General features: G+C 68.0%; 142 protein-coding genes and 1 pseudogene. 57 read left to right on the top strand and 86 right to left on the bottom strand.

Annotation, left to right across the window (positions count from 1 at the left end; all coding sequences use genetic code 11):
- Window positions 1-445: 445 nt before the first annotated feature.
- Genes ACFCV3_RS35715 through ACFCV3_RS35745 form a run of 7 tightly spaced genes read right to left on the bottom strand, consistent with a single transcriptional unit; the run spans window position 446 to window position 10,477 of the window.
- Complete coding sequence (locus ACFCV3_RS35715) at window positions 446-928, bottom strand: hypothetical protein (protein WP_376038013.1); 483 nt, start codon at window positions 926-928, stop codon at window positions 446-448.
- Window positions 929-964: 36 nt separating this feature from the next.
- Window positions 965-1,645 (bottom strand): sirohydrochlorin chelatase, encoded by a 681-nt coding sequence (locus tag ACFCV3_RS35720; RefSeq protein WP_376038016.1) that lies wholly within the window; start codon window positions 1,643-1,645, stop codon window positions 965-967.
- Complete coding sequence (locus ACFCV3_RS35725) at window positions 1,642-2,775, bottom strand: uroporphyrinogen-III synthase (protein WP_376038018.1); 1,134 nt, start codon at window positions 2,773-2,775, stop codon at window positions 1,642-1,644. The genes ACFCV3_RS35720 and ACFCV3_RS35725 overlap by 4 nt, the downstream gene beginning before the upstream one ends.
- A complete protein-coding gene (gene nirD / locus ACFCV3_RS35730; protein WP_376038021.1) occupies window positions 2,765-3,112 on the bottom strand; it encodes a nitrite reductase small subunit NirD in 348 nt (115 codons plus the stop codon). Before nirD ends, ACFCV3_RS35725 begins: the two co-directional genes overlap by 11 nt.
- Window positions 3,109-7,008, bottom strand: a complete 3,900-nt coding sequence (nirB, locus tag ACFCV3_RS35735) for a nitrite reductase large subunit NirB (RefSeq protein ID WP_376038023.1) — start codon at window positions 7,006-7,008, stop codon at window positions 3,109-3,111. The genes nirD and nirB overlap by 4 nt, the downstream gene beginning before the upstream one ends.
- Window positions 7,005-9,116, bottom strand: coding sequence for a molybdopterin oxidoreductase family protein (locus tag ACFCV3_RS35740; RefSeq protein ID WP_376038026.1), 2,112 nt, complete (start codon window positions 9,114-9,116; stop codon window positions 7,005-7,007). Before ACFCV3_RS35740 ends, nirB begins: the two co-directional genes overlap by 4 nt.
- A complete protein-coding gene (locus ACFCV3_RS35745) occupies window positions 9,113-10,477 on the bottom strand; it encodes an MFS transporter (protein WP_376038028.1) in 1,365 nt (454 codons plus the stop codon). The genes ACFCV3_RS35740 and ACFCV3_RS35745 overlap by 4 nt, the downstream gene beginning before the upstream one ends.
- 172 nt (window positions 10,478-10,649) lie before the next feature.
- On the opposite strand from ACFCV3_RS35745, the gene ACFCV3_RS35750 reads away from it, so the two are divergent.
- A complete protein-coding gene (locus ACFCV3_RS35750) occupies window positions 10,650-12,794 on the top strand; it encodes an MMPL family transporter (protein ID WP_376038030.1) in 2,145 nt (714 codons plus the stop codon).
- 76 nt (window positions 12,795-12,870) lie between these two features.
- Window positions 12,871-13,305 (top strand): YdeI/OmpD-associated family protein, encoded by a 435-nt coding sequence (locus tag ACFCV3_RS35755; RefSeq protein WP_376038032.1) that lies wholly within the window; start codon window positions 12,871-12,873, stop codon window positions 13,303-13,305.
- On the opposite strand, the gene ACFCV3_RS35760 is transcribed toward ACFCV3_RS35755, so the two are convergent.
- Window positions 13,298-16,051 (bottom strand): glycosyltransferase, encoded by a 2,754-nt coding sequence (locus tag ACFCV3_RS35760; RefSeq protein ID WP_376038034.1) that lies wholly within the window; start codon window positions 16,049-16,051, stop codon window positions 13,298-13,300. The two genes, ACFCV3_RS35755 and ACFCV3_RS35760, sit on opposite strands and share 8 nt — an antisense overlap.
- Before the next feature lie 179 nt (window positions 16,052-16,230).
- On the opposite strand from ACFCV3_RS35760, the gene ACFCV3_RS35765 reads away from it, so the two are divergent.
- Window positions 16,231-17,667 (top strand): Nramp family divalent metal transporter, encoded by a 1,437-nt coding sequence (locus tag ACFCV3_RS35765; protein ID WP_376038035.1) that lies wholly within the window; start codon window positions 16,231-16,233, stop codon window positions 17,665-17,667.
- A 1,365-nt stretch (window positions 17,668-19,032) separates the two neighbouring features.
- Here ACFCV3_RS35765 and ACFCV3_RS35770 read toward each other — a convergent pair.
- The 4 genes and pseudogenes from ACFCV3_RS35770 to ACFCV3_RS35785 form a co-directional block, all read right to left on the bottom strand.
- Window positions 19,033-19,989, bottom strand: a pseudogene (locus ACFCV3_RS35770) (NB-ARC domain-containing protein); the annotation flags it as partial.
- Window positions 19,982-22,291, bottom strand: a complete 2,310-nt coding sequence (locus ACFCV3_RS35775; RefSeq protein ID WP_376038036.1) for an NB-ARC domain-containing protein — start codon at window positions 22,289-22,291, stop codon at window positions 19,982-19,984. The pseudogene ACFCV3_RS35770 and the gene ACFCV3_RS35775, both read right to left, overlap by 8 nt.
- Window positions 22,292-22,365: 74 nt before the next feature.
- Complete coding sequence (locus ACFCV3_RS35780) at window positions 22,366-24,720, bottom strand: helix-turn-helix domain-containing protein (RefSeq protein WP_376038039.1); 2,355 nt, start codon at window positions 24,718-24,720, stop codon at window positions 22,366-22,368.
- Window positions 24,713-25,639, bottom strand: a complete 927-nt coding sequence (locus ACFCV3_RS35785; RefSeq protein WP_376038042.1) for an SMP-30/gluconolactonase/LRE family protein — start codon at window positions 25,637-25,639, stop codon at window positions 24,713-24,715. Before ACFCV3_RS35785 ends, ACFCV3_RS35780 begins: the two co-directional genes overlap by 8 nt.
- Before the next feature lie 182 nt (window positions 25,640-25,821).
- Between ACFCV3_RS35785 and ACFCV3_RS35790 the strand changes: the two genes are divergently transcribed.
- Window positions 25,822-27,600 carry an acetyl/propionyl/methylcrotonyl-CoA carboxylase subunit alpha gene (locus tag ACFCV3_RS35790; RefSeq protein WP_376038045.1) on the top strand — a complete coding sequence of 593 codons (1,779 nt, stop codon included), beginning with the start codon at window positions 25,822-25,824 and terminating at the stop codon, window positions 27,598-27,600.
- Here ACFCV3_RS35790 and ACFCV3_RS35795 read toward each other — a convergent pair.
- Both ACFCV3_RS35795 and ACFCV3_RS35800 read right to left on the bottom strand, forming a co-directional pair.
- Window positions 27,594-27,980 carry a hypothetical protein gene (locus ACFCV3_RS35795; protein WP_376038047.1) on the bottom strand — a complete coding sequence of 129 codons (387 nt, stop codon included), beginning with the start codon at window positions 27,978-27,980 and terminating at the stop codon, window positions 27,594-27,596. The genes ACFCV3_RS35790 and ACFCV3_RS35795 overlap by 7 nt on opposite strands.
- A gap of 69 nt (window positions 27,981-28,049) precedes the next feature.
- Window positions 28,050-28,736, bottom strand: coding sequence for a hypothetical protein (locus tag ACFCV3_RS35800; protein WP_376038050.1), 687 nt, complete (start codon window positions 28,734-28,736; stop codon window positions 28,050-28,052).
- Between the two features lie 151 nt (window positions 28,737-28,887).
- Between ACFCV3_RS35800 and ACFCV3_RS35805 the strand changes: the two genes are divergently transcribed.
- Complete coding sequence (locus ACFCV3_RS35805; RefSeq protein WP_376038052.1) at window positions 28,888-30,801, top strand: hypothetical protein; 1,914 nt, start codon at window positions 28,888-28,890, stop codon at window positions 30,799-30,801.
- Between the two features lie 12 nt (window positions 30,802-30,813).
- On the top strand, window positions 30,814-31,689 hold the full coding sequence (locus ACFCV3_RS35810; protein ID WP_376038054.1) for a peptidylprolyl isomerase: 876 nt from the start codon (window positions 30,814-30,816) through the stop codon (window positions 31,687-31,689).
- Window positions 31,690-31,845: 156 nt separating this feature from the next.
- On the opposite strand, the gene ACFCV3_RS35815 is transcribed toward ACFCV3_RS35810, so the two are convergent.
- The 3 genes from ACFCV3_RS35815 to ACFCV3_RS35825 form a co-directional block, all read right to left on the bottom strand.
- Window positions 31,846-32,964 carry a glycoside hydrolase family 76 protein gene (locus ACFCV3_RS35815; RefSeq protein WP_376038057.1) on the bottom strand — a complete coding sequence of 373 codons (1,119 nt, stop codon included), beginning with the start codon at window positions 32,962-32,964 and terminating at the stop codon, window positions 31,846-31,848.
- Window positions 32,965-33,075: 111 nt separating this feature from the next.
- A complete protein-coding gene (locus ACFCV3_RS35820) occupies window positions 33,076-34,296 on the bottom strand; it encodes a SpoIID/LytB domain-containing protein (RefSeq protein WP_376038060.1) in 1,221 nt (406 codons plus the stop codon).
- Window positions 34,293-35,873 (bottom strand): N-acetylmuramoyl-L-alanine amidase, encoded by a 1,581-nt coding sequence (locus ACFCV3_RS35825; RefSeq protein WP_376038063.1) that lies wholly within the window; start codon window positions 35,871-35,873, stop codon window positions 34,293-34,295. The genes ACFCV3_RS35820 and ACFCV3_RS35825 overlap by 4 nt, the downstream gene beginning before the upstream one ends.
- Window positions 35,874-36,036: 163 nt before the next feature.
- Here ACFCV3_RS35825 and ACFCV3_RS35830 point away from each other — a divergent pair, with 163 nt between their 5' ends.
- A complete protein-coding gene (locus tag ACFCV3_RS35830) occupies window positions 36,037-36,834 on the top strand; it encodes a hypothetical protein (protein WP_376038066.1) in 798 nt (265 codons plus the stop codon).
- Window positions 36,835-36,985: 151 nt separating this feature from the next.
- Window positions 36,986-37,672: a hypothetical protein gene (locus ACFCV3_RS35835; RefSeq protein ID WP_376038069.1), complete on the top strand. Its 687-nt coding sequence runs from the start codon at window positions 36,986-36,988 to the stop codon at window positions 37,670-37,672.
- A 118-nt stretch (window positions 37,673-37,790) separates the two neighbouring features.
- On the opposite strand, the gene ACFCV3_RS35840 is transcribed toward ACFCV3_RS35835, so the two are convergent.
- The 3 genes from ACFCV3_RS35840 to ACFCV3_RS35850 form a co-directional block, all read right to left on the bottom strand.
- On the bottom strand, window positions 37,791-41,876 hold the full coding sequence (locus tag ACFCV3_RS35840; protein ID WP_376038071.1) for a S8 family serine peptidase: 4,086 nt from the start codon (window positions 41,874-41,876) through the stop codon (window positions 37,791-37,793).
- 213 nt (window positions 41,877-42,089) lie between these two features.
- On the bottom strand, window positions 42,090-42,425 hold the full coding sequence (locus ACFCV3_RS35845; RefSeq protein WP_376038074.1) for a hypothetical protein: 336 nt from the start codon (window positions 42,423-42,425) through the stop codon (window positions 42,090-42,092).
- Window positions 42,426-43,012: 587 nt separating this feature from the next.
- Complete coding sequence (locus tag ACFCV3_RS35850) at window positions 43,013-44,392, bottom strand: NAD(P)H-quinone dehydrogenase (protein WP_376038076.1); 1,380 nt, start codon at window positions 44,390-44,392, stop codon at window positions 43,013-43,015.
- A gap of 31 nt (window positions 44,393-44,423) precedes the next feature.
- On the opposite strand from ACFCV3_RS35850, the gene ACFCV3_RS35855 reads away from it, so the two are divergent.
- Together ACFCV3_RS35855 and ACFCV3_RS35860 are read left to right on the top strand one after the other, a co-directional pair.
- Window positions 44,424-44,885, top strand: a complete 462-nt coding sequence (locus tag ACFCV3_RS35855; RefSeq protein WP_376038079.1) for a gamma-glutamylcyclotransferase — start codon at window positions 44,424-44,426, stop codon at window positions 44,883-44,885.
- A gap of 63 nt (window positions 44,886-44,948) precedes the next feature.
- Window positions 44,949-46,613: a phospho-sugar mutase gene (locus ACFCV3_RS35860; RefSeq protein ID WP_376038082.1), complete on the top strand. Its 1,665-nt coding sequence runs from the start codon at window positions 44,949-44,951 to the stop codon at window positions 46,611-46,613.
- A gap of 10 nt (window positions 46,614-46,623) precedes the next feature.
- Here ACFCV3_RS35860 and ACFCV3_RS35865 read toward each other — a convergent pair whose 3' ends face one another.
- The 4 genes from ACFCV3_RS35865 to ACFCV3_RS35880 form a co-directional block, all read right to left on the bottom strand.
- Entirely contained in the window at window positions 46,624-47,070 is a 447-nt protein-coding gene (locus ACFCV3_RS35865) for a hypothetical protein (RefSeq protein ID WP_132413511.1), read from the bottom strand.
- 158 nt (window positions 47,071-47,228) lie between these two features.
- Window positions 47,229-48,170, bottom strand: coding sequence for a neutral zinc metallopeptidase (locus ACFCV3_RS35870; protein ID WP_376038085.1), 942 nt, complete (start codon window positions 48,168-48,170; stop codon window positions 47,229-47,231).
- Between the two features lie 123 nt (window positions 48,171-48,293).
- Window positions 48,294-49,184, bottom strand: a complete 891-nt coding sequence (locus ACFCV3_RS35875) for an alpha/beta hydrolase (protein ID WP_376038087.1) — start codon at window positions 49,182-49,184, stop codon at window positions 48,294-48,296.
- Between the two features lie 2 nt (window positions 49,185-49,186).
- Entirely contained in the window at window positions 49,187-49,747 is a 561-nt protein-coding gene (locus ACFCV3_RS35880; protein WP_376038089.1) for a PH domain-containing protein, read from the bottom strand.
- A 46-nt stretch (window positions 49,748-49,793) separates the two neighbouring features.
- Here ACFCV3_RS35880 and deoC point away from each other — a divergent pair, with 46 nt between their 5' ends.
- From deoC to ACFCV3_RS35895, 3 genes are read left to right on the top strand one after another with little or no spacing between them, the layout of a single operon-like run.
- Window positions 49,794-50,750: a deoxyribose-phosphate aldolase gene (deoC, locus tag ACFCV3_RS35885; protein WP_376038091.1), complete on the top strand. Its 957-nt coding sequence runs from the start codon at window positions 49,794-49,796 to the stop codon at window positions 50,748-50,750.
- A 5-nt stretch (window positions 50,751-50,755) separates the two neighbouring features.
- Window positions 50,756-52,192 carry an aldehyde dehydrogenase family protein gene (locus ACFCV3_RS35890; protein ID WP_376038092.1) on the top strand — a complete coding sequence of 479 codons (1,437 nt, stop codon included), beginning with the start codon at window positions 50,756-50,758 and terminating at the stop codon, window positions 52,190-52,192.
- Window positions 52,182-53,057, top strand: a complete 876-nt coding sequence (locus tag ACFCV3_RS35895) for an aldehyde dehydrogenase family protein (RefSeq protein WP_376038093.1) — start codon at window positions 52,182-52,184, stop codon at window positions 53,055-53,057. The genes ACFCV3_RS35890 and ACFCV3_RS35895 overlap by 11 nt, the downstream gene beginning before the upstream one ends.
- Here the strand turns inward: ACFCV3_RS35895 and ACFCV3_RS35900 are convergent.
- Both ACFCV3_RS35900 and ACFCV3_RS35905 read right to left on the bottom strand, forming a co-directional pair.
- On the bottom strand, window positions 53,054-53,671 hold the full coding sequence (locus ACFCV3_RS35900; protein ID WP_376038095.1) for a hypothetical protein: 618 nt from the start codon (window positions 53,669-53,671) through the stop codon (window positions 53,054-53,056). The two genes, ACFCV3_RS35895 and ACFCV3_RS35900, sit on opposite strands and share 4 nt — an antisense overlap.
- A gap of 44 nt (window positions 53,672-53,715) precedes the next feature.
- Window positions 53,716-54,735, bottom strand: a complete 1,020-nt coding sequence (locus ACFCV3_RS35905) for a serine/threonine-protein kinase (RefSeq protein ID WP_376038096.1) — start codon at window positions 54,733-54,735, stop codon at window positions 53,716-53,718.
- Between the two features lie 58 nt (window positions 54,736-54,793).
- Between ACFCV3_RS35905 and ACFCV3_RS35910 the strand changes: the two genes are divergently transcribed.
- Window positions 54,794-55,330 carry an RNA polymerase sigma factor gene (locus ACFCV3_RS35910; RefSeq protein ID WP_376038098.1) on the top strand — a complete coding sequence of 179 codons (537 nt, stop codon included), beginning with the start codon at window positions 54,794-54,796 and terminating at the stop codon, window positions 55,328-55,330.
- Here ACFCV3_RS35910 and pepN read toward each other — a convergent pair.
- From pepN to ACFCV3_RS35925, 3 genes are read right to left on the bottom strand one after another with little or no spacing between them, the layout of a single operon-like run.
- Window positions 55,327-57,771, bottom strand: a complete 2,445-nt coding sequence (gene pepN, locus ACFCV3_RS35915) for an aminopeptidase N (RefSeq protein ID WP_376038100.1) — start codon at window positions 57,769-57,771, stop codon at window positions 55,327-55,329. The two genes, ACFCV3_RS35910 and pepN, sit on opposite strands and share 4 nt — an antisense overlap.
- A gap of 10 nt (window positions 57,772-57,781) precedes the next feature.
- Complete coding sequence (locus ACFCV3_RS35920; RefSeq protein WP_376038103.1) at window positions 57,782-58,138, bottom strand: hypothetical protein; 357 nt, start codon at window positions 58,136-58,138, stop codon at window positions 57,782-57,784.
- Entirely contained in the window at window positions 58,135-59,037 is a 903-nt protein-coding gene (locus ACFCV3_RS35925; protein ID WP_376038105.1) for a LysR family transcriptional regulator, read from the bottom strand. The genes ACFCV3_RS35920 and ACFCV3_RS35925 overlap by 4 nt, the downstream gene beginning before the upstream one ends.
- Before the next feature lie 82 nt (window positions 59,038-59,119).
- Between ACFCV3_RS35925 and ACFCV3_RS35930 the strand changes: the two genes are divergently transcribed.
- Together ACFCV3_RS35930 and ACFCV3_RS35935 are read left to right on the top strand one after the other, a co-directional pair.
- Window positions 59,120-59,863, top strand: a complete 744-nt coding sequence (locus ACFCV3_RS35930; RefSeq protein ID WP_376038107.1) for a sulfite exporter TauE/SafE family protein — start codon at window positions 59,120-59,122, stop codon at window positions 59,861-59,863.
- The gene (locus ACFCV3_RS35935) at window positions 59,860-60,129 is read left to right on the top strand and encodes a hypothetical protein (protein WP_376038109.1); all 270 of its coding nucleotides are present in this window, start codon (window positions 59,860-59,862) and stop codon (window positions 60,127-60,129) included. The genes ACFCV3_RS35930 and ACFCV3_RS35935 overlap by 4 nt, the downstream gene beginning before the upstream one ends.
- Here ACFCV3_RS35935 and ACFCV3_RS35940 read toward each other — a convergent pair.
- The 6 genes from ACFCV3_RS35940 to ACFCV3_RS35965 all read right to left on the bottom strand — a co-directional run bounded on the left by ACFCV3_RS35940 (window position 60,111) and on the right by ACFCV3_RS35965 (window position 65,551).
- Window positions 60,111-60,584 (bottom strand): YkvA family protein, encoded by a 474-nt coding sequence (locus ACFCV3_RS35940; protein WP_376038111.1) that lies wholly within the window; start codon window positions 60,582-60,584, stop codon window positions 60,111-60,113. The two genes, ACFCV3_RS35935 and ACFCV3_RS35940, sit on opposite strands and share 19 nt — an antisense overlap.
- A gap of 696 nt (window positions 60,585-61,280) precedes the next feature.
- On the bottom strand, window positions 61,281-62,075 hold the full coding sequence (locus tag ACFCV3_RS35945) for a S1C family serine protease (protein WP_376038113.1): 795 nt from the start codon (window positions 62,073-62,075) through the stop codon (window positions 61,281-61,283).
- Between the two features lie 149 nt (window positions 62,076-62,224).
- Complete coding sequence (locus ACFCV3_RS35950; protein WP_376038115.1) at window positions 62,225-63,163, bottom strand: VWA domain-containing protein; 939 nt, start codon at window positions 63,161-63,163, stop codon at window positions 62,225-62,227.
- The gene (locus tag ACFCV3_RS35955) at window positions 63,160-64,275 is read right to left on the bottom strand and encodes a DUF58 domain-containing protein (protein WP_376038118.1); all 1,116 of its coding nucleotides are present in this window, start codon (window positions 64,273-64,275) and stop codon (window positions 63,160-63,162) included. Before ACFCV3_RS35955 ends, ACFCV3_RS35950 begins: the two co-directional genes overlap by 4 nt.
- Window positions 64,272-65,282, bottom strand: a complete 1,011-nt coding sequence (locus tag ACFCV3_RS35960; RefSeq protein ID WP_376038120.1) for an AAA family ATPase — start codon at window positions 65,280-65,282, stop codon at window positions 64,272-64,274. Before ACFCV3_RS35960 ends, ACFCV3_RS35955 begins: the two co-directional genes overlap by 4 nt.
- Entirely contained in the window at window positions 65,279-65,551 is a 273-nt protein-coding gene (locus tag ACFCV3_RS35965; RefSeq protein WP_376038122.1) for a hypothetical protein, read from the bottom strand. The genes ACFCV3_RS35960 and ACFCV3_RS35965 overlap by 4 nt, the downstream gene beginning before the upstream one ends.
- Before the next feature lie 126 nt (window positions 65,552-65,677).
- On the opposite strand from ACFCV3_RS35965, the gene ACFCV3_RS35970 reads away from it, so the two are divergent.
- Genes ACFCV3_RS35970 through ACFCV3_RS35980 form a run of 3 tightly spaced genes read left to right on the top strand, consistent with a single transcriptional unit; the run spans window position 65,678 to window position 69,741 of the window.
- Complete coding sequence (locus tag ACFCV3_RS35970) at window positions 65,678-66,373, top strand: response regulator transcription factor (protein ID WP_376038125.1); 696 nt, start codon at window positions 65,678-65,680, stop codon at window positions 66,371-66,373.
- Window positions 66,370-67,623 (top strand): sensor histidine kinase, encoded by a 1,254-nt coding sequence (locus tag ACFCV3_RS35975; RefSeq protein WP_376038127.1) that lies wholly within the window; start codon window positions 66,370-66,372, stop codon window positions 67,621-67,623. Before ACFCV3_RS35970 ends, ACFCV3_RS35975 begins: the two co-directional genes overlap by 4 nt.
- Before the next feature lie 60 nt (window positions 67,624-67,683).
- The gene (locus tag ACFCV3_RS35980; protein WP_376038128.1) at window positions 67,684-69,741 is read left to right on the top strand and encodes a hypothetical protein; all 2,058 of its coding nucleotides are present in this window, start codon (window positions 67,684-67,686) and stop codon (window positions 69,739-69,741) included.
- Here ACFCV3_RS35980 and ACFCV3_RS35985 read toward each other — a convergent pair.
- From ACFCV3_RS35985 to ACFCV3_RS36010, 6 genes are read right to left on the bottom strand one after another with little or no spacing between them, the layout of a single operon-like run.
- Complete coding sequence (locus ACFCV3_RS35985; protein WP_376038130.1) at window positions 69,723-70,157, bottom strand: DUF3592 domain-containing protein; 435 nt, start codon at window positions 70,155-70,157, stop codon at window positions 69,723-69,725. The two genes, ACFCV3_RS35980 and ACFCV3_RS35985, sit on opposite strands and share 19 nt — an antisense overlap.
- 49 nt (window positions 70,158-70,206) lie before the next feature.
- Window positions 70,207-71,685, bottom strand: coding sequence for a xylulokinase (locus tag ACFCV3_RS35990; RefSeq protein ID WP_376038131.1), 1,479 nt, complete (start codon window positions 71,683-71,685; stop codon window positions 70,207-70,209).
- Between the two features lie 31 nt (window positions 71,686-71,716).
- A complete protein-coding gene (locus tag ACFCV3_RS35995) occupies window positions 71,717-73,147 on the bottom strand; it encodes a mannitol dehydrogenase family protein (RefSeq protein ID WP_376038132.1) in 1,431 nt (476 codons plus the stop codon).
- A gap of 20 nt (window positions 73,148-73,167) precedes the next feature.
- Window positions 73,168-74,013 (bottom strand): carbohydrate ABC transporter permease, encoded by an 846-nt coding sequence (locus ACFCV3_RS36000; protein WP_376038134.1) that lies wholly within the window; start codon window positions 74,011-74,013, stop codon window positions 73,168-73,170.
- A complete protein-coding gene (locus tag ACFCV3_RS36005) occupies window positions 74,010-74,957 on the bottom strand; it encodes a carbohydrate ABC transporter permease (RefSeq protein ID WP_376038136.1) in 948 nt (315 codons plus the stop codon). The genes ACFCV3_RS36000 and ACFCV3_RS36005 overlap by 4 nt, the downstream gene beginning before the upstream one ends.
- A gap of 12 nt (window positions 74,958-74,969) precedes the next feature.
- Window positions 74,970-76,334, bottom strand: a complete 1,365-nt coding sequence (locus tag ACFCV3_RS36010) for an ABC transporter substrate-binding protein (protein WP_376038138.1) — start codon at window positions 76,332-76,334, stop codon at window positions 74,970-74,972.
- A 142-nt stretch (window positions 76,335-76,476) separates the two neighbouring features.
- Here ACFCV3_RS36010 and ACFCV3_RS36015 point away from each other — a divergent pair, with 142 nt between their 5' ends.
- A complete protein-coding gene (locus ACFCV3_RS36015) occupies window positions 76,477-77,430 on the top strand; it encodes a sugar-binding transcriptional regulator (protein WP_376038140.1) in 954 nt (317 codons plus the stop codon).
- Between the two features lie 6 nt (window positions 77,431-77,436).
- Window positions 77,437-78,225 carry a phosphotransferase gene (locus ACFCV3_RS36020; RefSeq protein ID WP_376038142.1) on the top strand — a complete coding sequence of 263 codons (789 nt, stop codon included), beginning with the start codon at window positions 77,437-77,439 and terminating at the stop codon, window positions 78,223-78,225.
- Here ACFCV3_RS36020 and ACFCV3_RS36025 read toward each other — a convergent pair.
- Window positions 78,182-78,601 (bottom strand): hypothetical protein, encoded by a 420-nt coding sequence (locus ACFCV3_RS36025; protein WP_376038145.1) that lies wholly within the window; start codon window positions 78,599-78,601, stop codon window positions 78,182-78,184. The genes ACFCV3_RS36020 and ACFCV3_RS36025 overlap by 44 nt on opposite strands.
- Before the next feature lie 148 nt (window positions 78,602-78,749).
- Between ACFCV3_RS36025 and ACFCV3_RS36030 the strand changes: the two genes are divergently transcribed.
- The 3 genes from ACFCV3_RS36030 (at window position 78,750) to ACFCV3_RS36040 (ending at window position 80,847) form a co-directional block, all read left to right on the top strand.
- A complete protein-coding gene (locus ACFCV3_RS36030; protein ID WP_376038148.1) occupies window positions 78,750-79,355 on the top strand; it encodes a uridine kinase in 606 nt (201 codons plus the stop codon).
- 144 nt (window positions 79,356-79,499) lie between these two features.
- Window positions 79,500-80,111: a hypothetical protein gene (locus ACFCV3_RS36035; protein ID WP_376038149.1), complete on the top strand. Its 612-nt coding sequence runs from the start codon at window positions 79,500-79,502 to the stop codon at window positions 80,109-80,111.
- Window positions 80,112-80,187: 76 nt separating this feature from the next.
- Window positions 80,188-80,847 (top strand): DUF998 domain-containing protein, encoded by a 660-nt coding sequence (locus tag ACFCV3_RS36040; protein WP_376038151.1) that lies wholly within the window; start codon window positions 80,188-80,190, stop codon window positions 80,845-80,847.
- Here the strand turns inward: ACFCV3_RS36040 and ACFCV3_RS36045 are convergent.
- From ACFCV3_RS36045 to ACFCV3_RS36070, 6 genes are all read right to left on the bottom strand, one after another.
- Complete coding sequence (locus ACFCV3_RS36045; RefSeq protein WP_376038152.1) at window positions 80,800-82,074, bottom strand: thymidine phosphorylase; 1,275 nt, start codon at window positions 82,072-82,074, stop codon at window positions 80,800-80,802. The genes ACFCV3_RS36040 and ACFCV3_RS36045 overlap by 48 nt on opposite strands.
- On the bottom strand, window positions 82,071-82,463 hold the full coding sequence (locus ACFCV3_RS36050; protein WP_376038309.1) for a cytidine deaminase: 393 nt from the start codon (window positions 82,461-82,463) through the stop codon (window positions 82,071-82,073). Before ACFCV3_RS36050 ends, ACFCV3_RS36045 begins: the two co-directional genes overlap by 4 nt.
- A 265-nt stretch (window positions 82,464-82,728) precedes the next feature.
- Window positions 82,729-84,015 carry an ABC transporter permease gene (locus tag ACFCV3_RS36055; protein WP_376038154.1) on the bottom strand — a complete coding sequence of 429 codons (1,287 nt, stop codon included), beginning with the start codon at window positions 84,013-84,015 and terminating at the stop codon, window positions 82,729-82,731.
- Window positions 84,012-85,196: an ABC transporter permease gene (locus ACFCV3_RS36060; protein WP_376038155.1), complete on the bottom strand. Its 1,185-nt coding sequence runs from the start codon at window positions 85,194-85,196 to the stop codon at window positions 84,012-84,014. Before ACFCV3_RS36060 ends, ACFCV3_RS36055 begins: the two co-directional genes overlap by 4 nt.
- Window positions 85,197-86,747 (bottom strand): ABC transporter ATP-binding protein, encoded by a 1,551-nt coding sequence (locus ACFCV3_RS36065; RefSeq protein WP_376038156.1) that lies wholly within the window; start codon window positions 86,745-86,747, stop codon window positions 85,197-85,199.
- 84 nt (window positions 86,748-86,831) lie between these two features.
- Complete coding sequence (locus ACFCV3_RS36070) at window positions 86,832-87,911, bottom strand: BMP family protein (RefSeq protein ID WP_376038158.1); 1,080 nt, start codon at window positions 87,909-87,911, stop codon at window positions 86,832-86,834.
- A 225-nt stretch (window positions 87,912-88,136) separates the two neighbouring features.
- Here ACFCV3_RS36070 and ACFCV3_RS36075 point away from each other — a divergent pair, with 225 nt between their 5' ends.
- Window positions 88,137-89,318, top strand: a complete 1,182-nt coding sequence (locus ACFCV3_RS36075; protein WP_376038160.1) for an amidohydrolase — start codon at window positions 88,137-88,139, stop codon at window positions 89,316-89,318.
- Between the two features lie 399 nt (window positions 89,319-89,717).
- Here the strand turns inward: ACFCV3_RS36075 and ACFCV3_RS36080 are convergent, their stop codons facing one another.
- Complete coding sequence (locus ACFCV3_RS36080; RefSeq protein WP_376038161.1) at window positions 89,718-91,298, bottom strand: methylmalonyl-CoA mutase; 1,581 nt, start codon at window positions 91,296-91,298, stop codon at window positions 89,718-89,720.
- A 73-nt stretch (window positions 91,299-91,371) separates the two neighbouring features.
- Window positions 91,372-92,133, bottom strand: coding sequence for a DUF4253 domain-containing protein (locus ACFCV3_RS36085; protein WP_376038164.1), 762 nt, complete (start codon window positions 92,131-92,133; stop codon window positions 91,372-91,374).
- Window positions 92,134-92,337: 204 nt separating this feature from the next.
- Here ACFCV3_RS36085 and ACFCV3_RS36090 point away from each other — a divergent pair, with 204 nt between their 5' ends.
- Window positions 92,338-93,462 carry a glycosyltransferase family 4 protein gene (locus tag ACFCV3_RS36090; RefSeq protein ID WP_376038165.1) on the top strand — a complete coding sequence of 375 codons (1,125 nt, stop codon included), beginning with the start codon at window positions 92,338-92,340 and terminating at the stop codon, window positions 93,460-93,462.
- A 2-nt stretch (window positions 93,463-93,464) separates the two neighbouring features.
- Window positions 93,465-94,694 (top strand): glycosyltransferase, encoded by a 1,230-nt coding sequence (locus tag ACFCV3_RS36095; RefSeq protein WP_376038167.1) that lies wholly within the window; start codon window positions 93,465-93,467, stop codon window positions 94,692-94,694.
- Here ACFCV3_RS36095 and ACFCV3_RS36100 read toward each other — a convergent pair.
- Together ACFCV3_RS36100 and ACFCV3_RS36105 are read right to left on the bottom strand one after the other, a co-directional pair.
- Window positions 94,691-95,506, bottom strand: coding sequence for an MBL fold metallo-hydrolase (locus ACFCV3_RS36100; RefSeq protein ID WP_376038169.1), 816 nt, complete (start codon window positions 95,504-95,506; stop codon window positions 94,691-94,693). The two genes, ACFCV3_RS36095 and ACFCV3_RS36100, sit on opposite strands and share 4 nt — an antisense overlap.
- A 117-nt stretch (window positions 95,507-95,623) precedes the next feature.
- A complete protein-coding gene (locus ACFCV3_RS36105) occupies window positions 95,624-95,869 on the bottom strand; it encodes a hypothetical protein (RefSeq protein WP_376038171.1) in 246 nt (81 codons plus the stop codon).
- 294 nt (window positions 95,870-96,163) lie between these two features.
- Between ACFCV3_RS36105 and sdhC the strand changes: the two genes are divergently transcribed.
- Genes sdhC through ACFCV3_RS36125 form a run of 4 tightly spaced genes read left to right on the top strand, consistent with a single transcriptional unit; the run spans window position 96,164 to window position 99,413 of the window.
- Window positions 96,164-96,496, top strand: coding sequence for a succinate dehydrogenase, cytochrome b556 subunit (gene sdhC, locus ACFCV3_RS36110; protein WP_370451401.1), 333 nt, complete (start codon window positions 96,164-96,166; stop codon window positions 96,494-96,496).
- A gap of 1 nt (window position 96,497) precedes the next feature.
- On the top strand, window positions 96,498-96,953 hold the full coding sequence (locus ACFCV3_RS36115; protein WP_376038173.1) for a succinate dehydrogenase hydrophobic membrane anchor subunit: 456 nt from the start codon (window positions 96,498-96,500) through the stop codon (window positions 96,951-96,953).
- Window positions 96,954-96,966: 13 nt separating this feature from the next.
- A complete protein-coding gene (gene sdhA / locus ACFCV3_RS36120; protein ID WP_376038175.1) occupies window positions 96,967-98,709 on the top strand; it encodes a succinate dehydrogenase flavoprotein subunit in 1,743 nt (580 codons plus the stop codon).
- Complete coding sequence (locus tag ACFCV3_RS36125) at window positions 98,709-99,413, top strand: succinate dehydrogenase iron-sulfur subunit (RefSeq protein ID WP_376038176.1); 705 nt, start codon at window positions 98,709-98,711, stop codon at window positions 99,411-99,413. Before sdhA ends, ACFCV3_RS36125 begins: the two co-directional genes overlap by 1 nt.
- Before the next feature lies 1 nt (window position 99,414).
- Here ACFCV3_RS36125 and ACFCV3_RS36130 read toward each other — a convergent pair whose 3' ends face one another.
- Entirely contained in the window at window positions 99,415-99,840 is a 426-nt protein-coding gene (locus ACFCV3_RS36130; RefSeq protein ID WP_376038178.1) for a DUF2000 family protein, read from the bottom strand.
- Between the two features lie 78 nt (window positions 99,841-99,918).
- On the opposite strand from ACFCV3_RS36130, the gene ACFCV3_RS36135 reads away from it, so the two are divergent.
- Both ACFCV3_RS36135 and ACFCV3_RS36140 read left to right on the top strand, forming a co-directional pair.
- Window positions 99,919-100,704 carry an AraC family transcriptional regulator gene (locus tag ACFCV3_RS36135; RefSeq protein WP_376038180.1) on the top strand — a complete coding sequence of 262 codons (786 nt, stop codon included), beginning with the start codon at window positions 99,919-99,921 and terminating at the stop codon, window positions 100,702-100,704.
- A 37-nt stretch (window positions 100,705-100,741) separates the two neighbouring features.
- The gene (locus ACFCV3_RS36140) at window positions 100,742-101,044 is read left to right on the top strand and encodes a hypothetical protein (protein WP_376038181.1); all 303 of its coding nucleotides are present in this window, start codon (window positions 100,742-100,744) and stop codon (window positions 101,042-101,044) included.
- Here ACFCV3_RS36140 and ACFCV3_RS36145 read toward each other — a convergent pair.
- From ACFCV3_RS36145 to ACFCV3_RS36185, 9 genes are all read right to left on the bottom strand, one after another.
- Window positions 101,041-101,868 (bottom strand): M55 family metallopeptidase, encoded by an 828-nt coding sequence (locus ACFCV3_RS36145; protein ID WP_376038184.1) that lies wholly within the window; start codon window positions 101,866-101,868, stop codon window positions 101,041-101,043. The genes ACFCV3_RS36140 and ACFCV3_RS36145 overlap by 4 nt on opposite strands.
- Window positions 101,865-102,086: an SCO4848 family membrane protein gene (locus tag ACFCV3_RS36150; RefSeq protein ID WP_376038185.1), complete on the bottom strand. Its 222-nt coding sequence runs from the start codon at window positions 102,084-102,086 to the stop codon at window positions 101,865-101,867. Before ACFCV3_RS36150 ends, ACFCV3_RS36145 begins: the two co-directional genes overlap by 4 nt.
- A gap of 19 nt (window positions 102,087-102,105) precedes the next feature.
- Window positions 102,106-104,862, bottom strand: a complete 2,757-nt coding sequence (locus ACFCV3_RS36155; RefSeq protein ID WP_376038188.1) for an AAA family ATPase — start codon at window positions 104,860-104,862, stop codon at window positions 102,106-102,108.
- A gap of 192 nt (window positions 104,863-105,054) precedes the next feature.
- The gene (locus ACFCV3_RS36160) at window positions 105,055-106,578 is read right to left on the bottom strand and encodes an amino acid permease (RefSeq protein WP_376038191.1); all 1,524 of its coding nucleotides are present in this window, start codon (window positions 106,576-106,578) and stop codon (window positions 105,055-105,057) included.
- Between the two features lie 80 nt (window positions 106,579-106,658).
- Window positions 106,659-107,378, bottom strand: coding sequence for a FadR/GntR family transcriptional regulator (locus tag ACFCV3_RS36165; RefSeq protein WP_376038193.1), 720 nt, complete (start codon window positions 107,376-107,378; stop codon window positions 106,659-106,661).
- 9 nt (window positions 107,379-107,387) lie between these two features.
- Window positions 107,388-108,167: a 3-oxoacyl-ACP reductase gene (locus ACFCV3_RS36170; protein ID WP_376038194.1), complete on the bottom strand. Its 780-nt coding sequence runs from the start codon at window positions 108,165-108,167 to the stop codon at window positions 107,388-107,390.
- On the bottom strand, window positions 108,168-109,502 hold the full coding sequence (locus tag ACFCV3_RS36175; protein WP_376038196.1) for an aldehyde dehydrogenase family protein: 1,335 nt from the start codon (window positions 109,500-109,502) through the stop codon (window positions 108,168-108,170).
- On the bottom strand, window positions 109,499-110,218 hold the full coding sequence (locus tag ACFCV3_RS36180) for a gamma-glutamyl-gamma-aminobutyrate hydrolase family protein (protein ID WP_376038198.1): 720 nt from the start codon (window positions 110,216-110,218) through the stop codon (window positions 109,499-109,501). The genes ACFCV3_RS36175 and ACFCV3_RS36180 overlap by 4 nt, the downstream gene beginning before the upstream one ends.
- Window positions 110,199-111,554 carry a glutamine synthetase family protein gene (locus ACFCV3_RS36185; RefSeq protein ID WP_376038200.1) on the bottom strand — a complete coding sequence of 452 codons (1,356 nt, stop codon included), beginning with the start codon at window positions 111,552-111,554 and terminating at the stop codon, window positions 110,199-110,201. The genes ACFCV3_RS36180 and ACFCV3_RS36185 overlap by 20 nt, the downstream gene beginning before the upstream one ends.
- Before the next feature lie 240 nt (window positions 111,555-111,794).
- Between ACFCV3_RS36185 and ACFCV3_RS36190 the strand changes: the two genes are divergently transcribed.
- The 3 genes from ACFCV3_RS36190 (at window position 111,795) to ACFCV3_RS36200 (ending at window position 115,659) form a co-directional block, all read left to right on the top strand.
- Entirely contained in the window at window positions 111,795-113,396 is a 1,602-nt protein-coding gene (locus ACFCV3_RS36190; RefSeq protein ID WP_376038202.1) for a M4 family metallopeptidase, read from the top strand.
- Between the two features lie 161 nt (window positions 113,397-113,557).
- Window positions 113,558-114,499 (top strand): zinc metalloprotease, encoded by a 942-nt coding sequence (locus tag ACFCV3_RS36195; RefSeq protein WP_376038203.1) that lies wholly within the window; start codon window positions 113,558-113,560, stop codon window positions 114,497-114,499.
- Between the two features lie 56 nt (window positions 114,500-114,555).
- On the top strand, window positions 114,556-115,659 hold the full coding sequence (locus ACFCV3_RS36200; RefSeq protein ID WP_376038205.1) for a D-alanyl-D-alanine carboxypeptidase family protein: 1,104 nt from the start codon (window positions 114,556-114,558) through the stop codon (window positions 115,657-115,659).
- On the opposite strand, the gene ACFCV3_RS36205 is transcribed toward ACFCV3_RS36200, so the two are convergent.
- From ACFCV3_RS36205 to trpS, 3 genes are read right to left on the bottom strand one after another with little or no spacing between them, the layout of a single operon-like run.
- Entirely contained in the window at window positions 115,656-116,726 is a 1,071-nt protein-coding gene (locus ACFCV3_RS36205; RefSeq protein ID WP_376038207.1) for a YihY/virulence factor BrkB family protein, read from the bottom strand. The genes ACFCV3_RS36200 and ACFCV3_RS36205 overlap by 4 nt on opposite strands.
- A gap of 44 nt (window positions 116,727-116,770) precedes the next feature.
- Window positions 116,771-117,283 (bottom strand): 2'-5' RNA ligase family protein, encoded by a 513-nt coding sequence (locus ACFCV3_RS36210; protein ID WP_376038209.1) that lies wholly within the window; start codon window positions 117,281-117,283, stop codon window positions 116,771-116,773.
- Window positions 117,283-118,332, bottom strand: coding sequence for a tryptophan--tRNA ligase (gene trpS / locus ACFCV3_RS36215; RefSeq protein ID WP_376038211.1), 1,050 nt, complete (start codon window positions 118,330-118,332; stop codon window positions 117,283-117,285). Before trpS ends, ACFCV3_RS36210 begins: the two co-directional genes overlap by 1 nt.
- Window positions 118,333-118,403: 71 nt before the next feature.
- Between trpS and ACFCV3_RS36220 the strand changes: the two genes are divergently transcribed.
- Window positions 118,404-118,949 carry an alpha/beta hydrolase gene (locus tag ACFCV3_RS36220; protein ID WP_376038212.1) on the top strand — a complete coding sequence of 182 codons (546 nt, stop codon included), beginning with the start codon at window positions 118,404-118,406 and terminating at the stop codon, window positions 118,947-118,949.
- A gap of 3 nt (window positions 118,950-118,952) precedes the next feature.
- Here the strand turns inward: ACFCV3_RS36220 and ACFCV3_RS36225 are convergent, their stop codons facing one another.
- Genes ACFCV3_RS36225 through ACFCV3_RS36250 form a run of 6 tightly spaced genes read right to left on the bottom strand, consistent with a single transcriptional unit; the run spans window position 118,953 to window position 125,488 of the window.
- Window positions 118,953-119,987, bottom strand: coding sequence for an iron-siderophore ABC transporter substrate-binding protein (locus ACFCV3_RS36225; protein WP_376038214.1), 1,035 nt, complete (start codon window positions 119,985-119,987; stop codon window positions 118,953-118,955).
- A 49-nt stretch (window positions 119,988-120,036) separates the two neighbouring features.
- Window positions 120,037-121,365, bottom strand: coding sequence for an N-acetylglucosamine/diacetylchitobiose ABC transporter substrate-binding protein (gene ngcE, locus ACFCV3_RS36230; RefSeq protein WP_376038216.1), 1,329 nt, complete (start codon window positions 121,363-121,365; stop codon window positions 120,037-120,039).
- Window positions 121,366-121,374: 9 nt separating this feature from the next.
- Window positions 121,375-122,259, bottom strand: coding sequence for a carbohydrate ABC transporter permease (locus tag ACFCV3_RS36235; RefSeq protein ID WP_376038218.1), 885 nt, complete (start codon window positions 122,257-122,259; stop codon window positions 121,375-121,377).
- Window positions 122,256-123,260 (bottom strand): carbohydrate ABC transporter permease, encoded by a 1,005-nt coding sequence (locus ACFCV3_RS36240; protein WP_376038220.1) that lies wholly within the window; start codon window positions 123,258-123,260, stop codon window positions 122,256-122,258. The genes ACFCV3_RS36235 and ACFCV3_RS36240 overlap by 4 nt, the downstream gene beginning before the upstream one ends.
- A complete protein-coding gene (gene ngcE, locus ACFCV3_RS36245) occupies window positions 123,257-124,675 on the bottom strand; it encodes an N-acetylglucosamine/diacetylchitobiose ABC transporter substrate-binding protein (RefSeq protein WP_376038223.1) in 1,419 nt (472 codons plus the stop codon). The genes ACFCV3_RS36240 and ngcE (ACFCV3_RS36245) overlap by 4 nt, the downstream gene beginning before the upstream one ends.
- Window positions 124,676-124,699: 24 nt before the next feature.
- On the bottom strand, window positions 124,700-125,488 hold the full coding sequence (locus ACFCV3_RS36250) for a sugar isomerase domain-containing protein (protein WP_376038225.1): 789 nt from the start codon (window positions 125,486-125,488) through the stop codon (window positions 124,700-124,702).
- A 255-nt stretch (window positions 125,489-125,743) separates the two neighbouring features.
- Between ACFCV3_RS36250 and ACFCV3_RS36255 the strand changes: the two genes are divergently transcribed.
- The 4 genes from ACFCV3_RS36255 (at window position 125,744) to ACFCV3_RS36270 (ending at window position 129,265) form a co-directional block, all read left to right on the top strand.
- The gene (locus tag ACFCV3_RS36255; protein WP_376038227.1) at window positions 125,744-126,733 is read left to right on the top strand and encodes an N-acetylglucosamine kinase; all 990 of its coding nucleotides are present in this window, start codon (window positions 125,744-125,746) and stop codon (window positions 126,731-126,733) included.
- Window positions 126,734-126,811: 78 nt separating this feature from the next.
- Window positions 126,812-127,342, top strand: a complete 531-nt coding sequence (locus tag ACFCV3_RS36260) for a hypothetical protein (protein ID WP_376038230.1) — start codon at window positions 126,812-126,814, stop codon at window positions 127,340-127,342.
- 76 nt (window positions 127,343-127,418) lie between these two features.
- Complete coding sequence (locus ACFCV3_RS36265; RefSeq protein ID WP_376038232.1) at window positions 127,419-128,006, top strand: ArsR/SmtB family transcription factor; 588 nt, start codon at window positions 127,419-127,421, stop codon at window positions 128,004-128,006.
- Window positions 128,003-129,265 (top strand): MFS transporter, encoded by a 1,263-nt coding sequence (locus tag ACFCV3_RS36270; protein WP_376038234.1) that lies wholly within the window; start codon window positions 128,003-128,005, stop codon window positions 129,263-129,265. Before ACFCV3_RS36265 ends, ACFCV3_RS36270 begins: the two co-directional genes overlap by 4 nt.
- Here ACFCV3_RS36270 and ACFCV3_RS36275 read toward each other — a convergent pair.
- Window positions 129,207-130,535, bottom strand: coding sequence for a hemolysin family protein (locus tag ACFCV3_RS36275; protein WP_376038235.1), 1,329 nt, complete (start codon window positions 130,533-130,535; stop codon window positions 129,207-129,209). The two genes, ACFCV3_RS36270 and ACFCV3_RS36275, sit on opposite strands and share 59 nt — an antisense overlap.
- Before the next feature lie 132 nt (window positions 130,536-130,667).
- Between ACFCV3_RS36275 and galT the strand changes: the two genes are divergently transcribed.
- From galT to ACFCV3_RS36290, 3 genes are all read left to right on the top strand, one after another.
- Entirely contained in the window at window positions 130,668-131,717 is a 1,050-nt protein-coding gene (galT, locus tag ACFCV3_RS36280) for a galactose-1-phosphate uridylyltransferase (protein ID WP_376038237.1), read from the top strand.
- Complete coding sequence (galK, locus tag ACFCV3_RS36285) at window positions 131,714-132,841, top strand: galactokinase (protein ID WP_376038239.1); 1,128 nt, start codon at window positions 131,714-131,716, stop codon at window positions 132,839-132,841. The genes galT and galK overlap by 4 nt, the downstream gene beginning before the upstream one ends.
- A 115-nt stretch (window positions 132,842-132,956) precedes the next feature.
- A complete protein-coding gene (locus ACFCV3_RS36290) occupies window positions 132,957-133,754 on the top strand; it encodes a M23 family metallopeptidase (protein ID WP_376038241.1) in 798 nt (265 codons plus the stop codon).
- A gap of 141 nt (window positions 133,755-133,895) precedes the next feature.
- On the opposite strand, the gene ACFCV3_RS36295 is transcribed toward ACFCV3_RS36290, so the two are convergent.
- Window positions 133,896-134,708 (bottom strand): DeoR/GlpR family DNA-binding transcription regulator, encoded by an 813-nt coding sequence (locus ACFCV3_RS36295; RefSeq protein ID WP_376038244.1) that lies wholly within the window; start codon window positions 134,706-134,708, stop codon window positions 133,896-133,898.
- A gap of 79 nt (window positions 134,709-134,787) precedes the next feature.
- Between ACFCV3_RS36295 and ACFCV3_RS36300 the strand changes: the two genes are divergently transcribed.
- The 6 genes from ACFCV3_RS36300 (at window position 134,788) to ACFCV3_RS36325 (ending at window position 140,973) form a co-directional block, all read left to right on the top strand.
- Window positions 134,788-135,918, top strand: coding sequence for a GNAT family N-acetyltransferase (locus tag ACFCV3_RS36300; RefSeq protein ID WP_376038247.1), 1,131 nt, complete (start codon window positions 134,788-134,790; stop codon window positions 135,916-135,918).
- Between the two features lie 78 nt (window positions 135,919-135,996).
- Entirely contained in the window at window positions 135,997-136,656 is a 660-nt protein-coding gene (locus tag ACFCV3_RS36305; RefSeq protein WP_132404878.1) for a GNAT family N-acetyltransferase, read from the top strand.
- An 81-nt stretch (window positions 136,657-136,737) separates the two neighbouring features.
- Window positions 136,738-137,538 (top strand): CAP domain-containing protein, encoded by an 801-nt coding sequence (locus tag ACFCV3_RS36310; RefSeq protein WP_376038250.1) that lies wholly within the window; start codon window positions 136,738-136,740, stop codon window positions 137,536-137,538.
- Window positions 137,539-137,708: 170 nt separating this feature from the next.
- A complete protein-coding gene (locus ACFCV3_RS36315; RefSeq protein ID WP_376038253.1) occupies window positions 137,709-138,674 on the top strand; it encodes a CAP domain-containing protein in 966 nt (321 codons plus the stop codon).
- Window positions 138,675-138,884: 210 nt separating this feature from the next.
- Window positions 138,885-140,492 (top strand): hypothetical protein, encoded by a 1,608-nt coding sequence (locus ACFCV3_RS36320; RefSeq protein ID WP_376038256.1) that lies wholly within the window; start codon window positions 138,885-138,887, stop codon window positions 140,490-140,492.
- 214 nt (window positions 140,493-140,706) lie between these two features.
- Window positions 140,707-140,973 (top strand): hypothetical protein, encoded by a 267-nt coding sequence (locus ACFCV3_RS36325; RefSeq protein ID WP_376038258.1) that lies wholly within the window; start codon window positions 140,707-140,709, stop codon window positions 140,971-140,973.
- Here the strand turns inward: ACFCV3_RS36325 and ACFCV3_RS36330 are convergent.
- Window positions 140,970-141,908 carry a GlxA family transcriptional regulator gene (locus ACFCV3_RS36330; protein ID WP_376038260.1) on the bottom strand — a complete coding sequence of 313 codons (939 nt, stop codon included), beginning with the start codon at window positions 141,906-141,908 and terminating at the stop codon, window positions 140,970-140,972. The two genes, ACFCV3_RS36325 and ACFCV3_RS36330, sit on opposite strands and share 4 nt — an antisense overlap.
- 85 nt (window positions 141,909-141,993) lie before the next feature.
- Here ACFCV3_RS36330 and ACFCV3_RS36335 point away from each other — a divergent pair, with 85 nt between their 5' ends.
- Together ACFCV3_RS36335 and ACFCV3_RS36340 are read left to right on the top strand one after the other, a co-directional pair.
- Complete coding sequence (locus tag ACFCV3_RS36335; protein WP_376038263.1) at window positions 141,994-142,743, top strand: MBL fold metallo-hydrolase; 750 nt, start codon at window positions 141,994-141,996, stop codon at window positions 142,741-142,743.
- A gap of 110 nt (window positions 142,744-142,853) precedes the next feature.
- Window positions 142,854-143,321 carry a lamin tail domain-containing protein gene (locus tag ACFCV3_RS36340; RefSeq protein ID WP_376038265.1) on the top strand — a complete coding sequence of 156 codons (468 nt, stop codon included), beginning with the start codon at window positions 142,854-142,856 and terminating at the stop codon, window positions 143,319-143,321.
- Here the strand turns inward: ACFCV3_RS36340 and ACFCV3_RS36345 are convergent.
- Both ACFCV3_RS36345 and ACFCV3_RS36350 read right to left on the bottom strand, forming a co-directional pair.
- The gene (locus tag ACFCV3_RS36345) at window positions 143,318-144,565 is read right to left on the bottom strand and encodes a M1 family metallopeptidase (protein ID WP_376038267.1); all 1,248 of its coding nucleotides are present in this window, start codon (window positions 144,563-144,565) and stop codon (window positions 143,318-143,320) included. The two genes, ACFCV3_RS36340 and ACFCV3_RS36345, sit on opposite strands and share 4 nt — an antisense overlap.
- Window positions 144,566-144,576: 11 nt before the next feature.
- Window positions 144,577-145,434: an MOSC domain-containing protein gene (locus tag ACFCV3_RS36350; RefSeq protein WP_376038269.1), complete on the bottom strand. Its 858-nt coding sequence runs from the start codon at window positions 145,432-145,434 to the stop codon at window positions 144,577-144,579.
- A gap of 75 nt (window positions 145,435-145,509) precedes the next feature.
- Between ACFCV3_RS36350 and ACFCV3_RS36355 the strand changes: the two genes are divergently transcribed.
- On the top strand, window positions 145,510-145,998 hold the full coding sequence (locus ACFCV3_RS36355; protein WP_376038272.1) for a helix-turn-helix transcriptional regulator: 489 nt from the start codon (window positions 145,510-145,512) through the stop codon (window positions 145,996-145,998).
- Here ACFCV3_RS36355 and ACFCV3_RS36360 read toward each other — a convergent pair.
- The 3 genes from ACFCV3_RS36360 to ACFCV3_RS36370 form a co-directional block, all read right to left on the bottom strand.
- Window positions 145,967-151,720 (bottom strand): hypothetical protein, encoded by a 5,754-nt coding sequence (locus ACFCV3_RS36360; RefSeq protein ID WP_376038275.1) that lies wholly within the window; start codon window positions 151,718-151,720, stop codon window positions 145,967-145,969. The genes ACFCV3_RS36355 and ACFCV3_RS36360 overlap by 32 nt on opposite strands.
- 88 nt (window positions 151,721-151,808) lie before the next feature.
- On the bottom strand, window positions 151,809-152,615 hold the full coding sequence (locus ACFCV3_RS36365; protein ID WP_376038277.1) for a spermidine synthase: 807 nt from the start codon (window positions 152,613-152,615) through the stop codon (window positions 151,809-151,811).
- A 16-nt stretch (window positions 152,616-152,631) separates the two neighbouring features.
- Complete coding sequence (locus ACFCV3_RS36370) at window positions 152,632-153,762, bottom strand: glycerophosphodiester phosphodiesterase (protein WP_376038280.1); 1,131 nt, start codon at window positions 153,760-153,762, stop codon at window positions 152,632-152,634.
- Between the two features lie 190 nt (window positions 153,763-153,952).
- Between ACFCV3_RS36370 and ACFCV3_RS36375 the strand changes: the two genes are divergently transcribed.
- Window positions 153,953-154,945, top strand: coding sequence for a malate dehydrogenase (locus ACFCV3_RS36375; protein WP_376038283.1), 993 nt, complete (start codon window positions 153,953-153,955; stop codon window positions 154,943-154,945).
- Window positions 154,946-155,122: 177 nt separating this feature from the next.
- On the opposite strand, the gene ACFCV3_RS36380 is transcribed toward ACFCV3_RS36375, so the two are convergent.
- The 4 genes from ACFCV3_RS36380 to ACFCV3_RS36395 form a co-directional block, all read right to left on the bottom strand.
- Complete coding sequence (locus tag ACFCV3_RS36380) at window positions 155,123-158,398, bottom strand: S8 family serine peptidase (RefSeq protein ID WP_376038286.1); 3,276 nt, start codon at window positions 158,396-158,398, stop codon at window positions 155,123-155,125.
- A gap of 92 nt (window positions 158,399-158,490) precedes the next feature.
- Window positions 158,491-161,814 (bottom strand): S8 family serine peptidase, encoded by a 3,324-nt coding sequence (locus tag ACFCV3_RS36385; RefSeq protein ID WP_376038289.1) that lies wholly within the window; start codon window positions 161,812-161,814, stop codon window positions 158,491-158,493.
- Window positions 161,815-161,931: 117 nt separating this feature from the next.
- A complete protein-coding gene (locus tag ACFCV3_RS36390) occupies window positions 161,932-165,135 on the bottom strand; it encodes a S8 family serine peptidase (protein ID WP_376038291.1) in 3,204 nt (1,067 codons plus the stop codon).
- Between the two features lie 270 nt (window positions 165,136-165,405).
- Window positions 165,406-166,074, bottom strand: coding sequence for a transporter substrate-binding domain-containing protein (locus ACFCV3_RS36395; RefSeq protein ID WP_376038294.1), 669 nt, complete (start codon window positions 166,072-166,074; stop codon window positions 165,406-165,408).
- Between the two features lie 129 nt (window positions 166,075-166,203).
- Here ACFCV3_RS36395 and ACFCV3_RS36400 point away from each other — a divergent pair, with 129 nt between their 5' ends.
- Both ACFCV3_RS36400 and ACFCV3_RS36405 read left to right on the top strand, forming a co-directional pair.
- Window positions 166,204-167,475 carry a glycoside hydrolase family 18 protein gene (locus ACFCV3_RS36400; protein ID WP_376038296.1) on the top strand — a complete coding sequence of 424 codons (1,272 nt, stop codon included), beginning with the start codon at window positions 166,204-166,206 and terminating at the stop codon, window positions 167,473-167,475.
- Window positions 167,476-168,144 (top strand): phosphotransferase, encoded by a 669-nt coding sequence (locus ACFCV3_RS36405; protein ID WP_376038298.1) that lies wholly within the window; start codon window positions 167,476-167,478, stop codon window positions 168,142-168,144.
- Here the strand turns inward: ACFCV3_RS36405 and ACFCV3_RS36410 are convergent.
- Window positions 168,090-169,046 (bottom strand): helix-turn-helix domain-containing protein, encoded by a 957-nt coding sequence (locus tag ACFCV3_RS36410; RefSeq protein WP_376038300.1) that lies wholly within the window; start codon window positions 169,044-169,046, stop codon window positions 168,090-168,092. The two genes, ACFCV3_RS36405 and ACFCV3_RS36410, sit on opposite strands and share 55 nt — an antisense overlap.
- A gap of 71 nt (window positions 169,047-169,117) precedes the next feature.
- Between ACFCV3_RS36410 and ACFCV3_RS36415 the strand changes: the two genes are divergently transcribed.
- A complete protein-coding gene (locus ACFCV3_RS36415) occupies window positions 169,118-169,420 on the top strand; it encodes a cupin domain-containing protein (RefSeq protein ID WP_376038303.1) in 303 nt (100 codons plus the stop codon).
- Between the two features lie 3 nt (window positions 169,421-169,423).
- Here ACFCV3_RS36415 and ACFCV3_RS36420 read toward each other — a convergent pair whose 3' ends face one another.
- Entirely contained in the window at window positions 169,424-170,020 is a 597-nt protein-coding gene (locus ACFCV3_RS36420) for a hypothetical protein (RefSeq protein ID WP_376038305.1), read from the bottom strand.
- A gap of 14 nt (window positions 170,021-170,034) precedes the next feature.
- Window positions 170,035-170,592, bottom strand: coding sequence for a pirin family protein (locus ACFCV3_RS36425; protein WP_376038307.1), 558 nt, complete (start codon window positions 170,590-170,592; stop codon window positions 170,035-170,037).
- Between the last annotated feature and the right edge of the window lie 162 nt (window positions 170,593-170,754).

A 170,754-nucleotide genomic window follows, 5' to 3' on the forward strand; every position in this document is an offset into this window, starting at 1 on the left:
TTTTATTTGTTCTGGGGGTCTGTTTTTTTTTTATACCACCACCCACCCCCCCCCCCTACACCCCCTCCCCCCTTTTGGGGGGGGGGGTTTGGTTCCCCCCCCCCCGACGATCACTGCGGGGTTACGGGGCGCATTCGGTGCGAGCTACACAGGTCACTGTCTCGGTCTGGCACCCCGGGCCCGACCAGCAGCGCCGCCACCGGTACCGGCGGTTTCCGTTGCAGCCACCGCACTGACCGAACGCGACGCACGCCGGACAGGCCGCTGATGCTTGGATCTTCGGCGCGAAGACGGAGAGCAGGCCGTCGCTCATGCTCTGGATCAACTTCGTCATAGCTACCTCCAGGATCGGGTCCTCGATCTGGCGAAAACTACGAGGAACCGCTGACAACCCGCTGCCCGTACTCCACCCGTACCAGGTACGCGCCGATCGTTGCGGGGGTGTTCACCGGGATTGTGTTTGCCGCTGGTGACGTCTGAGCAGGCGGATCAGGAACACCGGCATCGTCAGGCACAGCACCAGGAGCGATATGCCTTTGGACAGCGTCCATCCCCAGTTGTGGTCCGTGGTGTAGGCGAGGGGCTCTCCGGCGTCGTCATGCAGGCGCACGTCGGCGATCTCGGCGGGCATCGGGTCAGTGCGGGAGACGCGTACATCGTCGCGCAACTTGATGCCTGTGCGGGTGATCGTGCCTTCGCGGCTGACGAAGTCACCGATCCAGGTGCAGCCGTTCTTCTTGCAGAAGCGGTCGGTTGGGGTGAAGGTGCCGGACGGGCCATCCGCCAGGGCAGACCGGCCGTCCAGCCCCTCCTTGATCAGGCCCCCGCCACCGCCAAGGCCGAGGAACACGACCAGGAGCACGATCATGACCCAGAAGAACACCACCCCACCCCGTGACACCGGCTTTTGTCGCTTCAGTCCAGTCATGGTGCACAGCCTGCCAGGCGCTAGGGCCCCCGTTGTTCAGACCGCGACGCGCATGGGTTGGAGGGCTGCTTCGTAGCGGGCGAGCGCTAGGCGGGCCAGTCGGGGGTCGGCGCCGAGGGGGGCTGTGACTCGGTGGGGGCCGGCTTGTTTGGTCAGGCGGTCGGAGAAGTGGCCGGGGGCCAGGAGGTAGTTGGCTACGGCTAGGCGGCCGGGGGTGGTGGCTAGGACTGCGGGGAGGCGGCGGCCTCGGCCGGCTAGGTAGCCGATGGTTACGGGGCGGTGGATTCGGGCGTGCAGGAGGGCTGCGGTGCGTTCGCAGTCTGCTTGGGCTCTTGGGTCGCTGGAGCCTGCGGCTGCCAGGACTACGTGGTCGGTGCGGGAGAGGTCGCCTAGGCGGTCTACGAGGATGTCGGCGATCAGGGCGTGCGGGCCCAGGGCGGGGGCGGCGGTCAGGCCGGGGTGGCGCGCGACCTGGTCGGCGATGTCCACGTGGACGTGGTAGCCGCTGGACAGGAGCAGGGGCACGATCACTGCTTCAGGAGCATCCGCCATCACGCGGTCGACCAGGCCTGGCATGGCTGGTACGTCGACGTCTACGAATCCGAGCGACATCGACAGCTCGGGACGCAGGCGCGCCATCTGGCGCACGATGTCGTGGACGACGCGGATACCCCGAGGGTCCGCGGTGCCGTGAGCGATGGCGATCAAATCGGTCATGACGGTACCCCCGCGGGTTCTACGGCTAGGCGGTAGCCGCGCCGGACTACCGTGCGGACCAGTTCGGGGCGGCCTACGGCGGTGCGTAGGCGGTTCACCGTGACTTCCACGGCGTGCACGTCCTCAGCGCCTGGCAGTACGGCGAGGAGGTCGGGGCGGGACACCACATCACCGCCGGCAGCCACTAGCGCGGCCAGGACGGCTCGGGGGCCCGGTCCGAGGGGCAGTACGACGCCGTCCAGTACGGCGGCGCCGCCGCGGATCACGAGTTGGCCGAACTCGGTCTCGATGGAGCGCGCGTTGTCGTCGGTGAGACGGTCGGTGACGATGCGGATGAGGGCACCCAGGCGGTAACGGTCGGGGACCAGTGGTTCGAGACCGAGGTTGAGGAAGGGCGCGGCCGTGACTGGGCCGACGCAAGCGTTCAGCACTCGTCCGGTTCGCAGTGCCGTGACCAGAGCGTCGTACTGGCCGTTCAGCGCGGCAGCGTCCAGCATGGCCTGCGCACCGGGCGCTGACGTGTGCACCACGGCGTCGACTGCACCTGTGCAGACCTGTCCAATCATGCGCTCGACAATCACCGGATCCGGTGCCGGCCCCCAGCGGTAGACCTCAAGCCCACGCACCGACGCCCCAGCGCCCCGCAGGGTGTCCATCAGCCCTGGGTCCGACAAACCATGCAGCTGTACGACGATCTTTCGCCCGCTGACGCCCTGGGCCAGCAGCCACTCGACTACCTCGATCGTCGTCTCGGACCGTGCCGACCAGTGCTCCACCAGCCCCGCGGCCCGAATCGCACCTCGTGCCTTCGGACCGCGCGCCAGAATCCGCGACTGCTCCAACGTCACCAACAGATCCGCAGCGAGCCCAGCAGTGTCCGCAGCCTCGATCCACCCGCGGAAACCGACCGCGGTGGTCACCACCACGTCGTCCGGCGGGTTGGCGATCACCCGTCGGGTCGCCTCGATCAGAGCGTGGTCGTCGGCGACCGGCACGATCTGCAGGGTCGGTGCGTGCAGCACCTTCGCGCCCCGGCGTTCGAACGACGCGATGAGGTCGTCCGCTCGCCGGTGCGCGGTCACTGCGATCGTGCAGCCGCTGAGCGGACCCGGCTTGCTGTTAGCCGTCACCGTTCTCCCCCACCCGAACCATCCCGTCGACGATGGCGACCGGGTACACCGGCAGCGACACCTCCGGGTCGTCCAGACACACGCCGGTGCGCAGATCGAAGACCTGCTTGAACATCGGCGAGGCCACTGTCGGGATATCGCCGCGACTACCGACGATTCCCCGCGACATCACGTTGGCCCCGCTGTACGGGTCCTGGTTGCCGATGGCATAGACCGTCCCGTCGTGCAGCCGGAACAGCGCGATCTGCACCTCCCCGACCAGTGCGGCAACACCCCGGTCAGGCAGCAGTACGTCGTACCGGCAGAGCACCGTGGCCTCGAAAGCCGTCATAGTCATCGCCGTACCTCCAATCGAGGGCCGGCGAGCAGCACCGGCTCCAGCTGTCCGCGCTCGGCCGGTGTGGCCGGGCGCGGCTGGTTGCGCTCGACCACGTAGCGCAGGTCGGCGTCCGGCTGATCCGGAGCGTTCACGAACGACACGAACCGGGCCAGCTTCGCGGGGTCGTCCAGCGTGGCCCGCCACTCGTCGACATAAGCATCGACGTGCTCGGCCATCGCAGCATCCAGGTCGGCACCGATACCGAGGCTGTCGTTCAGTACGACGTCCCGCACGTGATCGAGGCCGCCTTCGATCTCCCGGACCCACACCGAGGTCCGCTGCAGCCGGTCGCCGGTCCGGACGTAGTACATGAGGAAACGGTCGATCGCCTGGATCAGCTCGTCTTCTGACAGGTCGGACGCGAGCAGTTCGGCGTGCCGGGGTGTCATGCCGCCGTTGCCGCCGACGTACAGGTTCCAGCCCTTCTCCGTCGCAATCACACCGACGTCCTTGCCGCGTGCCTCGGCACACTCGCGCGCACACCCGGAAACGCCGAGCTTGAGCTTGTGCGGCGACCGCAGCCCGCGATAGCGCAGTTCCAGCGCGATAGCCATCCCCACGGAGTCCTGGACGCCGTACCGGCACCAGGTGGACCCGACACACGACTTCACCGTGCGGAGCGCCTTGCCGTACGCATGGCCTGATTCGAACCCCGCGTCCACCAGCCGCTTCCAGATAGCCGGCAGCTGCTCGATCCGCGCGCCGAACAGGTCCACGCGCTGCCCACCGGTGATCTTGGTGTACAGACCGAAGTCCCGAGCGACCTCGCCGATCGTGATGAGCCCCTCCGGCGTGATCTCGCCACCGGGGATGCGGGGGACGACGGAGTACGTGCCGTCCTTCTGCATGTTCGCCATGACGTGGTCGTTGGTGTCCTGCAGCGGCGCCTGCTCGCTGTCGAGCACGTGACCGGCCGGGTACACGCTGGCCAGGATGGACGCGACTACCGGCTTGCAGATGTCACAGCCGCGCCCAGTGCCGTGGCGCTCGACAATCTCGCTGAACGTGCGCAGACCGGTCACCCGGACCACATCGAACAGCTCTGCCCGCGACAGCGCGAAGTGCTCACACAGTGCCTTGCTGACCTCGACACCGGCCTTGGCCAGCTCGCTGTTCACCAGGTTCTTCACAATCGGCAGGCAGGAGCCACAGCTCGTCCCAGCCCTGGTGCGACCGCACACCGACTTCACATCGCCGCAGCCCTCATCCCGGACCGCGCACCGGATCGTCCCGGCCGACACGTTGTTACAGGAGCAGACCGGTGCGTCGTCCGGAAGCTCCAGCTGGGCCGGTGCGGCGCCTTCCGGCAGCAGGAACGCGGCCGGATCCGCACCGAGCTCCCGGCCGACCATGGGCCGCAGTCCCGAGTACGCCGACGCGTCACCGACCAGGATGCCGCCGAGCAGCGTCCTGGCGTCGTCCGAGAGCACCAGCTTCTTGTAGACGCCGGCCACCGGGTCGGCGTACACGATGTCCAGTGCGCCCTCGGTGGTGCCGAACGCGTCGCCGAAGCTGGCCACGTCGACGCCGAGCAGCTTCAGCTTCGTCGAGGTGTCAGCACCCGGGAACGTCGCCTCGCCACCCAGCAGGCGGTCGGCCACGATCTCGGCCATGGTGTTGCCGGGGGCAACCAAACCCCAGACCCGGCCCTCGATACAGGCGACCTCACCGATCGCCCAGACCCCAGGGGTCGAAGTCCGGCAGGCCTCGTCCACCACGACGCCGCCGCGTTCACCGATCTCCAGACCGGCGGCCCGGGCCAGCTCATCCCGCGGCCGGACACCGGTCGCGAACACCACGACGTCGGCCGGCAGATCCGGTCCCTCGGCAACAGCCATCGCCCGCGCCGAACCTTGCGAGGTGAGCTTCACCCGGGTGGTTGCCGTCGATGTACGGACATCCACATCCAGGCCACGGATCAGCCGCGCGAGCGCCGACCCACCGCCCTCGTCGACCTGCAGCGGCATCAGCCGCGGCGCGAACTCGACCACAGTGGTGGCCGCACCGAGCGCCCGCAGCGCACCGGCGGCCTCCAGCCCGAGCAGACCGCCACCGACCACGACACCGTTGACCTGGTCCCGTTCCGACTTCAGCCGCTCGACATAGACGCGCAGTGCGGCCACGTCGTCGATGGTCCGGTACACGAAACAGCCCTGCGCGTCGCTGTTCTTCACCGGCGGCACGAACGCCGACGAGCCTGTCGCCAGGACCAGTTCGTCGTACTCGATCGTCTCACCGCGCGCAGTGGTCACCGCCTTGCCAGCAACGTCGATAGCCGTCACCTGCACGCCCTTGCGCAGCACCACCGCAGGGTCGTCCCACAACGACGGATCGCCCAGTGCGAGGTCGTGCGGGTCGCGTCCGGAGAAGTAGCTGGTCAGTGCGACCCGGTCGTACGGAAGTCGTGGCTCTTCGGCCAGCACAGTGATCCGCCACTGGACGTCGGTGTCACGCGCCCGCAGCGCCTCCACCAGTCGGTGGGCGACCATTCCGCCGCCAACCACCACTACGTGCCGGGCCTTGCTCAGCTCTGTCATCGTCGCCCTCCTGGCCGGTACTGGTTCGGTCTCGCCACGGCGGAACCGGTCAAGCAGGTCACCGACGGCACCGGTGCAACTGCCGCACCCGGTGGTCGCCCGTGTAGTGGCGGCGATGCCGGCGACACTGTCGGCACCTCCACGCCAGGCCGCTTCGAGCGCGGCCCTCGTCACTCCGTTGCACCGACAAACGGTGACTGCCTTCTTCGCCGGTACGGCGGGCTCCGCAAGCAGCCCGTCCGCCACGACCGGCGTACCGCGGTCAGCCAGCAGCACCAGCTCCGCCGCAACCTCCGGCGCACCCACTGCGACCGCCGACCGCACCACACCGTCCTGCAGTACGGCGCGCACCCACCGCTCGTCGTCCTCGAGCCGGACCTCTGCACCGGTCTCGCTCTGATCGCCGAGCACCAGTACGTCGAGCGCCCCAGCTGTCAGACGAATCACGTCCGGCCGCAGCGACGCCGGCGCACCTGTCAGGTGAGCCGCCAGCACCTCGGCGTGGGACCACGCCGACTCCACGGTTCCGGTGACCTGGCCGTCGATCTCGGCACAGTCCCCGATCGCATGCACAGCGGGGTCGTCCGGGCTGGTCACCGTCTCATCGACAACAATGCCCGTCCGCACAGTGATCCCGGTGCGCCTCTTGCGCCCGACCGCCAGCTCCGTGCGCGGTTTCACCCCGCAGGCAACGACCAGCTGGTCACCGAAGACCTGCCGCCCGTTCTTCAGCTGCAGGGCCCGGAACGCACCAGGCGTGTCGACAACCTCGGCATTCAGGAGCACCTCGACCCCCGCACGCCGTACCGCCCGGGTTACCCGCCGGGCGGCGGGCAGCGGAACCGTCTTGTCCAGCAGGGCTTCCCCGTCGTGCACCAACGTCACTGCAACGCCACGCTCGCGCAGCGCACACGCAGTCTCCACACCGAGCACACCGCCGCCGAGTACGACGATCCGCCGGACCCGACCCGCAGCGTCGACCAGTGCGCGCGCGTCCTCCGCTGTCCGCAGCACCTGCACACCAGCATTGAGCTGAACCGGTACGACGGGCTCGGCACCGGTCGCGAACACCAGGTGGTCGTAGCCGTGCTCGACACCCGCCGAGTCCGTCACCACGCGACGCAGACGGTCGACTGCCACTGCAGTCACCACAGGCTCGTCACCCGCGACAGGCGCCGAGGCACGGCCGGCGACGTACTCGGTCAGCCGACTGCGGTTGTACGAACCCTCGTCGCCGAGCACAGTCACGTCGTACGACGGCAGCAGCGCTGCGAGCCGTCGTCCGGCCATCCCGCCACCAACGATGACCACCTTCATGCGGACACCCCCGTCACCGGTAGCGCAGCCGCGCGCAGCGAGACCGCGCAGGCCTTGAACTCCGGCATCCGCGACACCGGGTCGAGCACGTCGTTCGTCAGCTCGTTCACTGCGCCCGCACCGCCGTAGTGGAACGGCACGAAGACGGTGTCCGGCCGGACGTCGGTCGTCACGCGTGCCGCCAGCACCATGGCTCCGCGGGCCGTCCGCAACTCCACCGGACGGCCGTCTGAGATCCCCAGCTGTGCAGCGACCCGCGGGTGGATCTCCGCGAACACCTCCGGCTCAGCCTCGGCCAACTCCGGCACTCGCCGTGTCTGCGCACCACTCTGGTAGTGCTGCAGGAGCCGCCCAGTCACCAGGTACATCGGCGCTGCGCCGCTCAGATCGTCAGCCACCGGACGGTGGTCGACCGGAACCACATGCGCGCGGCCATCCGGCGTACCGAAGCGGTCTGCGAACAGTCGCGGCGTTCCGGGGTGATCGACAGCAGGGACCGGCCAGAACAGCTCCTCGTTGTCGAGCCGCGACCAGGTGATCCCGGAGTAGTCAGCCTTACCGCCTGCGCTGGCCAGCCGGAGCTCCTCGAATACCTCCTCCGGGTCGGTCGAGAATTCCGCCGTACAGCCAAGCCGTGCAGCAAGACCTGCGAAGACATGCAGGTCGCTGCGCACCTCACCAGGTGGTGCAACAGCTGCCCGGCGCCGCAGTACTCGGCCTTCGAGGGACGTCATCGTCCCGTCCTCTTCAGCCCACTGGGTAACCGGGAAGACGACGTCGGCGAGCAGTGCGGTCTCAGACGGTACGACGTCCGCCACGACCAGCAAGTCCAACGCAGCAAGGCGTTCCCGGACCGATGCGAGGTTCGGAGCGGACACCAGCAGGTTGCTGCCGTGAACAAGCAGCGCTCGGGGGCCGCCCGTCGTACCCAACGAGTTGATGAGCTCGACCGCGCTCTTACCCGGTCCTGGCAGGTCAGCCGGGTCCACGCCCCACACTGCCGCGACATGTGCACGGGCAGCCGGGTCCGCGATGCTGCGGTAGCCCGGCAACTGGTCGGCCTTCTGACCGTGCTCTCGACCGCCCTGGCCGTTTCCCTGCCCGGTGATGCAGCCGTAGCCACTGCCGAGCCGCCCGGGCAGTCCGAGCGCCAGTGCGAGGTTGATGCAGGCAGTCACCGTGTCGGTGCCCTTGCTGTGCTGCTCTGCGCCACGCCCGGTCAGGATGAACGCTCCGGAACCGCCATGGACTGGAGCTGCCGCTGCTAGCACCCGGGCGGCTCGCCTGATCGTCAAAGCCGGCACACCGGTCACCCGCTCAGCACGCTCGGGCCACCAGGCTGAGGTCGAGCGGTAGAGCGCGTCTGCGTCATCCACTCGCTCTGCCAGGTATGTGGTGTCCGCAAGCCCTTCCTGCAGCACCACGTGCGTTAGTGCGAGCACCAGCGCCAGATCGGTCCCAGGAGTCGCCTGCAAGTGCAGTGCACCAGTTAGCCCAGCCGTAGCCGAGCGGCGCGGGTCGACGACCAGCAGACCGCCCGCCTCCTGCGCATGCTGCAGATGCGCGACGGCCGGCGGCATGGTCTCGGCGATGTTGCTCCCGACCAGCAGGATCGCGTCTGCCCCGCCCAGGTCGGTCAGGGGGAACGGGAGCCCGCGGTCGATGCCGAAAGCGCGGTTCGTCGCCGCTGCGGCCGAGGACATACAGAACCGGCCGTTGTAGTCGACGTTCGCGGTCCGCAACGCGACTCTGGCGAACTTGCCGAGCGCGTAGGCCTTCTCGTTGGTCAGTCCGCCCCCACCGAACACCGCGATCGCGTCCCGGCCGTCAGAAGCCTGTAGCGATCGGATGCGGTCGGCAACGAAGTCCAACGCGAAATCCCAGCTGGTCGGGACCAGCTCGCCCTCCGCGTTGCGCACCAGCGGAGTGGTGAGGCGGTCCGACACCGTGAGGACCTCAGCCGCAGTCCAGCCCTTCCGGCACAACCCACCCCGGTTAGTCGGGAAATCGCGCGGACGCACCTCCACCGCCCCCGGTCGGTCGACCGGGAGCAGAGTGGTGGCGCACTGCAGCGCGCAGTACGGGCAGTGGGTAGGGACTGCGGTCACACGCGCTCCTGGCTGAGCGGGCCACCCTTGCGCAGGTAGCAGAAGTACGTGACGGCCAGGCAGACCACATAGAACCCGCAGAACACGTAGAGCGCCGGAATCAGCGACCCGAAGTTGCTGGTCGACATCGCGAACCCACGCGGTACCAGGAAGCCGCCGTACGCGCCGATGGCCGAAGCGATACCGATACAGGCCGCCGCCTCACGGCGAGCCCGGCCCGGGTCGCCCGGCGTGGTCAGCCGGAACACCGCGGGGATCATCCGGTACGTCGACCCGTTCGCGGCACCGCTGGCGACGAACAGGAACAGGAAGCTGATCATGAAGCCCGCGAAGCTGCCCGCGTTCAGCGCGACGATCGCGGCCAGAATGCCCAGCCCCATCACCACGAACGCGCAGACCGTCACCCAGGCACCGCCGAGCATGTCGGCCAGCTTGCCGCCGAACGGCCGCGCGACCGACCCGACCAAAGCACCGAGGAAGGCGATGTGCGCCACGGTGATCTCGGGGAACGTCGTCTTGATCAGCAACGGGAAGGCGGCCGAGAAACCGATGAACGAGCCGAAGGTCCCGATGTAGAGGAACGAGATGATCCAGGTGTGCGGGCGCTTGGCCGCCAGGATCGACGTACGGAAGGACGAGGTCGCGACCGACAGGTTCGCCATCACGCGCCAGGCCACGACCGCGGCCAGCAGGATGAGCGGGATCCAGAGCAGGCCGGCCCGGTTCAGCGTCAGACCGGCGCCGATCGTGATGGCCACCGGCACCAGGAGCTGGACGACCGCGACGCCGAGGTTGCCACCGGCCGCGTTGACGCCGAGCGCGAAGCCCTTCTCCTTCTCCGGGTAGAAGAACGAGATGTTCGTCATGCTGCTCGCGAAGTTGCCGCCGCCGACACCCGCGGTCGCCGCGACCAGCGCCATCACCCAGAACGGCGTCTCCGGCCGGCTGATGAAGAACGCGAGCCCGCAGGTCGGGATCAGCAGGAGCAGTGCGGAGACGATCGTCCAGTTCCGCCCGCCGAACTTCGGCACAGCGAACGTGTACGGCAACCGCAGCGTCGCGCCGACCAGGCTCGGCAGCGCAACCAGCCAGAACAGCTGGTCGGTGCTGTAGGTGAACCCGGCCCGCGGCATCGACACCACGACGATGCTCCACAGCTGCCAGACCGAGAAGCCGAGGAACTCGGCGAAGATCGACGGCCACAGGTTGCGGCGCGCGACCGCCCGGCCCTTCGAGGCCCAGAACGTCGCGTCCTCGGGGTCCCACTCGTCGATCCAGCGCCCACGCCGCGGCGCCTCGACCGTACCGACCGCACCGGTCCGGTCACCGGTGGTGACCTCCGGGCCTGCCTCGAGCGTCATCGTGCGTCTCCTGTCATCCGACCTCACTGATTAGGCCAGGACGCTATGACCGGGGTGTTTCCACGTGGTCATCTCGTTGTTACGCCGCCGAAACGGCTCCCGCACACCAGTGGCCGAGTGGTGAGAGAAGGCTGGGTACTGTGCCTCTACCAACGGCGGAGGGGAACTGACCGTGAACAGCAAGGTGCGATCGCGGGGGCGGTGGGCATGGCGGGGTGGGATCGCGCTGGTCCTGATCGGCTGGCTGCTGATGGGCGCGATCGGCGGGCCGACGGTCGGGAAGCTGAGCGAGGTCCAGGAGAACGACAACGCCAACTTCCTCCCGAAACAGGCCGAATCCACGCTCGTTTCGAACGAATCGGCCAAGTTCGTCGACTCCCGGGCGCTCCCGTACTTCGTCCTGGTCGAACGCGATTCCGGCATCACCCCGGCCGACCTGGCCGCGGCTCGGGCGTTCCTCGCGAAGCTGCCTGCAGTCGACCTCGGCGATGGCAAGAAGCTGGGCGACTACCTGGCCGCGCCACCGCAGACCGTCGTCCCGTCCGCGGACAAGAAAGCGCTGCTACTCACCGTCGAGCTGGACGGTGAGCGGGCCGACGAACTGATCACCGAGGGCGAGACTGTGTTGTTCGCCACTGCCGACACGATGCGTGACGAAATTAAGCAGGATCTCACTCCGAGTGGTCTTCAGGTCTATGTGACCGGGCCAGGTGGGGTACTCGCGGACTTCATCGTCGCGTTCAGCGGGATCGACGGGATCCTGCTCGGGGTCGCGCTCGCGGTCGTCTTCGTGATCCTGCTGATCGTCTACCGCAGCCCGATCCTGCCGATCGCCGTACTGCTCACCGCCGTCTTCGGGCTCGCGCTGGCCGCCTCGGTCGTGTACCCGCTGGCGAAGAACGGCGTACTGGACCTGAACGGGCAGAGTCAGGGCATCCTGTTCATCCTCGTGGTCGGTGCGGCGACGGACTACTCGCTGCTGCTCGTCTCGCGGTACAAGGAAGAACTGCACGACTACACCAGCAAGTACGACGCGATGCGGATCGCCTGGCGGGCTTCGATCGAGCCGATCGCGGCGAGCGCGGCCACGGTCATCCTCGGTCTGCTGTGCCTGCTGCTGTCGCAACTGGGCAGCACGAAGGGGCTCGGACCGGTCGGTGCGATCGGTATTTTCGGCGCACTGGTTGCTTCGATGACGTTCCTGCCCGCTCTGTTGCTGGCCTTTGGACGGCGGATCTTCTGGCCGTCGATTCCCCATGTCGATCACGTGCACGCGCGCGATCAGGTGGGCGGGCGCAAGCTCTGGGGTCGCGTGTCCGGGCTGGTCGGGCGGCACCCGCGCCGGGTCTGGGTGATCAGTGCGCTGGCGTTGCTGGCCTGTGGTGCGTTCCTGCCGACGTTCAAGGCGAGCGGGATCTCGCAGGAGGACCTGTTCCTGAACAAGGTCGAGTCCGTGACCGGCACGGAGGAGCTGGGCAAACACTTCGACGCCGGCGCCGGTACGCCGGTCCAGATCCTCACCCCGGTCGCGCAGGCCGAGCAGGTCGTTCAGATCGCGACCCAGGTCGACGGAGTCGGTGCCGCCTCGGCGTCGGTGGCTCCCGGCGTACCGCCGAAGGTTGTCGACGGCAAGGTTCTGGTCCAGGCGACCCTGAAGGTGAAGGCCGACTCACCGGCCGCGACCAAGGTGGTCGAACACCTGCGCACCGAGCTCGACAAGGTCGGCCCCGACATCCTGGTCGGCGGCAACACGGCGATCAACCTGGACGTCCTGGACGCCAGCAACCGCGACCTGCGAGTGATCATCCCGACGATCCTCGCCGTCATCTTCCTCGTCCTGATGCTGCTGCTCCGCTCGATCCTGGCCGCGATCCTGCTCGTCGTCGCCAACGTCATCTCGTTCGCCGCCACCCTCGGCGTCAGCGCGATCGCCTTCAACCACCTCTTCGGCTTCCCCCGCGCCGACCCCGCCATCCCGCTCTACGGCTTCGTCTTCCTCGTTGCCCTAGGCATCGACTACTCCATCTTCCTGATGACCCGCGTCCGCGAAGAATCCGCCGCCCAGGGCACCCGCCCCGGCATCCTGGTCGGCCTCGCCGTCACCGGCGGCGTCATCACCTCAGCCGGCGTAGTCCTGGCCGCCACCTTCTCGGCGCTGGCCGTCCTCCCCATCCTCTTCCTGGTCCAAACCGCCTTCCTGGTCGCCTTCGGCGTCCTCCTCGACACCACCATCGTCCGCTCCCTCCTCGTCCCCGCCCTCGCCCACGACATCGGCCCCAAGGTCTGGTGGCCCAGCAAACTCTCCCGGGAGCGGTAGGGCGGGCTGGCGAAGGTCTGGAATTGCCGACTACTACCAGTTCTTCTGTACACCTCACCGCGGATAGCCTCGGGAGATGGAGACGTTCGAAGGTGTGATCGAGGTGGGCGACGGGGGCGGAGCTTGGGTCGAGGTGCCGGGGGCGGTGGTTGCTGCGTTGGGTGGGGGTGGGCGGATTCCGGTGCTGGCGACGTTCGACGGGGTTGCGTACCGCGGGTCGATCGCTTCGATGGGTGGGTGTCTGGCGCTCGGCGTGCTGAAGGGGATTCGGGCTGAGCTGGGTAAGGGGGCCGGTGACAGGGTCACGGTGACGGTTGAGCGCGATACGGCTGAGCGGACGGTCGACGTACCGGAGGACTTTGCTGCGGCGCTTGCCGAGGCTGGGATGCGCGAGGCCTTCGACAAGTTGAGCTACAGCCACCGCCGCGAACACGTGAACGCGATCGCCGAGGCCAAGAAGCCGGAGACCCGCGCCCGGCGCATCGCCAAGGCACTGGAGATGCTCAGCTGATCGCTTTGTCGCGGTAGGCGCGCCAGCTGGTGGGTGGGAGTTCGGGCGGGTCGGGGAGCAGTTCGCGGATGGTGGTGGCGTCGGGCGCGTAGGCGGCGTCGGGGAGGGTGCCGAGGACGTCTGCGTAGACGGAGCGGAGGACCTCGGCCTGGGCGGCCCAGGAGAAGCGGTGCTGTAGTTCGGGGTCGGTCGTGATGCGGCGGGCAATGCGGTCGCGGTCCGCCAGGACTGTGCGGACCGCTTGGACGAGTCCGTCTACGTCGCCGGCTGGGTAGACCGCGCCCAGGTCGAGCTCTTTGACCAGGTCGGCCTGGGCCGGGGTGTCGCTGGTGACGATGGGGAGGCCTGCGGCGATGTACTCGCAGAACTTGTTGGTGACGGCGATGTCGTGGTTGGGGGCGCGCAGCAGCGGGCTGAGGCCGATGGTTGCCGAGCGGACGTACAGCGGAACGAGTTCGGCGTCGACAAAGGGTAGGACGTGGACGCGGTCGCCGACACCCAGTTCGGCGGCGCGGGTGCGCAGTTCGGTGGTGAAGGAGTTGAGCCGCGCGACGACCGCCAAATGCACACCAGGCAACTGCGGTAGCGCCTCAACGGCCGTGCCGACGCCGCGCGCCCGGTGGACACCACCGAGATACACCAGCAACGGGACATCCTCAGCCAGCTGCAACTGCTGACGCAGCCCCTGGACCTCCGCGTCCTCTGGCGGCTCGATCGGTGCATTCAGTACGACGTCAGGCAGCTCAGCCAGCTTGTGATCGCGCTGCAGCCACTTGGCCAGCGGCTCGGACACCGTGATGATGCGATCGACGTCCCCGAGGAACTCACGCTCAAGATCGCTGTACGCCGCAACCCGGCGCGGCGGCACATTCGGCACGCCCGGGACGTACTCGTGGGCGTCGTAGATGATCTTGACGGTCCGCCCGTCCAGCGCCGCCCGATGCGCCGCACGCGCCGCGATCCCCAGCATGTAGACGTCATGGACGTGGATGACCTCCATCTGCATCCGGTCGAGCAGCGGGCCGAGGGTGAGCTCTTGGTCGACGACCTCCGGCAGCACGCTCCGCCAGCGCCCCGACGGCAGGGTCCGATGGAGAGCGATCCGCCGCGCCCGTTGTTTGCCGTTCCCGAGCCCGGCCGTGCGATCGGCCCGCCGGACCAGGAATGCACGGGCGTCGAGGACAGCGCTGTGGAGTCGCAACGACCGCCAGCGCACAGCCCGCCGTACCCGATCAAGAGGCGACCGCCGGGCCGCACCCGACCGCTCGCTGTCGCGCTTGTCGCGACCGCGATCACCCCGCAGCTCCCGGGTCGCGTACTGCCAGCGGCCCTTGGCCAGCGTGTACTCGGCCTCGGTTCTGAACCATGGCCGCAGACTGGCCAGCCGCTTGCGCCACCCCGTCAGCGTCGCCTTCGACGGGACCCGCGGCGCCACCACCTGCACCTTGCCGAGCGCGCGGGAACCCCGATGATGCCGCCCGGCGATCCCGACACAGGTGACGTCGAGATCCCAGTTCGCCACCGTCTGTGCGTACTTCAGCACGCGGGCGTCGATGACGATGTCGTTCCCGGCCATCATCACGACCTTGCGCCGTACCCACGGCGGCTTCCAATCAGCCGGTACGGCGTTCGGCCGCTCGACGAGCGCGGTCAGTGCCTGGCCCGAGCGACGGCCGTCATGAACCTCCGCGACGAACGCCGGGCCGAGCGCAGCGACCGCGCGGCCGCGGTCCCGATCCGCGATGAGGTCGAGCAGGACCTGTTCAAGGGTGTCCGGTGTCGCGTCGACGATCGGCAGTTCGAGCCCCGTCGCATCGACCACGCGACCGCGCACCGACTCGGACACGTACGACACGACGATCCGCCCGGCCGCCATCGCCTCGCAGGCGGCGACCCCGTAGTTGCCGATCCGGAACTGGTCGATCACGATGTCCGCATCGCCGTACACGGCCGGCATCTCCGACGGGTCGACACCCTGCACCCGGCGATAGGTGATGAGGCCTCGGCGGTCCAGGTCGACCATGATCGGGTCGATCAGATCGGACCCCTTGATCGCTGCCTTGCTCGGCGCGTGGGCCACCACCGGCTTCTTGCGCTCCAGCACCGGCGCATCGCTACGCCAGGCGTCGACATCGACCACGACCGGACACCAGATTGCCTTGGGCACGTAGTCGAGCAGGTCCGGGGTAGAAACGAAGACCGGACCCGGGTACGACGTGAACAGCTCGACCGTGCGAGTGGCCTTCCGCTCCAGCACCTCGACGGTCGCGTCCTCCATGTCTGGGAACGGCGACCACCGCTCGGTCTCGACATGCCGGCTGGGAATGCGGACGTCGGTGCCATGGGCAAGCAAACCCACCTGGACGCCCTTGGCCAGCAGATGCAGAAGGTCACCCGCGGAGTCCGGACCGTGCACCACGCCGAACATCGGCCGCCCTGCCTCGATCAGCACATGCGTGTAGTTCCGTACGACGTGGTGGTAGAACTCCAGTTGCCACGGTCGATGCCGCCGGTACGTAGTCCACGAGACCCGGTAGTCGACCGGGTAGTCCAGGACCCCGTTGGTGAAGGCGAACGCGGTCACCTTCGTCGTCAGCGACTGCCCCTCGAGCGCGCGGGCCCACTGCGTCGCCTGCCCCGCGAAGTTGACCGGCCCGATCAGCAACCGGGCCGCGGCATCGAGTCGCGCCGGCATCCCCGCCGCCGGCGCCTCGGTTTCCGCTGTCTTGTCTGTCTTTCGAACCATCCGCCCCTCACAACGTCGCTCGACCCGGCATCGGGGCGGCTGCCGGGCCGGTCGGTGACTGTGTCTGCCTCCATACACGCTTCGTCGCCACGGAGTGGTTGCTTTTGGCTGAGAAGTGGTTCTCGGCACTCCACAACCGCTAACCTCACCGAAAGAGTCGAGGATGTGAGGAGCCCGGGATGGCTGACAGCACCACGACGGACCACGGCAAGTTCGCGTTGCCGACGAAGAATCTGCCCGCCCCACAGGTCCGGGACCTGCCCGAACCACCCACCAAGACCTGGAAGGTCATCGGTCCGGGGATGGTCGGAGCGGGCGTAGGACTCGCCTCGGGAGAGTTCATCCTGTGGCCCTACATCTCCAGCCAGGTCGGGCTGGTGTTCCTCTGGGGCGCCTTCGTCGGGGTCGTGATCCAGTGGTTCCTGAACATGGAGATCGAGCGGTACACGCTGGCCACTGGTGAGACAGCGTTGACCGGCTTCAACCGGTTCGGCAAGCACTGGGGCCTGTTCTTCGCGATCATGACGTACTTCGCGAACCTGTGGCCCGGCTGGGCGACCAGTTCCGCCACCATGCTGACCTACCTGTTCGGCGGCGGCGACGCGGCCTGGATCGCGATCGGGATCCTGCTCGCGATCGGTCTGATCCTGACCTTCGCCCCGGTCGTCTACGTGATGCTCGAGCGGCTGATCTTCGTCAAGATCCTGGCCGTCGCACTCCTCGTCGTACTCGCCCTGATCTTCGCGATCCGCGCCAAGACGTACGGCGCCCTCGGCGACGCCGCCACGAACCCCCAGTTCCCGGTCGAGCAGCTCGGCTTCGCGCTGATGATGGGAGCGATCGCGTACGCCGGCGCCGGTGGCGGGCAGAATCTCGTGCAGAGCAACTGGATCCGGGACAAGGGTTTCGGCCAAGGTCTGCACGTCCCCCGGCTGACCTCACCGATCACCGGCGAACCCGAGGCCGACCCGACCGCGAACGGCTACGTCTTCCCCCCGGACGACGCCAACCTGGCCCGCTGGAAGCGCTGGTGGAAGTTCGCGAACATCGAGCAGGCCATGACGTTCGGCGCCATCACGGTGCTGACCATCCTGTTCACCTCGATGCTCGCGCACGCGACCCTGTACGGCGACGACAACGTCAAGAACAACATCAGCTTCCTCAAGATCGAGGGCGTCACACTGCAGACCCTGGTCGGCGGCTGGTTCGGCTACCTGTTCTGGGCGATCGGCGCGTTCTCCCTGTTCGCCGCCGCAGCCGGCATCGTCGACTACACCTCCCGGCTGACCGCCGACATGATCAAGGCCCGCTACCTGCGCACCTCGAAGATCACCGAGTCCAAGCTGTACTTCGGCCTGGTCTGGGGACTGGTTGCCTTCGGCATCATCGTCCTCCTCTCCGGCCTCACCCAGCCACTCGTCCTACTGGTCATCTCGGCCTGCACCGCCGGCACCATGATGTTCGTCTACTCCGGCCTGCTCTGGTACATGAACTCCCGAGCCCTCCCCAAGGCCATCCGCATCACCCCCGTCCGCACCGCCGTCCTGGCCTTCGCCTTCCTGGCCTTCGGCTTCCTGGCCGTCTTCACCATCATCGACCAACTCAAGAAGCTCTAGCACCTCCCCCACCTGCGGCAACCCATACCGCCGATACAACTCCAAAGCCACCAACCACTGCGCCCGAGCGGGCTCGGCCTCCCCGAGCCCGCTCAACGCCCGCCCCAACTGATGCCGAATCCGCGCCTCCAGCTCACCACCGCTGTCGCCGATCAGTCCTAGCGCCTCCTCCAGATGAGCCTGCGCAACGTCGTACGTCGCCAAGGTCAGCTCGACCGATCCGAGGAGCTGGAGATGATCGGCCACAGCGAACTTGTTGCCAGCGGCCCTAACCTCGGCCAGCCTCTCAAGCAGCCACCTTCGGGCGCTGTCGGTCCGGCCACAGCGCGCATAGGTCTCTCCGATCGCGCGGATCAGCCAGTCGAGGAGCCGAGGACGGCTTCTCCGCATGAGTGACACGGCCAGCTCGAACTCTTGATCCTGCTCCGCGAACGAGCCCATCCGGCCGGCGAGGACTCCGAGCGTGTATCGCGCTTCGCTCTCGAAATGCTCTTCGGCGGAGCCCAGCGCTGATGCCAGTCCGGTCCGGGCCAGCGTCATCCCCTCGTCCAGCTGGTCCAGGCGCTCCAGGAACTGGGCGAGCGCGAGCATGCTGAAAATCAGGTGCGACTGGATGCCGTACGTAACGTCGACCTCGACCGCAGCCCTCATATGAACTTCAGCTGTCTCGAAATCCGACCTGGCGGCGTAGTGCTGACCCAGGTTGTGCCTGATCCAGCCCAAGATTTCAGGAGGAGCACAGGCCGGGTCATCCTGTAGCGCGGACAATGCCAGCTCGCCCAGCTGCGCCGCCTCCGCCTGGCGTCGACGCAGAACCCAGAAGGTCACCATGCCGGCCGCTAGCTTGACGAGAGCCGCGCGGTCCGGGTCCGGCCCGGCCATCCATCGGTGCGCTGCGGCGAGAATCTCATCGGCCTCGACATCCAGCCAGGCCATGACTTCGCCGTATTCGAGATCCTCAGCCCCGCTGAGCCACTCCTCGTCGAACCAGCCGATCGCTGTCGGTCCGGAGCTGAATCTTGCGCGAGACTGCCAGACCATCGCCACATAGAGCGCCACCACGCGGCCTTGGGCGGCCGCCCGCTCGTCCGCCGTGGTCGTGGTTGCAGCGAGTTCGCGGGAGTACGCACGGACAAGGTCGTGGAGCTGGTAGCGCCTCGGGGCAGGCGAGTCCAGCAGGTGCAGATCGACCAGGTGCTCCAGCAGAGGCTCGACCTCCGCGTCCGGGCGATCGACCAGGCGAGCGGCCACCTTCAGGTCCAGTTCGTCACCCTCGTACAAACCGAGGAGGCCGAATACCTCCGCCGCGCTCACATCCTGCGCCGATGCGCCCGTCAACGAGAGGGCAAGCGACGCTCGTACGCCGGACTCGTCGTCGCTCAGCACATCCAGGCGAGCGGTCTCGTCTGCCAATCGTCTGGCCAGATCCGCAACCGTCCACGACGTTTCGGCGGCGAGTCGCGAGCCGGCGATTCTGAGGGCCAAGGGCAACGCTCCGCAGAGAGCGACCACTTCGAGTGCGGCCTGCGGATCCGCCCCGATCCGTTCACGGCCGACCGCGGATATCAGGAGGGCGAGCGCCTCGTCCTGCGCTAGCACGCCCAGAGCGAGCGATTGCGCGCCCGATAGGCCGACCAAGGCACGTCTGCTGGTGACGATCACCGCGCAGGTCGCCGTACCGGGAAGCAGCGGCAGGACCTGTTCGACGGTTGCTGCGTTGTCCAGCACGACCAGCAGCTTCCGTGTTGCGCATGCGGTCCGGAACAAGGCGGAGGCCTCTTCTGCGGATTCAGGCGGTCGCTGGAGGGCGAAGCCGAACTGTCGCAGTAGGGTGTTGAGTGCCTCCAGCGGCGTCATCGGGTCACCGACGCCGAAGCCGCGGAGGTTCACATAGAGGACGCCGTCGGCGAACCGGCCGGCCAGGTTGCGGGCGACGCGCACTGCCAAGGCGGTCTTGCCCACACCGCCCATACCGGCGATCGCGGAGATGACGACGACGCCAGGTGCCTGCCCACCGCCGGTCAGTAGGTCGGCGACCGCGGCGATCTGCTCCTTGCGTCCGACGAAGTCCGCCACATCAACCGGCAGGCGGTCGTTGACCTTGGGTCGGGCAGCCGCCGCCTTCAGCTCCGCGTGTTGGTCCGCGTCGAGGCCCAGGCCCGCAGCGAGCAGGTCGACGGTCTGCACCCACGGATAGCGACGGCGACCTGCCTCTAGCGTCTTGATCGCCCCGACGCTGACGCCCGAGACCGCCGCCAGCCGCTCCTGCGAAAGCGCAGCCGCCTTCCGGAACTTCCGCAGTACCGGCCCGAACTCAGCCATCCAACAACCTCAGCACCTCGTCAGACTGTGCTAGTCCGCACCGCCGGTACAACTCCAACGCTGACCGCCACTGCTCCCGAGCGGGCTCGGTCTGTCCGAGACCGCTCAAGGCCGTGCCGAGGGCGTGGCGGATCTGGGCTTCCAGGTCGTCGTTGCTGCCTTGGATCAGGTCTAGTGCTTCGGTGAGGGCGAGGCGGGCCTCGTTGTGGGCCTTGAGTGCTGTTTCGGCTACGCCTAGCCAGTGGAGGTGTTCGGCGATGGCGGTTTTGTCGCCGGAGCTCTTGCTCTCCGGCAGGTGGTTGCGGAGCCAGGTGCGGGCGGATTCGGGGCGGCCTGAGCGCAGGTAGCTGGCGCCGATGTCGGGGAGGAGCAGGTGGAGAATCTCTGGGCGGCTTCGACGGAGGGTGGCGGTCGCCAGGTCGAAAGCCTGGTCCTGCTCCGCGAAGCGGCCGAGGCGACCGGCGAGGGAGCCGATGCTGAAGCGTGCGTCGCTCTCGATGATCTCGTTGCCGAGCTGGAGCGCACCGTCCAACCCGGATTGGGCCAACTCCGTTGCTTCGTCCAGCTGGTCGAGTCGCTCCAGATCCTGGGCGAGAGCGACCGTGCACACGACGTGGTTCAACAGATCGGTCTCCATCGGTGCCGCTGCAATGGCGACCCTCAAGTAGGCTGCCGCGGTCTCGGAGTCCGACCTGGACGAGTAGTGCGCTGCCACGTGATAACTGATTCGGCTCAAGGCGAGGTCAGAGGCACAGGCCGGGTCGTCGCGGAGCGCGGCCAGGGCGAGCTCGCCGAGTTCGGCTCCCTCGGTGTGCCGGCGACGGATGATCCAGAACCGCATCATGCCGCCCGCGAGTTTGACGAGGGTTCCACGGTCTGTCGTCGGTCGGCGGGCCGCGGCCAGGATCTCGTCCGCCTCGGCGTCCAGCCACGCCATGACTTCGTCGTACTCCAGGTGCTCGACCCCGGCGGTCCACTGCTCGTCGTACCAGGACCGTGAAACGCCGAGCTTCACTCGCGCTTGCCAGGCCATCGCCACGTAGAGCGCCAGCACCCGCTCGCGGGCCGCCGTGCGATCGTCGGGCGCGATCTCCCGTGCGTACGCGCGGACGAGGTCGTGGAACTGGTAGCGGCGTGGGCTGGCCGACTCCAGGAGATGCAGGTCGACGAGGTGTTCCAGCAACGGCTCGACCTCGGCCTCCGGGCGATCGACCAGGCGAGCTGCGACCTTCAGGTCGAGTTCGTCGCCCTCAAACAGCCCCAACAGACCGAAGAGCTCCGCCGCGGCCCTGTCCTGCGCCGACGCACCCGCCAACGACAACGCAATAGTCGCCCGTACGCCGGACTCCGCGGCGCCGAGCGTGTCCAAACGAACCGACTCATCGGCCAACCGCTTGGCCAGGTCAGCCACCGTCCAGGCCGGTTCCGCCGCGAGCCGGGTGCCTGCGATTCTGAGTGCCAAAGGCAACGATCCGCAGAGAGCCACCACCTCTAGCGCTGCCTGCAGATCGCCCTCGACCCGCTCCCGGCCGGCGGCCGAGGTGAGCAACGCCAAAGCTTCGTCCTCCGGTAGGACACCGAGCGCCAGCGGCCGCGCTCCCGGCAGACCGACCAGAGCACGCCGACTGGTGACGATCACCGCGCAGGTCGCCGTACCGGGGAGCAGCGGGACGACCTGTTCGACAGCTGCCGCATTGTCCAGGACGACGAGCAGCTTGCGGGTCGCACACGCCGTACGGAAGAGGGCGGCGGCCTCTTCGACGGATTCCGGCGGGCGCTGAAGGGCAAACCCGAGCTGCTGCAGCAATGCACTCAATGCCTCCAGCGGCGTCATCGGTTCACCCACCCCGAAGCCACGGAGGTTCACATAGAGAACGCCATCGGCGAACTGACCGGCCAAGTCGCGGGCAACACGCACAGCCAAGGCAGTCTTGCCGACGCCACCCATACCGGCGATCGCCGAGATGACGACGACACCCGGCGCCTGATCGCCACCGCTCAAGAGATCGGACACCTTGGCGATCTGCTCAGCACGACCGACGAAGTCCACTACGTCGGCGGGCAACAGGTCGCTGCCGGCCTTGAGCCGGACAGCTGCGGCCTTCAGTTCAGCGCGCTCGTCGGCATCCAACTGCAGACCGTCAGCAAGCAGCCCAACCGTTTGCGTCCTGGGATAACGCCGCCGCCCAGCCTCCAGCGTCTTGATCGCCTCAACGCTGACCCCCGACACCTCAGCCAGCCGCTCCTGCGACAACCCCGCCGCCTGCCGAAACCTCCGCAGTACCGGCCCGAACTCACCCATCCAACAACCTCCGCAACTCATCAGCCTGCGACAACCCGGCTGCCTTGCGGAATCTTCGCAGTGCCGGGCCGAATTCAGGCATCGGTGGAGCTCAGCAACTGGCGGACCTCGTCGGCCTGGGGGGAGCCGTGGCGGACGAGGAGGTCGAGGGCCTGGTGCCATTGGGCGTTGGCCTCGGTGGGGTGGGCGGCGGCGAGGAAGACGTGGCCTAGGCGTTCGCGGACGCGGGCTTCGGCTTGCCAGGTTCCTTGGACGACTTGGAGGGAGGCGCGGAGGTGTTGTTCGGCGAGGTCGAGGTGGCCGCGGGCCGATTCGACGCGGCCCAGGCCTTCGAGAGCTTCGGCGACCGCGAACTCGTCGCCGTCCTCGGTCGCCGCTGCCCGGGCTTCTTCGAGGTACGCCGAGGACTCGTCCAGTCGGCCGACTTCGTAGTACGAGAGGCCGGCGAGGCAGAGCAGCCAGTAGCGCTCGTGGGGTGAGCCCAGCCGGCGGATGATCTCCACGGCACGGTCGAACTCGCGGTTCTGTGCGACGGTTCGGCCTTGACGCCCGGCGGCGAGGCCGAGGATCAGGCGGCCTTCGGCCTCGGCGACCTCGTCTCCGCTGCGGAGCGCGACCTCGACCCCGCGGCCGGCCGAGGCGATCGCTTCGTCGAGGCGGCCGAGCTCGACGAGGTAGTGACCGAGGAAGACCTCGGCCTCGATGTAGGCCCGGTCGTACGCGCGGATCTTGGGTGCGGCCAGTGCGATGGTCATGTACTCGACCGCCCGCACATGCAGGCCGGCCGAGGCACACTGTTGCGCGACCTCGAAGGGCAGCAGGGCGGCGGCGAACGGATCATCGGCCGATTCCTTGACGCCCAGCGCCGTCGTGCCCAGGAGCACACCGTCGGAGTGCCGGCGCCGGACGTAGCAGTAGGGCAGCAGACCCAGGACGAGCCGGGCCAGCATCGCGCGCTGCTGCGGACCTCCGGCGGCAGCACGCCGTACGGCGCCGATGATTTCCTCGATCTCCTCGTCGAACCAGGTGAAGATCTCGTCAACGGTGAACTGCTCGGCCCCGGTCGTCCAGCTGGCGTCGTACCAGGCTTCGGACAGGTCGTCGCCGAACCGGGCCATCCGGGTCCGCCAGCCCATCGCCAGGCACAACCGGAGGACCCGCACTTGTGCGGCCTCGCGAGCTGGTTGGTCGGTCAGCGCGGCGGTCGTTTCCTTGACGTAGCTGCGGACCAGGTCGTGCATGCGGTAGCGATGTGGGCCGACGGACTCGATCAGGTACAGGTCGACGAGGCGCTCCAGCCGAAGGCTCACGTCGTCGACGGGCAGGTCGAGCAGCGCCGCGGCGACGCGCACGTTGAGTTCGTCCCCCTCATGGAGCCCGAGGAGCTTGAACGCCTCGACGGCTTCGGTATCGTGGTCGGTTGCCGCGGCCAAGGAGAACTCGATACTTGCCCGTACGTCACGATCCGCGGTCGAGAGCTCGTCCAGCCGGTTCCGGCTGCTCTCCAAGCGGTGGACGAGCTCGGCGAGATCCCAGGTCGGCTCGACGGCGAGGCGGGCCCCGGCGAGGTGCAGCGCGAGCGGAAGGCCACCGCACAACCGGACGATCGCCAGGGCGTTGACCGGGTCGGCCGCGATCCGGTCGTCGTCGACGATCCGGGTCAGCATCTCGATACCGTCCTGATCCGGCAGGACGTCGAGCAGGACGTGCGCCACACCGGGTAGCGCGGTCATTGCCCGGCGGCTGGTGATCAGCACCGCACAGGTCGATGCCCCCGGCAACAAAGGGGCCACCTGGGCGGCGTCGGCCGCGTTGTCCAGAACTACCAGCACCCGGCGGCCGGCCAACGCCGACCGGTAGCGGGCGGCGGCCTCGTGGGCGTCGCCCGGATCGTCCGGTCCCTGAACCCCGAGGCTGTCCATCAAACGGCCGAGCGCTTCCGCCACCGTCAGCGGCCGGCCCGGCCCGAATCCGCCCAGGTTCAGGTACAGCTGGCCGTCCGGGTAGCGGTCGGCGACCAGATGCGCCATGTGGATGGCCAGGGCGGTCTTGCCGATACCGCCCATCCCGCCAATGGCGGACGTCACCACGACTCCGGGCCGCGATTCCTTGGCGGTGAAGGTCTTCTCGAGTTCGGCGACCTGGTCCTCGCGGCCCACGAAGCTGTAGACGTCGTCCGGCAGCTCCCGCGGGATGGTCACCCGGGCCTTCGTCCGGGCACCGGCCGCGAGCAGTTCCAACCGCTGTGCCTCGGCCAGCTGGAGCCCGTCTGCCAACCGTTTCAGCGTGCCCGATCGGGGATGCCGACGCCGACCGGATTCCAGGGTCTTGACGGCCTCGACGCTGACACCGGACGCCGCGGCCAGCCGCTCCTGCGACAGACCGGCGGCCTTCCGGAACTTCCGCAGTACCGGGCCGAACTCAGACACGGGGGTCATACGGCTGGGCGGCGCCATTGACCGTGGTGAAGAGGGAGTAGATGGACGTGGTGGCGGTGATGAAGAGGCGATTCCGCTTGGCGCCGCCGAAGGTGAGGTTGGAGACGGTCTCCGGGACCAACAGCTTGCCCAGCAGGGTGCCGTCCGGGTGATAGACGTGTACGCCGTCCGCGGCCGACGCCCAGACCCGGCCGACGGTGTCGATCCGGATGCCGTCGAACGCGCCGTTCCCGCACTCGGCGAAGACCTCGCCGCCGCTGATCCGGTCGCCGTCGACAGTGAAGACGCGCATGTGCGCCCGCTCGGTGTCGGTGATGTAGAGCAGCGACTCGTCCGGGGAGAAGGCGATCCCGTTCGGACCGTCGAAGTCGTCCGCGACCCGGGTCAGCCCACCGTCCGCCGACACGCGGTAGACATGACAGCCCTCGGTCTCGATCTCGCCTTTGTACCCCTCGTAGTCGCTGGCGATCCCGTACGACGGATCGGTGAACCAGATCGAACCGTCGCGCTTGACCACGACGTCGTTCGGGCTGTTGAACCGGTGTCCCTCGTAGTTGTCGGCGAGTACGCTGACCCGCCCGTTGTGCTCGGTCCGGGTCACCCGCCGGTTGCCGTGCTCACAACTGACGAGCCTCCCCTGCTCGTCGAGGGTGTGACCGTTCGTGTTCCCGGCCGGCGCCCGGAAGGCGGAGACCCGGTACGACGTCTCGTCCCAGCGCAGGATGCGGTCGTTCGGAATGTCGCTCCAGAGCAGATACCGCCCAGCCGGGGAGTACACCGGGCCCTCGACCCACCGCCCGCCGGTCCACAGCCGCTCCAGGTGCCGGTCGCCCCGGATCCCGTCGAACCGGTCGTCGAACTTCTCCCACTCCGCCGGAACGGATCCTGCCAACGGTTCGAGGATGGTCATCCGCACACACTCCCAGATCGAGGCTCCGTCGGAAGCCTATTCTCCGGGCGGACCGCCCTCACTGACCAACCTCCGCGCGACACGCCCGTCCACGCTCAGGGCAGCGGCGATGTGATGCACGCCCTCCCCACTGTCCGCGGTTTGGACTCTAGAGTGGGCCCAGGCTTGAAGGGAGTCGCGCTGTGTCGAACAAGCAGATCACCAAGGTTCTGGTCGCCAACCGGGGCGAGATCGCGGTCCGGGTCGTCCGGGCGGCGGCCGACGCCGGGCTGGGCAGCGTCGCCGTGTACGCCGACCAGGACCGGGACGCGCTGTTCGTCCGGCTGGCCGACGAGGCGTACGCGCTGGACGGGTCGACGCCGGCCGACTCCTACCTGAACATCGCCAAGATCCTGGACCTCGCGGCCCGCTCCGGCGCGGACGCGGTGCACCCGGGGTACGGCTTCCTGGCCGAGAACGCCGAGTTCGCGCAGGCCGTGATCGACGCCGGACTGATCTGGATCGGCCCGCCGCCGGCCGCGATCGACTCCCTCGGGGACAAGGTGAAGGCCCGGCACATCGCCGAGAAGGTCGGCGCCCCGCAGGTCCCCGGTACGCCGAACCCGGTGGCCGACGCCGACGAGGTGGTCGCGTTCGCCCAGGAATTCGGCCTGCCGATCGCGATCAAGGCGGCGTACGGCGGTGGCGGCCGGGGTATGAAGGTCGCCCGCACCCTGGAGGAGGTCCCGGAGCTGTTCGAGTCCGCGACCCGCGAGGCGGTCAGCGCGTTCGGCCGCGGTGAGTGCTTCGTCGAGCGCTACCTGGACAAGCCGCGGCACGTCGAGACCCAGTGCCTGGCCGATGCCCACGGCAACGTCGTGGTCGTCTCCACCCGGGACTGCTCGCTGCAGCGCCGGTACCAGAAGCTGGTCGAGGAGGCGCCCGCGCCGTTCCTCACGCCGTCGCAGCTCGAGACGCTGTACACCTCGTCCAAGGCGATCCTGCGCGAGGCCGGGTACGTCGGCGCCGGCACCTGCGAGTTCCTGGTCGGCCAGGACGGACTGATCTCGTTCCTCGAGGTGAACACCCGGCTGCAGGTCGAGCACCCGGTCTCCGAGGAGGTCACCGGGCTGGACCTGGTCCGGGAGATGTTCCGGATCGCGAACGGTGAAGAGCTCGGGTACGACGACCCGGTGGTGACCGGCCACTCGATCGAGTTCCGGATCAACGCCGAGGACGGCGGCCGCGGCTTCCTGCCTGCCCCCGGCACACTGACCCGCTGGCACGCTCCGAGCGGCCCCGGCATCCGTCTCGACGGGGGCTACGACCAGGGCGAGACCGTTCCCGGCGCGTTCGACTCGCTGGTCGCCAAGCTGATCGTCACCGGTCGCGACCGGACTCAGGCGCTCGAGCGGTCCCGGCGGGCGCTGCGCGAGTTCGTCGTCGAGGGCATGCCGACCGTGATCCCGTTCCACGCGGCCGTCGTGTCGGATCCGGCGTTCGTCGGCGAGGACGGCTTCACGGTGCACACCCGCTGGATCGAGACCGAGTTCGACAACCAGCTCACGCCGTACGACGGCCCGACCGCCGAGGCGCCTTCCGAGGCGGAGCGGGAGAAGGTCGTCGTCGAGGTCGGCGGTAAGCGGCTCGAGGTCGCGCTGCCCGCCGGGTTCGGGGTGTCGGTCGGCGGCGGCGCTGCGGCCGGCGGTTCGAAGAAGAAGCCGGCTCGCCGGAGCGGTGGTTCGGGGAAGGCAGCCGCCTCTGGCGACTCGCTGACCTCCCCGATGCAGGGCACGATCGTGAAGCTGGCTGTCGAGGAAGGCGCGACGGTCGCCGAGGGCGACCTGATCGTGGTCCTCGAGGCGATGAAGATGGAGCAGCCGCTGAACGCGCACAAGGCCGGCATCGTGACCGGCCTGTCCGCAGAGGTCGGCGCCACCGTCTCGGCCGGCGCCGTCCTCTGCGAGATCAAGGATCAGTAGGTCAAGGAACCCTTGACGAAGTAGCCACCGGCGCCCTTGACCGGCGAGAGCAGCACGATGAAGCACTCGCCCTTCTCGACGCCGGTGGCCAGCGTGTGGGCCGGCTTCGCCTTGATGAACGTCTGGACGTCACCCAGATCCGCACCCTCACACCGCTCCACGAAGACCTTGGTGTTCTTCTCCAGCGTGGTCAGCTTGAGCTTGATGTCCCCACCGGTAGCGATATAGGTGCCACCGGTCGACCAGCCTGCGCTCGAGACCGTCACCAGGTGGTGGTACGGCTGCGTGGTCTGAGCCTGCACAGGCGCCGCCTGCGCCGCCAGCGGAACCCCCGCCAGCGCCACCACACCCAGAGCCGCTCCGATCATCCGAATCTTCATGTCCAGCTCCCTTGGCTATATACCGAGTATCTAGATACCCAGTATTCACACCAGAGGGTCACCGGCGGACTACTTCGTGACGGCAGCCGAGTAGGCGTACCAGACCGTGGCCGACGACGCGACGTACGCGCGGTACGCCCGGCTGCGGTTGGTGGTGATCGTGTAGGTGGCGGCGCCGGTGGAGTTCGGCACCACGTAGCCAAGGTCCTTCCAGGTCGAGGAACCCGGGTCCTTCGACTGGAACAGCACCCGCCCGTGGTGACGCACGAAGCCCTTGGTCTTGGCGCTGTAGTACGTCGGCCGGGCCGTCAGCGTCGTCTTCGTCCCCACACGACCAGCGGTCAGCTTCACCGCCGCGCCGTACTTGGTGATCGAGGTCGCCGACCGCAGCTCGGCGATCTTCGCACCGGTCCGATCCGCGCCGTACCCCTGCGGAATCCAGCGCATCACCCGACCGGGGTAGGTGTGCTCGAGGACGACGCCACAGCCCGGATGACCCCAGCCACACGCGACCGAGTTGGACGAACCGTCCACACCTTCCGCCCGCCCCAGCCACTTGGCCTCGTACACATCCTTCGGGCAGGCGGCACCCATCCCGAACTGCACCAGGGTGTCCGGCTTCGTGATCGTCAGCTTCGCCGGAATCCCGAACTGACACACCGGCAACGCCTCCGGCCCGGCCTGTGCCGTCCCCGGCACCCCCACCAGCCCACCCGCGACAACCCCGGCCGCGAGCAGCAAACCTCGACCCCGCATGAACCCTCCCCAGCTCGATTGAATCGCCGCAGCATACCGGTCTACACCTCAACCACCAACGGCCGAATGCGAACACCCACCGCCGCTGGAGGCGGTGTCCGTTGCCTCGCTTATAGTCACCGGGTTCAGGTGAGGGTGAGGAGCTGGATATGTGGCGGGCGCGGGCTCGGTATTGGTTCGACAGCACGATGTCTCGGGGTACGCCGGCGTTGGTGGGTGGCTGGGGCTCGCGTCGACGTTGCTGGTGCTGATCGTTTCGGTGCTGGTGATCTGGCTGGTACCGGACGACGTGCAGCAGCACGGCGGGTGGCCGGATGTCTTCTGGCTGACGTTGATGCGGGCGATCGACGCCGGGACGGTGAGCGGGGACTCCGGGAGTCCGGTGTTCATGTTCCTGATGCTGGCGATCACGGTCGGCGGGATCTTCGTGGTGAGTGCGTTCATCGGCGTACTCACCGCCGGTCTGGAAGGCAAGATCGCCGACCTGCGGAAGGGCCGGTCGAAGGTCGTCGAGCACGGACACACCGTCGTACTGGGATGGTCCGAGCAGGTGTTCACGGTGGTGACCGAGCTGGTGCAGGCCAACCACAGCAAGCGGCGTTCGTGTATCGCGATCCTGGCCGACAAGGACAAGGTCGAGATGGAGGACGCACTCCGCGCCCGCGTCGGTGACCTCGGGCGGACGGTCGTCGTCTGCCGGACCGGGAACCCGTTGCGGCCGGCCGATCTGGACCTGGTCAACCTGGCCGAGGCGCGGTCGGTGATGGTGCTGCCGCCGCCGGCCGGAGACGCCGACATCCAGGTGATCAAGATCCTCCTCGCGCTCGGCGACCGATCCCGGGCCAAGGGTGGTCCGCAGGTGGTGGCCGCGGTCAACGATTCCGACAACCTCGCCGCAGCGCAGCTGGCCGGGGGTCCGCGGACCCAGTTGGTCGGCGCCGACGACCTCGCGGTCCGGCTCATCGTCCAGGCGCATCGGCAGTCCGGGCTGTCCGCGGTGTGCACCGATCTGCTCGCGTTCGCGGGGACCGAGTTCTATCTGCGGTCCGATCCCACGACTGCCAATCAGCCGTTCGGTGAGATCGCGCGGACCTTCGACCGCGGTGTACTGGTCGGTCTCCGGACGGCCACCGGCCGGGTCGACCTCAACCCGGCCGAGGCCCGGATCGTCGATGCGACCGACGAGCTGATCGTGCTCGCGGACGACGACAGCCTGATCCACCGGGCGCCCGCACCGCTCCCGGTCGTCGCCGAAGCGATCGCTCCGGAAGTACGTCGTACGGCGGATCCTGCGCGCACGCTGATGATCGGCTGGAACAAGCGGGCCCCGAAGATCGTCGCGCTGCTCGACGAGTTCGCCGCCCCGGGATCGCACCTGCAGGTGGCCGGCCCGGACGAGGTCCGGCTGGGCGAATACGACCACCTCACGGTTGGTACGACGTACTGCGACCCGACGAACCGGGTCGAGCTGGAAGGGCTCGACGTGGGCAGCTACCAGCACGTGATCGTGCTGTCGGCCGATGCGCGTGGTGAGCAGGAGGCCGACGCGCGAACCCTGCTGACGTTGCTGCACCTGCGGGACCTCGGGCAGCGGCTGGACGAGCCGTTCTCGATCGTCAGCGAGATCAACGACGAGGCGAACCGCGAGATCGCGCAGGTCACCCGGGCCGACGACTTCGTGGTCAGCGAGAAGCTGATCAGTCTGCTGCTCACCCAGCTGACCGAGAACCGGCACGTGGCCGGGGTGTTCGCCGAGCTGCTCAGCCCGGACGGGGCCGAGATCTACCTCAACCCGGCGACCGACTACCTGGTGCCTGGGGAGACCGCGAATTTCGCCACGCTGGCGGAAGCGGCCAGGCGGCGCGGGGAGACGGCGATCGGGTACCGGACGCACGGCGAGTTCCACCGGCCCCCGGCGTACGGGGTGGTCCTGAATCCGGCTCCGGACGCGCCTTTGACGCTCGGTCCGGCCGACCGGGTCGTCGTGCTGGCTGATCACAGTTCAGGTGGTTTAACAGACAGTTCTCAGGTTGACGCTGTAAGTTCCCTCCAGACATCTCGGTGAGGGAGGGTTTGCATGTCCAAGAGGACCCACGAGCAGCAGCTCGCGGCGCGGAAGGCCAAACGGCAGGCCGAGCGGCAGGCTGAGCAGGCCAGGCAGCGGCGGAATCTGGCCATCACGGTCACGGCCGTGGTTGCTGTCGTCGCAGTCCTGGTCGGAGTCTTCGTGATCTTCGCTCCGGAGGGCAACGACACCCCAGCGGCGAACTCGGACCCGTCGACCCCGGCGACCGACGCACCCGCCGGACCGGACGGCAAGCCGAAGAGCATCCCGACCGCACTGGCCGCGCCGCTGAAGCGGCCGGCGCCGCTGCCGGCCGAGGTCGACTGCACCTACAAGAAGGGCGCCGAGCCGGCCAGCAAGAAGGTCGACCCGCCGGCCGACGGCAAGGTCAAGTCGTCCGGTACGTCGAAGGTCAGCCTGAACACGTCCATCGGCGACCTCCAGGTCACCCTCGACAGTGCCCTGGCCCCCTGCACGGTGAAGAGCTTCCTGAACCTGGTCGGCCAGAAGTACTTCGACAACACCTCCTGCCACCGGCTCACCGTCGGCGAGGGCCTCCAGGTCCTCCAGTGCGGCGACCCGAGCGGCAGCGGCAGCGGCGGTCCCGGCTACAGCTTCGCCGACGAGGTCTACCCGACCCTGAAGTACGGTCGCGGCATCCTCGCCATGGCCAACTCCGGCCCGAACACCAACGGCAGCCAGTTCTTCGTCGTCTACGGCGACGCCTCCGGCCTCGGCCCGCAGTACACCGCCTTCGGCACCCTCGACGAGCCCAGCCTCAAACTCATCGACAAGGTCGCCCAAGCCGGCGTCAAACCCCAGAACGGCCCGACGGACGGCGCCCCCATCACCCCCGTCAAGATCAACACCGCAACAGCAGCAGCCTGAACAAGAGCAGCCGCCGCCGAGGGAAGCACCTTCGGCGGCGGCTGCTTTTGTTGGGGAAGGCGGACCTGCAGCCCATCACAATTGGTCGCGAAGCGGGTGCTGCCGCGTGGATCTCCGCACCGCACGCAATTGTGATGGCCTGTGGGTCCGGCACGGTCAGGCCAGGAGGTGGTAGCGGGAGCGGGGCCAGGCCAGGAGGGCGTGGATCTGGGTGATGCCGGACTGCTGGAGGAGTTCTACCGGGCCCTCGCGGAACTTGTAGAGGTTGGTGGCGGGGTCCCGGGTGGTGTTCCAGTTGTCGTCGGCGTAGGCCTGCATGGCTTTGCGGTAGCGGGGGTCGGGGGACACCGAGTCCAGGATCAGCAGGTTCTTGAACCAGATCGAGTTGAAGGCGGCGCCGTTCTTGGCGAGGATCTCGCGGGTGTTGTAGAAGGCGAGGGAGGCGTTCGCGACCGACTTCGCGTCGCGCAGGTAGCGGTGGTCACCGGTTGCCTTGTACAACAACACGCCGGCCCCGAGCATCACGCCCTGGTTGTAGCTCCACTGCGTCTTCTCGATGTTGCCGGCCAGATCGATGTGGTCCCAGTAGAGACCGTTCGGCGCGAGCATGCAGTCCTGCGCCCACTGGTACATCCGCTTGGCCCACGTCAGGTACGACCGGTCCCGGGTCAGCAGATACAGGTGCGCGCCGAGCTCCGCGCCCGGCCCGTTCGACACGGTGTTCCGGTCCTGGCTCCACGGGGCCTGGGTCCAATACACACCACCGGCACACGGGTGCGCCGGGTCGGTGTCCCACCCGTGCACGACCAGGGTGAAGATCTCCTTCGCCCGGGCGAGCGCCGTACGGTCGCCGGTGCGTTTGTAGTTCTGGATCAGGTGCAGACCGATCCACTCGTTGTCGTCGTAGAACTTGTCGCCGCCGTGACCCAGCGGCGCCCGCACGTAGGAGTCGTACCCCTTCGGCGTCGTCGTCGCGTTCCAGTACGGCGCGTAGGCGTCGATCCGGCGTTCCGCCTCGGCAGCGGCCTTCGGGCCGGAGCCCGGGATCCCGGCGATGTTCTCGGCGGCGACCGCGGCCTGCGAATACGGCCAGATGTACGAGTACGGATTGGGGTGCTGGTTCGGATACTCCTCGAGCAGCAACCCCTGCCCGGCGTCGAAGTACTTGTTGATCGCGTCGTACGACGCCTTGGCCCGGGCCGCGTTGCTCGTCACGGCACCGGCCGTGGAGGTCTGCAACGTCCCGACGATCGCGACCGCCACCAGGCCGGCCACGATCCGAGTTGATATACCCAATTTCCTGCGCATCGACCGGCTCCTCTGTGGGCGGTGACGGATGACATCGATGTCATGTTCTAACCGTCGCAGGGAGAATTCGTCAATGGGTCAGCGACCGACGGATCCGTCCGAAAGAGTTGACATATCAAGTGGAGCGACCGGGAACGCGATCCACGCGGACTTCAGATGCAGCCGCCCGCGGAGCTGATCGGCACTGAGCTCACGACGCCCCTTCGACCCCACCGCCTCCACCCGGGCCGCGCGACCACCGATCGGCCCGACACCGGTACGGCGGATCACCCGCAGCGTGCGGATCGTGCCGACGTCGAACGCAGCCTGCACCGCGGCCGTCTTCCGCGTCACCGTCCAGGTCACGTTCGGATTCCCGTTCCCCGGATACGCGTCCCAGCTGTCCAGCTTCATCACCTGGTACGGGACCTGACCGGCCGCGGTGGCACCACCGTTCGACGACGAGAACTCGGCGATGATCGGCTTCCCCTTGTACAGCCGCACCTGCCCAGCAGTCGCCGTGATCGCGGCATTAGTAGCGTTCTTCTCGTCGTTGTAACCGCCGTAGACCTGGCAGGCGATCGTGTCACAGAGGTCGTAGGCCCGCTTGGCACTGCGATTGCGATGGAAGACCGAATAGGTGCGTGCAGCAACAGATTGCGCCTGCAACGCGGCCGGACGCCAACTGGACAAGGCTTCCCGCGGTACGACGCCGCGCAGGTAATGCTCGAGCGAGACGACGTTGACCGTGTCCAGGTGCTTGCCTGGTACATCGATCGCCCGCAGTCCGCCGCGATACCGCCGTACTGCACCGGACGGAAGGATCAGACTCGTCAGCACCGGCCCTTCGAACTGACTCATCGAGGTGAACGTCTTCCACAGGGTCCACTTGCGCGTCTTGGTGTCGTACGAGCTGACCTTGGTGCCGTGCTCACCATGTGGGTCGATCGACCACTGATCGCGGGTCGATGCCTTGGGCAAGGTGTAGAGCCGGTCAGTGGCCAGACTGCGGATCCGCAGGTTGTTGACCGCGGCAACCCGGATGCCATCGGTGGTGTCAGCGCTGATCCGGACCCTGATCCGCCCGGTCGCCTTCCCGACGGTCGTGCCCGGATAGTAGAAGTCGAGGATCTGTTGCGCCGACTTCCCCGCGATGGCCGCACCCTGGGCGCCGTACTGCGACATCCCGCGACCGTGGCCGAAACCACGGCCGCTGATCGTGGTCTCCGCACCGGCGGTGGGCTCGAACTCCCGCGCCTCGGCGGTCGCACTGACGGCGGTGCACGCGATGACAATGGCGACGACTGCACGCTTGTTCATGAGCCACTCCGGTATTGGACGAGAACCGTACGGCGGTGTGCGTGGTACGTGAGCCAGCCGTGCTGGAACTTCTGCCGCAACCCGCCCTTCACCTTGTAGATGTCGGTCATCGGCAGACCGAGCCGCGACCGCTCCGCCCCGATCGCGACGTACTTGCGGTAGATCAGGCCGGTCACCGGGCGAACGCCGTACGGCTTGGTCCAGTAGAAGCCGCCGTCGCGGAACGACTGCACCCGCGTGCCGCCGACGCGGCCGTTGTGGACCTCGGTGGTCGGCAGGCCGAGACCGGTGTCGGGGCCCATGCGGCGGTACCGCTGCCGGAACACACCCGCGGTCGAGTGGGCGCCGGTGGAGACCGAGTAGAAGATGTCGCGAGCACCGAAGTACGTCGCCCAGCCGGTCCGCGTCTTGTGCTCACCCCAGAACGGTTGCCCGAGGCTCCGGAATCCGATCGTCTTCGCGAATCGGTAGATCGGGGTCGAGACCGTGCCACCCATCAACTTCTGGACCCGTTGCTTCAGCCAAGGGAGTTTCGCGTACAACTGTTGCCCAGGGCATGCGGTTGCCTTGGTGTCGCGGTGGCCGGAGATCGTGTTCACCCGATGCCGGGCGAGCACGATACTGGCGGTCGGTGAGCGGTAGTTGGCGTCGAGCTTCCAGGCGATCACCCGGGCCGTTGCCTCCAGCATCGAAGCCGGTGGCGCGGTCTTGTCGAAGTTGCCGATCAGCGAGACGCCGAACGAGTTCGAGTTGAAGGACTCGGTGTGCGCGCCGAGGACGGGCAGCTGGGCGCCGCCGTACCGGCCCTCGAAGGCGCGGCCGAAGCGGTCGACGAGGAAGTTGTAGCCGAGGTCGCACCAGCCGCGACTCTTCACGTGGTACGCGTACGTCGCCCGCAGCATCGCCGGGACCTGCGCCCGCGTGTAGTCGTTGCGATCGGCGGTGTGGTGGACGAATGCCGCCAGCACGGTCCTGCTGTACTTCGGTTGGGAGCACCCCTTGTTGACGTTGCGCAGCCGCTCGTCGGCACCCCAGCGCTTGCGGCTCCAGACGTTCGGCATCGGGTACGGCGCTCGGCTCGCGGCCGGCCCGATGTCGTGCGCCTCCGGGGATTCGGCGCTGTCGGTGGGGAGCACGCCCGGTTGGATCAGGGTGACCTTGGCCCCGGCGATCGTCGTACCGGTGGCGTCGACTGCGCTGGCCTGGATACCGGTCGCGTCACCGACCCAGAGTGGTTCGGTACCGGGGTTGCCTTCCGGGGTGTCCGGGCCGTGGCCGTCCTCGACGTGCAGGGCCTGCCAGCCGGTCCACTGGTCGCCGTACTTGATCCGGACCTTGGCCTGGACGTCGTGCGCGCCGGCCGGCCAGGTGACACCGACCATCGCGAACGGCGTGGTCTCGGCAGCCACCGACGGCCCGGTGATCGCGAGCTCCTGGTACGTCGGCGTGGCCGGATCGGGCGCTGCGGTATCGGGCACGGCGGTATCGGGTGCTGTGGTGAGGCCCGGCAGCACCTGCGGAGCGACCAGTGCGAGGCCGGTCGCGGTGAGCGTGAGGAGTCGGAGGGTCTTGCTCATCGAACAGCCTTCCGGCGGGGGCAATGCGGTCGCTGGGCGGCGGTAATCGATTATGCGCGCTGAGTGACGGCATTCCGGGGATTGTGGTCACCCTGCGTGGCGTGCCGGACTTGCGATGTTCGGTAGGCTCGCCGTACAGCCCCGACGTTTGAAGAAGGCCGACATGGAATTCATCCTGATCATCGCTGTGGTGGTGATCGCGGTGCTGGCGTACCGCTCGTACAAGCGGACCCAGCTGCAGTCGCGCAAGCAGCACGAGATCACCGCGGCCGAGCTCGAGTCGGTCAAGCGGACCGCCGACGAGGACATCACGCGCTTCGGCGAAGAGCTGCAGGACCTCGACCTGGACATGGTCGGCAAGGACCTCGGCGACGGCGCCCGGCAGGACTACCAGCGCGCTCTCGACGCCTACGAGTCGGCCAAGCAGGCCGTCGGCCAGGTGACCGAGGCCGACCAGATCAAGCACGTCATCGAGATCCTCGAGGACGGCCGCTACGCAGCCACCTGCGTGCGCGCCCGGGTCAACGGCGAGCCCCTTCCGCAGCGGCGCCCGTCGTGCTTCTTCAACCCCCAGCACGGCCCCTCGACCGAAGACGTCCAGTGGGCCCCGCCCGGTGGCGCCCCACGCGAGGTTCCCGCCTGCGCCGCTGACGCCGAGCGCGTCCGCGCCGGCGCCGAGCCCGACGTCCGCAAGGTCATGGTCGGCCCGCAGCGCGTCCCGTACTGGGAGGCCGGCCCGGCCTACTCGCCGTACGCCCAAGGCATGTTCGGCGCCATGGGCGGCGTGATGACCGGCATGTTCCTCGGCACCATGCTCGGCGGCATGTTCGCCGGCGGCGGCTACGGCGACTTCGCCGGCGGCGACATGGGTGGCGGAGACATGGGCGGTGGCGACATGGGCGGAGACATGGGCGGCGGCGACTCCGGCGGCTGGGACTTCGGCGACTTCGGCGGCGAGTAAACCCGCAGCACTGCAAGGCCCCGGCAACCACCAGGTTGCCGGGGCCTTTGCATCAACCTGCAAAGCAATTCCGCAGACAGCAGCAACACTCGAGCGGTAGTCTCCGCCTGCGCGACCGTGGGGTGACGGTCGCCATCCCGAAGGAGACCTCATGCGTTACCGCTCTCTCACCGCGGCTCTCGTCGTACTCGTCCCCGGACTGGTGCTCGGCCAGCAGGTCGCCGAGGCCGCGCCATCCCGAATCACCGCGACCTGCTCGCCAGGGGTGCCCTACAAGCTGGTGGTGAGTAGGCCGGATGCCTACGTTGACTTCCGGCTCGGGCGGGACTGTCCACGGACGGTGGCCTCCGCCTCCTGGGACGTGACCCGGCCGGACGGTTACAGCATCGGCTTCGGCTGTGGCGTCGGCCAAACCTGTCGTGCCGCCATCTACGAGTTGCCGATCGGGCGTGCCGCGAAGTGGGAGCCGACGAGTGGCATCGGCTGGGACAAGAACGGCCGCAAGGTCGCCGACCTCGTGCCCGCCACGTCGATGGTGAAGACCGGTGCCGCCATCGGTCTCACCGGCGTCCGCCAAGGTACGAAGACCACGGTGTACGCGCGGGCGACCTACTACAGCACCAAGAGCAAGGCGTTCACGCGGCACCACGGGCGGGTGTTGTTCCAGAAGCGCGATATCGGCTCCAACACCTGGACCGATCTCGGGTGGGCCTACCCCAACACGAAGACCGGCGCCGCGTCGTACACGATCATCACCAACCGCAGCCGCGACTACCGCGTCTACGTCCCCTCGAGCAGCACCGTCTGGTACGCCTACTCCGCCACGAAGCGGGTGTGAGCGGGGAGCTGTACGGACGAACGGGTAGTAGTCGGCGCGACGTCGGTCGCCCGGGCGTGAGCCGGGGCTGGGACGACGCGGGAAGGTGACTACTACCCGTTCTTCTGTACGGTGCGCGCTATCTGGTGATCTTGATCGGGACCGACAGGGCTGATGGGGCGGTTGTTGGACCTAGCAACAGCTCTCCGGTGTAGGTCTGGCCGGGGGTCATCGGTTTGTTGTAGGTGAGGTGGAGGGTTACCGGGGTGCCGGGTTGGATCGGGCCGGTGGGGAGGCCGGTGACGGTGAGGTCGTTGCCTTGGACTGCGTTGACGGTGAAGGTGAAGGACGGCGTACCGGCGACGGCGAAGCCGTGGACCCAGATCTGGTAGTTGCCGTCGGGCGGGCTGATCAGGTCGACGGACTCGTTCGCTGTACCCCCGGCGGAGGAGGCGACGATCTCGGAGGGGGCGAAGACGCCGTCGTTGTTGGCGTCGCGGACCACGTAGAGGTCGAGGTCGTTGCCGGCCATCGCGGTGCTGACGCTCAGGCGGGAGGCGTGCGACAACGTGATGTTCCGCTTGAACGTCGAGGATGCCGGGTCGTCCGGGTTGTCCTGGTGCGCCGGTTCGGTCGTCGTACTCGGCTGGCTGAGACCGAAGGCGGAGGCCTTCAGACCGTCCAGCGCCACGCTCGACTCGAACTTCACGTCGAAGGCACCACTGTCCCCATCAGCAGTCTGTACGACGGATGCCGGAGCGACCGACGCGCTGCCGACCTGCATCTTGAACGGGGCGTTGAACTGGTCACCCTGCCACCCGACCTGATGCACGGCGAACGCCTGCAGGCCTTCCTGTGCCGGCGCGGTCACCACATCGGCCGGTCCACCGGTCGCCGTGTCGAAGCGCCACACACCCGCGCGGACATTGGTGTTCGGACTCTTCCCGACGGTGTTGAGCGTGTACGGCGCGCCCCAGACAGAGTCGGGCACCACCTGGAAGTGGTTCTGCGAGCGGCCCATGATCAACGTGTCGAGATCGGTCGCCGGACCGGCGTCGTTCCACGAAGTGTTGACCAGGAACTTCGTCCCCTCGGCCGGCGCCTTCGGCACATCGAGGTAGAAGAAGCGCCAGTCACCGGACTCGGCTCGCCAGGTCCAGTCGTTCGCACCGAACACCGACCCGTTGTTGTACGTGTAGTTCTGCTGCGCCCGAGCCACGTCCGCACCACCGAAGGTGGTTGCCCCGGTCAACTTCCCCGCGGCGTCCTGCGACGCGACAGCCCCGACCGCGACAGACACCGGCACCACCATCGAGTCCGAACCACGGCTCAGTACGACGGCACCGGAGTACATCCCGTACGGCGTCCGCGGCGGAACCTTGATCGACGCGGTGAAGGATCCCGAAGCATATTTAGGAGTGCTGATCCACTTCCAGTCGCTGTTCTTGTACCAGTCGATCGAGATCTTGAAGTGGGTCACCGGAATCGACGCGTTCTTCGCCGAGTGCTGCAGCCCCAGGAACAGGCCGTCCGCCATCCGCGACGCCGGCTCGCGGACCAGCGACTGCAACGCGTTCGCACCGGCCCGGTGGTACATGAACCGGCCGTACTCGCCCTGCTGCATCTCGGACTTCGCGAAGTCGAGGTCCTTGAAACCGTCGATATTCGAGCTGGTCGTCTTGTCGGTGTGGTTGACGACGCCGTTGTGGTCCTTGTCGGTCCACAGTTTGCCGTCGTGGTTGACGTCGGTCCAGTTGTAGGTGAGCAGCCGCCACCCCTGATCCTCGGTCAGGTTCTTGTCACCGTCGAATTCCGATCGCGGGTACTCGACCTTGATCAGCATCAGATCGGCATCACGATGTTTCTTCACGCGAGATGTCAGATCCAGCAGGTAGTCCGGCGCATTGAAGTTCGACGTGCTCTCTTGCTGAAGATCCTTGCTGGTGAAGGAGAACGTGTCGTTCGCCGTCCGCACCAACTGCCGGTCACTGACCTGCCAGAGACCCTTGACATTGAACTTCTGCGAGTCCGTGCCGCCCGGTGCGATGACATTCGCGAACGCCGGGTACTCCTTCCCGCGGTAGTCGCCCACCCGCCACTCCGACGGGCTGACCACAGCCCGGCGACCGAGGGCACTCGCCACGGCCTTGCCGGCGTCGATCGACCCCGACCCCTGCACGTTGGCGTCGTACCCAAGATCCAGGGCCGACGTCTTCAGGATGTCCTTGGCGGTCTTGTAGAAGCCGGCCGGCAGGTTCACCCCGTGCGCCTTCTCGTAGGCCTGGTAGATCAGTGCGGTCGCGCCGGCCGCCACCGGGGTCGAGCGGCTGGTGCCGCCCCAGGTGGTCCAGGCCTCGCGTCCGTCGAGGATCGTGTTCAGGGTCACGTCACCCGGCGAATAGGCGCCGTCGGCAACCACATCGACACCGTTCGCGGCGTTCGACTGGAAACCGCGGTTCGACCACACGACCACGTCGTTGTCCATGATCTGCTTGGTCCGCACGATCGAGTCCCAACCGCTTCCGCCGAACTGCGTGGACGCGCCGACCGCGATACCAGCAGTCGGCGACGATCCCGTCGTACCGAAGCCTGGTGCACCGTTGCCGGTCGAGAACAGCGGGGTGGTCTTCGAGCCGTCGTGGATCACGTCGGCTTCCTGGCTGGCCGCGTCCCAGCCGTCGTTGTCGACGGTGGACTGCCCGTAGGAGTTCGACGTGACATCGACGCCCTGGCGGGTGGACAGCAGGTACCCGAACTGCGTGGAGAAGTCGAAGCCGAGGTAGATGTCGCCGAACGGCGCCAGCTTGGCGTGCGGCGCGCCACCGAGGACGGCACCGGCGTACTTGCCACCGGGGATGTCCTTGAAGGTCGGCGCCTTCCCGTTGATGACGGCCTGCCCGACGATGTTCGACGCGGTCAGCGTGCCGTGTCCCTCGATCTGCGGATCGAAGTCACCCGTCCAGGCCAGCAGCTCACCCGGCCCGTACGACGTGTCGTGGACTCCGAACGCGTCCTGGCCACCGGGGACCTCGGTCTTGCCGTCGGAGATGAAGTACAGCAGTCCGCCGGACAGGTCGGTGTAACCGTCGCCGTTCATGTCCCGGTACGACGCGGGCGAGGCCTTGGTGACCGGCTTCTCGTCGGCGAACGAGTGGTCGTCGTCGAGGTCGACGTACACCGTGTCGTAGACGCCGGCGGCGTGCGGGTCGGTGACCAGGTAGGCCGGGCGCTCGCCGTACAGCTGGAGCAGGTAGTCGTCCGGGTGGCTGCCGACCTTGACCGTGCCGGACTTGCTCCACGACGCCGGGAAGTCGTACGCGTGCTTCACCGTCCCGGCCGGGGCGCTGAAGTTGCGCGACGGACCGGTCTTGGTGGCAAAGTCGACCGAGCACGACGCACCCGACTTCACACAACCAGCGGCTGTGGTCTTGGTGAACCAGGACAGACCGTCGTCGACCTGCGAAGGCGCGGACAGCCACTGCAGCGTGCCGTACGGGTCGAAGGCCTTCGGCCAGCCGTTCCACCCCGCCTTGGTCCCGGTCTGGCCGGTCCAGGTCTGCCAGGTGTTCAGCAGGTCCGGGTGCCCGAAGTCGGTACCACCATCCAGTACGCCGACAGTGATGCCCTGACCGGTGATTCCGGCGTTCCAGGCACCCGTGAAGTCGTGGGTCTTGGCGTCCAGCAGGTTCTGCTTGCGCAGCTTCTCGAAGTTCGAACCGCGCGGCGCCGGCGCCTCGCCGTACGGAACCTCACTGGTCTGCAGCTTGGCCCGAGCAGCCTGCTTCTCGGCCTGCGTCGGCGCCTTGTGCAGCTCCGGATCCGGATCACCGAGCGGCTGCCCGGTCTTGCCGAGCTCCACCGGCCGCACCGACACCACACCTGGTACGGCGGCCAGTTTCGGCAGCGCCTGGACCGGGATCGAACCGAGAACCAGCCCGTTGTCACCGGTCGCGGCCACCCGCGCGTTGTCCAGCACGGCCTTCGCCGCCGCCGGATCGCCCTGCACGGTCGCGAACACGGCCACCGGCGCGGTCTCGCCCTTCTTGACCTTCGCCTCGAGCTTCGGATCCAGCTTGGCCAGCAACGCATCGGCCGCGGTCTTCACCTGCAGCGGCCCCGGCGGCCCATCGGCCTGGGTGGCCGCCCGCACCGGCGCCGATACCGACGCCAGCACCAGACTCGTCACTGCCAGCACGGCGGCACCACGTGACACACGTCGTCTCATACTTTCCCCTCCGGAACACGGGCGGTCCCCCGACCCATTCGTCAGGAATGTAAACCCGCTCCGGTCCGCAGAAAAGCGATTGGAGCTGTCCGTTTCCCGCCGTCCGCGAGCAGCAGTAACTATTCGTGTCCGATACAAATCACCCGACCCTGATTCGGCCCGGAATCACGCCGAAGAGCCCGATCACACTGCGTGAGATCGGTGAACGAAGGTTTACCCCTGCTTTTTCGGCTTCCGCGAGTAGACGCCCTTGTCCTTCACGACCCCGTCGTTCAGCTCGAAGTGCATCAGGTCGCCACTGGCGCCGCCGAGGTCCTGCCCGCCCCACTTCATGATCGGATCCGCGGCCCGGATCGCCTCGACGATCTCCTTGCGGATGGTGAAGACACGGTCGGCCGGATCGCCGTGCTTGTCCTTGGGGTCGAAGGGGGAATCCATCATCTTCGGCTTCTGCTTGTCGGCCGGAATCCCGGGCTTGGGCTTCCAGTTCGGGTCCGGGGCTTCCGGAGCCACCAGCTGGTCGTGGTCCTTGGCGATCTGCCCGCGCAACCGGGCCTCCCGTTCCCCGGCCGGTGGCCTCGTCGAGCATCCCCAGCGTCTTCTCCTGGTCGGCGACGGACAAGCCGTTCAGAAGCTCGTAGGCCTCGGACAGGTCATCGCCCCGGATCATGTCGTGCAGCCGCTCAGCGCGAGCCGCGGCGGCCCCTGGCACGCTGGCCATCTTCAACGCGAGGGACAACCGCGGTACGTCGACCGCCGGCGCACCGCCGCTGTCGAGGAGTTCCCCGAGCTTCTTCCGCTTCGCAGCACTCGTCCCGCGCAGAACCTTCACGATGTCGTCGGTGGAGAACCCGTTCAGAGTCGTCAGCGCGGTCGGCAAGTCAGGCGGTGTCGCGGCCAGTGCCTCGATCGCGGCCGATGCGTGCTCGCGCAACCACGGTCCGACCTGCCCGTTAGCAGCATTACCAGCCTTGGCCAGCGCCCCCTGCGGCCGATCCGACGCGTCACCGCCAGGCCGCGGCGCAGCCGTCCGCGCCCGCTCCTCCTCCGCGACCGCGCGCTCCCCACTCACCACTCAATGCTAGAAAGCGCCACCCCGATCAACAGTGCCCCGAAGGGCACTGTCGCGGGCAGGGTCAGCTGCGTAGGTGTAGGCGGCGGGCAGCTTCGGCGATGGAGCCGGAGACGGAGGGGTAGACAGTGAAGGAGGCTGCGACCTGGTCGACGGTGAGGCGGGCGGCGACGGCCAGGGCGATGGGGTGGATGAGCTCGGAGGCGCGCGGGGCTACTACGACGCCGCCGACGATGATGCCGGTGTTCGGTAGGCAGAAGAGTTTGACGAAACCGTCGCGGACGCCCTGCATCTTGGCGCGGGCGTTGTCGGACAGCGGCACCTTGACGACCATCGCCGTACTGCCGCCGGCGTCGAGGGCGGCCTGGGTGAGGCCGACGGTGGCGATCTCGGGGGCGGTGAAGACGTTCGCCGAGACGGTGGACTGGTCGAGGGGGGCGACGGCGTCGCCGAGGGCGTGTGCCATGGCGATCCGGCCCTGCATGGCGGCCACCGAGGCCAGCATCAGTACGCCGGTGCAGTCGCCGGCCGCGTAGACGCCACGGGCCGTGGTCCGGGAGACGCGGTCGACCTGGACGAAGCCGCCGTCGGTCAGCGACACGCCCGACTCGATCAAGCCCATTTCGTCGGTATTCGGCAGTGAACCGACCGCCAGCAGGGCGTGCGAGCCCTCGACCATCCGGCCGTCCGTCAGGGTGACGATGACACCGTCGCCCTGGCGCTTGACCGACTCGGCGCGGGACTTGCTCAGCACGGTCAGCCCGCGCCGCTTGAAGACATCCTCGAGTACGGCGGCCGCGTCGGCGTCCTCACCGGGCAGCACCCTGTCCCGGGACGAGACGAGGACCACGTCGCTGCCCAGGGCGTCGTACGCGCTGGCGAACTCCGCACCGGTGACACCGGACCCGACCACGATCAGGCGCTCGGGCAGCTCGTCGAGCTCGTAGACCTGCTCCCAGGTCAGGATCCGCTCGCCGTCCGGCTCGGACCCCTTGAGCACACGAGGCCTTGCACCAGTGGCGATCAGCACCACGTCGGCGGCCAGCCGCTCGTCGCCGACGACCACTGTCTCGGGCCCGTCGAGGCGGCCGCGGCCCTTGATGATCCGGATCTGGTCCGAGGCGAGCCGGCGCTCGATGCCCTCGGACTGGGCCGTCGCCAGCGCCTTGACCCGCCGGTTGACCACCCCGAGATCGACCGAGACGGAGTTCGCCGGGTCGTCGTCGCCGTCGTCGACCCGCAGGCCGAGCTCGCCGGCCTCCTCCACCTCCGTCATCACCTCGGCGGTGGCGATCAGCGTCTTGCTCGGAACGCAGTCGGTCAGGACCGCAGAACCGCCGATCCCGTCGGAATCGACGACTGTCACCTCCGCCCCTAATTGGGCGGCCGCACTCGCCGCTTCGTACCCGCCAGGACCGCCACCGATGATCACAACTCGCGCCACAAGAGGCCATTGTTCCGTATCCTGATTTCTCGTGACCCTGTACGCCGCGTTTGCGTCGAATTTGGACCCGAACCTGATGGCCGAGCGCTGCCCGTACTCGCCGCTGCGCGGCACCGGCTGGATCGTCGGCTGGCGCCTGACCTTCGGGGGTGAGGAGCTCGGCTGGGAGGGCTCGATGGCCACCGTCGTCGAGGACCCCTCCGACCCGGCCAACCAGGTCTTCGTCGCGCTCTACGACATCCACCCGAAGGACATCGAGCGCCTGGACGAGTGGGAGTGGATAGACCAGGGCGTCTACCGCAAGATCCAGGTCCGGGTGCAGACCCTGGACGGCGAGCAACTGGCCTGGATGTACGTCCTGAACGCCTACGAGGGCGGCCTCCCCTCGGCCCGCTACGTCGGCATCCTCGCCGAGGCCGCCGAAGCTGCCGGCGCCCCCGACGACTACGTCGCCGAACTGCGCTCCCGCCCCTGCCAGTCGTCCGGCCACTGATTTCGTAACGTCCGAAGATCCGGAGACCACGCCCTCCGATCGTTCGGACGTTAATCTGCGGGGGTGACTGATGAGCTGCGGGCCGCTGCCGAAGCCTGGCTGAGCGAAGACCCTGACCCCGACACCCGCGCCGAGTTGCAGCAGCTCCTGGACGCCGGTGACACGGCTGAGCTGGCGGATCGGTTCGCCGGGACGCTGGAGTTCGGTACGGCGGGGCTCCGGGGCGCCGTCGGCGCCGGGCCGAACCGGATGAACCGGGTCGTGGTGATCCGGGCGGCGGCCGGACTGGCGGCGTACCTGAAGGCGAACGGGCTGACCGACGGCCCGGTCCTGATCGGGTACGACGCCCGGCACAAGTCGGACGTGTTCGCGCAGGACACGGCTGCCGTGGTCCGGGGCGCCGGGCTGGACGCGGTGCTGCTGGACCGGCCCACGCCGACCCCGGTGATCGCCTTCGGCATCAGGCACCTCAGAGCAGTCGCGGGCGTCGTGGTGACGGCCTCGCACAACCCGCCCCAGGACAACGGGTACAAGGTGTACCTCGGCGACGGCTCGCAGATCGTGCCGCCCGCGGACGCGGAGATCGCCGCCGCCATCGCCGCGGTCGGGCCGCTGGAGTCGGTTCCGCGCGGCGACGACTGGCAGACCACCGGTGACGAGCTCCTGAACGCCTACCTGGACCGCATTGCCGACCTGGTACCGGCAGACGCCCCTCGTGAGCTGAACGTCGCTTACACGCCTCTGCACGGCGTCGGCCGGACCCTGGTCGAGGACGCGGTCGCGCGGGCCGGGTTCGCCGTACCGGCCGTGGTCGCATCCCAGGCCGACCCCGACCCGGACTTCCCGACGGTCAGCTTCCCGAACCCCGAAGAGCCCGGCGCGATCGACGCGGCCCTGGAGCTGGCGAGGGAGATCGGGGCTGACATCGCCGTGGCGAACGACCCTGACGCCGACCGGTGCGCAGTGGCGGTGCCGGACCCGTCGGTAGGCGGCGCGGGGGCAGGCGGCGCGACGGGCGAAGGCTGGCGGATGCTGCGAGGGGACGAACTCGGGGCATTGCTCGGCGAGTTCCTGCTCTCAACCCGACCCGACGGCGTGGCCGCGTGCTCGATTGTTTCGTCGTCGCTGCTCGGCAAGATCGCCAAGGCCTACGACGTCCGGTACGTCGAGACGCTCACCGGGTTCAAGTGGATCGGCCGGGTCCCGGAGCTCGTCTTCGGCTACGAGGAGGCGCTCGGCTACTGCGTCGACCCGGCCGCGGTGAAGGACAAGGACGGCGTGTCGACGCTCGTCCGGGTGCTGGAGATGGCGGCCCGGGCGAAGGCCGAGGGGCGGACGCTGCTCGACCTGCTCGACGACCTCGCCAGCAAGTACGGCCTGCATGCCACCGACCAACTGTCGGTGCGGGTCGAGGACCTGAGCCTCATCCAGACCGCGATGACGAACCTGCGCACGACTCCCCCGACGACGCTGGGCACGCACAGCGTCGTACAGATCGATGACCTGGCTGAGGGGTCGGAAGCGTTACCGCCCACGGATGGCCTTCGGTACACGTTGTCCGAAGGCGCCCGCGTCGTCGTCCGTCCGTCCGGCACCGAGCCGAAGCTCAAGTGCTACCTCGAGGTCGTCATCCCGGTCCAGAACGAGGATGTCGCCGCGGCGCGAGTGGCCGCGGCGAACGATCTCGAGGGAATCAAGCAAGCACTCTCGACAGCCCTGGGGCTGTAGAAGGGAACTCTCAGTGCGCCGCAGCGGCTTCGGCCTGCTCGGCGCGCAGGGAGGCCTGCAGCGACGAGTGCAGGATGCGCAGGGTGCTGGTCGACTGCATCAGCGCGTCCCGCTCGTCCGGGTTCCGGCCGGCCAGGCTGGTGATGTCGTTGATGGCGGCGTCGATCCGGCTGATCCGGTCGGCGACCGAACCCTCCTGGCTGCTGGCCCGGCGGATCGCGTCGGACGTGACCGTCCAGACGTCCTCCTTGTCGTTGGTACGCCGGGACATGTCGACCATCTGGCTCAACGCGGCCAGATCGCTGGCGACCTGGGTCCGCTCCGCCGGCGTCGTGATCCCGGCGGTCGCCTGGCGCAGCCGGGTAACGTGCCCGGACAGCTCCGACCAGCTGCTTCTACCGCTCTGGATCTTGTCCAGCACCTTCGCGTACTCGGTGTTGAACTCGTCGTAGTTCACTGTCCTTGACTCCTGCCGTTCGACCGTTCGACTACAGAACTGTAGGGCGTGCGGATTCGAAACAAGTAACCACACGATCGCAGATCGTGTGGTTGTCGCCAAAACGCAACAGCCGCCCGGTACGGCAACGCGTACCAGGCGGCTGAGTTACGTAGCAATCAGGAGACGCGCGCCGGCGCCGATTCGTAGGTGTTGCAGCGTGCCGAGGTCGTGGTCGAACTCGTCGCGTAGAAACCGTGCTCCGACCACCAGCCGTGGTTCGCGTACGAACCGTGGTCCCGCGGGTAGCCCTTCTGGTCACCCGAGTGGTTCACCAGCCAGCGCCACTCGTTGTAGAGCACCCCGGTCATCGGGTAGAAGCGGCGGTTCGCACCGATGTACGCCGAGCCGAGGCAGGACGCCTGCAGCTCACGACGACGGCTCTCCTCCATCTTGGCGGTGTTGGTCTTCATCGCCCGCTGCCGCCACCAGGACGCGTCCATGATGCCGGTCGCTTCCTGGATGTGGTGGCCGTACTCGTGCGCCATCGTGTTGGTCGCGTAGACCCGGGCGTAGGTCGAGTTCTGCTTCCACATGCTGACGATGACGTTCGCCGGGAAGTAGATGTTGTTCTCGCAGTAGAACGCGCGGGACAGCGAGACGACGCCGCACCGGGTGTTCGCGGTCCGGGCCGTGGTGATGTGCAACTTCGGAGCCGCGGTCGACCTCGCCCCGGCCTGCGCCAGGATCGGCTTCCAGGCGGCGTACAGGCACTTGTAGAGCTGCGTGCTGTACTGGTTGACGCCGGCCACCGTGCGCATGGAGACGTTGACCTCCTTGCAGCGCGACGCCGGGATCGGCCCGGTCTTGTAGAGCTTGTTGTAGCGCACGATCTTCAGCGCCGCCGGGCCGGTGAGGCCGGCCTTCGCGGTCGGTGCGGCGTGCTCGTGCTCGTGCTCGTCGACACCCGACTCGGCGGTGTGGCCGACAACGGGAACCGGACGGGTACCGGCGTCGGCCGTCGGGGTCGCCTGGGCGCCGGTCGGCGCGACAACCGCGAGACCGGTCAGCGCAGCGATTCCGGCCAGGCCGCGTCGGGTGGTGCGGGAGAGGTTGACCATGAGCTCCACTCTCGAAAATTCAGGGACTGTCAGGGCCCATCTTGGGGGGACCGGGGGTTCATCCGCCGGCCGGGACACGAACTCCGACGTCAAAGATTCCGTCCCAGTTCCCGCCAATTTTCGTCAGTGCCGGAGTCGCCCACCGAGAAACGTCAGCTGGGCCGGTAGCATCCGCCGCCAATATCCCTGCGTGTGCGCCCCCGCTTGCTGCCCACCCGCCGCGCCGAGCTCGGTCCGTAACTGCGCCGCCGCCTTCGCGAACGGGTCGTCCCGTCCGCAATCGATGCGCACGGCAACATCCTGCAGACTGACCTGCCGGCCGAAGAGCTGACCGCCTTCGAAGTCCTCGCGGCTGTCGAAGGCGCCGGGGGCAACATCTTCGTAGCGCCGCCACACCGCCGGGCTGAGCGCCGCGACCGCGACCGCGCGCATCCCCGGGCGGACCCGGCGCTGCCACGCATGCAGGGCCGTATACAGCAGAGCGCCGTACCCGCCCATCGACCAGCCGAAGACGCCGTACCGCGCTGTGTCGAGACCGCGATTCGTCAGCAGGGGAAGGAACTCCTGGTCGATCATGAACCCCGGATCCTCGTCGGTGACCCGGCGATGCCAGTACGTGTCCGGCCCGCCGTCCACCGTGGCCAGCGCGAACGGCGGCGATCCAGCCTGTACGGCGGCAGTCAGGTACCGGTCGATGCCGAGGTCACGCACTGCCGAGGTGTGATCACCACCACGTCCGTGCAGCACCAGTGCCACCGGCAGTGCGTCGGATGGCTGATACCCATCGGGATAGAGGATCGAGTACCCCACTGTCGTCCGGCGACCGAACGATTCGAATGTGCCCGACACCACAGGCCCAGCCGATACGTCGGGCACGACGCCATCCGGACCGGTCAGTCCGAGCAGGTCGTGCACGCGGGCCCGGCCGGGAATCAGACCGGTCTCCAGACCGGCCACCGCCGCGACCCCTACCGCAACACCTGTGCCCAGCAGCGCGCGGCGGGAGAGAACCATCGTCAGCGGGACAACGCGGCCACGCCGGCGACGACGGCCAGCACGCCGATCGCGATCAGCTCGGGCCGGGCCCAGTTCGTCTTGACCTCACCACCGTCGACCGCGCCGTACTGATCCATATGCGCTTCGATCCGGCCGACGACCAGATCCGCACGGGACAACGAACTGTCCGGCGAGAGCTTGCGGCCGCCGACGCGCTGCTTGCGCAGATCACGCATGACGAGCTGTACGCCGGGTGCCCGGAACCGGCCCGCATCCGTGTGGACGCGGAGGATGTCCGCGACATCGGCACCGGTGACCTGGTTCCACGGGATCACCCGGTCCCGCAGGTGATTACGCAGGACGATGTTCGCCGGGCTGAGAGTGACCGCGGGCCGGATCAGGCCGCAGTACGCGAGCACCATCAGGATCGCGATCAGGCAGCCGGCCATGAGTCCGGTGGCGGTCCGCCACTCCAGCACGATGTCCAGCAGCCCGACCGCTCCGATGACGATCACGATCACGCCGGAGATCCGGTTGGACGTGGACAGATAGGTCTCGGTCTCGGCCTCTTTCGACTTCACCCGCACAACGTAACTGGTTGTCCGGATCGGCACTATGCTGGCAAGGGTGACCACTACCGACACAGGCGTCGACAGTCTGGCCGACGTGACCTCGTCCGAGGACCGGCTGCGCCGGTTCCTGCTCGGGCTGCCGGGCGTCGACCAGGTCGGCGCCGAGGCTCGTGCCGCCACCCTGAGCACGCGGTCGATCAAGACCACCGCCAAGGCGTACGCGCTGGACCTGGCGATCCAGATGATCGACCTGACCACACTGGAGGGCTCGGACACCCCGGGCAAGGTGCGCGCCCTGTGCGCCAAGGCCAAGCGCCCGGATCCGGCCGACCAGACCGCTCCCCAGGTAGCCGCGGTCTGTGTCTACCCGGACCTGGTGGCCACGGCGAAGTTCGAGCTGCGCGGTACCGGGATCAACGTGGCGAGCGTGGCAACCGCCTTCCCCAGTGGGCGTTCGAGCCTGGCGATCAAGGTGCAGGACACCAAGGACGCGGTCGCGGCCGGTGCCGACGAGGTCGACATGGTGATCGACCGCGGCGCCTTCCTGTCCGGGCGCTACGGCCTGGTCTTCGACGAGATCGCCGCGATCCGCGAGGCCGCGGGTGACGCGCATCTCAAGGTGATCCTGGAGACCGGCGAGCTGGTCACCTACGACAACGTACGGCGCGCGTCCTGGCTGGCGATGCTGGCCGGCGCCGACTTCATCAAGACCTCCACCGGCAAGGTGTCCCCGGCCGCGACCCTGCCGGTCACACTGGTGATGCTGGAGGCGGTCCGCGACTACCACGAGTCGACCGGCCTGCACATCGGCGTCAAACCGGCCGGCGGGATCCGGACCGCGAAGGACGCGATCAAGTACCTGGTCACGGTCAACGAGACCGCCGGACCGGACTGGCTGGACCCGGAGCTGTTCCGCTTCGGGGCGTCCAGCCTGCTGAACGACCTGCTGATGCAACGCACCAAGCTGGCCACCGGTCACTACCCGGGCCCCGACTACTTCACCTTGGACTGACAGGCATGAGCAGATTCGAGTACGCACCGGCCCCCGAATCGCGGGCCATCGTCGACATCAAGTCGTCGTACGGGCTGTTCGTCAACGGCGCCTTCGTCGAGGCGACGGACGGCAAGCCGTTCAAGACCGTCAGCCCGGCTTCGGAAGAGGTGCTGGCCGAGGTCAGTGAGGCTGGACCGGCCGACGTCGACAAAGCGGTTCGCGCCGCCCGGAAGGCGTTCGAGAAGGTCTGGGGGCCGATGGCCGGCCGCGACCGGGCGAAGTACCTGTACCGGATCGCGCGGCTGATCCAGGAGCGGGCGCGCGAGCTCGCCGTACTGGAGTCCCTGGACAACGGGAAGCCGATCCGCGAGTCGCGTGACGTCGACATCCCGTTGGTGGCCGCGCACTTCTTCTACTACGCAGGCTGGGCCGACAAGCTCGAGTACGCCGGTGCCGGGGAGGACCCGCAGCCCTGGGGTGTGGCCGGTCAGGTCATCCCGTGGAACTTCCCGCTGCTGATGCTGGCCTGGAAGATCGCACCCGCGCTCGCCGCGGGCAACACCGTCGTGCTGAAGCCGGCCGAGACGACTCCGCTGACTGCACTCGCCTTCGCGGAGATCTGCCAGCAGGCGGATCTGCCGCCAGGTGTGGTCAACATCGTGACCGGCGCAGGCCGGACCGGTCAGGCGCTGGTCGAGCACCCGGATGTGAACAAGGTCGCCTTCACCGGTTCGACCGCAGTCGGCCGCGCGATCGCGAAGTCCGTCGCGGGTTCCGACAAGGCGGTCACGCTGGAGCTCGGTGGCAAGGCGGCGAACATCGTCTTCGAGGACGCCCCGATCGACCAGACCATCGAGGGCATCGTCAACGGCATCTTCTTCAACCAGGGTCACGTCTGCTGCGCAGGCTCGCGGCTACTGGTCCAGGAGAGTGTGTACGACGAGGTCCTGGCGCGGCTGAAGCGTCGGATGAGCTCACTGCGGGTCGGCGACCCGCTGGACAAGAACACCGATATCGGCGCGATCAACTCGTCGGCCCAGCTGGCGAAGATCCGGGAGCTGTCGCAGATCGGTGAGGACGAGGGCTCCGAGCGCTGGTCACCCGAGTGCGAGCTGCCGACGCAGGGCTACTGGTTCCCGCCGACCGTCTTCACCGGCGTGTCGCAGGCGCACCGGATCGCCCGCGAGGAGATCTTCGGGCCGGTGCTGTCGGTGCTGACCTTCCGCACCCCGCAGGAAGCTGTCGAGAAGGCGAACAACACGCCGTTCGGGCTGTCCGCCGGGATCTGGACCGAGAAGGGTTCCCGGATCCTCTGGATGGCCAACCAGCTGCGCGCCGGCGTGGTCTGGGCCAACACGTTCAACCGCTTCGACCCGACCTCGCCGTTCGGCGGCTACAAGGAGTCGGGCTACGGCCGCGAAGGCGGCCGTCACGGCCTGGAGGCTTACCTTGCCCACTAAGGACAGTTCGCGTCTCGAGGTCCGCAAGACCTACAAGCTGTACATCGGTGGCGCCTTCCCGCGCAGCGAGTCCGGCCGGTCGTACGTCGTCAGCAACGCCAAGGGCAAGTTCCTCGCGAACGCCTCCCAGGCCTCCCGCAAGGACGCCCGGGACGCGGTCGTCGCCGCCCGCAAGGCATTCGGCGGCTGGTCGGGCAAAACGGCGTACAACCGTGGTCAGGTGCTCTACCGGATCGCGGAGGTGATGGAGGGGCGGCACGAGCAGTTCAGCTCCGAGGTCGCCGCCTCCGAGGGCCTGTCGATCTCCAAGGCCCGCGCGGTCGTGGACGCCTCGATCGACCGCTGGGTCTGGTACGCCGGCTGGGCCGACAAACTCGCCCAGGTCGTCGGATCCAGCAACCCGGTGGCCGGCCCGTACTTCGACTTCTCGTTGCCCGAGGCAACCGGTGTGGTCGCAGTCCTCGCCCCGCAGGACTCCAGCCTGCTCGGCCTGACCTCGGTGATCGCCCCCGCGATCGTCTCCGGCAACACGGTCGTCGCCGTCTCGTCGTTCGAGCGCCCACTGCCCGCGATCACCCTCGGCGAGGTGATGGCCACCTCCGATCTCCCGGGCGGCGTGGTCAACCTGCTCACCGGCTCGGCCTCCGAGATCGGCCCCTGGCTCGCCTCCCACATGGACGTCAACGCCATCGACCTCTGCGGCATCGAGGACGCCGACGAGGCCCGCGACCTCGAGGCGGCCGCGGCCGACAACCTCAAGCGGGTACGCCGCCCCGCCGCCGAGGACTGGACCGAATCCCCGGGCCTGTCCCGCCTCACCCAGTACCTGGAACTGAAGACCGTCTGGCACCCCATCGGCATCTAACGGATGGTCGTTCGGGTGAGGGCTGGGTTCGGGTCGGGGTAGCAGCTGACCGGCGAGTTGATGGTGATGAACTTCCACTTGATCTTGGCGGTCAGCGTGAGGCCGGGGTTGTCGTAGGACGTGCCCTGTAGGCGGGTTTCTACTACGGCGCCGCGGCGGCCGGCTTTGAGGCGGACGGTCAGGGTCGGGAGCTGGTACGCCGAGCCGCCGGGGATGGGACCGCTGACCGTGATGACCGCGGTGCGGCCGTCGAGGCGGACGGACGGGGTGGAGTTGAGGCCGGAGCCGCCGGTCAGGGTGGCACTCACGTACGACGAGTTGGGTGGGATCGGGACGCGGAGTGCGAGGTCGCGGACCTCTTTGAGTTTGAAGCCTTTGACCTCGCCAGGGAGCTGGCCGGGTTTGAGGTCGACGGTGATCGAGAACCGGTGGTTCGGCTTGACCGTCGCGGGCGCTTTCGCGTCGACGCCTTGGCGTAGCGACACCAGATGCTTGCCGAACTTGGTGTCGGCCCGGCAGGCGTAGCTCGCGGCGGGTTGGGCTGCCGCCGGAACGCCGAACACCAGCGGGAGTACGGCGGCACCGAGGACCAGAAGACTGCGGTGAGTAGCCATGTCGCTACTCTAAGCAGTCATCACCGGCTGTGAGGAGCCTCGTCTCACTGTCCGAACAGGAACCAGCCACCGGCCCCGGCCGCCACGAAGACCACCGGCAGCGCGGCCGCGAACCACACCCAGAGCCGGCGGCGACGCCGTACTGGCGGGTTGGTCGCGACGGTCGTCGAGACCTCGTTGTCGTCGGTGATGCTGGTCCGCTCGAGGGCGCGCAGCGGCGCCTCCTGCTCCAGCCGGTACGCCTCGGCCTCGAGCCGCTCGGCCAACGTCTCGGCCCGGTCCCAGCGATCGACCGGGTTGTAGGCCAAGGCCCGCGCGAAGATGTCGTCGAGCTCGCCGACCCCTTCGTGCAGGACCGGGTACAGACTGTCCGGCAGCAGATCCGGGTCGCGGTTGAGCACATCTGGAATCGAAGCGACGGCGTACGGCGGATGCCCCGTGAGCAGCGCGTAGGTCACTGCACCGATCGCGTAGATATCCGCGCGCTCGTCGAACCCGCCGTCGCCACGCCCCTGCTCAGGTGCCATGTACGACGGTGTGCCGACCGCCTGGGTCAGTCCAGAAGCCTCGGCGGCCCGCTTGGCCAGCCCGAGATCGGCCAGCACGATCCGGTGCGTACCGCCGCCGGACTCGATACCCACGTTCTCCCGGAGGAGCAGGTTCGCCGGGGTGACGTCGCGGTGTACGACACCCTCGTTGTGCAGCGCGGAGACCGCCCGGGCCAGGTCCGCGCCCCACCACAACGCGTCCACCGGATCCAGCCGCCCCTGCCGCAACAGGTCGCCGAGGGTGCCGCCGCCGACGTAGTCCATGACGAAGTACGGGCGGCCGTCCGGCAGCCGGCCCAGGTCGAAGACCCGGACCACCCGGTCGCTCGCGATCCGGCGCATCAACCGGGCCTCGGAGAGGAAGCGTTCGCGCACGTCGGCGCGCGACGCCCAGTTGTCGGCGAGGATCTTGACCGCGACGTCCACGTCGAGGTCGTCGTCGTAGCCTCGCCAGACCGTCGCGAATGCGCCCGCGCCGATCTGGTCCTGCAGCCGGTACCGTCCGATGACATCCATCGAGAGCTATTGTCGGTCACGACCGGTTCGAACGGGGAACACCACTCTCTGGGGGAGTATGAACGAGGAACTCGAAGCACTCGCGGCACGCACTCTGAAGGACGAGTCAGAGATGCCCGAGCTGCTGCACGCGATCCGGCCGCTGGTGCAGCGGCGGGTGGCGAAGTTCCTTCCGTACCGCGAGGACGCCGAGGAGGCGGTCCAGGACACCCTGCTCCAGGTCGCGAACAAGCTGCACACCTTCAAGGGCACCGGCAGCTTCGCCGGCTGGGTGACGATCGTGGCCACGAACCAGGCCCGCCAGACCTACCGCTCCCTCAAGCGCCGCTCGGTCGAGCAGACCTCGGAATACCTTCCCGAGGCCGTCGACCCGCGGACGACCTCGGTCATCGCCGGCTCCCGGCTGGACCTGCTCGAGGCGCTCGAACACCTCGAGTCCAGCCACCCTCAGCTCGTCCAGCCGCTCGTCCTGCGCGACCTCGGCGCCCTCACGTACGCCGAGATCGCGGACGAGCTCGACGTACCGCTGGGGACCGTGAAGGCCCGCATCCACCAGGCCCGCAAGGCCGTGGCAGAGCGCCTCACCGTCCGCTAGCTGTATCGGCGGCGGACCTCGACGGCTCGGAGCAGGTCGTCGAGGTAGTTCGCGACGGCACGGCGGATCCCCGAGGTGACGGTCTCGTCCTGGCTCAGCGCCTCGGCGGCACCGATCAGGCCGGCGTCGATCGCGTACCGCGGCACGATCCGGTTCGCGGTCAGCATCAGCACCATGCCGGCCCGGATGTCGGCCGTTCCGGCGATCTCGGTGAAGAACCTTCCGACGTACGGCGCGGTGATCGCGGCCTGACCGGGATGCCAGAAACCCTCGGCCGTGGCGAGCAGCTCGCGAACGCCGATCTCCGGGTCGGTCATGATCCGGGTCCAAGCCGCTTCCTTGCCGGCCGGTGACGCCGCCCGGCAGCGCGCGACCTCGACAGCTCCTTCGGAGGACTGGTCCCGGGCATGCTCGGCGACGATCTCCGGCTCACCGGCTGCGTCGAGCCGCACCAGCCGAAGCAGGATCGCCCACCGCAGATCCTGCCCAACCTCCAGCCCTCGCGGCACCGACTCACCTGCGGCCAGCCACCCCTTCAACAGGTCCACGTTGTTCGTGACTGCCACGAAGCCGCGGGCGGTTGCGAGCTGCAGGCTGCTGCCCGGCTCCGCGCTCGCCAGCTTGGCTTCCAGCGCATCCACGACCACTGCGCGCGATTCGTCGTACGGGAGGTAGCCGCCGACCACCTTCTCCAGCAGCCAGCGGACGAGCGACTCGACCGCGACATCACTGTTCTCGTGCCCGACGGTTGTGGCGAAGAGGGCGAGCGCCTGCCGCGGATCCAGATCGCCGGTCATCGTCGCGTCGCGCACCGCGTTCCAGATCACGGCGCGCGTCGTACTGTCCGCGATCTTCGGCAGGACGGTGGGCAGGTTGGCGAGGGTGGTGTCGTCGAGCCGGATCTTCACCCAGGTGTCGTCCTGCGCGTCCGGCACGATCACCGCGATGTCGTTGCTGAGGGCAACCTCGACGCTGTTCTGATCCAGCACCAGCTCGACAATCGTGGGTGCACCGGCCTCGTCGTACCCACCGACCGTCAGAGTGTGCGGGCGGCGCGAGTCGTCCGGGCTTTGCCGATGCAGGACGACACCCGTCGCGGTGCGCTCGGCGGTGAGCGTGTCCAGACCGGAGGTGCGCAGCCACTGGTCGGACCAGTTCGCGAGACCGCTCGCACCGGCCTCGGTGAGCTTCGCGATGAACTCGGCCAGGTCCGCGTTGCCGTACTCATGTGCTTCCAGATGCGCGTTGACGCCCTTGAGGAACACGTCGTCACCGAGGTACTTCGCCAGCTGCTTGAGTACCGCGGCACCCTTGGCGTACGAGATGCCGTCGAAGTCGTCGAGCGACTGCCGCGCGTCCTTCAGACTGTCCGGCGCGACCGGGTGGGTCGAGCTGCTCTGGTCGGTCTGCATCCCCCACCACTTGCGGACGAAGGCGAAATCGGTCCAGTTCCCCTTGTACGCCGTCGCTTCCTCGGCCACGCGGTGTGCCATGTACTCGGCGAACGACTCGTTCAGCCACATGTCGTTCCACCACTTCATGGTGACCAGGTCACCGAACCACATGTGCGCCATCTCGTGCACCAGCACGCGGGACCGGGTGCTGCGCTCGGCCTCGGTCGCCTGGGCCCGGTAGAGGAAGTCGTCGGAGACCGTGACGCAGCCCGGATTCTCCATCGCGCCGAGGTTGAAGTCCGGCACGAAGACCTGCCAGTACTCACCGAACATGTAGCGCTGCGCGAACATCCGGTGGTACGCGTCGAACGAGTCCCGGGTGGTTCGGAACAGGTCCTCCGCATCCGCCTCCAGCGGCTCCTTGAGCGACTGCCGGCAGGCCAGCCCGAGGGGGATCCCGTCGTACTCGCTGCGGATCAGATGGAACGGGCCGGCGGCGATGGCGACGAAATACGTCGACAGTGGCTTGGTCTCGGCCAGCACCCACTCCCCCGGCGCTGTCCGGGTGGCGGCGCCGTTGCCGAGCACCACCCACTCCTCGGGGCACTTCACCGTCACTGTGTACGGCGCTTTGAGATCGGGCTGGTCGAAACACGGGTAGTAGCGGGGTGCGGACTCGAGCGACGACATGCCGTAGGTGTAGACGCGCCCATCGGCCGCATCGACCGACCGAACCAGACCCTCACCGTCGACGGAGTACTTCTGCACGGTGTGGATGACGAGCTCGTTCTCGGTCTGCAGACCGGTCAGCGGGAAGCGACCGTCGGCCAGCAGCTCCGGGTCCAGCGACTGCCCGTTCAGCTCGACCGAGAGCAGGCGCTCGGGTTTCACATCCACCCAGCTCGTGTCACCGACCGCAGTGAACCGAATCCGGCTCGTCACCTCGAAGGTGTCGCCGGGATCGGTCAGGTCGAAGTCGAGCAAGTAGGACCCCAGGGCTAGGTCCGTGGCCCGTTGCCGGGCTTCTTCCACTGTCAGGGCGCGCATGCCCTGAACGCTATCCGACTGACCGGGCAACAAGTTGAGCGAGCGCCCGGACCTCGTCGTTCGTGGTCTCGGCGGCGATCCGCTCGATCAGCTCGACATCCGCCGGCTTCGCGAGGGTGCTCAGCACGTTCAGCGCGCTCAGGTGGTCGAAACCCGCGCGGATGTCTTCGCCGGCCTCGACCGGCGGGCCTCCGAGAATGCGCAGCGCGACCTGGCGGGTCTCGTCGGCGACCTCCTCGAGCGGGTTACCGCCGCTCACCTGCGTGTAGGCCGCGGCCACCTGGTACATGTTCAGCGCCCGGCAGACCATGGCGAGGTTGCTGCTGTGCAGCAGCGCACTGTAGGCCTGCAGGGGGATGTCAGTCATGCCAGCACGCTAGCTGCTGCGGGCGGTGTCCCTGCCGCCGCCCGGAGATGCTCGGCCAGCAACTGCGCTCCCTCCGGCGCGTTGGTGGCGTAACAGAGCAGATGCGCCCGCGTCGACCACGCGTCCTCGAGCGGGCAGATGTCGATCGAGGTGATCGCGTCGACCGCGCGCCGCGGGACGATCGCCAGACCGGCTCCGGCGGTGGCCAGGATGATCACGGTGTGCAGGGTCGGCACGAGCGTCCGGTACCGCGGGACTGGGGCATGCGGGCCGAGGCGTTCCTCCATCCACAACGTCAGCGGGGAGCCCCGGTCCAGCGCGATCAGCGGGTGCTCGGCAACTTCGGCGTACGCGATCGAACTCCGTCCGGACAGGACTCCACCGGCCTGTCCGATCACCACGAGCGAGTCGTCGGCGAGCGGCTCGGTCCGCAGCGGGGTCGGCTCGTCGTCCAGGATCACGCCGAGATCGGCCTCCCCGGCAGCGAGGATCTTGACGCTCCGGACGGTACGGCGTTCCTTCACATTGACGTCGTACTCCGGATGGTCGCGGAGGAACGTGGCCAGCGCGGCCGGGACGAGTTGGTGCATGGCCGATCCACCGGCAACCAGGCGGACCGGTTCGGTGCCGGAGACGGCGTACGACGCGACTGCGCTGTCCAGACGGGTGGTCTCGGCCAGCACCTCGCGCGCATGCCGGGCCAGCGTGGCACCGGCGGGAGTCAGCCGAACGCCCCTCCGCTCGCGGATGAGCAGTGGGACGCCGGCCTGTGCTTCGAGGGCTCTGACCCGCGCGCTGGCCGAAGGCAGGCTGAGGTGCATCGCCCGGGCGCCGCCGGTGATCGAGCCTTCTGTGGCGACTTGGGTGAAGAGGCGCAGGTCGTCGAGGTCGTACCGCATGGGTTCAGCCTACGCCTGAGCCTTAGGCTGACTACGGGGATCGCGCATTGTGGACTCCCGATCCAGGCCTGATCCTCGAAGAGTGCTGATCATCCTGCTGGCCGGTGTCGCCGCCGGTGCCCTGAACGCCGTGGGCGGTGGCGGGAGCTTCGTGGCACTGTCCGCGCTGGTAGCAGGCGGCATGCCACCGGTGACGGCCAACGCGACCTCGACCGTCGCGCTGCTGCCAGGCAACGCGACCAGCGCATGGGTCTACCGGCGCCAGATCCATGTCTTCGAGCATGTGACCACGCTGAGGCTGACGATCGCCAGCGTGCTCGGCGGCGCACTCGGCGCCGGCCTGCTGCTGTGGTTGCCGTCGGCATCCTTCGACGCGGCGGTCCCGTGGCTGCTGGCCTTCGCAACCCTGGTACTTGCCTTCGGCAAACGACTGAACCGCGCCATCAACCTCAGTACGCCCGGCCCGGCGGTCATCCTGGCCGGGCAGTTCCTGCTCTCGATCTACGGCGGCTACTTCGGTGGCGCAGTCGGCACGATGATGCTCGCGTTCTGGACCGCGACCACCTCACTCGACACGGCTCGCGGTACGCCGCTGCGAGTGATCCAGGTTGGTGCGGTGTTCCTGACGGCGGCGGTCATCTTCGTGTTCGCTGCCGACGTGCTGGACCACCCGCAGCGCCTGATCGCGATGCTGTGCGGCGCGATCATCGGCGGTTACCTCGGCGCACATCTGGTACGGCGGCTCCCGCAGGTCGTCCTGCGCACGCTCGTCCTGTCCACGGCGGTCGCGATGACGATCCTCTTCTTCGTGCGAGCCTTCGGATGAACCGCGCCCAACTCGCCATGGCCTACCAGGCCTGCGAAGTCTCCGACCTGGCTCGCTCCGCAGCCGAGCTCGACGATCCAGCAGCCGCATTGGCGCAGGCAGAACTCGTACTGGCCGCGGCCCGGGAACTCGTGGTCGCCGCAACCAGGCTGGCCCGCCCGGCGGCCGACGTACCGACTGATCCGTTGCAGCTGTTCGCCTACCAGCACCCCGACGAGGCGGCTGAAGACGTTGCGGACTGGCTCGGTCAGTCGACGGGCCGCTGACCGACCTCTTTACGCTCGTGGTTGAGGTAGAGCCCGGCCGCCGTCGACACGCTGGTCAGCAACCACACCGCAACCCCGGCATCGTCCGTGACCCCGATGATCGGCAGCAGATCCGGCAGGATGTCGAACGGCGAAACCAGATAGATCACCGCGAGCACCCACAACGTCATCCGGCTCTTCGGCAACTCGCCGTACTCCCCCTTCCGCGCCGCCCGAATCAACCGCGGCAACGCCCGCGCCCGCTCGATCACATCCCCCACCGGCACCGGCTCCCCCTTGGCGATCTTCCGCGCCCGCACCTTCCGCCGCCGCACAAACCCGAACGCCGAAACCGCCGCCCCGATCACCAGCAGCCCAACCCCCACCCCAGCCGCCGGCAGCCCCACAACATCAGCATCCCGAAACACCAGAGTGCCAACCCCAAACACCACCAACAGCCCACCGAAATACACCATCCACCCACTGTAGAACGACCGAGGGCTGGCCAACCGCACCTCGGTCTCTTTCCTACACAGCAACCACAACCCGCCCACCCCAGCCACAACCCACCAACCCCAGACAACGCAGAGCCGCGGTCACCAACCGCACCATCCACCCCAGCCACTGCGGCGCCCAGCCATGCTGTCTTTCAGATCGGCCGGACGCGGCGATCAGCCACAGCGCACGTCCCCGGCCGAGTCCTTTCGGACCTCAGCCCACTCGACCGCCAAAGACGGCCGACAAAACCAGAGGGTGAGCCGAGCGGCTGGCTGAGGGGGATGGCGAGGTGGGCGACCGCGGTTTCGCGGTGTCTGGGGTTGACGGACTGTGGCTTAGGTGCGTGATGTTCGAGGTTTTGCGTTTTGCGGCGATCTTTCGGGTCTATGCGCCGAAAAGTTACGCGTACCGCACCCCGGCTCCTGCAGCACCTGCCGGGGCTGGGTGGCTGCGGACCTGCAGGCCATCACAATCGCGGTCGCGCGGCCACGAGCACGCTCAGCCGAGCCCGCCAACCCCAATTGTGATGGCCTGGCGGTCCGCCACCACCCACCAACCGCCGCCGTGGGACGGGCCGGTTGAGCGCGGCGCGAGCGTGCGGGCGGTCGGGTTGGACGGTGGTGGAGGTCCGGCTGAGGCGAATGAAACACTGTGCTTGTTAGTGAAACGCTGTTTTAGTCGATGAGGGATTCGACGATGGTGGTCATGCGGTCCACGGGGATGGCGAAGCCGATGCCGATGCTGCCGGAGCGGGAGCTGCCCAGGGTGGCGATGGCGGTGTTGACGCCTACAACCTGGCCGGCGGCGTTGACGAGGGGGCCGCCGGAGTTGCCGGGGTTGATGGCGGCGTCGGTCTGGATGGCGGACTGGCGGGTGTTGTTGTCGCCGAAGCGGGCCTGGCGGTCGACGGCGCTGACGATGCCGGCGGTGACGGTTCCTTCCAGGCCTAGTGGTGAACCGACGGCCAGGACCGGGTCGCCGACATGCAGCTGTGCGGACCGGCCGAGCGTGAGCGCGCGCAAACCCTCGGCGTCGCCGGGCGCAACCTGGAGGACGGCGAGATCGTTGTTCGCGTCCACGCCGAGAACGTCCGCGTCGACCCGGCGGCCGTTCGACAGGACCAGGGATACATCGCTCGCTCCTTCCACCACATGAGCGTTGGTGACTACGTGCCCCTGCGCATCGACCGCGAACCCCGAACCGGTCGCTCGGCCCGCCCGCACCGACACCACCCCGGGCAGCACACTCGCCGCGGCCGCTGAGATCGACCCCTGCTGCGCCCCACCCGCCGGAGCCGCCGCCTGCGGCAACTCCACCGACCCGGAGCCCGGCGTACCGTCCAACCACCCGCCGGTGACCGCACCCGCCAGCCCACCGGCAACCAGCGAGAGCGCCAACGTCCCCAGTACGACGCCCGCCCGGCGGCCCCGGGGTGAGGCCGTCACCCCGGCCTGAGGTGCCGCCGCCACCGGAGAGGGGGGAGCCAATGGCGCAGCGGAGGCCGGGGTGACGGAGAAGATGGGTGGTGCAGCGGGCTGCGGTTCCACCGGTGGAGGACCAGGAACGTAGTTCGGTCCGCGGAAGGGACTTCCTAGGTGTGGAGGCATGGGGGCTCCTACTACGGGAGGCGAGAGAACCACAGGAGGGAAGCGAGGGCGGCCAGGAGTGCGGCGGCCAAGGCGATTCCGGCTACCAGGTTGGTGATCTCGCGGGATTCGGTGGTCCAGCCGATGGAGGACTGGAGGTCGGAGTAGACGTCGCGGAGCTGCTCGTCGGACTCGGCTTCGTAGAACGAGCCTTTGGTGGTGTCGGCCAGCCGCTCCAGCGCCTGCGTGTCCGCCGGTACCGGGATCTCGCGACCGTCGATGTTGACCGTGCCTTCCGGCGTACCGTAGGCGATCGTCGACACCGGGACACCAGCCTGTACGGCGGCCTGCGCGGCCTCGTCGACCGGGCTGCCGGAGGTGTTTCCACCGTCGGAGAGCAGCACGATCCGGCTCGGCGGTGGGTCGTCGGGGTCGATGGTGCGAACCGCTTGCAGGCTCGTCAGTACGGCGTCGCCGATCGCGGTCGCGTTACTCAGTTGCAGACTGTTGATCGCGTCGACCGTGGCCTGGTGGTTGGTGCTCGGAGGCGCCACCACTGTCGCCGTCTGGGCGAACGAGACCAGCCCGACGTTGAACTGCTCCGGCAGGTCCTGCACGAACTGGGTCGCGGCCTGCTGGGCGACCTCGAACCGGTTCGGCGCGACATCGGTCGCGGCCATCGAGTTCGACACGTCCATCGCGACCAGCACGGTGGCGCGTTCCCGCGGAACGCGGATGTCGGCCACCGGACGGGCGATCGCGATCGTGAGCACGGTGAGTGCGGCGAGGAAGGCCGCGGCCGGCGCGTGCCGGCGCCAGCCGGGCCGATTCGGGGCGACCTTCTCCAGCATCGGCAGGGTCGCGAACCGGACGGCGTACTTGGTGCGTCGGCGCTGGGCGATCAGGTACGCCGCGACCAGGGCGGCGACCAGCACCAACAGCCAGAGCCACAGGGGTTGCTCGAATCTCATCGGATACCGGTCCTCGAAGTCGGGTGCCGGCGGACACTGGCCCGGCGGCGGGCGGTGGCGAACGCGGCGACGTCGCGCACCCAGTCGTTGTCGGTCCGCAGCACCAGATGCGCGGCACCCGCACCACGAATCGCCTGCGTGGTCCGGTCCCGGTGCGCGGCCATCGCGTCGGCGTACCGGCGGCGCAGTTTCTTGCTGCTCGTCTGTACTTCGCGCCGTCGCCCGGTCTCGGGGTCGACCAGCGTCAGCAGGCCGACCTCGGGGAGCTCGAGCTCGCGCGGATCGAGCACCTCGATCGCGAGCACCTCATGCCGCGCTGAGAGGCGACGCAAAGCATCAGCCCACCCGAGCGCGCCATCTGCAGACGCGGGATCCTGCGGCCCACGGTCATCGCGCGCCCCGCGGTCATCGCGCGGCCCGCCGAGCACGCCCAGCACGCCGCCCAGCCCACCCCCGCGGGGGCGTGATCGATCGGCGGCGCGACCTAGGGATCCTCCCCCGACGATCGAGGGCGCGAACGGGTCGTCGTGGAAGTCGGAGACGACCACGCGGAGGCCAGGTCGTGGGTGTTCGCGGTTCATGCGTGCGATAGCGCGGGCGAGGTCGGTCCGCGGGTATTCGCCCGGGGTTGCTCTGGGCAACGAAAGCAGGGTGCGCAGCGACCGCCGGAGCTGGACCCCGCCACCCGCTGCCGGAACCCGGCGCACCTCGTCGCCTACCGCGATCCGGACGCCCAGCCGATTGCCGGGACCACTGGCCAGCAGACCGAGCGCACCAACGATCGCAATCGCCAGGTCACGCTTCTCGCTGAGCGCGGTCCCGAAATCCATACTGGCCGACGCATCCAGCAGTGCCCACGTCTCCAGTTCCCGCTCGGCCAACGGCGCCCGCACGTGCGGGTCCAGCGAACGAGCGGTCACGTTCCAGTCCATCCGCCGTACGTCGTCCTGCCCGGCCTGATACGGCCGGGCCTCGTTCGGCTCACTCCCCGGACCGCTCCGCAGCCCGGTGACGTCGCCGTGCAGAAACCCTTCCAGCTTCCGCTTCACCGTCAGCTCGAGCGCACGCAAAGCACGCTCGCGGCCGGCAAGCAGATCAGGTCCGGTGTTCATGCCGCTGACTCGGCATCGGCTGGTACGACGTGAGGCTGCTCGATGGTGTGCAGGATCCGCGCGATCACCGACCGCGGGTCCACGCCATCCGCGAGCGCGTCGAACGTGAGCACCAACCGATGTGACATCACGTCCAGCGCGACGTCGTACACATCAGCCGGAAGCACATAGTCCCGACCACGCAGCAGCGCCAACGCACGACCCGCCGCGACCAGACCGAGGGTCGCCCGTGGGCTCGCCCCGAACTCCAGTACGCCGGCCAGATCCGCCAGCCCGTACTGATGCGGAGCCCGAGTCGCGTGCACCAGGCGTACGACGTACTCGGCCACGGCGTTGTGGACGAACACCTCTTCCGTTGCCTGCTGCAACTGATGGACCTGCTCCGGAGTCAGTACGCCGTTCGCGTGCGGACGCCGAGCGCTCATCCGCTGCAGGATCGTCAGCTCCTCGAGCGGACTCGGATAATCGACGGTGATCTTCAGCAGGAACCGGTCGCGCTGCGCCTCGGGGAGCGCGTACACGCCATCGGACTCGATCGGGTTCTGGGTCGCGAGGACCAGGAACGGGTCGGGCAGCTGGTAACTCGTGCCGCCGATGCTGACCTGGTTCTCGGCCATTGCCTCGAGCAACGCCGACTGCACCTTGGCCGGGGCCCGGTTGATCTCGTCGGCGAGGACCAGGTTGGCGAAGATCGGGCCGAGCTCGGTGTCGAACCCCTCGGTCGACGGCCGCCAGATCCGGGTCCCCATGATGTCGCCCGGCACCAGGTCGGGGGTGAACTGCAGCCGGGCGAACCGGCCACCGATCACCTCGGCCAGCGTCCGGACCGCCAGGGTCTTCGCAACCCCGGGCACGCCTTCGAGCAGACAGTGGCCTCGGGCAAGTAACCCGACCAGCATCCGCTCGACCAGATGGTCCTGCCCGACGACGACCCGCTTCACCTCGAACAACGCGTGTTCGAGGGAAGCGGCCGTCACGCCGGGACGCGCGACGTGGGTCTCACTCATGCGTTATCGGCCGGGTTCTGCTGAGGCTGGGCCTGGCCCTGGGCGCCGCCCTGCTTGTCCGGGCAGTCGCGACCGTCCCGTGCGGTGGTCCCGCTGCCGTCCTGCGGAGTGGTGCTCGGGTTGTCAGCAGCCGGGGTGCCTTCCTCGACGACTACGTAGCCCTGGTCAGGCGCCGGGTCGTTCCCGGCCGCGTAGGCGATGCCACCGGCACCGAGGGCTGCCACGGCGACCGCCGTACCGAGGAGGATCCGCTTGCCTGGGAAGTTCATGAACAACTCCTTCGTCTCGAGTGGTCACCACTTCATCAAGCAGCCCCGAAAACGACCGGAAAGCAGAACGAAAGTCCGGCGAAAGAGCAGAACGCCGTACGACGCCTGCCCCAGTACCTTGGTGTCGTGCGACTACTGGTGGTTGAGGACGAGGAAGGCCTGGTCAGCGCGTTGCGCTCCGGACTCGGGCGGGCCGGCTATGCCGTGGACACGGCACTGACCGGCGCCGAGGCGGTGGAGAAGCTGGCGACCACGGCGTACGACCTGGCGATCCTGGACATCACGCTGCCGGACACCAGCGGCCTCGACCTGTGCCGGGCAGTCCGCCGCGGCGAGATCGAAGTGGCGTCCGGGCGGGAGTTGCGAGTGCTGATGCTGACAGCGCGCGCCTCGCTGGCCGATCGGGTCCGCGGCCTGGACGAAGGCGCCGACGACTACCTGACCAAGCCGTTCGCGCTGGTCGAGTTGCTGGCCCGGATCCGCGCACTGCTGCGCCGCGACGTGACGAACGGCAGTACGCAACTGCATGTCGGCGACCTCGTCCTCGATTCGGCCCGCCACCTCGCCACCCGGAACGGTCGCGAACTCGCGCTGACCTTGAAGGAGTTCGGCGTACTGCGGTATCTGATGTCGCGCCCCGGTCATGTCGTGTCGGCCGAGGAGCTGCTCGAACACGTCTGGGACGAGAACGCGGATCCGTTCACCCAGAGCGTCCGGGTCACCGTTGGGACGTTGCGCCGCAAGCTCACCCAGGACGGGGAAGAGGCAGTGCTGGAAACAGTGATCGGCCGCGGCTACCGGCTCCGAGGTGAAGAGACATGAAGCTCCCCCCGTGGACCCAGACGATCCGCTTCCGGCTGACACTGACCTACTCCGCAGTGCTGATCGCACTGTCGGCGTTGATGCTCGGCGGCGTCTACTTCGCGCTTCGCGCCTACCTGGATCCGCAGCCGCTGAACCCGATCACGGTCAAGAAGATGTACAAGGACCACAACGGTGAGTTCCAGGTCAAGGACGGCTCGAAGTTCGAGGCCGCGGACATCGCCAGCGTGCAGTCCGCAGTCAACTTCCAGACATTGGAGACCCTGCGGAACTACTCGGCCGCCGGGATGGGCGCGTTGTTCCTGGTCAGCCTCGGGACCGGCTGGTGGTTGTCCGGGCGGGCCTTGCGGCCGGTACGGCGGATCACCGCGACCGCGCAGGAGATTTCGGCCACCGACCTCTCCCGGCGGATCGCACTCGAAGGTCCGCGCGACGAGCTGCGGAACCTCGGTGACACCGTCGACGACATGCTCGAGCGGCTGGAGTCCGCCTTCGTGGCGCAACGCCAACTGGTCGACGACGCCTCGCACGAACTGCGCAATCCGCTCGCCGTGATCCAGGCGAACGTCGACGCCGTACTGGCGCACGACGACACCCCGCCCGAGGACCGGGCCCAGGCGACAGCGATCGTGAGTCGCGCGATCCAGCGGATGACCCGACTCGTCGAGGACCTGCTGGCCTCCGCACGCCGCTCGTCGCCGGCGTTCGTGGACGCCGACGTGGACCTGGCCGCGATCACGAGTGAGGCGGCCGAGGAGTACGAGCTGCTCGCCGCCGATCGCGAGCTCCACGTCGTACGGCGGCTCGCGCCCGGCCCGATCACCGCCGGCGACGCGTCGGCGCTGCGGCGTGCTGTCGACAACCTGCTGTCCAACGCGGTTCGCCTCGCCCGGGGCGGTAGCCAGCTGGTGCTGGCGGTCGGCAGCCAGAACGGGTGGGCCTGGATCGCCGTCCGCGACGAAGGACCCGGTATCGCGGCCGACGACGCCGACCGTGTGTTCGACCGCTTCTTCCGGTCCGGCACCCAACAACCACCCGCCACCGTCCCGTCAACCGGCCAGCGCCGGGCAGGCCTCGGTCTCGCGATCGTCCGGCAGATCGCCGAATCCCACGGTGGGACGGTCGCCCTCCATTCCGAGCTGGGCGTCGGAAGCACGTTCATCATCTGGCTCCCCGACCGCTCGCTGACCGACGACGTCCGCCGTACTCCCACCCCACCGTCAGAGGACCCGCTCGGCCCTCGGCTCTGACAATTCGTCCTAGGTCGAAGGGGTTCTGGTACCGGGAACCGATAGTGCACGCTCGGCTTCATGCGTCGAGTGCTGGCTGTGCTGGTGGTGCTGGGTCTGCTCGCGGCCGGGCTGCCGGCCCAGGCCGTGCCGATCGGCGGCGGTACGCCGATGGCGCCGGGCTACGCGTTCTATCCCCGGGTGATCCGGCTCGAGCATCAGGCTCAGGGCAACGGGACGCTGGTGTCGGCGCTGGTGACGAACGACGGCGACTGGATCGGCGCGATCCACCACAGCACGGACAACGGGCTGACGTTCAAGCAGGTCGGGCGGGTCGCCGATCCGCTCAACCACAAGGGTATGTGCTGCCACACCTTGTACGAGCTGCCGCAGGCGGTCGGTGAGATGCCGGCCGGCACGCTGCTGTGGGCCGCGTCGATGGGCGCCGACGAGGGCACCAACCGCCGGATGAAAGAGCATGTCTGGAAGTCCGCCGACCAAGGGAAGACCTGGACGTTCTTGGCAGAGGTGGACGAGTCGCCGAGTTCGGCCGGGACCTGGGAACCGGAGTTCACGGTCACAACCGATGGCCGGCTGGTGATGTTCTACTCCGACGAGACGGATGGGGTGCACAGTCAGAAGCTGGTCGAGCATGCGACCACCGACGGTGTGAACTGGACGGGGCCGCGCGATGTCGTGGCGCTGGCCGACCCATCGGCTCGGCCGGGGATGGCCGTCGTACGGAAGGTTCCGGACGGTACGTATCTGATGAGCTACGAGATCTGCGGACCCGGGCACAACTGCGAGGCCTACGTCCGTTGGTCGACCGACGGGTGGAACTGGGGTTCGCCGACCGATGCCGGTAACCGCGTCCGGACGGCCGACGGGCGGTACCCGGGCAGTACGCCGACGATCACGGTGGCGGGGAATACCGTCGTACTGAACTCGATGCGGGTGCGGAACGCCGACGGGTCATTCGCGGCCGGGGACGGGCGGATGTTCTTCGGGAACGCGGCCAGTGGGCACGGGGACTGGTTCGAGGTGACGGCACCGGTGCAGATTCCCGACCCGGGGAACGGGGTGTGCCCGACGTGGAGCAATCCGTTGCTCGGTTCGGCGGATGGGAAGTCGGTGTTCCAGATCGCGACCGACTACGACGCGGGCGGTACGTGCCGGGCCTGGCCGGGCGCGGGCGCCGCCGTACCGGTGGGGAGTCGGTCAGCTGTTGAGTCGGGACAGACGTTCGTGACGCAGTACCAGCAGCACTTGTTTGCGACGGCCTCGGGTGGCACGTTGCGGCACTGGTTCTGGGACAGCCGGGACGGGATGCACAGCGACACCTGGGGTACGGCGGTCGCCGGGCAGCCGGTCGGATTCCTGTACGGCGAGCAGCAGCACGCGTTCTGGCGATCGACGAGCGGGGTGTTGGAGCACTCGTTCTGGGATCCGGCGAGCGGCAGCTATCACGACACCTGGGGAACCGGCTTGGGCGGCGACCCGGCCGCACTGGTGAACGGCAACGCCCAGCACGCCTGGGCAGTCGATGCCTCCGGCAACCTTCAGCACTGGTGGTGGACGCCGGGACAGGCCGTCCGGCGCAACACCTGGGGCAGTGGGCTCGCCGGACGACCGAGCGCGTTGCTGGTTCAGGACGCCGAACACATCGTCGTACGGACGACCGACGGCCGGATCCGGCACACCTGGTGGACGGGACCGCAGGGGTTCCGGAGCGAGACGATCGGCAGCGATGTCACCGGCGACCCGATCACCGCCCAGATCGGCGACGCCCAGCACATCTGGGCCACCACCTCGAACGGCGAACTCCGGCACTGGTGGTGGAACGCCCGCGAAGGCTGGCGAACCGACGTCTGGTCCACGGGTGCCGCCGGCCGCCCCGCATTCCTCCAGGTCGGCGCGGCCCAGCACGTCTGGCACCGCACCACCACCGGCGACCTCATCCACGTCTACTGGTCGCCGAGCACCGGACTCGTCCGCGAAACCTGGGGCACCGGCATCACGGGTGATCCCAGCGCCGCTTCCGTCGGCTCCGCCCAACACGTCTGGTCCCTCGACGCCAACAACGCCGCCCAGCACTGGTGGACCGAAGGCTCGTCGATCCGTCACGACACCTGGGGCTGACGCCTCCGCATCGCCGCCAGCGAGCCGATCACGAAAACCACCGCGAGCCCACCGGAAAGGTACTTCGGGAAGGTCGTGTCGAGGTCCCAGTCCGCAAGCGCCATCCGGCCCGGGTGCTCCCGGTCGTACCGGATCTCGATCGGCTGCCCCACCACCGCCTGCTGGAAGAGCCCGGTGCTCGCGGTAACCTTCCGCCCCTCCCGCGTCGTGTACTCGACCTTCATGCTCTGCCGCCGCCCCGAGTCGTCCACCTTCACCACGGTCCCGGTGACCACTTCGCCCCGCTCCTGCAACCCGGTCAGCGTATGAACCTCCCACGCCCCCAGCACCAGGGACACCAGAGCACAGCAGAGCAGCAATACACTGGCGAACCCCACACGCCACTGGGCCTTGGGCCGCGTCCTCGTCACAGTCACGGGTGTACGACGTACGCCAGGCAGCTACGGATCCCTCAGAACCCACCCCTCAGCTTCCGTTGTACGGCGACGCGAGCAGTGGGCGGGTGTTGGTGAGGACCTGGGCGTAGTTGGCGCGGATCTTGGTGGCGTCGAGGGTGATGGCGGGTTCGGGTTTGCCGACGGGGATCTGCCAGGTGGGGAGGTCGCCGGTGAGGGCCCAGGCGGCCTGGCGGGCAGCACCGAGGGCGACGTACTCGGCTGGTTCGGGGAGGACGACCTCGGCGCCGAGCAGGGCTGGGGCCAGGGCCTGTACGGAGCGCGAGCGGGCACCGCCGCCGAGCAGCAGCAGGCGGTTGACGGGGATGCCTTGGGCGCGGAGGGCGTCGACGGCGTCGGCCAGGCCGCACAGTAGGCCCTCGACCGCCGCGCGGGCCATGATCGCGGGCTGCATGGTGGCCCGGGTGAGGCCGTAGACGAGGCCTGTCGAGTGCGGGAGGTCGGGCGTGCGTTCGCCGTCGAGGAAGGGCAGCAGAACGAGTCCCTGGCTGCCGGGCGACGACAGCGCGGCCTCGTCGAACTCGGCCAGCGTCATCCCGAGCAGTTCCGCGGTTGCCGACATCACGCGGGCGGCGTTCAGAGTGCAGACGAGCGGGAGGTATTCGCCGGTCGCATCCGCGAAACCGGCCACGAAGCCGGAGGCATCCGCGGTCGGGTGCGCGGAACGGGCGAACGCCGTACCGCTGGTTCCGAGCGAGATCGCGACATCGCCGACCTGCAGGTCCAGTCCGAGCGCGGCCGCCGCGTTGTCCCCGGTCCCCGCGCCCAGGGCAGCACCGGACGCCGTCCGGCCCACGATCTCGGCCGGGCCGGCCACCCGCGGCAACTTCAGCGACCGCCCGAACGCACGCTCGACCAGATCCTCGCGATAGCTGTTCGTCGCCGGCGACCACCACCCGGTCCCGGACGCATCGCCACGATCTGTCGTGATCCCGTCGATCCCGGACCGATCAGCCGCGAGCTTGTGAGTCATCCAGTCATGCGGCAGCACAACAGCCGCTGCACGCTCCACCGCCTCGCGCCGCGTTGCGAGGGAAGAGGCGGTCGGCATCTGCGCAACTTCCGACGCGCCAGAGGCAGCCGTGTCGCGGAGCCAGCGGAGCTTGGTGACGGTGAACGACGGCACCGGCATCGACCCGACAGCCTCGGCCCAGGCCTGCGGGCCGCCTAGCTCGGCGATGAGCTCGGCAGTCGCGTCGGCGGAGCTGGTGTCGTTCCACAGGACCGCCGGGTGGACGACCTCGCCGGCCTCGTCCAGCAGCACCATGCCGTGCTGCTGACCCCCGACCGCGATCGCCCCGACCCCGTCGAGCAGCCCGTCCGACGCGATCTCCCACGCCTTCCACCACTCGTGCGGATCGACCTGGGTCCCGTCCGGGTGCGGCGCCCGCCCCTCGCGCAGGACCGCGCCGGTCTCGGCATCGCACACGACCACCTTGGTCGCCTGGGTGGAACAGTCCACCCCGGCCACCAGTCTCGGCTGAGTCATTCCGGCTCCCTGAATTAGTTTGGGGACCAGCCTAAAGCGCCTCGAGCGTTGCGCGCGCCCCGATCTCGTGGAGTGACTGCAGAGCCGCGGTGTACTCCTGGACAAACCGGGGGTCGGCAGCGAGATCACCGAAGAGATCCGGGTCCGAGATGAAGACCAGCGGGTCCTCGCGGTTGTGCTGGGCGCGCTCGACCAGCTTGTCGCGCAACCGGTCGACCACCTCGATCGGCTCACCCCGCTCATCCGACCCCTCGGCGTACCGGGCCCAGGAAGCGACCACCAGGGCCGACCGCTTGATCTCGCGCCCCGCCGCGAGCTGCTCGCGGATGACCGGGACCAGCCACTTCGGGATCCGGTCGGAGCTCTCCGCACACAGCCGGGCGAGCGTGTCCTTGACCTCGGGATTCGCGAACCGCTCGATCAGCTGATGCCGGTACCGGTCCAGGTCGACCCCAGGCACCGGCGGCAGCGTCGGCGTACCCTCCTCGGTCATGTAACCGAGCAGGAAGTCCACGAACAGCTTGTCCTGGCACACCTCGTGCGCATATCGGTAGCCGGACAGGTACCCCAGGTAGCACAGCGCCTGGTGCGAAGCGTTCAGCAACCGCAGCTTCATCAACTCGTACGGCTCGACGTCGTCGACGATCTGGACGCCGACCTCCTCGTACGGCGGTCGCACGCCCCCGAAGTCGTCCTCGAGCACCCACTGGGTGAACGGCTCACACACCACCGGCCAGCCGTCCTCGATCCCGAACGCGTCGGACAATGCGGAGCGATCCGCATCGGTCGTGACCGGGGTGATCCGGTCCACCATGCAGTTCGGGAACCGAACGTCGTTCTCCAAATATGTCGCCAGCGCAGGATCCTTCAACCGGGCGAAGGCGGCCAGCATCTTGCGCGCGACATGCCCGTTCCCCGGGATGTTGTCGCACGACATCACCGTGAACGGCGGGATCCCGGCCGCCCGCCGCCGGGCCAGCGCCTCGACCACGAATCCGAACGCGCTCCCCGGCGTCGCGCCCGGTTCAAGGTCGGCCTCCAGTCCGGACGTGTCCAGCTCGCCCGTCACCTGGTTCACATGGTAGCCACCCTCGGTGATCGTCAGCGACACGATCCGCGTGGCCGGATCCACCAGCCGATCCAGTACGGCGTTGGCGTCGTCCGGTGCGAACAGGTAGTCCACGATCGAGCCGATCACCCGCGGTTCCAGCGTCCCGTCCGGGTGCTTGATCACCAGTGTGTACAGGTGATCCTGCGCGGACAGGACGTCGTACATGCGCTTGTCCTGCGGCAGTACGCCGATCCCGACGATGCCCCAGTCGAGCGCCTTCCCGTCGTTCATCAGCGCGTCGAGGTACATCGCCTGGTGGGCCCGGTGGAACCCACCGACCCCGAAGTGCACGATCCCCGGCGTCACCGCCGTACGGTCGTAGGAAGGCACAGCGATGTCGAGTGCATTCAAGGCGCCAGTGTTCAGTTGGGTCACTTGACCGCTCCCAGCGACAGCCCTTGGACGAGCTTGTCCTGGGCCGCGAAGCCGGCGATCAGCACAGGCAACGAGACCACGATCGACGCGGCACACACCTTGGCGAGGAACAATCCTTGGCTGGTCACGAACCCAGTCAAGAACACCGGCGCCGTCTGCGCCACTGTGCCGGTCAGCACCCGGGCGAACAGCAGCTCGTTCCAGCTGAAGATGAAGCAGATCAGCGCGACCGACGCGATCCCCGGAGTGACCACCGGCGCGACCACGGATCGCAAGGTCCTGCCGAGCGATGCCCCGTCGACCGACGCCGCCTCGAGGATCTCCACCGGTACCTCGGACAGGAAGCTGCGCAGCATCCAGACCGCGATCGGCAGGTTCATCGAGGTGTAGAGAATGATCAGCAGCCAGATGTTGTCCAGGAACCCGACCGACTGCGCGAACAGGTAGATCGGCAGCAGACCGGCCACCACCGGCAGCATCTTCGTGGACAGGAAGAAGAACAGGACGTCGGTCCACTTGCGTACCGGCCGGATCGACAACGCGTACGCCGCCGGGAACGCCAGCAGGATCACGAAGGCCGTGGACAGCACACTCGCGGTCAACGAGTTCGCCAGCGACGGCCAAGGACCGGTGTCGAAGAACGCCTTGTACCCGTCGATCGTCAGCGGAGCCCCGAGGTCCGGCGGATTCTTGGCCGCGTCCTCCTCGGAGTGGAACGAGGTCAGCAGCATCCACAGCACCGGCATCACGAACAGCAGACCGACAACCCACGCGAGCCCGCTCAGCGCCCAGCCACCACCACGACGCTGATGCCCCTTGACCATCGTGATCTGCCCGCTCATCGTCCGGTCTCCTCTCGGAACAGCGTGGATACCGACCGCAGCGCGAAGGTCGCGATCGCGATCGTGCCGATCACCACGATGACGCCGGCGGCTGAGGCCCGTCCGTAGTCGTGAGCGGTGTAGAAGGTCTGGTAGATCGTGTACGGGAGGTTCGACGTACCGAGACCGCCCGAGGTGATCGTGAAGACCGCGTCGAAGTTCTGCACCACGTAGATCGAACCGAGCAGCGCGGACAGCTCGAGGTACTGGCGCAGGTGCGGCAGCGTCATGTAGCGGAAGATCTCCCACTGGTTCGCGCCGTCGATCCCGGCCGCCTCGATCACGTCCAGCGGCCGGCTCTGCAGCCCGGCCAGCAGGATCAGCATCATGAACGGCGTCCACTGCCAGACCAGCGCGAAGATGATCGACCACAACGGCTGGTTGCTGATCCAGTCCGGCTGTGGCGCGTTCTCCCCGAAGATCCATTTCAGGACCCCGTTGAACAGCCCGTACGTCGGGTTGTACAGCGCGTGCTTCCAGAGCAGCGCGGCCGCCACCGGTACGACGAGGAACGGCGTGATCATCATCGTCCGGACCGCACCCCGGCCGCGGAACTTGCGGTCGAGCAGTAACGCGATCCCCAGCCCCAGCAGGAGGCTGATCAGTACGACGCCTGCCGTGAGCAGGATCGTCACCCAGATCGCGTGCCGGGTGTTCGCGTCGGTGAGCACCCGGCGGAAGTTGTCGATCCCGGCGAACCCACGCTCGTCGGGGTAATAGGCGTTCCAGTCCATGAAGGACGTGATCAGCGTGACCACGAACGGCAACTGGGTCACGACGATCATGAAGATCAGTGCCGGCAGCAGCGGCGCCCGCCGGGCCCAGTCCCCGGTCTTGCGCATCAACGTCTTGTCCCCGGAGTGCTTCGGCTTGGTAGCCGGCGCCGGCTTGATGTCAACAGACATGAGCTACTCCCCTCACTTCGCCGCGCGCGAGCGGTACCGCTCGGCGACGTCGTCGGCGAGCACTTGCCCGCGTTTCAGCGCTTCTTCGACGCTCATCCGCCCGGCGATCGCTGAGCTCACGTCCTGGCTGACCTGGGTGCCGAGATCCGGGAACTCCGGGATGTCGACGAACTGGATCCCGATCGCCGGCCGCGGCTGCGTCCCCGGGTTCTTCGGATCGGCAGTCTCGATGGCCGCCTTGGTCGGCGCCGCGAAGGCCCCGGCCTCCTTCAGGTACGCCGGGTTCTCGTACGTCGATGCCCGCTTACCGGCCGGGACCCGGGACCAGCCGAGCTTCTCGCCGACCAATTGCTCGTACTCCTTGCTGGAGGCCCACGAGATGAACTTCCAGGCGTTGTCCTGCTTCTTGCTGGCTTCCTGGATGCTCCAGGACCACGCGTACAACCAGCCGGAGCTGTCGGTCTCCTTGACCGGCGCCGGGGCGTAGCCAATCTTGCCCTTCACCGGCGAGTTCGGTGCCTCGAGCGATCCGGCCGCCGAGGTCGCGTCGTACCACATCGCGACATTGCCCTGGATCAGGTTGTTCAGGCATTCGGTGAAGCCGGCCTGTGGTGCGCCCGCCTCGCCGTGGTTGCGGACCAGGTCGACGTAGAACTTGGTGGCCGCGGTGAACTCCGGTGAGTTCACCTGTGCCTGCCAGTCCTGCGTGAACCAGGTGCCGCCGAAGGTGTTCACCACGGTGGTCAGCGGCGCGAAGAGCTGGCCCCAGCCGGGCTGACCGCGTAGACAGATCCCGCGCATGTTGGGCTGGGCCTTGTCGACCTTGGCCGCGATGTCGGCGACCTCGTCCCAGGTCGGTTTGGCCGGCATCGTGACGCCCTTGGCCTCGAGCACGTCCTTGCGATACATCAGGAACGACGACTCACCGTAGAACGGTTCGCCGTACACCTTGCCGTCCTCGCCGGACAGTGACTCGGTCATCGGCTTCAGGATGTCGTCCTGGTCGAACGACGGGTCCTTCGCGATGTGGTCGGACAGTGGCGCGATCCACTTGCTCTTGGCATAGATCGGGATCTCGAAGTTGCTCAGGGTCGCGACGTCGTACTGACCGGCCTGGCTGGAGAACTCCTGGCTGATCTTGTCCCGGACGTCGTTCTCCGGCAGCACGGTGAAGTTCACCTTGATCCCGGTCTGCTTGGTGAAGTTCTCGGCGGTGAGCTGCTGCAGATCGACCATCTGCGGGTTGTTCACCATCAGCACGTTGATGCTGTCGGCGCCGCCACCACCGGCGCCACCGCCCCAGCCGGCACAGCCACTGACCGCACTCACCAGAAGTGCGACACCGACCGCTCCGACACGTTTTCCCTGTCTCGGCACGAGCCACTCCCTCACCGCTCATTTGAGCAAGCTTCCGCTCACTGCCACGAGTGAAACGGAATCGGGGTTGACCTGTCAAGAGTCTGTGCAACACTGGTGCACAGCTCCGCTCATATGAGCGCACGGTTTTTGGGGAGGCGGAATGGAGCCCATCACGGGCGGTCCGGCACAGCTCGTGCTGACGGCGTCGATCGCGCGCCGGTACTACGTCGACGGCCGGTCCAAGGTCGAGATCGCCGACGAGTTCCGGCTCAGCCGGTTCAAGGTCGCGCGGTTGCTCGACCAGGCCCGCAGCAGCGGGCTGGTGCGGATCGAGATCAGCCATCCGGGCAACGTCGACCTCGACCTGTCCGCCCGGCTCCAGGAGACCTTCGGGCTCCGCCGCGCGATCGTCGTCGACACCCCCGAGGTCGAGCCGGCCGCCCTGCGTCTGCAGCTCGGCAAGGCCGCGGCAGAGCTGCTGACCGAGATAGTCACGGCGAACGACGTACTAGGCCTCGCTTGGGCGCGCGCCGTCACGGCGATGACCGACCAGCTCACCTCACTCGCGACCGTCCCCGTCGTACAGCTCACCGGGGCGCTGACCCGGCCGGATGTCGAGGCCAACTCGGTCGAGCTCGTCCGCCACACCGCGCGGCTGTCCGGCGGACCGGCGTACCTGTTCTATGCGCCGCTGGTGGTGCCTGACGCGACCACGGCTCGCGCGCTGCGGCAGCAGCCTGAGGTGGCTGAGGCGATCAGCCATTTCGACGCGGTCACCAAAGCCGTTGTGGGGTTGGGCTCCTGGGCTCCCGGGCAGTCGACGCTGTACGACGCGATGGACGCGGACGCGTGTGAGCAGCTGCAGAAGCGTGGCGTCGTGGCAGACATCTCCGGGGTGTTCGTCGACGCGAAGGGTGTCCCGGTGCAGAGCAAGGTGACCGATCGGGTCATCGCGATCAACGCCGAGCAGATGAACGCGATCGACGAGGTGATCGCGATTCCGTACGGCCTGGCGAAGGTCGAGGCCGTCCGTGCCGCGGTCCGCAGCGGTCTGGTGAACGGGATCGTTACGCACAGTCCACTCGCACGCGCCTTGCTGGACGAGGTTCCCTAGCCCACCATGGGCGAGGTGGAAACCCCCTTACTCGGTGGCACTGCCAACCGGGGACTGGTCGTCCGGGTCCGCGACACCGTCCGTCGGCCGCTCCGAGCCGGCAGTGCAGCAACGCACACCCTCCTCCAGCACCTCGAAGCAGTTGGCTTCGCCGGCGCACCGCGGTTCCTGGACATCGACGCGCAAAACCGTGAGGTGCTGTCCTACGTGCCGGGCGAGACCGTCACACCGCCGTACCCATCCTGGTCCATGACGGACGAGGCACTCGACAGCGTGGCGGTCCTCCTGCGCGACTATCACCAGGCCGTTGCGGGATTCCCGGCAGCCGACCTCACCTGGAACGAGCCGGTCCCGGCGGCGTACATCGACGGCCTGATCAGCCACAACGACCCAAACCTGGACAACATCGTGTTCCGGGATGGCGTCGCGGTCGCACTCATCGACTTCGACCTGGCCGGACCGGGGTCAGCCCTGTGGGACGTGGCCGCCGCGATCCGCCTGTGGGCGCCGCTCCGGCCGGAGGACGACATCCACGACGTGCGGCGAGGTCGTGCGCTCAGTCGGTTGCGTCGGTTCGCGGACACCTACGGACTCGACGAGGCTGACCGCCTTCGGCTCGTCGCGGCAACGGCCGACAACCACGTCTGGTGTATGGACTACGTCCGCCGCGGCTCGGAGACCGGACACCCCTGGTTCCACCAACGCTGGACCACCGGCGAAGCCGCCCTGACCGCCCGCACCGCCGCATGGTTCACTCGCCAGTCTCAGACACTGCAGGACGCCTTGCTGCAATAGCTTCCTGCTGGCCTGCGTAGTAGTTCTCCTGCAGCTTGCGGATGAAGTGCGGCAGGAACACAGCCGGACCGACCGGCCACGCCTGACCACCGTCTTCCAGGAAGCTGAGCACGAAGGCGACCACTGTCAGCCCGATCAGCAGGATCCAGCCGTTCCGGCACACCCACGGACCCTCGTCGGAGATCAGCCCCCAGCGGGTCACCGCCCCGACGAGCAGCAGGCCGGCCGTGAGCGCCAGCACCACCAACGTCCCGCCGTACGTCCAGCCGTGCGATTCCTGCCACGGATCGTCATGGCGAACCGCCCGCACGAGCTGCACCACCCCCGCGACACCGATCAACGCGTAGGCGGCGGCTCCCAGCTTCAGCTTCGGCACGCCTGGTTATCGGTGAGGAGGCGCTGGTGTTACGGCACCAACGACAGGAGGTAGTTGTGTACGTATACCCGCCGGTGAGCGTGAGCAGCCCCACGCCGGGCGCCTGCCCCGGGGACACCTCCTGTCCTTCGTGCCGGAGAATGTGCGGGTGAGTGCGCGTGTGGTGTTGCTGGCGGGGCCTTCGGGGGCCGGGAAGTCGCGGTTGGCGGAGCTGACCGGGCTGCCGGTGGTGCGGCTGGACGACTTCTACCGGGACGGTGACGACGAGGCGATGCCGCGGTCGCCGCTCGGTATCGTCGACTGGGACGACCCTGCCTCCTGGGACGGTGACCGCGCGGTCGCGGCGCTCGAGCTGCTGTGCGCGACCGGTCAGGCGGATATGCCGATCTACGAGATCTCCGCGGACGGGACCGTCGGCCACCGGGAGTTCAGCACCGAGGGATCCCCGCTGATCATTGCCGAGGGCATCTTCGCCGACCAGATCACCGGCGAACTCAGGGATCGCGGCCTGCTCGCACTGGCGATCTGCGTCCGGCACCACCGCCTGGTCACCTTCGCCCGGCGGTTCCAGCGCGACCTCCGCGAGCACCGCAAACCGCCGTTCACCCTGCTCCGCCGCGGCCTCCTACTCCTCCGCGACGACCCCCAGGTCGTCCGCCGCTGCGTCGAGGCCGGCTGCGACCCCATGACCCCCAAGGCAGCCCTCCGCCGGATCCGCGCGTTGGTCGCCGGATCCCCACGCCATCACAATTGACCTCCCCGGCCCCGCTCCACGCTCAGCACCGCGCCGCGAGCGCATTTGTGATGGCCTGGAGGTCCGCGGGCGTTCGGCCGTTGTTCACCTTTGCCTGCTCGGATGGGCACTGTGAACCGTTCGGCTCCTGGTATAGCCGTCGTTGTGACCGCCCTGCTGCTCGGCATGACCGGCTGCGGCAGTGACGCGGGCGCCGCGGTGCGCCCCGCCGACACGCCGGTGCCCAAGGTGGCTGAGCAGACCGCGAAGAGTGCGCTGGCCGGCCTGATCGTGCTGCCACGCAGTTTCGGGGCCGACCCGAAGCACACCACCGGCCCCTTCAGCACCGAGAGTTACATAGCGAACTTCTCCGCCGACCCGGCCCTCGACCGTGCCCTGCTGCTGAACTCAGGCTTCGTCGAAGGCTACCGGGCGAGCCGGCTCAGCCCGGACAAGAAGAAGCGCTATGTCGTTGAGCTGTTCAAGGCGGCAACCCCGGCCAAGGCGAAGATCCTGCAGGACGGTTTCTGGCGCCAGGAGCCCCGCAATCACCCCTTCCGCGTCCCCGGTGCCCTCAGTAACGCGCACGCGGCGTACGACGCAGGGACCGAGAAGAACGAGGCGATCGCCGAAGCCAGCATCGTGGTCGGCTCCCTGGTCGCACTGCTCTCCGTCCGCCAGTCCGCCCCGCTCGGTACGTCGGTCCGTCCGGACACCGCCCTGATCACCGACCTGGCCGAACGCCAGCGCGCCCGTCTCACCAGCAACTCCAGCTGACGGTCGCGTACGAGCTACCCGAAGTGGCGCTCGCGGGCTAGTTCATCAGCCCACCACCGTCCGTACCGTCGGACAGGTGAAACGACTTGGGGTTGTCAGCGGCGCCATCAGCTGGTTCGGCGGCATGGTGCAGTTCTTCCTGCTGATGGCTCTCGTCCAGTTCGCCTGGACGACGCCGTACAGCTGGGCCGGCAACAACATCAGCGACCTCGGCAACGTGCACTGCGGTGACTTCGGCGGCCGCTATGTCTGCTCACCCTTGCACACCTTGATGAATGTCTCGTTCACGACCGGCGGGATCCTGATCATCCTCGGCGCGATCCTCACCCACGACGCCTGGCCACGCACCGTCGTCGCGCGACTGATCCGATCGTTGCTAGTAGCAACAGGCGCAGGCTGGATGACAGCCGGCCTGTTCCCCGCCGACGTCAACGAGAACCTGCACGTCATCGGCGGCGCGTTCGTCATCTTCGTCAGCGGCAACCTCGCCCTGCTGCTGACCGTCTTCCTGCACACCGGACCGTTGGCGAAACTCCGATGGTGGGGCTTCGCCTTCGGTCTCCTCGGCCTGTCCGCGATGCTGCTGCACTTCACCGGCAACGGCCTCGGACTCGGTGTCGGCGGCATGGAACGCGTGACCGCCCACGGCCTCCCGATCTGGCTCGGGATCGCCGGATTCCGCCTGTTCCTAACCGATCCGGTCGATCACGAGCGGGCCGGCCTCGTACGACGTTGAGACCTCGACCGCGTCGGTCAGCGACTCCAGCGCCCGCTCGAAACGGCTCGCGTCGTCCGCATGCAAGGTCAGCAAGGGCTCACCGGCCTTGACGGTGTCGCCAGGCTTCGCGTGCATCTCGATGCCGGCGACCGCGGAGACCGGGTCCTCCTTGCGAGCCCGACCAGCGCCCAGACGCCACGCGGCAACCCCGACCGCGAGCGCGTCGAGCTTGGACAGGACGCCGGACGACGGTGCTAGTACGACGTGCTGCTCCGGAGCGACCGGCAGCTCGGCAGACGGGTCGCCGCCCTGGGCCGAGATCATCGCGCGCCAGGCGTCCATCGCCGTACCGTCTCGCAGCTTCTCCGCCGGGTCGACATCGGTCACGCCGGCGGCTGCGAGCATCTCGCCGGCCAGGGCGATCGTGAGCTCGACGACGTCGGCGGGACCGCCGCCGGCCAGTACCTCGACGGATTCGCGAACCTCCAGGGCGTTTCCGGCGGTCAGACCGAGCGGGACCGACATGTCGGTGAGCAAGGCAACGGTTTTCACGCCGGCATCGGTGCCGAGAGCAACCATCGTCTCGGCCAGTTCGCGGGCGTCGGCGAGGTCCTTCATGAAGGCGCCGGAGCCGACCTTCACATCCAGCACGAGCGCACCGGTGCCCTCGGCAATCTTCTTGCTCATGATCGAGCTGGCGATCAGCGGGATCGCCTCGACGGTCCCGGTCACGTCGCGCAGCGCGTACAGCTTCTTGTCGGCCGGCGCGAGACCGTCACCGGCCGCGCAGATCACCGCGCCGACGTCCTCCAGCTGGCGCATCATCTCGTCGTTCGACAAGGCTGCTCGCCAGCCTGGGATCGACTCGAGCTTGTCCAGCGTGCCGCCGGTGTGACCGAGGCCGCGGCCGGACAACTGCGGTACAGCGACGCCGCAGGCCGCCACCAGGGGTGCCAGCGGCAGCGTGATCTTGTCGCCGACCCCGCCGGTGGAGTGCTTGTCGGCCGTCGGGCGGGACAGCTTCGCGAAGTCCATCCGCTCACCGGACGCGATCATCGCCGCGGTCCAGCGGGCGATCTCGCGGCGGTTCATCCCGTTCAGCAGAATGGCCATCGCCAGTGATGACATCTGCTCGTCGGCGACGTCACCGCGCGTGTAGGCGTCGATCACCCAGTCGATCTGCCCGTCGCTCAACTCACCGCGATCCCGCTTGGTGCGAATCACGTCGACCGCGTCGAAGCTCACTTCTCCTCCAGAAACTCGGGCCCGAACGCCTCAGGCAACAACTCACGCAACGGCCGGCTCCCGGACGCCGTCTCGATCTGCAGGCTTGGCCCGCCGTGCTCGTGCAACAACTGTCGGCACCGCCCACACGGCGTCAGCAGCTCCCCGTTGTGGTCCACACAGGTGAACGCGACCAGCCGCCCACCCCCGGTCCGGTGCAACTCCGACACCAGCCCGCACTCGGCACACAGCGTCAACCCGTACGACGCGTTCTCCACGTTGCACCCGGCAACCACCCGCCCGTCCTCCACCAGCGCCGCCGCCCCCACGGCATACCCGGAGTACGGCGCATAAGCCCGCCCCATCGCCTCCACCGCGGTCTCCCGCAGCACCTTCCAATCCACATCCACCACCCCAGCATCCCCCACAACCCCACCCAACCCCACCACCCGCCCCGCACCATCTGATGGGTGAACCCACCAGCGTGTGGGTTCCCCCACCGCATGCGGGTCCAGAACCCCCAACCTCATGGGTGAACCCACCAAACGCAACCCACCCGGCCCACCGCCTGCCCGGTTTGACGCATTTGGTGGGTGAACCCATCAGGTGGAGGGTTCCCACCCCGGAATCCGGTGGGGGAACCTCCCGTTTGGTGGGTGGACCCACCAAACGGGGTTAGTCGGTGACGTACGGTTCGCCGTCGGCTTTGGGGGCTCGGACTCGGCCTACCAGGCCGGCTACGGCGATGATGGTGGCCAGGTAGGGGGCCATCAGGAGGAGTTCGCCGGGGATGGGGGTCTGGATGATCTGGAGCTGGGACTGCAGCTGGGTGGCGAAGCCGAAGAAGAGGGCTGCGACCATCGCACCGATCGGGTGCCAGCGGCCCATGATGAGCGCGGCCAGGGCGATGAAGCCGTTGCCCGCGGTCATGTCCTTGGCGAACGAACCGGCGTACCCGACCGTGAAGAACGCACCACCGAGGCCGGCCAGAACCCCGGCCCACAGGACGGCGGAGTACCGGACCCGCTTGACCTTGATGCCGACCGTGTCGGCCGCCTTCGGGTGCTCGCCGACCGCGCGGACCCGCAGGCCCCAGCGGGTCTGGAAGAGCACGAAGGTGACGACGGCGACCGCGATGTAGGTCAGGTAGACCAGGACGGTCTGGTTGAACAGGATCGGCCCGATGAACGGGATGTCGCCCAGCCCCGGGATCTTCACCGCGGACAGGACGGTCGGCGTGTTCAGGTTGGCCGCGTCCTCCTGCAGGAACTGGTCGAACAGGAAGCCGGTCACACCGGTCGCGAACACGACCAGTACGACGCCGAGCACAACCTGGTTCACCAGGTACTTGATCGAGAACACCGCGAGCAGCAGAGCCATCAGTACGCCGGACGCCGCGGCCGCGATCAACGCCGCCACCGCGCTCCCCGTCGTACTGGCGACGACTGCCGCGGTGAACGCGCCGACCAGGAACTGGCCCTCGATCGCGATGTTGATGACACCGGCCCGCTCACACAGCACACCGGCCAGCGCGCCGAGGATCAGCGGGGTGGCGAAGTTCAGCGTGCCCTGGAACTGGTTGGCCAGCGGGAAGACCTTGCCCGCAGCGGCCCAGCAGAGGAAGGCGCCGATGAAGCTGACCCCGAGAACGATGGCCAGCCAGCCGGAGTACTTCTGCGGGACCCGGCGCAGGATGTAGGCCACCGCGGCGACCACACCGAGGGCGCCGAGCAGGATGGCGACCGGCTGCGCGGGCAGGCCGAGCAGGTTGTTCTGCAAGTCGCCGGAGACCAGCTGGAACGTCGCCTTGCCGCTCTTGGTGAAGAGCGCCAGCGCGAGCCCGATCAGCGCGAACACCAGCATCAGGCCGCCGACGCGCAACCGGCGGACGCGCTCCGCCGGGGCCTCGATCGCCACCGGAGCGGGGACCCGCGCGGTGTCCTGAACCGTCACGTCGCTCATCCGTTCCAACCCTTCGCGAGGATGGCTCCGGATCCGCGATCCTTCGGCAGGAACCGGAAGACCGAGCGGACCAGCGCGGGAGCCGCGACGAACAGCACGATGGTTGCCTGCAGCACCGTAGTCAGCGTCAGCGGCGTCTGCGTGATCAGCTGCATCTGCAGGCCGCCCGCGTTCAGCGCGCCGAAGAGCAGACCGGCCAGGACGGTGCCGAGCGGCGTACCGCGGCCGAGCAGCGCGACCGTGATCGCGTCGAACCCGACCGATGCGGCGACGCCGTCGGTCAGCGGCAGGTCGGTCCCGAGCACCTGCTGCGTCCCGGCCAGACCGGCCAGCGCACCGGCGACGACCATGGCAATCACGTAGGCCCGGCCGACCGACATACCGGCCGTCTTCGAGGCATCCGCGTTCGCACCAACCGCGCGCAGCTCGAAACCGACCGTCGACTTGTTCAGCAGCCACCAGACGAAGACCGCGGCGACCAGCGCCAGCAGGAAGCCGACATGCAGGCGGGTGTCACCGAACTGCGGGTACTGCGCGTTGGCGTCGACGACTGGTGAGATCGGGTCGGCCCGCCCGGGCCGCTGGAACGTCGAGGTCGTGAGCAACCACTGCAGCAGGTAGATCGCGACGTAGTTCAGCATGATCGTGACGATCACCTCGTGCGCACCGGTACGCGCCTTCAGCAGACCGACCACACCGCCCCAGATCGCGCCGCCGATCAGGCCGGCCACGATCGCGACGACCAGGTGTAGGACCGGCGGCAGGTGCCACGCGAAGCCGACGTACCCGGCGAGAACGGCGCCCATGATCAGCTGCCCCTGGGCGCCGATGTTGAACAGCCCGGTCCGGAACGCCAGCGAGACCGCGAGGCCGCCGCAGATCAGCGGGGTCGCCTGGGTCAGCGACTCGCTGATCGGGGAGATCCCACCGATCGCGCCGACCGCGAGCGCCTTGTAGGCCTCGCCGACCGCCGACAGCGCCGCGGAAATGGTGTCCATCGGTGCGGCGCCGAAGTACCCGACCGCTGTCTTCACGTCGTCGTCGCCGACGATGATCAGGATCGCCCCGACGAGCAGCGCGAGCACGATCGCGCTGACCGAGACCAGACCCTGGACCGCCCACGACGGCAGCCCGGACCGGCGCGACACCGGGGCCGGCGGGGTTGTGGTTGCTGTGCTCATCTAGATGGTTCCCAACGTGGTCGGGTTCTCGATCGCGACGTCGTGTGCCTCGGACTTGGAGGCGCCGGCCATCATCAGGCCGAGCTCGTCGCGGGGGGTGTCGGCCGGTACGACGCCGACCACCTTGCCGCGGTACATCACCGCGACCCGGTCGGCCAGCGCCGCGATCTCGTCCAGCTCGGTAGAGACGATCAGTACGGCGGTGCCCTGGTCGCGCTCGCGCACGATCCGGGTGTGCAGGAACTCGATCGACCCGACGTCCACACCGCGGGTCGGTTGCGAGGCGACCAGCAGCTTCAGCGGCCGGGAGAGCTCGCGGGCGAGCACGACCTTCTGCTGGTTACCGCCGGACAGCGACGACACGGTCTGGTCGACGCCCTGGGTGCGGATGTCGAACTCCTCGACCCGGGCGTGCGCGTTCTTGTGGATCTCGTCGGTGTTCAGCGCCACTCCGTTGCCGAACGGCGCCTTGCGGAACAGGTCGAGGACCAGGTTCTCGGCGACCGTGAACGAGCCCACGAAACCGTCGTGCCCACGGTCCTCCGGGACATACCCGATGCCCGCGTCGAGGCGGTGCCGGGTCGACTTCGTGGTCAGCTCCTGGCCGTCCAGCGTGATGCTGCCGGCCGCGATCGGGGTGAGGCCGAGCAACGCCTCGGCGAGCTCGGTCTGACCGTTGCCCTGGACACCGGCCACCGCGAGGATCTCGCCGGCCCGGACCTCCAGGTCGATGTCGTCGACCGCGGTGAACCCGCGCTCGTCGATCACGGTCAGACCGGTCACGCGCAGTACGGCGTCCTTCGGCTGGGCCGGCTCCTTGTCGACGACCAGGTCGACCGCGCGGCCGACCATCAGCTCGGCCAGCTCTTCCTCGGTCGCGGACGGCTCGGCCTGGCCGACCACCTTGCCGCGGCGGATCACGGTGATCTTGTCCGCGATCGCCTTGACCTCTTTGAGTTTGTGGGTGATGAAGACGATCGAGGTGCCGTTCTCCTTGAGCTGGCGCATCACCGCGATCAGCTCGTCGATCTCGGCCGGCGTGAGCACCGCGGTCGGCTCGTCCAGGATCAGCACGCTGGCGTCGTTCGTGAGCGCCTTGATGATCTCCACGCGCTGCTGGACCCCGACCGGGATGTCCTCGACCAGCGCCTCGGGATCGACCTCGAACCCGTACCGCTCGGAGAGCTCGGTGACGAGCGCGTTGGCCTTCTTGCGGTCCAGCACGCCGCCGGGGTGGGTGTTCTCCCGGCCGAGCATGATGTTCTCCGCGACGGTGAAGACCGGGACCAGCATGAAGTGCTGGTGCACCATGCCGATGCCGTGCTTGATCGCGTCACTCGGCGAGGTGATGGTGACCTTCTCGCCGTCGATGACGATCTCGCCCGAGTCGGGCTGCAGCAGCCCGTAGAGCATGTTCATCAGCGTGCTCTTGCCGGCACCGTTCTCACCGAGCAGGCAGTGGATCTCACCCGGCTCGATGACCAGGTCGATGTGGTCGTTGGCGACCAGCGAGCCGAAGCTCTTCGTCAGTCCGGACAGCTCGAGATGCATGCAGCCCCTCTTCTCATACCGAGAGCCAGGAAGGCGACGACCTGTAGGTCGGCCTTCCTGGCTCGCACCGTACTACGCGGTGGTTCAGGACGCCTTCGGCTGCGCCTTCGACTCGATGGTGATCTTGCCGCCGATGATGTCGGTCTTGATCTGCTCCAGCTCGGTCTTCAGCTCGGCCGGGACCTTGCTGTCGAACTCGTGGAACGGCGCCAGGCCGGTGCCACCGTTCTCCAGCGTGCCGATGAACTGCTTGTTGTCGAACTTGTTGTCGACGACGGAGACGATCGCGTCCTGGACGGCGACGTCCATACCCTTCTTGACGCTGGTGATCAGCACCGAGCAGTACTCCGCCGCGGACTCACAGCCGTCGGTGTCGACCCAGATGGCGTTGACCTTGCCGTTGCTGGCCTTGGCCGCCTGCAGACCGCCGAGACCCGCCGGACCGGCGACCGGGAAGATGATGTCGGCGCCCTGGGTGATCAGGTTCTGGGCGTTGTTCTGGCCCTTGGCCTTGTCCTCGAAGTCACCGGTGAACAGGCCGTCCTGCTTGGCCTCGTCCCAGCCCAGCAGCGCGACGTTCTTCGACTTCTGCTTGTTGTAGTACTTCACGCCCTCGGCGAAACCGTCCATGAAGATCGTCACCGGCGGGATCTTGACGCCGCCGAAGGTGCCGACCTTGCCGGACTTGGACATCGCCGCGGCCAGGTAACCGGCCTGGAAGCTGGACTGCGCGGTGTTGAAGCCGAGCGGCTTGACGTTGGCGATCGGCTTCGCCGGAGCGGAGTCGACGATCGCGAACTTCACGTCCGGGTTCTTGGTGGCGGCCTCGTCGGTGGCGTCCTCGAGCTTGAAGCCGACCGAGATGATCACGTTGCACTTGGCCGCGACCATCGCGGTCATGTTGGTCGGGTAGTCGTTGTCGGACTTCGACTCCGCCTTGACCTCGGTCAGGCCCTTGGCCTTGACCGCGTCCTGCAGGCCCTTGTACGACGTCTGGTTGAACGACTTGTCGTCGAAACCGCCGGAGTCGGAGACCATGCAGGCCTTGAAGGCCTTGTTGTCGGCGCCTCCGGCCGGGCCACTTTCCGTCGGCTTGCTGCCACAAGCTGCGACGGCGAGCGTCAGTACGCCCACGATCGCGGTTCCCCGCACGAACTTCTTCACCGGACGTCTCCTTCGTCGTACCAGATCGTTTGCGCACGCCTGCCCCTGCGTGCCATCCGCAGACTATAGGGGCGGTCAGTGTTAGTTAGAACGACAAGATGACCTCGATACCGGAAAGTGACCGGCACTTTCGTCACATTTCCGCAACTCCTGCGGCGCGGTCACCGAGTGCCCGGCGCCGTCACGGTGAGTGAACGATTCAGGCCTCATGTCACAATCGCGGGCATGAGTCATCAACTGCTGGTCGCGGATGTCCTCGCCCGGGTCGAGGAAGTCCGCGAGACCACGGTCGAGCTGCGCCGGGATCTGCACGCCCATCCCGAGCTCGGCTGGCACGAAGTCCGGACCACCGAAATCCTGGAGCGCGTCCTCACCGACGCCGGCCTGTCACCACAGGTGCTGCCGACCGGGACCGGCCTCATCTGCGACATCGGCTCCGGTGACTCGTGTGTTGCGTTGCGCGCGGATATCGACGCGCTCCCGGTGCCGGACGGCGTCGAGGCGCTCTGGCGGTCGACGAACGACGGCGTCGCGCACGCCTGCGGTCACGACATCCACACCGCTGGCCTGGTCGGCGCTGCGCTGGTACTGGCCGGGATGGCGCGGGACGGCGCGTTGGACCGCCGGGTCCGCCTCATCTTCCAGCCGGCCGAGGAGGTCATGCCCGGTGGCGCGCTGGGCGTGATCGCAGCCGGCGGACTGGACGGCGTACGGCGGATCTATGGCGTCCACTGCGATCCCCGCCTGCAGGTCGGCCAGGTCGGCCTGCGTGTCGGCGCACTGACGGCCGCCGCCGACCGCATCCTCGTCCGGCTGAGCGGCGCCGGCGGGCACACCTCCCGCCCCCACCTCACCGGCGACCTCGTCTACGCGCTCGCCACCCTCGTCACCGAGCTCCCCGCAGCACTGTCCCGCCGCGTCGACCCGCGCGCCGGCATGTCTCTCGTCTGGGGCCGCATCACCTCCGGCTCCGCCGCCAACGCCATCCCCTCCCGAGGCGAAGCCGAAGGCACCCTCCGCTGCCTCGACGCCAACGCCTGGCACCAAGCCGCCGAACTCCTCCCGACCCTGGCGAACCAACTCGTCGCCCCCTACGGCATCCAGGTCGACACCGAAGTCACCCACGGCGTCCCCCCGGTCATGAACGACGCCCATGCCATCGACGTCCTCCGCAACGCCGCCCAGCAAACCCTCGGCACCGGCGCCATCAGCCCGACGGACCAGTCCCTCGGCGGCGAAGACTTCGCCTGGTACCTGGAACACGTCCCCGGCGCCATGGCCCGCCTAGGCGTCCGCCCACCCACCCTCGACACCACCGGCGACCTCCACACCCCCACCTTCGACCCCTCCGAAGAATCAATCTCCCTAGCCACCACCCTCCTAACCTCAGCCGCCCTCCTCGACTGACGGCCCCCGCTCCGCGGCGACGCCCTTTGCCGCCTCCGGCGGGCGCGCAGGGTGATCGGGCGAGAAGTGATTGCCACGAGTGCAGGTGGCGGTTGGTCAGTGCCGCGGGTCCGGACCGCCAGGCCATCACAACTGCCGGCGTGCCAGGCGCTCCCGCGTGGAACCGCGTCCGGGACGCGATTGTGATGGCGTGGGCGTCCGGGGCGGACTCCCATCACCCACCAAGTCGCGCTGCACCGGCCGTGCCACGCCTGGCGACACTTCGCTGGCGGGTGTTGGGGTTGGTGGGTGGTGCGCGTCCGCTCACCTACCGGGGCAGGGCGCAGGCGGCCTCAGGCGGTGCGGCGGTTTGTGCCCCGCCGGAGGCGGAGAAGGGCTGTCGCCGCGGAGCGGGGTTCTTTAGAAAGTGTCGGCGGGGATGTAGACGCCCCAGACTTCGCGGAGGGTGTTGCAGACTTCGCCTACGGTGGCTCGGGCTTTGAGGGCTCGCTTCATGGGGTAGAGGCAGTTGTCGGTGCCTTCGGCGGCCTTTTTGAGGTCGGCCAGGGCTTCGTCTACCTCGGTCTGGTTGCGTTCGGCGCGGAGGGTGGCGAGGCGGGCTACCTGCTGGGCCTCGATGGCGGGGTCGACGCGGAGGGGCTCGTAGGGTTCTTCTTCGGCGACCTTGAACTTGTTCATGCCGACGACCACCCGTTCGGCCGCGTCGATCTCGAGGGAGATGCGGTACGCCGACTGCTCGATCTCCTGCTTCTGGAAACCCTTCTCGATCGCGGCCACGGCACCGCCGTACTCCTCGACCTGGGTCATCAGCTCGACCGCTTCGGCCTCGACCTTGTCGGTCAGCGCCTCGACGACGTACGAGCCGGCGAACGGGTCGACGGTCGCGGTGATGTCGGTCTCGTAGGCGAGGACCTGCTGGGTGCGCAGGGCCAGCCGGGCCGCCTTCTCGGTCGGGAGGGCGATCGCCTCGTCGTAGGAGTTGGTGTGCAGCGACTGCGTTCCACCCAGTACGGCGGCCAGGCCCTGCACGGCGACCCGGACGAGGTTCACCTCCGGCTGCTGTGCGGTCAGCTGCACCCCGGCGGTCTGCGTGTGGAACCGCAGCATCTGAGACTTCGGGTTCTTCGCGCCGAACTCGTCCCGCATCACGCGCGCCCAGATCCGGCGCGCGGCGCGGAACTTCGCGACCTCTTCGAGCAGTGTCGTCCGGGCCACGAAGAAGAACGACAACCGCGGCGCGAACGTGTCCACGTCGAGCCCGGCAGCGACCGCCGTACGGACGTATTCGATACCGTCCGCGAGCGTGAACGCGATCTCCTGCGCGGGCGTCGCCCCCGCCTCGGCCATGTGGTAGCCGGAGATCGAGATCGTGTTCCAGCGCGGCAGCTCCGCCTGGCAGTACGCGAAGATGTCGCTGATCAGCCGCAGCGACTCCTTCGGCGGGTAGATGTACGTCCCGCGCGCGATGTATTCCTTCAGTACGTCGTTCTGGATCGTCCCGGTGAGCTGTTCACCGGCAACCCCCTGCTCCTCCGCGACCAGTTGGTACAGCAGCAGGAGCACCGATCCCGGCGCGTTGATCGTCATCGACGTGGACACCTGGTCCAGCGGGATCCGGTCGAACAGGATCCGCATGTCGTCGATCGAGTCGATCGCCACCCCGACCTTGCCGACCTCGCCGGACGCGATCGTGGCGTCGGAGTCGTACCCCATCTGGGTCGGCAGGTCGAAGGCGACCGACAACCCCATCGTCCCGGCATCGATCAGCTGGTGGTACCGCTGGTTCGACTCCGCGGCCGTCCCGAACCCGGCGTACTGGCGCATCGTCCACGGCCGCTGGGTGTACATCGTCGGGTACACACCACGGGTGAACGGGAACTTCCCCGGCTCCCCCAGCTTCTCCGCCGGATCGAACCCGTCCAGCGCGCCCGCGTCGTACACCGGCGCGAACTCGAATCCGGACTCGCTGCGATGGCTCATCTCCCCACCGTAGGCCGAACCACCCCTCCACTGGTATGCAGCGCCCGGGTGAGATCGGTTACTACCGGTGAGTTCAGTCCCACCAGAACAGCCACTCCGGATCCCCGCTCATCGTCTCGACCTGGGCCTCCAGCGTCTCGACCTCCTGGTTGATCCAGTCCGGATCGAACGCCCACTGCTCGGCCGCCATCAGTTGCAGCTGCCCGACGTCCTCCGTCGGCATCGTGATCACCCGCATCGAGTCGAACCCGAGGACGACCAGCCGCGCACCGAACCGGTCCTCCCAGCTTCGCAGCATGGTCAGCACCTTCGGCAGGTCGACATCGCCCTGCCAGCCGAGCACCGCGGGCAGGTCGGCGCCGCGGGCGACCTTGGCCAGCAGCAACCGATCCCCGTCATCCGCCTCGAACCCGGCCAGGTAGCTGTCCACCACCTCGTCGATCCCGCTGGAGTCCAGGCTCGGCGCCAGGCCGGGACACGCTTCCCCGAACGGCTCCAGCGGCTCGAGCGAGATGTCGTACGACGCCTGCTCGGCAACGTTCTCCGCCCACAGCTCGGCCATCACCGCGGCCGCGTCGTACCGATCGATCTCCGCCACCGGCTGCGGTGCGAGCTCGCCCTCGGTCCACGAGTCGACGGCCCGCTCGTCGACGAGCACCGGATACCAGCCCGTCCGCGGGAAGTCGGCCAGCAGCCGCCGGTGCAGGTCCGAATCCCACTCGTCGTCACTCAGCCAAGCAGTCGGCGGGCCGTCCTCCGGGCCGATCGGGCTGCCGGGCGGCAGATCGGCGGGCAGGTCGGCGAACAGATCCGTCATCACGGTCCCCTCGGTCATGGGCCTCACCCCGGGCCCTCACGCTGTTGCCGGGAGACTAGCGGCGAGCGGGGACAGAACTACGATGTTTGCGTTCTGGCAGCAAGGTGACGCCCGGACGTCACCGGGCAGACATCAAGCGTCCTTGAAGGCGTCGACAGGGAATCCACAACGTGTCACGGACACGTCGCCGAGGGTTCATGCACGGTGGGGAACCTCCGAAGTGTGCGAATCGTGATGGTTGCCGAGACCTTCCTGCCGCAGATCAATGGCGTGGCGAACACGGCTCGCCATGTCGCCGACCGGCTTCGGGCCCGCGGGCACGAGCTGCTCATCATCGCGCCCGGACCGGGCCCGGACAGCTACGGTGACGTGCAGGTGATCCGGGCGCGCAGCTTCCGGACGCCTGGGTACAAGGAGTTCCCGGTCGGGCTGCCGGATCCGTCGATCGAGCGGGCGATGGCCGAGTTCAAGCCCGATCTGGTGCACCTGGCCTCGCCGTTCATCATCGGGGCCTACGGGCTGCGCGCCGCGCGCCGGCTCGGGCTGCCGACGGTTGCGATCTTCCAGACCGATATCGCCGGTTTCGCCCGGCAGTACCCCTGGTTCGCGGCGGCGGACCGTGGCATCTGGCGCTGGGTACGGCGGACGCACTCGCGCGCCGACCGGACCCTCGCACCCTCCACCGCGTCGGTCGAGGCCCTGGTGCAGGGCGGCGTACCGCGGGTCTTCCACTGGGGCCGCGGGGTGAACCTCGACCTGTTCGACCCGCAGCACCGCGACGAGAGCTGGCGCCGCGAGATCTCCCCGGACGGCAAGCCGATCGTCGGGTACGTCGGTCGCCTGGCGGCCGAGAAGAAGGTCCGGCGACTCGCCGAGCTGACCGATCTGGGCTGCCGGATCGTGATCGTCGGCGACGGCCCGGACCGCGCGTCGCTGGAACATGCGTTGCCGCAAGCAACCTTCCTCGGGATGCGCCGGGGTGCTGACCTGGCCACGATCTTCGCCGGGCTCGACGTGTTCGTGCACACCGGTGAGCACGAGACGTTCTGTCAGACGATCCAGGAGGCGCAGGCCTCCGGCGTCGCCACCGTCGGCCCGGCCGCGGGCGGTCCGCTGGATCTGATCCACCCTGGCGTCAACGGCCTACTCTTCGAGCCAGGTCAGGCCGGATCTCTCCGCGAGGCCGTCAAGACCCTGCTGGACCACCCGGAGGCCCGCGGCCGGATGGCAGCCAGCGGCCTCCAGCGAGTCCAGTCCCGTACCTGGCCGGCCGTGGTCGACGACCTCGTCGACCGCCACTACGCCCAGGTCCTGCGCGAGGCCGCTGCCGTACGGCAGGTGGCCTGAGTATGAGCAGCCTTCGGATCGCTCAACTGGCCAACTTCGTCGGACCGACTTCGGGCGGGATGCGGACCGCGATCGAGCACATCGGCCAGGGGTACGTCGATGCCGGCGCGGACCGGATCGTCATCACCCCGGGCGAGCGGGACGAGATCGTCGAGACCGAGAACGGCACGGTCGTCCGGGTGAAGGCGCCGAAGGTGAGTGGCGGGTACCGGCTGATCACCACGCCGTGGAACGTGATCGACGTACTGAAGAAGTTCCAGCCGACCACGGTCGAGATCTCCGACAAGTCGACCCTGCTCCCGGTGGCACGCTGGGCCCGCAAGAACGACATCGGCAGCGTCCTGTTCAGCCATGAGCGGCTGGACGCGATGCTGGCCCTCGGTGCCGCGAGGCCGGGTCAGCTGGGCGGTCACGACGTACTGCGCCCGGGCCGGATGCTCGGCGAGGTCACCACCTACACCAGCCGCTGGACCGGTGAGAGCGTCCAGCGCCGCGCCGAGGGTGTGAAGGCCAGCCAGCTGCATGTGGTCGCCACCGTCGCCGCGCTCTACAAGATCCTCAGCCGCACGTACGACGCGGTCGTGGTGACGTCGCGGTACGCCGCGGCCGAGTTCGACGACGTAACCACGCCCCTGGTCCGGATCCCGCTCGGCGTCGACCTGGACACCTTCCACCCGTCACTCGGCAAGCCGGCCGACGACGGCGTACTGAAGCTCGTGCACGCCGGCCGGCTGTCCCGCGAGAAGAGTCCGCACCTCGCGGTCGCCACCGCGGCCGAGCTGCACCGCCGCGGCATCAAGCTGCAGATGGACGTCTACGGCACCGGTCCGCACCTCGACGAACTGCTCGAGCTGGCTGGCTCGGCGCCGATCACGTTCCACGGGTACGTCGATGGTCGCCGTACCCTCGCCAAGCACCTGGCCGAGGCGGATATCGCCCTGTCGGTCTGCCCCGGCGAGACGTTCGGCCTCGCCGTACTGGAGGCTCTCGCCGCCGGTACGCCGGTCGTCACGGCCAACACCGGCGGCGCCCGCGAGCTGGTCGACGAGACCTGCGGCCGCTGGGGCCAGGCCAACCCGGTCGCCCTGGCCGACGCCGTACTCCAGCTGGCGCAGGTCCCCAACCGACGGGCCGCGGCCCGTCGCCGGGCCGAGCTTTACGACTGGGACACCTGCATCCGGCACATGCTCGCGCTGCACACCCGCCTCGCCCAAGCGAGGATCGCCGCCTAGGTGAGGTGGTCGTAGTCGCCGCGGGTCCAGGCCATGTGGCGATCGGCAGAACGCCGTACGACGGCCTTGGCATCGACCGGGATGACCGAGCCGAAGTTGTTGTAGAGCCGGTCGAACTCGTACGGATCGAGCGCGCGAGCCACCCGATCGACGACCGCACCGGACAGCGGGATGCGGTTCGGGTAGCTGCGCATGAAGCTGACCGAGGTGCGGTCGGGGTTCGCGAAGATCGTGTCGCCCGACAGCACGACACCCTTGCCCTCGGCACCATCCGCCCAGTGCACGACCGCACTCCCCGGGAAATGACCGCCGGGCTGGAGAATCGTCACTCCCGGCAACGGGTTGAGTACGCCGGTCCAGGCCTGGATCACCGCGTCCTGCCGGGCGACCCAGTGGGCATCCGCCTCCGACACGTACACCGGTACGTTGCCGAGACGGTGGCTCCACTCGACCTGGACGCCGTACATGTGCGGGTGGCTGGCAACGATCCCGACCACGTCGCCGAGCTCACGGATCCGCCGTACGGCGTCGTCGTCCAGATAGCCGATGGGGTCCCACAGCAGGTTGCCCTCGGCCGTGGTGACCAGCATCGACTGCTGCCCGATCCCCACCGGCGGCTTGGACGTGACGCCGTACAGCCCCGGCTCGACCTCTTCGACGACCACCGCCGTACCGGCCGCGGCCAGCTCCTCCAACGTGGTCCAGTGCTGACCGTCAGCCGGCACCCACTGCCGCTCGTCGGCGCAGATCGCACACACCTCGACCTGCTCCGAGTGCTCGACCGCACAGGTTGCACAGATCCAGAAACTCACCGTGATCTCCCCTCCATCGCTTTTGACCGGACTCTCGCGGTTAAAGCCTGGTTGAAGTCAAGAACACGGTGGGGTCATCGGTCGAGGGCCATTCGCGACGTTGGCCGATGGGCCAGTTCAGCCCCTTTGCATGTAGAACCAGCCGATCTGGCTGCCCCAGCCCCAGAAGCACTCGGGGCCGACGTTCCCGGTCCCGTTGTCGTAGAGACTCCGGTCGATCTCGCAGAAGGACTTGGTGTTGTACGGCCCAATCGGGTGGTACTGGTCCTGAACCTGAACCTGAGCCTGCGCCGGCGCGGCCACCAGCAGACCGGATACGGCGATGGTTACGGCCGCGGCAGCTGCCGCGAATGACTTGCGCATCATTGCTCCTGTCGTGAGTCAATTGTTTGACTCAAACCACGCTAGACCGGAAAGGGTCCACACACCGCAAGCCACGGTCCGAGAGCGATCTCACACCTGTCCAAGCCAGAACCCGGGCAGTGCAGCGATAGCATCGGGAACGGCCTGGTTCCCCTCCGGGCCGAGCCGAATCGCGGCCTTCGCTGATCTGACGCCCTGATAGTTGCCGCGTCCACCGGTTCTGATCTGTCGTTCGATCGGAGGATCGGTTTGCCCAGCAAACCAGCCGGCACGCTCTACCGTGGCCGGGAGGGCATGTGGTCATGGGTCGCGCACCGGATCACCGGCGTGGGAATCTTCTTCTTCCTGCTCGTGCACGTGCTCGACACCGCTCTGGTCCGGGTGTCGCCGGAGGCCTACAACGAGGTCATCGGCACCTACAAGAACCCGATCGTCGGCCTGATGGAGGTCGGACTGGTCGGGGCCATCCTGTTCCACGCGTTCAACGGCATCCGGCTGATCCTGGTCGACTTCTGGGCCAAGGGCCCGCGCAACCAGCGCAAGCTGATGATCGGCGTCGGCGTGGTGTGGGTCGTCCTCTTCGTGCCCTTCGTGATCCGGCACCTCACCCACGTCTTCGGAGGCTGAGATGAGTGACATCGCGGCTCCGCGGTCGAGTACCCGTGCCCGTTCACTGAAGGGCGGCGGCCGGAACCGATCGGGTCAGACCAACTTCGAGCTGTACAGCTGGCTGTTCATGCGGCTGTCCGGACTCGCCCTGGTCGTCCTGGTCCTCGGTCACCTGTTCGTGAACCTGATGCTCGGCGGCGGGATCACCGCCCTCGACTTCGCCTTCGTGGCCGGTAAGTGGGCCAACCCGCTGTGGCAGGTCTGGGACCTGCTGATGCTGTGGCTGGCGATGCTGCACGGCACCAACGGGATGCGGACGATCATCAACGACTACGCCGAGAAGGACCAGACACGGTTCTGGCTGAAGGCACTGCTGATCACGGCCTCGATCGTGATCGTCGTCCTCGGCACCCTGGTCATCTTCACCTTCGATCCCTGCCTAGACCCGCACAGCACGCTGTCGGTCTGCAAGTAAGGACAGTTCAGATATGCAGCGGCACCAGTACGACGTAGTGATCGTCGGTGCGGGCGGTGCGGGGATGCGCGCGGCCCTGGAGTCCAGCAAGCGGACCCGGACCGCGGTCCTCACCAAGCTCTACCCGACCCGGTCGCACACCGGCGCGGCCCAGGGCGGCATGTGTGCCGCGCTGGCCAACGTCGAGGAGGACAACTGGGAGTGGCACACCTTCGACACGGTCAAGGGTGGTGACTTCCTGGTCGACCAGGACGCGGCCGAGGTGATGTGCCGCGAGGCCGTCGACGCGGTCCTCGACCTGGAGAAGATGGGCCTGCCGTTCAACCGGACCGCCGAGGGCAAGATCGACCAGCGATTCTTCGGTGGACACACCCGCAACCACGGCGAGGCCGTCGTACGGCGGTCCTGTTTCGCCGCGGACCGGACCGGCCACATGATCCTGCAGACGCTGTACCAGCAGTGCATCAAGCAGAACGTCGAGTTCTTCAACGAGTTCTACGTGCTGGATCTGCTGATGGTCGGTGGGCGCGCGACCGGTGTGGTCGCCTACGAGCTGGCCACCGGTGAGCTGCACATCTTCAGCGCGAAGTCGATCGTGTTCGCCTCCGGCGGCTTCGGCAAGGTCTTCCGTACGACGTCCAACGCGCACACGCTCACCGGCGACGGGATGGGCATCGTGTGGCGCAAGGGGCTGCCGCTGGAGGACATGGAGTTCTTCCAGTTCCACCCGACCGGTCTGGCCGGCCTCGGCGTTCTGCTGTCGGAGGCCGCCCGCGGTGAGGGCGGAATCCTGCGGAACAAGGACAACGAGCGCTTCATGGAGCGCTACGCCCCGACCGTGAAGGACCTCGCGCCCCGCGACATGGTCGCCCGCGCAATGGCCAACGAGGTCCGCGAGGGCCGCGGCTGCGGTCCGGACGGCGCGTACGTGATGCTCGACCTGACCCACCTCGAGCCCGCGCACATCGACGCCAAGCTGCCGGACATCACCGAGTTCGCCCGCACCTACCTGGGCGTCGAGCCGTACACCGAGCAGATCCCGGTCTTCCCGACCGCGCACTACGCGATGGGCGGCATCCCGACCAACATCAAGGGCGAGGCGCTGGCCAACAACGACGACGTGATCCCCGGCCTGTACGCCGCGGGTGAGGTCGCCTGCGTGTCCGTCCACGGCGCGAACCGCCTGGGCACGAACTCGCTGCTCGACATCAACGTCTTCGGCCGGCGGGCCGGTATCGCCGCCGCCGAGTACGCCTCGACCGCCGTCTTCGAGGAGCTGCCGGCCGAGCCGGAGAACTTCGTGGTCGAGCTGATCGAGGGCATGCGGAACGCCGAGGGCACCGAGCGGGTGGCCGCGATCCGGACCGACCTGCAGGCCACGATGGACATCAACGCGCAGGTCTACCGGACCGAGGGATCGCTCAAGCAGGCGCTCGTCGACATCGAGCGGCTGAAGGAGCGGTTCGCCCAGGTTTCCGTCCAGGACAAGGGCAAGCGGTTCAACACCGACCTGCTCGAGGCGGTCGAGCTCGGCTTCCTGATCGACCTGGCCGAAGTACTGGTCGTGTCTGCTCTTGCTCGTAAGGAGTCCCGTGGCGGGCACTTCCGCGAGGACTACGACAAGCGTGACGACGTGAACTTCATGCGGCACACGATGGCGTACCGCGAAGTCGATGCTGAAGGCAACATCAACATCCGGCTGGACTACAAGCCGGTCGTCCAGACTCGCTACAAGCCGATGGAGCGGAAGTACTGATGGACGTCAAGGTCAAGATCCTTCGGTACAACCCCGAGGTACTCGACGAGTCGGAGTGGAAGACCTACTCGGTCACGCTGCTGCCCGGCGACCGGGTGCTCGACGCACTGCACAAGATCAAGTGGGAGCAGGACGGCACGCTGACCTTCCGCCGCTCCTGCGCCCACGGTGTCTGCGGTTCGGATGCGATGCGGATCAACGGCCGCAACCGGCTGGCCTGCAAGACGCTGATCAAGGACCTGAACCCGGAGAAGGAGATCACCGTCGAGCCCATCAAGGGCCTGCCGGTACTCAAGGACCTGGTCGTCGACATGGAGCCGTTCTTCGACGCCTACCGCTCGGTGATGCCGTTCCTGGTCACCAGCGGCCACGAGCCGACCCGCGAGCGGATCCAGTCCCAGGCCGACCGGGAGCGCTTCGACGACACCACCAAGTGCATCCTCTGCGCCGCGTGTACGACGTCCTGCCCGGTCTTCTGGTCCGACGGCCAGTACTTCGGCCCCCAGGCCATCGTCGGCGCCCACCGCTTCATCTTCGACAGCCGCGACGAAGGCACCGAACAGCGCCTCGAGATCCTGAACGACAAGGAAGGCGTCTGGCGCTGCCGAACCACCTTCAACTGCACCGACGCCTGCCCCCGAGGCATCGAAGTCACCAAGGCGATCCAGGAAGTCAAGCGAGCACTGATCTTCCGCCGGGTCTGACTCAGGGGTGCATCTGGGCACCCTTGAGGGTCTTGTCGACGGCGTTCTTCGGCCCGTAACAGGCGAGACCGACCAGGTCGAGCGCCGCGGTGGTCACCGCTCTCACCGCGGCGCGATTGTCACGATCGTTGCCAGTAGCAAACAGATCCTGAGTGAAGATCGAGTGCTCGAGCCCGCGCTGCAACGCGCGCTGATGAGCCGTCGCCAGGAACTCCTTGGTCCCCTCGAAGACCAGCACCGGCTGCCGGAACATCGGCAGGTAACGCACCCCGTCCGCGTCCTCGTACGCCTCGCCCACCACCTCAGGACGGGTACCCGCAATACCGCTCACCAAGAACGCGGTCACGTTCAGTCGTTGCCACGTCGGCAGATCCTCTCGGAGCAGTACGGCGATCTTGGTCTCGAAGCGAATCGGCTCGTTGTCCACCCGCCCATCCTCGGCCTGGGCCGGGCGCGGCGGCTTGTACGTTCTTAGCCCTTCGCGTCGGGAGCGTATGTTTTCAGTGTGGAACCGAGCGTGAAGGCGTGGCGGCCCGCGCTCAGCGGCGTCGTCGAGGTCCTGCACGCGCACTTCCCGTCGCATGCCTATCCCAGTCACACCCACGACGCCTGGACGGTGTTGATCGTCGACGAAGGCGCCGTCCGGTACGACCTGGACCACCGCGAGCACGGCTTGGCCCAGGCACAGGTGTCATTGCTGCCGCCCCACGTCCCGCACGACGGGCGATCGGTGCAGCCGGACGGCTTCCGCAAGCGCGTCCTCTACCTGGAGACCGATCGATTGGGTGCCGAGCTGATCGGCGCGGCGGTCGATCAGCCCGAGTACGCCGACGCAGCGCTACGCCACCGGATCCACCAGTTGCACGGGGTGCTGGTGGACGGCAAGGAGGACTTGGAGGCGCAGAGCCGGCTGACTCTGATCGAGGAGCGGCTGCGGCAACACCTGCAGCAAAAGGTCACCGGCCCGGCGGACCAGCGCGACCCCGGGACCGCCAGGAAGCTCCGCGACCTGCTGGACGCCCACGTGCCCGCCGGGATCACGCTCGACGATGCCTCCCGAATTGTGCAGGCGCATCCGGTCCACCTGGTCCGGGCGTTCAGCCGCGAGTTCGGGCTGCCGCCACACCGGTACCTGACCGGCCGCAGGATCGACCTGGCCCGCCGCTACCTGCTGGAGGGGCGGCCGGCGGCCGAGGTGGCGGTGCTGGCCGGGTTCTACGACCAGTCGCACCTCAACCGGCACTTCCGCAAACTGCTCGGAGTCACACCCGCGACCTTCGCCCGTCGGTGAGTCCGCCTAGGGAGACGGCAGCGTCATACTGGCGGGCATGGACTGGACGAAAGAGAAGAACCCGCGGCTGCTCGCGGCGGCGTACGCGGTGGGTTTCGTGGCGTGGCTGATCGGGGTGTTGCTGATCCTGTTCGGGCAGTTCACCGGTGGCTCGATCGCAGGGACGATCGTGGGCATTGTGTTGTTCGCGGTGGGGCAGGCGCTGATCTCGATCGTCGCGTTCACCCTGCGCAGGAACTTCCAGACCAGTACGGCGACATCCTCGTTCTCCCAGGCGTGGCAACGGCTGAGCCTCGGCCTTGAGCTCTCCCCCGCCGTGCGTGTCCTGCTCGGGCGTTAGCAGTACGGCGGGTTGGAGGTGACTGCGGTGGCGACGCGGAGGAACAGGTTGAAGAGGCGGTAGAGCTGGAGCATGTCGTCCGTGACCGTCACGGTGCGGTCGTCGCGGCGGGTGACGCCGGGGATCGCGGTGAGGTGGGAAGCCACTGAGGCGGATTGCCAGCGGACTGCGAGGGTGCGCGGGCTGGGACCGGCAGCGACCGAGGGCAGCGAGCGAAGGGCTCCAGTGGCGCCGGCTTCGATGGCGGCGCGGGCTTCGGCAACCGGGACGAGCTGGGCGGCGAAGCGGTCCTTCGCGAATTTGACCGGGACGGTGTGGATATCGCCGTTCCAGGCTGTTGCCTCGGCGCAGGCGGTGTCGTCGCCGGTGAGCAGGACCAGCGGGACGCCGTACGACGTCGCTGTCGCCTCGAAGAGGCCTATTTCGCCGGTGACCTGGTCGTCGAGCCAGATGTCCTCGATCTCGTGGCCCATGAAACTGTGGCTGAGTACGCCGAGGATGCCGGCCCGGGCGTGGTACCCGATGCACAGGGCCGCGTCGTACGAGTCGTCCAGCCCTTCGATCATGCCCATCGGTTTCGGGCGGCCCTTGATCAGCACCGCGCGCGGGTCGAGGAGGTCGGGCAGGAGGTTGCGCATCGGGCCGTGGGCGTCGTTGACCAGTACGGCGGTCGCGCCGGCCGCGTACGCGCCCCGGACGGCGGCGTTCACGTCCTCGGTCATCATCACCCGGGCCCGCTCGTAGTCGCGCCCGGGTGGTTGCACGTCTTCGGCGTCGACCAGGCCGGTGACGCCTTCCATGTCCGCGCTGAGGTAGACCCTCACGACGAAGTGACCTTGGACGCCTTGTAGGCGCGAACTCCCCAGGCGCCGAGGACGGCCGCGATCACCAGGTTCACCACGATCAGGATCGTGTGGGCCACGTAGTACCCGGTCGGGCGGTCCTCGGTGTCGACCAGTGCCTTGATGAAGCGCAGGTAGGTGACGACGTTCCAGATCGCGATACCGAGCAGGACGAAGGCGTGCTTGCGTTCGAGTTTCACCCCGCCATTGTGCCTACCCTCAGGAGCCGGGGCGGTCCACCATGCGCAGCAGCTGGGTGCGATTCGCCACTCCGAAGCGGCGGTAGAGGCGGGTCAGCTGGGACTCGACCGCCTTGACCGACAGGTAGAGCGCGGCGGCGATCTCGCGGTTCGTCGAACCGTCGCGAACCATCGCCACGATCTGCTGCTCGTTGTCGGTGAGCTCGGACGGCTGCCGGCTCCGGCTCGGCACGTCCAGGCGGGCCAGCTCGGTCTCGGCCACCTCGCGCCAGGCGGGAGCGCCGTACGTCTCGAACTGCTCGATCGCGTCCAGGAACGCCGTCCGCGCCACCGAACGACGCCGGGCCTGCCGCGCGACCCGGCCGCGGGTCAGCTCGCAGCGGGCCAGATCCAGCGGGTACACGCGGTCGCCCGCGCCGCTGATCGTCCGCTCCAGCAGGTCGAGCGCGGCGGCCGGATCGCCCTGCTTGGCGATCAGGAGCGCCTCCGAACGGGCCAGGCCGATCAGCACGATCGGTCGGTCCAAGGTCGCGGCGCGGGACCGGATCTCGGCGATCAGGGCGGCCGCGTCGTCGAGCCGGCCGGCGGCGACCAGCGCCTCGGCGTAGTCCGCGTGCCACGGGATGATCGCGGGGTCGAACGGCATCGCGGCCACGCCGGAGTCCGCGATGGAGTCGAAGGCCTCGACGGCCCGCTGCGGGTCACCGGTCAGTACGCCGACCAGACCTTGTACGGCGAGGGCCGGGCCCGTCCACTCGTCATTGCCGACCAGCCGAACGCCCTCGAGCGCCGCATCCGCGAGCTGGCGGGCCATCGCCGCCGTACCGCCGGCCCACTCCGCGCGGCTGGCGATGATGAGCCCGACCTCGGCCTCTTCGCCGATGTCCTGCATCAGCTGGTAGCACTCGTGGCCCGCGCTCAACGCCTCGGGGCCGCGACCGCTGCGCTCGTAGATCGCGGTCGCCGAGATCAGCACCGAGGCCAGCCAGCGCATCGCGCCGCCGTCGCGAACCTCTTCGACGAGGGCACTGATCGCGGTGATCGCCTCGTCCGTCCGGCCGCGGAACAGCTCGCTCATCGCGGCCATCTGGCGCGCGATGACGACCGCCTTGGTCAACGGCAGGTCGCGGGCCAGCTCGGCCGCCTGGGCCAGCAGGAAGTCTGCGCTCTGGTCGGCCCGGCGAGACATCAGCACCGAGCTGGTCGCGCTCAGCGCGTCGACCAGCGCCTCGGTGTCGCCGGACGACCTGGCCAGCTGCTCGGCCACCCGGGCGTGCTCCTGAGCCTCGTCCAACCGGCGATCGAAGTACGCGCTGTTGCTGAGCCCGATCCGGACCCGCGCCTCGAGCCGATCGTCGCCCTGAGCAACTTCGAAGGCGTCGGCCAGCAGACCGACCCGGCACTCGCGATCCGGCCAGGCCGCGTCGACCTGCAGCAGAAGCGCCGGAACCTTGGTCTCCGGACGGGTCGCAGCCTGTACGGCGAGGCGCGCCATCTCAGCGGATTCCGCCAGATGCCCGGCGGCTGCGGCGTCGTCCGAGGCCCTGGTCAGGCGGCGAGCCCGCTCATCCGGCAGGCTGCCTGGAGTCCGCTCGGCTGCGAGTCGCCAGAGGGTCGCGGCGGCGCCCGGCGCACCACGGCCGGCGGCGACAGCGGCCGCCTCCTCGATGGCGATCGCCAGGTCGGCGTCGGCCTCCTGGGTGGCCAGGGCCCGGTGGGTCGCGTTCTCGACCGGTTCGTCGACGACTGCGGCGAGCTGGGCGTGCGCCTGACGGCGGGCGGCCGACGTGGCTTCGGCGTACACGAACTCCCGTAGGAGAGGGTGGGAGAAGCGCAGCCGCTCAGACGCGATGTCGATCAGGCCGAGCGCCTCGGCCTCGGCGAGCTCGGTCTCGATCGGCCGATCGAGGGACTGCGCGAGCTGAGTGGTCGTCGGGCGGGGCGAGGATGCCGCGTGCAGCAGCAGCTCGTGAGCGCCGAGGCTAAGGTCGGAGAGGCGATCGCCGAGCAGCGTCTTGAGCCGGCTCGACACCGGCAGCGGGTCGTTCGGCGAGACGCCCTGCGGGTGCCGCAGCACTGCGCGGCCGAGCTCCAGCGCCATGAACGGGTTACCGGCACTCGCGGTGAAGATGCGGCGCGCTGTCCGGACCGGGAGCGGGCTGGACAGGCGCTGACGCAACAGTCCCAGTACGTCGGGCTCGGTCAGCGGGGGTACTTCCAGCTGCAGCACCGGCTCCGGGCACGCCTCAGCCATTACCGGGAGGTCGCCGTCGGCCACCTGCTCGGTGGCGAGCATGTGCACCCCTTCGGACAGCCGCCGGGCACAGAACGTGAGCACCTCGAGACTGGACGGATCCACCCACTGGATATCGTCGACCACGAGGAGGACCGGCCCGTTCGCCGCCAGGCGACGCAGTACATGCAATACGGCGAGGCGGACGGCCAGCTCGTCACGGACCGTGTCCGGAGCGCTCGCCTTGAGCAGGGCCACCTCTAAGGGCTGGCGGAGGTGGTCCGGCAGCACCTGCCAGGCCAGCTCGAGCTGGTTCGAGAGGAGGTCGAGGAGCGTGACGTACGGCAGCCCGGCTTCGCTCTGTGACGGCGCGGCGCTCAGAACGCGGCAGCCGGCCTTGGTCCGGTCCGCGACCAGCGCCCGGCCCATCGCCGACTTGCCGATACCGGTCGGACCGTAGAGCAGCACACTGCCACTGGTCTCGAGCTGCTTCTTCGCACGCTCGACCAGTCCGCTCCGGCCAACCAGCTCGTCGTCAGTCACATAACTCCTCGAAGGATTACCCTCGCCGATTATCACAGCCTTCGACCGGTCGACACGGCGAGTGTCACATGAGGAAACCGTCTCGACACCATCCTGTCACCCGATCCTGCCGCGTCAGAGCGGTCAGCACGGCACGATCGTGCCGGGGCACCAGATGGCGCCCCGGCAAACCTGAAACGTTCAGGACTAGCGTCAGATGACGTCGAGATCGCGTTCGATGGCGGCTAGTTCTTCTTCGGAGCCCTGGACCTTGGGGCCGGTGAACCAGCGGCGGGCGGAGAGGAACCAGTACGCCGAGGCGAAGCCGAGGACGACCAGGACGGCGATCGGGGTGTAGTTGAAATTGCTACCGGTGATCGGGTTGGCCTGCGGGAGCATGAACAGGACGGTGATGAAGGCCACCCAGATGATCGCGATGATGCCGATCGGGCGGCTCCAGCGGCCCAGCGACCACGGGCCGGGCTTGAAGTTCTTGCCCTGGACGAGCCGGAGCAGGGTCGGCAGGACGTAGGCGATGTAGAGCCCGATCACCGCGATCGACGTCACCGCGGTGTACGCGGTGGTGTTCCAGAGGTAGGGCAGGCCGAGCACGAAGGAGCCACCCGCGGCCAGCCAGATCGCGTTGGTTGGCGTCCGGGTCTTCGGGTTGATCTTGTGCCAGAACGACGAGCCGGGCAGCGCGCCGTCACGGGAGAACGCGTAGATCATCCGCGAGTTGGCGGTCACCGACGCCATCCCGCAGAACAGTTGCGCACCGATCACCACGAGCAGCAGGACCTTGCCCATCGTGAGGCCGACCGCGTCGATGAAGATCTGCGCAGGCGGCACGCCGGTCTTGCTCTCTAGGGCGCCGTCGTAGCTCTGGATCGCGAACGTCAGGCCGATCAGCAATACCCAGCCGGCGCCGAGCGAGACCAGGATCGACATCACGATGCCGCGTGGACCCGAGCGGGCCGCGTCGTGGGTCTCCTCGGTCATGTGCGCAGAGGCGTCGTACCCGGTGAAGGTGTACTGCGCGAGCAGCAGGCCGAGCATGCCGACGTAGAAGGTGGAGGCCCAGCCGGTGTTGTTGACGAAGTGACCGAAGACGAAACCGGCCGACTGGTGGTTGTCGGGCAGCAGCACGAGCGCGCCGACGATGAACAGTACGCCGACGATGTGCCACCACACGCTGATGTCGTTGAGCCGGGCGACCAGCTTCACACCGAGCGAGTTCAGCAACGCGTGCACCAGCAGGATGATCCCGAACAGCAGGATCGTGTGCCGGGGAGTCGCACTGAAGCCGAACTGCAGGTCCAGGAAGGCATTCAGGAAGAACGCGGCGCCGAAGTCGATACCGGCCGTCACTGCGACCTGACCGAGGAAGTTGAACCACCCGGTGAACCAAGACCAGGCCGGACCGTTCGACGGGGCGAGCTTGGCGGCCCAGTAGTACAGACCACCTGCGGTCGGGTAGCTCGAGCAGACCTCGGCCATCGCGAGCCCGACGAACAACGTCATCAGCCCGACGAACGGCCAGCCCCAGACGATCATCGCCGGGCCGCCGGTGTTCATCCCGAACCCGTACAGCGTCAGGCAGCCGGACAGGATCGAGATGATCGTGAACGACACCGCGAAGTTCGAGAACCCGGACATCGTCCGGGACAGCTCCTGGGCATACCCGAGCTGATGCAGGCGTTGCTCGTCATCGGTCATCGGGGTCTTGTCGTGACTCACTGGGTCCTCCTGCGACGCGGCGGGGAACTGCACGAGAGGCGCTCTCAATGGTCTAGCGGGAGACCATTGGTGTCAATGGATCAGGCCAGGAAGCCGCGCAGGAGGGTCGCCGTACCGGAGAGGTGCTCCTTCATCGCCTGCCGGGCAGCCGTCCCGTCGCCGGCCAGAATGGCGTCGACGATGGCTGCGTGCTGGTCGTTGGAGTGCTCGATATTGCGTTCCAGCAAAGGGATTGCGTCGAGCAGCTCGTTCAGCCGCATCCGTACGTCGGCGGTGGCCGACGTCAGTGAGGCCGAGCCGGTGACCTCGGCGATCGCCAGGTGCAACCGGGAGTCGAAGCGGCGGTAGTCGGTGAGTTTCGCGGCCGCGGTGTCGGCCAGGCACTTCCGCAGATGGTCTTCCTCGGCCTCGGTCAGCACCCGTACGGCGGCGGCTTCGGCGGCCCCGGTCTCCAGGGCGTCACGCAGGATCAGGGCGTCGTCGAGCCCGTCGCCCAGTTCGCGGGCGATTCGCAAGGCCTGGGTACGGCGGGGTTTCGGCAACTGCGCGTTCACGAACGTACCGCCGTACCGGCCGCGGCGGGATTCGACGTACCCGGCCTCGGTGAGGGCGTGGATCGCCTCCCGGAGCGTGACCCGGCTGACGTTCAGCCGGGTGGCGAGGTCCCGCTCGGACGGCAGCCGGTCGCCCGGCCGGACCACGCCCAGCTTGATTGCCTGCAGCAACCGTTCGACCGTTTCCTCGAACGGGTTCCCGGTCCGGACCGGCCGGAACACGGCATCGTCTGCAGGCGTGACCATGACGGCAGCCTAGAGCGGGGTCACGTAGGCGCCGGAGATCCCGCCGTCGACGAGGAACGTGTTGGCGGTGATGAACGAGGAGTCGTCGCTGGCCAGGAACGCGACCGCGGCCGCGATCTCGTCCGGCTCACCGAAGCGGCCCATCGGGACATGCACCAGCCGCCGCTGCGCCCGCTCCGGATCCTTCGCGAACAACTCGGTCAGCAGCGGCGTGTTCACCGGGCCCGGGCAGAGCGCGTTGACCCGGATGCCCTCGCGGGCGAACTCGACGCCGAGTTCCCGGCTCATCGCGAGGACGCCGCCCTTCGAGGCCGAGTACGAGATCTGCGAGGTCGCCGCACCCATCACCGCGACGAACGACGCGGTGTTGATGATGGATCCCTTGCCCTGGCGCTGCATGTACGGGATCGCCGCCTTGCAGCACAGGTAGACCGAGGTCAGGTTGACCTCCTGCACCCGGCGCCACGCCTCCAGCCCGGTGTCCAGGATCGAGTTGTCGTCGGGCGGCGAGATGCCCGCGTTGTTGAAGGCGATGTCGACACTGCCGTAGGTGTCGAAGGCCTGCCGGAACAGGTTCTCCACCGCGGCCTGGTCGGTGACGTCGGTGGCCACGAACAGCCCACCGACCTCGTCCGCGGCGACCTTCCCGGCCACCGGGTCGACGTCGCCGATCACGACCTTGGCACCTTCCGCCGCGAACCGGCGTACCGTCGCCAGACCGATCCCGCTCGCGCCGCCGGTCACCACCGCGACGCGCCCCTCGAGGCGGCTCGCCTTGACGTCAGTCATTCAGTCCTCCGTGCTGATGAAGATGTTCTTGGTTTCGGTGAACGCGGCCAGCGCGTCCGGACCGAGCTCGCGGCCGAGCCCGGACTGCTTGTAGCCGCCGAACGGTGTCGAGTACCGCACCGACGAGTGCGAGTTGACCGACAGGTTGCCGGCTTCGACGCCTCTGCTGACCCGGAGGGCGCGGCCGACATCACGGGTCCAGATCGAACCGGACAGGCCGTACTCGGAGTCGTTCGCCTGCTTCAACGCATCGGCCTCGTCGTCGAACGGGACCACACTGACGACCGGGCCGAAGATCTCGTCGGGCACGACGTGGCCGAGCACGGTCGGCGCGAACCAGTAGCCGGGGCCTTCCGGCGCGGTGCCTTGGAAGAGCGGATTCTCGACGTACGAAGTGACGCGGTCGTGCTGCTGCCGGGAGATGAGCGGGCCCATCTCGGTGGCCGGGTCGGCCGGGTCGCCGACCTTGAACGCCTTCACCGCCGGTTCCAGCAGCTCGAGGAAGCGGTCGTGAACCTTGCGTTCCACCAGGATTCGCGAGCGGGCACAGCAGTCCTGGCCGGCGTTGTCGAAGACGCCGTACGGCGCCTGGGCCGCGGCCTTCTCCAGATCCGCGTCGGCGAACACGATGTTGGCGGACTTGCCGCCCAGCTCGAGCGTCACCCGCTTCACCTGGTCCGCGCAGCCGGCCATGATCTGCTTACCGACCTTGGTCGACCCGGTGAAGACCACCTTCCGTACGGCGGGATGCGTCACGAACCGTTGCCCGACGACCGTGCCGGCGCCCGGGACGATCTGCAGGACGCCCGGCGGCAGGCCTGCTTCCAGCGCGAGTTCACCGAGGCGGATCGCGGTCAGCGGGGTGAGCTCGGCCGGTTTGAGGACGACAGTGTTGCCGGCGGCAAGGGCCGGGGCGAAACCCCAGCCTGCGATCGGCATCGGGAAGTTCCACGGGACGATCACGCCGACGACGCCGAGTGGTTCCTGGAAGGTGATATCGATGCCGCCGGCAACGGGAATCTGCTTGCCGAACAGGCGTTCCGGGGCGGCCGAGTAATAAGTGAGAACATCGCGGACGTTGCCGGCCTCCCAGCGGGCGTTGCCGATGGTGTGGCCGGCGTTCTCAACCTCCAGCGCGGCAAGGTGTTCGAGGTCGGCGTCGACCGCGTCGGCGAACCTCCTGAGGAGTCGCCCACGGTCGGCCGGGGTGACGTTGCGCCAGGTCTCGAAGGCCTTTGCTGCATTGGCGATCGCCACGTCGGTCTGTGCTTCGTCTGCCAGCTCGATCGTGCGGACGACCTTCTCCGTGGCCGGGTTGATCACGTCGTACGTCATGACTGGTGTCTCCTGGATGCGTCGATCAGCGCGGTGAACAAGCGCAGATCCTCGGGGTTCTCCTCCGGGTGCCACTGCACGCCGAGCGCGAAGTCGTGCCCGGCCACCTCGGCAGCCTCGACCGTCCCGTCGGCCGCCCGCGCGGTCACTGTCAGCGCGGGGGCGACGGCGTCCAGCGCCTGATGGTGGTAGCAGTGCACACTGCTTCGATCACCCAGGAGCCGTGCCGTCAGGCTGTCCGGTTCGACTTTGACCTCGGTCCGGCCGAAGACCGCGGGCGATGGCCGATGCTCGTCGCTCGTGATCAGGTCGGGCAGGTGCTGATGCAAGGTGCCACCGAGCGTCACGTTGAGCATCTGCAGTCCCCGGCAGACCGCCAGCAGCGGTAGGTCGCGGTCGAGAGCGGCGCGGATCAAGATCGCCTCGTGCTCATCCCGGCCCGGCCTGGTGTCAGCCGTTTCGGGGTGCGGCGCGGCGTCGTAGCTCGCCGGATCCACATCACATCCGCCGGCGATGATCAGCCCGTCGAGGACGTCGAGCACCGCCGGGTCGGTACCGACCGGCGGAAGCAGCAGCGGTACGCCACCCGCGGTGGCAACCGCGTCGAGGTAGACCCGCGGGAGCAGGGCAGCGTCGCGCTGCCACACACCCCAGACAGTTGGTTCCAGGTAGGTGGTGATCCCGATCCGCGGCCTGTCAGAGGCGCTCGAAGCCACGGATCCGCTCCCAGTCGGTGACAGCGGCGTCGTACGCTTCGAGCTCGACGCGGGCCGCGTTCGTGTAGTGGTCGACCATCTCGTCACCGAAGGCCTCGCGAGCGATCCGCGAACCGGTGAACAGCGCCGCGGCCTCTCGGAGCGTCGACGGCACGTGGTCCTTGTCGGACTCGTAGGCGTTGCCCTCGAAGAGCGGCTCGAGCTCCAGCTCGTTCTCGATCCCGTGCAGGCCGGCGGCGATGATCGCGGCCACGGCGAGGTACGGGTTCACGTCACCGCCGGGCAGGCGGTTCTCCACCCTGAGCGACTCCCCGTGCCCGACCACGCGCAACGAGCAGGTGCGGTTGTCGAGCCCCCACGCGACCGCGGTCGGCGCGAAGCTACCCTCGACGAATCGCTTGTAGGAGTTGATGTTCGGTGCCAGCAGATACGTGAACTCCGACAGGCAGGCGAGCTGGCCGGCGATGAAGCGCTCCATCACCTCGGAGAACCCGTGCTCCCGGTCCCCCGCCAGTACGGCGTCACCGTCGGTCGACCGGAAGCTCAGATGGATGTGACACGAGTTGCCCTCGCGCTCGTCGTACTTGGCCATGAACGTCAGGCTCTTGCCGTGCTGCGCGGCAATCTCCTTCGCCCCGGTCTTGTAGATCGAGTGGTTGTCACACGTCTTGAGGGCCTGGTCATACCGGAACGCGATCTCGTGCTGCCCGAGATTGCACTCCCCCTTCGCCGACTCGACGTACAGACCGGCCCCGGTCATCCCGTTCCGGATCGCGCGGAGCAGTGGCTCGACGCGCGACGTACCGAGCAGTGAGTAGTCGACGTTGTACTGGTTCCCCGGTGTCAGGCCCTGATAGCGCTTGTCCCACGCCGCCTCGAACGTGTCGTCGAAGACGATGAACTCCAGCTCCGTCCCGACATACGCCTCCATCCCCCGCGCCGCCAACCGCTCCAACTGCTTCCGCAACACCTGCCGCGGGGAGGCCACAACCGGCGTACCGTCCAGCCACTGCACATCACAAAGCACCATGGCCGTCCCCTCCAGCCACGGCACCAACCTGAGCGTGTCCAGATCCGGCGCCATCACCAGATCGCCGTACCCACTGGCCCACGACGACATCGCATACCCGTCAACAGTGTTCATGTCGACATCAACCGCCAGCAGGTAGTTACACCCCTCAGTCCCGTGCCGCAGCACCTCCTCCACGAAGTACCGCCCCCCACACCGCTTCCCCTGCAACCGCCCCTGCATATCGGTAATAGCCACCAGAACGGTGTCCACCTCACCGCTAGCCACCAGATCCCGAAGCTCCTGCACACCCAGCCGACCGCTCACAGCGCTCCTCACTCCAATGGTCTACCGACGATCCATTGAGTCAATCGTAGGGGCTGTTGTCAACGCCGCGGAGCAGGTTCTCGCCAACCAGCGAAGGCAAACCCTTGCTGTACGTCATGAGATGGGGACCGAGAGCGACTTTCCCTTGCTTTGGTATACCGGAATTCCTCATGGTTTCAGGACGCCGTTTTCGGCGGTACTCCGTGTTTCCCGCCCCACCGCCCTGTGAGGAGCACAACCGTGAGGATCTTTCCTTCCCACCGCCGGGCAGCCCGACTGGCTGCGGCCGGCGGTCTGACCGTCGCCCTGGTCGGCGCAAGCCTGGCCAATACCAGCTTTGCCGCGGCGCCCGGCGAGCAGAGCACCCCGCCGGACGCGACCGCGACGGCCGTCGCCGCGGCCGACAAGGCGGTCAACGCCCTCGGCCTGCGGAAGAGCTCGGCCGAGAAATTCGCCCGGCTCGGCGTCGTCGAGGGTGGCGACGCCACCACCCAGGACGTGTTCTACGTGAACTACGACAAGACCTACCAGGGGCTCCCGGTGGTCGGCGGCGACGCCGTCGTCTCGACCGATGCCGCCGGGAACGTTCTGTCCACGATGGTCGCCTCGAAGGTGCCCATCGCCGTCTCCATCACTCCGAAGCTGACCGCCGCCCGCGCCACCACCGCGGCCCGCGGCTCGTTCACCAGCGTCGCGGCCACCGGCAAGCCGGAGCTCGTCGTCCTGGTGGTCGACCAGCCCGAGCCGATCCTGGCCTGGCGCGTTCCGGTCTCCGGCAAGGCCAAGCACGCCGGCCACGACCACGGGACCGGCGACACCCAGGAGCTCGTGTACGTCGATGCCGCCACAGGTCGCGTCGCATACAACTCCGAGATGACGGCGTCCGGCACCGGAACCGGCATCTGGAACCGCACCGGTCTCTCCTTCGGCACCACCCTGTCCGGCGGCACCTACCGGATGACCGACCCGGCCCGGCCGGGCCTGTCGTGTATCGACTACAGCACGAACGCCGTGATGACCGACGCCGACGACGTCTGGGGGAGCGCCAGCCGCACCGACAAGGTCTCCGGCTGCGTCGACGTCATGTACGTCGCCAAGGGTGAGTGGGACCTGCTGAAGAACTGGTACGGCCGCAACGGCCTCAACGGCAGTGGCAGCTGGGCGGACGCCGAGGTCGGCCTGCCGGACATCAACGCGTTCTGGAACCACTCGGCCAACCCGGGCGGCGTGACGTTCGGCTACAACAACCAGAACCAGTGGATCACCGCGACGGACGTCGTCGCCCACGAGTACGGCCACGGCCTCGACGCCCAGACTCCGAGCGGCATCTCCGGCGGCCGCACCCAGGAGGCCGTCGCCGACATCTGGGGTGCGATCACCGAGGCCTACCTGAACAATCCGAACGACAAGCCCGACTACACCGTCGGCGAGCAGGTCAACCTGGTTGGCCAGGGGCCGATCCGGCACATGTACAAGCCGAACAACGTCTCCGGTCACCCGAACTGCTGGTCGACCAGCCTGCCGACGTCGGTGCACGCCGCGGCCGGCCCGATGAACCACTGGTTCTACCTGCTCGCCGAAGGCACCAACCCGACCAACGGCCAGCCGGTCAGCCCGACCTGTAACAGCACCACCCTGACCGGTATCGGCATCCAGGAAGCCGGCCGGATCTTCTACAACGCCATGCTGATGAAGACCAGCGGCATGACGTATGGCAAGTACCGCATCACCACCCTGCAGGCCGCCAAGAACCTGGACGCGACCTGTGCCAAGTTCAACAAGGTCAAGGCCGCCTGGGCCGCCGTCAGCCTCGGCGCCCAGCCTGGCGAACCGACCTGCTGAACCAGGCATTCGACCGCCGCCCACCCGGTTCCGCGGGGTGGGCGGCGTGGTGGTGCCGTGGCACTGGGGGGACAGGGAATCGGTTGGTGATCCGCGGAGTGGTGCGGAAAATCGGGGGATTCGGCCGCACCGCCCAGCGGCCCGGTTCTGGAGGACGCTTTATGCGCTCTTTCGTCACTCGTCCCCGCGCCCTAGCCGTGTTGTTGGCCGGTGGGGCGCTCGCTTTCAGTCCGCTTGGTGGTACGGCGACCGCGCAGCTGCCGGTCGATCAGACCGCTAACCCGTGTTTGACGCCGGCTGAGGGGCCGGCTGCTCGTGGTGGGTTCGGGAAGGACCACCGGGAGATGTCCGCGGCCGAGCAGAAGTCGATCGAGGCCAAGACCGCCGAGCTGCTGAAGGCCAAGCAGGCTCGTGGGTTGGCGCCGAAGGCCGGCAAGCTCGCGGCGGCCAATGTGCCGGTGTACATCCACGTGATGCGGTCGAGTAGTGGTGCCGGTGATGTCACGTCGACGCAGATCAACCAGCAGATGGCTGAGCTGAACCAGAACTTCGCCGGTGGTGAATCCAGCCAGGCCGCGAACACCGGGTTCACGTTCACGCTGGCCGGGACGTACCGGTACAACAACGACACGTGGCACCGGGACGGCGCGAGTACGACGTACCGGTCGCAGACCCGCAAGGGTGGCAAGAACGCGCTGAACATCTGGCTGGTCAACTTCTCGTACCTCGGGATCGCGACCTTCCCGTGGGACTACGCGTCGAACCCGAGCATCGACGGTATCCGCGTGCAGTACACCTCGCTGCCGGGTGGTTCGGCGACGAACTTCAACCTCGGCAAGACCGCGACCCACGAGGCCGGGCACTGGTTCGGGCTCTACCACACGTTCCAGGGTGGCTGCACGAGCACGAACGACGGGGTTGCCGACACCCCTGCTCAGGGCAGCGCATCGAGCGGATGCCCGACCGGGCGGAACTCCTGTTCCCTGCCGGGCGTGGACCCGATCCACAACTACATGGACTATTCGTACGACTCTTGCTACAACCAGTACACGCCGGGTCAGAGCACCCGGATCAGCAACATGTGGACGGCGTACCGGGCCTGACCGGAACACGCGGCACGAGATGACGGTTGCCCTTTTGGGCGTCTAGGCTGCCGCCGATGCGTTTGCTTCTGACGGCCTGCGCGACCACCGCACTGGTGGTCGCGCAGCCGCTGACAGCGACCGCCGCCGAGCAAGCACCGGTCGGCGGCGCGCTGATGACGACGAAGCCGACGGTGGTCGCCGCCGGTGCGACGCCGCCGGCCGTGCAGGCGTCGGCCTGGGTCGTCGCCGATATCGACACCGGCCAGGTGCTGGCCGCGAAGGCGCCGCACGCGAAGTTGCGGCCCGCGAGCACGCTCAAGGCGCTGACCGCGCTGGTACTGCTGCCACGACTGAAGAAGACCGATCAGGTGATCGGGACGGACGCCGACGCGAACATCGTCGGCAGCAAGGTCGGCATCTCCCCCGGGCTGCGCTATTCGGTCGACCTGCTCTTCGAGGGCATGTTCCTGGCCTCCGGGAACGACGCGGTGCACGCACTCTGCGAGCACGACGACGGCGGTACGGCGGGGACCATCCAGCGGATGAACGCCAAGGCCAAGGAGATCGGCGCCCTCGACACCACCGTCACGGACCCGACCGGGCTCGACGCGGACGGTCAGTACTCCAGCGCCTACGATCTCGCACTGTTCGCCCAGGCCGGCCTCAGGCGTCCGGACTTCGCGAAGTACGCGTCGACGAAGTTCACGAACTACCCGTTGACCACCAAGGGCACCTACCAGGTCGCGAACCAGAACAAACTGCTCTTCAAGTACGACGGCGCGCTCGGCGTCAAGACCGGTTACACCACGCTCGCCCGGAACACGTTCATCGGAGCAGCCCGGCGGAACGGTCACACCCTGGTCGTCACGATGATGAACGCCCCGCACGGCATCACCGAGGACGCGAGCACCCTGCTCAGCTGGACCTTCAAGAACTACGACAAGCTCAGCCCGGTCGGTTCCCTGGTCAAACCCGTCGCGCCCCCGAAGGAAGCCTCCGGCCCAGCCGACGGCCAGCCCCAGGCAGCCGGTCCGATCCCGCCCAGCCGCCGTACGCCGGACAAACAGATCCGCACGGTCAATTCCTTCTTCGTCAGCACGCCAGTCTGGTTCTGGGCCGCACCCCCAGTACTGCTCCTCGGTCTCTTCCTGAAGCGCCCCCGCCGACGCCGCCACTAACGGCGAGTGGAGCGCACGGCCTTCGCTAGTTGGACGGCGATGGTGGTGGCGGCCATGCCTAGTACGGCGCCGGCTGCGACCGCGACTGTGTCGGCCTTCTTCTGGGGGATGGGGACGACCTTGTAGCGCTTGCCGGGTGGGCCCAGGAGGAGCGGCTCTTCGACGGACATGCCGGCCGGGAGGGGTGCTTCGGCGATGCGGAGGCGGGCGGTGTCGTCGGTCTCGCGGGCGATCGCGTCGAGGCCGGCTTCCTTGGTCCAGGCGGCGATCAGCATGATGACGCGGGTCATCAGGTAGATCCAGACCAGCAAAGCCAGTGGCAGGGCCAAGGCGCCGTACGCCGCGTTGGAGCCCAGCACGTGTTTCACGTACACGTTGCCGAGCTTCTGAGCGAGGTAGAAGAGGATGCCACCCGCGAGAGCCGCGATCAGCATCACCTTGCGGGGCAGGATGATCCGCGGGAGCGCAGTCTGCAGGTAGAGGAAGAGGAGTGCGCCGGCCGCGATGCCGAGGACGACGCTGATTGCGTCGAGTCCCCAGTTCGCCAGCCAGGTGCCGTCGAGGTTGGCCGCGGCGACGATGCGCTCCGACAACCCGGTCAGGATCGACGACGCACCGGTGCCGACGGCACCGATCACGCCGAGGCCGATCAGGGCGCCGAGGTCGGCGAGCTTGAGCTGGATCGCGTTACCGGGCTGGTCGTCGAGCTCGTGCATCGAGCGGATCGAGGCCCGCAGCGAGTCGATCCAGCCGAGGCCGGTGAAGAGCAGCGAGATGCCGGAGATCAGCCCGATCGTGCCCGCGTTGGCGATCAGCGAGTCGATGTCGATCTTGTCGCCGATCCCGGGCAGGTTCGCCTTCAGCGCGTTCTTCAAGCTCTGCACGGCACCGTGGCCGAGCAGCGGGCCGGTGACGGCCGCGGCCAGCACGATCAGCGGGAACAACGACAGGAACCCGAAGAAACTCGTTGCCCCGGCCAACCGGTTGCCCCGGCGATCGCCGTACCGTTGCCACGCCCGCCAGATCTGGGTCCGCGCGAAGCGTCCCCAGACAGCCTTGATGTTCATGACGCTCCCGTACCCAATCTAATGCAGTCCCAGCGGAAGGAAGCTCAGCCTGTCAGGGGGAACGAGCGCTGCGGCCGCCACACGCCGTCCGAGCCGTGTTCGTAGCGATCGAAGGCCGCGACATCGAAGGCGCAGTCGTACTCCGACAACGTGTCGTACGCGCGGTCGAGCGCGTCCTTGTCCAAGTCGTGGGCCACCGTGACGTGCGGGTGGTACGGGAACCGGAGGTCCACTGCCAGCGGACCGGACCGGACCTGCGACTGCAGCACCTCACACGACGAGATGCCCTCGGCCAGTGGCACGAACACCACCGGCGAGATCGGCCGGAAGGTCGCCGTACCGCGGAGCCGGATCCGGAAGCTCGGGAACCGGGCGGCCACTTCGAGCAGGTGCTCGTCGATCGTGGCCAGGGCCGCGTCGTCGATCTCGGTCGGCGGCAGCAGCGTCACGTGGGTCGGGATCGAGGCGGCCATCGGATCGCCGAACTCGGCCCGGTACTTCTGCAGCTCCGAGCCGAACGGTTCCGCGATCGGGATCGCAACCCCGATCGTCGCCACTACTTGCCTGCCCCGGGGACGAAGCCGAGCCGGTCGTAGACCCGGGTCAGCGTCCGCTCGGTGACCGAGCGGGCCCGCTCGGCCCCGGCCGCCAGGATCGCGTCCAGCTGCGCCTTGTCGTCCAGGTAGCCCAGCGTCTTCTCGCGGAACGGGGTGACGAACTCGACCACGACCTCGGCCAGGTCCTTCTTGAAGTCGCCGTAGCCGCGGCCGGCGTACTCGTCCTCGAGCTCGCTGATCTTCTTGCCGGTCAGCGCCGAGTAGATGGTCAGCAGGTTGGCGACGCCGGCTTTGTTCTCCGGGTCGAAGATCACGTCCCGGCCGGAGTCGGTGACCGCGGAGCGGATCTTCTTCGCGCTCACCTTGGGGTCGTCGAGCAGGTCGATGATCCCGGCCGGCGAGGACGACGACTTGCTCATCTTCGCGGTCGGGTCCTGCAGGTCGGCGATCTTCGCGGTTTCCTTGACGATGTACGGCTCGGGCAGCCGGAAGGTCTTGCCGAAGCGGTGGTTGAAGCGGCCCGCGAGGTCGCGGGTCAGCTCCAGGTGCTGGCGCTGGTCCTCGCCGACCGGGACCCGGTCGGCCTGGTAGATCAGGATGTCCGCGGCCTGCAGGATCGGGTAGGTGAACAGGCCGACCGTGGCCCGCTCGGCCCCACCCTTGGCGGACTTGTCCTTGAACTGCGTCATCCGGCTGGCCTCACCGAACCCGGTGATACACCCCAGCACCCAGCCCAGCTGCGCGTGCTCGGGCACGTGCGACTGGACGAACAGCGTCGACCGCTCCGGATCGATCCCGGCCGCGAGCAGCTGGGCCACCGACCGCCGGGTCCGCTCCCGCAGCGCCTTCGGCTCGTACTCCACCGTGATCGCGTGCAGATCGACCACGCAGTAGAACGCCTCGTGGTCGTCCTGCAGCGCCACCCACTGCCGCACCGCCCCGAGGTAGTTGCCGAAGTGGAAGGAGTCCGCCGTCGGCTGGATCCCGGACAGCACCCGGGGGCGCCGCTCGGTTCCGGCTGCGGAGGGGTCAGACGCAGCAAGGGACATGCCCCCGATTCTGCCAGCGCCCCGGTCCTCGTTCACACCGGGTCACCCTCGGGGGTCATACAGTCCGCGTTATGACTTCACGCAGTGCCGTGGTTGTCCCCGGCGGCCAGAACGGCCCGGCCGCACCGCTCCCCCTGTACGCCGCGGATGCTGCCGAGCACCGCGGTGCGCGGATCCACCGGATCTGGTGGGACGAGCCCGACCGCCCGTTGACGCTCACCGAGGCGGAGCGCGGTCCGTGGGTTCTCCCCCAGGTCGAACGGGCTTTGGCGGCCGCCGAGGGCGAGACCCTGCTCATCGGCCGATCGCTGGGAAGCTACGCCAGCCCGCTGGTCGCCGACCGGGAACTCCCGGCGGTGTGGCTCAGCCCGGTCCTGACCGATCCGTGGGTACTGGACGGGCTACGACGGTCGACCGCGCCGTTCCTGGTGGTCGGCGGTACGGCGGACTCCTTGTGGGACTCCGCCGTCGCGCACGAGCTCACGCCGTACGTGCTGGAGGTGCCGGAGGCCAGCCACGGGATGTACGTCCCGGGCCGGCTCGCGGCGTCGGCCGCCGTACTGGGGCAGGTGGCGACGGCCGTGGAGGATTTCCTGGACCAGGTGGTCTGGCCCTGACCGTCAGGCGTTGGTGGCCGGGTTGCCGTCGACTGCGGCGGAGAGCTTGGGGACCAGCTTCTCGAGGACGATCGGGAGGCTGAGGACCGAGACGAAGCTGGTGGCGCCGTACAGCTCGTCGTCGTAGTTCTCCTCGATGAAGATGTCGCGGGCCTCGGTGCGCACCTTGAGGTTCTTGATCAGCGGGTCGGCCTTCAGCTTGGCGGTACCGTCCTTGGACGGGAACCAGACCAGGGCCTGCTGGTCGAGCAGGGAGATGTTCTCGGCGCTGATGTTGGCACCGAACTTGTCACCGACCAGCTTGTCCATCGCCGGCGGCAGCACGAAGCCGAGCTCGGTGAGCACCTTCGAACGCGGGTCCTGCGGTCCGTAGACGAAGTAGCCCTCGTACGGCGACGCCATCAGACCGGTCTTGCCCTTGAACTCGGGGTGCGCGGCGCGCGCCTCCTCGAACTGCTTCTCGACGCCCTTGACGAGTTCCTCGGCCGCCTTCGGCTTGCCGACGGCCTGCCCGACGGTCTTGGTGACGGTCTGCCAGGTGACGCTGTAGTCCGCGCTGCCGTCGGCCGGCTGGGCCACGGTCGGGGCGATCGCTTCGAGCTTCTTGTAGTCGGCAGCCGTGATGCTGGAGTACAGGCCGATGATCAGGTCCGGCGCGAGCGCGGCGATCTTCTCGAACTGGATGCCGTCCTTGTCGGTCAGCACGGTCGGGACCGCCCCGCTGCCGAGCTTCGCCTTCGCCCACGGGAACAGCGCACCCGGCTTCTCGCCGAACCACTCCGTGGTCCCGACCGGGACGACGCCGAGCGCGAGCAGCGCGTCCTGCTCGACCAGGCCGACGGCGACGACGCGCTTCGGCGTCTCCTTGATCACGGCGTCGCCGTACTTGTTCTTGATCGTGACGGGGTACGCCCCCGCTTCCGCCCCACCCTGCGACTGGCTGCCGGCCGCCGCGGGTTCCTTGGTTTCGGCACCACAGGCGGTCAGGGCCAGCACGGGGACGACGAGCAGCACGAGCGGGCGCAGCAAGTTGCGCATCGGGACCTCACAGGGAGTGAATCGTTTAGGTTGCCCTAACCTAACCTATTCACGCTCGGTGATATTTGGTGACTGCCTTGTCCTTCTTCAGCTCGTCGGCCGCCACCTGGATCTTCCCGCTCCAGTCCGACACCGGTACGCCGCCGGCCAGGAACTCGCCGGTCGCCGCGGCCGCGGCCGTGGCGAAGGCCGGGTACCAGCTGTCGAAGTACCACGTGATGGCCTGATCCCCGGCGGCACCGAGCAGATCGCGGGCGGAGCGCAACGCCGTACCGATCTCCAGCCCGTCGGCCGCACCACGCACGATCGTGAGCTGGTTGGCCTCCGTGGTCACCTGCGCGGCGACATCCCGCGACAGCGCGGCGCGCAGGTATTCCAGCCCACCGGCCTTGTTCTTCGCCTTCTCGGCCACCAGGTACGGCGCGGTCGCGGCGACGTGGAGCCCGCGCGGCAAGGCCGGTGAGCCGTCCAGCGGCGGTACGGCGAACATGGTCAGCGCGAAGTTGGCCGGGATCGAGGCCTTCATCTCGTTCTCGAGCCAGTTCCCGCACGGCAGCATCCCGGCTTTACTGGCCAGGAAGCGTTTCTGGGCCGTGATGTGGTCGTACTTCGCACTGCCCGGAGCGAGCAGCCCGCGTTTCACCAACTCGCCCACCGCGGAGATCGCCCGGATCATGCTGGAGTCGCGCCAGGCGCCGTCCTCCAGGTTGTCGATCCGCTTCACCACGTCGTGCCCACCGGCCTTCGCGGCCAGCGTGAGCACCAGCTCCAGCACGTAGTACGGATGCTTTCCCGGGTACACGAACGCCCCGAGCCCGGCACCCTTCATTTCGGTGCCTAGGGCAAGTAACTGCGGCCAGGTCCGGGGCACGTCCCAACCACGCCGCTGGAACAACGCCGCCGAATACCAGAGCCCGTACACGTTGGCGACATAGTTGATGGTCCGCTGCGTCCCGTCGTACTGCCCGGACTCCAGCATCCCCGGCAGGATCGCGTCCGCGACCTTCGCCTTCTCGTTGTCCCACGCCGGCGCATCCAGCACACCCCGCAGATCCGCAAGCTGCCCCTGCGCAACCAGCCTCGGTAACTCCAGCGGCTTGGCACCGGCATTCAGTACGACGTCCGGCGGCCCACCGGCCTGGAACCGCGTCAGCACCTTGTCCCGCAACAACGGATCCACCACCGAGGTCACCGTCGCCGCCGGATACTTCTTCCGGTACGCCGCCGCCGCGAACCCGCCGTACTCGGCGCCGGTCACCACGTCGAGTGGCAACGTCGCCGGATCAACAGTAGGAGCGCTCTCCGGCGTACCCGTCGAGCATCCGCTCAGTACGGCGCCGGCGAGCGCTCCTTGCAGAACTGTCCGCCGTTTCAGCATCCAGGAAGGCTACTTCACGCCGCCCTGGGTGACCGATACCTGCAGTTGACGCTGGAAGATGATGTAGACCACCAGCACCGGCGCCACCGTGATGACCACGGCCGCGAACAGCGCGCCGAAGTCCACCGCGTACCCGGCTTGGGACGCGAACGACGCCATCCCCTGCGACAGCACGTAGTTGTTCGAGTCGGTGTTCAGCGCGACCGGGAGCAGGAACTGGTTCCACAACCCGAGGAAGTTGAAGATGGCGACCGAGGCCATCCCCGGCCGGGCCATCGGCAGCATCACCGAGAAGAACGTCCGCCACTCACCGGCGCCGTCGATCTGCGCCGCCTCGTAGATCTCACCCGGCAGCGCCTTGAAGAAGCTGTGCAGGAAGAAGACGGTGAACGGCAGCGCGAACGCGACGTACGTGATGATCAACCCTGGCAGGGTGTTCAGCAGCGAGAGGTTCTTCAGCACGAAGAACAGCGGCACGATCGCCAGGAAGACCGGGAAGGTCAGACCGGCGAGCATCGAGTAGTAGATCAGCCGGTTGCCGGGGAACGTGAACCTGGCCAGCACGTAGGCGCACATGGCGCCCAGGACCATCACCAGCACCAGAGCGGTACCGACGACGACCACTGTGTTGACGAAGTAGCGGCCGATCCCGGCCGTCGTCCAGGCGTTGGCGTAGTTCTCGAAGTGCAGCTTGCCCGGCAGCGACAGCGGGTTGCCGAGGACCTCCTGCGTCGACTTGAACGAGGAGAGCAGCGTCCACAGCAGCGGCAGGATGACCAGCAGCGACCACAGGATCAGCGCGAAGTGCGCGGTCGCCGCGACTCCACGACCTTCCTTCGCCCGCTGCGGGACCCGGGCCACCAGGCTCGGCCGCTCGGCGGTGGTTGTCGTCATCGGGCTACCTTCGCTTTCCGCTGGTCAGCTCCGCCGGTCAGCCGGTTCACCGTGAAGACGATCAGCGCGAACAGCATCGTCACGGCGGCGAGCACTACACCCATCGCCGTCGAGTAGCCGAACTGTCCCTTGCTGAACGCCGTGGTGAACAACTGCTGCGGCATGACCAGGGTCGAGTTCTGCGGCCCACCGCCGGGGTTCAGCGCCTGCATGTAGACGAAGGCGTCGAGGGCGGCGATACCGAGATAGATGTAGGCCGTCTGTACGTTGTCGCGGATCAGCGGCACGGTCAGCGAGATCGCTGTCCGGAACCGGCCCGCACCGTCGATCCGGGCCGCCTCGAACACCTCGGGGTCGATCCCCCGGATGGCGGCGATGAACAGCACCATGTAGAAACCGACGGCGCCCCAGATCATCACGAACATCGAGGCCGGCATCGCGGTTCGCGCGTCACCCAGCCAGGCGAAGTTCTCGAAGCCGTGCAGCCCGACCTGGTTCAGCACCGCGTCCAGGATGCCGGAGGTCGGTGTGAACACCTGCGCCCAGATCAGACCGATCACGATCGCGGGGATCACGTACGGGAAGAACGAGATGATCCGGTAGAAGCCCGCATTGCGCAGCCCGCGGACCGTGCCGGTCCCCGAGCCACCGATCGTGACCAGGGTCGCCAGGGTCAGCGACAGCACGATCGTGACGATCGGTACGACGATCGCCAGCAGCACGTTGTTGCGGACAGCCTTCAGGAAGATGTCGTCGTGGAACAGCTTCACGTAGTTGTCGAAGCCGACGAAGTTCATTCCCGAGCTGAACCCGGACCAGTCGGTCAGCGAGTACCACAGCGCCTGCGCGAACGGCGAGACCACGAAGATCACGAACACCGCCAGCGGCAGGCCGAGGAACACGACCATGAAGCTGATCCGGTCGAAAGTCAACGGCCGGCGACGCCGGGGGACGGACCGCTTCGGTCCGCCTCCCGGCACGGCCTCTTGCGTCACGGTCACTTGGTGACCGGGATCTTCTTGACGGAGCTGTCGTTGCGCACCTTGTCGGTGATCTGCTGCAGACCCTTGGTCAGGCCCGCGGCATCCAGCTGACCGGACAGGAACGAGTTCCAGACCACCAGCTGGTCGGTGTTCATGCCGTACAGGCCGAAGACCTGGTAGTCGAAGATGTTGGTGCCGGCGGCATCCAGCATCGCGGTCTGCGACTGCAGCGCGGTCGAACCGAAACCGTCAGCGGGCACCAGGCCCTTGACGATCGTCGGCGCCAGCCGCGTCTTGGCGAAGTTGGTGGCCGCTTCCTTGGACAGCATCGCCCGGAGCAGTTCCTTGCCGCCGGCAAGGTTCTTGCCCTTGGCCGGGACGATGAACGGCTCACCGGCCGCGCTGCGCAGCGACTCGTACGGCAGCTTCGGGCTGTCCGACAGCACCGGCTCCGGGACACCCTTCATGTTGAAGCCGGCCTTGGTGGCCTTCTTCATCTCGTTCTCGATCCACGAGCCCGACGGGTAGAGCAGGGCCTGCTGGTCGTTGCTCCACTTCGCCTGGGCGGCGGTGAACTGGGTACCGGCGCCACCGGGCACGAAGTACCCGTTCTTGACCATGGTCTCCAGGGCCTTGAAGATGCCCTGGAACTGCGGCATCGACCAGACGCCCTCCTTGAGGTTCTCCAGCCCCAGCCGGACCTCGTCGCCACCCTCCTTGATGGCGCCGTCGACGGCCATCGTGTGGTAGTAGGTGGCGGCTTCCTTGCCCCAGACGAACAGGTACTTGCCCTTGGCCTTCGCCTTGGCGCCGAGCTCGAGCAGACCGTCGTAGGTCTTCGGCGGCTCCCAGCCGTTCTCCTTGAACAGGCTGTCGGAGTACCACAGGCCGTAGAGGGTCAGCACGTAGTTCATCGCGACGAACTTGCCGTCGAACGTGCCCGGGATCTTGGCACCCGGGTACAGGGTGTCGGCGATCTTCTGGCCCTCGTAGTTGTTGGCCTCGAAGACGTCGTCCAGCGGTGCCAGCTGGTCCAGGATCGTGTTGAAGCCGATCTGGTTCGCGCCGGAGTTGTCGATCAGGTCCGGCGGGTTGCCACCGACGAAACGCGGCTGCAGCTGCTGGGCGATCTGGGTGGACGGCGAGACCTTGAACGTCGAGCCGGCGTGCTTCTTCTGCGCGATGTCCGCCGCGAACGTCACGTAGTCGTACCCGTAGCCACCGTTGAAGATGATGGCCTCGACGGTGGCCTTGTCCGCCATACCGAACGGGTTGTCCGCGGACTTCGTGCCGCCACCGGTGTTGGAACCGTTGTCGTTGCTGCCACTGCCGGCGCAGGCCGCCAGCAGCGTGCTGCCGCCGGTGGCCAGCAGCGTGCCGACCGCCGCGCGCTGCAGGAACAGCCGCCGCGACAGGGGGTTGGGAGTGGTCATGGGTCCCGCCTTCCGAGAGGTGTTTCAGGCAGTACGCCGGATCCGGCCGGCGTACTGTGCTTCGAGGGCGCTGTTGTGCTCGTCGCCGCCCGGGATGTTGGCCGACAGGTAGACCGGAGGGGTCTCACCTGCCTCGGTGAGCCGGCGCAGAGTTTCTGCGACCAGCATTTGCGCGATCAGCGCAGCCGTGATGGACGACACGGCACAGACCTTGCCACCCCCGGGCAGGTCCAGCACGGAGTCGCCGTACGGCGCATGGTTGTCGAGGACGACATCCGCGAAATCGATGAGTTTCTTGCCGGACGGGTGGCGGGAATCCACCCCGGCGGTGTGCTGCAGCGAGGTGATCGCGATCAGCGGGTGGCCGTGTTCCTTGGCCACGCCGGCGAGCTCGACGATCGAGCCGTTCACCCCGGAGTTGGACGCGATCACGAACAGGTCGCCCTCGCGCGCGGCCGACAGTTCGTAGAGCTTGCGGCTGTACGACGGGTCGCGCTCCAGCTCGGCGCTGCGCAGCAACTCGGCCGGCTCGCCGCCGAGCAGGACGAGGTCCCGCAGCGCGATCCGGTTGGTGGCGATGAGTCCGCCGGCGCGGCCCGCGATCTCCATCGCGAGTGCCTCGGAGTGACCGGAGCCGAAGGCCTGGATGACGCCGTTCGCGCGCAGCGAGGTGACGAACAGCTCGGCCGCCTGCTGGATCGGCCCGTCGATCTGCTCGGTCACGGCGGCGAGGATCGGCGTCAGCGCGTGAACAAAACTCTGCGCGCTCACTGCGGTGTTCTCCCCCGGTCCGCCCTGGTCACTGCTGGCCATCGTCGGCCCCACCCCTCAACAATCTGTTCATCGCGACACTCTCGATGCCGACAAGTGCGCAAGTTTGCGCTTTGCTGGACAGAACTTTTCTCAAGTGGCAGCTAAAGTCAAGGCTCATCTCGCTACGACCCCCAGATCGGGACCGTTGTGTGACCTTGTCCATGAATGTTCATTAAGGCCTCTTTCGAGCAGTTTGGAGCATTGCGTATGTCGGTAGAACGCCCGCTGCCGGAACCTGCGGACTCAGTGGTCTTGATGCCAGCTTCGACGCTGGTCCTGGGTGGTGACCTCGGGGGCACCTCGACCCGGATCGTGATCGCAGACTCTGAGGGCAACGTAGTCGGCCGAGGGGCCGCTGCCGGCGGAAACCCCACCAGCCACCCGACGACGGCCGCGGCCAACTTCGGACAGGCACTTCACACCGCGCTGACCGGGCTCGACCCGGCCCGCGTCGAGGCCGCCGTGATCGGGGCGGCGGGCGGCTCGGCCCTCGCCGTACCGGAGGTGAAGGCGCAGTTCGACGCGGCCTGGTCCGGTGCCGGGCTGGCCACCGAGGCCCAGTTCATCGGCGATCTGGAGGTTGCTTTCGCATCCGGTACGCCGGAACCGGACGGACACGTGCTGATTTCGGGCACGGGGAGCAATGCCGGGCTGGTCCAGGACCACCGGCTGGTCCGGACCGCGGGCGGGCACGGCTGGCTGCTCGGCGACGAGGGATCCGGCTTCTGGCTCGGCCGTGAAGCCGTTCGCAGCGTGCTGCTCGCATTCGATCTGGAGGAGCCGCTCGGGCTGCTCGGCGAGTCGGTGCTGCAGGAATTGCTGCCCGGCCACGATTCGGCGATCTTCGCGCAGCGTGACGGGTACGAAATCGTGCGTAACGACGTGATTCGGACGGTGAACAACCGCCCACCGGTGCTGCTGGCCGAGTTGGCCCGCACGGTCGTCGCGACGTACGAGCAAGGCGACAAGACCGCCCACGCCCTGGTGAAACGCGCAGCCGACCTGCTCATTGAGACGGTCGGCCGGATCAGGACAACGAAGGACACGACCCCGTTGATCCTCGCGGGCAGTGTCGCCGGTGAACAATCTCCGGTCGGACGCCTGCTCCGGGAGGCCTTTCACGAGCAGTTCTCCGGAGAGATCCTCACTGCCCATGACGGAGTCAGCGGCGCCACCTGGCTCGCCCTCGGAGTCCTCGACCCGGCCCTCGCGAACGAGGCGAACCACACCCGTTTGGTCAGTTAGGGACGACCTGTCGAGCCGAAAGGGTCGGCTTCGACGTATCGCTCACCTAGGGAGCTTCCTCTTCTTAATGTGAGTGACATGTTCGAGACCGACCTGCGGCTGACGGACGGGCGCGCGCTGCACGTGTACGACAGCGCGCCCTGTGACGACGGCCGGCTCGCCGTCGTCACGCTGGGCGTCCCGACCGATGGGCTGTACGAGGCCGGCGAATGGCTCGGGATCCGCTGGATCTCCTGCACCCTCCCGTCCACCACCGCCGCCGATCTCGCCGCGGTCGTCGACGCGGCCGGCGTCAACGGCTTCGCCCTGATGGGTCACGCCGAAGGCGGCGCCCTAGCCCTCCGCACCGCCGCCCTCCTAGGCGACCGTGTCGAGGCCGTAGTCACCTTCGCCAGCACCCTCCCCGCCGAGTTCGTCCTCACCGCCGTAGACGCCCCCGTCCTCCTCACCCACGGCCTGGACGACCGCATCTCCCCGCCCACCAACAGCCGCTGGCTAGCCACCCGCCTCCCCCTGGCCACCCTCGACCTCCACCCCCACCTGGATCACGCCACAATCCGCACCCGCTCCGAACCTGCCCTCGAGTGGATCCGAGACCACACCGGCTAACCCACCACCCACGTCCTTCCCAGCACATTCCAAGCAATGGCTTGACATCGGGGCCGCGCTGATTCATATTCCAAGCATGTCTTTGGAGAAGCGGACCCGGTTGCTGGATGATCCGCTGGCGATTCGGGCGATGGCGCACCCGGTGCGGCTGGATCTGCAGAATCTGCTGGGGCGGGAAGGGCCGATGACGGCGGCTGATGCGGCGCGGCGGTTGGGGATCAGCCAGGCGCTGGCCTCGCATCACTTGAGGCAGTTGGCGAAGTACGACTTCGTGGAGCCGGCGCCGGGGAAGGACAACCGGGAGCGGCCGTGGCGGTTGGTGTCGACTTCGCAGTCGTGGCGGGATGCGGTACGAACTCCCGAGGGCGCGGCGGCGGCCGACGTACTGGAGCAATTGCTGGCTGAGCGGGCGTTGGAGTCACTGGCTGAGTGGCAGCAGCAACGCAAGGACGAAGAGCCGATCTGGCGCGACAACGCCGGAATCGGCCGTAGCGGTATCTACCTGACCGGTGACGAACTGGCCGAGCTTGTCCAGCAGGTCGAGAACCTCATCGGGCGGTACGTCGAGGAGCGCCCGATCGACGATGAATCGACCCGCCCGGTCGGTAGCCGGTACGTCTCCATCACCCAGATCGTCACCGTGCACCCCGAGGAGCCGGAATGAAGGAGCTGTGGGGCGTCCTTGCACGGCAGCGCGACTACCGGTTGGTGCTCAGCGCCGGCCTGATCTCTCTCACCGGCGACTGGCTGCTCCGCACCGGCCTCGCCTTCCAGGTCTACGTGATGACCGGTTCGACCCTGGCCTCCGGTGGTCTGCTGCTGGCATCGTTCGCCCCGACCGTCTTGCTCGGCTCACTCGCCGGAGTCTTCGTCGACCGCTGGGATCAGCGCAGGACGATGATCGTGGCCAACCTGCTGAACGCGGCGGTTCTCCTTCCCCTGCTCGCGGTTCGCGGCACCGGAACGATCTGGATCGTGTACGGCGTCGTGCTCGCTCAAGCGTGTTTGCAGCAGTTCTTCCAGCCGGCCGAGCAGTCGTTGATCCCGGTTCTCGTGGACTCCAAACAACTCGTCACCGCGAATGCGTTGAACAGTCAGATCCGCGACCTCTCCCGGCTGATCGGCGCCGCGATCGGCGGCGTCCTCACCGCGGCCGGCGGCCTTACCCTGCTGGCGATCGTCGATGCGGCCACGTTCCTGCTCGCGGTCGCGCTGCTCTCCGCCGTACGGCATCGGACCGAGCGGATCCGCGAGGTCGCCGAGGCCGCCGGTGGCGCGATCCGGCGGCTGAAGGAGGAGTGGACCGAAGGACTGAAGCTGTGCGTCAGGGGCTCGGGGATGCGGCTGCTGTTCGTGTTCTGCCTGGTGACCGGGCTCGGCGAAGGGGTGATGAGCACGCTGTTCGCGCCGTTCGTCTCCACCGAACTCGGCGGTGACGGCAAGGCCTACGGCCTGATCGTGTCGTCGCAGGCGATCGGCGGGATCATCGGCGGTCTAGTCGCCGCGGCCGTCGGCTCACGGTTGCCCGCGGCAACCATGTGGGGTGTCGGAGCACTGACGTTCGGCCTGGTCGACCTCACCCTGTTCTGCTATCCGCTCTTCTCCGACAGCCTGATCCCGGCCTTCGTCTGCATGATCGTCGTCGGCCTGCCCGGCGCCTTCGCGGTCGCCGGCATGATGACCACCCTGCAACGCCTGACCACCGACGGCACCCGCGGCCGCATCTTCGGCGCCATCATGGCCGCCGAAGGCGTGACCGTCCTGCTCGGTATCGCCGCCGCCGGCCTGCTCGGCGAGGTGGTCGGCATCATCCCGCTCCTGGTCTTCCAGGGTCTCGGGTACGTCGTCGGTGGCGCCGTGATCCTTATTCGCCGACGGGTGCTGGAGCCTCGTCCGGAACCGGCTGCTCCCCTGCCGGCCTGACCCGATGCACGCGGACCCGGGCGACCCGGCGGCCGTCCATCTCGGTGACGGTCAGCGTGTGGTGGTCGACCTGCGCCTCCTCACCGACCGCGGGCACCTTGCCGAGCTGGGCGGCGAGGAACCCACCGACCGTCTCGTACGGGCCGTCGGGCAGCTCGAGACCGGTCTCGTCGGCGAAGTCGTCCAGGTTCAGTAGACCGTCGACCTCCATGTCGCCGCTGCGGAACCGCGTCGTCTCGGTGGACTCCTCGTCGTACTCGTCCTTGATATCGCCGATCAGCTCCTCGACGAGGTCCTCGAGCGTGACGATCCCCGCCGTCCCGCCGTACTCGTCGAGGACGATCGCGAGGTGGGTGCTGCGGCGGCGCATCTCGGTCAGCGTCGGCAGCAGCTTCGCGGTGTCCGGCAGCATCAGCACCTCGCGGGCCAGGTCGCCGACCCGGACCGAGCGCGACGCCACCGCGGGATCGAACAGGTCCCGCACATGCACGAACCCGACGATGTCGTCGGCCGAACCGTTCATCACCGGGTACCGCGAGTGCGGCCGGTCGGAGGCGAACTTCACCGCCTTGTACGCCGGCATCTCCGCGTCCACGAAGTCGACCTCGGTCCGGGGCAGCATCAGCTCCCGCAGTTGCCGGCTGCCGGCCTCGAACACGTCGTCGACGATCCGTCGCTCCTCCTCACCGAGCGACTCGTGCGCCGAGATCACGTCGCGCAGCTCCTCGTCGGACATCACCTCGCGGTTCGCGTTCGGGTCGCCGCCGAGGGCACGGACCACGAGGTCGGTGGACTTCGAGAGCAGCCAGATCACCGGGCGGGCACCGGAGGCGATCCGGTCCACCAGCGGGGCCAGGCCGAGCGCGAACGTCTCGGCGCGCTGCAGCGCGAGCCGCTTGGCCGCGAGCTCACCGATCACGATCGAGACGTAGGAGATCAGCACCGTGATCAGGACCAGCGCGACCGTCGCGGCCACGCCCTCGGGCAGACCGAGGTCCTGCAGGTGCGGCGCGAGGGCGTCGGCCAGCGTCGCGCCACCGAAGGCGGCGGACAGGAAGCCCATCAGGGTCACGCCGATCTGCACGGCGGAGAGGAACCGGTTCGGGTTGGCGGCCACCCGGGCCACCGTCTCGCCCCGCTTACCGCGGTGGGCGAGCGCCTTCACCTGCGACTCGCGCAGGGAGACCAGCGCCATCTCGGCGGCGGCGAACACCCCGCCGATCAGCACGAAAACCAGGATCAGGACGATATTGAGAACTGTTTCGTTCATGGCTGGGGAGTCCTAAAGCCCTCTCGTCGTACGGCGAGAGGGCGGGCGTTGGGCGTGGTCGTCCATCTGCTCAGCGTACCGGTGGCAGGTTCCCCGATGCATGTTCGAGTTTGTTGGTTTACGATGGTTAGCGTGAAGACACCCCGTGGTGCGCGCCGGACGGACACCCACCTGTCCGACGGCCGAGAGCTGATCTACTACGACCCGGCCGACCTGCCGGCCCGGGTTCCGCTCGAGGACACCCGTGGCCTGCCCGCCCCGCAGCCCCAGGTCGATCTGCGGACCGACCCGCTGACCGGTGACGTGATCACCTACGCGACGCACCGCAACACCCGGACCTACCTGCCGCCGGCCGACCAGTGCCCGCTCTGCGCCAGCAAGCCGGGCAACCCGACCGAGATCCCGGACCACGACTACAACGTGGCCGTGTTCGAGAACCGGTTCCCGTCGTTCGCCGGTCCCGGCCGGACCGAGGTGCTCTGCTTCACCAGCGACCACAACAGCTCGTTCACCCAGCTCTCCCAGGGCCAGGCGCGGCTGGTCGTGGACGCCTGGGCCGACCGGAACGCCGACCTGAGCGCCCGCGACGACATCGAGTACGTCTTCCCGTTCGAGAACCGTGGCCGCGAGATCGGCGTCACGCTCAGCCACCCGCACGGCCAGATCTACGGCTACCCGTTCCTCCCGCCGCGGATCCGGACCCTGATGGCGCGCGCCCGCGAGCACCAGGAAGTTGCCGGCAGCAACCTGTTCGCCGACGTCCTGGCCGCCGAGCGCAAGGAAGGCACCCGCGTCGTCGCCGAGAACGGCAACTGGACGGCGTTCGTCCCCGAGGCCGCCCGCTGGCCGGTCGAGGTGCACCTGTACCCGCACCGCCAGGTGGCCGGCATCGACGACCTCTCGATCGGTGAGCGCGACGACTTCGCCCAGCTCTACCTCGACGTCCTGAACCGCTTCGACAGCCTGTACGGCGATCCGCTGCCCTACATCGCCGCCTGGCACCAGGCCCCGGTCCGGATCGACCGCGAGCTCGGCTACCTTCACCTGGAAGTGCTGTCCATCCGGCGGGCAGCCGACAAGATCAAGTACCTGGCCGGTTCGGAATCCGGGATGGGCGCGTTCATCAGCGACACCCGCCCGGAGGACGTGGCCGAGACCCTGCGGAAGGTGGACGGCTCGTGAGCTTTCAGGAGATCTTCGGTACGGCGCCCGCCGGCAGCTGGCGTGCTCCCGGACGGGTCAACCTGATCGGCGAACACACCGACTACAACGACGGCGTCGTACTGCCGATCGCCCTGCCGGTCGAGGTCGTGGTGCATGCCTCGCCGCGAACCGACGGCCGGATCGCGGTGTCATCCGTGGGGCACGACGCGGTCATCGAGTTCGCCATTGACGAGCTGGCACCGCACTCGGTCGACGACTGGGCGGCGTACCCGGCCGGCGCGGCCTGGATCCTGCGCGAGTCGGGCTACCCGATCGGCGGCGCGAACCTGCTCTTCGACTCCGACGTCCCGACCGGCGCAGGTCTGTCGTCGTCGGCGGCACTGCTGTGTGCCACGTTTGTTGCTCTGCTGGGCCTGGCCGACATCGAGGTCGAGCCGGCCGAGGTGGCGCGGCTCGCACAGCGCGCCGAGAACCAGTACGTCGGTGCGCCGGTCGGCCTGATGGACCAGACCGCCTCGATGTGCTGCACGGCCGGGCACGCGCTGGCCTTCGACATCCGCTCCGGCTCGCTGGACCAGATCCCGTTCGATCCTGCAGCTGACGGTCTCACGCTGCTTGTGGTCGATGTGAAGGCGCCGCATCGGCACGCCGATGGTGAGTACGCCGCACGCCGGCAGAGCTGCGAGAACGCGGCGGCGGCACTCGGCGTACCGGCTTTGCGTTCGATTTCTGTTGACGAGTTGGATGCTGCGCTGGCAAAGCTCGATGACGAGGTCGACCGGCGCCGGGTGCGGCACGTGGTCACCGAGATCAAGCGGACCGAGGACGCGATCGCGCTGATGAAGGCCGGACGGCTGCGCGACGTCGGACCGCTGTTCACCGCATCGCATGCGTCCCTGCGCGACGACTTCGAGATCACCGTTCCGGAGCTCGACGTCGCGGTCGACACCGCACTGGCCGCAGGTGCGGTCGGGGCCCGGATGACCGGTGGTGGTTTCGGCGGTTGCATCATCGCGCTGACCGCCACCGACGACGCCGACGCCGTACTGGCCGCCATCGAGAAAGCCTTTGCAGAGAAGGGTTTCACAGCCCCGAGTGCACTCGCTGCAACACCCTCGAACGGTGCGTCACGAATCAACTGATTGACCTCTTGCCCCTTGGTGCAGACCTGTGTGGTGAGGACTGGGCAGCCCTCGACTCCCGGCGTATTTTCCCGTTAAGGGGAAAAGACAACTTGGGGGAAGTGGGGTGGGAGCGATGGCTCTGCCTTTGCCTGCCGGAAAACTCAAAGTGGGAACCGGATGGCGTTATTCCAGTGGCGGTAAGCACGCCGCCTTCGACTATCCGGTGGCGAACGGTACGACGGTCTTCGCGGTCCAGGACGGCATTGTCCTGGCCTGCAACGACGGCGTGCCGAACAAATCGCAACCGGGCGTCCAGGGCGCGCCTTCGAACTGGGTACTACTGGGCATCAGGCACGGCGGCAAGAAGGCCAGCGTGCTGTACCAGCACCTGTCGCCCGGTCTGCTGGTGAAGAAAGGCGAGCAGGTCAAGGCCGGCGATCCGCTCGGCAAGTCGGGCCGCTCGGGCAACGCCACCGGCCCACACCTGCACCTGGCCGCAATGTGGGGACACCGCACGGCCAACAGCCGCTACGACTACCTGATCAACATCGGCCCCAACGAGAAAGCCCCCAAGGGCACCGCGTCGAACGAGATCTGCATCTTCCCGCCGGACCAGGTCTACACCGGCAAATCACCGGACCGGAACCCGTTCGCCGCCGGTGACGTGTTCCTCGACAAACTCAAGTTCGGCGTCAAACAGTCCGACAGCGTGAAACGCCTGCAGTTCGTCCTGAACCGCATCAAACTCGTCCACGGCAGGACGCTCGCGGTCAACGGCAACTACGACATCAACACCAAGAACGAAGCCACCAAGTGGCAGATCCAGATCGACAAATGCAAACCAGGCACCCCCGCGGCCGACGGCAACATCGGCCCCAAACAAGCCGAAAAACTCTTCGGCCCGCAATACAGACTCCGAGCGCACTCCTAGTACGCCAACCGCGGGGTGTGGCTTATCCGCGGACCGCCAGGCCATCACAATTGCCGTTCGCTCAGGGCGCGCCCGCTCAGCCACACCGCGCCAGCCCACTTGTGATGGCCTGCACGTCCGCCCCGGCGGCAACCGCCGTTGTCAGGGCGTGATGACTAGTTCGCAGCCGGTGTCGCGCATGGCTTTGCGGGCGGCGGTGGAGAGGCCGGCGTCGGTGACTATGACGTCCAGGTCGGCCCAGGTGGCGAAGGTGCTGAGGCCTACGGTGCCCCACTTGGTGTGGTCGGCTACTACGACGACCTCGCGGCTGGCGGCGATGAAGGAGCGGTTGGTCTCGGCTTCCATCAGGTTCGGGGTGCTGAGGCCGTGCTCGGCGTCGACGCCGTGGGCGCCCAGGAAGAGTAGGTCGAGGTGCAGGGAGCCGAGGGCGGCGGTTGCGATGGGACCGACCAGGGCATCCGACGGTGTGCGGATGCCGCCGATCAGTACGACGGTGCGGTCGGAGCGGGAGTTGCCGTGGAAGACGTCCGCGATCCGGGCCGAGTTCGTGACAACCGTCAAGTTCTCCACCCGGAGCAACTGCCGGGCCAGTGCGTACGTCGTCGTCCCGGCGCCGATGCCGATCGCGCTGTCCGGCTGGACCCGGCCGGCGGCCTCGGCGGCGATCGCCTGTTTGGCGGCGGACTCCTGGGTCAGTTTGGCGTCGAACCCGGGCTCGTGGGCGCTGCGCAGTCCGACCGAGGTCGCGCCGCCGTGCACCTTGTGCAGCAGGCCGCTGGAGTCCAGCGCGTCCAGATCGCGCCGGATCGTCATGTCCGACACGCCGAAGCGTTCGACCAGCTCGGCGACCGTGATCGCGCCGCGACTGTTGACCTCGGCAACGATTGTGGCCTGTCGTTGCGCGGCCAGCTGTCCACCCCGGCCGCGTGGCGGCTCCTGTCCGGCTGCATTCACGTGCCAAGACTAAACGGAGTTCGGCGCGCTGTCAGGGAAAAGGCGTTGCCGCGGCGTACCCGGCTTGTCACCCTGGAGCATGCGATTTCCCGAGGACGTGCCGGAACTGCGCGACGACCTGATCACCCTGCGGGCCCACACCCTGGCCGATGCCGACGACGTGTACGAGCTCTGCCAGGACCCGGAGATGCAGCGCTGGACCGTGATTCCGGTGCCGTACGAGCGCTCCGACGCACAGTTCTTCCTCACCGAACTCGTACCGAACGGGTGGCGCGAGGAGCACGGGACCCGGCAGTGGGCGATCGAGGTGGACGGCCGGTTCTCCGGTTCGGTCAGCCTGCACGGCGGCGAGGGTGGTGTCGGCGAGATTGGATTCTCGGTCGGTCCGTGGGTTCGCGGCCGGGGCGTGATGACGCGCGCGGCGAAGCTCGCGATCCGGCACGCGTTCGACGATCTCGGCTGGTCGCGGGTGATCTGGCGGGCCTTCGTCGGCAACTGGGCATCCCGCCGGGTCGCCTGGAAGGCCGGCTTCCGCGGACTGGTCGTCGTACCGGGTGGCGGGATGGCGCGAGGTGTCCGGTACGACGAATGGGTGGCAACCGTCGGTCGCGACGACGAGCTGGAGCCGCAGGGCAACTGGTGGTCGGTGCCTGAGCTGGAAGGTGACGGGATCCGGCTGCGTGCGCCGCGGCCGGCAGACGCGCAGCGGGTGATGGAAGCCTGCAGCGACGAGCGGACGCAGTACTGGCTGGCCGGTCTGCCCTCGCCGTACGAGCTGCACCACGCAGAGCAGTTCATCGAGGGCCGGACGGAAGCCCGGGCCACGGGCGAAGGCGTGTCGTGGACGATCGCGGATCCGGACACCGACGAGCTGATCGGCAACGTCAGCATCTTTGCCATGCTCAACCGGATGGACAAAGGACACGGCGAGATCGGGTACTGGATGCACCCCGCCGGCCGCGGCAAGTCGGTGATGACGAAGGCAGTGCGGCTGGTGATCGAGCACGCCTTCACACCGATCGAGCAGGGTGGTCTCGGGCGCCGGCGGCTGGTGCTGCTCGCGGCGGTCGACAACACCGCCTCGGCGCACGTTGCCGAGGCCAACGGGTTCCACCGGGTCGGTGTCGCGCGGGCCGCGGCCCCCGGCCGGGAGGGTCGCTGGGACGACGACTACGTCTTCGATCTGCTGGCCGGTGATCCCCGCCCGTGAGCACCGGGAGACGGCGAGTTTGGGTCCGGCGACACCGTTCCCCTCGCCGTCTCGGCATTCGGCTGGTTGAATCGACTGGTGAGAGATCGTGAGGAACTCGTCCGCCGCTGGCAGGCCGGGTGGTCCGTCTCGAGGGGCTGGACGACGGTTGAGGACGACCTGGACGGGATATTGACCGTCCGCGCGGGTGAGGAGAACCGCGCGATGGAGTACGTCGTCCTGGACGCGGACGACAAACCCGAACGGGTCGAGCGCGCCGCGGAGCTGGCTTTGGCTGCGCCCGGTGGCCGCGGGGCCGGCTGGATCACCTTGGCGACCGATGACAAAGAAGCCCGGATCGAGCAGCTCGAGGACCTCGGTCTGGAGGTGCAGCGCGACCAGGACTGGCTGATGACGATCCAGTTGTCGGAGCAGCCTGCCCTGAAGCTGCACGAGCGGTACGCGCTGCACACCGAGCTCGAGGACGACCTGATCATCACCCGGGCAACGTTGCACGGTGGAGTCGTGTCGAGCGGCCGGATGGCGGTCGTCGGGCCGGACGCGGTGGCGGACCGGATCGAGACCGACCCGGCCCACCGGCGGCGCGGACTCGGCAGCGCGGTGATGGCCTCCCTGGTCGAGACCGCCGCGGCCCAGGGCGCCAAGCGCGGCATCCTGATCGCGTCGATCGACGGTCTCCGGCTGTACCGCAGCCTGGGCTGGAAGGTCATCGCGGACGTGGTTACTGCACGTTGCTAGACCGGTTCGGATTGTCAGACATGCGTTAAGGCCGGTCTCCGAAGGAGTCAGGCAACAACCGGGTGGGCAAGGCTGCTCACCATGACGAACCCCCGACGGTCGCCGCGCTCCGCGGTTGCCGGTCCGCTGCTCGCCGCCCTGTCCGCGCTGGTCGTGCTCACAGGGATCGGGTGGTTCGTACTGCGGGATGTCGGCGGCCAGAAGGTGACGGGTCAGGAGCAGCCGCTGACCGCGGTCCCCACACCGACCGATGACGCCTCGGCCACCCCGACCTCGATCCGGCCGACCGTTCCGTCGGTGACACCACACCGTACGGCGCCTGTCACGCCCACGCCGACCAAGGCCGTCACCAAGACGCCGACACCGACGCCGACCAGGTCCAGTACGGCGCCGAGCCGCGAGGGCACGCGGAAGCCCACGACCGCGCCGAGCCACACCGCGACCCCGAGGGCCTCGAAGCCGACGAAGTCGACCACGACGACGGCCTCCGGTAGTCCCGAAGCTCAGGTGCTGACCTTGACCAACGCCGAGCGGAAGAAGGCCGGCTGTGGGGCGCTGCGGACGAACAGCGCGTTGACCAAGGCGGCCGAGGCACACGCGTCCGACATGGTGGTCAACCACTACTTCGCGCACAACAGCCAGGACGGCCGTACGCCGTTCGCCCGGATGAAAGCGGCCGGCTTCAAGGGCGGTGCGATGGCCGAGAACATCGCTGTCGGTTACACCAGCCCGGCCGCGGTGGTGAAGGGCTGGATGAACAGCCCCGGACACCGGGCCAACATCCTCAATTGCGACTACACAATGCTAGGTGTCGGCTACGACTCCGGACAGGTGAAACCCGAATGGGGCAAGGGTTCTTGGGTCCAGGATTTCGGTGGCTGAGAGCAATGGGTCGATAAACCTTCAGGAACCGTTAAGTCGGGTCGCGGAAGTGTAACGGTGACCCGCCGTATCGGTTAAGGTCGCTGTTCGGTGACCAGGGGGGACCTGGAAGGACCGCGGGGAACGACGCAGTACTCGGAACGACGCACACGAAGAGGATTCGCCCACCCATGACGGATGCGCCAACCCCCCGGCGGCACCGCGGTACCCGACGCGCTCGGAAGAACAAACGGGGCCTGGTCGGCCCGATTGCCAGCTCGTTGTCGGTGCTCGTTGCCATCGGCCCGGTGATCTATCTGATGTCGCGGGACAACTCGACCGTCAGCGACGCGACGAAGGTACTGAACGTCTCCGAGGACACCCGGGACGACTCGGGTGGTTCGCTCGTCGACGACGCGCACACCGGCCCGCTGAAGACCGTCACCAAGACACTGGCCAACGGCAAGGTCACCACCGCCGTGATCGGCTCCGGAGCGAACGGCACGTCGACGACCTCGACGCCGAGTACGCCGGGAGTCACTCCGAGTGGTTCGCCGTCGACCCCGTTGACGACACCGACCGCGCCGACCACCGGCGTGACCACGGTCATCGTCACCCCGGGCAAGCCGCGGACGATCGAAGGTAAGCCCGGTACGCCGAGCAAGCCGAAGCCGACCCGGACGACGCCGACGAAGACCGAGACCAGTAAGCCGCCGAGCAACACGCCCGAGCCCCCGCCCACGAACGACGGTGGCGGTACCAACGCGCAGGAGCGCGAGGTGCTCGAGCTCACCAACCAGGTCCGCCAGCAGAACGGCTGCGGCCCACTCCGGCTGAACAGCGCTCTGGTCGAGGCGGCCGGCCGGCACGCCTCGGACATGGTCCGCCGGCACTACCTGGACCACACCAACCCCGAGGGCCAGGACCCGGGCGACCGGATGCGCGCCGCCGGGTACGACGGTGGCAGCTGGGGCGAGAACATCGCCGCCGGGTACCCGACCGCCCAGAAGGTGGTCGCGGCCTGGATGAAGAGCGAGGGACACCGGGCCAACATCCTGAACTGCAAGTTCAACCTGCTCGGCGTCGGCTTCGACCCCGGACGCGTGAAGTCCGACTGGGGTCCCGGAAGCTGGGTGCAGGACTTCGGCCGCAGCTAGGCCGCGGCCGTCGTACAGGGTTGTCATTGTGTCGAAGGCACCGACAGTGGCGCAGACGTTGTTCGAATGCCACAACGTCCGGTCGATTTCCGGCCGGTCCCGGCGGGTAGATCCGTCCTTGTCGCAACGTTCGGTTCGTTCCACGGACCCGGGCGCGACGGTAGATGAGGCACGTCTTGGGGGCGAGACAGTGAAGGGAACAACGACATAATGTCGTCCGATTCCGGCAGTGGCCGGCACAAACCACGCAGGAAGGCGACCCGCGCCCGCGGCTCCCGGCCGAACGCGCCGGAACCGGCTCCCACGCCCCCGCCCGAGCCACCCCGCTACGCCCCGCGCGGCGGCGAGTCCCCCTTCTGGGCCAACGCCCAGCCCCGCACCGACAGCCAGGCCTGGGCCGACACCCAAGCCCACCTGGAAGCGCGCACCCGCACGGACTCCACGCCTCAGTACGCCCCGCGCCCGGTGGCCGGCAGCACACCACTCGGCTCGTCCGGCGACGGAAGCACACCCCTCCGTACGGCGTCCGCCGACAGCACCGGCTCCCGCGGCTGGGTCACCCAGTCCCCCGCCCCCACCCCGGCACCCGAGCCCACCCCGACCGGTCGAACCCGCCAATCGACCCCGGCCGAGGACCTCGCCGGCCTAGGCGCCTGGGCCACCCCACGCCCCGAGCGCCCCACCACCCCCACCCCGGACCCAACCCCCCGCTTCGACTCCTCGACTCCGCGGTTGGACCCCACCTCGGCGGCGACCGCCCGGCTCGACTCGACCGCGGCAGCGACCAGCCAGTTCGAATCCACGCCGGTGACGCCGAGTCCGTCGTACACGCAACCGCCGGCTGCGTCGATTGCGGACCCGCGCACGGCACGAGGCGCCAGCGAACTGTCCGGCCCGCGCACCGCAGCAATCCGCGAGAGCAAGGCGGCCGCGAACCGTCCGCCACGCCAGGCAGCAGACAGTACGGCGGTCGACGCCGACGGCCATCCGATCGCCCGAACCGCAGGTGGTACCGGTAGGAAGCGCCGCCCGTTCGTCGCGGTGACAGCCGTGCTCCTCGTCGTCGGCCCGATCTCGTGGATCCTCCTGCACCAGCCGCCGAACGACAACAACGACGCCTCCCTCCCGATCGGCACCCGCACCGACGACTCGTACGCAACCCCCAGCACCGTCCCCGTCGACGACCCCACAGTCCCGCCGAAGACACCGCCGGCCACCCCCACAGCACCCCCCACCGGCACCCCAACAACCTCCGTCACCCCCACCACACCCCCAACAAGCGGCCCCACCGAAACCCCCACCACCCGCCCCACCGACGCCCCAACCAGCACCGCCACCACCCGCCCCACCGCACCCCCAACCACCAGCCGCCCCACCACCACCCCCACCGGCGACCCCACCAACACCCCGCCCCCACCGCCGCCACCCCCGCCCAAGGACGACGGCGACATGGACGGCAACGAAATGCAGCTGTTCAACAAGATCAACAGCGCCCGCCGCAGCAACGGCTGCGCAGACCTCAAGCGAGACACCGGGCTGACTCGCAGCGCGGAGTCCGAGGCTCAAGAGCGCGCCGAGGACAACACCGCCAACGGCGGGAACACCAACTCGAAGGCGACCGCGGGCGGTGACAACTGGTCGGCCGACAAGGCATACGACCGGATGATGTCGAGCAACGAGGGCACCCTGCTCAACTGCGGACTCACCACCATGTCCGTCGGCCGGAAGACAGCTAGCTACAGGACTGGACCTCTCTGCGGGATCGGCATCTGCACTGGCACGAGCACGCGGGTGGCCTGGGTAGCAATCTTCCGCTAGGGCGCGGGCCTGACATCACCCCAAGAACAGGACGTATACGTCTGCTGCGCGCTCGCCCAGGCGGGCGCGGGCGGCCGTGAGCCCAGTCGCATGGCCATACGTCCTGTCCTTCCGTCGGTACGCAACCTTTCGGTCAGCGTTCGAACTCTCCAAGTCGCGGGTGTTTGGGGGCGGGGGGTGGGACGATGGGGGGAGGCGACGGGCGGGAGGGTGCATGTTCGGGGAACGTGAACGTGGGGACCTGGAGCCGGAGCGGCCGGCGCATTTCGGGATTCCGCCGGATGCGCTGGCGGACGAGCGACCTGATCGGCGGCCGGAGGAGGCCAAGCGGATGGGGTTGAGCCGGCATACCGAGGAGGGGGCGGTGTTGTCGTTCGCCTCGGGGCTGGATCGGGGGAAGCCGTGGCATCGGATGATGGCGTGGATCCTGCTGGTGACGTTTGCGGCGCCGGCGATCTACACGTTGTTCTGGCTGCTCTAGGCGGGGGCGAAGTCCTGGCGGTGACGTTGGGGCGTGGTGCCCAGGACGGCGTGGAAGTGGTGGCGGAGGGCGGCGCTGCTGCCGAAGCCGCTGGCGGTGGCTACTCGTTCGACTGGGTGGTCTGTGGTTTCCAGGAGCAGGCGGGCGCGGTCCAGGCGTTGCTGGAGGAGCCAGGCTTGGCCTGAGCTGCCGGTCCGGGCCCGGAACTGACGGGTGAACGTACGGCGGGACAGCGCGACCGCGGAGGCCCATTCGTCGAGGGATACCGGCTGATCGAGGCGGGCTCGCGCCCACACCATGGCCTTCTCGATCACGTCGTCACCGGGGTCGGGCGGGACCGGGACGGGGATGTACTGCGCCTGCGAGCCACTGCGGTGTGGCGCGATCACGAGGTCGCGAGCGCGCGCCTCGGCCGCCTCCACGCCGTACTGCGTGCGCACCAGGTGCAGGCAGCAGTCGAGCGATGACGCCGTACCGGCCGACGTCATCACGTCGCCGAGGTCCGACCAGAGCACATCGGCCCGTACGGCGAGGTCCGGGTGCCGGGCTTGCAGGTCCGCGGCCCACCGCCAGTGCGTGACCACCTCGCGGCCGTCCGCGATCCCGCTCGCGGCGACCAGGTACGCGCCGATGCACAGCCCGAGCACGACCGCCCCACGTGCATGCGCCTGCCGGATCGCGGTCAACAGCACCGAGGACGGCGTCCGCGACGGCTCCCAGCTCGGCAGGATCACCACGTCGGCGGTCTCCATCACCGACAACCCGTGCTCGACCGTGATCCCGAACCCGGCGTTGGTCCGCAGCGAACCCGGCTCCTCCGCGCACACGCGCACGTCGTACCGGCCGTCGCCCCACGGATCACCGAGGACCAGGCACGGCACGGACAGGTGGAACGGGCTCATCCCGTCGAAGGCCAGTACGGCGACGCTACGCATGTCTCGAAGTATATGGCCCGATCTTCAGGAACTATGGCTCTCGGGCCAATGGTGAGACCGACCGTCGCGACAGAGGATCGAGGACATGAAGATCACGCACATCGGTGGGCCGACCGCGCTGTTCACGTACGGCGGCCTGACCTTCCTGACCGACCCTGCCTTCGACCCGCCGCGCGAATACCAGATGCCGGGCGGCCGGGTGATGACCAAGTTGACCGGCCCGGCGATCCCAGCGGCTGACCTCGGCCCGGTCGACGTCGTACTGCTGTCGCACGACGAGCACTTCGACAACCTCGACGAGGCCGGCCGAGCGCTGCTGCCGTCGATCCCGACCGTGCTGTCCACGCCCGGTGCGGGCACCCGGATCCCCGGTGTCCAGGGGCTCGAGAGCTGGGAGTCGATCGAGCTCGACGGGGTCACAGTGACCGCAGTACCGGCGCTGCACGGGCCAGAAGGGGCGGACGCCGTACTGGGTGTCGTCACGGGCTTCGTCCTGCAGAGCGCGGACCTGCCGACCGTCTACGTGTCCGGTGACAACGCGTCGGTCGACCTGGTCAAGCAGATCGCCGACCGCTTCGCACCGTTCGGCATCGCGGTGCTCTTCGCCGGTGGCGCGCGGACCGCGCTCCTCGATGGCGCGAACCTGACGCTGACCTCCGCCGAGGCCGTCGAGGCCGCTCACCTGCTCGCGCCGGCGACGATCATCCCGGTCCACACCGAGGGCTGGGCGCACTTCACCGAAGGCCCGGACCAGTTCGCGCAGGCCTTCGCCACGGCGGGTCTCACCGACCGTCTGCAGCTCCTCGAGCACGGGGTGGCCACCGAGGTTCGTTGAGCCCTTGACGAACACGGAGCGTAACTCCTAAGGTCTCCAGAGCCGGGGGGACCGGCAGCACGAACCATCAGGGCCGGGGGGAATCTGGCCCACTGCCAAAGGGGAATTCCTTGTTCACGCGACGCTTCAGCCTGCCCACAGCCGGGATCGCAGCGACGGTTCTCGCCGCCGGGGTCCTGGCCCCACTGCCGGCCTCGGCGGCGGCACCGCAGTTCCTGGTGGCCGGGATCCAGTACGACCCGGCCGGTACGGACACCAGGACCAACGCGCACATCAACCTCGAGTACATCAGCATCCGCAACAACACCACGCGCCCGCTCAGCCTGAAGGGCTACCGGATCCGCGATGCCGCCAGCCACGTCTACTTCTTCCCACCGACCTTCGTCCTGAAGGCGCGCAGCACGGTCCTGGTGCACACCGGCAAGGGCCGCAACAGCGCGAACCATCTGTACTGGGGCTCGGGCAACTACATCTGGAACAACACGGGCGACACCGCACGCCTGCAGAACTCACTGAACAAGGTCATCGACTTCTGCACCTACACGGCCGTCACAGGCCGGGCGGCCGTCACCTGCTAGCCAATCCCGTGATCGCGCCAGAACGGCGCGAGCTCGACGGAACTGGCGGCCTGCGCGGCGGCCTTGAAATCGGCCGGGGTGACCACCCCGTGCCAATGGGCCTTCGCGTAGGACGCCAGCAGCCGCTCCATCGCCGGCGTACCGATCAATCGCTCCAGCTCGTGCAGCATGCAGGAACCATAGGTGTAGACAAAGGTCCCGTACGACGTGTCGTGCGCACCCCAATAGCCCATGTCCCGAGTGATTGCTACGGGCAACGTTCCCGGCCAGCACCCGGCGCGATGATTGCCCTCGAAGACGTCGGTCGCGTACGTCGCGAACGCTTCGTCCAGCCAGGGATCGGCATACTCGTTGTTGCCGACGATCCCGTACCACCACTGATGCGCGACCTCATGAACAACCGGACTCTTCGGTGAGATCAGCAGCACGAACCCGGGGTACTCCATCCCACTGAACGCGGTCCACCGATCGTTCAGCACCAGATCGAGCTCATGATCCGGATACGCACCGAACCGCCGACCGAACTCGTCCAGTGCCGCAGCAGCATCAGCCCGAGCCGACGAGACCGCCTCCGCAGTGACCGTCGGCGTCGCCCACGTCCGCACCGTCACACCACCTGGCGATGTGATCGACGTCGTCCGGAACGGGCCAGCAGCCCAGGCGAAATCCCTTACCTGCCTAGCGATTGCAACACCGTCACTCAGCACCCCGGTCGACGGTACGGCGAGGTCCCCGGTATGCAGGAGCCGTACGGCGAAGTCGGCCGCGACCGTGTAGAAGCTCTCCCCGATCCCCACATCACGCTCGAGATGCCACCCGGCCGCGTCCCGAACCGCCAGCACCGGAAGCGCGTTGCCGAAGAAACTGAACTTCCCCGACCGCCCGAACCGATCCTCACGATCCGGCGCAGTCACCTTCACGTCGAAGCTGATCGACGTCCGCTTCCCCGGCTCCAGCCGCTCCGGCAGCGGAAACTTCACGACCGTGCAATCACGCATAGCCGTGCCACCCGTGACCACCACCGCGCCGCAACCCCGCGAGTTGCCCCACAGCCGCACGTAGACCTCCGGCAGCGACTCCGCCGCCGTGTTCGTGAAGCTGATCGTCTCCCGCCCCGACCAGGTCCGGCCGTCCGGCGTACCGGTCAACTCAACCTCGTACGACGGCGCGCCCGGAGCCGGCGGCGAGCTAGGGGCCGCTAGCAACGAGATCGGGGCCAGCAGCAACAGTAGGAGCCGATGCACAGCTCCGGACGCTACCGGGTGGCGGGCGCCGGATCCGTCCCGGCCGGGATCCAGTCGTGTACCAAGATCTCATCACCGACCGTGACCGTCCCACCGGTCAGCACGGCCGCCTTCATCCCGAAGCTGACGCCGCCCCCGTACGCCGGCTCCCGCCGGTAGGAGGCCAGGGTGCGGGTCGGCTCCGGCCCGGACTTCTGCCCGGTGGCCTGGTCGACCGTCGGCACCGCGCACCGGATCGCGCGGGCCGAGTAGCCGATCTCGACCGCACCGACCGACATCCGCAGTACTCGATCCTCGGTGTGCGGTTCGGACCAGCCGGAGACCACGATGTTCGGCCGGAAGCGGTTCATCGGGATCGCCTCGCCGCCGCGGCTCATGATCCGCTCGTTCAGCCCGTCGAGCGACGACAGCGAGGTGACGAGCAGCGCATGCGCGTCACCGAATCCGGTCTCGCCGCGGTGCACACCCCAGCCGGGCCGCTCATGCTCCGGCGTCACCCGGACCAGGCCCACCGGCCGGCCGAGCCGCGTGGAGAACCACTCGTCCGCCGCCGCGGCCTGGACCACGCCCTGCCCGAACCACCGGGCGAACAGGCTGACGTCGCGCCGCTTCCCGTCGTACTGGATCGGTACGACGAGGTCCGGAGCACCCGGCGCGGACAGCCGCAGGCCATCACCCACGAACTCGGCCCGCAGCGCCGCCATCGCGGGCACCGAGCGCTGGCTGAGGACCGCACCCTCGGTATCGACCAGCATGAAGCTGCGGTCTCCGGCGACTCCGCTCGACCCGATCTCGGCCTGCTCGACCGGTACGCCGGACAGCCCCTTCACGGGGTAGTGGACCAGGGCAGCCACACGCGCGACAGACATGGCTCCATCCTACGGGTCGAGGTCACTTGAATTGTTTGTTCATGTTGACTTATGTTTGATCACGAGGAGGTTGCCATGCAGCTGGAAGCGTTCACCGGCGCCCTGCAGCGCGTCCGTCAGGATGCCGGTCTCAGCTATCGCGAGCTGGCCGATCAGGCCCACTACTCGCATGCCCATCTGGTCCGCGCGACCAGCGGGAAGCAGCTCCCGAGCTGGCCGGTGACAGTCGCGTTCCTGACCGGATGCGACGTACCGGCTGAGCTCCTGCCGATCTGGCGGCGGCACTGGGAGGCGGCCGCCCGCGACCCCCAGGACGTCAGCGAACTGGTGCGCGCGGCCGCGACCCCAGCGGACCTCGGCGCAGCGCTCACCGCACTGACCAGGCCGAGGTCACTCCGCTCACTGGAGCGGCTCACCGGGATCCCGCGGGCCACCCTGCAGAGCTGGCTGCGAGGTGGCCGGGTACCGCGACCTGACCGGCTCGATCAGTTCATCGTGGCGCTCGGCGCGAGCCGCACCGAGCGCCTCGCCTTCAGCGACTGTGTCGATCGGCTCGCCGGCTGACCACGATCAGCACGGTCCCGGCCGCCAGCAGGATGAGCGCCATCGCGACCGCCCAGAGGCTGAACGGGCTACCGGTGTCCGGCAGCTGACCAGCAGGCTTGGACTTCACCGTGACGATCACCGAACTGGTGTTGTCCTGAAGGTCCGGATCAGGCGTCACCGAAGTCGCGGTCGCGGTATTCGCCAACGACTTGCTCCCGTGCTTCGGATCTACCACCACATCGAGCAAGACTTCTGCCGTCTTGCCGGGGTCGATCCGCTCGATCGCACAGGCGACGAGCTGCCCGGCGGCCTGGCACCACCCCGGCTTTGCCCACAACCGCAGCCCAGCCGCCAGCTCATCGGTCACGGACACCTTCAGCGCCACCGACGGACCGGCATTGTGAACCGCGATCCGGTAGCGCAACGAACCACCCGCAACCACACTCGGACTCGACGCCGTCTTGAACACCTCGAGGTTCGCCGACCGCCCAGGACGCCCGAAGACCTTCGCCTCGTTGTTGGCAGCCACCGGATCCGGCGTGGCCGACCCCACCCGCGCCACGTTCGCCAGCTCCCCACCGAACCCCGGTACGACAGTCGCCGCGATCGTCACGGTGATCGTCGCCCCCTCGGCCAGGGACGCCGTACTGCACTGGACTGTCCCGGCCTCGGGAGCATCCGGCGCGCCGGGTGCCGTCGGCGGCAGCACAATGCACGGACCGGTCGCGGACACCTTGCTCAGCCCGCGCGGCAGCTCGTCGGTGATGACGACCTTGCGCGCATCGGACGGACCGTTGTTCTTCACGGTCAGCGTGTACGTCACCTGCTGACCTGCCACAGGGTTGGCCGGGGACATCGTCTTGGTGATGGCCAGATCCGCCTGGGCAGCCACCGGCGAAACACTCGTTCCGGTGTTGTTGTCCTTGTCCGGATCGGGTGTCGTTGACGTGGCCGTCGCGGTATTGGTCAGCGTCGCGCCGTCATACCCCGCAGCCAGCTTCACTCGGATCGAGAGCAGCACCTGCCCGATCGGTACGTCGCCCAGCGCGCAGCGGACCGTGGATCCGTCGACCTGGCACGGGGTTCCCGCCGACACGATGGTCAGAGCGGCCGGGATCGTGTCGGTCACCAGCACCGAACGCGCGACCGACGGGCCGGCGTTGGTGACCACGATCGTGTAGTCGAAGGTGCTGCCCGGCGTGACGGTCCCCGGCTCGGACTGCTTGGTCACCTGGACGTCCGCGCTGGTACCGACCGGGACCGTGACGGTCGAACTGTTGTTGGTGTCATCGGGATCGGGCACCGGCGATTTCGCGGTGGCAGTGTTCACAACCGTCGTACCGGTGTAGCCGGAGTCGAGGGCCGCGGTGACTACGACCGTCGCTGACTTACCTGCGACCAGCGTCCCCAGTGCGCACTCGATCTTCGGCCCGGTGAGCTTGCAGTCGGGCTCGACCTTGATCAGAGTCAGCCCGGTCGGCAGCGTGTCCGCCAGCACGACCGCGGTCGCATCGGACGGGCCGTTGTTGACGACGGTGAGGCGATACGTCACGCCACCACCGGCGGTCGCCGACGTCTCGTCGCTGGTCTTGATGACCGCGAGATCGGCGGACTGGTCGACCTCGGTGGTGATCGTGCTGGTGTTGTCCTTGGGATCCGGATCCGGCGTCGTACTGGTGACACTGGCCGCGTTCGTGATCGCCGCAGTCCGGCCCGAATCGACCTTGACCCGGATCTGCACGACCGCGTCGGCACCCGGTCCCATCGTCCCGAGCGCACAGCTGACCGCGGTGGTGCAGTTGCCGTCGGCACTCGTTGCCGCCAGCACCGATACGCCGGTCGGCAGGGTGTCGGTCACGGTGACGGCCTGCGCGCTCGAAGGGCCGTCGTTGTGCACGGTCAGGGTGTAGAGGCCCTCGCCACCGGCGATCAGCGGCGACGGCTGCACCGACTTGGTGATCGACAGGTTGGCCGAGGCGGTGACTACCGTGTCGGCCGTGCCGCGGTTGTTGGCGTCGTCCGGATCAGGCGTCTGCGAGCTCACGGTCGCTGCGTTGGTCAACTTGCCCGGGGCGAGAGCCGGGTCGACCTTGGTCACCACGGTGATGACGAGTTGACCACCCGGCTTGATCCGACCGGCCGGGCAGATCACGGCCGGCTCCGAGACCGACGGATCCTGCAGGCAGTCGCCGGCTGAGCTCGATCCGCGGACATACGTCGTACCGGCGGGGAGTGTGTCGGTGACGACTGCACCGACCGCATCGGACGGACCGGCATTGCCAACTGTCAGCGTGTAGGTCAGTTCGTTGCCCGCGACAACCGTCGACGGAGCGGTCTTGGTGATCGAGAGATCCGCCCGCGCCTGGACGGTCGTCGTACTGGTCGCGGTGTTGTCGGAGTCGGTCGGATCCTCCGGCGTCTTCGCACCGGCCGAGGCCGTGTTGGTCAGCGCGCCCGGTGGTGTCGCCGGGGCGAGCGTGCCCTTGACGGTGACCACGAAGCTGTCGCCCGCAGCCAGCGAGGCCAGCTCACAGGTCACTCGCCCGTCGCTGACCTTGCAGGTCGCGCCGCCGCTGGCGGAGGCGCTCACGCCGGTCACTGCAGCCGGTACGTCGTCGTCCAGCGTGACACCCTGCGCATCGGACGGCCCGGCGTTGCCGACGGTGAGGTTGTAGGTGATCGTCTCCCCAGCCACGACCGGGTCGGGACTGACAGACTTGCTCAGCGTGATGTTCGCCTGCGCTCCGGTGAGCAGTGTGTACGTCGCGGTGTTGTTGTCTGCCACCGGATCCGAGGTTGGCGATGCGACCTTGGCCGTGTTGGCGAGCTCGTTCGGCGGGGTCCCGGAGGGGACGTTCGCGATCACGGTCACGGTGATCTCGTTGCCCGGGGCAACTGTTCCCACGGCGCAGGAGACGGTGCCACCGGCCTGGTCGCACGAGCCCTGTGTGGTCTTGGCCGAGACGTACTTCAGCGGCGCCGGGACCGGGTCGGTCACTGTGACCGACTGCGCGGCGGAGGGGCCGTTGTTGGTGATCGTCAGCGTGTACGTGACGGGCTGTCCGGCCAGAACCGGTGCGGGCTGCGCGGTCTTGGTGATCGCCAGGTCCGCACTCGCGCTCAGCGTATCGGTGGTGCGGCCGGTGTTATTGGTCTTCTCCGGGTCAGGCGTCGTACTGGTTGCCGTGGCGCTGTTGGTCAGCATGCCGACGGCCGTCGCCGACACCTTGGCAGTGACGGTGACCGTCGCCGTCGAACCTGCCCCGAGATCACCTAGCGCGCAGCGAATCTCACCGGACGATACTGTGCAAGAACCAGCCGTGGAGTCGGCCGTCGCCTCGCTCAACGTGGCCGGAAGGTCATCGGCCACCTGGACCGCACGAGCATCGGACGGGCCGTCGTTGTGCACAGTGATCTGGTAGGTGACCGGCTTACCCGGAACGACCGGGTTCGTGACGGTCTGCTTGCCGACGACCAGGTCGGCCTTCGGATCACCTGGCGTGATGGTCGCCGTACCGGTGTTGTTGGAGGGGTCCGGATCCGGAGTCGCACTGGAGACAGCCGCGTTGTTCGTCAGCGGACCACCCTGGTACGCCGAGTCCAGGGTGGCCGTGATCTGGATGACCAACGTGGCCTTGCTGGCCAGGGTGTCGACGAGGCAGGTGATCTCTTGGCCGGCCGCCGAACATCCTGCCGGGGCTGGGGCCTGGGCGTCGATGATCGTCAGACCGGCCGGGAGCGAGTCAGCAACCCGGACCTGCTGGGCCTCGGACGGGCCGTTGTTCTGGACGGTCAGTGTGTACTTGACCTTCTCGCCGGCCGCCGGATTGACCGGGACGACCGCCTTGTCGAGCGAGAGGTCGGCGGTTCGGATCACCGGGGTGGTGACCGAGGCCGTGTTGTTGTTCGGGTTCGGGTCGCTCGTCGAGGTGGTCCCGGTGGCGACGTTCGTCAAACTGGTCGCCGTACTGGCGGCCGGGACCTTCACCACGACAGTGATCGCGACACTCGATCCGGAAGGAATATCGCCGAGAGTGCAGGCAAGCGTGCCACCGCAGGTGCCCTGAGCCGGCTTGGCCGAGACCAGCTCGACACCGTCGGGCAGAGTGTCGGTGACGGCGACATCCTTCGCCGTACTCGGACCGTTGTTCTTGGCAACGATCGTGTAGGTGAGATCGGCGCCTGCCGGCACCGGATCCGGCGTGCCGGTCTTGGACAGCTCGAGATCGGCCGATGCGGCCACCGGGGTGTGGACGTCGTCGGTGCGGTAGGTGTACGGCTTGTTGAGGGTCTCGGCGGTGTAGTCGAGGTAGCCGGTGTTCACAACCGTCGTCCCGGCCGAGGCGTCGTCGAGGGTCACCCGGAAGTGAACCGTGGTGCTCTGGTTCTTCTTCAGCCGACCGCCGGTGGTTGCATCTGCCCCCGTGCCCACCCGGAAACGGACGGTTCGCGAGGCGGCGTCGTACTCGGCCTGGTCGTCACCGGGCTGGTCGGTCTTCGCCCCGGCCACAGCGCCCAGCGATACGTTGAGCGAGCCCGGGACGTACGTCGTGTTCGGCGGCAGGATGTCGCGCGCCGTGGCCTTCAGCGCATCGTCGTCACCGGTGTTGCCATAGCTGAGCGTGTATTCGAGGGTGTCACCGATCTTCGCCGGCTCGTTGCCGGCCAGATTGCGCACCGTCTTGGTGCCCTTGATCGCCGGGGCATAGAGGTCGATCTGGGTGGTCAGCGCGGCCGGGTAGTAGAAGTCGCCGGTGCTGGCGAAGGTGAGCTCTGCGCTGGTGGCACTGTTCGCAAGGATGCCGGCGGCATCCACCACCTTCGCGTCCAGACCGAGGTTGTTCAGCGCGGCCGGTTTGCGGTCGGTGAGATTGGCCCCGGCATCCGTGACCCGGCTGCCGAAGAAGTTGGCCGACGGACTCTGCGCGTCCGCGAGGCGGGTGCCGTTGACCGCGAAGTAGTCGCCACTGATCCCGGCGTCGCCCTCATAGGTCACGCTGCCGAAGCGGGCGTTCACCGCGCCGCTCGGCGGGGCCAGGAAGCCGGAGATGCTGGTCTTGATCACGTCACCGGTGGTCACCCGCGCGTAGCCGTTGAAGACGGTCAGGTCGCGCAGCGGTTCGTCCGCGTCCTCATAGGCGATCACCAGACTCCAACCGGCGTACCGGTCCGATCCGGTGCCTGCGGCAACATCTGCACCCCAGTACTCGCCACTGCCGGCCTTCTGCACCACCTCGGTGACATCGAGGTACGACGAGTAGTCCTGGGTCTGCGCACTCAGATAGTCGGTGCGCCCGGCCGTCAAGGTTTCGTACGCCGTTGCCCCCGGCACCTTGAGCTTGATCGTCTTGCCGTCACCAGAGCTCGCCGTACCACCACTGCCTGCGGCACGGGACGCTCCCCAGAACAGTCCGGCGTAGATGACCTTCGCACCGGCCGGCACGCTGACCGTTGCCGCGGACGACGACTTCGTCCCGGCGTCGGCGTCCGCGTCGAGCAGGCGCATCGCCCATTCGTTGTTCGAGGCCCCTGAACTGCTGCCGGCCAGCGCGGATCTGCAGGCGGTGACCACGGTGTCGCAGGTCTCCAGCGCGTTGCCGGTGATCCGGATCGCGCCATTGGTCTGAGTACCGAAGACCTTGCCGAAGGCCCGGATCGTCTCCGCCTGGGCCGTTGCCGTGGGCACCAGACCGAATCCGGCGACGAGCAGCAGAGCGATCCCTAGGCGTAGCCGACCCATCCCAGACCCCCGTTACGTAGGTGGCGGGCGGACGCCGTCCTCTACTTATCACAGTCTGTAGCCTGTCAGCTACATCCCGTGCGGTGGGTCAGGGACGAAATGTGCCCGGTGGGGCGGCGGGCGGCATGAACCCGTCACTGTCCGCCAGCACCGTCGCTTTGCCGGCCAACTCCGTCAGCGGAGTCACGTCGTACGGCGGCTGCGCGCGGCGACCGGTCGCGGTCAGATCCGGCACCTTGTGCGGGGAAGCGATCAGGATCACGTTGCCGAACCCCTTGCCGCGGAGAACCTTGCGCTCGGCAAGCACCACGCCGTCACCCAGGGCGGCTCGCACGGTGGCCGCCGTACGGCGAATGAACGGCAGACCGGCCTGGCCGTCGATCAGGTTGGCGATCAGCAGACCGGTCGGGCGCAGGACGCGGGCGCATTCGGCGAAGAACTCGGTGGTGACCAGGCTCGCCGGGACTGCCTCACGCTCGAACGCATCCAGGATCAGGACGTCCATCGAGTCGTCGTACAGCTCGGTGATCCCGGCCCGGCCGGTGGCCCCGCGCACCTTGATCCCGGAGCGCTTCGGCAGCGGCAGCGCCTCCCGGACGAACTCGGTCAGATCCTCGTCGGGTTCGAGCACGATCTGGCGGGACCGCGGGCGGGTGGTCGCGACGTACCGCGGCAGGCTGAGCGCGGCACCCCCGATATGCGTGACCGCGATCGGCTGCCGGCGGGGCGTCGTGACATCGAGTACGTCGGCGATCCGGCGCATGTACTCGAAGGACAGGTGGGTGGGATCCGCGAGATCGACCTGCGACTGCAGCGACCCGTCGACCCGCAGCACGAACGTACCGTCCGGCGCTGCCTCGACCGTCGCTGTCCCCGAGCCGACCTTGCGTTCCACCCACCCATCTTGTCAGCTACTTCGTTTCCTTCTCCTGCGCGACCGCTACGTCGGTGTTGTCGGTGAAGAGGCCGTCGATGCCGAGCGCCCGGTACGCCGCGATCTCGCCGAACAGGTTGCCGGAGTCCGCCGGGACCGCGTTGCTGTCGAACTCGTTCGGCAGGAAGTTGTTCTCGACCCGGAAGGTGTACGGGTGCACGACCAGGCCGGCCCGGTGTGCGTCGGCGACCAGCGTGGTCGGCTTGCCCTGCTTGCCGTCGGCCGTGAACGGGATGATCTGCGCCTTGTACGGGCCGAGGCCGGCGGCGTACTTGGCGACGTCCTTCAGGCCCTTCGGGCTGGTGATGTCGGCGTACGTGCGCTTGTCACCGGCGACCGTGAAGTCGTACGGCTGCCCCTCGGCGTCGGTCAGCTGGACCAGCGGGACCCGGAGCTGCTTGTGCAGGGCGATCAGGTTCGAGACCTCGAAGGACTGCACGAACACCTTGGCATCGGGCCGGTTCAGGCCGTTGCGGGTGAGCGTCTTGACCAGCTCGGGCTCGAGGGCCAGGCCCTGCTGCTGGAAGTACGTCGGGTGCTTGGTCTCGGGGTAGATGCCGACCGGGCGGCCGAGCTCCCTGGACAGCCGCTTGCTCAGGTCGATGACCTCCTGGAGGGTCGGGACCTGGTAGCGGCCGTTGAACACGGTGTTGTGCTGCCGGAGCGCCGGGATCCGCTCGACCGCGCGCAGCGTCTTCAGCTCCTTGAGGGTGAAGTCCTCGGCGAACCAGCCGGTCAGCGGGGTCCCGTCGAGCACCTTGGTCTTCTTCCGGTTCGCGAACTCCGGGTGCTTCGCGACGTCCGTCGTACCGCCGATCTCCGGCTCGTGCCGGGCGACCAGGACCCGATCCTTGGTCGTGACCAGGTCGGGCTCGATGTAGTCGGCGCCCATCCGGGCGGCCAGCTCGTACGACGCCAGGGTGTGCTCGGGCCGGTATCCGGACGCGCCGCGGTGGCCGACGATGACGAAGTCGTCGCGGTGCTGGTACGCCGAACCGGCGACCTGAGCCTGGCCGCCGTTCTGCTGGGTCTGCTGGACCGCCGGCGGGACCAGCAGGGTCGCGCCGACCGCGAGGGCCGAGACGGCGACGGGGACGAACCGCTTCATGGACTAACTCCTTACAAGTCAGGGACTGGGAGAACCCTCGGGGACGGCGGCAGCCGTCCGCAAGACGTCAGATGTCCAACCGGTGAACGAACTCGTGAGGATGTGAGCAAGTCGGAGGCTACCCAGGGTTGGGCCCGCCTGCGGATGTTGCTAGCGTCCGAAGCACCAGAATGCACAGATTGGAGCTGTCGTGAGCATTACACCGGTAAAGGTGGCCGTCACCGGAGCCGCCGGGAACATCGGCTACAGCCTGCTGTTCCGGATCGCGAGCGGTGCCCTGCTCGGCCCGGACACCCCGGTGGAGCTGCGGCTGCTCGAGATCACCCCGGCGCTGAAGGCGGTCGAGGGTGTCGTCATGGAGCTCGAGGACTCCGCCTTCCCGACGCTGGCCGGGGTCGAGATCGGCGACGACCCGAACGTCATCTTCGACGGCGCCAACGTCGCGCTGCTGGTCGGCGCCCGGCCGCGGACCAAGGGGATGGAGCGCGGTGACCTGCTCGAGGCCAACGGTGCGATCTTCACCGGCCAGGGCAAGGCGCTGAACGACCACGCCGCCGACGACATCCGGATCACCGTCACCGGCAACCCGGCCAACACCAACGCGCTGATCGCCCGCAGCAACGCACCGGACATCCCCGCCGAGCGCTTCTCCGCGCTGACCCGCCTGGACCACAACCGCGCCCTCGCGCAGCTGGCCCGCAAGGCCGGCGTGCACGTCACCGAGCTGAAGAAGCTGACCATCTGGGGCAACCACTCGGCCACCCAGTACCCGGACATCTTCCACGCCGAGGTCGCCGGCAAGAACACCGCCGACTTCACCGGTGACACCGAGTGGCTCGAGAACGACTTCATCCCGACCGTCCAGAAGCGCGGCGCCGCCATCATCGAGGCCCGCGGTGCCTCCTCGGCCGCCTCCGCCGCAGCCGCCACCATCGACCACACCCGCGACTGGCTGCGCGGCTCCGCCGACGGCGACTGGCTCTCGATGGCCGTCGTCTCCGACGGCTCCTACGGCGTCCCCGAAGGCCTCATCTCCTCCTTCCCCGTCACCACCAAGGACGGCAACTGGGAGATCGTCCAGGGCCTCGAGATCAACGACTTCTCCCGCGCCCGCATCGACGCCTCCACCGCCGAACTAGCCGAAGAACGAGACGCCGTCCAGGCCCTCGGCCTCCTCGGCTGATCCCCCGAAGCCCTCGCCGCGGCGAGGGCTTCCCCTTGTGCGGAACACCGCCGACAGCCGTGGGCTTGAACAACTTCTGGTGGGTGGAGACAAGGTATTACCTGTTCCAACCCACCACGAGGTGTCCACGCCCACGCCTGCGGCCGCCGCCGAGGGCGTCCTCGGCGGCGGCTCGGGTTACTTCAGGCGGTAGGCGTCGACGACGGTTTGGGTGGTGGTGTTGCCGGCGCGGTCGTGCACTGTGGCTCGTAGCGAGATGCCTGCACCGGCCGGGGTTGGGAAGATGGCGGTGAAGCCCTTTCCGGACCGGATGACGCGCGCCGCGACCCACGTCGTACCGGCGTCGCCTGACACCTCGACCTTCAGGGACTTGACCTGGGTCGTCCCGTCGACGAACACCGGCAGCGTCGTCACCTTGGTGCGGGTGGCCAGGTTGTGGCCGTCGACCTTCGGCTGGAAGCGGGTGGTGGCGATCGGGAGGTTGGTCCACTCGGTGGTGGCGGTTGAGGTGAAGGTTGCTTCCAGGTCGACCCTGGTGGCGAACTGCGAGACCGACTGGGTGCCGGTGGTGACGAACTTGTACGCCGTCTTCTCCGCCGGCTGGCCGCTGGATTCGACCACCCCGAATCGGTCGGAGGTCGCAACCTGCTCACCGTTGCGGGTGAGTGTGCTGCTCGCCGAATCGGTGTCGATGATGCCGTTGGCACCGCTGCCGTCGCCGTAATTCCCGATCGAGACCGTCAACTGGTCCTGGTACCGCCAGGTGCCGCCCTTCGGGCCGAAGGCCGCCGCATTCAGTTGCTCGCGGTAGCTCCGGCCCGCCTGGTAGTTCTTCACCTGACCGGCGAGCTGCCACCTGGGCCGGGCGAACGGATCCTCCGGCGACGCCGCTTCCTCGATCCGCGTGTTCCATCCGGCCTTCGCGTCCAGGTAGTACCGGATCGGTCGTGGCGTGTCGAGATAGATGGCTCGCGCACCGGACCAGCTGACGCCGGCCTGGTTCGGGAAGATGAACGCGATCGCCCGCCGGTCCGTCGTCGCGTTCACCTGGGTGTCGACCACCGCAAGCTCCTGCGGCCGCACGATCCGGTTGAACCCGGTGACGAACTCGCCCGGCTGCCGGGTCGCCAGTGCGTACAGGTACGGCGTGTTGAAGAAGAACCCCTCCGGGCCCCGAACACCCCACTGCGACGACACGTGCCCGACCATCTCGGCCTCGGACAGCTTGGGACCGGCGCTGTAGGTGAACATCTCGCCGTTACCGAAGCCGCTTGCCTCGTAGCTGTAGCCCGCGTTCGTGCCCGGCTTCGACCGGTCGTAGCCGATGTTGGAGGTGGCCTGCTCGGCACCGGCCGTCGGGACGGTCGTCTCGACCGGCTTGGCCAGGCGGGCGTCGAGCACGACCGTGCGGTCGGCGTCGACCTTCACCTGCGGTGCGACCAGCGTGAAGAAAATCCAGTCCTCCTCACCCCGCTCGAACTCCTGGAACTGGCTGACCAGGTACTCACCCTGCGGAAGCTTGGCCTTGACCGCGCCGGCAGCGTCGGGGTTGTACGACAGCAGGTCGCCCTTGTTCACGTCATAGACCGAGACCGGGTAGTCCGACGGCTTCCCATCGCGAGCCAGCGTCTGCACGGTCAGCGTGTGCGCCTCGATCTCCTTCTCGACACCAACCGGTACGACGACCGTCTGGCCACCGCCCGTGGCCGTGATGCGACCGGAGTACAGGCCGTCCGGCCCACTGTGGTTCGTCTTCGAAGTCGCTTGCACAGAAGCGGTTCCACCGGCCGGCACCGTCACTGTGCTGGCGCTCAGAACCAGCGCATCCGCCGGAGCCGCGGCCCCCGTGCCGTCGTTGTACGTCGTCGCCAGGTCCAGCGTGACCGGCTGATCGCCGAGGTTGCGATAGGTCAGCGTCTTGGTGACCGGCTCGTCGTCGGTGTGCGGGAAGGTCGCCAGGCCGAAGGACAGACTGCCCTCCGCCGCGACCACACTCTGCTTGATCGCTGTGGTCAGATCGATCCGCCCGGCACCCTGCTGGAACGCGGCCTGGTCGGCGGCCACCTTGGCCGATCCCATCAGCGTGCTCTTCAGCTCACCCGCCTTCCACGACGGGTGCTCCTCCGCCAGCAACGCCGCGGCACCGGCGGTGTGCGGGGTTGCCATCGACGTACCGCTGAGGTTCAGGTACTGGTCGCCGACCGGATCACCGATACTCGAGTTCTTCGCCTTGGCCGCAACGATGGAGACGCCCGGCGCGGTCACGTCAGGCTTCACCGCGCTGTCGCCGACCCGCGGGCCGACGCTGGAGAAGTACGCCAGGCCGTCCTGCTTGTCGACCGCACCCACGGTCAGCGCAGCTTCGGCGCTCCCGGGCGATTCGACACTACCGGGACCATCGAGACCACTGTTGCCTGCAGCAACGACAAAGAGCGTGCCGGTCTCCGCGGTCAGCCGGTTGACGGCCTCCTCGATCGGGTCGATCTCGGGCGTGTCCGTACCGCCGATGCTGAAGTTGACGACCTTGGCCTTGACCTCCTTGGCCGCCCACTCCATCCCGGCCAGCATGTCGGACTCGTAGCAGCCGTCCTCGATGCAGATCTTGCCGTCGTAGATCTTCGCGTCCGGCGCCACGCCCTTGTACTTCCCACCCGACGCGGCCCCCGTCCCGGCGATCGTCGAGGCGACGTGCGTCCCGTGACCGATGACATCCTCGGCCGACTCAGTGGTGAAGTTCTTCGCTCCCGCAACCTGCGTCGCCAGATCCGGGTGGGTCGCATCGACCCCGGTGTCCAGTACGGCGACCGTCACGCCCTTACCGGTGTACCCCGCGGCCCACGCGGCCGGTCCACCGATCTGCGGCACCGACTCGTCCAGCGTCACCTTGCGCTTGCCGTCCAGCCACAGCTTGGCGAATCCACCGGCGGACCGAGCCGTCGGCTTCCCCAGGAACGCAGCTGCCTTCGACTTGTCCACGTCCAGGGCGGCGCCCTTGATCGACGGCAGCTGCCGCGTCACCTTCGCCCCGACGGGCGTGCTCCGCTTGGCCTTACCGTCGTACGTCGCCAGCACCGGGATCACCTTCGACGACGCATCGTCGTACCCGGCCTTGATCAGCCCGGTCACGTCGAACAGCCGCCGGTCCAGACGCCCCTCGCCGACCGCCTTGATGGCGTCGGCCGGGATCACGTACGAGTGGTCCTTGGTCCGCTGCGTCTGGAACCCGATGCCCTCGCGGCCGGGCCCGGCCTGGATGCTCTGCTTGGCCGGATCACCACCGTGCAACACAACCCGGTCACCGGTGATCAGCGTGACCTGCACATCTTTTCCACCGAACGCCGTCTGCGCAGCGGGCGGCGGTGCTGCCACTGCCTGCCCACTCAAACCGGTCAACGCAAGACCCGCGACAGCCAGTACGGCGATCGCGGGTCTCGTTCTCGAACTCCGAGTCACGACGGGTCCTCCCCAGGTTTCGGATGAGATCTCTGCGGTCATGAAACGCAAAGGCCTCTCCGCGGGGTTGCACCAACCGGACTATTCGATCCTCATCGAATCCGGTACGCGTCGATCGTGGTCTGCTCGGTCACGTTGCCCGCTGCGTCGACAGCCTTGGTCCGCAACGACACCGTCCCGGCGCCCTTCGGTGTCGCGAAGACCGCCTTGTACTCGCCCCGGCCGGCACCCGTCACCGACGCCTGCTGCCAGGTCTTCCCGTCGTCCCCGGACACCTCGACCTCCACCGACCTGATCGCCGGCAGCGGCAGATCCTCGCCGAACCTCCGGCCGGCGACGAGGAACACCGGCAGGACGGTCACCGGCGTACGGTCGGCGACATTGTGGATGTCGACCTTCGGCCGGTAGCCGACCCCGAGCATCGGGATCGGAGTCTCTTCGGTGGTTGCCGCCGAGGAGAAGGTCCACCGCAAGTCCGTCCGGGTGCTCAGCCCCGACACCGACTCGCGCGTCTGTGTGGTCTCGAACGTGTACTGCGCCTTCTCCGGGGGCAGGTCGTGCGTGGTCACGTATCCGAACCAGGGACTGCCGGCGACCTGCTTTCCGTCGCGGTACAACGTGCTGGATTCGGTGTCTGCGAGGGTGTTTCCGCGGTTCCCGTCCGCGTCCAGCACCCCCTCGACGAACAGGTACAGCCCGGAGTCGTACCGGAAGGGCCCGCCGGGTGCGGTACCGAGCACCGCCGCGTTGAACCGTTCCCGATAGGTCCGGCCCGCCTGGTAGACCCGGTCCGGTGAGTCGATCCAGGTGTACCAGCCCGACGGAAGGTCCGTCGGGTCCTCGCCTGGGTCGATCGGCTCGATGACGTTGGTACCCCACTTGGCGTGTTCGGCCTCCACCATGACCGTCGTCGTACTCGGCCGGTCGTAGCGCAGTGCGGTGGCCCACGTGACGTAGATCCCCGGAATGCGCGCAGTGACTGCTCGCCAGGTCGGCCGGTTGCTGGCTGCGTTCACCTGTTGCTTCAGGACGGCCAGATCCTTCGCTTTCAGGGTACGGACGAACCCGGTCGGGAACCGGCCGTTCGCGTGGTGTGCCTGGGCATACAGGTACGGCGAATTGTCGAACTGGCCGGCGGAGTTCTGGCGAGCCCATTGGGTCGTGATCATGCTGGTCAGCTCCGCCCCCGGAAGCTCCGGGCCGAGGTGCAGCGAGTAGAAGCTGTCCAGATCGGGCAGCTGCGTGATCGCAGCGAACTCCACACCCGGCATCGCCCGGACGAATCCCATCAAGGCGACCGCCAACGACGCCTCGGGATTGGGCACAGCGATCTTGATCTGCTTCGCCTGCCGCGCGTCGATCACCACGGTCGTGTCCTTGGTCAGCTGCAGGCTCGGCTGGGCGGTCCAGTAGTTGGAGCTCTTCGCCGGGTTGTCCGGGTTCGGCGCGGTCAGCCGGTTGTCCAGGATCTGCTCACCCTTGTTCAGCCGAAGCCTCACCTCCGGCTGACCCGTGCCGTAGAAGATCAGCTGGTCGTCGGCGACGCTGTAGATCAGGCCCCGCGGTGCGGCCGGTTTGCCGTCCGGACCGATCCCGCGCAGGGTCAGCGTGTAGCGCTCGCTCTCGCGATCCACGCCGATCGCCGTGGTGACGGAGACGCCGTCGGCGGTCGCGGTCACCCGGCCCGAGTAGAACCCGTCCGGGCCGCTGTGCTTGGTGTTCGACGTCGCCTGGACCGAGGCGGTCCCACCGGCCGGAACTGTCACCGTGCTTGCACTCAGGCTCAGGGCATCCGCCGGAGCAGGGCTGCCGTCCGGTGCTTTGAGTTCCGCGGCCAGATTCAGCGTGACGGGCTGCTCGCCCAGGTTGCGATAGGTGAGTTCCTTGGTCACCGGCTGGTCGTCGTCGTGCGGCCAAGGCGCCGTACCGAACGACAGGTTGCCCGGGTCACTTACGACGGTCTGCTTGATCGCCGCGGCCACGTCGACGCGGCCCGCACCCTGCTGGAACGCCGTCTGCTCGGCGGCCGGTTTCGCCGACCCCATCAACGCGCTCTTCAGCTCACCCGCCTTCCAGGTCGGGTGTTGCTGCACCAGGAGCGCGGCAGCACCGGCAGTGTGCGGCGTCGCCATCGACGTACCGGACAGGGACAGGTAGCGGTCCCCCACCGGTATTCCGATGATCGCGTCCTTCGCCCTGGCCGCAACGATGTCTTCGCCCGGAGCCATCAGATCCGGCTTCACCGCCCCGTCACCGACCCGTGGGCCACGGCTGGAGAATTCGGACAGCCAGTCGTTCCACTTGTCGACCGCTCCGACGGTCAGTGCGGCATCCGCGCTGCCCGGTGACTGGACCGTGCGATCAGTCGGACCCGAGTTACCCGCGGCGATCACGAACAGCGTGCCGGTCTCGGCAGTGAGCCGATTGACAGCCGCCTCCAGCGGGTCGGTCCCCGGAGTGTCCTCGCCGCCCAGGCTGACGTTGACGACGTTGGCCTTGACCTCGGTCGCGGCCCACTCCATCCCGGCCAGGATCGCCGAGTCCGGACATCCGGACCGCACACAGACCTTGCCGTCGTACAACTGCGCGTCCGGCGCCACACCCTTGTACTTGCCGCTCGACGCGGCGCCGGTGCCTGCGATCGTGGAGGCGACGTGCGTGCCGTGACCGACCGCATCGCCGGCGGCTTCGGCAGTGAAGTTCTTCGCACCGGCGACCTGCGTGGCCAGGTCGGGATGCGACGCGTCGATGCCGGTGTCCAGTACGGCGACCTTGATGCCCTGACCGGTGTATCCGGCCTGCCAGGCGGCCGGCGCACCGATCCGGGGTACCGAGACGTCGAGGGAAGGTTTCCGCTTGCCGTCCAGCCAGACCTTCTCGACACCAGCTGAGCGCAGTCCGGCCACAAAGTTCCCCGACTTCGGAACAGCCGCGGCGGCACCGTTGACGATCGGCAACTGCCGAGTCACCTTGGCTCCCGGCAGGGTCGAGCGCTTCTGCGCCTTACCGGCGTACGTGACAATCACCGGCGTACTCTTGCTCGCCTTGTCGTCGTACCCGGCCGCGATCAGGCCGTTGACGTCGAACAACCGGCTGTCCAGCCGGCCGCTCGCGAGTTCGGGTTGGACATCCGACGGTACGACGTACAGGCCGTTCTTGGTCCGGTAGGTGTTGAAGGTGAGGTGACTGCGGCCGGGGCCGGCCTGGACACTCGCCTGATCGTGGTCACCGTCGCGCAGGGTGACGCGGTCGCCGGTGATCAGCGTGACTTGGTGGGGTTGCTTCGGTGCCGGCTCGAGCGCGGGCTTCGGTGGCGCCGGGGTGGGCACGGCGACCGCCGGCAGGCCGAACGCCAGGACGGCGATCGAGGCAGCTGCGGCAAGGCCGGCGCGCATCGATCGGGCGGTGGATTGCACGATGGGTTCTCCCCTTCGGTTGATCTCTACGCCAGCAAGGACGCGTGAAGTCCGCCGAACGCTGCAGGGCGCCGCGACCGAGGTGGTCGCGACGCCCTGGCTATTCAGTGGTGGGGGTCAGCGCAGCGGGTAGGCGCCGATCGTGGTCTGGTCGGCGGTGTTGCCCTGGGCATCTACTACGTGGGCCTTCAGGGAGATCGTCTTGGCACCCTTCGGGGTGGCGAAGATCGCCTTGTAGGACCCTTGGCCGGCCGGTACGACGGAGGCCTTGTGCCAGGTCTTGCCGTCGTCACCGGAGACCTGGAGTTCGACCTTCTTGACGGCCGGCAGGGCGATGTCCGGCTGACCGACCAGGTTGAACGGCAGCACGGTGACCGGCTTGCGGTCGGCGACGTTGTACTTGTCGACCTTGGGCTGGTAGCCGACTCCGACCAGCGGGATCAGCGTCTCCTTGGCAGTGGCCGCGGAGGTGAAGGTCCAGGTCAGATCGGTCCGGGTGCTGAACGACGAGTACGTCTGCCGCGTCATCGACGTCTGGAAGGTGTACTTCGCCTTCTCGGCCGGCAGATCCTCGACGTAGATGTCACCGAAGAACTCGGACTCGGCGACCACCTTGCCGTCGCGCAACAGCTTGCTCGACTCGGTGTCCGCCCGGGTACCGCCCTTGTTTCCGTCAGCATCGGTCAGGCCGTAGGCCCCGATTGCCAGGTCGTTCTCGGCCCGGCCGGCATAGGCCGGCGACGGCGTGAAGGCAGCAGCGTTGAAGCGCTCCTGGTACTTCTTGCCGGCCTGGTACTCCCTGGACGGTGAGGTGAGCTGGGTGATGACGTCCGGGAACGGGATCTCCGGATCCGCGCTGGGCACGATCTCCCTGATCTGTGTGTTCCAGGCAACCGGCTTGGCGTCGGCGAGCAGCTTGGTCGACGCCGGCTGGTCGTAGCCCAGGATGATCGACCAGCCACCGCTCGAGGCGAAGACGACCCGCTCGACCTTGCGGTCACTGGCCGCGTTGATCTGCTGGGTCACCTCGGCGAGGTCCTTCGCCTGCACGTTGCGGATCAGGCCGGTCGGGAAGCGTCCCGGTGTCGGGTTGCTCTGCGCGTACAGGTACGGCGAGTTGGTGAACCGGCCGTCCGCACCCTGCTTGGCCCATTGCGACGCGACGTATCCCGTCAGCTGCGCGGGCGGCAGGTCCGGACCGATCTGTGCGGTGTTGACGTTGTCGAAGTCGAGCAGCAGCGCCGACGACCCCAACCCACCCAGACCGTCGGGGGTGGACCGGTCGTAACCGAGTGAACCGACCGCGAGCTTCGCCTCGGTGTTCGGCACAGTCACCTTGACCGGCTTGGTGAGCCGGGCGTCGAGGTCTGTGCTGGTATCCCCGGTCAGCTTCAGCTCCGGCTGCACGACCTCGTAGAACGAGTACTTCTCCGGGTCGCTCGGGTCTTCCAGGAAGTTGGCGGCCTCCAGGTGGTAACCACCCTTCGGCAGCCGCACACTGAGCTCGTCCTTGTCGGTGCCGTAGAAGTTGAACGAGTGGTCGTCGAGACCGAGGACCACGATGAACGGCGGGAGCGGCTTGCCGTCCGGGCCAGTCGTCCTCACCTTCAGGTTGTAGCTCTCGACCTCCTTGGTGACACCGATCCCGGTGACCACGGAAGCGTCACCAGCGGTTGCGGTGACCCGGCCGGAGTACGCGCCGTCCGGTCCGGTGTGCTTGGTGTTCGAGGTCGCCTGCACCGAGGCGGTGCCACCGGCCGGAACCGTGACGGTGTTCGCACTCAACTGCAGCGCGCCCGCCGGAGCCGCCGTACCGGACGGGTCGGTCATCGTCGCTGCCAGGTTCAGCGTGACGGGCTGGTCGCCCAGGTTGCGGTACGTCAGCGTCTTGGTGACCGGCTCGTCGTCGTTGTGCGGCCAGACCGCGGTCCCGAACGACAGGTTGACCGGGTCGCTGACCACGGTCTGCTTGATGCCCTTGGCCACGTCGACGCGGCCGGCGCCCTGCTGGAACGTCGACTGGCCGGCTGCCGGCTTCGCGGAACCCGTGAGCACCGCCTTCAGCTCACCCGCCTTCCAGTTCGGGTGCTGCTGGGCCAGGATCGCGACCGCGCCGGCGGTGTGCGGCGTCGCCATCGACGTACCACTGAGGTTCAGGTACTTGTCGCCGACCGGCGTACCGATGTCGCCGTCCTTCGACCGGGCGGCGACGATGTCGACACCTGGCGCCGTGACGTCCGGCTTGACCGCACCGTCACCGAGGCGCGGGCCGACGCTGGAGAATTCGGCCAGCTGGTCCTGCTTGTCGACCGCGCCGACCGTCAGCGCGGCCTCCGCGCTCCCCGGCGAGAGAACGGTGCCGCCACTGGGACCACTGTTGCCTGCGGCAATGACAAAGAGGGTGCCGGTCTGTGCCGTCAACCGGTTGACGGCCTCTTCCATCACGTCGATCTCCGGCGTGTCTCCACCACCGAGGCTGATGTTGACGACGGTCGCCTTGATCTCGTTCGCCGCCCACTCCATCCCGGCCACGATGGTGGACTCGCTGCACTCGTTGACGCCGCAGACCTTGCCGTCGTAGAGCTTCGCGTCCGGTGCGACACCCTTGTACTTGCCGCCCGAGGCCGCACCGGTGCCTGCGATCGTCGAGGCGACGTGGGTCCCGTGACCGACGAAGTCGCCGTCCGGCTCCGCGGAGAGGAAGTTCTTCCCGCCCGCGACCTGGGTCGACAGGTCGGGATGCGTCGCGTCGATCCCGGAGTCGAGCACCGCGACCTTGATGCCCTTGCCGGTGTAGCCGGCCTTCCAGGCCTCCGGCGCACCGATCTGCGGCACGGACTTGTCGAGCAGCAGCTCGCGCTTCCCGTCCAGCCAGATCTTCTCGATCGCGGTGGCCGAGCGAGCATTGCCGGCGTCGGCCAGGAAGGCGGCCGCCTGGCCCTTGTCGACCTTCAGTGCCGCGCCGTTGACGACCGGCAGCTGGCGGGTCACCGTCGCTCCCGGTACGGCGGCTCGCGTCTTCGCATTCCCTGCATAGGTGACGATCACGGGGATCGACTTGGACGACTTGTCGTCGTACTTCGCTTTGATCAGACCCGTCACGTCGAACAGCCGCCGGTCGAGCCGGCCGCTCGCCAGCTGCTGCCGGACGTCGGACGGTACGACGTACAGGTGTCCCTTCACCCGGTAGCTGCCGAAGGCGATGTTGTGCCGGCCTGCGCCGGGCTCGACGGTCGCCTTGCCGTCCCCGTGGACGGTGACCCGGTCGCCGGTCACCAGGGTGACCTTGACGGCGGTCTGCTCGGCCTTCTTGGCGGCCAATGGTGTCGGTCTGGATTGAGTTGCCGACGCCTGAGCTATGCCTGACAGGCCGATTCCCAGGGCTGCGATCGAGGCGACGGCGGCAACGCCAATACGCCTCGATCGTGGTGTAGATACCACGATTGAGTCCCTCCCAGTTCGGTTGTCCTCACATGGCCCCCCGACCCACCTCACAGTGCGGAATCAGGAAGCCACTCACCGTTAGATGTCCACACCATGCCAAACGGTTGCACGAACCTCCTGCCGTGGCAGGAACCTGCAATGAGTAGTTCAGGACTCACCTAGAGTGATGTCCCCGCTCGCGAACTCCTGGACGAGGGTGTTCAGGTAGGCGACCGTGTCCGGGTGGCGCTCCTTGGTCGTGCCGACCGCTTGCTGGATCTGCATGAACGGTTGCTCGATCAGGCGGTACTCCGGGTGCTCCACCACCCACTGCGCGACCGGCTGCCGGATCCCGGCCCCGACCTCCAGCCCTTCGGCCCGGAAGACCTCGACTCCCTCGTCACCACGAACAACCGTCGCGGCCTGCAGCGTCCGAGTCAGATAGAGGTCGTACGCCGATCCCTCCTTCACCCCGATCCGGATCCCCGCCGCGTCGACATCGGCGACTGCCGTCAGCGCCGACTCCTTCGGTACGACGAAGACGCCCTCGATCGCCAGGTACGGCGCAGTGAACGCCACCTGACCGGCCCGGGCCGGATCGATCGCGAGGAAGCAGATGTCGGCCTGACCGGTCGTCATCGCTTCGAACGACTTGCGCGCCGCGTCGAAACAAACCAGCTCGAGCGGCACATCGAGCCGGCGCGCAATCTCACGCGCGATGTCGACAGTCACACCTCGCGGCTCAGCAGGAGTCCCCTGCGCCAGAACCGGGTTCCCCAGGTTGATCGACGCCCGCAGTACGCCGGTCGGTGCCAGATCATCACGCACATTCGTCATACCGGCGACCCTAGCGACGCCTCAACCGAGGAACCGGCGACTGCGAGATTTGGTAGGGACATTGTGTAAATCGTTTCAGCGGCTCTACTGTGAGCGCACTTGTCCCATGACCGCCCGTTGGGGAGTTTGATGAAGCGTCGAAGTATTGGGCTGTTGGTTGCCGCGGCCAGCGTGCTGGCGGGAGTGACCGCCGTACCGGCCGAAGCACATGGCAGCAGTCAGCGCGTGGTGGGGTACTACACGCAATGGAGTGGGTACGACCGGAACTTCCTGGTCAGTGACCTGGTGAAGAACGGGTCAGCCGCGCGGCTGACTCACATCAACTATGCGTTCGGGTTCGTCGACGAGCAGGGCAACTGCTACAGCAGCGACCCGTGGGCCGATTTCCAGCGGCCGTTCAGCGCCGAGCAGAGTGTCAGCGGGGTCGCCGACCAGCCCGGTCAGGCACTGAACGGCAACCTCAACCAGCTCAAGCAGCTGAAGGCGAAGTACCCGAAGCTGCGGATCAGCATCTCGCTCGGCGGCTGGACCGGCTCGAAGTACTTCTCGAACGCCGCTCTGCCTTCCGTGCGGGCTGCGCATGTGAAGTCCTGCACGGACATGTGGATCAAGGGCAACCTGCCCGGTCTGCCGGCCGGTGCCGCGAAGGGCATCTTCGACGGGATCGACCTGGACTGGGAATGGCCGGCCAGCGAAGGCAACCCGGGCAACGTGATCCGGCCCGAGGACAAGGTGAACTTCACCGGTCTCGTGCACGAGTACCGCAAGCAGCTCGACCAGGCGTCGTGGCCGTTCAAGGGCCGCTACAACCTGACCGCATTCCTCCCGGCGGACCCGGCTCAGGTCGACCGGGGGTTCGAGGTGCGCAAGGTCTTCAAGGACCTGACCTTCGCGACCACCCAGGGGTACGACTACCACGGCGCCTGGGACCCGCAGACCAACCAGCAGTCCGCGATCGACGGGCCGCAGGGTGACCCGACGGCGACCGAGTTCAGCTCACAGGTCACCATCGACGCCTACCTCGAGCGGGGTGCGCCGCGCAGCAAACTGGTGATGGGCGTGCCGTTCTACTCACGCGGCTGGACCGGCGTGACGAACGCCAACAACGGCCTCTTCCAGAACGCCACCGGCCCCGCGCCGGCGACGTACGAGCCTGGCTATGAGGACTACCGGATCCTGAAGTCGAAGCTGTCGTCGTTCACGGTCCACCGCGACACCAAGGCCGGCTTCGCCTGGCTGTTCGACGGTACGACGTTCTGGACCTGGGACGACCCGACCGAGATGAAGCGCAAGGCGCAGTACATCTCGCACCGCAACCTCGGTGGCGCGATGATCTGGTCGCTCGACGGTGACACATCAAATGGGGAGCTCATTTCGGCGTTGCACCGTAATCTTCGCTGAGTGGATCTTCAGAACTTGATGGACCGGTTCGGCGCCTCGGGAGCCGAACCGGTTCTGGTCGGTATGTCGGGAGCGACCGTCGTCCGCCTCGACCGGGGCCGTGAACGGCTGTACTACAAGACTGGCGAAGGCCCGATGGCCGCCGCGATCAGCGACGAAGCGGATCGGATGGAGTGGCTCGCCTCGACCGGCTTCCCCTGCCCGGAGGTCGTTGACCGCGGCAACAACTGGGTCCTGACCGCCGAGCTTGCCGGCCGGGACGTCTCCGACGACTGGCCGGCAGCCGACCGGCCGGCTGTGATTGCCGCCCTCGCGGAGGGGCTGCGTCTCCTCGACTCCTTGTCGGGCTGCCCGTTCGACTCGCCGTTTCCTGGTGCGGGAAGCGCCGTCACCCATGGCGACTACTGCGCGCCGAACGTCTTCGTGGATCCCGAAACCCTGAAGTTCTGCGGCGTCCTCGACGTCGGTCGGCTCGGTACCGGCGATCGCTACCTCGACCTCGCCCTGATGGTGAAAAGCCTGACCGGTCGCAACCCGCAGTACGGCGGTCTGCCGGCCGCGCGGGCGTTCGTCGCGGCCTACGGTGGCGACTACGAGGACCCGCGGATCCAGTCCTACATCGATCTGGACAACTCCGGCGCGTTCGATCCGCGGAACGACCTGCGGTAGGCGCTCGGCGTCGTGCCGACTGCTTTCTGGAAGCGGCGGCGGAGGTTGGTTGCCGAGGACAACCCTGCTTTGTGCGCAATGGTTTCGATCGGGAGGTCGGTTTCCTCCAGCAGCACACGGGTCTTGGCGACTCGCTGGGCGAGCAGCCACTGGCCGGGCGCCGTACCGAGTTGGTCGGTGAAGCGGCGGGCCAGGGTTCGCGGTGAGACGGCGAGCTGTGCGGCCAGTTCGTCGATGCCGATCGGCTCGGCGAGATGGTCGTTTGCCCAGTCCAGTAAGGCGGCCAGGGAATCGCCGGGTGGCGGTTCCTCGTCGGCGCGGTACTGGACCTGACCGCCTTCGCGGTGCGGCGGCATCACCATCCGGCGGGCGATCCGGGCGGCGTACGCGGCACCGTGATCATTGCGCACCAACTGCAGGCACAGGTCATAGCCGGTACCGGATCCAGCGCTCGACGCGATATCGCCATGATCGATGTAGAGCACATCGGGATCGACCTGTACGGCGGGGAATCGGTGCTGCAGGTCGTCGCAGTACCGCCAGTGTGTGGTCATCCGGCGGCCGTCCAGCAGGCCGGTTGCGGCGAGGGCGAACGCTCCTGAGCAGATGCTGACGAGTCGCGCGCCGCGGTCGTGCGCTCTGTGCAGTGCGCGTAGGACGGCGGGTGAGGGCTCTCTGTTGCTGGGGAGCCAGCCGGGGATGACGATGGTGTCCGCGCGGTCGAGCATGCGGAGGCCGCTGGGGGCGATCAGGTCGAAGCCCTGCACGGTCCTGATCGGGCCGGGGCGTTCGGCACAGATCGTGAAGCGGTAGCGGTCGGCGTTGAAGACACCGGCCACACAGCCGAGTTCGAAACTGCCTTGCGGAGCCGAGACCAGGGCTACGACACGATGCGTGCTCATGGCAGAAAAGTACCTGCCCGGGACTATTCAGACACTGGGTTCAGCAGTGCGCTGCCGACAGGATTGCCGGTATGGAATGGATTTCGGCAGTAGACGTCCCGGCCCGCGAGCTCTTCCCCGGTATCCGACTGCGGACGCTGTGGAAGGGCGGTGTCGCCTCGGCACACGTGCTCGAGATGGAACCGGGGTCGTCGTGGGAGGGCATCGACGTCCACGATCCGGGGCCGGAGGAGGTGTTCGTGGTCGACGGGGTGTTCAACGACGGCGAGCGGGACTATCCGGCCGGGTCGTTCATTCATGCACCGGCCGGGTCCTCGCACGTGCCGCAGTCGGCGGTGGGGTGCACGTTGTTCCTGTTCTATCCGGAGGGCTGAGCGCTACCTCGGCGGACCGGTGAAGATCGGCATCAGGACCGGCACCCAGATCGCGTGCAGCGTGAACACGGCGACCACCCACAACACGACCGGGGTCAGCACTCGGATCCACCAGGGCACCCACAACACCAGACAGCCCATCACGAACATCGCCAGCGCGCCGACCAGACCCGGCACCATCCACGCGTACATCTGGGGATCGTGCGGCCAGCAGCTCCCGGCGTACCGGCATGGATTCTCTTCCAGGTCGGCGGGGCCGATGTTGTACAACGCCGCCGCCATCCCCACCCCGACGGCGGCGATCAGACCGCTCAGGCCTTGGATGACCGCGCCGACCTCCCAGCCCTTCGCTCGCCAGAAGGATCTGCCGCGCTCGGGGAAGCCGGCGCACCCGAGCATCGCCACCGCCCACACCGCGAGCAGCACGAACCAGGTGGTGTCCTTCGCCTGACCTGGGCGGACGGACTGATCGTTCGTCACGTGCGGCAGGTAGGTGTTGAGGCCGGCGTTGATGTAGCCGAAGCCGAGCAGCACAACGGCGGCGACCACGGCCAGGAACACCCCGATCCACCGTCGGGCCTGTTCCTTGGTTGCGGTCACCGCCGCAGGTTAGTTCAGTTGGACTGATGGAGGTCGGTGCCGAGGCCGTGGACCGCCGGGATCGACCCGAGCTTGCCGGCCTGGAAGTCCTCGAACGCCTGTACCACCTCGGCCCGCGTGTTCATCACGAACGGCCCCGCCATCGCGATCGGCTCGCGAATCGGACGGCCGCCGATGACCAGTACGTCGAGGTTCGGCTCCGCCTGGGGCTGGGTGCGAGCGGCCGCCGTACGGATGGTGTCGCCGGGACCGAAGACGGCGAGCTGTCCCTTGCGGAACGGACGGCGTTCGGCGCCGACCGTGCCTTGGCCGGCGAGGACGTAGACGAGCGCGTTGTAGTCCGGCTGCCACGGGAGCACCAACTCGGCGCCCGGGCTGACTGTCGCATGCACGAGACTGATCGGCGAGTACGTCGAACCAGGTCCGTCGTGGCCGTCGACCGAGCCGGCGATCACCCGGATCAGCGCACCACCGTCATGGGTGGACAGTAGCGCCGAGTCGCCACCACGAATGTCCTGGTAGCGCGGCGCCGCCCACTTCTGCGCCTTGGGCAGGTTCACCCAGAGCTGCACACCATGGAACAGACCACCGCTCGCCACGAGATGCTCGGGCGGGGTTTCGATGTGCAGGAGCCCGGATCCTGCGGTTATGCGTCCAACCGCACATCAGCTAGATGGGCTCTGAGACTGCTCTCGGTGGGCTTGCAACAGCCCCGCTGACTCAACTCAGCCGTC

Origin of the sequence: Kribbella sp. NPDC056345 (genome assembly GCF_042262745.1) — a bacterium.
Taxonomy (GTDB): domain Bacteria; phylum Actinomycetota; class Actinomycetes; order Propionibacteriales; family Kribbellaceae; genus Kribbella.

Bases quoted from the DNA above. Each gene is read 5' to 3' on its own strand.
- ACFCV3_RS35715 (WP_376038013.1), bottom strand. From the start codon at position 928: ATGACTGGACTGAAGCGACAAAAGCCGGTGTCACGGGGTGGGGTGGTG.
- ACFCV3_RS35720 (WP_376038016.1), bottom strand. From the start codon at position 1,645: ATGACCGATTTGATCGCCATCGCTCACGGCACCGCGGACCCTCGGGGT.
- nirD (WP_376038021.1), bottom strand. From the start codon at position 3,112: ATGACTATGACGGCTTTCGAGGCCACGGTGCTCTGCCGGTACGACGTA.
- nirB (WP_376038023.1), bottom strand. From the start codon at position 7,008: ATGAAGGTGGTCATCGTTGGTGGCGGGATGGCCGGACGACGGCTCGCA.
- ACFCV3_RS35745 (WP_376038028.1), bottom strand. From the start codon at position 10,477: ATGACGCTCGAGGCAGGCCCGGAGGTCACCACCGGTGACCGGACCGGT.
- ACFCV3_RS35755 (WP_376038032.1), top strand. From the start codon at position 12,871: ATGGAGACGTTCGAAGGTGTGATCGAGGTGGGCGACGGGGGCGGAGCT.
- ACFCV3_RS35760 (WP_376038034.1), bottom strand. From the start codon at position 16,051: ATGGTTCGAAAGACAGACAAGACAGCGGAAACCGAGGCGCCGGCGGCG.
- ACFCV3_RS35765 (WP_376038035.1), top strand. From the start codon at position 16,231: ATGGCTGACAGCACCACGACGGACCACGGCAAGTTCGCGTTGCCGACG.
- ACFCV3_RS35775 (WP_376038036.1), bottom strand. From the start codon at position 22,291: ATGGGTGAGTTCGGGCCGGTACTGCGGAGGTTTCGGCAGGCGGCGGGG.
- ACFCV3_RS35785 (WP_376038042.1), bottom strand. From the start codon at position 25,639: ATGACCATCCTCGAACCGTTGGCAGGATCCGTTCCGGCGGAGTGGGAG.
- ACFCV3_RS35795 (WP_376038047.1), bottom strand. From the start codon at position 27,980: ATGAAGATTCGGATGATCGGAGCGGCTCTGGGTGTGGTGGCGCTGGCG.
- ACFCV3_RS35800 (WP_376038050.1), bottom strand. From the start codon at position 28,736: ATGCGGGGTCGAGGTTTGCTGCTCGCGGCCGGGGTTGTCGCGGGTGGG.
- ACFCV3_RS35810 (WP_376038054.1), top strand. From the start codon at position 30,814: ATGTCCAAGAGGACCCACGAGCAGCAGCTCGCGGCGCGGAAGGCCAAA.
- ACFCV3_RS35820 (WP_376038060.1), bottom strand. From the start codon at position 34,296: ATGAACAAGCGTGCAGTCGTCGCCATTGTCATCGCGTGCACCGCCGTC.
- ACFCV3_RS35825 (WP_376038063.1), bottom strand. From the start codon at position 35,873: ATGAGCAAGACCCTCCGACTCCTCACGCTCACCGCGACCGGCCTCGCA.
- ACFCV3_RS35830 (WP_376038066.1), top strand. From the start codon at position 36,037: ATGGAATTCATCCTGATCATCGCTGTGGTGGTGATCGCGGTGCTGGCG.
- ACFCV3_RS35835 (WP_376038069.1), top strand. From the start codon at position 36,986: ATGCGTTACCGCTCTCTCACCGCGGCTCTCGTCGTACTCGTCCCCGGA.
- ACFCV3_RS35840 (WP_376038071.1), bottom strand. From the start codon at position 41,876: ATGAGACGACGTGTGTCACGTGGTGCCGCCGTGCTGGCAGTGACGAGT.
- ACFCV3_RS35870 (WP_376038085.1), bottom strand. From the start codon at position 48,170: ATGGTCAACCTCTCCCGCACCACCCGACGCGGCCTGGCCGGAATCGCT.
- ACFCV3_RS35875 (WP_376038087.1), bottom strand. From the start codon at position 49,184: ATGGTTCTCTCCCGCCGCGCGCTGCTGGGCACAGGTGTTGCGGTAGGG.
- ACFCV3_RS35890 (WP_376038092.1), top strand. From the start codon at position 50,756: ATGAGCAGATTCGAGTACGCACCGGCCCCCGAATCGCGGGCCATCGTC.
- ACFCV3_RS35900 (WP_376038095.1), bottom strand. From the start codon at position 53,671: ATGGCTACTCACCGCAGTCTTCTGGTCCTCGGTGCCGCCGTACTCCCG.
- ACFCV3_RS35905 (WP_376038096.1), bottom strand. From the start codon at position 54,735: ATGGATGTCATCGGACGGTACCGGCTGCAGGACCAGATCGGCGCGGGC.
- ACFCV3_RS35910 (WP_376038098.1), top strand. From the start codon at position 54,794: ATGAACGAGGAACTCGAAGCACTCGCGGCACGCACTCTGAAGGACGAG.
- pepN (WP_376038100.1), bottom strand. From the start codon at position 57,771: ATGCGCGCCCTGACAGTGGAAGAAGCCCGGCAACGGGCCACGGACCTA.
- ACFCV3_RS35920 (WP_376038103.1), bottom strand. From the start codon at position 58,138: ATGACTGACATCCCCCTGCAGGCCTACAGTGCGCTGCTGCACAGCAGC.
- ACFCV3_RS35925 (WP_376038105.1), bottom strand. From the start codon at position 59,037: ATGCGGTACGACCTCGACGACCTGCGCCTCTTCACCCAAGTCGCCACA.
- ACFCV3_RS35935 (WP_376038109.1), top strand. From the start codon at position 59,860: ATGAACCGCGCCCAACTCGCCATGGCCTACCAGGCCTGCGAAGTCTCC.
- ACFCV3_RS35940 (WP_376038111.1), bottom strand. From the start codon at position 60,584: ATGGTGTATTTCGGTGGGCTGTTGGTGGTGTTTGGGGTTGGCACTCTG.
- ACFCV3_RS35950 (WP_376038115.1), bottom strand. From the start codon at position 63,163: ATGAGATTCGAGCAACCCCTGTGGCTCTGGCTGTTGGTGCTGGTCGCC.
- ACFCV3_RS35955 (WP_376038118.1), bottom strand. From the start codon at position 64,275: ATGAACACCGGACCTGATCTGCTTGCCGGCCGCGAGCGTGCTTTGCGT.
- ACFCV3_RS35960 (WP_376038120.1), bottom strand. From the start codon at position 65,282: ATGAGTGAGACCCACGTCGCGCGTCCCGGCGTGACGGCCGCTTCCCTC.
- ACFCV3_RS35965 (WP_376038122.1), bottom strand. From the start codon at position 65,551: ATGAACTTCCCAGGCAAGCGGATCCTCCTCGGTACGGCGGTCGCCGTG.
- ACFCV3_RS35975 (WP_376038127.1), top strand. From the start codon at position 66,370: ATGAAGCTCCCCCCGTGGACCCAGACGATCCGCTTCCGGCTGACACTG.
- ACFCV3_RS35980 (WP_376038128.1), top strand. From the start codon at position 67,684: ATGCGTCGAGTGCTGGCTGTGCTGGTGGTGCTGGGTCTGCTCGCGGCC.
- ACFCV3_RS35990 (WP_376038131.1), bottom strand. From the start codon at position 71,685: ATGACTCAGCCGAGACTGGTGGCCGGGGTGGACTGTTCCACCCAGGCG.
- ACFCV3_RS36000 (WP_376038134.1), bottom strand. From the start codon at position 74,013: ATGAGCGGGCAGATCACGATGGTCAAGGGGCATCAGCGTCGTGGTGGT.
- ACFCV3_RS36005 (WP_376038136.1), bottom strand. From the start codon at position 74,957: ATGTCTGTTGACATCAAGCCGGCGCCGGCTACCAAGCCGAAGCACTCC.
- ACFCV3_RS36015 (WP_376038140.1), top strand. From the start codon at position 76,477: ATGGAGCCCATCACGGGCGGTCCGGCACAGCTCGTGCTGACGGCGTCG.
- ACFCV3_RS36020 (WP_376038142.1), top strand. From the start codon at position 77,437: ATGGGCGAGGTGGAAACCCCCTTACTCGGTGGCACTGCCAACCGGGGA.
- ACFCV3_RS36055 (WP_376038154.1), bottom strand. From the start codon at position 84,015: ATGAGCGACGTGACGGTTCAGGACACCGCGCGGGTCCCCGCTCCGGTG.
- ACFCV3_RS36060 (WP_376038155.1), bottom strand. From the start codon at position 85,196: ATGAGCACAGCAACCACAACCCCGCCGGCCCCGGTGTCGCGCCGGTCC.
- ACFCV3_RS36065 (WP_376038156.1), bottom strand. From the start codon at position 86,747: ATGCATCTCGAGCTGTCCGGACTGACGAAGAGCTTCGGCTCGCTGGTC.
- ACFCV3_RS36075 (WP_376038160.1), top strand. From the start codon at position 88,137: ATGAGTCATCAACTGCTGGTCGCGGATGTCCTCGCCCGGGTCGAGGAA.
- ACFCV3_RS36080 (WP_376038161.1), bottom strand. From the start codon at position 91,298: ATGAGCCATCGCAGCGAGTCCGGATTCGAGTTCGCGCCGGTGTACGAC.
- ACFCV3_RS36085 (WP_376038164.1), bottom strand. From the start codon at position 92,133: ATGACCGAGGGGACCGTGATGACGGATCTGTTCGCCGACCTGCCCGCC.
- ACFCV3_RS36095 (WP_376038167.1), top strand. From the start codon at position 93,465: ATGAGCAGCCTTCGGATCGCTCAACTGGCCAACTTCGTCGGACCGACT.
- ACFCV3_RS36105 (WP_376038171.1), bottom strand. From the start codon at position 95,869: ATGCGCAAGTCATTCGCGGCAGCTGCCGCGGCCGTAACCATCGCCGTA.
- sdhC (WP_370451401.1), top strand. From the start codon at position 96,164: ATGTGGTCATGGGTCGCGCACCGGATCACCGGCGTGGGAATCTTCTTC.
- ACFCV3_RS36115 (WP_376038173.1), top strand. From the start codon at position 96,498: ATGAGTGACATCGCGGCTCCGCGGTCGAGTACCCGTGCCCGTTCACTG.
- sdhA (WP_376038175.1), top strand. From the start codon at position 96,967: ATGCAGCGGCACCAGTACGACGTAGTGATCGTCGGTGCGGGCGGTGCG.
- ACFCV3_RS36125 (WP_376038176.1), top strand. From the start codon at position 98,709: ATGGACGTCAAGGTCAAGATCCTTCGGTACAACCCCGAGGTACTCGAC.
- ACFCV3_RS36140 (WP_376038181.1), top strand. From the start codon at position 100,742: ATGGACTGGACGAAAGAGAAGAACCCGCGGCTGCTCGCGGCGGCGTAC.
- ACFCV3_RS36165 (WP_376038193.1), bottom strand. From the start codon at position 107,378: ATGGTCACGCCTGCAGACGATGCCGTGTTCCGGCCGGTCCGGACCGGG.
- ACFCV3_RS36170 (WP_376038194.1), bottom strand. From the start codon at position 108,167: ATGACTGACGTCAAGGCGAGCCGCCTCGAGGGGCGCGTCGCGGTGGTG.
- ACFCV3_RS36175 (WP_376038196.1), bottom strand. From the start codon at position 109,502: ATGACGTACGACGTGATCAACCCGGCCACGGAGAAGGTCGTCCGCACG.
- ACFCV3_RS36195 (WP_376038203.1), top strand. From the start codon at position 113,558: ATGCGCTCTTTCGTCACTCGTCCCCGCGCCCTAGCCGTGTTGTTGGCC.
- ACFCV3_RS36200 (WP_376038205.1), top strand. From the start codon at position 114,556: ATGCGTTTGCTTCTGACGGCCTGCGCGACCACCGCACTGGTGGTCGCG.
- ACFCV3_RS36205 (WP_376038207.1), bottom strand. From the start codon at position 116,726: ATGAACATCAAGGCTGTCTGGGGACGCTTCGCGCGGACCCAGATCTGG.
- trpS (WP_376038211.1), bottom strand. From the start codon at position 118,332: ATGTCCCTTGCTGCGTCTGACCCCTCCGCAGCCGGAACCGAGCGGCGC.
- ACFCV3_RS36220 (WP_376038212.1), top strand. From the start codon at position 118,404: ATGACTTCACGCAGTGCCGTGGTTGTCCCCGGCGGCCAGAACGGCCCG.
- ACFCV3_RS36225 (WP_376038214.1), bottom strand. From the start codon at position 119,987: ATGCGCAACTTGCTGCGCCCGCTCGTGCTGCTCGTCGTCCCCGTGCTG.
- ngcE (WP_376038216.1), bottom strand. From the start codon at position 121,365: ATGCTGAAACGGCGGACAGTTCTGCAAGGAGCGCTCGCCGGCGCCGTA.
- ACFCV3_RS36235 (WP_376038218.1), bottom strand. From the start codon at position 122,259: ATGACGACAACCACCGCCGAGCGGCCGAGCCTGGTGGCCCGGGTCCCG.
- ngcE (WP_376038223.1), bottom strand. From the start codon at position 124,675: ATGACCACTCCCAACCCCCTGTCGCGGCGGCTGTTCCTGCAGCGCGCG.
- ACFCV3_RS36250 (WP_376038225.1), bottom strand. From the start codon at position 125,488: ATGGCCAGCAGTGACCAGGGCGGACCGGGGGAGAACACCGCAGTGAGC.
- ACFCV3_RS36255 (WP_376038227.1), top strand. From the start codon at position 125,744: ATGCCAGCTTCGACGCTGGTCCTGGGTGGTGACCTCGGGGGCACCTCG.
- ACFCV3_RS36260 (WP_376038230.1), top strand. From the start codon at position 126,812: ATGTTCGAGACCGACCTGCGGCTGACGGACGGGCGCGCGCTGCACGTG.
- ACFCV3_RS36265 (WP_376038232.1), top strand. From the start codon at position 127,419: ATGTCTTTGGAGAAGCGGACCCGGTTGCTGGATGATCCGCTGGCGATT.
- ACFCV3_RS36270 (WP_376038234.1), top strand. From the start codon at position 128,003: ATGAAGGAGCTGTGGGGCGTCCTTGCACGGCAGCGCGACTACCGGTTG.
- ACFCV3_RS36275 (WP_376038235.1), bottom strand. From the start codon at position 130,535: ATGAACGAAACAGTTCTCAATATCGTCCTGATCCTGGTTTTCGTGCTG.
- ACFCV3_RS36290 (WP_376038241.1), top strand. From the start codon at position 132,957: ATGGCTCTGCCTTTGCCTGCCGGAAAACTCAAAGTGGGAACCGGATGG.
- ACFCV3_RS36300 (WP_376038247.1), top strand. From the start codon at position 134,788: ATGCGATTTCCCGAGGACGTGCCGGAACTGCGCGACGACCTGATCACC.
- ACFCV3_RS36310 (WP_376038250.1), top strand. From the start codon at position 136,738: ATGACGAACCCCCGACGGTCGCCGCGCTCCGCGGTTGCCGGTCCGCTG.
- ACFCV3_RS36315 (WP_376038253.1), top strand. From the start codon at position 137,709: ATGACGGATGCGCCAACCCCCCGGCGGCACCGCGGTACCCGACGCGCT.
- ACFCV3_RS36320 (WP_376038256.1), top strand. From the start codon at position 138,885: ATGTCGTCCGATTCCGGCAGTGGCCGGCACAAACCACGCAGGAAGGCG.
- ACFCV3_RS36325 (WP_376038258.1), top strand. From the start codon at position 140,707: ATGTTCGGGGAACGTGAACGTGGGGACCTGGAGCCGGAGCGGCCGGCG.
- ACFCV3_RS36330 (WP_376038260.1), bottom strand. From the start codon at position 141,908: ATGCGTAGCGTCGCCGTACTGGCCTTCGACGGGATGAGCCCGTTCCAC.
- ACFCV3_RS36335 (WP_376038263.1), top strand. From the start codon at position 141,994: ATGAAGATCACGCACATCGGTGGGCCGACCGCGCTGTTCACGTACGGC.
- ACFCV3_RS36350 (WP_376038269.1), bottom strand. From the start codon at position 145,434: ATGTCTGTCGCGCGTGTGGCTGCCCTGGTCCACTACCCCGTGAAGGGG.
- ACFCV3_RS36355 (WP_376038272.1), top strand. From the start codon at position 145,510: ATGCAGCTGGAAGCGTTCACCGGCGCCCTGCAGCGCGTCCGTCAGGAT.
- ACFCV3_RS36360 (WP_376038275.1), bottom strand. From the start codon at position 151,720: ATGGGTCGGCTACGCCTAGGGATCGCTCTGCTGCTCGTCGCCGGATTC.
- ACFCV3_RS36370 (WP_376038280.1), bottom strand. From the start codon at position 153,762: ATGAAGCGGTTCGTCCCCGTCGCCGTCTCGGCCCTCGCGGTCGGCGCG.
- ACFCV3_RS36395 (WP_376038294.1), bottom strand. From the start codon at position 166,074: ATGACGAATGTGCGTGATGATCTGGCACCGACCGGCGTACTGCGGGCG.
- ACFCV3_RS36400 (WP_376038296.1), top strand. From the start codon at position 166,204: ATGAAGCGTCGAAGTATTGGGCTGTTGGTTGCCGCGGCCAGCGTGCTG.
- ACFCV3_RS36410 (WP_376038300.1), bottom strand. From the start codon at position 169,046: ATGAGCACGCATCGTGTCGTAGCCCTGGTCTCGGCTCCGCAAGGCAGT.
- ACFCV3_RS36415 (WP_376038303.1), top strand. From the start codon at position 169,118: ATGGAATGGATTTCGGCAGTAGACGTCCCGGCCCGCGAGCTCTTCCCC.